Source organism: Streptomyces sp. RLA012, assembly GCF_056270325.1.
In genome coordinates this window covers 1-203,194 of record NZ_JBWDPA010000003.1, presented here as the reverse complement: position 1 = coordinate 203,194, position 203,194 = coordinate 1, and the positions used below count along the sequence as shown (strand labels likewise).

General features: G+C 69.8%; 168 protein-coding genes and 34 pseudogenes. 105 read left to right on the top strand and 97 right to left on the bottom strand.

What is annotated here, in order from left to right:
* The 3 genes and pseudogenes from RV986_RS53495 to RV986_RS53485 form a co-directional block, all read left to right on the top strand.
* Positions 1–411, top strand: a pseudogene (locus tag RV986_RS53495) (3-oxoacyl-ACP synthase); the annotation flags it as partial.
* A gap of 78 nt (positions 412–489) precedes the next feature.
* The gene (locus tag RV986_RS53490; protein ID WP_475924915.1) at positions 490–1,248 is read left to right on the top strand and encodes an HAD family hydrolase; all 759 of its coding nucleotides are present in this window, start codon (positions 490–492) and stop codon (positions 1,246–1,248) included.
* On the top strand, positions 1,245–2,279 hold the full coding sequence (locus RV986_RS53485; protein ID WP_475924914.1) for an aldo/keto reductase: 1,035 nt from the start codon (positions 1,245–1,247) through the stop codon (positions 2,277–2,279). The genes RV986_RS53490 and RV986_RS53485 overlap by 4 nt, the downstream gene beginning before the upstream one ends.
* Here the strand turns inward: RV986_RS53485 and RV986_RS53480 are convergent.
* From RV986_RS53480 to RV986_RS53445, 8 genes and pseudogenes are all read right to left on the bottom strand, one after another.
* Complete coding sequence (locus RV986_RS53480; protein ID WP_475924913.1) at positions 2,267–3,175, bottom strand: NmrA family NAD(P)-binding protein; 909 nt, start codon at positions 3,173–3,175, stop codon at positions 2,267–2,269. The two genes, RV986_RS53485 and RV986_RS53480, sit on opposite strands and share 13 nt — an antisense overlap.
* A 113-nt stretch (positions 3,176–3,288) precedes the next feature.
* Positions 3,289–5,163 carry a LamG-like jellyroll fold domain-containing protein gene (locus RV986_RS53475; RefSeq protein WP_475924912.1) on the bottom strand — a complete coding sequence of 625 codons (1,875 nt, stop codon included), beginning with the start codon at positions 5,161–5,163 and terminating at the stop codon, positions 3,289–3,291.
* A gap of 102 nt (positions 5,164–5,265) precedes the next feature.
* Complete coding sequence (locus tag RV986_RS53470; RefSeq protein WP_475924911.1) at positions 5,266–6,819, bottom strand: purple acid phosphatase family protein; 1,554 nt, start codon at positions 6,817–6,819, stop codon at positions 5,266–5,268.
* Between the two features lie 51 nt (positions 6,820–6,870).
* Positions 6,871–7,770 carry an STM4011 family radical SAM protein gene (locus tag RV986_RS53465; protein ID WP_475924910.1) on the bottom strand — a complete coding sequence of 300 codons (900 nt, stop codon included), beginning with the start codon at positions 7,768–7,770 and terminating at the stop codon, positions 6,871–6,873.
* Positions 7,771–7,780: 10 nt separating this feature from the next.
* Positions 7,781–9,136 carry an STM4012 family radical SAM protein gene (locus RV986_RS53460; protein ID WP_475924909.1) on the bottom strand — a complete coding sequence of 452 codons (1,356 nt, stop codon included), beginning with the start codon at positions 9,134–9,136 and terminating at the stop codon, positions 7,781–7,783.
* Positions 9,133–9,939 (bottom strand): STM4013/SEN3800 family hydrolase, encoded by an 807-nt coding sequence (locus RV986_RS53455; protein ID WP_475924930.1) that lies wholly within the window; start codon positions 9,937–9,939, stop codon positions 9,133–9,135. The genes RV986_RS53460 and RV986_RS53455 overlap by 4 nt, the downstream gene beginning before the upstream one ends.
* Positions 9,936–11,155: pseudogene (locus RV986_RS53450) on the bottom strand (STM4014 family protein). Before RV986_RS53450 ends, RV986_RS53455 begins: the two are co-directional and overlap by 4 nt.
* Positions 11,156–11,192: 37 nt before the next feature.
* Complete coding sequence (locus RV986_RS53445; RefSeq protein ID WP_475924908.1) at positions 11,193–12,173, bottom strand: STM4015 family protein; 981 nt, start codon at positions 12,171–12,173, stop codon at positions 11,193–11,195.
* Positions 12,174–12,411: 238 nt separating this feature from the next.
* Here RV986_RS53445 and RV986_RS53440 point away from each other — a divergent pair, with 238 nt between their 5' ends.
* A complete protein-coding gene (locus tag RV986_RS53440) occupies positions 12,412–12,738 on the top strand; it encodes a hypothetical protein (RefSeq protein WP_475924929.1) in 327 nt (108 codons plus the stop codon).
* A 49-nt stretch (positions 12,739–12,787) separates the two neighbouring features.
* The gene (locus RV986_RS53435) at positions 12,788–13,816 is read left to right on the top strand and encodes a DUF6745 domain-containing protein (protein WP_475924907.1); all 1,029 of its coding nucleotides are present in this window, start codon (positions 12,788–12,790) and stop codon (positions 13,814–13,816) included.
* 29 nt (positions 13,817–13,845) lie between these two features.
* Here RV986_RS53435 and RV986_RS53430 read toward each other — a convergent pair whose 3' ends face one another.
* The 4 genes from RV986_RS53430 to RV986_RS53415 form a co-directional block, all read right to left on the bottom strand.
* Entirely contained in the window at positions 13,846–14,760 is a 915-nt protein-coding gene (locus RV986_RS53430) for an IS982 family transposase (RefSeq protein WP_475922630.1), read from the bottom strand.
* 107 nt (positions 14,761–14,867) lie between these two features.
* Complete coding sequence (locus RV986_RS53425; protein ID WP_475924906.1) at positions 14,868–15,377, bottom strand: hypothetical protein; 510 nt, start codon at positions 15,375–15,377, stop codon at positions 14,868–14,870.
* A 365-nt stretch (positions 15,378–15,742) separates the two neighbouring features.
* Positions 15,743–16,555, bottom strand: a complete 813-nt coding sequence (locus RV986_RS53420; RefSeq protein WP_475924905.1) for an MIP/aquaporin family protein — start codon at positions 16,553–16,555, stop codon at positions 15,743–15,745.
* A gap of 60 nt (positions 16,556–16,615) precedes the next feature.
* Entirely contained in the window at positions 16,616–17,116 is a 501-nt protein-coding gene (locus tag RV986_RS53415; RefSeq protein ID WP_475924904.1) for a carboxymuconolactone decarboxylase family protein, read from the bottom strand.
* Between the two features lie 47 nt (positions 17,117–17,163).
* Here RV986_RS53415 and pdxR point away from each other — a divergent pair, with 47 nt between their 5' ends.
* Positions 17,164–18,612: a MocR-like pyridoxine biosynthesis transcription factor PdxR gene (gene pdxR, locus RV986_RS53410; RefSeq protein WP_475924903.1), complete on the top strand. Its 1,449-nt coding sequence runs from the start codon at positions 17,164–17,166 to the stop codon at positions 18,610–18,612.
* A gap of 61 nt (positions 18,613–18,673) precedes the next feature.
* Here the strand turns inward: pdxR and RV986_RS53405 are convergent, their stop codons facing one another.
* The 4 genes from RV986_RS53405 to RV986_RS53390 form a co-directional block, all read right to left on the bottom strand.
* Entirely contained in the window at positions 18,674–19,213 is a 540-nt protein-coding gene (locus RV986_RS53405; protein WP_475924928.1) for an LOG family protein, read from the bottom strand.
* A 203-nt stretch (positions 19,214–19,416) separates the two neighbouring features.
* Positions 19,417–20,214 (bottom strand): SAM-dependent methyltransferase, encoded by a 798-nt coding sequence (locus RV986_RS53400; protein ID WP_475924902.1) that lies wholly within the window; start codon positions 20,212–20,214, stop codon positions 19,417–19,419.
* Positions 20,215–20,425: 211 nt separating this feature from the next.
* Positions 20,426–21,751 (bottom strand): MFS transporter, encoded by a 1,326-nt coding sequence (locus RV986_RS53395; RefSeq protein WP_475924901.1) that lies wholly within the window; start codon positions 21,749–21,751, stop codon positions 20,426–20,428.
* Positions 21,752–22,009: 258 nt separating this feature from the next.
* Complete coding sequence (locus RV986_RS53390; protein ID WP_475924900.1) at positions 22,010–22,432, bottom strand: hypothetical protein; 423 nt, start codon at positions 22,430–22,432, stop codon at positions 22,010–22,012.
* 241 nt (positions 22,433–22,673) lie between these two features.
* Between RV986_RS53390 and RV986_RS53385 the strand changes: the two genes are divergently transcribed.
* The 4 genes and pseudogenes from RV986_RS53385 to RV986_RS53370 all read left to right on the top strand — a co-directional run.
* Positions 22,674–23,864, top strand: coding sequence for an alginate lyase family protein (locus tag RV986_RS53385; RefSeq protein WP_475924899.1), 1,191 nt, complete (start codon positions 22,674–22,676; stop codon positions 23,862–23,864).
* Positions 23,865–24,447: 583 nt separating this feature from the next.
* Positions 24,448–25,959, top strand: coding sequence for a hypothetical protein (locus tag RV986_RS53380; RefSeq protein WP_475924898.1), 1,512 nt, complete (start codon positions 24,448–24,450; stop codon positions 25,957–25,959).
* Between the two features lie 91 nt (positions 25,960–26,050).
* The gene (locus tag RV986_RS53375) at positions 26,051–26,938 is read left to right on the top strand and encodes a hypothetical protein (protein WP_475924897.1); all 888 of its coding nucleotides are present in this window, start codon (positions 26,051–26,053) and stop codon (positions 26,936–26,938) included.
* A gap of 61 nt (positions 26,939–26,999) precedes the next feature.
* A pseudogene (locus RV986_RS53370) lies at positions 27,000–27,383 on the top strand (MarR family winged helix-turn-helix transcriptional regulator); the annotation flags it as partial.
* 146 nt (positions 27,384–27,529) lie between these two features.
* Here the strand turns inward: RV986_RS53370 and RV986_RS53365 are convergent.
* Complete coding sequence (locus RV986_RS53365) at positions 27,530–28,699, bottom strand: TDT family transporter (protein WP_475924896.1); 1,170 nt, start codon at positions 28,697–28,699, stop codon at positions 27,530–27,532.
* A 153-nt stretch (positions 28,700–28,852) separates the two neighbouring features.
* Between RV986_RS53365 and RV986_RS53360 the strand changes: the two genes are divergently transcribed.
* Positions 28,853–31,912 carry a multifunctional oxoglutarate decarboxylase/oxoglutarate dehydrogenase thiamine pyrophosphate-binding subunit/dihydrolipoyllysine-residue succinyltransferase subunit gene (locus RV986_RS53360; RefSeq protein WP_475924895.1) on the top strand — a complete coding sequence of 1,020 codons (3,060 nt, stop codon included), beginning with the start codon at positions 28,853–28,855 and terminating at the stop codon, positions 31,910–31,912.
* Between the two features lie 362 nt (positions 31,913–32,274).
* Here the strand turns inward: RV986_RS53360 and RV986_RS53355 are convergent, their stop codons facing one another.
* Positions 32,275–33,342: a GlxA family transcriptional regulator gene (locus RV986_RS53355; protein ID WP_475924894.1), complete on the bottom strand. Its 1,068-nt coding sequence runs from the start codon at positions 33,340–33,342 to the stop codon at positions 32,275–32,277.
* A gap of 147 nt (positions 33,343–33,489) precedes the next feature.
* Between RV986_RS53355 and RV986_RS53350 the strand changes: the two genes are divergently transcribed.
* Both RV986_RS53350 and RV986_RS53345 read left to right on the top strand, forming a co-directional pair.
* On the top strand, positions 33,490–33,849 hold the full coding sequence (locus RV986_RS53350; RefSeq protein ID WP_475924893.1) for a PadR family transcriptional regulator: 360 nt from the start codon (positions 33,490–33,492) through the stop codon (positions 33,847–33,849).
* A gap of 313 nt (positions 33,850–34,162) precedes the next feature.
* Positions 34,163–34,393 (top strand): annotated as a pseudogene (locus RV986_RS53345) (NF041680 family putative transposase); the annotation flags it as partial.
* A 7-nt stretch (positions 34,394–34,400) separates the two neighbouring features.
* On the opposite strand, the gene RV986_RS53340 reads toward RV986_RS53345, so the two are convergent.
* The 3 genes from RV986_RS53340 to RV986_RS53330 form a co-directional block, all read right to left on the bottom strand.
* Entirely contained in the window at positions 34,401–35,330 is a 930-nt protein-coding gene (locus RV986_RS53340) for a hypothetical protein (protein WP_475924892.1), read from the bottom strand.
* Positions 35,327–35,776, bottom strand: coding sequence for a peptidase inhibitor family I36 protein (locus RV986_RS53335; protein ID WP_475924891.1), 450 nt, complete (start codon positions 35,774–35,776; stop codon positions 35,327–35,329). Before RV986_RS53335 ends, RV986_RS53340 begins: the two co-directional genes overlap by 4 nt.
* A 99-nt stretch (positions 35,777–35,875) precedes the next feature.
* Positions 35,876–36,751 carry a helix-turn-helix domain-containing protein gene (locus RV986_RS53330; protein ID WP_475924890.1) on the bottom strand — a complete coding sequence of 292 codons (876 nt, stop codon included), beginning with the start codon at positions 36,749–36,751 and terminating at the stop codon, positions 35,876–35,878.
* A gap of 179 nt (positions 36,752–36,930) precedes the next feature.
* Here RV986_RS53330 and RV986_RS53325 point away from each other — a divergent pair.
* Positions 36,931–37,374 (top strand): annotated as a pseudogene (locus RV986_RS53325) (phytoene desaturase family protein); the annotation flags it as partial.
* 247 nt (positions 37,375–37,621) lie between these two features.
* Here RV986_RS53325 and RV986_RS53320 read toward each other — a convergent pair.
* Positions 37,622–38,838: pseudogene (locus RV986_RS53320) on the bottom strand (RNA-guided endonuclease InsQ/TnpB family protein).
* A gap of 50 nt (positions 38,839–38,888) precedes the next feature.
* On the opposite strand from RV986_RS53320, the gene tnpA reads away from it, so the two are divergent.
* From tnpA to RV986_RS53290, 6 genes and pseudogenes are all read left to right on the top strand, one after another.
* Positions 38,889–39,317 carry an IS200/IS605 family transposase gene (gene tnpA, locus RV986_RS53315; RefSeq protein ID WP_475924889.1) on the top strand — a complete coding sequence of 143 codons (429 nt, stop codon included), beginning with the start codon at positions 38,889–38,891 and terminating at the stop codon, positions 39,315–39,317.
* A 480-nt stretch (positions 39,318–39,797) separates the two neighbouring features.
* On the top strand, positions 39,798–40,295 hold the full coding sequence (locus RV986_RS53310) for a hypothetical protein (protein WP_475924888.1): 498 nt from the start codon (positions 39,798–39,800) through the stop codon (positions 40,293–40,295).
* 699 nt (positions 40,296–40,994) lie between these two features.
* Positions 40,995–41,711 (top strand): PH domain-containing protein, encoded by a 717-nt coding sequence (locus RV986_RS53305; RefSeq protein WP_475924887.1) that lies wholly within the window; start codon positions 40,995–40,997, stop codon positions 41,709–41,711.
* Between the two features lie 357 nt (positions 41,712–42,068).
* Positions 42,069–42,905 (top strand): hypothetical protein, encoded by an 837-nt coding sequence (locus RV986_RS53300; protein ID WP_475924886.1) that lies wholly within the window; start codon positions 42,069–42,071, stop codon positions 42,903–42,905.
* Entirely contained in the window at positions 42,902–45,100 is a 2,199-nt protein-coding gene (locus RV986_RS53295) for an ABC transporter substrate-binding protein (RefSeq protein WP_475924885.1), read from the top strand. Before RV986_RS53300 ends, RV986_RS53295 begins: the two co-directional genes overlap by 4 nt.
* Before the next feature lie 35 nt (positions 45,101–45,135).
* Positions 45,136–47,280: pseudogene (locus RV986_RS53290) on the top strand (bifunctional serine/threonine-protein kinase/ABC transporter substrate-binding protein).
* 31 nt (positions 47,281–47,311) lie between these two features.
* On the opposite strand, the gene RV986_RS53285 reads toward RV986_RS53290, so the two are convergent.
* On the bottom strand, positions 47,312–47,698 hold the full coding sequence (locus RV986_RS53285) for a VOC family protein (RefSeq protein WP_475924884.1): 387 nt from the start codon (positions 47,696–47,698) through the stop codon (positions 47,312–47,314).
* Positions 47,699–47,864: 166 nt separating this feature from the next.
* Here RV986_RS53285 and RV986_RS53280 point away from each other — a divergent pair, with 166 nt between their 5' ends.
* From RV986_RS53280 to RV986_RS53260, 5 genes are all read left to right on the top strand, one after another.
* Positions 47,865–48,659, top strand: a complete 795-nt coding sequence (locus tag RV986_RS53280) for a sugar phosphate isomerase/epimerase family protein (RefSeq protein WP_475924883.1) — start codon at positions 47,865–47,867, stop codon at positions 48,657–48,659.
* 758 nt (positions 48,660–49,417) lie between these two features.
* Positions 49,418–52,003 carry a YfhO family protein gene (locus tag RV986_RS53275; RefSeq protein ID WP_475924927.1) on the top strand — a complete coding sequence of 862 codons (2,586 nt, stop codon included), beginning with the start codon at positions 49,418–49,420 and terminating at the stop codon, positions 52,001–52,003.
* Between the two features lie 345 nt (positions 52,004–52,348).
* Positions 52,349–53,107 carry a GntR family transcriptional regulator gene (locus tag RV986_RS53270; RefSeq protein ID WP_475924882.1) on the top strand — a complete coding sequence of 253 codons (759 nt, stop codon included), beginning with the start codon at positions 52,349–52,351 and terminating at the stop codon, positions 53,105–53,107.
* A gap of 67 nt (positions 53,108–53,174) precedes the next feature.
* On the top strand, positions 53,175–54,434 hold the full coding sequence (locus tag RV986_RS53265; RefSeq protein WP_475924881.1) for an MFS transporter: 1,260 nt from the start codon (positions 53,175–53,177) through the stop codon (positions 54,432–54,434).
* 133 nt (positions 54,435–54,567) lie between these two features.
* On the top strand, positions 54,568–55,101 hold the full coding sequence (locus tag RV986_RS53260; RefSeq protein ID WP_475924880.1) for a hypothetical protein: 534 nt from the start codon (positions 54,568–54,570) through the stop codon (positions 55,099–55,101).
* Between the two features lie 13 nt (positions 55,102–55,114).
* On the opposite strand, the gene RV986_RS53255 is transcribed toward RV986_RS53260, so the two are convergent.
* Complete coding sequence (locus tag RV986_RS53255) at positions 55,115–56,404, bottom strand: RNA-guided endonuclease InsQ/TnpB family protein (RefSeq protein ID WP_475924879.1); 1,290 nt, start codon at positions 56,402–56,404, stop codon at positions 55,115–55,117.
* Positions 56,405–56,432: 28 nt separating this feature from the next.
* Between RV986_RS53255 and RV986_RS53250 the strand changes: the two genes are divergently transcribed.
* From RV986_RS53250 to RV986_RS53240, 3 genes are all read left to right on the top strand, one after another.
* Positions 56,433–56,636, top strand: a complete 204-nt coding sequence (locus tag RV986_RS53250) for a YlcI/YnfO family protein (protein WP_475924878.1) — start codon at positions 56,433–56,435, stop codon at positions 56,634–56,636.
* Positions 56,637–57,069: 433 nt separating this feature from the next.
* Positions 57,070–57,459: a hypothetical protein gene (locus RV986_RS53245; RefSeq protein WP_475924877.1), complete on the top strand. Its 390-nt coding sequence runs from the start codon at positions 57,070–57,072 to the stop codon at positions 57,457–57,459.
* Positions 57,460–57,964: 505 nt separating this feature from the next.
* Positions 57,965–59,281 (top strand): hypothetical protein, encoded by a 1,317-nt coding sequence (locus RV986_RS53240; RefSeq protein ID WP_475924876.1) that lies wholly within the window; start codon positions 57,965–57,967, stop codon positions 59,279–59,281.
* A gap of 382 nt (positions 59,282–59,663) precedes the next feature.
* Here RV986_RS53240 and RV986_RS53235 read toward each other — a convergent pair whose 3' ends face one another.
* A complete protein-coding gene (locus RV986_RS53235) occupies positions 59,664–60,107 on the bottom strand; it encodes a hypothetical protein (RefSeq protein ID WP_475924875.1) in 444 nt (147 codons plus the stop codon).
* Between the two features lie 365 nt (positions 60,108–60,472).
* Here RV986_RS53235 and RV986_RS53230 point away from each other — a divergent pair, with 365 nt between their 5' ends.
* The 5 genes from RV986_RS53230 (at position 60,473) to RV986_RS53210 (ending at position 66,290) form a co-directional block, all read left to right on the top strand.
* Complete coding sequence (locus RV986_RS53230) at positions 60,473–61,042, top strand: hypothetical protein (RefSeq protein ID WP_475924874.1); 570 nt, start codon at positions 60,473–60,475, stop codon at positions 61,040–61,042.
* Positions 61,043–61,750: 708 nt separating this feature from the next.
* Entirely contained in the window at positions 61,751–62,431 is a 681-nt protein-coding gene (locus RV986_RS53225; RefSeq protein WP_475924873.1) for a hypothetical protein, read from the top strand.
* Between the two features lie 137 nt (positions 62,432–62,568).
* Positions 62,569–62,955: a hypothetical protein gene (locus RV986_RS53220; RefSeq protein ID WP_475924872.1), complete on the top strand. Its 387-nt coding sequence runs from the start codon at positions 62,569–62,571 to the stop codon at positions 62,953–62,955.
* Between the two features lie 105 nt (positions 62,956–63,060).
* Positions 63,061–63,612 carry a DUF1153 domain-containing protein gene (locus RV986_RS53215; protein ID WP_475924871.1) on the top strand — a complete coding sequence of 184 codons (552 nt, stop codon included), beginning with the start codon at positions 63,061–63,063 and terminating at the stop codon, positions 63,610–63,612.
* Positions 63,613–64,055: 443 nt separating this feature from the next.
* A complete protein-coding gene (locus RV986_RS53210; protein ID WP_475924870.1) occupies positions 64,056–66,290 on the top strand; it encodes a M4 family metallopeptidase in 2,235 nt (744 codons plus the stop codon).
* A gap of 264 nt (positions 66,291–66,554) precedes the next feature.
* Here the strand turns inward: RV986_RS53210 and RV986_RS53205 are convergent, their stop codons facing one another.
* From RV986_RS53205 to RV986_RS53190, 4 genes and pseudogenes are all read right to left on the bottom strand, one after another.
* Positions 66,555–68,069 (bottom strand): MFS transporter, encoded by a 1,515-nt coding sequence (locus RV986_RS53205; protein ID WP_475924869.1) that lies wholly within the window; start codon positions 68,067–68,069, stop codon positions 66,555–66,557.
* Between the two features lie 59 nt (positions 68,070–68,128).
* Positions 68,129–69,049, bottom strand: coding sequence for an NAD(P)-dependent oxidoreductase (locus tag RV986_RS53200; RefSeq protein WP_475924868.1), 921 nt, complete (start codon positions 69,047–69,049; stop codon positions 68,129–68,131).
* Positions 69,046–69,939: pseudogene (locus RV986_RS53195) on the bottom strand (aldo/keto reductase); the annotation flags it as partial. The pseudogene RV986_RS53195 and the gene RV986_RS53200, both read right to left, overlap by 4 nt.
* Positions 69,940–70,332: 393 nt before the next feature.
* A complete protein-coding gene (locus RV986_RS53190; RefSeq protein WP_475924867.1) occupies positions 70,333–71,355 on the bottom strand; it encodes a LysR family transcriptional regulator in 1,023 nt (340 codons plus the stop codon).
* A gap of 268 nt (positions 71,356–71,623) precedes the next feature.
* Here RV986_RS53190 and RV986_RS53185 point away from each other — a divergent pair, with 268 nt between their 5' ends.
* The 3 genes from RV986_RS53185 to RV986_RS53175 all read left to right on the top strand — a co-directional run bounded on the left by RV986_RS53185 (position 71,624) and on the right by RV986_RS53175 (position 74,370).
* A complete protein-coding gene (locus RV986_RS53185; RefSeq protein ID WP_475924866.1) occupies positions 71,624–72,133 on the top strand; it encodes a VIT1/CCC1 transporter family protein in 510 nt (169 codons plus the stop codon).
* 451 nt (positions 72,134–72,584) lie between these two features.
* Positions 72,585–73,859 carry a multicopper oxidase family protein gene (locus RV986_RS53180; RefSeq protein ID WP_475924865.1) on the top strand — a complete coding sequence of 425 codons (1,275 nt, stop codon included), beginning with the start codon at positions 72,585–72,587 and terminating at the stop codon, positions 73,857–73,859.
* Positions 73,860–73,923: 64 nt separating this feature from the next.
* Positions 73,924–74,370, top strand: coding sequence for a hypothetical protein (locus tag RV986_RS53175; protein WP_475924926.1), 447 nt, complete (start codon positions 73,924–73,926; stop codon positions 74,368–74,370).
* 577 nt (positions 74,371–74,947) lie between these two features.
* Here the strand turns inward: RV986_RS53175 and RV986_RS53170 are convergent.
* Positions 74,948–76,162: an FAD-dependent oxidoreductase gene (locus RV986_RS53170; protein WP_475924864.1), complete on the bottom strand. Its 1,215-nt coding sequence runs from the start codon at positions 76,160–76,162 to the stop codon at positions 74,948–74,950.
* 243 nt (positions 76,163–76,405) lie between these two features.
* On the opposite strand from RV986_RS53170, the pseudogene RV986_RS53165 reads away from it, so the two are divergent.
* Both RV986_RS53165 and RV986_RS53160 read left to right on the top strand, forming a co-directional pair.
* A pseudogene (locus tag RV986_RS53165) lies at positions 76,406–77,031 on the top strand (transposase).
* Positions 77,032–77,960: 929 nt separating this feature from the next.
* Positions 77,961–84,977: a glycoside hydrolase domain-containing protein gene (locus RV986_RS53160; protein ID WP_475924863.1), complete on the top strand. Its 7,017-nt coding sequence runs from the start codon at positions 77,961–77,963 to the stop codon at positions 84,975–84,977.
* Positions 84,978–85,308: 331 nt separating this feature from the next.
* Here RV986_RS53160 and RV986_RS53155 read toward each other — a convergent pair whose 3' ends face one another.
* The 3 genes from RV986_RS53155 to RV986_RS53145 form a co-directional block, all read right to left on the bottom strand.
* Entirely contained in the window at positions 85,309–86,424 is a 1,116-nt protein-coding gene (locus tag RV986_RS53155) for an MBL fold metallo-hydrolase (protein ID WP_475924862.1), read from the bottom strand.
* Between the two features lie 175 nt (positions 86,425–86,599).
* Complete coding sequence (locus RV986_RS53150) at positions 86,600–87,649, bottom strand: SgcJ/EcaC family oxidoreductase (protein ID WP_475924861.1); 1,050 nt, start codon at positions 87,647–87,649, stop codon at positions 86,600–86,602.
* A 155-nt stretch (positions 87,650–87,804) separates the two neighbouring features.
* Entirely contained in the window at positions 87,805–88,605 is an 801-nt protein-coding gene (locus tag RV986_RS53145) for an alpha/beta fold hydrolase (RefSeq protein WP_475924860.1), read from the bottom strand.
* A gap of 288 nt (positions 88,606–88,893) precedes the next feature.
* Here RV986_RS53145 and RV986_RS53140 point away from each other — a divergent pair, with 288 nt between their 5' ends.
* A complete protein-coding gene (locus RV986_RS53140) occupies positions 88,894–89,841 on the top strand; it encodes a GlxA family transcriptional regulator (protein WP_475924859.1) in 948 nt (315 codons plus the stop codon).
* Between the two features lie 192 nt (positions 89,842–90,033).
* Here RV986_RS53140 and RV986_RS53135 read toward each other — a convergent pair whose 3' ends face one another.
* The 3 genes and pseudogenes from RV986_RS53135 to RV986_RS53125 form a co-directional block, all read right to left on the bottom strand.
* Entirely contained in the window at positions 90,034–93,096 is a 3,063-nt protein-coding gene (locus RV986_RS53135; protein WP_475924858.1) for a phosphodiester glycosidase family protein, read from the bottom strand.
* Between the two features lie 615 nt (positions 93,097–93,711).
* Positions 93,712–95,220, bottom strand: a complete 1,509-nt coding sequence (locus tag RV986_RS53130; RefSeq protein ID WP_475924925.1) for a sensor histidine kinase — start codon at positions 95,218–95,220, stop codon at positions 93,712–93,714.
* 31 nt (positions 95,221–95,251) lie between these two features.
* Positions 95,252–95,909: pseudogene (locus RV986_RS53125) on the bottom strand (response regulator transcription factor).
* A 118-nt stretch (positions 95,910–96,027) separates the two neighbouring features.
* Here RV986_RS53125 and RV986_RS53120 point away from each other — a divergent pair.
* Positions 96,028–96,381, top strand: coding sequence for a hypothetical protein (locus RV986_RS53120; RefSeq protein WP_475924857.1), 354 nt, complete (start codon positions 96,028–96,030; stop codon positions 96,379–96,381).
* A gap of 364 nt (positions 96,382–96,745) precedes the next feature.
* Here RV986_RS53120 and RV986_RS53115 read toward each other — a convergent pair whose 3' ends face one another.
* The 5 genes from RV986_RS53115 to RV986_RS53095 form a co-directional block, all read right to left on the bottom strand.
* Positions 96,746–97,105: a nitrile hydratase accessory protein gene (locus RV986_RS53115; RefSeq protein WP_475924856.1), complete on the bottom strand. Its 360-nt coding sequence runs from the start codon at positions 97,103–97,105 to the stop codon at positions 96,746–96,748.
* Positions 97,102–97,698 (bottom strand): nitrile hydratase subunit alpha, encoded by a 597-nt coding sequence (nthA, locus tag RV986_RS53110; RefSeq protein ID WP_475924855.1) that lies wholly within the window; start codon positions 97,696–97,698, stop codon positions 97,102–97,104. Before nthA ends, RV986_RS53115 begins: the two co-directional genes overlap by 4 nt.
* Positions 97,695–98,375, bottom strand: a complete 681-nt coding sequence (nthB, locus tag RV986_RS53105) for a nitrile hydratase subunit beta (protein WP_475924854.1) — start codon at positions 98,373–98,375, stop codon at positions 97,695–97,697. The genes nthA and nthB overlap by 4 nt, the downstream gene beginning before the upstream one ends.
* Before the next feature lie 410 nt (positions 98,376–98,785).
* On the bottom strand, positions 98,786–99,271 hold the full coding sequence (locus RV986_RS53100; RefSeq protein ID WP_475924853.1) for an allene oxide cyclase barrel-like domain-containing protein: 486 nt from the start codon (positions 99,269–99,271) through the stop codon (positions 98,786–98,788).
* Between the two features lie 125 nt (positions 99,272–99,396).
* The gene (locus RV986_RS53095; RefSeq protein WP_475924852.1) at positions 99,397–100,098 is read right to left on the bottom strand and encodes a hypothetical protein; all 702 of its coding nucleotides are present in this window, start codon (positions 100,096–100,098) and stop codon (positions 99,397–99,399) included.
* 256 nt (positions 100,099–100,354) lie between these two features.
* Between RV986_RS53095 and RV986_RS53090 the strand changes: the two genes are divergently transcribed.
* Positions 100,355–100,834 (top strand): MarR family winged helix-turn-helix transcriptional regulator, encoded by a 480-nt coding sequence (locus RV986_RS53090; RefSeq protein WP_475924851.1) that lies wholly within the window; start codon positions 100,355–100,357, stop codon positions 100,832–100,834.
* On the opposite strand, the pseudogene RV986_RS53085 reads toward RV986_RS53090, so the two are convergent.
* Positions 100,833–101,108 (bottom strand): annotated as a pseudogene (locus RV986_RS53085) (HoxN/HupN/NixA family nickel/cobalt transporter); the annotation flags it as partial. The gene RV986_RS53090 and the pseudogene RV986_RS53085 overlap by 2 nt on opposite strands.
* A gap of 359 nt (positions 101,109–101,467) precedes the next feature.
* Between RV986_RS53085 and RV986_RS53080 the strand changes: the two are divergent.
* The 3 genes from RV986_RS53080 to RV986_RS53070 all read left to right on the top strand — a co-directional run bounded on the left by RV986_RS53080 (position 101,468) and on the right by RV986_RS53070 (position 103,510).
* Positions 101,468–102,085, top strand: coding sequence for a maleylpyruvate isomerase N-terminal domain-containing protein (locus RV986_RS53080; protein WP_475924850.1), 618 nt, complete (start codon positions 101,468–101,470; stop codon positions 102,083–102,085).
* A 198-nt stretch (positions 102,086–102,283) separates the two neighbouring features.
* On the top strand, positions 102,284–103,189 hold the full coding sequence (locus RV986_RS53075) for an NmrA family NAD(P)-binding protein (protein WP_475924849.1): 906 nt from the start codon (positions 102,284–102,286) through the stop codon (positions 103,187–103,189).
* 138 nt (positions 103,190–103,327) lie between these two features.
* A complete protein-coding gene (locus tag RV986_RS53070; RefSeq protein WP_475924932.1) occupies positions 103,328–103,510 on the top strand; it encodes a hypothetical protein in 183 nt (60 codons plus the stop codon).
* An 880-nt stretch (positions 103,511–104,390) separates the two neighbouring features.
* Here RV986_RS53070 and RV986_RS53065 read toward each other — a convergent pair.
* Both RV986_RS53065 and RV986_RS53060 read right to left on the bottom strand, forming a co-directional pair.
* Positions 104,391–106,040, bottom strand: coding sequence for a serine/threonine-protein kinase (locus RV986_RS53065; RefSeq protein ID WP_475924848.1), 1,650 nt, complete (start codon positions 106,038–106,040; stop codon positions 104,391–104,393).
* Positions 106,041–106,060: 20 nt separating this feature from the next.
* Positions 106,061–106,834 (bottom strand): hypothetical protein, encoded by a 774-nt coding sequence (locus RV986_RS53060; RefSeq protein WP_475924847.1) that lies wholly within the window; start codon positions 106,832–106,834, stop codon positions 106,061–106,063.
* Positions 106,835–107,105: 271 nt separating this feature from the next.
* Here RV986_RS53060 and RV986_RS53055 point away from each other — a divergent pair, with 271 nt between their 5' ends.
* Together RV986_RS53055 and RV986_RS53050 are read left to right on the top strand one after the other, a co-directional pair.
* Positions 107,106–107,696, top strand: coding sequence for a hypothetical protein (locus RV986_RS53055; RefSeq protein ID WP_475924846.1), 591 nt, complete (start codon positions 107,106–107,108; stop codon positions 107,694–107,696).
* A gap of 98 nt (positions 107,697–107,794) precedes the next feature.
* Entirely contained in the window at positions 107,795–108,214 is a 420-nt protein-coding gene (locus RV986_RS53050; protein WP_475924845.1) for a hypothetical protein, read from the top strand.
* Here RV986_RS53050 and RV986_RS53045 read toward each other — a convergent pair.
* Complete coding sequence (locus tag RV986_RS53045; RefSeq protein ID WP_475924844.1) at positions 108,173–108,436, bottom strand: hypothetical protein; 264 nt, start codon at positions 108,434–108,436, stop codon at positions 108,173–108,175. The genes RV986_RS53050 and RV986_RS53045 overlap by 42 nt on opposite strands.
* Before the next feature lie 278 nt (positions 108,437–108,714).
* Between RV986_RS53045 and RV986_RS53040 the strand changes: the two genes are divergently transcribed.
* Positions 108,715–109,218, top strand: coding sequence for an FG-GAP repeat domain-containing protein (locus RV986_RS53040; protein ID WP_475924843.1), 504 nt, complete (start codon positions 108,715–108,717; stop codon positions 109,216–109,218).
* A gap of 261 nt (positions 109,219–109,479) precedes the next feature.
* Here the strand turns inward: RV986_RS53040 and RV986_RS53035 are convergent.
* Positions 109,480–110,280, bottom strand: a pseudogene (locus tag RV986_RS53035) (MerR family transcriptional regulator); the annotation flags it as partial.
* A 351-nt stretch (positions 110,281–110,631) separates the two neighbouring features.
* Here RV986_RS53035 and RV986_RS53030 point away from each other — a divergent pair.
* From RV986_RS53030 to RV986_RS53015, 4 genes and pseudogenes are all read left to right on the top strand, one after another.
* On the top strand, positions 110,632–111,060 hold the full coding sequence (locus tag RV986_RS53030) for a VOC family protein (protein WP_475924842.1): 429 nt from the start codon (positions 110,632–110,634) through the stop codon (positions 111,058–111,060).
* Between the two features lie 66 nt (positions 111,061–111,126).
* Positions 111,127–111,342, top strand: coding sequence for a hypothetical protein (locus RV986_RS53025; RefSeq protein ID WP_475924841.1), 216 nt, complete (start codon positions 111,127–111,129; stop codon positions 111,340–111,342).
* Positions 111,339–111,464 (top strand): annotated as a pseudogene (locus tag RV986_RS53020) (4-hydroxy-3-methylbut-2-enyl diphosphate reductase); the annotation flags it as partial. The gene RV986_RS53025 and the pseudogene RV986_RS53020, both read left to right, overlap by 4 nt.
* Positions 111,464–111,669: pseudogene (locus RV986_RS53015) on the top strand (transposase); the annotation flags it as partial. The pseudogenes RV986_RS53020 and RV986_RS53015, both read left to right, overlap by 1 nt.
* A 123-nt stretch (positions 111,670–111,792) precedes the next feature.
* On the opposite strand, the gene RV986_RS53010 reads toward RV986_RS53015, so the two are convergent.
* The 7 genes from RV986_RS53010 to RV986_RS52980 all read right to left on the bottom strand — a co-directional run bounded on the left by RV986_RS53010 (position 111,793) and on the right by RV986_RS52980 (position 118,625).
* On the bottom strand, positions 111,793–112,464 hold the full coding sequence (locus RV986_RS53010; protein ID WP_475924840.1) for an enoyl-CoA hydratase-related protein: 672 nt from the start codon (positions 112,462–112,464) through the stop codon (positions 111,793–111,795).
* Between the two features lie 216 nt (positions 112,465–112,680).
* The gene (locus RV986_RS53005; RefSeq protein ID WP_475924839.1) at positions 112,681–113,910 is read right to left on the bottom strand and encodes a CaiB/BaiF CoA transferase family protein; all 1,230 of its coding nucleotides are present in this window, start codon (positions 113,908–113,910) and stop codon (positions 112,681–112,683) included.
* A gap of 5 nt (positions 113,911–113,915) precedes the next feature.
* The gene (locus RV986_RS53000) at positions 113,916–115,160 is read right to left on the bottom strand and encodes an acyl-CoA dehydrogenase family protein (protein WP_475924838.1); all 1,245 of its coding nucleotides are present in this window, start codon (positions 115,158–115,160) and stop codon (positions 113,916–113,918) included.
* Position 115,161: 1 nt separating this feature from the next.
* Positions 115,162–116,112: a 3-hydroxyacyl-CoA dehydrogenase NAD-binding domain-containing protein gene (locus RV986_RS52995; protein ID WP_475924837.1), complete on the bottom strand. Its 951-nt coding sequence runs from the start codon at positions 116,110–116,112 to the stop codon at positions 115,162–115,164.
* Positions 116,109–116,369 (bottom strand): enoyl-CoA hydratase-related protein, encoded by a 261-nt coding sequence (locus tag RV986_RS52990; RefSeq protein WP_475924836.1) that lies wholly within the window; start codon positions 116,367–116,369, stop codon positions 116,109–116,111. The genes RV986_RS52995 and RV986_RS52990 overlap by 4 nt, the downstream gene beginning before the upstream one ends.
* Before the next feature lie 36 nt (positions 116,370–116,405).
* Complete coding sequence (locus tag RV986_RS52985; RefSeq protein WP_475924835.1) at positions 116,406–117,563, bottom strand: CaiB/BaiF CoA transferase family protein; 1,158 nt, start codon at positions 117,561–117,563, stop codon at positions 116,406–116,408.
* A 159-nt stretch (positions 117,564–117,722) separates the two neighbouring features.
* On the bottom strand, positions 117,723–118,625 hold the full coding sequence (locus tag RV986_RS52980; protein WP_475924924.1) for a LysR family transcriptional regulator: 903 nt from the start codon (positions 118,623–118,625) through the stop codon (positions 117,723–117,725).
* A 296-nt stretch (positions 118,626–118,921) separates the two neighbouring features.
* On the opposite strand from RV986_RS52980, the gene RV986_RS52975 reads away from it, so the two are divergent.
* Entirely contained in the window at positions 118,922–119,737 is an 816-nt protein-coding gene (locus tag RV986_RS52975) for a DUF427 domain-containing protein (protein ID WP_475924834.1), read from the top strand.
* Between the two features lie 91 nt (positions 119,738–119,828).
* On the opposite strand, the gene RV986_RS52970 is transcribed toward RV986_RS52975, so the two are convergent.
* The 3 genes from RV986_RS52970 to RV986_RS52960 form a co-directional block, all read right to left on the bottom strand.
* A complete protein-coding gene (locus RV986_RS52970) occupies positions 119,829–120,650 on the bottom strand; it encodes a DUF1684 domain-containing protein (RefSeq protein ID WP_475924833.1) in 822 nt (273 codons plus the stop codon).
* A gap of 311 nt (positions 120,651–120,961) precedes the next feature.
* The gene (locus tag RV986_RS52965; protein WP_475924832.1) at positions 120,962–121,351 is read right to left on the bottom strand and encodes a MerR family transcriptional regulator; all 390 of its coding nucleotides are present in this window, start codon (positions 121,349–121,351) and stop codon (positions 120,962–120,964) included.
* A 51-nt stretch (positions 121,352–121,402) separates the two neighbouring features.
* Entirely contained in the window at positions 121,403–122,437 is a 1,035-nt protein-coding gene (locus tag RV986_RS52960; protein WP_475924831.1) for an MDR family NADP-dependent oxidoreductase, read from the bottom strand.
* A gap of 426 nt (positions 122,438–122,863) precedes the next feature.
* Here RV986_RS52960 and RV986_RS52955 point away from each other — a divergent pair.
* Positions 122,864–124,136: pseudogene (locus RV986_RS52955) on the top strand (sulfite oxidase).
* 361 nt (positions 124,137–124,497) lie between these two features.
* On the opposite strand, the gene RV986_RS52950 reads toward RV986_RS52955, so the two are convergent.
* Complete coding sequence (locus RV986_RS52950; RefSeq protein WP_475924830.1) at positions 124,498–125,100, bottom strand: HD domain-containing protein; 603 nt, start codon at positions 125,098–125,100, stop codon at positions 124,498–124,500.
* Between the two features lie 640 nt (positions 125,101–125,740).
* Here RV986_RS52950 and RV986_RS52945 point away from each other — a divergent pair.
* Both RV986_RS52945 and RV986_RS52940 read left to right on the top strand, forming a co-directional pair.
* Positions 125,741–126,118 (top strand): hypothetical protein, encoded by a 378-nt coding sequence (locus RV986_RS52945; protein WP_475924829.1) that lies wholly within the window; start codon positions 125,741–125,743, stop codon positions 126,116–126,118.
* A 433-nt stretch (positions 126,119–126,551) separates the two neighbouring features.
* A complete protein-coding gene (locus RV986_RS52940; protein WP_475924828.1) occupies positions 126,552–127,076 on the top strand; it encodes a hypothetical protein in 525 nt (174 codons plus the stop codon).
* 225 nt (positions 127,077–127,301) lie between these two features.
* Here the strand turns inward: RV986_RS52940 and RV986_RS52935 are convergent.
* Both RV986_RS52935 and RV986_RS52930 read right to left on the bottom strand, forming a co-directional pair.
* Positions 127,302–127,562 (bottom strand): annotated as a pseudogene (locus tag RV986_RS52935) (telomere-protecting terminal protein Tpg); the annotation flags it as partial.
* A 12-nt stretch (positions 127,563–127,574) separates the two neighbouring features.
* Positions 127,575–127,907, bottom strand: coding sequence for a helix-turn-helix domain-containing protein (locus RV986_RS52930; RefSeq protein ID WP_475924827.1), 333 nt, complete (start codon positions 127,905–127,907; stop codon positions 127,575–127,577).
* 266 nt (positions 127,908–128,173) lie between these two features.
* Between RV986_RS52930 and RV986_RS52925 the strand changes: the two genes are divergently transcribed.
* Positions 128,174–128,428 carry a RidA family protein gene (locus tag RV986_RS52925; RefSeq protein ID WP_475924923.1) on the top strand — a complete coding sequence of 85 codons (255 nt, stop codon included), beginning with the start codon at positions 128,174–128,176 and terminating at the stop codon, positions 128,426–128,428.
* Positions 128,429–128,885: 457 nt separating this feature from the next.
* Here RV986_RS52925 and RV986_RS52920 read toward each other — a convergent pair whose 3' ends face one another.
* Positions 128,886–130,418: a glycosyltransferase family 39 protein gene (locus tag RV986_RS52920; protein WP_475924826.1), complete on the bottom strand. Its 1,533-nt coding sequence runs from the start codon at positions 130,416–130,418 to the stop codon at positions 128,886–128,888.
* Between the two features lie 128 nt (positions 130,419–130,546).
* Between RV986_RS52920 and RV986_RS52915 the strand changes: the two genes are divergently transcribed.
* The 3 genes from RV986_RS52915 (at position 130,547) to RV986_RS52905 (ending at position 133,181) form a co-directional block, all read left to right on the top strand.
* A complete protein-coding gene (locus RV986_RS52915; protein ID WP_475924825.1) occupies positions 130,547–131,227 on the top strand; it encodes a response regulator transcription factor in 681 nt (226 codons plus the stop codon).
* A complete protein-coding gene (locus RV986_RS52910; RefSeq protein WP_475924824.1) occupies positions 131,214–132,686 on the top strand; it encodes a sensor histidine kinase in 1,473 nt (490 codons plus the stop codon). The genes RV986_RS52915 and RV986_RS52910 overlap by 14 nt, the downstream gene beginning before the upstream one ends.
* 117 nt (positions 132,687–132,803) lie before the next feature.
* Entirely contained in the window at positions 132,804–133,181 is a 378-nt protein-coding gene (locus RV986_RS52905) for a transposase family protein (protein ID WP_475924922.1), read from the top strand.
* Positions 133,182–133,282: 101 nt separating this feature from the next.
* On the opposite strand, the gene RV986_RS52900 is transcribed toward RV986_RS52905, so the two are convergent.
* From RV986_RS52900 to RV986_RS52890, 3 genes are read right to left on the bottom strand one after another with little or no spacing between them, the layout of a single operon-like run.
* Positions 133,283–133,708, bottom strand: a complete 426-nt coding sequence (locus RV986_RS52900; protein ID WP_475924823.1) for a CYTH domain-containing protein — start codon at positions 133,706–133,708, stop codon at positions 133,283–133,285.
* Between the two features lie 57 nt (positions 133,709–133,765).
* Positions 133,766–134,131 carry a hypothetical protein gene (locus RV986_RS52895; RefSeq protein WP_475924822.1) on the bottom strand — a complete coding sequence of 122 codons (366 nt, stop codon included), beginning with the start codon at positions 134,129–134,131 and terminating at the stop codon, positions 133,766–133,768.
* Positions 134,132–134,176: 45 nt separating this feature from the next.
* Positions 134,177–134,485 carry a hypothetical protein gene (locus RV986_RS52890; protein WP_475924821.1) on the bottom strand — a complete coding sequence of 103 codons (309 nt, stop codon included), beginning with the start codon at positions 134,483–134,485 and terminating at the stop codon, positions 134,177–134,179.
* A gap of 726 nt (positions 134,486–135,211) precedes the next feature.
* Here RV986_RS52890 and RV986_RS52885 point away from each other — a divergent pair.
* Positions 135,212–135,634, top strand: a complete 423-nt coding sequence (locus RV986_RS52885; protein ID WP_475924820.1) for a hypothetical protein — start codon at positions 135,212–135,214, stop codon at positions 135,632–135,634.
* A gap of 156 nt (positions 135,635–135,790) precedes the next feature.
* Here RV986_RS52885 and RV986_RS52880 read toward each other — a convergent pair whose 3' ends face one another.
* From RV986_RS52880 to RV986_RS52865, 4 genes and pseudogenes are all read right to left on the bottom strand, one after another.
* Positions 135,791–136,939, bottom strand: a complete 1,149-nt coding sequence (locus tag RV986_RS52880; protein ID WP_475924819.1) for a PucR family transcriptional regulator — start codon at positions 136,937–136,939, stop codon at positions 135,791–135,793.
* A 297-nt stretch (positions 136,940–137,236) separates the two neighbouring features.
* Positions 137,237–137,518 (bottom strand): annotated as a pseudogene (locus RV986_RS52875) (transposase); the annotation flags it as partial.
* A 376-nt stretch (positions 137,519–137,894) separates the two neighbouring features.
* Positions 137,895–138,968 carry a transposase gene (locus RV986_RS52870; protein ID WP_475924818.1) on the bottom strand — a complete coding sequence of 358 codons (1,074 nt, stop codon included), beginning with the start codon at positions 138,966–138,968 and terminating at the stop codon, positions 137,895–137,897.
* An 18-nt stretch (positions 138,969–138,986) separates the two neighbouring features.
* Positions 138,987–139,253: pseudogene (locus tag RV986_RS52865) on the bottom strand (hypothetical protein); the annotation flags it as partial.
* Positions 139,254–139,789: 536 nt separating this feature from the next.
* Between RV986_RS52865 and RV986_RS52860 the strand changes: the two are divergent.
* Both RV986_RS52860 and RV986_RS52855 read left to right on the top strand, forming a co-directional pair.
* The gene (locus RV986_RS52860) at positions 139,790–140,215 is read left to right on the top strand and encodes a hypothetical protein (RefSeq protein WP_475924817.1); all 426 of its coding nucleotides are present in this window, start codon (positions 139,790–139,792) and stop codon (positions 140,213–140,215) included.
* Complete coding sequence (locus tag RV986_RS52855) at positions 140,212–140,916, top strand: TetR/AcrR family transcriptional regulator (RefSeq protein ID WP_475924816.1); 705 nt, start codon at positions 140,212–140,214, stop codon at positions 140,914–140,916. Before RV986_RS52860 ends, RV986_RS52855 begins: the two co-directional genes overlap by 4 nt.
* Before the next feature lie 142 nt (positions 140,917–141,058).
* Here RV986_RS52855 and RV986_RS52850 read toward each other — a convergent pair whose 3' ends face one another.
* The 3 genes from RV986_RS52850 to RV986_RS52840 all read right to left on the bottom strand — a co-directional run bounded on the left by RV986_RS52850 (position 141,059) and on the right by RV986_RS52840 (position 142,721).
* Positions 141,059–141,445, bottom strand: coding sequence for an SsgA family sporulation/cell division regulator (locus RV986_RS52850; RefSeq protein WP_475924815.1), 387 nt, complete (start codon positions 141,443–141,445; stop codon positions 141,059–141,061).
* A 317-nt stretch (positions 141,446–141,762) separates the two neighbouring features.
* A complete protein-coding gene (locus tag RV986_RS52845) occupies positions 141,763–142,155 on the bottom strand; it encodes a hypothetical protein (RefSeq protein WP_475924814.1) in 393 nt (130 codons plus the stop codon).
* A gap of 173 nt (positions 142,156–142,328) precedes the next feature.
* On the bottom strand, positions 142,329–142,721 hold the full coding sequence (locus RV986_RS52840) for a hypothetical protein (protein WP_475924813.1): 393 nt from the start codon (positions 142,719–142,721) through the stop codon (positions 142,329–142,331).
* Positions 142,722–142,819: 98 nt separating this feature from the next.
* On the opposite strand from RV986_RS52840, the pseudogene RV986_RS52835 reads away from it, so the two are divergent.
* Positions 142,820–143,095: pseudogene (locus tag RV986_RS52835) on the top strand (IS701 family transposase); the annotation flags it as partial.
* A gap of 129 nt (positions 143,096–143,224) precedes the next feature.
* Here RV986_RS52835 and RV986_RS52830 read toward each other — a convergent pair.
* The 3 genes and pseudogenes from RV986_RS52830 to RV986_RS52820 form a co-directional block, all read right to left on the bottom strand.
* Positions 143,225–144,247, bottom strand: a complete 1,023-nt coding sequence (locus RV986_RS52830) for a DUF6215 domain-containing protein (RefSeq protein WP_475924812.1) — start codon at positions 144,245–144,247, stop codon at positions 143,225–143,227.
* Positions 144,248–144,412: 165 nt separating this feature from the next.
* Positions 144,413–144,581: pseudogene (locus RV986_RS52825) on the bottom strand (antitermination regulator); the annotation flags it as partial.
* 190 nt (positions 144,582–144,771) lie between these two features.
* Positions 144,772–145,467: a TetR/AcrR family transcriptional regulator gene (locus RV986_RS52820; protein WP_475924811.1), complete on the bottom strand. Its 696-nt coding sequence runs from the start codon at positions 145,465–145,467 to the stop codon at positions 144,772–144,774.
* Positions 145,468–145,729: 262 nt separating this feature from the next.
* On the opposite strand from RV986_RS52820, the gene RV986_RS52815 reads away from it, so the two are divergent.
* The gene (locus RV986_RS52815; RefSeq protein ID WP_475924931.1) at positions 145,730–146,113 is read left to right on the top strand and encodes a hypothetical protein; all 384 of its coding nucleotides are present in this window, start codon (positions 145,730–145,732) and stop codon (positions 146,111–146,113) included.
* Positions 146,114–146,151: 38 nt separating this feature from the next.
* Here RV986_RS52815 and RV986_RS52810 read toward each other — a convergent pair.
* Positions 146,152–146,292, bottom strand: a pseudogene (locus tag RV986_RS52810) (DUF6207 family protein); the annotation flags it as partial.
* Positions 146,293–146,843: 551 nt separating this feature from the next.
* On the opposite strand from RV986_RS52810, the pseudogene RV986_RS52805 reads away from it, so the two are divergent.
* A pseudogene (locus RV986_RS52805) lies at positions 146,844–147,471 on the top strand (Tn3 family transposase); the annotation flags it as partial.
* A 149-nt stretch (positions 147,472–147,620) separates the two neighbouring features.
* Here RV986_RS52805 and RV986_RS52800 read toward each other — a convergent pair.
* Positions 147,621–147,989 (bottom strand): annotated as a pseudogene (locus RV986_RS52800) (zinc-binding dehydrogenase); the annotation flags it as partial.
* Between RV986_RS52800 and RV986_RS52795 the strand changes: the two are divergent.
* A complete protein-coding gene (locus tag RV986_RS52795; RefSeq protein ID WP_475924921.1) occupies positions 147,988–148,509 on the top strand; it encodes a TetR/AcrR family transcriptional regulator in 522 nt (173 codons plus the stop codon). The pseudogene RV986_RS52800 and the gene RV986_RS52795 sit on opposite strands and share 2 nt — an antisense overlap.
* Before the next feature lie 222 nt (positions 148,510–148,731).
* Here the strand turns inward: RV986_RS52795 and RV986_RS52790 are convergent, their stop codons facing one another.
* Both RV986_RS52790 and RV986_RS52785 read right to left on the bottom strand, forming a co-directional pair.
* Positions 148,732–149,856, bottom strand: coding sequence for an NAD(P)/FAD-dependent oxidoreductase (locus RV986_RS52790; RefSeq protein ID WP_475924810.1), 1,125 nt, complete (start codon positions 149,854–149,856; stop codon positions 148,732–148,734).
* Positions 149,857–150,150: 294 nt separating this feature from the next.
* Positions 150,151–150,813, bottom strand: coding sequence for a site-specific integrase (locus RV986_RS52785; protein ID WP_475924809.1), 663 nt, complete (start codon positions 150,811–150,813; stop codon positions 150,151–150,153).
* Between the two features lie 4 nt (positions 150,814–150,817).
* Here RV986_RS52785 and RV986_RS52780 point away from each other — a divergent pair, with 4 nt between their 5' ends.
* Positions 150,818–151,111 carry a hypothetical protein gene (locus RV986_RS52780; RefSeq protein ID WP_475924808.1) on the top strand — a complete coding sequence of 98 codons (294 nt, stop codon included), beginning with the start codon at positions 150,818–150,820 and terminating at the stop codon, positions 151,109–151,111.
* Positions 151,112–151,402: an integrase core domain-containing protein gene (locus RV986_RS52775; RefSeq protein WP_475924807.1), complete on the top strand. Its 291-nt coding sequence runs from the start codon at positions 151,112–151,114 to the stop codon at positions 151,400–151,402. It begins immediately after the preceding gene.
* Between the two features lie 190 nt (positions 151,403–151,592).
* On the opposite strand, the gene RV986_RS52770 is transcribed toward RV986_RS52775, so the two are convergent.
* Positions 151,593–151,949: a hypothetical protein gene (locus RV986_RS52770; protein WP_475924806.1), complete on the bottom strand. Its 357-nt coding sequence runs from the start codon at positions 151,947–151,949 to the stop codon at positions 151,593–151,595.
* A 155-nt stretch (positions 151,950–152,104) separates the two neighbouring features.
* Between RV986_RS52770 and RV986_RS52765 the strand changes: the two are divergent.
* Positions 152,105–152,572: pseudogene (locus RV986_RS52765) on the top strand (transposase); the annotation flags it as partial.
* 308 nt (positions 152,573–152,880) lie between these two features.
* Here the strand turns inward: RV986_RS52765 and RV986_RS52760 are convergent.
* On the bottom strand, positions 152,881–153,615 hold the full coding sequence (locus RV986_RS52760; protein WP_475924805.1) for a dienelactone hydrolase family protein: 735 nt from the start codon (positions 153,613–153,615) through the stop codon (positions 152,881–152,883).
* A 939-nt stretch (positions 153,616–154,554) separates the two neighbouring features.
* Here RV986_RS52760 and RV986_RS52755 point away from each other — a divergent pair.
* Complete coding sequence (locus RV986_RS52755) at positions 154,555–154,878, top strand: hypothetical protein (protein WP_475924804.1); 324 nt, start codon at positions 154,555–154,557, stop codon at positions 154,876–154,878.
* 113 nt (positions 154,879–154,991) lie between these two features.
* Here the strand turns inward: RV986_RS52755 and RV986_RS52750 are convergent.
* From RV986_RS52750 to RV986_RS52740, 3 genes and pseudogenes are all read right to left on the bottom strand, one after another.
* Positions 154,992–155,638: pseudogene (locus RV986_RS52750) on the bottom strand (response regulator).
* Positions 155,635–156,549 (bottom strand): annotated as a pseudogene (locus tag RV986_RS52745) (sensor histidine kinase); the annotation flags it as partial. The pseudogenes RV986_RS52745 and RV986_RS52750, both read right to left, overlap by 4 nt.
* Before the next feature lie 405 nt (positions 156,550–156,954).
* The gene (locus RV986_RS52740; RefSeq protein WP_475924803.1) at positions 156,955–157,590 is read right to left on the bottom strand and encodes a TetR/AcrR family transcriptional regulator; all 636 of its coding nucleotides are present in this window, start codon (positions 157,588–157,590) and stop codon (positions 156,955–156,957) included.
* A 91-nt stretch (positions 157,591–157,681) separates the two neighbouring features.
* Here RV986_RS52740 and RV986_RS52735 point away from each other — a divergent pair, with 91 nt between their 5' ends.
* The 3 genes from RV986_RS52735 to RV986_RS52725 all read left to right on the top strand — a co-directional run bounded on the left by RV986_RS52735 (position 157,682) and on the right by RV986_RS52725 (position 160,314).
* A complete protein-coding gene (locus RV986_RS52735; protein ID WP_475924802.1) occupies positions 157,682–158,614 on the top strand; it encodes an NmrA/HSCARG family protein in 933 nt (310 codons plus the stop codon).
* A 371-nt stretch (positions 158,615–158,985) separates the two neighbouring features.
* Complete coding sequence (locus tag RV986_RS52730) at positions 158,986–159,372, top strand: hypothetical protein (protein WP_475924801.1); 387 nt, start codon at positions 158,986–158,988, stop codon at positions 159,370–159,372.
* Between the two features lie 108 nt (positions 159,373–159,480).
* The gene (locus RV986_RS52725; protein WP_475924920.1) at positions 159,481–160,314 is read left to right on the top strand and encodes a transposase family protein; all 834 of its coding nucleotides are present in this window, start codon (positions 159,481–159,483) and stop codon (positions 160,312–160,314) included.
* 89 nt (positions 160,315–160,403) lie between these two features.
* On the opposite strand, the gene RV986_RS52720 is transcribed toward RV986_RS52725, so the two are convergent.
* Positions 160,404–161,336, bottom strand: coding sequence for an NADP-dependent oxidoreductase (locus RV986_RS52720; protein ID WP_475924800.1), 933 nt, complete (start codon positions 161,334–161,336; stop codon positions 160,404–160,406).
* 77 nt (positions 161,337–161,413) lie between these two features.
* Here RV986_RS52720 and RV986_RS52715 point away from each other — a divergent pair, with 77 nt between their 5' ends.
* Entirely contained in the window at positions 161,414–161,794 is a 381-nt protein-coding gene (locus RV986_RS52715; RefSeq protein ID WP_475924799.1) for a winged helix-turn-helix transcriptional regulator, read from the top strand.
* Between the two features lie 33 nt (positions 161,795–161,827).
* Here RV986_RS52715 and RV986_RS52710 read toward each other — a convergent pair.
* Positions 161,828–162,028 (bottom strand): annotated as a pseudogene (locus RV986_RS52710) (transposase); the annotation flags it as partial.
* A 125-nt stretch (positions 162,029–162,153) separates the two neighbouring features.
* Complete coding sequence (gene ltrA, locus RV986_RS52705) at positions 162,154–163,581, bottom strand: group II intron reverse transcriptase/maturase (RefSeq protein WP_046705834.1); 1,428 nt, start codon at positions 163,579–163,581, stop codon at positions 162,154–162,156.
* Between the two features lie 709 nt (positions 163,582–164,290).
* Here ltrA and RV986_RS52700 point away from each other — a divergent pair.
* Positions 164,291–165,525, top strand: a protein-coding gene (locus tag RV986_RS52700) for an IS3 family transposase (protein WP_475924798.1) whose coding sequence is annotated in 2 segments (ribosomal slippage) — positions 164,291–164,918 and positions 164,918–165,525 — 1,236 coding nt in all. Because the reading frame shifts where the segments join, the coding sequence is not laid out codon by codon here.
* A 93-nt stretch (positions 165,526–165,618) separates the two neighbouring features.
* Positions 165,619–165,969, top strand: coding sequence for a VOC family protein (locus RV986_RS52695; RefSeq protein WP_475924797.1), 351 nt, complete (start codon positions 165,619–165,621; stop codon positions 165,967–165,969).
* A 312-nt stretch (positions 165,970–166,281) separates the two neighbouring features.
* On the opposite strand, the gene RV986_RS52690 is transcribed toward RV986_RS52695, so the two are convergent.
* Together RV986_RS52690 and RV986_RS52685 are read right to left on the bottom strand one after the other, a co-directional pair.
* On the bottom strand, positions 166,282–166,596 hold the full coding sequence (locus RV986_RS52690; RefSeq protein WP_475924796.1) for a GNAT family N-acetyltransferase: 315 nt from the start codon (positions 166,594–166,596) through the stop codon (positions 166,282–166,284).
* 373 nt (positions 166,597–166,969) lie between these two features.
* A complete protein-coding gene (locus RV986_RS52685; protein WP_475924795.1) occupies positions 166,970–167,506 on the bottom strand; it encodes a TetR/AcrR family transcriptional regulator in 537 nt (178 codons plus the stop codon).
* Positions 167,507–167,614: 108 nt separating this feature from the next.
* Here RV986_RS52685 and RV986_RS52680 point away from each other — a divergent pair, with 108 nt between their 5' ends.
* The 6 genes from RV986_RS52680 (at position 167,615) to RV986_RS52655 (ending at position 173,746) form a co-directional block, all read left to right on the top strand.
* Positions 167,615–167,938 (top strand): FAD-dependent monooxygenase, encoded by a 324-nt coding sequence (locus tag RV986_RS52680; protein ID WP_475924794.1) that lies wholly within the window; start codon positions 167,615–167,617, stop codon positions 167,936–167,938.
* A complete protein-coding gene (locus tag RV986_RS52675) occupies positions 167,902–168,780 on the top strand; it encodes an FAD-dependent monooxygenase (RefSeq protein WP_475924793.1) in 879 nt (292 codons plus the stop codon). Before RV986_RS52680 ends, RV986_RS52675 begins: the two co-directional genes overlap by 37 nt.
* A 625-nt stretch (positions 168,781–169,405) precedes the next feature.
* A complete protein-coding gene (locus RV986_RS52670; RefSeq protein WP_475924792.1) occupies positions 169,406–169,693 on the top strand; it encodes a hypothetical protein in 288 nt (95 codons plus the stop codon).
* Positions 169,694–170,348: 655 nt separating this feature from the next.
* Positions 170,349–170,891: a hypothetical protein gene (locus tag RV986_RS52665; protein WP_475924791.1), complete on the top strand. Its 543-nt coding sequence runs from the start codon at positions 170,349–170,351 to the stop codon at positions 170,889–170,891.
* 691 nt (positions 170,892–171,582) lie between these two features.
* Positions 171,583–172,650: a trypsin-like serine peptidase gene (locus tag RV986_RS52660; protein WP_475924790.1), complete on the top strand. Its 1,068-nt coding sequence runs from the start codon at positions 171,583–171,585 to the stop codon at positions 172,648–172,650.
* 904 nt (positions 172,651–173,554) lie between these two features.
* Positions 173,555–173,746: a hypothetical protein gene (locus tag RV986_RS52655; RefSeq protein ID WP_475924789.1), complete on the top strand. Its 192-nt coding sequence runs from the start codon at positions 173,555–173,557 to the stop codon at positions 173,744–173,746.
* A 66-nt stretch (positions 173,747–173,812) separates the two neighbouring features.
* Here RV986_RS52655 and RV986_RS52650 read toward each other — a convergent pair whose 3' ends face one another.
* Positions 173,813–173,989: a hypothetical protein gene (locus tag RV986_RS52650; RefSeq protein ID WP_475924788.1), complete on the bottom strand. Its 177-nt coding sequence runs from the start codon at positions 173,987–173,989 to the stop codon at positions 173,813–173,815.
* Between RV986_RS52650 and RV986_RS52645 the strand changes: the two genes are divergently transcribed.
* From RV986_RS52645 to RV986_RS52610, 8 genes and pseudogenes are all read left to right on the top strand, one after another.
* Positions 173,973–174,662: a hypothetical protein gene (locus RV986_RS52645; protein WP_475924787.1), complete on the top strand. Its 690-nt coding sequence runs from the start codon at positions 173,973–173,975 to the stop codon at positions 174,660–174,662. The two genes, RV986_RS52650 and RV986_RS52645, sit on opposite strands and share 17 nt — an antisense overlap.
* A complete protein-coding gene (locus RV986_RS52640; RefSeq protein ID WP_475924786.1) occupies positions 174,662–175,636 on the top strand; it encodes an ABC transporter ATP-binding protein in 975 nt (324 codons plus the stop codon). Before RV986_RS52645 ends, RV986_RS52640 begins: the two co-directional genes overlap by 1 nt.
* Positions 175,633–176,418: an ABC transporter permease gene (locus RV986_RS52635; protein ID WP_475924785.1), complete on the top strand. Its 786-nt coding sequence runs from the start codon at positions 175,633–175,635 to the stop codon at positions 176,416–176,418. The genes RV986_RS52640 and RV986_RS52635 overlap by 4 nt, the downstream gene beginning before the upstream one ends.
* A complete protein-coding gene (locus tag RV986_RS52630) occupies positions 176,415–177,239 on the top strand; it encodes an ABC transporter permease (protein ID WP_475924784.1) in 825 nt (274 codons plus the stop codon). Before RV986_RS52635 ends, RV986_RS52630 begins: the two co-directional genes overlap by 4 nt.
* A gap of 56 nt (positions 177,240–177,295) precedes the next feature.
* Positions 177,296–177,664: pseudogene (locus RV986_RS52625) on the top strand (dCTP deaminase); the annotation flags it as partial.
* Between the two features lie 335 nt (positions 177,665–177,999).
* Complete coding sequence (locus RV986_RS52620; protein ID WP_475924783.1) at positions 178,000–179,850, top strand: PEP/pyruvate-binding domain-containing protein; 1,851 nt, start codon at positions 178,000–178,002, stop codon at positions 179,848–179,850.
* 3 nt (positions 179,851–179,853) lie between these two features.
* Entirely contained in the window at positions 179,854–180,411 is a 558-nt protein-coding gene (locus tag RV986_RS52615) for an AAA family ATPase (protein WP_475924782.1), read from the top strand.
* Entirely contained in the window at positions 180,408–180,968 is a 561-nt protein-coding gene (locus RV986_RS52610) for a dCTP deaminase (RefSeq protein ID WP_475924781.1), read from the top strand. Before RV986_RS52615 ends, RV986_RS52610 begins: the two co-directional genes overlap by 4 nt.
* 79 nt (positions 180,969–181,047) lie before the next feature.
* Here the strand turns inward: RV986_RS52610 and RV986_RS52605 are convergent.
* Positions 181,048–181,254, bottom strand: a pseudogene (locus tag RV986_RS52605) (IS982 family transposase); the annotation flags it as partial.
* 279 nt (positions 181,255–181,533) lie between these two features.
* Here RV986_RS52605 and RV986_RS52600 point away from each other — a divergent pair.
* The 12 genes and pseudogenes from RV986_RS52600 (at position 181,534) to RV986_RS52545 (ending at position 193,430) form a co-directional block, all read left to right on the top strand.
* On the top strand, positions 181,534–181,929 hold the full coding sequence (locus tag RV986_RS52600) for a hypothetical protein (RefSeq protein WP_475924780.1): 396 nt from the start codon (positions 181,534–181,536) through the stop codon (positions 181,927–181,929).
* A gap of 20 nt (positions 181,930–181,949) precedes the next feature.
* Positions 181,950–182,612, top strand: coding sequence for a transposase (locus tag RV986_RS52595; RefSeq protein ID WP_475924779.1), 663 nt, complete (start codon positions 181,950–181,952; stop codon positions 182,610–182,612).
* A 1,687-nt stretch (positions 182,613–184,299) separates the two neighbouring features.
* Positions 184,300–184,665: a trypco2 family protein gene (locus tag RV986_RS52590; RefSeq protein WP_475924919.1), complete on the top strand. Its 366-nt coding sequence runs from the start codon at positions 184,300–184,302 to the stop codon at positions 184,663–184,665.
* Positions 184,666–184,698: 33 nt separating this feature from the next.
* Positions 184,699–186,651, top strand: a complete 1,953-nt coding sequence (locus tag RV986_RS52585) for a trypsin-like peptidase domain-containing protein (RefSeq protein ID WP_475924778.1) — start codon at positions 184,699–184,701, stop codon at positions 186,649–186,651.
* Positions 186,652–187,957: 1,306 nt separating this feature from the next.
* Positions 187,958–188,512, top strand: coding sequence for a DUF6183 family protein (locus RV986_RS52580; RefSeq protein WP_475924777.1), 555 nt, complete (start codon positions 187,958–187,960; stop codon positions 188,510–188,512).
* Positions 188,513–188,573: 61 nt separating this feature from the next.
* Positions 188,574–189,020: a DUF6183 family protein gene (locus RV986_RS52575; RefSeq protein ID WP_475924918.1), complete on the top strand. Its 447-nt coding sequence runs from the start codon at positions 188,574–188,576 to the stop codon at positions 189,018–189,020.
* A 58-nt stretch (positions 189,021–189,078) separates the two neighbouring features.
* Positions 189,079–190,026, top strand: coding sequence for an IS982 family transposase (locus RV986_RS52570; RefSeq protein WP_475924776.1), 948 nt, complete (start codon positions 189,079–189,081; stop codon positions 190,024–190,026).
* Positions 190,027–190,323: 297 nt separating this feature from the next.
* Positions 190,324–190,548 (top strand): hypothetical protein, encoded by a 225-nt coding sequence (locus RV986_RS52565; RefSeq protein ID WP_475924775.1) that lies wholly within the window; start codon positions 190,324–190,326, stop codon positions 190,546–190,548.
* A gap of 937 nt (positions 190,549–191,485) precedes the next feature.
* Positions 191,486–191,872: pseudogene (locus RV986_RS52560) on the top strand (DUF6192 family protein); the annotation flags it as partial.
* Positions 191,873–191,954: 82 nt separating this feature from the next.
* Positions 191,955–192,173, top strand: a complete 219-nt coding sequence (locus tag RV986_RS52555) for a DUF6192 family protein (RefSeq protein ID WP_475924774.1) — start codon at positions 191,955–191,957, stop codon at positions 192,171–192,173.
* Between the two features lie 93 nt (positions 192,174–192,266).
* Positions 192,267–192,584: a hypothetical protein gene (locus RV986_RS52550; RefSeq protein WP_475924773.1), complete on the top strand. Its 318-nt coding sequence runs from the start codon at positions 192,267–192,269 to the stop codon at positions 192,582–192,584.
* Between the two features lie 75 nt (positions 192,585–192,659).
* Positions 192,660–193,430 (top strand): IS5 family transposase, encoded by a 771-nt coding sequence (locus RV986_RS52545; protein WP_475924772.1) that lies wholly within the window; start codon positions 192,660–192,662, stop codon positions 193,428–193,430.
* 79 nt (positions 193,431–193,509) lie between these two features.
* On the opposite strand, the pseudogene RV986_RS52540 reads toward RV986_RS52545, so the two are convergent.
* The 3 genes and pseudogenes from RV986_RS52540 to RV986_RS52530 all read right to left on the bottom strand — a co-directional run.
* Positions 193,510–193,674, bottom strand: a pseudogene (locus tag RV986_RS52540) (hypothetical protein); the annotation flags it as partial.
* Positions 193,629–194,420 carry a tetratricopeptide repeat protein gene (locus RV986_RS52535; RefSeq protein WP_475924917.1) on the bottom strand — a complete coding sequence of 264 codons (792 nt, stop codon included), beginning with the start codon at positions 194,418–194,420 and terminating at the stop codon, positions 193,629–193,631. The gene RV986_RS52535 and the pseudogene RV986_RS52540, both read right to left, overlap by 46 nt.
* A gap of 7 nt (positions 194,421–194,427) precedes the next feature.
* Positions 194,428–195,141, bottom strand: coding sequence for a tetratricopeptide repeat protein (locus RV986_RS52530; protein ID WP_475924916.1), 714 nt, complete (start codon positions 195,139–195,141; stop codon positions 194,428–194,430).
* 412 nt (positions 195,142–195,553) lie between these two features.
* On the opposite strand from RV986_RS52530, the gene RV986_RS52525 reads away from it, so the two are divergent.
* Both RV986_RS52525 and RV986_RS52520 read left to right on the top strand, forming a co-directional pair.
* Positions 195,554–196,081 (top strand): hypothetical protein, encoded by a 528-nt coding sequence (locus RV986_RS52525; protein WP_475924771.1) that lies wholly within the window; start codon positions 195,554–195,556, stop codon positions 196,079–196,081.
* Positions 196,082–196,150: 69 nt separating this feature from the next.
* Positions 196,151–197,187, top strand: a pseudogene (locus RV986_RS52520) (ISKra4 family transposase); the annotation flags it as partial.
* Positions 197,188–197,267: 80 nt separating this feature from the next.
* Here the strand turns inward: RV986_RS52520 and RV986_RS52515 are convergent.
* The 5 genes and pseudogenes from RV986_RS52515 to RV986_RS52495 all read right to left on the bottom strand — a co-directional run bounded on the left by RV986_RS52515 (position 197,268) and on the right by RV986_RS52495 (position 201,329).
* A complete protein-coding gene (locus RV986_RS52515; protein ID WP_331765063.1) occupies positions 197,268–197,750 on the bottom strand; it encodes a hypothetical protein in 483 nt (160 codons plus the stop codon).
* Positions 197,751–197,784: 34 nt separating this feature from the next.
* A complete protein-coding gene (locus tag RV986_RS52510) occupies positions 197,785–198,231 on the bottom strand; it encodes a DUF6262 family protein (protein ID WP_475924770.1) in 447 nt (148 codons plus the stop codon).
* Between the two features lie 417 nt (positions 198,232–198,648).
* Positions 198,649–199,392, bottom strand: a complete 744-nt coding sequence (locus RV986_RS52505) for a polysaccharide lyase family 20 protein (RefSeq protein ID WP_475924769.1) — start codon at positions 199,390–199,392, stop codon at positions 198,649–198,651.
* Positions 199,393–199,399: 7 nt separating this feature from the next.
* A complete protein-coding gene (locus RV986_RS52500) occupies positions 199,400–200,089 on the bottom strand; it encodes a polysaccharide lyase family 7 protein (RefSeq protein ID WP_475924768.1) in 690 nt (229 codons plus the stop codon).
* Positions 200,086–201,329, bottom strand: a pseudogene (locus RV986_RS52495) (SGNH/GDSL hydrolase family protein). The gene RV986_RS52500 and the pseudogene RV986_RS52495 overlap by 4 nt, the downstream one beginning before the upstream one ends.
* A 279-nt stretch (positions 201,330–201,608) precedes the next feature.
* On the opposite strand from RV986_RS52495, the pseudogene RV986_RS52490 reads away from it, so the two are divergent.
* Positions 201,609–203,194 (top strand): annotated as a pseudogene (locus tag RV986_RS52490) (glycosyl hydrolase family 95 catalytic domain-containing protein); the annotation flags it as partial.

The following is a 203,194-nucleotide window of genomic DNA, read 5'->3' as shown; positions in this document are numbered from 1 at the left end:
GAGCCCGGCGGGCACGGCATCGAACGCGCGCTGCGCGCCGCGCTGGCCGACGCGGGGCTCGGCGCCTCGGACGTGGACCACGTCAACGCGCACGGCACCGCCACTGTGCTCAACGACGTCACCGAGGGGCGCGTGCTGCACCGGGTGCTGGGCGACCGCCCGCTGGTGACCTCGACGAAGGGCGTCACCGGTCACACGCTGGCGGCGGCGGGCGCCATCGAGGCCGCGTACACCGCACTCGCCATAGAGCGGCACAGCGTCCCGCCGACGGGCAACCTGACCCGGCTCGACCCCCAGGTGGACATCGACGTGGTCAGCGGCGCGCCGCGCCATGCCGCGGTCGACGTCGCCGTGAGCACCTCGCTGGGCTTCGGCGGCCACAACGCGGCACTCGTGCTGACCGCTGCCTGAACCAGCCGACCCCTACCCACCCACCCACCCACCCACCCACCTGCCTCCCTCCCTCCCAGACCGTCCCAGGAGACGCCGATGAAGAAGTCGCAGAAGAAGCTGCAGAAGATCCGTCTGGTCGCGCTGGACAGCGACGGCGTCCTGCTCAACGACACCTACAGCCCGGTCATCGAACGTTTCGTCACTCGGCACGGCGGCGAGTACACCGCGGCCGTCGAACGCGGCGTCTGGGGCTCCCCCCAGCTCGCGGCCGGCCAGAACATGGCCCTTGCCTGCAAGCTGCCCTGGTCGGCGAAGGAAACCATCGACGCCTTCTTCGAGGAGCGCGAGGACTACCTGAAGGAGAACCCGATCCAGGTGACGGAGGGCGCCGACGAACTCCTGGCCACCCTGCGGGACGCCGGCGTACGCGTCGTCTGCTACGGAGGCCGCAACCGCGAGTACACCTTCGACCGGTTCCTCGGCCACCTCGCCGGATACTTCGACGCCGAGATCCCCTACGTCGACGTCAACGACTTCCGGCCCGGCACCAAGGAGATCGTCCGGGACGTCTTCGGCTACGCGTTCGACGAGGTCCTCTTCGTCGACGACATCAACCGCGTGGCCGAGGTCACCCAGCGCCTGGGCGCCGGATTCATCGGCGTGCCGGCGGACCTGCCCCACAACTTCCAGCGCGCGGAGATGGAGGCCACCGGCGTACGGCACCTGGTCGACGACATCCGGAAGATCGACGCCGGACTCCTGCGACAGGTGGACGAGGAACTGGCCGCCGGTACCCACTGGGCGGCCCCGGACACCCGTCCGCCGGCCGAGCGGGCCGGAGCAGCGGCCGGATGACCCCGCCCGGCGTGCTGCCCACCACCCCGCTGGGCGCAGCGGGTCCGCCGGTCGCGGTACAGGGCCTCGGCTGCATGGGAATGAGCGAGTTCTACGGCCCCAGCGACCGGCAGGAATCCCTGAGAACCCTGGAACGGGCGCTGGAACTGGGGGTGACCCTCTTCGACACCGCCGACAGCTACGGGCACGGGCACAACGAGGAGATGCTCGCCCCGTTCCTGCGGGCGCACCGCGACCGGGTGCTGGTCTCCACCAAGTTCGGCCTGGTACGCAAGGCCGACGACCCCCACTACCGGGGGATCGACAATTCCCCCGCCCACCTGCGCAGCGCGGTCGACGCCAGCCTGCGGCGGCTCGGCGTCGACACCATCGACCTCTACTACGCCCACCGGCTCGACCCCGGGAGGCCGGTGGGGGAAACCGTCGGCGAGATGGCCGGGCTGGTCGAGCAGGGCAAGATCCGCCATCTCGGTCTGTCCGAGGTCACCGGCGCACAACTGCGCGAGGCCCACCGGACACACCCGATCGCGGCCGTGCAGTCGGAGTGGTCCCTGTTCTCCCGCGAGGTGGAGGCCGACGTCGTCGAGGTGGCGGCAGAGCTGGGCGTGACGTTCGTGGCCTACTCGCCGCTCGGCCGGGGCTTCCTCGCCGGCAGGTTCACCAGCGCGGACCAGCTCGCCCCCGACGACTTCCGGCGGGGGGTGCCGCGTTTCACGGGGGAGAACGCCGGGCGCAACACCGAGCTGCTCGCTCCGGTCCACCGGATCGCCGCGGCCAGGGGAGCGACGGCGGCTCAGATCGCCCTGGCCTGGCTCCACCGGCGGTCCGCCGTCCACGGCGTCTCTCTCGTCCCCATCCCGGGAACGCGCAGCGCCGCCCGGCTGGAGGAGAACGTCGCCGCCACGGCCATCGATCTCGACGCCGGGGAACTCGCGGAGCTGGAGGACATGGCCGCCCGGGTCTGCGGCTCCCGCCACATCGGACTGACGTTCGCCCCCCGGCCCGGAGCGGCTCCGGTTCAGCCCAGGTAGAAGTCTTTGCGGGCGGCCACGAATGCCTCGATCGTCTGAGCAGGTACGCCCGTGACGCGTTCGACGTCGTGGGACGCGCGGTCGTAGCGGTTCTCTCGGTGGAGCCGGGCCATGGTGGCGATGTGCTCCTCGACGTGCGGCGGCAGGCCCGCCTTCGCGAGGACCTCGGAGCGCCACCGGTCCAGCGGTACGTCCGTGTAGGACACCGGACGCCCCAGCGCCCGTGAGAACTCCTCGGCCATCTCCGTCATGTCGACGGTGCGGGGCCCGGTCAGCTCGTAGACGTTCCCGACATGCGGCGCCGGGTCGCGCAGCACGGTGGCGACCACCCGGGCGACGTCGTCCACGGCGACCGGCGACGTACGCCCGCTGCCGAACGGCAGGGCGATGGTGCCGTTCTCCCGGATCGACCGCGCCGCCAGCGTGGTGAACAGCGGATTGTCCAGGAACGACGTCGGCCGGATGTGTACGACCGGCAGGCCGGACCAGTTCAGGACCTGCTCCGCCAGCCAGTGCAGCCGCTGCTGGTGCGACTCCCCGGTACTGGTGGCGGTCATCTGCGACACCGTCATCTGCGACATCCCGACCAGGCCGTCCAGCCTCCCGTACTCGCGCGCCACGGTGGCCACCACGGCGGCCGCCAGCAGATGGTCCGGCGACACGGGCATCGCGAAGTACATCCGCCCGACACCCTCCAGCGCGGCCGCGACACTCTCGGGCCGGGTCAGATCACCGACGACCACCTCCGCACCGAGCGCACGCAGCCCGGCCGCACGGTCGTCGTCACGACGGACCATCGCACGCACCGGCACGTCCTGCGCGCGCAGGAGGTCGAGGACGGTGCGGCCCACGTCGCCGGTGGCGCCGGGGACGAGAACAAGGTTGTCGGCAGTCATCGGCCGGTCTCCTTCCGAGTGTCCGTCTCCTTCTGATTGTTCGAGTATCGCGGGGTTTGGGTGGTGGTGCGATCACATGTGCGTCCTCGCGGGGGAAGCCCTGCCGGGGCGCCTCACTCGAAGGGGGCGAGGAACTCCCGTACCGGCAGCGCCCGGCTCACGATGCGGGTGTCGCCGATCCACCCGTAGAAGCCCTGCCCGAAGCGTTCGTCGAACTGGGTGGCGCCGATGACGAAGGGCTTGCCGAGCGTGGCGATGCCGGTCGACGGCTGCGAGGGATTGCGGGCGATCTTCGAGCCGTCCACGTACATCACGGTGCGGTGGCCGTCGTTGACGACGGCGATGTGCATCCAGCGGCCCACCGGCACGGCGTGGCTCCACGAGGTGGGGTCGGCGTCCTGCCGCTGCGGATAGACGACGAACTGCAGGAACCTCTCGGGGGAGAGGTTGAGGCTGCAGGTGGGCTCCAGCGGGGACCAGCCCGTGGTCTTGCCCGCGTCGCCGTTGCGCCCCTCCCAGCTGAGGATGCCCATCCAGTCGTGGTTGCCCTCGAAGGGCTCGGGCAGCCGCAGGAACGTCTCGATGGTGTAGCCGTGGGTGAACTTCGCGCTGTTCAGGGCGGCCTGGGCAGCGGTCGTCAGGACGGCCGCGCGGTCCGGGTCCTTGCCGCCGTCGAAACGCAGGCTGGCGTGCGCGGGCTGGCCGGGGTGGTGGTCGGCGGACCAGGTGAGCGCGTCGGGCCCCTCGGAGTGCAGACGGGTCACGGTCAGGTCGTTGCCGTTGCCGGTGAGGTCCCGTACGAGCGTGCCGTCCACGACGGGCGAGCCCTCGGCCCGGGCCGCGGGCGTGCCGGAGGCGTCGAAGCGCCAGTACGCGACCGTGCCGCGCGGCATCACGGCGGAGGCGGGACGCGGCTTCGGCGGCACGGCCGGGGCGAAGCCCGCGAAGCGCTCGCCGAAGTCGACGCTCAGGCTGAACCGGTCGACGGGGCCCGTCAGCTCAACGGTCTCGGCCTCCAGGGGGGTGCGCTTGTCGGGGTCGCGGCTGAGGAACCACGGCGAGAAGGTCTCGACGTCGATGACACCGCGGGCCAGGTCGAACCGGTAGGTGCGGATCATCGCGGCGCCGCCGTAGTAGCGGTCCTGGTAGTTGGTGATGTGGACGTGGACATCGTTGTCGGCGTCGTTGGACAGGACCGTGCGTCCCGGCGGCCAGTAGTGACCGCCCAGAGCCAGGAAGATCTGGTCGTTGCCGCGGACGAGGCCGTCCCACAGGCGTTTGCCGTTGTCCGACAGATGGGCCCGGCCCTCGTCGTCCGACCAGGCGACATCGTGGGTGGTGAGGACGGCGGGCAGGGTGGGATGCGCGTCGAGGACGCCCTGCGCCCAGCGCAGTCCCTTGTCCGACACCCGCCAGTCGAGGGCGAGCACGAGCCATTCACGGCCCGCGGCGCGCAGCACGTGGTAACTGTTGTAGCCGTCGGGCGAGGCGCCGCGGAAGGTCGGCATGGAGGCGTAGCGGGTGGGCCCGAACGCCGCGAGGTAGGCGGAGTCGCCGCGCTGGTCGTCCGTGGCGGAACTGATGTCGTGGTTGCCCGCCAGGACGCTGTAGGGCACCTTGCCGTGGATGGTTCTGAAGGTGTCGGCGGCGAGTGCGATCTCGTCCTCGGTGCCGTGTTCGGTGACATCGCCGAGGTGCGTCATGAAGGCGATGTTCGCCTCCGCCCGCTCGGTCGCGAGATGGCGGAAGGTCTCCCGCAGCGGGGCGGGATCGGAGCTGTCGGCGTCGAAGAGGTACTGCGTGTCGGGGAGGACGGCCAGCGTGAAGCGCGGGCTCTCGGGATCGAACCGGCCGCCGTGGGCCGCTTCCAAGGCCTGCGCCGGCGTCGCCCCGAGGGCCGGCACCGCCGCCGCGGTCACCGGTACGGCGACTGCGGCACGCAGCAACGCGCGTCTGTGCAGAGGACTTTGGCGTTCGGCTGCGCTCATGAACACTCCAGACGTAGGACGCTCGATCACGCCGTACGCTGCGCACCCGCTCTGTCCGGGCGGTGGCGGGCAGCTGAACGCCCGCCACCGGTAGCCGCACGTTTACCGGTACCGGCTCCGGGGGGCGGGGGCCGCCGCGGGCGCGGTGACGCCGGAGAAGTCGTGCGGGGCGACGCTGTTGCGGTCGCGGACCGACCGGCCGAGGGCGTACTGCGGCCACAGGCCCGCGGCCACGCGTCTGCTGCGTTGGCTCCATTCCCGGGCCGGCCCACTGCTGGTCTTGTAGTAGTTGAGGGCGTAGCCGCCCGTGTGGATCCGCAGCAGGCAGAAGCCGCCGGGGTAGTCCTTCACCGCACCGACCTCCTGCAGGGTCACGTGCCGCGCCTGCGGCAGGACCGTGCGCTTGTTGCGGTGGGTGTGGCCCGCGTGGTGGAGGAAGACGCCGGGGGCGGCGGCGTACGCGTCGAGGATGGCGCGGGCCTGCCGGCGATCGAGGCGCTGCCCGCTCGTCACGGGGAACGGAGAATGACGAACGGTCAGCGGGTGATGTCCGAAGACCACGGTGGGCTGGTCCCTGTCCTGCCTCAACCGGGCCTGGAACCAGGACAGTTGCTCTCCCGACAGGCCGCCCGGATCGCCGCCGTTGCCGCTCTTCTCGTAGGTGTCCAGCCCGACGATCCGCAGTCCGCCGAGATCACGCGCGAAGTACCCGGGCCCGTCGGCGCCGACGAATCCGTCCCGGAAGCTGTCGCCCCACCCGCCGGGGCCGGTGCGGGGCCGGTCGTGGTTTCCGCGGACGACGAAGTAGTCCTGCCCCTGGGTGCCGAACCCGTCCAGGATCCGCTTGGCCTCCCTGAGATCCCACGGCGCGCCACCGGCCGATATGTCCCCCGCGGCCAGCAGATGGTGGGCGCCGCGCCGGTGCGCCTCCTCGACCAGGGCCCTGCCCATGATCTCTGGGTACGGGGCGTGGCCGAGCCGTTGCGAGACGCCGCGCAGCAGCGGAACCCCGGCCACCAGTCCGGCGGTGGTCTCGCCGAGGTGCAGGTCGTTGCAGAGCGCGATCGACAACAGGTGGCGGCCCGGCGGGGGATGGGGCGTGGTGAAGGAGTACGGGCCGCGCGAACCGAACCCGTGGAGGGAGGTTCCCACCGCGTTGCCCCGCACGAGCTGCAGGGGCGTGGGCACGGCCGCCGAACCCCGCGAGCGGGCCCGGTAGTAGTACGTCTGACCGGGTTCCAGCCCGGTCAGCTCCACATAGTGGTGGGCGGTGCGCTCACCCTCGGCGGCGGTGCGGTTCAGCCGTGCGGGATGGGTGCCGTAGACGACTTCGCCCTCGGTCACGGCGGGCAGCATCCGGCCGAAGCCGTCGTCGCTGCCGGGGACGCCGGTGTACCAGGTGACGACGGCCCGGTCCTCGGTGAGGGTGACCAGTTCCAGATGGACGGCGGACACGGCGTCGGGGCCGGCGGGCGGGCGCCTGTCCGCCGCACGGCGACGGACACCGGCCGGGCGCAGGGACCGGAACAGGGACGGAGCGAGGGCCGCGGCGGATCGCAGCACCTCGCCCGGAGCGGAGAGGGACGCGAAGGCCGGGGGAAGAGCGGGGAGACAGCAATACATGCCCGTGACGTGCCCGCCGGCGGTGAACGGCAACGGTGCGGCCGACGGCGCCGGTCTGAAGCGACGGCGCGGGCCGGGTGACCGTCAGCCGGAACCCGCCGCGCAGGCGGCAGGCACCACGGGCAGGAGCGGACGCGGAGGCAGAGCCCGCGGAACGCGCTCCAGGACGCCGCCCGCGAACACGTCGTACAGCGGCAGGGTCTCCAGGTGTACGTATCCGATGTGGCAGTCGCACACCTGGCGGGGGCAGGTCCGCGGGCCGAGCGCGGCACGGTAGGAGCCGTCGTAGAGATTGCCCAGCTCGGTGCGGACGAAGTGGCAGCGGCGGACCGCGCCCGCACCGTCCACCGAGAGGACCGATTCGCCGGTGCGGCACGGCATGCCCGCCGAGCGGTGCGGGTGCCGGCTGAACGGGAACAGCGGGTCCAGCGCGGTCCACTCGGCGGCCCGCTCGTCCGTGTAGGTGTGTCCCTCGGCGGCGTTCACCCACAGATAGACGTGCTCCGGCAGGTCCGCGCGCAGCCGCCGCGCGTGCTCCAGATGGTCCGCCGCGCCGACGATTCCGACGCTGAAGCGGATACCGAGGGCGGACAGGGCGTGCGTCTTGGCCAGGAACCGTTCGTAGGGCGTCTGCCCGGGGTGGTAGGTGCACCACAGGGCGACGGTGGCGGGGTCCGCGTCCGCCAGCCAGTCGGTACGGCAGCTCAGATTGGTCTGGATGGCGACACGCCGCACCTGCGGCCGGTGCGAGAGCTCCACGAGGACGCGGCGGTACCAGGAACGCACCAGCCCCTCGCCCCAGGGGGTGAACAGCACCGCCAGCCGGTCCTGCTCCTGCCCGCCCGCCCACGCGGTGAACCGCTCCAGCGCCGCGCGGTCGGCGCGCAGCTGCGCCGGGGCATCCCGCCGCTTCGCGAACGGGCAGTAGGGGCAGTCGTAGTCGCAGGAGGACAGGGGACCGCGGTACAGGAGCGTCAGGTCCACAGTTTCCCCCTCACTTCGTCTCGTAGGCGGCCATGGCCTCGCGTACGGCCGGTGAGAAGAACTCGGGGCCGATGGCGTCCGAGTGGGCGAGTCCCTCGGCGGACAGGCGCAGCCGCTCCGGCAGGCCGCCGTCGAGCCAGCCGCGGGCGGTGAGGGCCGCCAGCTGCGCGGGGAAGTCGTCGTGCGGATCGCGGCCGAACCGCAGACGGTAGTCGGCGACGGGCAGGCCCTCGGCCTGCAGCAGGGACTGCAGCAGATGCCGGCGCCGTGCCTCGTCCTCGTCGACCCGCCTTCCGTGCAGGGCGCGCGAGAAGTCCTCGGTGGCGGTGTAGGTGTCGATGATGCCGCGGATCTGCGGCATCGACACGGCGTAGTCGAAGGAGTAGTGCAGCCCGGAGGTGTACGAGCGGGCGCCGCACCCCAGGCCGATCATGCCGTCGGTCTGGCAGGCGTGGTCGTCCGGTCCCTGCGGCGGCGCGTCCGAGCGCCGGAACATGCGCATCGACACCTGCTCGTAGCCGTGCGAGAGGAGATGGTCACGGCCCTCCCGGTAGCGGCGCAGACGCTGTTCGTCCCAGTCCCGGCCGGCCGCCCGCGCGTCGGCGTGGCGTCCGAGGCCGGTGAGGGGGCGGATGTAGAGGGGATAGAGGTAGATCTCCTCGGGGTGCCAGGCCAGGGCCGCGTCGAGGGAGTAGCGCCAACTGGCCGCGCTCTGGCCGTCGATGCCGTAGATCAGGTCGATGTTCAGGACGGGGACGGCGGCCTCGCGGATGCGTCCCAGCGCCGCCTCGACGTCGGACCTGCGCTGCGGGCGCACGGCGGCCCGTGCCTCCGCCTCGACGAAGCTCTGCACGCCCAGGCTGAGGCGGGTGGTGCCCCGCTCGACGAGCACGGCCAGCCGGTCGGCGGTGGCCGTGGCGGGCGAGGCCTCCACGGACAGGGGGACGGCCCGCAGGTCCACCCCCATCTCCCGCTCGGCGATGTCGCACAGCCGCTCCAGCTCGGCGGCCTCCAGAAAGGTCGGAGTGCCGCCGCCGAACGCGGCGTTCGCGAACCGCGGGGGCTGCGCATCGCCCAGGGCCGCACGGACGGCGGCGGCCTGGCGCCGCAGGGCGTCCAGATAGCGGCCGGTCAGGCCCTCGGGCGCGCCGATGCGGGTGAACAGGTTGCAGAAGCCGCAGCGGACCTCGCAGAACGGGATGTGCAGGTACAGCGAGAGCGACTGCCGGGACTGGCCGGCCCACACCTCCGCGAGCCGCGGCCGGGGGTCGAGCGGCCGGTAGGCGGTCTTGTGCGGGTAGGCGTACGTGTAGCTCTGGTAGGGGCGCGGCAGGCGGACGGCGGCGGCCGCAGGGGTGGGGGTCATGCGGACGGCTCCAGGAAGAAGTGGCTGTAGGGCACGGTCCACACGGATTCGTGGCCGAGGCGGTGGCCGGTGTAGCCGTCGTCGCCGTAGGCGGTGCCGTGGTCGGAGCAGACGATGGCGAAGCAGCGGCGGCGCGAACTCATCGCGGAGAACAGCCGCCCGACGTGCCGGTCGATGTACTCCAGCGCAGCGGCGTGGGTGAGCCGGCTGTCGCCCGCCGCACGGGTCGCGCCGGGCAGGTGGAACCAGTTCGGCTGGTGCAGCGCGGAGGCGTTGAGGAAGAGGAACAGCCTCTGCTCCGGCGGCAGTTCGGACACCGTCTTCTCCGCGCGTGCCACCTGCGCCTCGAAGGAGGTCGGGGAGGCCACCGAGAACTCCGGCTCCCAGTGGCTCTCCTGGAACAGCCCGGGCAGTACGCCGCCCAGAGCGCCCCGCTTGTTGAAGAAACCGACGCCGCCGATGCACACCGTGCGGTAGCCGCGCGCGGCCAGCGCGGACACGAGATCGGGGGTGTCGAAGACGAACGTGCCGTCCGCCGTCGTCTCGCTGCCCGCGAACTCGGCCGCGAACAGCCGCGGATGCGGTCCGGGCGCGGCCGGCGTGGGCAGGAAGCCCGCGAACATCGCCTGGTGGGAGGCGTAGGTGAAGCTCCCCGGGGCGTGCCGCTTCTCCCAGGTGCCACCCGGGAGATGCGCGCTCAGATGGGGCAGCCGGCCGGCTGCCGCCAGTTCGGCCGCCACGTCGTGGCGGAGGGTGTCCAGGGTGAGCAGCAGCAGGTCGTCACGGCCCACCACCTCGTTCATGTCCGGCGTGCCGGGCTCAGGCTGGGGCATGGGCTGTCCTTGGCAGATCGTGCGGTGCTGCGGGCGGCCGTGGCAGCCCGGCCGGTACGCCTGCCCGGGGCAGGAGACCGGGGGAGAAGGACCCGGCCGCGGCGACCTGCGCCGCGTAGGTGCGCCGCGTAGGTGTCCCGGCCCTCCGCGCCCCTGCCCGGAAGGCCGGTCAGACGGGGAAGCAGATCGCCGAACGCGTTGACCTCCCCGACGGCGAAGCGGCGCCAGCCGATGGCCGGCAGCAGATCGACACCGACGCACAGGGTGCCGGGAAAACAGGCCGCGGCCCGCTCGCTGGTCGCGAGGGCCTCGGCCCACCGGTCACCGGCCAGCGCCCGTACGGCCGTCAGATCGCCGCGCGTCCCGCCGAGATGCAGATTGGTCAGCGGAAAACGGCTCGTACGGACCACGGCGTGGGTGGCCCGGCCGCCAGTGACCACGATGCGCAGGTCCGCCGACCGGTTGCCCAGCGAGGCCTTCGGCAGCCACCGCTCGATGTGCAGCCCGTCGGGGGCGAGCGCGTCGACGATCGCGGCGATCTCCCTCTCCCCGGTGTAGCGGCGCACACGCAGGGAGTTGTACAGCCGGCCGTCCCCGGTCCGCTCCACCGACGTGGTCGCGCGAATCCGGCCCGAAGCGGTCGCCTCGATCGCCAGCACACCGGAGGCGGAGGAGCCGTGGGCGAGCTTGACGAAGACGCGCCGCATGCCCGCCCCGTCCATGAGGGCCCGTACATCCGCCCAGTCCCGGACCGGCGGGACGCCGCCGGAAGTGGGGGACGGCGGCACCAGAACGCCCGCACGGGCGAGCCGCTCGTGGCACAGCCGTTTGTCGAACATCACCGCCAGGTCCGCCGGATCGTCGAGCCGCCGGCCTCCGCGCAGCGAGGCCACGCACTCCAGGAACCGCGCGTACCAGCGCGCGGAACCCTCCACCCGCGTCGGATCGTCCACACCGCGCAGCAGGACGTCCACCTCGGCGCTCTCCCCGGGGGAGTCGAGGCGGACGATCTCGTCACCGGCGAAGTCGTGTCCGCCCTCGCGCAGCACGTCACGCCACTCGACGACCCGGGGCGTGCCGTGGCGGCCGCCGCGGCGGCCGCGGCGAACAGGCTCACCCGGCGGTTGTCCCCGTTGGCGACGACCGCCCACCTCGGCGGGGTGTCCGCCGGATCCGCACGGCGCATGCCGCTCCCCCTCTCCCCGTCCTGACCGCGGACCGCGCTACTCACCCACCGCGACGAAACGCCAGACCGTGCCGTCCTCCTCGTCGGTGTCGTCCTCGTCCTCCTCGGCGCTGCCGGCGTCCGCGTCGACCTCCACACCGGCGGGCTCCAGCGTCTCCAGCAGCCGTGTGCGCAGGGCCTCGCCGAGGTAGTTGTGGTGCAGGTCGAGCTTCTTGAGGTGCGTCAGCGGCTGACCGGTCAGCAGAGCCGTCGCACCGTCGTCGGTGAGCACCCCCATGGAGACGTCGAGCACCTCCAGGCGCGCCACCACCGGGGCGGAGGCCAGTGCCGCGCAGATGGCGTCCTGGATCTCGCTGTTGCGCAGGGCGAGACGGGTGAGACGGGGCAGCCGGGTGCCCGCGAAGAAGGGTTCGAGGTCGGCCACCTCGGCATCGCCCCCGTACTCGGACGTGCCCAGCCACAGGTCGAGGTCGGCCAGGGCGGGCAGGTCGCTGCCGGCTATGCCGCGCACCGCCTCGGCGGGCATCCCGCCGCTCTCGACGGTCAGCTTGCGCAGCCGCTCATGACGTACGGAGGGGAAGGCCAGCTGATTGCCGCCGCGGACCGCGAACTCCTCCAGATCCGGGAAGGCTTCCAGGAGCGGAGCGACGTCGCCCTGGACGATCCAGGAGATCTCGCACTCCTCCATCACGATGTCCGCCAGGAACAGGCCACGCAGGGCGGGCAGCCGGTCGCGGGCCGCCACCAGCGCCTCGATCACCTTGTCGGGGGCGCTGTCGTACACATCGCTCCACGCGCCGACGATCAGGGCGCGCACCCGCCTGGTGTCGACGGCCCGGAGGAAACGGGCGAAGGCCTCCTCCCACTGCTCCTGGGCCTCGTAGGAGTCCACCGCGATACGCCAGGCCACGGACTCGGGCGCGGGAAGAAACGACGCGTCGGCCGGTGCGTCGCCGGCATCCGGAAAGGTGAAGGACGGCAAGCCGTGGAATTCCCCGAGATGGCTACCGATGGTCATGCGCGCCCGCTCCTTCGTGCTGAGGCCGGTGGTTCGGCTGTCGTGGTCCTGAGCCTGGCGCGCCGACCACATCCAGGCAACGGAGTTCTACCAAGCCCCACTGACAACCCAGTGACCAGGGGTACTTCCGCACGGCCGGGGGCAGCGCGCCCCACACGGCCCGGAGGACCGATTGTCAGTGCCCGCCCCTACGGTCCTTGCCATGGCACACCGTGTGCCGCATCAAGAGGGGAGAGCCATGTACCGGCAGGGAGACGTTCTGATCGTGGCACTGGCCGCGAGCGCGGTGCCGGAGCACGCCCTCGACGCGGCGTCCGAACCGCGCGACGGCCGCGGCAGGCTCGTCCTGGCGCTCGGCGAAGTCACCGGCCACGCCCATGCGGTGGCCGGTCCGGGACGGCTGATCCGCGAGGGCGGCGTGTTCGGGCCGATGCTGCTGCACGTGCCCGAAGGAGCGCGCGTCGTGCACGAGGAGCACGCGGCGATCCCGCTCCCGAAGGGCTGGTACCGGGTGATCCGGCAGCGCGAGTACGTGCCGGGTTCGGTGCGCGTCGTCGCCGACTGACGCGACGGGGCCCGGCACAGGACGTGGGAGACGTGGGAGAGGAACGGCATTGATGCACCAGGACAGTTGGCGGGCGGCGGCAGCGGCGACGGGGCCGGGGGACCGGGCGGCGGCCGAGGAAGGTGTCCGGCTCGCCTACCGGCGTGCCGGCCTGGCCGGCCCCGACCGCATCGTGTGGGTGCGCTCACCCCGTGAGGCGGTACGGACCCTCATGACGGCGACACACCCGGACGGCACGGCACTGGGCACCCTGGGCGCCGGTGTCCGCGACACCGTGCTGGGCGCGCCCTGGGCCGCCGAACGGCACCGGCTGCACGGACAGCTGGGCCCGGAGGGGTGGAGCGGGCACTGGCGTGCCACGGGAGCGGGCCTGTGGGAGTCGACCCGCACCCTGGTCGACCGGGTACGGGCGGCGGTCGTCGAGGAACTCGCCGCCGACCGGCGGGAGGAGACACAGGTCCGCCTGCTGCTCCTGGACGCCGCGCTGGGACAGCACGACGCGGCGTGGCTGTGCGCGTTCGAGCCCGGGGACGACAGCCCCCTGAGCGGTCTGGCCGCCGTGGCGCACCACGCGGGCTGGTGGTGGCCCTACGAGAACGTGGCCGTCATCAGCGAACGCCCCCTGACCCTGCACCGCGACGAAGCCGGACGCCTGGACCGGGGCGAGGGCCCGGCGCTCGGCTACGCCGACGGGTTCGAGCTGTACGCCTGGCGGGGAATGCCCGTTCCGCGAGCGTTCCTGGACGAGCTCACCACGCTGACCCCGGAACGGATCCGCGGCGAGGAGAACGCCGAACTGCGCCGCGTGATGCTGGAGTACTACGGCTACGGCCGGTATCTGGAGGAGTCCGGCGCGCAACCCGTCCACCGTGACGAGACGGGGGTGCTGTGGCGGGTCGAACTCGTCGGTGACGAGGACGTGGTGATGGTCGAGGTCGTCAACTCCACACCGGAACCGGACGGCACGAGCCGCACGTACTGGCTGCGGGTACCGCCGACGACCCGTACGGCCCGTGAGGCGGTGGCCTGGACGTTCGGCGTCGGCGCGGACGTGTACGAGCCGTTGCGGCAGACCTAGATGAATGAGTCCAAGGGGTGTCGTTGCGGTCAGTGATCGTAGGCGGTCAGTGACCGCTTGATCGGCTGTCCGGTTTTGTCGTTGTGCCAGATCGCCGCTGTGAGCGCGAGGATCCGGCACAGAACGCGGACCGCCACCCCCGCCGGGCTCTTGCCGCCGTGTCGTTCCAGGTCGAGCTGCCCCTTGAAGGTCTGGTTGATCGACTCGATGACCTGCCGCAGCGGCTTGAACAGGTGTGCTCCGGCCCGTTCGGCCTCCCCCTTGCGGGCCGGCCGCAGCAACTCCAGGTGACGCTCGGCAAGATCGCACTCGAACTCGCGGCCGTAGTAGTTCTTGTCCCCGATGATCGTCTGCCCGGGGCGGGCTGCTTCGACATCGGGCGCGGTGTCGAGCATGTCGCGCAGTGTCTCGCGCTCGTCGGCCTTCGCGCCGGTGAGGGCGAACAGGATCGGCAGCCCGCCCAGCGTGCACACCAGGTGCAGCCGCAGCCCCCAGAAGTACCGTGAGTGCGACGCGCAGTAGCCGTACTGGGCCCAGCCCGCCAGGTCCGAGCGTCTGGCCGTCTCGCGGGAGCATCCGCAGCCGACCGGGGTGGAGTCGACCAGCCACACGTCGTCGCTCCACAGCGAGGTGTCCCGGGCCAGGATCCGGATCATGCTGGTGAGCAGCGAGGACGCGGCGCGCAGCCGCTTGTTGTAGCCGGACTGCTGGGGCACGTAGGGGAAGAGGTGGCCGAAATCCCGCCCGACGCGGCGCAGCCAGCGCCGCTCGGATGTGTAACCGAGCAGCGCCGACGTGACCGCGAGCGTGACCAGTTCGGCGTCACTGAGCGTGGGTGCGATCCCGACGGCGGGCCGGTACGGGGCCAGCCACGGCGAAGCCTTCAACTCGTCGTCGATCCGGGCATAGAGTGCCGTTGCGAGGGTGTCCAGGTCTGTCTTCACACACTGACATTGGACGCCCTCGTCTCATGTCCGCAGGCCATCCCTTGGACTCATTCATCTAGACGGCGGCGGCACCCGGCGAGCACCCGGCACGCACGGGCCGGCGCTCAGGTGTCCGGGCCGGCGGGCTGCTCGGCGGCGCCGGCGGCGGTCCCGGCGGACGGCCACTGCGCCAGCGAGATCATCCCCATCACACGGTGGATGAGGTAGACGGCCAGAGGCAGCTCGGCGAGCGCCGCGAGCACCGCCGACAGCCACACCTCCGAGGTGCCGAAGGCGAGCGACACGTCGAACCACGCGTCGCACATCAGCAGCACCGCCGTCGAGATCCCCGACACGATGACAGCGCGGTGCCGCCGCCAGCCGAAGAACACGGTGGACGCCATCGCGACCATGAGCAGGACGTCGAATCCGACCCATGTCACGCGCCACTGGTGGACCTCGTACCCGGACGGCAGGGTCAGCGCCAGCAGGACCGTCCACGGGACGAGACAGACGGCGCAGACGGTGAGCAGCTCCAGCGTGTGACGCCGGTGCCGGCGTACCCGTTCGGGCAGGTCGGCCGCCGCGGTCAGTGCCGCGGCCTTCGTCCGGGTGCGGGCCTGCGTGTCCCTCACGTCGGCTGCTCCGTTCTCGTTCTGTTCCCGGGGATGATCCAGCCCGGCACCGCCAGGCTAATACCCGGGCCACCGCCGTCGGACGGGGCCTGTACAGGGGAAAGCCCCGGCTGGACGGGGGAGACCAGCCGGGGCCGTATGCCGTGGCGTGCGGAGGGCGGTCGCCTCGCGGCGGAAGGCTCCATGGGGCTTCAGCCGGACGATCGTCCCCATGGGCTGTAGGTGAGACCCGGGGACACTGTCCCCTCCGCAGCCACATGAGATAGAACGGCTAACCACCCCTGGTTGTTCCTTCCTTGGCGCCGGTCCCGTGTGAAGTGGGGCACGGACGGCGGGTCGCCGGCAACGGCAGGGGTGCCGCGGTGTCAGCGGCGGGCGCCGCCGCCGGCCTCGGCCAGGTCGTTCCGGCACGCGACGAGCCGGCGCCCGCTGTCCCCCGCACCTCGCGTGCCGCCGGCCGGCCGCCGGCCGAGGAGGTGGCCGATCCAGGCGCCGAGCGCCGCTCCCAGAACCGGCGCCACCAGATAGATCCACAGATCCTTGGTCCGCCCGGCGAGCGCGGCGGGCCCCAGCTGGCGGGCGGGGTTGACCGAACCTCCGCTGCGGGTGCCGAGCAGGGCGATCACCAGCGCGACGGACAGTCCGACGGCGTACGGCAGCAGGTGCGTAAAACGGGCACGGGCCAGGAGGAACCCGACGATGAGGACGATGGCCGCCATGCTTCCCGCCTCGGCGAGGAAGACGGACGCGGGCCGCCAGGAGGGTGCGGGCATGATCGCGGCGTAGCCGACCGACGGGAGGGAGACCGGACGTCCCCACACCAGACGCGCCAGCGCCGTCCCCGCCGCGGAACCCGCGAGCTGGGCCAGCACATAAGGCAGGACACCACGCCCCGGGAAGGCGCCCATCAGCCACAGTGAGACCGTCACGGCAGGATTCATGTGTCCCCCGCTGCGCCGGCCCGGCGGGGTGAGGATCAGCGCGGTGAGGACAGCCCCGCTGAAGACGCCGATGACGGCGATCGCGGCGTCCAGGTCGGCGATGTAGAGGGCGGAGCCCGGATCCCGCAGCCACCGGACGGCCGTCACCGCGAGGAACAGCAGGACGGTGGCGAGCACGAACTCGTCGGCGGCACGGGCCGGGGACAGCCGGTGCGGGAGAGAGGAAACGGTACTCACCGTGGTCTCCTTGCGTTCGCCGGCCCCGTCGCGTACGGCTGCGGACGCGGGGCCGTACGGTCAGGCGGCGGGTGTGTAGTGACCGGGGACGAGGCGGGTGGACACCCCGAAGCGGTTCCACGTGTTGATCGTCGCGATCGCAACGATGAGGCGGGCCAGCTCGCTCTCGTCGAACTCCGCCGCGGCCCGCGCGTACACCTCGTCCGGCACGAACCCGTCCGTGAGCACGGTGACCGCCTCCGTCAGCTCGATCGCCGCGATCTCCTTGGCCGTGTAGAAGTGCCTCGACTCCCGCCAGGCGTCGAGCTGGAGGATCCGCTCCGCCGACTCGCCCGCCGCCAGCGCGTCCTTGCTGTGCATGTCCAGGCAGAAGGCACAGTGATTGATCTGGGAGGCGCGGATCTCGACCAGGTTCAGCAGGACGGGCTCGACTCCCTGCTTCGCCGCCGTGTCCAGGCGCACCATGGCCTTGAATGCCTCCGGGGCGAGTTTCGCCCAGTCCAGACGGGGTGTGTGCTCGGGAAGACGTTCCGGGTTTTCGTGTGCTTCGTTCGTGTTCATGACTGCAACGCTACGCATCCGGTGGCACTGAAGTAGGGTCCATTTCCGTGACAGATTCCCAGACCAATTCGGGGACCGGCCCGCCCTTCGAACCCGGCACCGACCTCCATCTGGAACTGCGCGGACCCGGGCTGCGCGCCGGGCTCACGAACGCCCTGCGGGACGCCGTGCGCACGGGACGGCTGGCGCCCGGCACCCGGCTGCCGCCGTCCCGCTCGCTCGCCGTCGATCTCGGTGTCTCCCGCAACACCGTGACCGACTCCTACGCCGAACTCGTCGCGGAGGGCTGGCTCACCGCCCGGCAGGGATCCTGGACCCGGGTGGCCGAGCGGGCCGAGCCGCGCCGGGCCGCACCCGCCGCCCCCCGCGCGCAGCCGGCCCGGAAACGTCCCGCGTACGGCCTGCGGCCGGGTTCACCGGACCTCGCGAGCTTCCCCCGCACGCAGTGGCTCACCGCGGCCCGCCGCGCCCTGACCGCCGCACCGCACGACGCCTTCGGCTACGGCGACGCCCTCGGCCAGGTCCGGCTGCGCACCGCCCTCGCGGACTATCTGGCGCGGGCCCGCGGGGTGTACGCCGAGCCGGAGCGGATCGTCATCTGCTCCGGTTTCCACCACGGGCTCGCGCTGATGGCACAGGCGCTCGGGGCGCGGCAGGTGCGGGCGGTGGCCGTCGAGTCGTACGGACTCGACGTCTACCGTGACCTGCTGACCGGTGCCGGCCTGCGCACCCCGCCCGTCCACGTCGACGAACACGGCGCGTGCACCGACGACTTGGCGCGGATGGAGGGCATCGGCGCGCTGCTGGTGACACCCGCCCACCAGTACCCGACGGGGGTCGCGCTGCGCCCGGACCGTCGCACGGCGGCTGTCGAGTGGGCGCGGCGCACCGGCGGGCTGATCCTGGAGGACGACTACGACGGGGAGTTCAGGTACGACCGTCAGCCGGTGGGCGCCCTGCAGGGCCTCGACCCCGACCGGGTGGTGTACTTCGGCTCGGTGAGCAAGTCACTGGCGCCCGGGGTGCGGCTCGGCTGGATGGTCCTGCCGCAGGAAGTGGTCCCGGAGATCGTTGCGGCCAAGGGGTACGGCGACTACATGTCGAGTGCGCTGGAACAACTGACGCTCGCGGAGTTCCTGACGTCCGGCGCGTACGACCGTCATGTGCGCTCGATGCGGGTGCACTACCGGCGCCGTCGCGACCAGCTGGTCACGGCCCTGGCCCAGCGGGCCCCTCGCGTCCGCGTGACCGGCATGGCCGCCGGGCTGCAGGCGGTCCTCGAACTGCCGCACGGCACGGAGCGCTCGGTCGTCCGGGCGGCGGCGCGGCAGAACCTCGCGGTCAGCGGGCTCGCGGAGTTCCGCCACGAAGCGCCGGAGTCCGGCCGTCGGCCGCCCGGACAGGACGCGCTCGTGGTGAACTACGCGGCTCCCTCGGACAGTGCGTGGACGGGTGCGCTGGACACCCTGTGCAGGGTGCTGCCCCAGACGCAGTGACCCGCAGGGCTGATGCCGTGGGCGGGGCCGCCGTGGCCCGGCTGCCGCTCCGGGCGGCCGGTCACCGCAGTCCGACGGATTCCTCCAGGTGGGCGAAGGCGTCGGCGGCCGTGTCGGCGGGGAAGAACAACTCCTCCAGGGGCACCGGCAGGAATCCCTCCTCCTCCATCCGGCGGAGCTGGAGTGTCAGGCCGTCGTAGAAACCGGCCGTGTTCAGCAGCACCACCGGCTTGTCGTGCAGGCCGTGCTTCCTCAGCTCCAGGATCTCGGTCGCCTCGTCCAGCGTGCCCAGGCCGCCCGCCATCACGAGCACCGCGTCCGCGCGGGCGAGCAGCAGGGCCTTCCGTTCGGCGAGATCTTCGGCGAACACCATCTCGTCGGCGTCCTGCCTGGCCCACTCCCGCAGAAAGGTGACCGAGATCCCCACGAGCCGCCCTCCGGTCTCCCGCACCCCATCGGCGACGACCTTCATCAGCCCGGTGTCGGATCCGCCCCACACCAGGGTGTGACCGCCCTTGCCGAGCAGTTCCGCCAGCTCGCGGGCAGGCCGGGTGTAACGCTCGTCGAGGTCTGCGGCGGAGAGGAAAACACAGATCTTCATCGTGGTGGGCGCTGCTGCCGTCATGATCCCCACCGTACGTACGGGACATCCCGGCCGCATGGACCAATTCCCGGGTGGCGGACGGGACCATTGCGCCGGCCGGTGGGCGGGAGCCCGCGCACCGGTGGCTTCGGGCCGGGGCCGTCGTGCGGGTCGGCCACAGCGCGCTCGGCCGCGGCAGCTCCCGGGCCGGCGAGGGCGGTTCAGCCGGTCTTGCGGGCCACGCCCCCGTAGAAGCCGATCTCGCCGGATCGTGCCGACGGCGGGGTGTCCGGACGCCAGAACGGGACCTGGGCCAGACCGGGCTCGACCAGTTCGAAGCCGTCGAAGAACCGCTCGACCTCTGCGCGGGACCGCAGGTTCAGCGTGGCGGTGGCCTTGTTGTAGACGGCCTGGGCCGCGCTGCGGTCGGCGAAGTCACCCGTGGCGTGCGAGAGCACCAGGAAGCTGCCGGCCGGCAGCGCGTCGCGCAGGGTGGCGACGACCTGATCGGGCTTCTCCGCGTCGGTGAGGAAGTGGATGACGGCGACCAGGAGCAGGGCGACCGGCTGGTCGAAGTCGATGACCCGGCGGACGTCGGGGTGATCCACGACGGCCAGTGGATCGCGCACGTCACCGAGCACGATGCTGGTGGTGTCGGAGCGGCCGAGCAGCGCGTCGACGTGCGCCCTCACGATCGGATCGTTGTCGACGTACGCGGCGCGCACGTCCGGGGCCACCTCCTGGGCGGTCTCGTGCACGTTCGGCGAAGTGGGCAGCCCGGTGCCGACATCGAGGATCTGGCGGACGCCGCTGCCGACAACGTAGCGGACGGCACGCTGCAGGAAGGCGCGGTTGGCCCGCACGCCGATGCGCACCTCGGGCGCCGCGGCGGCGAGTTCGTCGCCGGCCTGCTGGTCCACCTCGTAGTTGTCCTTGCCGCCCAGCAGATAGTCGTAGATCCGCGCAGGGTGCGGCCTGCTGGTGTCCATCCACTCGGCACGGAAGCCGTCCTGCCTCACACCGCGCTCCTCTCGACGCCCCCACGGCACCCTTGCCCGCGAGCGGCTGACGACAGCCTCCCACATCAACTGCCGTGCACCTGCACGCAGTTGCCGGTCACCCACCGGCCACCCGCCGGAGGCCGCCTCCCGGAGGTGTTCCCCGGCGCCGGCCGTCAGCGGTGCCGGGTTCACGGCACGGCGTTACGTGAAGGCCGGTCCGTGATCGGTGTCAGAGGGCGCGCGGCGCCGGAAGCGCACGTCCCAGGCGTGCGAGCGGGGACAGCGCCATCAGCAGGGGGGACAGCATCATGCCCGCGGCCGTCGCCAGGAGGCTGGTGCGCAGCCCCCACTCCTGCGCGAGACCGCCGCCGAGCAGAGAGCCGAACGGGGTCATTCCCATGCCGGCGAACGTGATCGTCGCGGCCACGCGGCCCTGCATTCCGGTCGGGGTGACGGCCTGCCGGACGGCCGTGACCGTGACCGACACCAGCTGGCTGGAGGTCCCGAAGGCGAAGTTGACCGCAAGGAGCGCGGGGACCGTCACGGCGGGGGAGCCGTGCAGCGCGGGCACACACAGGAACATGCCGTCGCCGAGCGCCGCCGCGGACACGAGCACCGCGCCATGGCCGAACCGGCGTGGCAGGCGGGCGGCCAGCACCGAGCCCAGGAGCGCGCCCGGCCCCGTCGCCGCCAGTGCCAGGCCGACGGTGGTGCCCGACAGGTGCAGTTCCCGTGGCAGGAAGAGCAGATAGACGGTCATCGTGGCCGCGAAGGAGAACTGGAAGGCGGCCGAGGCGAGGCTCACGGTCCGCAGCGAGGTGTCGCCGACGACAAAGCGGAGGCCCTCATGAATCTGCCGCCATACCCGAGGCGGACGCTCCGGGCGTTCAGAGCGTTCAGAGCGTTCAGAGCGTTCCGGGTGTTCCGGGATCGATTCGCGGTGACGGATCCGCTGGATCGACAGGGACGACAGCGCGAAGAACAGCGCGCTGGAGGCGGCGGCGATCGGCGCCGACAGCAGGGACACCAACGCACCGCCGAGGGCGGGACCGCCGATCTGCGCCGCGGACCGGCTGCCTTCGAGCGCGCTGTTGCTCCGTACCAGCTGGTCGTGTGTCACCAGCCGTACGACGGACGCCTGGTACGCCACGTCGAAGAACACGGACAGGGCCCCGACGGCGAAGGCGACCACGAGCAGTGCGGGCAGGCCGAGCAGGCCGAGGAGGCCGGCCACGGCGGCGGCGCCCAGGACCAGGGTCCGGCCGGCGTCCGTCAGCACCATCACCGTGCGGGTCCGCCATCTGTCCACCCACGCGCCGGCGAAGAGCGAGAGCAGCAGGATCGGCGCCTGCCCCACCGCGCGCAGGACGCCCAGCCGGCCGGCACCGGCGTCGAGTGTCAGGACGGCGAAGAGCGGCAGAATCACCAGACTTGTGTGTTCACCGAGTTGGGAGGCCGCTTGGCCCACCCAGAGTCTGCGGAAGTCGCCGTCTCGCCACAGGCTTGACGCAACAGGCCGACCGGAACCGGATACAGCGGAGGAAGCGGACGGCACGGGGATCCCTTGTTTGCCGACAACGAGGCCCGTCACCCGGCGCACCACAGGTGCACCGACGATTCGGGCGGGCGAAGGCTCGCTGTGCCGCAACATCAAGGGCAGCACGCGATGACAGGCCGATCACGGCCTACGACGTCAACGCGCGCTCGGACGACCGGGCATGTCTTGGCTCCTCGTGGGTTACTCGCTGCACCCGCAGGCTAGCCCTCGGCGGCCCGGCGCGAAAGGCGATTAAGGCCCGCGGCGGACGGCCGGTCAGGTGCGCAGGGCACCGGCCGGCAGGCGGGTGACGGCTGCGAAGGCCGCGAAGGCGGCCAGACTCCCGCAGGTGAGGCCGGGCCAGTCGGCCCAGTCGGGATCGGCGGGAGCGGACGCCAGGGCTCTGGTGAGCCTGTCCGCGGACCACCCTGCCGGCAGCGCGGTCACGAAGGCCGGCCAGCGATGCCGTACTCCCTTGACCACGTCGTCGAGCAGGGCGTTCATGGTGCCGACGAACATCACGACCACCACCATGTCCTCCCAGCCGAGGGCGGCCGCACCGGCTCCGGCCGCGGCCGTGCCCGCCCAGACCCGTGCCAGGGGCCAGACCGGGGCGGCATGCCGCGGGGTCTGCCGCGGCAGCCGGAAGAACCGCCGCACGCTCTCCGTGAATCCGCGCTCTCCGTCGTCCGACGCCATGTCGCCCCTTCCTTCGGCTCGCGTCAGGTGGACGCGTGGCAGGGGGCGAAGGTTGCGGCGTCCGGGGGCGTCCCGCGGTGGCCGGGAGAGGAGCACGAGAGGGGCCTTCGTCCGCGATCTCGACAGCGATGCGCAGAGGACTGCGCCCTGCATTGACATGTTCACGCGGGGTCCTTATGGTCCAGGCCGCGCGTCCACATTGAGGAACCCTGTTCTCATTCGTGAATGGAGAGGTCATCGGATGGCACGAACCAGAACCGCGCTGTGCAGCGTTCTCGCCCTGCTGGCCGGCCTGCTGAGCCTTCAGCTCACCGGCCCGGCCCCACGGGCGACGGCCGCACCGGCCGCCTTCACCCACCCCGGTGTACTGGTGAGCCGGGCCCAACTCGACTACGCCCGGTCGAAGGTGCAGGCCGGCCAGCAGCCGTGGAAGGCCGCGTACGACGGCATGATGGCCAGCTCCTACGCCTCCCTGTCACGTACCGCCAAGCCGCGCGCCGTCGTGGAGTGCGGATCGTCCTCCAACCCCAACTACGGCTGCACCGACGAGCGCCAGGACGCCATCGCGGCCTACACCGACGCGCTCGCCTGGTACTTCACCCGGGACAGCAGATACGCCAAGAAGTCCATCGAGATCATGGACGCCTGGTCCGCGACCATCACCGATCACACCAACAGCAACGCCCCGCTGCAGACCGGCTGGTCGGGGTCGACCTGGCCGCGCGCCGCCGAGATCATCAAGTACACCTACGACGGCGGCTGGCCGGGCGCCGGCCGCTTCGCGACCATGCTGCGCGACGTGTACCTCCCCGAGGTGATCAACGGTGCGGCGACCAAGAACGGCAACTGGGAACTGGTCATGACCGAGGCGGCGATCGGCATCTCGGTCTTCATCGAGGACCGCACCAGCTACGACAAGGCGGTCAGCACCTACCTCGCCCGAGTCCCGGCGTACGTCTACCTGACAGGTGACGGCGACCTGCCCGAGCCGCCCGCGGGCAGCAGCATCGACACCAGCGCCGAGATCATCAAGTACTGGCAGGGCCAGAGCACCTTCACCGACGGCCTCGCCCAGGAGACCTGCCGCGACTTCGGGCACACCGGCTGGGGCATCGCCTCCATCGCGGACATCGCGGAAACCAGCCGCATCCAGGGCCAGGACCTCTATCCGAAGATCCAGGACCGGCTGCGTTACGCACTGGGCTTCCACACCTCCTACGAGAACGGCACCGCCGTGCCGTCCTGGCTGTGCGGCGGCTCCGTCAGCACGGGCCTCGGCCGGGTCACGGAGGTCGGCTTCAACGCCCTGCACAACCGCCTCGGCATCGCCATGTCCAACACCCAGGCATACACCGAGGCACACCGGCCGTCCGGCACGGACAACTACTTCAACGCCTGGACGACCCTCACCCACGCGGACAACATCTACTGATCACCGGCTTTCGGGGCCGGTGGAGCGGCTGAAGGCCGTTCCGTGCGGGCCCGGCCGAACATCGAAGGGTTTCGCGCGCCGCGCCGCACGCGAAACCCTTCCTCTGTTCCTCTGTTCCTCTGTTCCTCTGTTCCTCGGTGCCGTGGTGTCCGGGACGGCGCCGTCGGTCGATCGTCACGACGGTCCCGGCTCCGTTCGGATACTCGACGCAGCCGGTGGACCGGGCCCCGCCGGTCAGCCCCGACCAGGAGGCCGTGACCGTCAGAGGTACGCCCGGCGTCATGACCAGGCTCGGCGCCGGCACCCGCTTCCGGGCCGGCGCCGAGGCAAGCGCGCGCGGCCGGCTCCGAACAGGCACCCGCCCGGCCCAGGGCCGGCCGGTTTCATGCCGCGAGATGCCCGGACGCGGTACGAGGAATCTTCACCGTTCCGTCACGGTTCCCCGGCGCACTCTGTTGCCGTCACACGGGTGACCGTACATTGACAAGTCATAGAACTTCGGGCGTGATTGACTGGGGGAGCCGTCATGTCCTGGGACCACAACGGTTTGAACGACGGGTTCGTCATACCACCTGTACCGCCCATGCCGACCGCACCGCCGCCCGCTCCCGCGGACGGCGGGCGAGCGGCCACGGTGGCGCTGCTGAATCTCTGCGGGCTGGGCGTCGGCTACGCACTGCTGCGCCGCTGGGCGCTGATGGCGGTGTGCTGGGCCGCGACGGCGATCCTGCTCGTGGTGGCGCTGCCCGCGGACCCGGACGGTGTCCCCGGCGGAGTCCTCGTCGTCTATCTGGTCTTCCTCGGGCTCGCGGCTGTGCACGGCGCGGTCCTGGGACTGCGGACCCGCCTGGTGTGGCCGCCGCGTGCCTGGCTCGCGGCGGTGCTCGGGCTCGTGCTCCTGGCCGTACCGGCCGGAGGCGCCGTCCTGTACGACGGCGCGCGTGACGAAGCCACCGAGGCGATGCTCATGGACCGGCTGGAGAGCGCCGACCAGCTCGTCCTGGCCGCAGGGAAGCAGCCGTTCACAACGGCGGAGCCCGACTACCGCCGGGCACTGGCCGCCTACAGAGCCCTCCGCAGCGACCACCCCGGCTCGCGGGCGGCCGACCGCGTCCCCGACCGGCTCAAGACCTACTACACCACCGTCGGTTCTCCCTATGCGCAGAAGAACTACTGCGACGCCGTAGCGCCCTTGAAGTACCTCCGCAGCGTCCCGACCACCATGGACGAGAAGGCACTCGGAACACTGTCCACCTGGCCCGACGACCGGCTGGCCACCTCGCTCTACGAGTGCGCCGCACAGGCGCTGAGCGGCGGAGGCGCGGACTGGACCACGGGCTTCGGGGAGCTCCTGACGACCTTCCCGCGGTCCGAGCAGGCCACGAAGGTGGAACCTGCGGTCGAGGCGGCGGTCGACAGGGCCGTGAAGCAAGTGGGCGGCGACGATCCCTGCACGGCCGTCCAGGACCTCAAGAGCCTCGGTTCCCAGGTCGACGGGCTGCCGGGGGAGCAGGCCGGCCTGACCGTAGCCTTCGCCAAGGACTCCGACCGGGCAGAGAAGAACGCGAACTCGGGTACCTACGCCTGCGGCGTGGACCAGTACCGGGACGGGGACTTCGACGAGGCCGTCACCACCATGAACGAGTTCGTCAAGGACAGCCCGTACGACAAGAACCGGGCCCGTGCCAGGAAGATCGCCATCGCCGCGGAGGTCGCCCAGACGGTGCCCGCCGCGGGCAAGCGCCTGCCGACGACGGCGTCCGGCGGCAGCATTTCCGTCACCGTCAAGAACGACAGCCCCGACGACATCACGGTGCTGTACACGGGGCCGGTGACCGGGAGCTTCTCGCTCAAGGCCTGCGGGAGCTGCACCACCTACTCCTTCGCCAGCACAGTGCTACTGGGCTTCGAACCGTGCAGCGACAGCGGCAAGAACTACCCGCAGCGGACCATCCGACTGCCCGCCGGCACCACGTACTTCGTGCACAAGTCCCAGGACAGCAGCGGAAATTCTCCGGCCTCGGACACGGCCAAGCTGTCGTCCGGCTACATCTACACCGAGTGCGCCTACACGAGGACGGGCTTCGGCTACTGACGGCCCGGCCGGCCCGCGAACCCCGAACGGCGCGGCCACGGCTCTATATTGGCCCGGGTCGACGTCGCTGCACTGTGGGGGTTGAGCACTCTTGCGATCGCACGGAACGCGCGGAGGAGCCCTGGCCGCTTCGCTCTTCGCTGTCGCCGTGCTGCTCCTCGGCGCGTGCGGGACACAGCCGGCCGGTCGGGCGGGAGAGACGTCACCGTCCCGGGCGGCGGCCGAATCGCTCCCGTGGGGCACGATGGAGCCCTCCGCGGTCACCGGAGCCCGCCTCACCGACGACCGTCGCACGCTGATCCTCGACGCGCAGGTGCCCAGCGGCGCGCACGCCTGTGTGCGGGAACTCAAGGCGGTGCTCACCGACCCCGTGCAGGACACCGTGCGGGTGCAGATCACCTTCTCCTCGCCGTCGTCGGACAGGCGCTCCGGGTGCACCGAGGAGAGCACGGCCACGGCGCGGGTCCAACTGCCCGAGCCGTTGGGCCGTCGGAACGTGATCGTCGACAACTACGTGCAGTTCACCGCCGACGGCGCCAAGCCGCCCTCGCTGCGGCTGTGCGGGAGGCTGGGCTGCCGGCCGCCCGCCACCGGCTGCACCGCCGCCTCCTACGAGCAGGCGTTGATCGCGGTCGGCGCGCCCGAGCACACGTACTGGGACGACAAGGGCTGCGACGGCAAGTGGCTGGTGCTGGACTTCTCCTGGCGCACGGGACCGGCCTGCGGCGACGCGGCAGGAACCGGCTGCTCGTCCCGGCTGGGGGACCGCTGGTTCTTCCGGGCGAAGAGCTCCGGCTGGGTGCCGATCGCCGAAGGCGCGGCCGGCGGCTGCAAGAACGTACGGCGCGAGGAACCCGCCTTCCCGGCCTCGATGTGCGACTCCCTGGCCCCGCTTTCCCCCTCGCTGCATCCGAGTTATCCTCCGCCGTCCGCGTCCCCGACGCCCGCCGCGCGTTCCACCGCGACGACGGCCCCTTGAACATGACCGGCGCCGGCACAACATGATCGGCACATCGCGGGAGGACGGTCAGGTGTCGGCCATGGTGTACGGCCGCTACGGCCTCGGCGAGGGAGAGCTCGACGTCCTGTGCGCACTGCGCCGGGCCGGTGAACCCTACGAACGGGCACCCGGCGAGCTCGCCGCGCACACCATGGTCACCACCGGCGCGATGACGAAGAGGATCGACCGCCTGGAGCGAGCCGGACTCGTCACCCGCCGCCGCTCCGACGACGACCAGCGTGGCCGGATCGTCGCCCTCACCAGCCCCGGACGCGAACTGATCGACCGGGCGTTCACCGACCACATGCACAACGAACGCCGCCTGCTGGACCTGCTGACCCCCACCGAGGCCGAGACGCTCGAAACACTGCTCACGACGTGGCTCTCCCGCATGGAACATCCGGGCCCGCCCGGCAGCGAGTGACCCCCTCTCCCCGGCGCCGATCGTGGCGGGCACCGGGAGGCCATGGGATGTCGGATTCCTGACCTGGGGGATCGATGCCGCCGCGGTGGAGCCGGCGCCACAGGCCGACGCCGTCGCAACCTCAGGAACAGCGCCGGGGCGATGGATTACGCCCGGCTCTCCGGCCCGCCCGCGTGCGCGGCGGCGTGGCGCAGTGAGCGGTAGGCCACCACGGCCCAGGCGGCGACGAGCAGGCTGTAGAGGACGACGGCGGCCCAGACGAACATCTGCGAGCCGGTACGGGCGGCGAGGGCGCCGGTGCCGGTGACGCAGGCGCCGAGGGGGAAGATGAAAGACCACCAGGTGGGCGCGAAGGGCAGCCCCGCTCGGAACTCCCGTACGGTCAGCGCCGTGGCGAGTGCCAGCCACAGCATGGCGAAGCCCCACACCCCCACTCCGCCCAGCAGCGCGAAGACCGCCGTGCCGTGCACGTACGGCGCGGGCAGCGCGCTGGGCGCCGCTGTGGCCAGCGCACCCAGCCCCGTCACGACCTGGCCCAGCGCCCCCAGACCGATCCACACCGTGGGCACCGTCGCACCGGTGGGCGCGGCATGGTGCACCAGGCGGCTGTAGACCATGGCCAGCACCAGCAGCGCCGCCACCAGGCCGAGCCCGAACATCGCGTAGCAGCCCAGCAGCAGAGCCAGCCGCGGCTGCCCGGCGGGCAGGTGCGGGACGAGCAGCGCGCCCGTCGTGGCTGAGACCAACGGCGGTACCACCGGCATCAGCCAGCCGCCGAACGCCGCGTCCGGTGCGAAGCGGTGCCGGGTGACCATCAGGTACGGCACCGCACAGGCCGTGACAAGACCGAGTACGGTACCGAGCGACCACAGCGCCCAGTCCACGTCCAGCGCGGCCCGCGCCCCGATCACCGGCCCGCCGAGTTGCAGCGCCCCGGCGCCCACCGTGAGCAGCGCCACGGCCGGCGCGCCGAAGAACTGAGCTTGCATCGGATCGGCGGCGTGCAGCCGCAGCGCCCGCTGCCGGACGTAGCCGACCGTCAGTACGACGAGCAGCAGCGCGGCCCCCGACCAGACCACCGTGGCGGCGGTCCGCAGCCCGGGGAAGCTCCGGGGCAGGGTGACCGCCGCGTTGGCGACGATGCCGGTGCCCATGACGGACGCGAACCAGCTGGGGCCGAACAGCGGACGGCCTGTCGCGTTCGCCGTGGGCGGCGCGGAACGGGCAAGGGGTGAGGAACGGGCAAGGACGGAGAGCCCCGGGTCCATGCCGCCCTCGGTCGGGACGGCTCGGGCACTGCAGGGGTGGACTGTCACGGCGTGGAACGCCTCTTTCCTCGTCTTGGGAATCACCGTCGTGAACCGGCCGACCGGTGGCCCAAGCCCAACAGATCGAGGGTCGCGGCCAAGTCCGTCGACCCGTTGGCCTCACGAGGCTATGGGCGCCTCCCGCTCCTGCCGTACAAAGGCATGCGCCACAACACCCTCACATCAGGACGTGACGGGGGGCGCCGCCCGAACCTGAACTCCCGCACGGTGTCCACCGGCGGTTACCGGCAACTGCGGTGCGCACCGGGCTGGACCACGGACGGCGACGTCCCGATCTGCCGCAGTCCTGGCCCGCTCGCGCATCCCACCGTGCCGAGGAACCCTCGTAACCTCGAAGGCGCGGACGAGGTCCACGGTCCTCGTCGCCGCGGACCGCCTCGGCCCGAGCGGCGGCTGGACCGGTCGGCCACGCCGCCCGCGATGGTCTCCGTAAGTGGAAAGAAGGCGTTCTACGCCGTGGCTTCACGATCAGGCAGTGCTCCCTCGGTCTCGCACCAGGTGGAATTCGGCATCAACGAGTGGCTCGTCGAGGAGTTCCGGGAGCGGTATCTCCGCGATCCCGGTTCCGTCGACGTGGTCTGGCGGGACTACTTCCGGGCGTCCGCGGCGACGCACGAGGCCGCGCCCGGGGATGCCGGAGAAACAGCGCACGAGGGGGACGCCGGCCTGGTGGCCAAGGCGGTCCGCGTCGCGGCCCTGATCCACTCGTACCGGGTCCGCGGGCACATGGCGGCCGCCACCAATCCCCTCTCCGCGGAGCCGTCCTCCGGCCACCCGGACCTGGAGCCTTCGGGGCACGGCCTCGACGCCGCGGACGCCGCGCGCACCTTCTTCGTCGACGGCTTCGCCGGACGCCAGGAGATGACACTGCGCGAGGTTCTGAGCACGCTTCGCGACGCGTACTGCGGCACCACGGGCGTCGAGTACATGCACATCCGCAATCCGCAGGAGCGGCTCTGGATCCAGCAGCGCGTGGAGGGTTCGCAGCCCCGCCCGGGACACGCCGAGCAACTGCGGATTCTGTACCGGCTGGGCGCCGCCGAGGCGTTCGAGACGTTCCTGCACACCAAGTACGTCGGGCAGAAGCGGTACTCGCTGGAGGGCGGGGAGTCGGCGATCGTCCTGCTGGACGCGCTGCTCGAGAGCGCCGCGCGGCTGGACATGCGTGAGGTGGTCGTCGGAATGGCGCACCGCGGCCGGCTGAACGTGCTCGCCAACATCGTGGGCAAGCCCTACGCCCAGATCTTCGACGAGTTCGAGGACACGGTCGACGTCCGCTCCGCGCAGGGCTCCGGCGACGTGAAGTACCACCTCGGGGCCGCCGGCACCTTTCACACCGCGGACGGTCACGCGATTGCCGTCTCCGTGGTGGCGAACCCCTCGCACCTGGAGATCGTGGGGCCGGTGGCGCAGGGCGTCGTGCGGGGGCGGCAGGATCTTACGGAGGACGGCCACGGCCGGTTGTCCGTGCTGCCCGTGGTGGTCCACGGCGACGCCGCCCTCGCGGGGCAGGGAGTGGTCGCCGAAACGCTGAACATGTCACAACTGCCGGGCTACGGCACCGGCGGCACGGTCCACGTGGCCATCAACAACCAGCTGGGGTTCACCACCGCATCCGCCGGCGGCCGGTCGAGTGCGTACGCCACCGATGTCGCGCGGACCGTCGAGGCCCCTGTCCTCCATGTCAACGGGGACGATCCCGAAGCGGTCGTCCGGGCGGCACGGCTGGCCTTCGACTACCGGCAGGCGTTCCACAAGGACGTTGTCGTCGACCTGGTCTGCTACCGGCGCCACGGGCACAGCGAGGTCGACGACCCTTCCATCACACAGCCGGCCATGTACGACCGCATCGCCGTACGGCCGTCCGTGCGGAAGCTGTACGCGCAGTCGCTGCACAGCGCGGGCGACATCGACGAGCAGGAAGCCGAACGTGCCCGGCAGGGCTACCGGGACCAGCTCCAGCGAGCCTTCGCCGAGACCGCCGGGGCGTCCTCGCCCGGCCACGAGCCGCTTCCGGCCCGCGCCGTCGCGGATCCCCCGGCCCGCCGGGCCGTGACAGCCGTCGCCGAGGCGACAGCGCGGCGCGTCCTGGGCACCCAGACCGACCTGCCGCGGGATTTCACCCCGCACCCGCGCGTGCTCCCGCAACTACGGCGGCGGGCGGCCATGCTCGACGGCGGGAACGTCGACTGGGCCACCGCGGAAGCCCTCGCGATCGGATCGCTGCTTCTGGACGGAGTGCCGGTACGGCTGTCCGGGCAGGACTCCCGCCGAGGCACCTTCGGCCAACGGCATGCCGTCCTCACCGACCGCAGCACGGGCCGGCACCACACTCCTTTGAACTCGCTCGGCCCGGAAGCGGCACGTTTCGAGCCCTACGACTCCCTCCTGTCCGAACTCGCCGTGCTCGCCTTCGAATACGGCTATTCGCTGGCCCGGCCGGATGCCCTGGTGCTGTGGGAGGCGCAGTTCGGCGACTTCGCCAACGGCGCCCAGACGGTCGTCGACGAGTACATCTCCTCCTCGGAGCAGAAGTGGGGGCAGCGATCGGGCGTCGCGCTGCTGCTGCCGCACGGCTTGGAGGGGCAGGGACCGGACCACTCCTCCGGCCGCATGGAGCGCTTCCTGCAGCTGTGCGCGGACGACAACATGACCGTCGCCAACCCCTCGCTGCCGAGCAACTACTTTCACCTGCTCAGGGAACAGGGCCTCGACGCGCGACGCAGGCCGCTGGTGGTCTTCACCCCCAAGTCCATGCTGCGGTCGAAGGCCGCGGTCTCCGGCCTGGAGGAGTTCACCGCCGGTTCCTTCCGCCCGGTCGTCCCGGACACCACACAGGACCCCGCCCGGGTCGAGCGCGTACTGCTGTGTTCGGGCAAGGTCTTCTACGACCTGGAAGCGCACCGGCGCGCCTCGGGACGGGACGGGACCGCCCTCGTCCGGCTGGAGCGCCTGTACCCGTTTCCCGCTGACGAACTGCGGGCGGAACTGTCCAGGTATCCGTCCGGCGTCGACGTGCGATGGGTCCAGGAGGAGCCGGCCAACCAGGGCGCGTGGACCTTTGTCGGACCCCGCGTCGACCCCCTGATCCCCGTCCCTGTGGGATGTGTGAGCCGGCCGGCCGCCTCCGCTCCGGCGGTCGGGTCCGCCCGCCGTCACACCGCCGAACAGCAAGACCTCGTCCGGCGGGCCTTCGCCTGACGGCCACGGCAGGACCGGGGCAGGACCGACGGGCGGCGCGGCGGCTCCCGAACGGCCGCCGGCCACGAACGGCCGCCGGGCCGGGGCGGACGATCCACCGCGCACCGCATGCCACCGAGCAAGGGTCCGGGGTACCGGCCCGCCGGGGAAGACGAAGCGGATCATCTCCATGGTGCCGGGGCGGTCGACCCGCTCACCGCGGTCCGCTGCGCCCCGGCGGACTCACGCGGTCCGCCACTTGCGGGAGGGACCGGTCTCCGTCGCCTCCGAGCGCCAGAACGCGGGGCACGGCCCGGCTCGTAGCGTTCACCCCCAAAGGCCGTTCGCTGATCGCGGCTCCGCGCCGCCGGGACCGGCCGGGCTCACGTGCTCCGGGGACCGGCCACGGTGCCGGCCGTGTCTGCCGCGAGTGCCGGCTCGGCCGGCACCGCAGGTGCTTCGGCGTCCGCCACTCCGGTGGTGTGGAACCGCGCCCGGAACGCGCCCGGAGTCACCTTGAGATTCCGTACGAACGCTCTGCGCAGCGACTCGGGGGAGCCGAACCCGGTGCGGCGGGCGACCACGGCCAGGGGGTCGTCGCCGGTCTCCAGCATCGCCTGCGCCGCTTCCAGCCGGATCTGCTCCACGTACCGGGCCGGTGTCGTGCCCACCTCGTCGCAGAAGAGCCGGGTCACGTGGCGGGAGCTGACACCGGCCCTGCGGGCCATGGCGGACAGTGTGTGGTCGGCACCGGGGTCTTCCGCGACGGCGTCCAGCACCCGGCGAAGCATCTCCTGGCGAGTGTGCGGAGCACGGGAACGAACGCTGAACTGGGACTGCCCGCCGGGCCGTTGCATGAAGACCACCATGTCCTTGGCCACCGCGCGGGCCACTTCGGCCCCATAGTGTTCTTCCACGAGAGCCAGTGAGAGGTCGATGCCCGCGCTGACTCCGGCCGAGGTCATCACCTTGCCGTCCCGGACGAAGATCGCGTCGGGCTTGACCTGGACGGTGGGAAAACGCAGGGCGAGCTGGCGTGAGTGGCGCCAGTGGGTGGCGGCGCTCCGGCCGTCCAGAAGGCCGGCGGCGGCCAGCAGGAAGGCGCCGGTGCAGACGGAAGCCGTGCAACGAGAGTGCGCGTCGAGCTTCCGCACCATGTCCAGCAGCGCGTCGTCCTTGATCAGCCGGTCCCAGCCCGGACCCCCCGGGATCACCAGAACGTCGCTGGTCCCGTGCGCGTCCTCGACGGCCATGTCGACGCCGAGACGGGTGCCCGCCGAGGTCGTCACGTCGTTGCCGTCGGCCGACACCATGTTCAGCCGGTAGCGGCCGCCGAATTCGTTCGCCGAGGTGAACACCTCGATCGGGCCGGTCACATCCAGCAGCCGGACCCCGGGAAAGACGAAGAACGTCACGAGGAGTGAGCCGGTTCCGGCGTGTTGGTGGTGCATCGAATGCCTCCGGACCTGCCATGCGGGCCATACGGGTACTGTCATAATACTGGTGAGTTTGAAAAGGAAACTCACAAGGATTGCGGGGCGTCGCGGGGGTGCCCCTTTCCCCGGGCAGCCTTTATGCGGCCTATGTAGAGTACAAGTATGGGTGTGGGCATGGGCGTGCCGCGTATGACCCTGCAGACTCAACTGGTGCTGCGGGCTTTGCTGGAGGACCCCGCCAGGCAGCGGTACGGCCTTGAGCTGTGCGAGCTGGCGGGATTGCCGTCGGGCACGATCTATCCGATCCTCGCCCGCCTGGAGCGGGCAGGCTGGGTGGACAGCACCTGGGAGGACCCGGCCGTGCACGAGAAGGCCGGGCGTCCGCGCCGCCGCTTCCACCGGATCACACAGGACGGCGCCGTCCAGGCCCGCGACGCCCTGGCCCGCGTCTACCGGTCCAGGAGGCAGCCCCTGCCCGGATGGGTCACCGCCCACCCGGCGGCCGGGGAAGGCACGCCCTGAAGACTCGGAGGCCTCCTGGCTGCGCCCGGCAGCGTTGCGGTCTCCGTCCGTGGCGCCTCGAAGGCTCCACGGCGACCGGAAAGCCAGCCCTGCGGTCTCCTGGATGGTCGGTCGGCACCGCCCCGGGGCGCGGAGCGGAGAAGGGCCCCATGAACCACATTTCTCAGCTTGTTCTTTATGGTCTGGCCTCGAACGATGCCCCGAACTTGATCGCTCGGATGGTGGTTCACCGGACATGGCCACGGCCTTCGGCTGATCGTGTGTTCCGGCCAGGGAATATACGTGACCAGCACGAAGGTCGTGGAGGACGAGTTTGCCGCATCACGATGTCCGGAGCGAGGCGTTCGTTGTCGCGTCACACTTCCGGGACGACTTCTATGCGTGTCTGACCGCCCGGCCGGTGACGTCGCCGGTCGTCGACCTGACGCTGCTGGCCGAACACCGCCGGGGCCACGGCGCCCTGTACGAGGCCCTCAACCGTGGCCGCATCGATGCCGGACGGCTCCGGCCAGTGCTGGCCGCGCTGCCCCAGCCCAAGGCGGCCATCCGCTCTATCCGCCCTCTCCGCTCGCGTCCGGCAACGCCCGGGCGCGGGCGAGGGCGGCCCGGCGATCGGCGTTCAGCGACCTCAGTAGGGCGAGCTGGTCGGCAGGCAGCCGGGCTACCAATGACCGCCGGATCTTGAGCGATACGGCGGACAGCCGTGCGGTCGCGGCACACGTCCCGTCCGCCACGGCGACGGCGATCTCGCGGTCCTTGAACCCGGCGGTACGGCCGGTGCTCGCGTACTCCTTCCTCAGCGCCCCCTGTGCCGCCTCGGGCGAGGCGTAGTCGAAGCCTCGCGTCTTCAGGCACGTACGCCACGAGGCGAGTGCGGCCTTGTAACGGGTGTCGCCGACAGCCTGGAAGGAAAGCCGGGTGTCCAGTAGATCCGGTACGTAACCGAGCCTGGCCCATGTACGGACGTCACCGGCCACCTTGCGGCGGGCGGTGGCGGCACAGCCCGCGCTGGGGACTTCGGCGGTGGCCGGTGCGATCAGGGCGACGGTCGCCGTCGGCCGGCCGTCGCCGAACTGAGCGGCGACGTACCGCGCCTGGTCAGCGGCGGACAGCGTGCTCCCGTACTTCTCGGCGGCCGGGAGCGTGGAGGCGGCGGGCGGGGTGGCGATGCCGTAGCCGTTGGACTCGCGCTGCTTCATGCGGACGGCCGACTTGTCGTCCTCGGGGACGGGGGTCCGCACGGCCGGCGCGGCCGGGGCCTCGAAACCGGCCGTCCGCAGGCACTGGTTGTCCAGCCGGTTGACGGTGTTCTGCAGCACGTTCTCCGTCTCGGGCCAACTGCCCGACCGGGTGGCGAGGTCGATCTCGGCTGCGGACGGCGGGCCTGCCCGGCCGGGGCCGGCCGGCCGCGCTTGCGCGCAGCCGACCAGACCCGTCGCCACCAGGAGCCCTGCGAGTACACCTGTGGCGATGCGGCTCACGACGCGGTGCACCAGTGGTTGGAGCTGATGGTGTCGTTGTAGGCGCCGTCGCCGTAGACGGCGGTGAAGTCTGAGATTCTGTCGCCGATGCCCACGCTGTGCCAGTAGCCGCCGGAGGCACCGTAGTTCGCGTCGGTCCAGAAGTAGACCCTGCAGGACGTGCCCTGGTTGTCGAGCGAACTGATGCAGTCGTTCCAGGTGCCGGGGTACGCGGCGCAGCCGCTGCTGTTGTACAGGTTCATGTAGTTGGTGTTGTTGCCCGAGACCTTGCCCATGGTCCCGCCGTAGTAGTTGTCCACCCAGAAGCACGCGTAGGTGGACGGACAGCCGAGGTCGTCGGCCTCCGCCGCGGCCTGGGCGGACGGGGCGAGGCACAGCATCGTGGCCACTGCGAGGAAGGCGGCCGCCACATAGGCGCCTGCGCGGTTCCATCGGTTCGTACGCAAGAGAGTTCCCTTTCTCTTGACGGTCGGTTGACCGTGCACGAGCCACCATGGAGGTCCCCGTCGCCCCCGGGATTGGAAAAAACTGCCGCGGCCCAACCGTCAGGACAGCAGGACGCTGGTCACCCGGCCCTCGACGCGATCGCCCGCGGGCACGGCCTGCACCAGTCGGCGGGCGGCGAGGAAATCGCCGGGCGTACCGCCGGTCATCTGCTTGAACTCCAGGGCCAGGTGCGGCTGGTCGTAGAAGCCGCAGTCGGCTGCCGCCTGCGCCTGGGGCATTCCGTCGAGCAGGAGCCGCAGGGCCCTCTGCAGCCGCATGACGCGGCTGACCGCCTTGGGTGTGAGGCCCAGTTGCTCCCGGAAGGCCTTCGCGAGCTTGCGTGGGCTCCAGCCCACCTCGGCGGCGAGTTCGGGGCCGGCGAGGGCACCGCCCGACGCTGCCAACCGGCGCCACGCCTGTGCCGTCTCGGGTGCCCACGTGGTGCCCCGGTCGGCCTGCTTGAGCAGAATCCGGTTCAGCAGCGCGAAGCGCGCGGGCCAGCCGGGCGCGTCGGCCAGCGCCTCAGCGAGCCTCGCCCAGCGCAGGCCGGGCAGGTCGCCGGCGTCAACGTGGGTCTGCGCGATCTCGGCCATGTCCGTACGCAGAAGCGCGTGCGCGCCCCAGGGGGTCATGCTGATCTCGATTCCACGCACCTTCCCGCGGTGCCGCCCGATGACGGGCTCGGTCTGCAGCCCGGCCAGCAGCGAGGTGTACCGGAACACGACGGCGGGCTGCCGGGTCGGCCGCCGCAGTTCGACGGGGTCGGCGAAGCCCAGGAACAGAGTCACCGAGTCGTGCGGGATCTCCAGGCGGAGCCGTGGGCGCGAGAGGGCATAGTTGACCCCCTGGTAGTGGCGGATCAGACCCCACAGACCGGGATGCGGGCGGGCCCGCGCGACATCCCAGGCACCTTCCGGGCATGCCTCAGCGTCCATTCCCCGTTCCCCCGTATCCCGTTCTCCCACGAGTCCGCCACTGCGAGCAGATTGTCGTGGACATGATTAATTTTACCCAGGCTCGCACGGCACATTGACGCGAAACCTGCCCCTAGGGAACGGAATGGCCTATTTCAGGTGGACGCCACGCAGACGCCTCTCGTGATACGGAGAACCGCATGGCTCCTCGCACCCCGCCGCACACGACCTACGACGCCGTCATCGTCGGCGGCGGCCACAACGGACTCGTGGCCGCCGCCTATCTTGCCCGCGCGGGCCGCGCGGTCCTTGTTCTGGAGCGGCTGGACCACACCGGGGGCGCCGCGGTGTCGACGCGGGCGTTCGCGGGGATGGACGCGCGGCTGTCCCGGTACTCGTATCTGGTGAGTCTGCTGCCACGGCAGATCGTGGAGGACCTGGGCCTGCGGTTCCAGACGAGGCGGCGCCGGATCTCCTCGTACACGCCGAGAGCGGACGGCGGCCTGCTGGTGGACTCGCAGTCCGCGTCCCGCACGCGCGACAGCTTCGAGCGGCTCACCGGCTCCGACCGGGACTTCGAGGCGTGGCAGAGCTTCTACGGGATGACGCACCGCGTCGCGCAGCGCGTGTTCCCGACGATGAGCTTGTTCTTGAACACGGCCTTCGGCTGATCGTGTGTTCCGACCAGGGAATGTACGTGACCAGCACGAAGGTCGTGGAGGACGAGTTTGCCGCATCACGATGTCCGGAGCGAGGCGTTCGTTGTCGCGTCACACTTCCGGGACGACTTCCATGCTCTGGGACTGTTCACACCACTGGCAGCGGCTGCCGTGATCGGCGTGATGATCAATGCCGTGACTCCTCCCCCGTCCTGAAGGACGGGGCTTCTCGCTATGCCGGGTTGGCGTCGCGACGGACCAGCCCGGCCCGTAGAACGTTGAGAGCGCCCACCGTGTCGGCGTGCGCGGTGTGGCCGCACGAGACGCAGTGGAACTTTTCCTGTGTGGGCCGGTTCTCCTTCGCGGTGTGCCCGCATTCGGGGCACTCCCGGGAGGTGTTGCGGGGGTCCACGGCGATCACTTCCCGTCCGGCGCTTTCAGCCTTGGCGTGCAGGATCGTCAGGAACACCCCCCAACCGGCATCGTTGATCGACTTGTTGAGCCCGGCTTTGGCGGCCGCCCCGTTGGGCAGGAAGGAGCCCGGCCGGTCGGTGTCGGGTTTCGGTGCGGGGGCCTTGCTCATGTTGCGGATCTTGAGGTCTTCGTGCGCGATGAAGTCGTGTGCGCGGACCAGGCCGAGCGCGGTCTTGTGTGCGTGGTCGAGCCGCCGGCGCCGTACCTTGCCGTGGAGCTGGGCAACCTTCTCCACCGCGCGCTGATGGTTGGCGGTGCGGTCCTTCGCCTTGCGGCGCGGGAACCGGGACAGGGCCTGCTGCGCTGCCTCAAGCTTCTCGGATGCGCGGCGGCCGTGGCGCGGGCTGGGCACGAACTCGCCGCCCGAGTCGGCGAGGAAGTTCGCGATGCCCAGGTCGATCCCGGCCACGGAGCCGGTCGCGGGCAGCGGTTCGGGCTGTTCCTGCTCGGCGCTGAGAACCACGAACCACTGACGGCCCGCGCGCTTGACCGACACGGTCTTGACCCTGCCGGTCACGGCGCGGTGCTGGTTGACCCTGACGTGTCCGACGCCCTGGAAGCGGACCCGGGTGACAGGGTCGTGCGGGGTGGAGTTCCACCGGCAGCCGTCGCCGTCCTTCGGGAACTCGACCGTGTCGAACCAGTTCGCCCCACGGAATCGCGGGTATCCCGGCGCCTGCCCGGCCTTGACGCGGCGGAAGAACGCCTGCATCGCCTTGTCCAGGCGGCGGAGCGTGGCCTGCTGCGAGGAGAACGACCAGCGGCCCTGCCGCTCCGGGGCGAACGCCCGGATGTCCTTGAGCTGCGCCGACTGGTCACCGTAGCGGACCGTGGTCTTCGAGACGTGCCGGTAGGCGTCACGGCGTTCCTGCAACGCCCCGTTGTAGAGGGAGCAGTGATCCCGCAGCATCTCGGCGAGTGCCTGGCCCTGTGCCGGACGGTGGGCCGCAGGAGGAACTTGTACGCACAGATCATCCAGGCCACCCCCTCCGGTCGAGTTCACTCGATCATACTAGCCTTGGCGTATGTCACCACGCTGGGAACCAGATCCCGATATCAGACGCGGAAACCACGTCATCCACAACCTCCACGCGCACTTGGTGTTTGTCACGAAGTACCGGCGTGAGGTCTTCAACGGCGAGATGCTGACACGCTGCGAGGAGATCATGCGGGACGTGTGCGAGGGCTTCGGCGCGGAACTGCGCGAGTTCAACGGCGAGCACGATCACGTCCACCTTCTCGTGCACTACCCGCCGAAGGTCGCCCTGTCCAAGCTCGTCAACAGCCTCAAAGGCGTCAGCTCCCGGTACCTGCGCGCGGAGTACACCGGCCGGATCAACCGGATCGGCACGGGCTCGGTGTTCTGGTCCCCGTCCTACTTCGCGGGGTCCTGCGGCGGCGCACCCCTGAGCATCGTCAAGGACTACATCGACAACCAGAAGCGCCCAGCCTGACCGTCACCGCGCCTTTCCCTGGGGCAGGGGCGGCTGGCCCGAAGCCGCCGTCGCCCTGCTCCTCGGCGGTATCGGCGCCGCCGTCGTGCTCGTCCTCCAGCTTCCGCCGTCGATGCCGGGCCGGTTGCGGTGGCCGGGCGCCCGGCCGTTGCGCACCCGACCAGCAGGACCGGTCCGCGCCGACGGGAAGCGCCGGTACGGGCCGAACGAGGGCAGAGCGACGCCGGCTGCACGCACTCGGCCCTGTACGAGGCGGCCTCGTCGGGCTGCGCGGCGGTTTTGCATGAGCCGGTCGCCCAGTCGCCCGGTCGCCCAGTCGCCCGGTCGCCCAGCCGCCCGGTTGCTCAGTCGTCCGGTCGCATGGGTGAGCGCCGCGGGCCAGGACCGGTGCCGCTTGCCTTCTTGCGGTCCCTGCGCCTCAATGAGGCAAACACCTGACGGGACGTCAGGAACGGAAGGTCCCCGCAGAAGGAGTGACCTGTGAAACGTACGACGCGGAAGTTACGTGCTGCCGTGATCGCCGCCACCTCCGCCACCCTGCTGGCCGCGGCCGTGGCGCTGGCCCCCGGGGCGGGCGCCGTGACACCGACGTGGGCCACAGCCCGGTACTCTTGCGGACCCTGGGGCTGGTCCGCCGCCGATTTCACGGCCACCCAGGCCGGCACCGCGGCGACGATCACGATCACCTTGCCCTCGATCAGCGTTCCGGTCCCGGTCCAGGCGGACACCGTCACCTCCACCCTGGTCCTCGCCAGGAACAGCGACGGGGACACGACCACCTTCACCGGGTACATGGCCAACCCGGCCCTCTACGCAGGCGAGCCGCTCACCATCGGCCCGCTCACCGGCGTGGTGACTCCGGGCGACAGCCTGGACTCCAGTGGCTCCGGCCCGTACTCGCTGCGCGTCGTGATCTTCGGACTCACGATCGACTGCCTGGCGAACAGCTCACTGTTCCCAGGCCCGTTCGTCTTCTGATCGGGCGGTGGCGACCATGGCCAATCAGGCGGTCCTCGCGCCCTGGAGCCGGCTGCTGCACAGCCTCAGGGGCCTACCGGGAGCTTCACGCGGCAACGCACCTCTCGGTAGGCCGCAGCGGTCCGCCGCCCTGATCCCGGCGGCGCTGCTGGGCGACGGCACATGTCGGCGGGGCTCGGGCTCCGGCGGACTCCGTGTCCACGAACACGGCTCGGACACCGCGGTGACCCAGCCGGCTCCCTGACGCCGACCTCCGGCAGTACGACGCCGTCCGGCGGCGCGACACCGCGGGCGACACTCTCGCCGAGACCGGCTCCTCCTCCACTCCGCAAGTCCGCAACTCCACAAGTCCCCCTGAATTCCTGTGGTGTGACAGTGCGTCAGACCTGCGCGTCAGACCCGCCCCCCCACGGCGGGCCCCATGACGGGAGCGGTCTCCGTGCTGTCGCCCGCAGCCCGGGCCTCGACCGAAACGCCGCGCGAGGTGCCGTGCGCTCAGGAGTGACCGAAGGCCGGGTCAGCGACCCGGGCGGCCTCGGCGCTGTCCGGTCGGAAAAGCACCGGCTGGAGGAGGCGTCGCCCTCGAAACCGCAAGTCCGCGCTTTGTTCCCAAATGGCCCTCGGCACAGGCGAGTTGGGGCGTCACCATGGTGCCCCGGCGGTGGTCGGGGCGGTTGGGCTGCCGAGCAAGGGGTGGGTGTGGGGGACTACGGACTGCCGCGTGAGTACCGGATGAAGCGGTCCAGGATGCTGGCGTTCCTGTGGGTGATCGCGGCGGCCACGCTGAGCATGCTGGGGGCCATGCTGACCGCCGACGACCTGCCTGCCTCGTTCACGTACCCCTTCGCGATCGCGTGGGTGGTGCTCATGGGGTGGCTTTTCTACGCCACCCTGAACTGCTCCACCACGGCGGACATCAAGGCGATCCATGTGCGCGGCATGATCAGACGGCGGCGGCTGGCCTGGGAGGACATCCAGGACATCAGGGCCGAGGCCAATCCGGCCGCGGGGATGCAGAGCGGTGCGGCCAATGTGCTCGTGCACGCCTACGGCCGGGACGGCAGCAAGGTGCTCCTGCCCTTCCTCGACGACATGCACGTGCATGTGGAGCGCGAACTCGGTGTGCTGCTGGAGGCATGGGAGGAACTGCGCGGTGAGGACTGGGCGCCGGACCCCGAGGCCGCCGTCCTCATCCACCGGCGCAATGCCCGCCAGGGGGCCGTCATGGCCGGGTTCATCGCCGTGATGCTGGCGTTCATCCCACTGACGGTGCTGATGCTGCTGCCGCTCTTCGTGGACCTGCCCGGGTGGCTGGAGTCGATACTGCAACCGTTCGCGGTCATGGGGATAGGGGCACCGCTGGTCTTCGCCCTGACCGCGATCGCCTCGTACCGCGGGCGGCTGCGCAACGGCTGACGGACGCGGGAGCACCGCTCCGTAGTCTTTCGGGGCGAAGCGGGGCGGGGACGCTGGTGCTCTCGCGGGCAGTGCGGTCGTCCGGGCAGGCGTCCTGAAGGTCGGGTACGTCCGCCGGCTTCCCTTCCGTACCCGGGCCCGAGGCCCGCATCAGGATCGCCACCTGGATCACCGACTTCTCCGGCCCCCGTCGGCTGCACAGGAAGGACTCCCCAGAAGGAATCCGCGGAAGGAATCCCCTGAAAGGCTCCGCAGAAGGACTCCTTAGTTCGAGGGGATGGACACAGTTCGTAGTCCCCCCGGTGGCATAGTCGATACGCTCCCTGACGGGAACGCGCGTGCGGATGGGGGACGTTGATGGTGTATCCGAGACCGGTGTGGCTGTGCTGCGGAGCCTTAGCCACCGGGCTGTTGCTGGCCGGCTGTTCGGGGGCGGGGGGCGGCGGGACCGCCGCCGGGCCGTCCGGTTCCAAGAACGGGACCGCGAGCAGTGGCACACGCTCCAGCCCGGCCCCGAGCCCCAGCGCCGGCGCCACGGGTCTGGGCTTCACGGGCTTCACCCCCGATCCCGGCCGTGCGCCGAAGACCCGCGCGGAGGCCGAACGGCTGGCCCGCGCCGTCGCGGCGGCCCCCGTCAACTGGGGCCCCGGCTTCGCGAAGCGCAATCCGTACGAGAGTGACCCCGGCTTCTGGCCCGTGCTCGAAGCGGACTGCGTCTGGCAGAGCGAGCCACTGCCCGCGACGGTGCTCGCCACCCTCACCCGCTACAGCGAACTGCCCGCGCAGGACGGCAAGGGCCCGATCCGCGTCGCCGCCGTCGTCACCGTGCACCGCACCGCGAAGGACGCCGGCTGGGAGATGGCCGAGACCCTCGAAGAGGCGCTGCGCTGTCCCGACCAGCAGCTCCGCCAGGGCGAGCGGATCACCGGACTGCTCTCCCAGGGGGCGGCCTTCGGTGTGCTGGGCAACGCCACCGCCGAGGACACACTCACCGAGGGCGGCCAGTACTCCAGCGACGAACTCGGCGGCCCCTATTACTACTACTGGATGCAGAGCCGGCTGGGCCAGGTCACCGTGGCCGTCTCCGGCAGGGGTTCCAAGGGCCGTTCCAAGGAAGAGGTCGATGCCGCGCTGCAGCAGGGAGTGGGACAGATGCTGAGTCTCACCGAGAGTGAACTGGAGGGACCCGGATGAGCGGGCGTCTGCTCCCCACCGACCCCGCCACGATCGGCGGACACCGGCTGCTGGCCCGCCTCGGCGCGGGCGGCATGGGTGTGGTCTACCTCGGCCGTACGGAGGCCGGGACACTGGCCGCCGTCAAGGTCATCCAGGCCGAGTACGCGGACGAGCCGGACTTCCGCGCCCGCTTCCGCCGTGAGGTCGAGGCGGCCCGCCGGGTGACCAGCCCCTGGGCGGTGCCGGTCACCGGCGCCGACCCGGACGCGGCGGCGCCCTGGCTGGCCACCGCCTTCGTGTCCGGCCCCTCGCTGGAGGAGGCGGTCGCCGGCCACGGTCCGCTGCCTGTCCGGAGCGTGCGCGTCCTGGCCCGGATGCTCGCCGCCGCGCTGCGCGAGGTGCACACCGCCGGGCTGGTCCACCGCGACGTGAAGCCCGCCAACGTGCTGCTCGCCGTGGACGGCCCGCGCCTCATCGACTTCGGGATCGCCCGCGCGGCCGACGAGACCGCGATCACCTCCACCGACCTGGTCGTCGGCACCCCCGGTTTCCTCTCACCCGAGCAGGCCGAGGCACGCGGCGCGGCAGTCGGCCCGCCCAGCGACATCTTCTCGCTGGGCTGCCTGCTGGCGTACGCGGCGAGTGGCCGGCCGCCGTTCGGCACCGGCACGGCGGACGCCCTGCTCTACCGGACGGTCCACGACGAACCCGACCTGGCCGGCATCGAAGCCGCGGAGAACGAGGAAGCCGGGGAAGCCGGGGAAGACACCGCAGGCACCGAGCTGCTGACGCTGCTGCACCTGTGCCTGGCGAAGGACCCGGCGGACCGTCCGACGGCCGAGCAGATCTGCACGGTGCTGCTGGTCGAGGACGCCGTCCCCGAAGGCGGGCAGCTCGACTGGCTGCCCGAGGACGTCGTACGGGCCATCGCCGACCGCTCGTCCGAGATGCTGGCGCTCCCCGACATCGAGCCGACCGTCGCCGAGGCACCGAAGGACGCGGAGCGGGCGTCACCCGGCCGGCGGCGACTGCTCCTGCTGGCCTCCGGAGCGGCGGTGCTCACGGCGGCGGGCGGAACCGCGGCCTGGGCCGTGCTGCGCGACCGGGACGACCCGGGGGCACCGGCTGCGCGGGCCGGCAGCTGGGCCATCGGAGTGCAGGCGGACCTGAGCGGGGCACAGCGGACGGCGGGACAGGCACAGGAGCGTGGCGCGCGCCTGGCGGTCGAGCAGTTCAACTCCCGCAAGAACAAGCCCTTCGAGCTCACCCTGAAGACGATCGACGACGGCGGCAGCGCCGGGCGGGCGCCGGCCGCGGCCAAGAAAATGATCCAGGACGCCGATGTGCTCGCCGTGCTCGGCCCGACCAACGACGAGACGGCCAACGCGGTCCTGGGCACCTACGACGAGGCCCTGCTGCCGCTGCTGTGCGTCTCGGCCGGCGGACTGCTCCTGACCAGGCAGGAGTACCGGTCCTTCGTGCACTGCCGCCCCAGCGACGCGGCCCTTTCCCTCCCTATGAGCGTCTATCTCATGAGGCAGAAGGGGGCGCTGCGCCCCGGCCTGCTCCAGGACCGCACCGCGCAGACGTACGCCCAGGAGTCCGCCGGGATCAACGCCCTGATGCTGCGCAGCATGGGCCGGCCGGCCTACCCCCGGGTGGTCCCGGCGGGCACGGACGACATGGCGCCCGTCATTGCCGACATGCTGCGGGCCGGGATCGGCTCCTTCATCTACGCCGGCTACGCGCAGGGCGCGGCCCGGGTGGCCCGCGAACTGGCGGCGGCAGGTTTCGACGGAACGCGGTTCGCCTCGCAGGCCGTGATCGACCCGCAGTTCCTGGAGCTGGCCGGGGACGCGGCGGAGGGATGGCTGCTGACCTCCTCCTTCGTGGACCCCGCCGCGGTGCCGGCCGCGGCAGCCTTCAGAGCCGCCTTCCGCAAGCGTTTCGGTGCCGCGCCCGGCTACTTCGCCGCCGAGGCGTACGACACCGTCAACCTCGCCATCCAGGAGTTGGTGAAGGCCGCGAAGGGCGGACGGCCGCCGAAACGGCAGGAGTTGGTGGGCCTGCTGCGCAAGAGCCGCTACAAGGGCATCACCAAGGAGTTCTCCTTCAAGCCGGCGGACGGCACGTTCGCCGGCTGGGGCATCTTCCTGCACCAGGTCGAGGGCGGCCGGTTCCGCTTCCTCGGCGAAGCCCCCGCCAAGGTGTAGCGGTGAGCGCGGTGGACTCCGAGGGGCCCGCGGGAGTGCACGCGCTCAAGCCGGGCGACCCGTCCTTCGTCGGCGGCTACCGGCTGCTGGGCCGGCTCGGCGCGGGCGGCATGGGCGTGGTCTACCTGGCCCGTTCGACGGGCGGGGCGCTGGTCGCGCTGAAGGTCATCCGCGCCGAGTACGCGGCCGACCACGACTTCCGCGCCCGGTTCCGCCGCGAGGCCGAGGCGGCGGGCGGGCTCACCGGGCGCTGGGTGGTACCGGTCACCGCGGCGGAACCGGCGGCCCGCGAGCCCTGGCTGGCGACCGCCTTCGTACCGGGCCCGTCGCTGGCCGAGGCCGTCGCGCTGTACGGGCCGTTGCCCGAGCGTACGGTGCGCGCCCTGGGCGCCCGGCTGGCCGAGGCGCTCACCGAGGTGCATGCCGCGGGCCTGGTGCACCGGGACGTCAAACCGGGCAACGTTCTGCTCGCCCTGGACGGGCCCCGGCTGATCGATTTCGGCATCGCGCGCTCCACCGGCGCCACCGCGCTCACCGCGAGCGACGTGGTGATCGGCTCGCCCGGCTACCTCTCGCCCGAACAGGCGCAGGCGCGGGCCGGTGACGTCGGCCCGCCGAGCGACGTCTTCTCGCTGGGCTGCGTCCTTGCCTACGCCGTGACCGGCCGCCGCCCGTTCGGTACCGGTACCGCGGCCGCCGTCATCTTCCGTACGGTGCACGAGGAACCGGACCTGGACGCCGTACCGTGGGCGCTGGTCCCGCTGCTGACGGGCTGCCTCGCCAAGGACCCGCGGGCCAGGCCCACCGCGCGGGAGGTGGGGGACGCCCTGGCCGGTGCGGACGGACGGGAGGGCGACTGGCTGCCGTCCACACTGCCCCGGCTGATCGCGGAACGCTCGGCCGCCGTCCTGGCCCTGCCCGACCCCGGGCCGACCACGCTCCTGCAGCCGCCGGAGCGGCCCGCCCTCTCGCGGCGGCGCCTGCTGACGCTGGGCTCGGCGGCCGCAGTGGTCGTGACCGGCGGGGGACTGGCGGCCTGGGCCGCCTCCCGGCCCACGGCCGGCGGCGACGGCGCGACGGGATCCGGACCGCTGCCCCGGTACGTCGTCGGGCTGCACGCGGACCTGTCGGGAGCGGACAAGGCGATCGGCCGGGCGCAGGAGCGGGGCGCGCGGCTGGCCGTGGAGGACTTCAACTCCCGCTCCCGTGACGGCCGCACCTTCGACCTGGCCCTGGAGGTCCTTGACGACGGCGGGAAGGCGGAGCGGGCCGAGGAGGTGGCCGCGCGGTTCGTCGCGGACCACGACGTGTACGCGGTCATCGGCCCGACCGGCATCGCCACGGCCGAGGCCACCGTCGCCCGCTACGAGAAGGCCCTGCTGCCGATCGTGAGCGTCTCCTCCGCCGCCGATGTGTACTCCAATACCACCCGCGCGTTCTTCCAGCTCAGGCCCGACGTATACGCTCTGTCGACGCCGTTCATCCACTACCTCAGCCACACCGGCAAGAGCCGCAGGACCGCCGTCGTCGACGACCGCGCGGCAGGCCGCACCAGCTGGCAGATCGTCAAGGACCTGGCGATGTTCCCGCCCTCCAACGGCACGACCACCACCCATGTCGTCCCCGCGGACAGTGAGGACTTCGGCCCGGTCGCCGCCGCCGTGCTCGCCGCCCGGGCGGAGGCCGTGGTGTACGGCGGGGTCTCACCGCACCGGGCCGCCCGGTGCGCCCGTGCGTTGGAAGAGGCCGGATTCCAGGGCCCGCGCATGGCTCCGGAGCCGGTCCTGCAGAGCGCGTTCCTCACGGAGGCGGGCCCGGCGGCCGAGGGCTGGGTGATCAGTACGACCTACGTCGACCCGGCCGCACTGCCCGCTGCGGCGCACTTCGTGGCGGCGTACAAGAAGCGCTTCGGGGTGCGCGCCGTCGAGCACTTCGCGGTGGAGGCGTACGACGCGCTGTTCTTCGTCGCCCAAGGTCTGCGCGGGCTGGGCAACGTCTAGGTCGAGCGGGGCGCCATGGTGCGCAGGCTCCGTGCGTCCACCTACAAGGGGCTCGCCAAGACCATCGCATTCGATGCGGGGACCGACGAGTTCCACTGGCTCAACGGCCTCTTCCTCTACCGTGTGCAGAACGGCACCCCGCGCTTCCTGGGCCGCTACGACCAGATCAAGAAGACCTGATCCGGGGCCCGGGCCGGGCGTCACGTCCGCATCAGGGGGCGCCTTCGACCACTTCCATCGCGTTGCCGTCGGGATCCTGGAGGATGACGATGCGCACGCCGGGGCCGATGTCCATGGGGCCGTGCTGTACGCGTCCTCCGCGGGCCGCGCTGCGCTCGACGACCGCGTCGAGATCGCTGACGTACAGGGTCAGGTAGCGCAGGCCGGTCACACCGAAGACCGGCTCGTCGGCTCCGGCGGCGGGCTGCCGCGAGGGAACCATCACTTTGATCACCGTGCCGGGTGCCCGGAGGCGGTGTACGACTCCGGAGCCCGACGTGGCCACGGGGAGCCGTTCCAGCCGGAACACGGCGGCGAGGAAGTCCACCAGGGCTTCGTCGGTGCTGACGAGCCCGACCTCGACCCGCTGCAATGTCACGGCACTCCCCGGTGAGCTGTTCACGTCAGCCGTTCGGCACTGGCCCCACTTTCGAGAATGTTACTCTACCATGTGAGAATTTGATTCTCATCTCGGTGGGGCCGACCGTGGAAAGCGGGCGAGAGCGATGGAAAGGCTCGGCATCGAGCTTCTCAGCGTCTTCGGAATGCCACCGGTCGAGTTCGTGTCCCTGGCCGCCGACCTGGGGTGCCGCCACATCTCGACCGCCCTGGTGTCAAACCCGTACAACCCGCCGATCCATCCGCCGTTCTCTCTCCGGGACGACCCGGCACTGCGGCGCGAGATGATCGCCGCCATGCGCGACCGGGGCGTGTCCATCTCGCTCGGGGAAGGCATGACGGTCCGCGCGGGAGCCGACATCCGGGACAGGGCCGGCGATCTCGGGATCATGGCGGAGCTGGGCGTCCGGCGGATCAACACGGTCTCCCTCGAACCCGACCTCAGCCGCAGCGTCGACCAGTTCGGGATCCTCGCCGAGAAGGCCGCGTCCCTCGGGATGGAGACCACGGTGGAACCCAGTCCGGGCCTGCCGGTCCCGGACCTGCCCACGGCGCTCGACGTCATCCGGCAGGTCGGGCGGCCGGACTTCCGTCTCCTCGCCGACACGATGCACATCGTCCGGTCCGGTTCCGGGCCGGACGACCTCGCCTCGCTCGGCCCCGGCGTCGTCGGCTACATCCAGCTGAGCGACGCCCCGCTGGTGCCCACCATCCCCGACTACATGGAAGAGGCGATGTTCGAGCGGCTGGCGCCGGGCGCGGGCGAACTGCCGCTCCTCGGTGTGCTCAAGGCGCTGCCGCGCGACCTTGTCGTCGGACTCGAAATACCGCTCCGCGCGCAGGCGGAGGCCGGCGTCGGCGCGCACGAACGGCTCGGCCCGTGCGTCGAGGCGGCCCGCGGTCTCCTGGCCCAACTGGACGGCGACGCCCGTCAGTTGTGATACGCAGCCGCCCGCCAGGCGTTCCGCCGAGGGCGCCTCGGCGGGCGGCCCCTGCCGTATCCGCGGCCTGGGCGAGGCAGGCGGTGAGATGCTGCGGCCGGCGCCGGCGCGGGCGCGGGTGTACGGCTGTATGGCCTGGCCGCGAAACAGCGGGCTCAGCGGGGGCAAGTGCGGGTCGAGGCCGCCGGGTTGTTCGCGCAAGGGGTGGCGCCGCCGCAGCGGGTAAGGCGACTACGGGTCTCCCGGACGTCCGTCCGTGCCCGGTGTGCCGCCGGCGGAGGACGGAAGGGCGGCGTTCGGGCTCTGCGGTTCACGCCGGGCACTACCCGTGAGGTAGGTTCCCTCCATGCCGCCGCCGCTCCGCCTTTCCTCACCGGCGACGTCTCCTTCCGCAACACCCGCACGACGATGCGGAATTCGCCCCCCATTTTCCGCCGTGGCACAACCAATCCGAAGATCTCTCCGTCTACATCGGCGAATCGATGCCGCGCGGGGAGTGACAGCCCCGGGCGGGACGCCACGCGTCCTACACACCTGAGGCCCGCCGTGACTGGTTTGTCATCCCCTGCCCATGGCCTGTGCACCGGCCGAACCGACCGTGCGCACAGCACGGTGCACACCCCACGCACCAGGGGCCTCGCGTGATGCCCGAAACCCACCCCACGCCGAAGAACACGGCCGCCCCCGGCGCGGGCCGGCCCTCCGGGACCGGCCCGGACCAGCCCGCCGATCCACCGTCCGGCCGGGCCCGCACCCGTATGCGGCTGCTGCTGCCCACCGGACCCCGGCAGGCCGCCGCCCTCCTCGCGGCGGCTGTCACCGTCACAGCGTTCTGCGCCGCCAGCGCCGTCGCCCGCAGCTACCCCTTCGGGCCGCGCACCCGCAACATGAACGACCTGGGCAACCAGTACCTGCCCTTCCACGCCCACCTGTGGGACCTGCTGCACGGAAGGGCCGACGGCGGTCTCCTCGTCAACTGGCAGTCCGGGTTCGGCACCAGCTTCCTGCCCGACCTCGGCACCTACCTCAGCAGCCCGTTCGCCCTCCTCGTGGCAGTGTTCCCGCGGGATCAGATCGACCTCGCGGTGTACGTGATCACCCTGCTGAAGATGGCATGCGCGGGCGCGGCCATGGCCTGGCTGCTGCTCGCCCTGCGCCCCGGCCGCTGGTGGGCGGCGGGAGTGCTGGGCGCCTCCTACGCCCTGTGCGGCTGGAGCGTGGCGGACGCCGCGTACAACCCGATGTGGCTCGACGGCCTGATCGCCCTGCCGCTGCTGTGCCTGGTCGGCGAATGGACGCTGAACGACCGGCGCCGGACCCTCGGTGTCCTGATCGTGGCCTCCGCCTGGATCGCCAACTTCTACACCGCCTACATGGCCACCCTCGCCGCCTGCCTGGTGCTGCTGCTGCGACTGCTCCTCGCCGGTCTGCCACGCCGCCGGCAGCTCGCGGCAGCGGGCCGGGCCGGCGTGACCTTCGCACTCGGAATGGGCCTGGCCGCACCGCTGGTGGCGGTGGTGTACTTCGGCTCCGCACACACCCCACCCGGCCGGTTCACCGGGTTCGCCTCGGCGACGGGGGAGGAACTGCTGGCCCGGCTGCTGCCCGCGACGTACAGCTTCGGTTCACCGGCCGTGTTCGTGGGCACCACGACGCTGCTGCTCGCCCTCGCCCTGCCGTTCCACCGGGCGGCACCCCGGCGGGTCCGCACGGGATGGACGCTGCTGGTGGCCGCGATGGCGCTGTCGATGCAATGGGAGCCGACCCATCTGGCCTGGCACGCCTTCGCCACCCCCCAGGGCAGTTCCTACCGGCAGACCTTCGTGCTCTGCGCACTGCTGGTGATCGCCGCGTGGCACACGCTCTCCTACGGCCCGCCCGACCGGCGCACGCTGGGCGCGGCGACCGCGCTGCTCGCGCTGGTCGCCGCCGGCGCGAGCCGCAGCGACCTGGTACGCCCCTTCGTATGGCCGATCCTGCTGGTCGCCGTCGCGGGCGCGCTGGCCGGGCTGGTCCTGCTCGGCCGCACCGCCGAGGGGCGGTTCACCACCACCGCGCGAGGCACGGCACTGGCCGGGTGCGCGGCAGCGCTGCTCATCGGTGTCCAGCTCGGCGAGGCCACCGCCACCTCGGCCGTGGCCGAACGGCTGCGGCTCGGGCGCATGGACGACTACGCGCCCTGGGGCGCACGGCAGCAGCAGCAGGCGGAGGCGATCACGAAGGCCGACGGCTGGCCCCAGTACCGCACCGAACCGGGCCGGGAACAGACCGTCGGCAACGACCCACTGATGGTGGGCGGCCAGGGCGCCCAGTACTACAGCAGCCTCACCTCCGACGTCCTCATCAGGATGCTCACCGCGCTCGGAGACGGCTGGACCTCGGGAGGCCGGAACCTGCAGAGCCTCGACAACGCCGTCACGGACGTCATCTTCTCCGTCGGGGCCCGGGTGCACTCCCCGCCGGACCCGCACCAGAACTGGTTCCCCCAGGAGGGCAGCGGGGTGACGGTCTCCCGGCAGGACGTACCGCCCCTGGTCACGGTGCGGCCGCCCGCCCCCGCCGGCCCGCACACGGGCGGCTCTGTCTACGGACCGTCGCCCTACCGCAATCAGGAACTGCTGCTGGGCACCCGGGTCTACACCCTGCCCCGCCTCACAGTACGCACCAGTGCCGGACAGCCGCCGGCCCGAGAGGACAGGAAAGGGCAGGACGTACGCCTGAAAGCCCTGCCCGCCGGGACCGCCGCCCCGAAGCCGACGATCACCGCGAACTGCCCGGCCGGCAACGAGGTCTACCTGTGGGCCCCGTACTTCGGGGGCACCGCACGGCTCAGCGGCGCCTCCGCCCACGGCCTGACCGGGCGGTTCAGGTCCGACCCCACCACCAAGATCGCCGCCATGCAGCGGCTCGGCACGGTTCCGGCCTCCGGCCGCCTCCTGGTCGAACTGTCCCCGGACCGGCCGAGCCTCGTCCCGCACGGAGCGGTCGGCTGCCTGGACACCGCCCGGCTGCGCACCGTCGTCGAACGGCTCAAGACCACCGGCGCCACCCACGTGACCGTCTCGGGCGGCACCATCCAAGCCCGGCTCCCCGCCGGCAGCACGGGAACCGCGGTCATCGCGACCCCCCGGATCGCCGGCTGGCGCTGCGCGGCGGGCAACGCCTCCGCCGTACCCGCCGGGAACTACCACGGACTCCTCGCCGTCCCCCTCAACGGCTCCTCGACCAGCCTCACCTGTACCTTCCACCCACCCGGACTGCGGCTGGGCGCGACCGTCGGGGCCGCCTCGCTGCTCGCCCTGCTCCTGCTGACCACTTTCACCGCGGTCCGCCGACGACGGTGAACAGACCGCGGCCGAGGATCTCGCACAGCGGACGTCCACGGCCGCCTTCCACAGCGGGAGGAGTCACCTCACCCGGTCACCGCCCGGGAGATGACGGGTCCCGGGTCCCGGGACCCGGGCCTTCAGGATGACGGTCTACCGCCCGGTCCGCTCCGGTCACCTCTCCGCGGTCCGGGTCGGGCGGTCGTCCCGGCTTCCCGGGCAAGCACCCCACGAGTACCCGCACGCCCGCCGCATGAGCGCCGAGCGTATTTCTGCTCCAGTAGCTTTCACCCGGTGCAGTAGCTTGCCAACGCCGCCTGGAACCATCAGCCGCTGCGCGGCAGAGCAACCGGAGAGCCGCACATGCCCCGAGAGGCGCCGTACCTTGCCGTCACCGACGCGCTGCGCGCACGAATTCTCGCGGGAGAGTGGGGAATCGGGGAGCGCCTGCCGTCCCGGGCGCGGCTCGCCGAGGAGTACGGGGTCGGGCGCAACGTCACACAGAGGGCCGTGGAACGCCTGATCATCAAGGGCCTCCTCGAAGGACGCGCGGGCTCGGGCACCTACGTCCGCAGGCCGCGCGAGCGCCTGCGGATGGTGCGCTCACGGCACCGCGAACGCCGGGACGGTTCCCCCTCCCGCGCCGGCATGAAGGAGCGGGGCAGGGCCGGCGCCTGGGATTCGCACAGCCAGGCGCGCGTTCCCGCCCCCGCGGCGATCGCCGAGCGGCTCGCCATCAGCCCCGGAGACCTCTGCGTCAACACGCACTACGAGTTCCTTGCCGACGGGCAACCCGTCCAGCTCTCCGAATCCTGGGAGCCGATGGCCATCACGGACGGAACGCCGATCGTGCTGCCCGAGAGGGGCCCCCTCGCGGGAAAGGGGGTGGTCGAGCGCATGCGCTCCATCGGCGTGGACGCCGAGACCGTGGTCGAACTGCCGCGCCCGGCTCGTGCCACCCAGGCACAGGCGAACCTGCTGGGGATCAGCGTCGGGGACCTGGTGCTCCAGATCGAGCGGACCATCTACGACACCGACGGACGTCCGGTGGAAACCGCCGACATGGTCATTCCGGACGTGCGCCGAGAAGTGGCCTACGAGTTCAGCGTCGACCTGCCGTAGCGGTCGACCTGCCGCAGCGGGTGAAGCCCGTGGAGCGACGTCTCGCATCCGACAGTAGGTGACTCGCATGCCCATACCCTCCCGGCTCGGACTCTTACGCGATCCGGACTTCGGACGTCTGTCCGCCGCCACCGCGCTCGGCCAGCTGGGCGATCGCATCATTTTTCTGGCGCTGCCGCTGGCTGCGATCGTGGCCTTGAACGCCGATGAGTTCCAGGTCGGAGCACTGACCGCGATGACCACGGCAGGCTCGCTCCTGGTCGGGCTGCCGGCAGGCGCGTGGGTGGACCGCATGCGGAAGCGATCGGTGATGATCAGCACCGATCTTGTGAGGGCGCTGGTCCTCCTGACGATACCGATGGCGTGGTGGGCGGGCCTTCTGACGATCTGGTGGCTCTACGCGGTCGCATTGGTCCACGGAGTACTGACCGTCTTCTTCGACGTCGCGTACGTCAGCTATCTGCCGCACTTGGTGGGACGCGGCAGTCTTGTCGAAGGAAACTCGAAACTCTCGGCGATACGCTCGGTGACCAGCATCAGCGGGCCGGCGGTGGCAGGCCCACTGGTCGGCTGGGTCGGAGCCCCCGCAACGCTTCTGGCGAGTTCGGCCGGGATGGCTGTATCGGGCCTGCTCGCGATCAGTATCCGCAGACGCGAACAGAAGCCGGAGCCGAGTGAGCACCCTCGATTGCGCCGGGACATCAAGGAGGGGCTGAAGTTCGTTGTCGGGCATCCCGTCCTGCGCGCAACCGTACTGGGGGACGCGATATTCAACCTCTTCCTGGTCATGTACCAGACCATGCTGCTGGTCTTCCTGGAGAGGAAGATGGGCCTCGGGTCCTTCGGTATCGGCCTTGTTCTGTCGGGAATGGGGTGCGGTGCCCTGCTGGGCGCGCTGCTGGCGACCAGGGTCTCGAAGCGGGTCGGACAAGGTCCGGTCATCTGGCTCGCGCCACTGGTCACTTGTCCGCCGACAGCCCTGATGCCGTTGGCGCGACCCGGTTGGAGCGTGTACGTGGCGGCGATCGGACTCGCGGCTCTTTCCCTGGGCGGAGTCATCCGTTTTGTGGCTCAGTCGAGCCTCCAACAGACCCTCACGCCGGATCGGCTCCTGGGCCGGATGAGCGCGACAGCCCGCTTCGTGTCCTGGAGCGGCCTTCCGCTGGGCGGAGTCCTGGGCGGAGCCTCGGGCTCTGTGTTCGGGGCGACAGCCACACTGTGGATCGGCGCAGTCGGCATGACGCTGAGCTTTCTCGCGAACTTCCTGTCACCACTGCGAAACATGCGCACATCGCCCAGCGAAAGAGAATCCGAGCTCGTGCCCTGAGACTCGGGGGTTGATACTGGTGAGCGCGCGTATTCAACTGTCGCGTGTTGACCTGTCCGGCTCTGGTGTTGCCACTGACCGTGAGGCCTGACAGGGGGCGCCTGATGTCAGAGGCGTCCGGTTGGATGAGCCCGTGACTGTCTATGACCTGGCCCGCCGGCTTCCCGCCATCGCCGACCTGCGGAACCTGTGCCGCTCGCTTGCGATGCTCGACGCGATCCTGAGCCCGGACTGGGAGAGCCGGTATTACTCCTTCAACGCCGCTTGGGCTGAAGGCGAGGAGATGGCCTCGATGCGCAACGGGTCGGGAGACGAGTACTCCATCGTGTTCTCGGCGGCCGGGGTCTATGTCCGCGGCTTCGGCCACGAATCGCCGATGAACCCGTACGGCCACGATGGCGAGCCCTGGCCGGGAGTGATCGACGATGTTCCCGAGGCCTTCAAGCCCTTCGTCGAGGAGCCGGCGTTCACCGACGAGGACGGCGTGCCCGTCGTGACGGCCTGCTTGTGGCGGGGGACGACGGACGATCAGTGGCACCACGGCACGATCGACTTCCCCTCGGACCGTGCCGACCCTGACGGGGCGACAAGTCTGTTCGAGCTCCTGGTCGACCGCACTCCCGAAGCGTTCCAGCGCTTCGCGAGGACTATTACGAGGTCTCTTTGACATCCTCCCCCTCTTAAAAGAGGGGGATTCCAACCCGGGTGGGTTGAGGTTCACGGACATTCGACCGCTGTCTGGGCGGTGTTGTCCCTCCGGCACGGGTTTGGTGCCCGGGGCGGCTTTCGCCGTCCTGTCCTGCCGCGATGTTGGTTGCTGCGTTGGTGTCTGCGTTGCAGGTGAAGCCGCAGGAGGAGCAGACGAACTCGGCTTGGCTCTTGCGCGAGTTCTTGTCGGTCCATCCGCAGGCACTGCACCGCAGGCTGGTGTAGGGGGCGGGTACGTCCTCGACCCGACCGGGGGCTTTGTGCTCGGTGCGCCGGCGCAGCAGGCCCCAGCCCTGTGCGAGGATCGCCCGGTTCAGCCCGGCTTTCTGCGCAACCCGCTTGCCCGGCTCCTCGGTGGTCCCCTTCGCCGAGCGGGTCATGCTCTTGATGGTCAGTTTCTCGAACCGCACCAGGTCGTACGACCTGGCCAGTATGGTCGAGGTCTTCTCGCACCAGTCCTTGCGCCGGTCGGCTTCGCGGGCCTTGAGCTTGGCGGCCTTCGCGTACTCGGTCGTCTTGCGCGGGCTGTGCCTGGGTGCGCGGGCGGCGCGCCGCTGATGTTTGCGGATCTGTGCCCGCTCACGGGTGGTGAGCTGGGGGCAGTTCAGTATCCGGCCGTCCGACAGGGCCGCGGTGATCGTGACGCCGCGGTCGATGCCGATGACCTCGCCGTTGCCCGGCGCCGTGACCGGGGCGGGAATGACGGCGAAGGCGATGTGCCACTGCCCGTTCTTCCAGGTGACCCGGAACGTCTTCGCCTGCGGCAGCCCGGTCCGGGTGAGGCGGAAGCGGACCCAGCCGCAGCCCGGCACTTTCACCTGTGCCCATCGCCGGTTCAGCTTCTGGACCACCACCGAGCGGCCCATGATCTGCCTGCCGGTCTTCGCGTTCAGCTTCGGGCCGCCGTCGGTGTCGAACTCCGGGACGCGGTCGGTGCCGATGACGCGGAAGCCCTCGTGCCAGTACTTCCTGCGCCAGGCCGGCTCGCCGAACCCGGAGGTGAACCGCGCCTGCCTGGCCTTCGCGAAGTCCTTCAGTGCCTGCTGCTGCACATCCGCGTTGCCCTTGCGCAGCCACTCACTGGCAGTGCGGGCCTCGGTCAGCTGGCGGCACTGCTCGGCGAAACCGGGCGCGGGCTTCCTGTCCCTGTACCAGTGCGAGTGCTGCTCGACGGCCAGGTTCCATACGTACCGGGCGTGCGCGCAGTGCAGCAGCATCTGCTGCTCCTGCTCGCCCGTGGGGTACATCCGAAACCTTGCCATGGGACCAATCTAGCTCAATCATGGTCCCATGAAGCATGTGAACCTGAGACTCCCCGACGATCTGCACGAACAGGCCCGAGCCGCCGCCGAGGCCGACGACCGTTCCCTGAACTCCTGGCTGATCGCCGCCGTGCGACGCGCCGTCACCTCGGGCAAGACGCCGAATCGCCCTGAAGGCGATTCAGCTACCCCTGCCCCGCTCCGCGGGAGCGGGCATTCACCCCGGCCCTGAAGGACCCGGCACCCTGCCCGAAAACGAGGTGGAACGAAGCAACTTGTGGACGACGTCCTCCCACGAGGGACACGCGGGAGCTGTTGTGACCGTCGGCCAGGCCGCGCGCCCCCGAGTGCCACTCGGGTGCCAGTCCTGCGGGGTGTCGTCCACCGGCGGGCGGGTTCGGGGGCGCCTTGCTCGGTGGCCGCCGGTCAGACCGGCGGCCAGGACCGCAGCAGGGCTATGACACTCTCGGCGGTCGATCCCGAATGCTGCAGGTGGGCGTGCAACGCCCCCGACTCCTACGCTCCGCGCCGGCGCCATCGCCGCCCTGGAAGGCGACCTCGGCCTTCGGGTACCCGTCGAGCTGCGCGTCCTGTGGCTGCTGACGGCGGGTGACGACGGGGTCAACGGCTGGGGCTGGGGATGCCTTCCGGGCAGTGAGGCTCTGATGCCCCTGGACGCCGTGGCCGCCGCCCACCGGCAGAAGACGGACGCCCAGGCCCACGAGGACACCCTCAACGCCGACCGCCCCGAGCACGACCGGATCACCGTGTGGAAGGCAACCTGGATTCCGGTGGTCTCGCACGGCGCGGCTGACAGCACCTCGGGCCTGTACCTGGACGCCGCGACCCGCTACCTGGGCCGATGGTCCCGCTACAACGAAGCCCCAGGCGAGGAACTCGACACACTGGTCACCTACCTGGAAGAGGCCGCCGACATGCTGGAAGCCCCAGATCTGGCCACGCGGGACAAGCCCGGCCTGATCGGTGGGGCCCTGGTGTGGCTCAGCAGTATCGACCCTGCGCAGGAAGACCGGTGGCAGCCCTTGGCCGGCTGATCACATGTGAGAAGGGGATGCCAGCGCTTGTGGACCGGCACCCCTTCCTGCTTCGCTTGCCGGCGCTCAGGCTACGTCAACCGATCTTGGCCACGTGCAGGTAGTTGCGGTTGATGTGCGGTGCCCGAACCCGGGGAGGGCTGCGAAGAACCCGTCGCCGTCCAGCAGCCGCCGGCTCGGAGCCGGGAAACCGCTGAACGCCCTCTGGTTCTGAGTGCTCGAGATTGCGGCACGCCCGCACCGTTCCGTGCCGCTCGGCCCGTTCGTCGCCGTGCGGGTGTCCGCCAGGAGGCCGAAGTTCGCCGAACCGCCACCCGGTCGTCGCAGCGCGGCGCGATCTCCTGCACCGCTGGGATCCCGGAGGTTCTTGAGTGGCCTCGATCCGGGCCAGGGTCCACTCCACCAGCGCGCGCGAGCTCACCTCCCCGTCGGCGCGGATAGCGACCGCGTGGATCACATCGGAGCATAATGATCGAATTCCGGTGTGCCGCCAGGAGGTGATCATGTGACGAATTCTTTAGGGCCCGACTCGGATTCCCGCTCCGGCTCGCACGTGATGGTGCGACGGGGCCTGACGAAATCCAAATACGCGCAGGCGGAAATGGTATGGGTTGTGCTGGTCCTGCTCCTGACGGCGCTGCTGGTGGGCTGGTGCGGCTTCAAGGACTTCAAGGATGCTCTGACTTTCCCGGGTTGCGTCACCGGAGCGGCCCTCATGTTGGCGGCCCTCATCATGGTCGTGGGTGTTGTCGCGGTCTTGGACTGTTGGGTCCGAGGGCCGATTTCCAACTTTGGAGTGGTCGCGCTGATCAGTACCGGCGTGGCGTTGTTGACGAACGTCCTGCTCGCGTTTCAGACATGGCATGACGGCGAGAGAGTCGGCTACAAGGTACTGTCCATTGTGCTCAGCGTGGGTTCGCTATTGGCTGTCATCCAGGTGTGGCGAAGACTGGAGGAGATCCCCACTCCGAAGCGAGTGGCTGCGGCACTCATTGTCTCCACGATCGTGGCGGTCGCCAATTTCAGCTACCAGTACCTCTTTCAGCCGTACCGGCGCGAGGTCGCCCCTCTCGTGCAGCTGAACGTGGGCAAGGCGGTGCTCAGTGCGGACCGCAAGGCGTTCTCCGTGCCGGTCGACATCAAGCTCGTGAACCACAGCGATGTGAGTTTCTATGTGCTGGGCACCGAGTTCCATGCCATGGGGGAGGACGTGACGGTGAGCCAGACGGACCTGGACCGCTCGAAGTGGCGGGAGAGCGCCGAGCAATGGGTCAGATACCGGGAGAAGCACCCGCTCACCCGCAGGGAGGTCTACCAGCCCGGCAAGCTGGTGGCGGCGCAGCCGTGGATTCCCCTCGGACACTGGGTCGAGGCGAAAGGCGAGTCACTCACGCGAACCGTTGTTCAGCTTCCCATCGACACGCATTTCGACAAGCTGACGTTCTACGCCACCCTGAACCTGGCGCGTAAAGACCGGCTCGTTATGGAAAATTTCGGAGGGCCTGGTTACTCCTGGCGGGGCGTCGAGCTGCCCCGTTGGGTGAAGGCAGGGCAGAAAGAGAACGACACCATCGTCCAAACGGCCGAGATGCAAGAAAACAATGCGATCGATTTTTATACGAGAAAAACGCGCCGCGTCACTACCTATTGGCGCTTTGGTTCACATGGTGTAGACGTGGCGCCGGTCATCGCGCGGGTGGGTGAGGAAGATCGCACATTCTCCGAACAGACGAACCGCGAGGTGCGGAACCGCTACGGTCTGCTCGACGTCTTGGCGGGCCCGGTCGAACAGACGCTGGGCGAGATCAAGAGCCGGCGCTGACCAGCCCCTCCAGCCACATCACCAGGGCGAGAGAGCTGTTCACGCGATCCCAGGAGTACGAGTCCCCCATGCCGAGCCGCGCCTCTCGCACGGCCCGGCACAGCGTCTCGACGTCGACATCTCCTGGACGAGCGGATGGGTGCCGGGCCACCGCCTTCCGCCCAGCCCCGCCGCCTGGTCGTTGATCATGTTCAGCCAGGTGGCGCCGCCCCGGCGCCCGAAGTGCGAGGCAACACCGCCGTCATGACTGTTGACCTTCTTCGGGCGGAGCGGGGTGTACGGCCGGGGTGTACGGCGTGACCGTCAGGGTGCCAGTGCCAGTGCCAGTGCCAGTGCCAGTGCCAGTGCCGGTGTCGCGTGAGCAGGTTGGGGCGTCTCGGGGTCAGCCGGCATACACCCTGCCCTGCTTCACGACGAAGTGTGTCGGCTCGGAGCAGCCCAGGGACGGCGTGAGCTGCAGGCTCACGGTGAGCGGGGCGGGCTCGGTGCCGGCGGTCGAGAACTGGCAGACGGCGCCCTTGCCCGTGAGGGGGTACCAGAACCAGCCGTCCACGTCGCCCACGGTCACGCGGTCCGACTCCTTCCAGGCGCCGCCGACCTGCGTGTAGACCTGCAGGCGCACAGAGGCGGCGTACTCGTCCTCCGGTGAACGCAGCGCGGTCAGGGTGATCTTGTAGTCGGTTCCGAGGACGGAAGAGGCGAGTTGCTGCGTCTGCGGCGCAGCCGTGTCCGCGTTCGAGGCTCCGGCGCCGGCGGCTCCGAGAGCGGCCGCCATGAGGACGGTGAGGGCTGCGGCTGTGCCGCGGCGGGTGCGGGCCAAGTTCATGTGCTCCCCCGTTGGGACGAGTTGGTACGGAAGGTCGGATTGTTCCGTTCGGTGATGAAGACGAGTCACACGGCACAGGGGTTGCACGGCTGCCGGCCGGCCGATGCCGTCGGCGACCGGACGTCGGCCTTTTCGGGCGACTGCCCGATACCTTCGGCTGTGTCAAGCCACGATTTCCCGGAACGTGACCACATCGTGCTGCTCGGGCCTACTGGAAGTGCGGGCCCACCGGAAAGGAAATGAGCGGCACAGCCGTCCTGCCGACCGGATTCCCGGGCCGCGCCTCATGAATCCGCCCAGTGAAAACCGAGTTTTTTGCTCTTTCTCACACCGGTGAGAGCGTGCAAAGAAGGACATAGATTCTTATGAATGACACCATCTGGACGCGTTCTCTGGTCGTCGTCGCCACCTCCGCCCTCCTGGGCGCCGGCGGCGTCCTGATACCGGCTTCCGCGGCGTTTGCGGCACCGGCCGCGCACAGCTCGTCGGTCATCACCTCGGACCACAAGGACCACGACGGTCACAAGGACGATGACGGGCGCTGGGGCCACGACGGCCATGACGACCATGACGGGCGCTGGGGTCATGACGACCACGACGACTACTGCCGTGCCGGTGACGGAGGTGACGGAGGCGACGGAGGCAACGGCACCGGTACCGACACCCCCGTCTGTACGGCGCCGGGCGATGCCGGCACGGGCGGTGCCGGCGGCCGCGGCGGCAAGGGCCGCTGCGGCGGCCAGGACGGCAAGGGCGGCCGCGGCGGCTCCGGCAGCGGCGGCAAGGGCGGCCCCCCGTGCCCCAAGGAGCCCGACCCGTACCCGACGCCGGACCCGCACGGTTCCCCGACACCGGACCCGTACGATTCCCCCACGCCGGACCCGTACGGCGGCGACCCGGCCTCGACCGACACGGGCGACCACGGACCCAACTGATCCTCCGTCCCTCCAGGATGCAGAGAAAAAAAGGGGGACTCCTGCCGAGCAGGACAGGGAAGGCGATCCGCCGACATGGATCGCCTTCCCTGCTTTTTGCTGCGAGCCGTGAACCCGTCACACGAAACCGGTCACTCGGGCGTATGCCGTTTCCGTCCGGCACCACTGCGCCCCCGGCCCAGGGCGGCCGAGTGTCTGTGTGAAGTCACCTCAAGCGCAGTCAGGCGCAGGGAAGTTGGAGCACGCACGGCGGGGCTGCCGTGCGCGTCGTGCGGTGCCTGCGTGCGGCATGGCATGACAGGCCTGGGGCGCCGCGGCCGGGGCGCTCATGGGCCGGTCCGGGGGAGCGGTGGTGTGCCGTCACGGTGTGCGTGCTGCCGGAGCCCGGCCGTCGCCGGGGTCGGAAAGCGGCCGGTCCGCTGCGCCGTGGCGCCTTTTGCGCGCTTTTACCCGACGCTTACGACTGCGTCAAGTCACGACTTGCCGGAACATGACCGCGCTGTGCCGATCGGGCTTACTTGAAGTGCGGCCTCACCGGAAAGGAAAACGAGGCTCCGCGGCAAGGAGAATTCTTTTCCGGGGATCTTCCGCTTTCCATCAGAAGGGGATCTCTCCCCGTTCGAGGAAAAGACCGCAGCCGGTTCACCGGCCCTCATCCCGGATTACCGGGGAACGTCAGAGAACACCGTTTCATCAGAAGGAGAAACCATGACCCGCAACGTTGACACCCACAGCAATGCCCGCCCCAAGCGCCGGGGCGTGCGCCTGGCGACGCTGTTCGCCTCGGGCGCTTTCATGGCAGGGGTCGCCATCCTGCCGGCCTCCTCCGCGATGGCGGCCCCGATGCCGGCCTCGCCGGCAGTAAGCCTCACTGCCCAGGTGAGCAACCACGACCACGGCAACAATCACGGCAACGACCACGACGGCAACTGGCACGGCAACGGCAACGGCAACGGCAACTGGCACGGAAACGGCCAGGGAAACGGCAACGGTGACGGGCACGGCAACGGCAACGGTGACGGCACCGGTAACGGCCACGAGGGAGGCAACCCGCCCGAAGAGACCCCGAAGAAGACGGGAGGCGAGGGCGGCCCCGGCGGCAACAGCCCGAACGGCAAGGGCGGCAACGGCGGCCCCGGCGGTAACGGCGCTGATCAGGGCGGCACGGGCGGCCCCGGCGGTGACGGTGGCCAGGACGGCGGCAACGGCGGTCCCGGTGGCACCGGCAAGCAGGGCGGCGATGGCGGCCCCGGCGGCACCGGCACGGCCGGCAAGGGTGGCAACGGCGGCCCCGGCGGCACCGGCACCGAGCGGGGTGGCAACGGCGGCCCCGGCGGTGACGGCGGCACCCAGGGCGGCGACGGCGGCCCCGGTGGCGACGCGCTTTAGGGCGGCAGCCTGATCCGGCCGTCACAGGCCGGTGGCCCGGACGGCCCCTCATGTCCGGGCCGCCGGACCACCCCGGGCGGGGTGGAGGTCTTCACGGCCTCCACCCCGCCCCTCCGAGAACGAAACGGAGCCCCCTCGTGCCCAGAAGTCTCCGGCAGCGTCCCTTCACCCTGGCGACAGTCAGACGGGCCCTCGCCATCGGCATCGCCGCCGTCGCGCAGACACCGCACCACACCGCAGCAGATGCCGGCCACGGGGCCGGGGCCGGGGCCGCCGGCCTCCCAGAGCGCGATACCGACAGCGGCAACAGCGGCAAGCAGGGCCGTGCCGGCCGCACCGGCAAGGTCCGGGGCGGAAATGGCGGCGCCGGCGGCTACGGCAAGGTCCGGGGCGGGAGCGGCGGCGCAGGCGGCAACGGCGGTGTCCGGGGCGGGGACGGCGGTGCGGGCGGCGACGGCGGTATCGAGGGCGGCGCAGGAGGCGCCGGCGGCAACGCGGGCACCTCGGGCGGCAGCCTGCCATGACCGCCACAGGCCCACGCCCCTCCGAACGGCCCCGCCCAACCTGCGGCGCCCAGGGGCACAGCGCCCGGGACGACACCTCACCCACCGAAAGAACGGAGAACCCTCATGCCCAGAAGTTTCTGGCAGCGTCCCTTCATCCGGGCGACAGCCTCACTGGCACTCGCCGCAGGCATCGCCTGCGCCGTGCACGTACCGCACCACGCCGTGGCAGGCCCCGGCCACTCGGCCAGGGTCGTTGACTTCCTTGGCCGCGACGGCCCCGATACGGACTGCGGCACGGGTGGCGCCGGCGGCAAGGGCGGCGACGGCGGATCGAGCGGCCAGGGCGGCCACGGCGGTGCCGGCGGCAACGGCGGAGTCCAGGGCGGCGACGGCGGCGCGGGCGGTGACGCCGGCGGCCAGGGCGGCGGCCCCGGTCAGCCGGGTGAGCCCGGCAAGCCCGGCGCACACGGCTGTTCCCGGTTCGAGGACCTGCCGGACAAGCCGAAGGAGAAACTCACACCGGCGGACAAGGTACGGATCGTGCTCGTCGTCCTGCACGGACCCACGACCAGCGCCCAGGCCGCCGAGAAATACAAGATGTCGGTACACGAGATCGACACCTGGATCGACCAGTACCGCGCCCACGACTGGGCCGCACTGGCGAAACAGAGCTAGCGCACTGCCAGGTCCGCGAGGCCCGGCACAGGCGGCGGTGCGCGGGGCGAGCGCCGTGAACCGGGTCCGTGCCGCACCGCCGCTTCTGCGCGAGCCGGCGGCCGATGTGGCCGAGGAGACACCTGTGAGGCAGTTGTTTACGCCGTGTAAAGGCGCATGTCGCCCTCGCCGTATGCCTGTTCGGACGCGAATGGCAAGACCTCATTCCAGACAACTGCTTGTTTAGAGCATGACATTGACAACCTTTTGATGTGAAGATCTCCACGCCGTGCGGCACGACCCCCATCGCACGTTCTCCCCGGATGGCCGACACCACCGTCCGGTTTTCCCACACGGCCGCCGTCGGGCGGCCGGAAGGAGCAGGAGTGCCGAGATCCTTACGTCCCCGCAGGTCCAGACTGCCTCGTGGTCCCCAGCGCGCCACGGGAGGTGCGCTGGTCGTCGTGACCGCCCTCATCGCCGCCGCGGCCGCACCGGCGGCCGGAGCGTCCGCCCAGCCGGACCGGGCCCCGGCCCAGGCCAGGATCACCGCGGAGCCCAGAGCGGGCGCGGCTCCCGTCCCGCTCACCCCGGCCCAGCGCGGCAGCCTGCTGAAGTCCGCGGCGAACTCCGCCACCGCCACCGCCGGTGCCCTGAAGCTGGGCGCCAAGGAGAAGCTGCTGCCGAAGGACGTCATCAAGGACGCCGACGGCACCGTCCACACCCGCTACGAGCGCACCTTCGCCGGACTCCCCGTCCTCGGCGGTGACTTGGTGGTCCATCAGCGCGGCGCCGGCCGGACCGTCAGCAAGGCGACCGACGCCGCGGTGTCCGTACCGACGACCGACGCCACGGTCGCCGCGTCGACGGCGAAGAAGTCGGCGCTTGCCGCCGCCAGGGCGGACGGCACCGGGCAGGTGCAGGCGGACGGGACACCGCGACTGGTCGTCTGGGCGGCCGACGGCGCGCCCGCCCTCGCCTGGGAGTCCGTGGTCACCGGCGTCGAGGACGACGGCTCTCCGCGCGAGGTGCATGTCGTCACCGACGCGAAGAGCGGCAAGAAGCTGCGGGAGTTCGAGACCATCCACCCCGGTGTGGGCAAAGGCCAGTTCAACGGCGAGGTCGACCTCGGCAGCACACGCAACGGAGACGTCTTCGAACTGACCGACACACAGCGCGGCGGCCACAGGACGTACGACCTGGGCGGCGCCACGAGCGGCACCGGCACGCTCTTCACCGACGCCGACGACATCTGGGGCGACGGAGACCCGGCCGACCGCCAGACCGCCGCCGTGGACGCCGCGTACGGCGCCCAGAAGACCTGGGACTTCTATCGCGACCGGTTCGGCCGCAACGGCATAGCCAACGACGGCGTCGGCTCGTCCTCCCGGGTCCACTACGGGAACAACGTTGTCAACGCCTACTGGGACGACGACTGCTTCTGCATGCTCTACGGCGACGGCGAGAACAACGCGAACCCGCTGACCGAACTCGACGTCGCCGCCCATGAGATGACCCACGGCGTCACCAGCGCCACGGCGGACCTGTACTACTACAACGGGGAGTCCGGCGGCCTGAACGAGGGCAGCAGCGACATCATGGCCGCCGCCGTGGAGTTCTTCGCCGACAACCCCCACGACGTGCCCGACTATGAGGTCGGCGAACTGATCGACATCAACGGCGACGGCACCCCGCTGCGCTACATGGACCAGCCCTCCAAGGACGGCCTCTCGCAGGACTACTGGTCCACCGACACCGAAGGGCTCGACCCGCACTTCTCCTCCGGCGTGGCGAACCACTTCTTCTACCTCCTCGCCGAGGGCAGCGGGCAGAAGACCGTCAACGGCGTCGGATACAACAGCCCCACCTACGACGGCGAGCCGGTTCCCGGCCTCGGCCTGCGCAACGCCACGGACGTCTGGTACCGGGCGCTGACCACCTACATGACGTCCACCACCGACTACGCGGGCGCCCGCGTCGCGACCCTCCAGGCCGCCGCCGACCTGTTCGGCCGGTCCGGCGGGGAGTACGAGGCCGTCGGCAACACCTGGGCGGCAGTGAACGTCGGCCCGCGCTTCGTCAACCACGTCGCGATGACGGCGCCCTCCAGCCAGGAATCCGCGGTCGGCCAGCCCGCCACGCTGAAGGTCACGGCGGACACCAGCGGTTCGGACAGCCTGACCTACGAGGCCACCGGCCTGCCCGACGGGCTGGCCATCGACCACGAGACCGGTGTGATCTCCGGCATCCCGGCCGAGGCGGGGGAGTTCACCCCGACCGTGACGGTGAGCGCCGGAGCCGGAGCCGGAGCCGAGGCCGAGGCCGGCTTCGCCTGGAGCGTCATCGCTTCCGGCGGCGACTTCTTCGTCAATCCGGGCAATGTGCGGGTCCCCGACGCGGGCGATCCGGTCGAGTCCCCGCTCGTCGTGACCGGCCGCACCGGCAACGCCCCGAGCGCCCTCCAGGTCTCGGTGGACATCGTCCACACCTACCGCGGCGACCTGGTGATCGACCTGGTCGGCCCCGGCGGCACGGCCTACCGGCTGAAGAACGCCTCCGGCGACTCCGACGACGACGTACGCACGACGTACACCGTCGACGCCTCCGCCGAACCGGCCGACGGCACATGGAAGCTCCGTGTCCAGGACCTCTACCCGGTCGACACCGGCTACATCGACAGCTGGAAGCTGACCTTCTGACCGGCGCTCCCGGGCCTGTGGTGCCGGGCCTGTGGTGCCGGCGGGCACCACAGGCCCGGGAGCAGGCGTCGGGGATCGTCATGTGCGGCCACTTCGAGAAGGCCGGCCCGGCCGCACCGGCCGGCAAGGGCGAACGGCACGGGGAACCGCAGTACCTGCCGGGTGTCGTTCTGGGGGTCGTCCTGGGTGTCGTTTCGGTGTTGATTCGGCGTTGAAAGGTCGTAGCCATTCGCGCGGCCGCGGCGCCGGTCGCCGGGGAGCGGATCAAGTCCGTGGTGCGCATCGCGCGACGCCGTCGTGGCGTGACTGACGCCAGGCGTTCGCCGCCACCAGCGTGGCAAGGACGGCCGCCGCCAGCCCGGCGAGCATGGCTGCTCGGTCGCCGACTGCCATGGAGGTGTGCCGCGTGCGGTCGACCGCGTCGGCGACGGCGGGGAGCAGTGCTGCTCCCATGGCGGCGCCCAGCTGCCGGCTCGTGTTGATCACTCCGCCGACCAGGCCCTGGTCGCGGTCGGCGACACCGGTGCTGGCGGTGACCATGCTGCCGAATGCCATGCCGGCCGTACCGCAGCCGACCAGCGCCACCGCCGCGAGCGGCAGATGGGATCCACCGCCCCCGGGGAGTTGGGTCAGGACCGCGAAGCCGATGGTGGCGGCGACTCCGGTCACCACCAGCACTTGCTGGATGCCCAGGCGCCGTGCCAACCGGGCGCCGAGCAGACCGGTCGCGAGCCCGACGATTCCCTGTGGGGCGATGGTCAGTCCGGCCGCGAGCGGGGACATGTGCAGGACCTGCTGGAGATACACGGACAGCACGAGCATCTCACCGCCGTTCCACAGGCCGAGCAGCAGCATGAGGGCGCCGGCGTTGCGCAGCCCGTGAAGACGCAGCAGCGCCGGCTGCACGAGCGGGTCGGCATGGCGGTGTTCGTTCGCCGCGAATGCCGCCGCCGCCAGGGCGGACAGTGCGAGCGGCACCAGCACGCCGGCCGAGCCGATGCCGGCGCCGCCGCTCCGGGAGACGGCGAGGACCAGGGTGCCTACAGCCAGGGTGATGAGCAGCGCACCCGAAGCGTCCAGGTGCCGCCCGGCACGCGGCGATCTCGACTCCCGCAGGGTACGGGGGGCGAGCAGCAGGGCGGCAAGCCCCACCGGAACGTTCACCAGGAACACCGAGCGCCAGCTGAGGAACTCCACCAGTATGCCGCCGAGCACTTGGCCGGCGACGAAGCCGACCGACGCCGTGGCACCGTACAGGCCCAGTGCCCTGGTCCGGCGCGGGCCTTCGGGGAAGCCTGTGGTGATGAGTGACAGTGCGGCGGGCGCGACCATCGCGGCCCCGCTGCCCTGCACCACGCGGGAGGCGATCAGCAGGACCGGGTCGCGGGCGAGTCCGCCGGCCAGTGATGCGGCGGTGAACACGCCGATCCCGGCGAGGAACAGGCGCCGGCGGCCGTAGAGATCACCCGCCCGGCCGCCGAGGATCAGCAGGCCGCCGAAGGCGATGGCGTAGCCCGTGACCACCCACTGCACCGAGGCGGCCGAGACGCCGAGCTCATGCTGGATCGATGACAGCGCGACGTTCACGATGCTGAAGTCCAGCACCACCATGAAGGCGGCGACCAGGATGAGCGCCAGCCCCAGCCGTCCGTGCTCGGCCGTCCGGGCGGCGGCGGTGCCGGGGGCCTCCTGGTCTGCCGCTGCGGTGACGGTGTCAGGGGGCCGCGTCGCCGCCGCGCACCGCGTGGCCGGGCCGGTGGGGGCGGCGTTCGTCTTCATCGCCGTGCGTCCTTTCGTTGCGCCTCGTTGCGCCGGCTCGATGCGTTGCGCCGGCTCGATCAGGCCGTGATGTAGACCGCGGACAGGTCGTTGTCGGCGTGTACGAGGGCGGTGTTCCGCCAGCGGGGCAGCAGCGCTTCTGTGAGCGCGAGTCGGGTGCCGCTGGCGTGCGCGGCCTGCACGGCGAGTTCGGCGTCCTTGAGGGCGTGTTTGAGCGCGAACGCGGGGGTGAAGTCGCCGGCCAGCATGGTGGTGGCCTTCTGCACCGCATACGGGCTTCCGAGCGGGGTCGACTGCAGCAGTTCCACGATCGAGGCGGGGTCCAGGCCCAGGCGGCCGGCGAAGGACAGGGATTCCGCGGTCGCTTCCACGAGGTCGACGAGCCAGCTGTTCAACACCAGTTTTGCCTTGGTGCCGTCGCCGGCCGGCCCCAGCCAGAGCGTGGCCCGGCCCAGCGCGCCGAACACGGGTGCAAGGACGTCATGGACCCGGTCGGGCCCGCCGGCCAGGATGAGCAGCTGTCCCTCCTCGGCCGGCCCCTGACTGCCGGAGACCGGAGCGTCCACGAACGTCACTCCCTGCCGGGAGGCCATGACCGCGAGTCTGGCCGACCAGTTGGCTCCGATGGTGGCCATCTGGACCCAGATCAGCCCGGGGAACCGGGTCAGGAACCCGTCCGGGCCGGTCGCGGCGCACTCGGTGGCGGGCCCGTCGGCCAGCATGGTGATGAGGATTCCGGCGCCCTCGACGGCTTCGGCCGGGCTGTGTGCGACGAACGCTCCGAGGCGGCCGAGGGCCGCGGTGCGGCTGGTGGTCCGGTTCCACACCCGCAGCTCGAAGCCGCTGCGGGCCAGGTTGGCGGCCATCGGGCCGCCCATCCGGCCGGTGCCCAGGAACGCGATCACCGGTGTCTTCGTGCGGTGGCCGCCGCTCGGGCGGGCCGGGGTGCTGTGCGGTGCCAGGGGCTGGGGGGTGGTCATGCCATGCCTTCCGGGGTGGGGCCGCCGACCGGTACCGCGGCGGCCATGATGTGGTCGATCTCGGCCAGATCGGACCGGGTGAGGGTCAGGTCGAGGGCGCTGAGGCTTTGCGTCAGGTGGGCCGGGGTGCGGGCGCCGACGATGGCGACCTGGACGGCCGGCTGGGCCAGCACCCAGGCCACCGCCAGCGCGGCGACCGATGCGCCGCGATTGGCGGCGAAGGCGCGAAGCGCCGCGACGACGTCGAGATTGCGGGCGAAGCCGGGACCGGTGAAGGCCGGATGGCCGCCGCGCCAGTCACCGGGATCGAACCGGGTGTCCTCGGTGAGGGCCCCGCCGAGCAGTCCGTGGGCCAGCGGTCCGTAGGCCAGCACCCCGATGCGGTGCGCGGCGGCATAGGGCAGCAGGTCGGTTTCGATGTCGCGGCGGAAGAGGTGGTAGGGCGGCTGGACGGTTGCCACCGGCAGCACCGTGGCGAATTCGGCGATCTGCGCGGGGCTGTAGTTGGAGACGCCCACGTGGCGGATCATGCCTTCCCGTACCAGTTCGGCGAGCGCGGCGGCCGTGTCCGGGATGGGGGTGCCCGGGTCGGGCCAGTGCACCTGATACAGGTCGATGTGGTCGGTGCCCAGTGCTTCCAGGCTGGCCTCGACACCCTTGCGCAGCCATGCCGGGCCGGCGTCCCGGACCAGCCGGTCGCCGTCCATGCGCAGTCCGCCCTTGGTGGCGATCACCACCGACTCACGGGCCGAGCGCAGGTCGTGGGCCAGAGCCGCCCCGAGCAGCCGCTCGGACCGGCCGAACCCGTAGGCCTGTGCGGTGTCGAAGAAGTTGATGCCCATCGACCTGGCACAGCCGATCGCCTCGCGCGCCGCGTGCTCGTCCACGGGTCCCCCAGTCCCCGCCGAACTGCCAGGTGCCGTAGGCCAGGGGGGTCACCTTCAGGCCGGTCGCCCCCAGTGTCACCGTCTGCATGTCGTCCTCCTTGGACGGCCGGAGCCTTTGATGGCTGAGGCCTTCTTTCTCGACACTCACATCCGCGGGAACCGGCCGGTAGGGGCCGTTTGCTTGCCGGGATACAACCCGGCGTTGTGACCGGCGGAGGGCAGTGCCCCAGGTGGGCCGGCACTGCTCATGTGCTGAGCGGGAGGCCGCCACCCGAGCGGTCGGGCCGCCGAAGCGGGAAACGGGCCGGCTCCGGGGCCGGGCGGGCCGGGGAGGCGGGCGGGCGGCCGTACGCGTGTTCCGTCGTCATGTGCGCCGGGCCGGCCCGGTCGGCGCGGTCACCGGGTGGGACGGCGGGCGGTACCGGTCGCGGGCCCGCGGCCGGTCGTGGGCCGGCGCGTCCGCCTGCTGCCGCTGCCGAGTCGTTGATCGGGGTGGGTGAGGATGTGGGTGACCAGATCCCGTGCCACACCGCTGGGCGGGCTGGAGGCACCGTCCCAGATGACGCGCAAGGTCCTGCTCAGGTCGAGTTCCGGCGTCTGAACCCTGATGAGCCGGCCCGTGGCCAGGTCGTCCTCGACGGCCAGTTCGCTGATGACCGCCGGTGCCGAGCCGGCCAGCGCGGCCGCGCGGACTGCCGCGCTGGTGGGCAGCCACTGCGCCGGGCCGGCCTGGGAGGCGCCGGGGCCGAGCGCGGCGGCCAGCGCGGCCGCCAGGGTGTCCCAGGTGCCGGAACCGCTCCCGCGGCTCACCAACGGGGTGGCGGCCAGCTCGGCGGCGCCGACCGGTCGGCGGCGGCCGGCCCAGGGGTGGTCCGGAGCGACGACCACGGTGAGCCGGTCGTGGCCGACGACTCTGCCGTGGAGCCCGGCCGACCGCCGTGGGCCCTCGGTGAATCCGATGTCGGCGGTGCCCTCGGTGACGTGGGTGATGACCGTGGCCGTATTGATCGCTGTCAGGACGATCTCCGGGGCGGTATCGCCCACCCGTCCTTCCGCGCGGAAGGAGGCCAGCCAGCCCGGCAGGAGCTGTTCGGCGATGGTCAGGCTGGCGCTCACCCGCAGCCGGGCGCGCCGGTCCGCCCGCAGGGCGGCGATCCCGGCGTCCACCTCGGCCGCGACGTCCAGCAGCCGGGCGGCCCACTCGGCGATCATGACGCCTTCGGCAGTCAGCCTGGACCCGCGCGGACTGCGGTGCACCAGCGTGACGCCGGTCTGGGCCTCCATCGCCCTGATCCGTGCCGAAACCGCCTGCTGGCTCACCCCCGCCGCCCTGGCGGCGCTGTTGAGGCTGCCCTTCTGGGCGACGCCGAGCAGCAACTCCAGCGCGGCCAGGTCGGGGACGTGCGTGCTGAGTGCCATGGCACCGTCCTCCCAGCTGCAAGCCGGGGTTGTATCCCCTCAAGTTTACGGCCGCTACCAGGGGCCGTCAGGGTCTGCCACCGTCGAAACACGACCGCGCCACGGGGGGCAGCGACCCGCTGGCGGGGCGCCAGGGGCGGGCCCTGTCCTGCCGGGCCCGGCAAGGCTTCACGGTCCGCCGTCCGGCGGCGCCGCCCTGACGCTCCTGCCTGCCCCGGCGCCCTCAAGAGCCATGACCGCCGACGACAATAATTCTTAGGGACACACCATGACCGTGACGCTACTGCGGCCGTCCGAGCACCAGGACAACAGGCGCTCGTTCCTCCTGCAGCGGGCGCAACCCGCCATGACCGGACTGATCGACGGCTCGCTGTCCACGCTGGCGCCGATCTTCGCCGTCGCGTTCGCCACGCACCAGCCGCGGTACGCGTTCTTCGCCGGGCTGGCCACCGCCATCGGCGCCGGTGTCAGCATGGCCTTCTCCGAAGGCCTGTCCGACACCGGAGACCTGACCGGCCGCGGCAACCCCTACCTGCGCGGAGCCATCACCGGGGCAGGCACTTTCCTCGGCGGAGTGCTGCACACCCTGCCCTTCCTGATCCCGCAGTACCATGCTGCCCTCGCCGTGGCACTGGCCACGATCACTCTCGAACTGGTGAGCCTGGCCTGGATCCGGTGGCGCTTCTTCGGCACCGGCTTCCTGCGCTCGTTCGTCTCCATCGCGATCGGCGGAGCGATCATCGCCGGCGTCAGCGCCATGCTCGGTGCGGTCAGCTGACGGGACCCCCAACCACCGTGCTGACGCCCGCCGGTAATCGAGCCCCGCCGCGGCAGGGCCCCGCGGCAGAGCCCCGCCGAAGTACCCGAGCGGGCCGTGACCGGCCATGCCGATGAGGGGGCCCGAGCACACAACGGACCAGGGCGAAAGGCCCGACCGGCTGCTTGTCCGAGGGACAGCAGGTGAACTTCGTCGTTCTGACGGCTTATCGCACGCCGCGCCGACCGTGGCCGGATACACACTCATGGTGAGGTATATCCGGTATATGGCGTAGATAAGTGGAGGTTTGATGAAATACCGGTCCAGGTCGCCTCGCCTCACTGCCGCCCTGATCCTTGCCGTCGCCGTCCTGATGAGTGGCTGCACCAGTGGCCGCACGCCTTTGAACTCGCTCCCCTCGTCACAGGCACCGTCCTTCACGGAGGGCTCCCCGCTCAAGGAACCGGCACAGATGGTGAGCCGCAACGGGCTGCTGCGGGCGGAACTCGTCGTGGAGAGGCGGCAGGTGGACCTGGGCGGCCACAAGATGTGGGCCCTCACCTACAACGGCAGCTACATGCCGCCCACGCTCAGGATCCGGCCGGGGGACAAGATGGACCTGGCCTTGAAGAACACCCTGAGCGAGGTCACCAACCTGCATGTCCACGGACTTCATGTCTCACCGAGCGGCAACGCCGACAACATCTTCATCCACGTCAATCCCGGCGAGACGTTCCACTACTCGTACCAGTTCCCCCGCACGCTGCGGGCCGGCACCTACTGGTACCACCCGCACCCGCACCTCACCTCCGCACCGCAGGTCGCCGGAGGCATGTCGGGCATCCTCGTCGTCGACGGGCTGCAGCAGTACCTGCCGGCCGACCTGCGCCACATCACCGAACACGTCATCGCGCTCAAGGACTTCCAGGTCCAGGGCGACGCGGTCAGGACCCAGAACCTGCACATCGGCGCGCCCACGAACCGCACCGTCAACGGCCAGCTGAACCCGACCATCCGCATCCGGCAGGGTGAGACCCAGTTGTGGCGGCTGGCCAACGTCAGCGCCAATATCTACTACAAGGTCCACCTGCAAGGACAGCGATTCCAGGTGATCGCTCACGACGGCACCCCCGTCGACCGCATCTGGACGAGCGACTCGCTCCTCCTCGCGGCCGGCGCCCGCTTCGACGTACTCGTACAGGGCGGCCCGGCCGGCCGTACCCAGCTGCAGACGCTCCCGTACACGACCGGACCGGCCGGCAACTCCTTCCCGCAGGCGACCCTGGCCACCCTGGTCTCCGACGGAGGCTCCGCGCGCCCGGCGCCGCTGCCCACCTCGTCCTTCGCGCCCGGCGTGGACCTGAGCAACGCTCCGATCGCCGTACGGCGCACCGTCGTGCTCTCCGAGAACAAGGGCGGCACCAAGTTCTACATCAACGGCAAGCAGTTCGACCCGAACCGGGTGGACATCCGGGCCAAGCTGAACACGGTCGAGGAGTGGACCGTACGCAACGTCAGCGATGAGGAGCACTCCTTCCATGTGCACACCGACCACTTCCAGCTGATGAGCATCAACGGCCGTCCCCACCACGGTCATGGCTTGCAGGATGTTGCGAGCGTCCCCGCCAAGGGCGAGTTCGTCATCCGGATGCAGTTCAAGAACTACACGGGCAAGTCCGTCCTGCACTGCCACATCCTCAACCATGAGGACGCGGGCATGATGGCAGTGCTGCAGATCGTCAAGTGACGCATCGAGCCACGGGTGCCGGCGGGACGTGATCGAATGCCACGGCGGATTACCGCCGGACACGGTGCCCGCCCGCGAACATGCTGGTCGTCTTGGCTTCCTCCCCCTCGTTCACGAGGGGGAGGAAGCCAACACCAGGATCAATCCCGCGCTCGGGCCGCGGCTGCTGGCGCTGCCGTGCACGCTGGTGTGGGCCACCACGTGGATGTCCGACGCGAACGACTGCATCGCCCCCTGGCTCGGCCTGCCGGAGTTGCCCGTGGTGGACTGGCCGGACCCCGCGAACGACGCTCCGGTGGACGGACTCCACTGGAAAACCCGCCCCCTGCTCGACTGGGCGGCCGGACGTCCGTTTGCGTGGATCGACGATGAGATCACCGACCGGGATCGGGCCTGGACAGAGGCCCACCACCCGGGACGGGTCCTCCCGCACCGAATCGACCCGCGATACGGTCTGACAGACCAGGACTTTGCCGCCCTCGGCCGGTGGCTACAGCTCCACCAGGGCTGACCACCTCCCTGGCAGGACTCGGCAAGTCAGCCTTGTCGGTGAGCGGGATCTTCGCGGCGATGTGCCGTGCCTCAAGGCCGATGGTGGTGAGGTGCGGCACACGGTGGGCAGCCACGGCGGAGTTGATGCCGTCCGCGCCGATGAGCACGCCGGCTTCGGCTCGGTGTCCGTTCGCAAGGTCCACGGTGATGCCGGCATCCGGGTCGCGGTGATTGCCGGTGACCCGGGCACCGAAGCGCGCCACGTTCTCCAGTCCGGTGAACAGGATCCTGCGCAGGGTCGAGCGGTCCGCCACCAGGTGTTCCGGGACATCTCCGGCGGCGTTGCCGTCTCCGGGGGAGTCGCTGAGGTCGCGGGCCGGGCCCGGGGTGAGCGGCTCGTCGAACAGCAGCGCGTCCTGGCGGGGGATGCCCGCGGTGGCCACGAACAGCTCCCGCATCCGCGGGTCTGTCGTGGTGTCGCTGATGTTCTGGGCTGTCCTCGCGCCCGTCGTCCCCGGCGGCGGGTCCGCACCTGGGTGTGGACCCGCCACCGGTTCGCACGGTTCGGTGTGCGGGCGGTCGCCGGACGCAGACGCCTACACCCCTGTGGAGGGCAGCGGGTCCTGTCCCACCAGGCTGTGCCCGCGGGCGGCCGATTCGCGCACGGCGTCGAAGCCGTAGCCGGTCATCTCTTCCTCGTACGCGTGCAGGGCCTCGGCCAACGGCCGGCCACCGGCGGCCTGAACGAGCCGAGCGGTCAGTACCCGCGCGTCACGCAGTGCGGTGTTCGCGCCAACGCCGATGGCAGGGCTCATGACGTGGATGGCATCGCCCAACAGGGTGACCGCGGTGGTCTCCCACGTCGCGACGGGCACGCTGGTGCGCACCGAGACCGGGAAGATCGAGGCGGGGTCCTGACGGGACACGATCTCGACCAGTCCAGGGTGCCATCCCTCCACCAGGGAGAGTGTGAGCGCCTTCAGTTCCGCGCCGTTCATCGCGAACAACTCCTCGTCCGTGCAAGGAATCTGCTCACGTCGGGTGCCGAAGACGCACGCGAGGTAGTCGCTGTCGTCGCTGAGCTCGATGTCGGAAGCCAGCCGGGCCGTCGCCTGGTGCAGGGGCTCGCGGTACTGCACGGGGGCGAGCCCTACGAAGCGCTTGCCCGGGCCGATGACGGTGGTCCACAGTCCGAGCAGTTCGGGCGGGACCAGGGCTCGGGCCTGGTCACCGGCGAACGGGACCTTGCCGTAGAGCAGCCGCAGTCCGGCGTCGACGACCTGAGCCTGGGGCAGATACTGCCTCCGGGTGGCCGAGTTGACCCCGTCGGCGCCGATCAGGACATCGCCCGTGGCACTGGTGCCGTCCGCGAAGTACGCGGTCACCGAACCCGACCGGTCGGTGTCGTAGTGGGTCAGCCGGGCACCGTAGTGCACCGCCTTGTCCAGGCCGGACAACAGGATCTGCCGCAGCGTCATGCGGTTGACCGCCAGGTGCCCGCCGCCGGGCAGGTCCGGGACGGGCGGGAGTTCCTGGGCGTGCAGCAGGTTCAGCCGGTGGTCGAACGCGTCCATGCGCGACCCGGGGGTGGCGGCGGTAGCCGCGAACACCTCGTACGCCTGCGGCGTCAGCACCGCCCTGAGCGCGGTGATGCCGTCGGAGTTGATGCGGATGCGGTAGCCCTGGTTGCGGAAGGCCGCAGTGGAGTCCTTCTCGTACACCGCGACGCTGATCCCCGCCTGGCGAAGCCCCTGCGCGAGGGCCAGGCCGCCCAGCCCGCCTCCGGCGATGATGACATGCAGATCCGACACAGCTGTGTCCCTTCTCGAAGATGAAACGAAAAGGGACGCACCGGACGTGCCTCAACGGCACTGTACGAGCGCATGACCGCCATCCGGACTACCTACCGGACCGTGACTTTTGTACGTCCGGAAAAAAGCTAGCACAGGTTCGGCCGTGAGCCGCGCAGTGCCAACACCAGCCACGCCACTGCGAATTGGTCGGGTGTCTGCTTGAGACGGTGTTCTACGTGGTGCTCGCGCGTTGGTCTGTGTATGGGGCGGGGTACGTGGAGTTGGACTGTTCCGGACGGCTTGTGGGAGCTCGCCAGGCCGTTGGTTCCGGAGGGCCGGGTGCGACCGCAGGGTGGTGGAACGCCGAACACGCCTGATGAGCCGCTGTTCGCGGCGATCATCTACGTGCTGGTCCAGAGGGTGCGCCTGGCGGGCTCTGCCGCCGTGCTTCGGGATATCGAAGTCGACGGCCCATCGCCGGTTCCTGATCTGGTCGCGGGCCCCTGGACGTCGGCGTCTTTGCCGCCAACGTCCACGACAGCGAGGGGCCGAAGCCCGTGGTGGCCGGTCACCGAACGAGACACCACCCCCACAGCGGCCGCTGCTTCAAGCCGCAGCGCCTGCCTGCCGACAAGGCATACGACATTTCCCACCTGCGGAAATGGTGACGAGGCAAACGCATCGGCGTGCGCATCGCCCGCAAAGGCGTCGAGTCCGGCGAACGGCTGGGCCGCCGCCGTCGGGTGATCGAGCGCACGATCTCGTGGCTGTCCGGCTACCGCAGACTCAGCCCTCGCTACGAACGCTGCCCCCGCAACTACCTGGCCTTTCTCGGCCTTGCCGCCGCCCTGTGCGGCTACAAGCGGCTGCTCCGCCTCACCACGTAGGACACCGCCTTGGCAGACGCGATGCCCGCCTGAGTTCACGGCCTTTCCGTGCGAGCCGGCGGGTCCGCTCCGCCTCCGGGTGGACGGCGAGCACGGCGAACGCCGCCGAGGCACCACCAGGGGACGCCTGCGCACCCAAGATCCGCACCTGGACGGGTTGCAGCAGGCACGCAGTCGGGGTCGACCGGGTCGTCCATCTCGGGAGCCGTCCATCGCAGACCGATGAGCGGGTTGTGGGTGAAGTGGCCGGGCTCCACCACGTCGGCGAAGACCCCGTTGACGGCGGTTCTCTTGCGTTTCGTGGTCCTGGCCGCGGCGACGGTCCCGTCGAGTTTCCGGCCCGGCGCCGCCAGCCCTCGACACAGCGCGTCGGGGTCCTCAAGTTCACCGACGGGCCGTGACTTCCTCTCAAGCCCCGCCAGAGCGTCCTGCCATTCCGCGGGATCCACTCGCCCAGGCGTTCTTGTTGAATGCCACCTTGAGTACACCGCCCTGCGCAGCCCATGGAACTCGCGGTAGACGGCCCGCTTCTCCACGAAGGCAAGGGTGATGGCGGCCAGGCCCTCGCCGAGGTCGTACGCCGACGGCCGGACCCCCCGCTGCTGACCACGGAGGCGGACAGCGCCTTGCTGAAAGCGGTGTGCGACAGCGAGGCCGCTGCCCGCGCCGCGGCAGAGCCTCTCCGTGCGCGAGCCGGTGCGTCGCTCTCGTGGCGGCCGTCGGCGCGCACCTCCTGTGTACGAATCTTGTTTGCCCGCTGTACGCCTTCTCCGTGTCTGATGGGGCGGTCGTGAACGCGACGGGCGCGGTCCCATGCGTCCACTGCCGTCTCGCCCCGAGTGTGCACGCTCCGGGTTGTTCGGGCTGACAACGTTGTCTCCCGATGAGGGCCGGGCCGTGCGTGTGTATCGCGACGATGGAGAGGTTCCGTGCCCTTCAGACCCAACGCCTCCGTGCCCCGCCCGATCCCTCCGAGAACCGCCCGCCGGCGTCGCCGGCCACTGCGCGCGACGGTCGCCGCGCTGCTCGCGGGTACGCTCGGCCTCGCCGCTCTGGCGGGCGGCGGCACAGCCGCGGCAGTGCCCGCCGCGACCATGTCCGCGGGATCCGCGGGGCCATCCGGCGGTACGGACTACACGAAACTCGTCGACCCGTTCGTATCGACCGCCGGCGACGACGGCAACGACCTGCCGGGCGCCCAGGCGCCTCACAGTCTGGCCAAGGTCAACCCGCTGACCACGCCGGACCGCAACCACACCGGATACGACTACAACGAGGACCACATCGCGGGCTTCACCGCGACGAACCTCGACGGCGTCGGCGGCTCCGGAGGCGGTGGCGACCTGCTCGTCGTTCCGACCTCCGTGCAGTACGACAAGCGCCCCGCCCCCAGCACGTACGCCCACACGTACAGCCACGACGACGAGACCTCGACGCCCGGCGCCTATCAGGTGGGCCTCGGGGCCATCTCGGGAACCGGCTCGTCGGTGCAGCAGGACTCGGGCACCATCAAGGCCGAGATGACCGCGACGACGCGTACGGCGCTCGAACGCTACAGCTTCCCGGCCGGGTCGAACCCCGAACTCGTCCTCGACCTGGCGAACAACTTCACCAGCCGCACCCGCTCGACGATGAAGGCGACGACCCTCCCGAACGGGACCACCTCGATCTCCGGGCTCATCGCGGGATCGTTCAACGGCGCCTCGTACCAGCTGTACTACAACGCCACCACGAACGTCCCGGTCACCTCCCTGAAGAGCTGGGGCAACGACGGCAAGCTGAGCGACGCGACCGCGCAGGACGGCTCCGACACCGGCGCCGTCCTCGGGTTCGACAAGGCCGCCGCGAACGACGTCGAACTGCGTATCACGCTGTCGCCGATCAGCGCGGAACAGGCCGCGACCGACCAGCGCAACGAGGTGGGCGGCCTGACCTTCGACCAGGCCCGCGCGCGGACGACGGCGGACTGGAACAGCACCCTCGGGGCCGTCGCCGTGAAGTCCTCCGCGACGTCCGACCCCGGGTCGACGCTCACCAGGGAGTTCTACACGCACCTGTACCGCATGTACGCGCTGCCGGTGAACGCCACCAGCACCAGCGGTACGTACCGCGGCGTCGACGGAGCGGTGCACAAGGCGAACGGCTTCACGTACTACGACGGCTGGTCGACCTGGGACGACTTCCGCAAGTACTCCGTCGAGGCGTACATCGACCCGGCCACCTACCGGGACATGGTGCAGTCGCTCATCGAGCTGTTCGCCGACGCGCGCACCTCGGGCAAGAGCCTCGGCAGCCTCACCCACTCGGTCCCGACCGTGCGCTGGGAGCGTTCGGCCGTGCTGGTCGCCGACGCACTGTCGAAGGGCTTCAAGAACTTCGACCGGCTCGACGAGGCATACCCGGCACTGCTGTCGTACTCCGGCTACTACACGGGTGCGCAGCTGCGGCAGGGCTACGTCACCGGCGATCCCGGTACGACCGTCCAGCGCGGCTACGACCAGTGGGCGCTCTCCGTCATCGCCGACGCGCTCGGCAAGGACGCGGACGCGAAGAAGCTGCGTACCCAGTCGACCATGGCGATCGACAACCTCGTGAAGTCCGGCGCCTGGACCGCGGCCGACGGCACCAAGGTCGGTCTGCTCACCCCGCGCGCCGCGAGTGGCGACTGGCAGAGCGCCGACTACGAGAAGTTCGAGGCGGCCGGTCTCTACCAGGGCACGCTCTGGCAGTACCACTGGTACGACGCGTACGACATGGGCGGCCTCATCAAGGCCATGGGCGGCGACAAGGCCGGCAAGGCCGCGGTCAAGCACATGTTCGGCGAGGACTCCAGCGTCGGCGCCGACGATGGATCGACCATGCTGCACTCCAACGCGAACGAGATCGACCTGCAGGCCCCGTACCTCTTCAACTACGTCGGTGAGCCGAGCCTGACGCAGAAGTGGGTGCGCGCCATCTACACCGGCACGACCTGGAACCGCTACATCGCCACGGGTTCGTCGAACGAAGCCCCCAGCTCCGGCGGCCAGTTCACCCCGCCGGTCAAGACCCAGGTCTACAAGCTCTCCCCGAACGGCTTCCTGCCGACCATGGACAACGACGCCGGCACCATGTCGACCATGTTCGTCGGCGCGGCCCTGGGCCTGTTCCCGGTGACCGCCGGCTCCAGCCAGTTCCAGATCGGCAGCCCGTTCTTCGACTCCACGACGATCACCTACGCCAACGGCTCCCGGTTCACGGTGAAGGCCGACGGCGTGTCGCCGAGCAACTACTACGTGCAGAGCGCGACCCTCAACGGCAAGCGGTTCACCAACACGTGGCTCGACTACTCCCAGATCATCGCCGGCGGGACCCTGGACTTCACCATGGGTTCCAAGCCCTCGCAGTGGGGCGCCCACACGGATCCCGCGTACTCGCTGGACACCGACTCGGGCGACACGGGTGACGGCGACGCGGGAACGGGCAAGGGCGACACCGTCGTCTCCGCCCGTCCGGACACCGTCGACACCGCCGCGGACGGCCGCGTCGAGGACAGCGTGAAGCTCACCCTGTCCGGACCGGCGTCGTTCGCCGCCCGCAACGGAACCAGCCTGACCAAGACCGGCGCGGCGACCGTGACCGGCCTGCCGGGCGGTGTCACGGCGGACCTCCGCGTCAGCGGCTCGCGCACGGCGACGCTGTCGCTCACCGGCACCGCGCAGGTCGACGCGCACTTCGGCATCACCTTCCACGACGAGGCCTTCGCCCACGGTGTGCGGGCCTCGACGGTGAAGGGCACCGGGATATCCCCGACCGACCCGCTCGTCATCTCCGCCGCCGCGGTGCAGCGCAAGTCCCTCGGCGCGCTCGTCGACCAGGCATCCCTGGTGCGCAGCGGCAACTACTCCGACGGCTCGTGGACTCTGTTCCGGTCGGCGCTCGAACGCGCGCGGACCGTCCTCGCGGACACCACCTCCGCCACGGGCACGATCATGGCCGCGAACGACGCGCTGCAGTCCGCCATCGGCACGCTCACCATCGACGAGGGCGGTTACGCCGTCCTGCAGGCCGAGTCCCCCGACCAGAAGGAGGGCCCCAGCCTCATCAGCGAGCGGAACAACTCGGACGGCAACCTCGGCGGCGTCACCGAGGGCGCTTGGGAGCGGTACACCAAGCTGGACTTCGGCGGGGTCGACCCGCGGACCATCTCGGTCCGCTACGCGAACTCGCAGGCGACGAACGCCAAGCCGAGCAGCGTCGACATCCACGCCGGCGCCGCCGACGGGCCCGTCGTCGCCACCGTCCAGCTTCCCGGAACGGGCGGCTGGCAGTACTACAACACGGTGCAGGCGACCGTCACCGACCCGGCCGCCCTGCTGGGCGCGTCGAGTGCGACGTTCGTGTTCCACGCCCCGGCCGGCCAGCAGTGGGTGTCGAACTTCGACTGGTACCAGTTCTCGCCGTACGACGTCTCCACGTCCCCCACGACCACGCTCGCCACGCTGACCGCGGTGAACAGCACCACGACCGGCGCCGGCTCGCTCCCGCTCAATCTCTCGAACGGCATCTTCGAGAACGTGACGAACGGCGCGTGGGCGCAGTGGAAGGACACCGACCTGCGCGACGGCGCCGACACCGTCACCGTCCGCTATGACAAGCCCCAGTCGCGCGCGGCCTCGGACTCGCACATCGAACTGCACCTCGGTTCGAAGGACGGCCCGAAGACGGTCAACATCCCCCTCGACTACAGCGGTTCGGGCTGGGGAACCATCGCCACCACGAGCGTGCACCTCGACCCGAGCGTCTTCACCGGTGTCCAGGACGTGTACGCCGACTTCGTCTCCAGCACGCAGTCGTCCTCCCAGCCCTACGTGGGCAACATCTACGCGCTGACCCTGACGCAGGCCGCCGACGCCCCCACGGGCTTCGACGCCACCGCGTTCCGCTCGCACAGCGGCGGCGGGCTCAAGAGCGAGCCGGTCGGCTGGACCGGGGCGGGTTCCACCACCGACCTCGGCGGCACCTACAACGGGGCCTGGCTCAACTACGGGGACATCACCTTCGGCAGCTCCCCGAAGAGCACCGTCACGATCACCTATGTCAACAACTCCGCGCGCTGCGGCACCGGTTCCGCCGTCCAGCTCTACCTGGACTCCTTCGACCCGGCCAACCCCGGCACGCCGTACGCGACCGTGCCGCTGCCGGTCACGGGAGCCGCGTGGTCGTCCGGAGGGACGACAAGCCTGACGCTGCCCAAGGCGATCACCGGCACGCACACCGTCTACCTGCGGCTGACGACCAACCCGGACTCCTCGCACCCGTACGTCGCGAACCTGGGCCGGATCACCTTCAACCACGTCGACACGCCCGCCGTCACGGACAAGTCCGCCCTGCGGAAGGCGATCGAACAGTACGAGGGGCTCTCCGCGGACGCGGCGCGCTACGACGCGATCGACTTCGGTGTCTACCGGCGCGAACTCGCCGCCGCCCACGCCCTTGTCGACGCCGACGGCGTGACCCAGCTGGAGGTCGACACCCAGACCCGCAGCCTCACCCTCGCCGCCAAGCAGCTGATCCCGGTCCCGAGGCTGCGCCTTGAGGACCTGGTCGCGACCGCGTCGGCCCTGGAGGACACGCGCTACACGGACGCGTCGTGGAAGGCGTTCACCACGGCACTCACCGAGGCGAGGACCGCGGTCGCGAGCGACACGGCCACGGACGCGACCCTCACCGCGCGGTACGACGCCCTCCAGCACGCCATGTCCGCGCTCACCACGAAGCCCAGGACGGTGCCTGCCGCGCCTGACGCGGTGTCGGCCACGTCGTCCGGCACGAGCGTGACGGTCGCCTGGTCCGCGCCCAAGGACACCGGCGGCTCACCGGTCACCGGCTACAGGATCACCCTCAACGACGGCCACCAGATCAAGATCAACGACCCCGGCAGCCTGAACACGACGTTCACCTGGCTGCGGGCCGGCCGGTCGTACACGGCACGCGTCCAGGCGGTGAACGCGGTCGGCACCTCGAACCCGAGTGCCGCCACGGCACCCGTGGTGACCGGCGGCGGCAAGCCGCAGAAGCCGGGCGTGACGGGCGTGATCACCGACGGCAAGCAGGTCCGCGTGACCTGGCAGGCCGCCGGCGACGGCGGGTTCCCGATCATCGGCTACACCGTGGCCCTCGGCGACGGAACCACCGCGCACGTCTCCGCCACCACGGACACGGCGCTGCTGACGACCACGGACAAGGCGAAGGCCCACACGGCGACCGTCACCGCGGTCACCCTGGCCGGAACCTCGGACGACTCCACCGCGACCACCTCGGCGGACACCTCCGCCGCCACGGTCTCGGCGGACGCCTCCGACCCGGCGTACGAGCCGTCCCCCTTCCCGGACGACACGCTCAACGCGACCTACGCGTCGGACAAGTGGCCGGGCACCGGTGACGGGACCGACTACTTCCACGGCCTGCTCAACGGGATCGACGACCTCGACTCCGGCATCCTCGGCGCCAACACCAAGGTGTCCGGCGGCACCCCGCTGACCGCCGAGAACGACCGGATCGCCGTGCGCATCAACAACGCGGCGACGCAGAAGGAGGTGGACCGGGCCGAGGTCGACGCGACCAACAGCTCCACCGTCACGATGGCCGACGGCCTGGGCTCGCGGCTCGGCACGCTCTACCTCGACGCCCTGAACGGCGGCCGACTGCCGAAGACCAGCGCCCTGTTCTCCCGTGTCACGAAGAACCTCGACAAGGTCGACGCGGCGAAGAACAACTACGGCTACCTGCGCCCGTACGCGCGGCTCGGGTTCGTCGGCGACGGCGGCTACATCTACGAGTCGCAGGACGGCTCGTACGGCAGCCTCGCCACCAGCGGCTCGTACCCGAGCGGCCACACCTACGGCGGCTACGAGGCCGGCACCGTCCTCGCCACGCTCCTGCCGGAGCTGGCACCGTCGATCCTCGCGCGCACCTCGGAGTACGGGAACAACCGCATCGTCCTCGGGTTCCACTACCCGCTGGACGTCATGGGCGGCCGGATCTCCGCACAGGCGACCGTCGCGCACCGGTGGGCGGACCAGGCGTTCGCGAGTCTGCTGACGCAGGCCCACACCGAGATGGAGAACGTACTGCTCGCGCAGTGCGAGAAGCAGGGATACGGCGACACGCTCGCGGCCTGCGAGGGCGACTCCTACGACGGCCTGAGCACGGCGCAGGACGTCGACCTGTACACGCGGCGCCTGACCTACGGGTTCTCCCAGGTCGGGCGGGGCGGGCAGGCTCTCAAGGCCCCGTCCGACGCGGCGGCGCTGCTGATCACGGCCTTCCCGGACCTCACCACCGAGCAGCGTACGCAGATCCTGGAGCAGACCGCGACGGACTCCGGGTACCCGCTCGACCTCACCGCGGACGGCGAGGCGAGCTGGCAACGGATCAACCTGGCGGCGGCGATGGCGGCGGACGTGGTCGTGGGCGCCGGCGGGTCGGTGACGGTGACCAACTTCTCGGACGCCACGAAGGCCGGCGTCGCCGACGCCCGGGCGATCACCGTGGGGGGCGTCGCGATCGACGGGTTCGATCCGGACGTGACCACGTATGTCGTCGACTGGCCGAAGAACGCGAGGATCCCGGCCGTCTCCGCCGTAGCGGCCCAGTCCGGCGCACGGGTGAAGGTCACCAACGGCAGTTCCACCGTCTCGTCGACCGGGGCCGGGTTCACCGCCCGCACCATCACGCTGACCTCCCCCAACGGTTTGGTCACCCGGACCTACACGGTCGGTTTCCAGCCTGCGAATCGCGATCACCGGCCGGTCGAGGCCGGCGGTGACGGCGCTGATGGCACCACCGGAGGACCCGGCACATGGGGCCGCGAGGGCCATGGAGCAGGCTCCGCCGGACTATGGTCGAGAGCGACGGAGTGGGCGGAGACACGGGGAGTCTCTTGGACCCAGAGCACGAGATGACCACCGGACCTGCCGTGCCCCGTCGGGCACGGCAGGATCCCGCTGATCCTCGGAAGGTGCACCGCCGCCGGCATGACGGCACGGCTGTTCACGGCTGAGGGACAATGGACGACGCGGATCTGCTCGGTCGGCTGCTCGTCCCGCAGGCGTCGGGCGGACTTCGGCCGGGTGCGGCGGGCGTAGTGCGCCGGGACCGGGACCGGCAGGTTCAGTTCCCGGCGGACGGGCTCGGCCCCGAAGTCGTCGCGGAGGTGGCTGATCACCGCGTCGGCCTTGTGCGGGGGGCTGGTCGAGTTTCCCGGCGGAAAACACCGACGCGGCCTTGAGGATCTCATCGGCTCGCCGTAACTCGGCGTACTCCTTGCGGGGGAGGGTGAGTTCCCTCTTCTCCGCGGTGGTCAGCAGACCGGACCGCTCGCCCTGGTCGGCCTCGGCCTGGCGGACCCATTGCGGCAGTGCTTCCTTGTGGATGCCCAGGTAGGTCCCGGGCGGCATGCGAGACCGGGCGGCCTGAGGTCCTCACCTCGCGGACGGCTCGCTCACGCAACTCGTCGGGGTACTTCCAGGGCCGCGTAGTCAAGGCGAGATCGCGGCTGTCAACGCTCCGGAAGCGGCATCGTGCCGGCTCTCGGACATGATCCAGCCGTCGTCGAGGGTGCAGACGCCGCGGGCGACCCTGCGGAGGATGCCCTCGTTGACCCAGCGGCCGAGTGTTGAGTACGTCGCTGAGCGGGGCAAGGCCTCGACTGCCGAGCTCGCTCTGCGCCCCTCGTGGTGATGAGAGAGCGCCCAGGGGTGTGGCTTGGTGGGGCCGAGGGCCGGCATCTCGCGCAGGCTCGTCGCTCGTCAGGTTGCCGAGCCGGTCGTCGTGGAAGGGCGGGTTGGCGGGCCGCCCCTTGACGAAGCCCGTCAACGGGGTGGCCACGAGGTCTCCGGCCACCAGGTCTCCGTCGTCGGTGAGGAGGGAGACGGAGCCGGCTGTGTGGCCCGGAGTGGGCATGACGCGGGGCATGATGCGGGCCTCGACACCGAAGTCCGACACGTGGGTCTCGCCACGGATGAGCACATCCGGTTCGAACGGCTCGGCGGTTTCGCGCACCACCGAGGTGCGGGCGAAGAGCCGCCCGAGCAGCCCGATGGGCAGGTACGGCTCACTGACCCGGCCCGCTTGGTGGATGCCGAGGTCGGCGATGTGGCCGGCGATCGGTGCGCCGGTGAGTCGGCTGAGTTCTGCAGCCGAGCCGAAGTGGTCGAGGTGTCCATGGGTGACGACGATCAGGCGGACTTCCTTGGGGTCCACGCCGAGGGCGGCGACCTGGTCGTGAATCAGCCGGCCGCTGCCGGGTGTTCCGGCGTCGACGATGATCGGTTGCCTGCCCGGCAGCAGAGAGGCATGGACGGCGTGCCGACCGGACACGGGAATGGCAATGACCTTGGTCGGAGACATTGAGGAACTCCTCAACAGGCATGGGGAGTGGCTGGGCTCCGCCGGGCGATGAGGCGGGGATGTGGTTGGCCCGCAATGGACATCCCTCACAGCATCCTGAACATTGATCAGGTGCCCGCTGAGCCCTGGGAGGGGCGGGCGGCCTGTGCATCCGTGCCCAGGCCGCCCGACGCGGTCAGCTGAAGAACGGGTCGTCCACGAGGTGAACCCAGCCGCCGTCCGGCTGGCGTCGGAGGATCTCGGTGGTGGTGGAGACCACCGGCTCCGGCCCGACCCCGGTGAGGGTGGCGATGTTCGACACCAGGGCGACGTCGTCGACCTGTCGGATCTCGCGTGGTTCGAGCTTGAGGCGGGCACCGCTGTCGACCATCTGCTGCATGGCCTTGCGGATGGCGTCCGTGCCCACCAGGTGGGTTCCGGGAGTGGGGACGAAGTGGGCGTTCGGCTCGTAGAGCGACACCAAACCCTCGACGTCACCGGCCTCCAGGTACTCCATGAACAAGGTCCCCACCTGCTGGGGCGTCTCGGCACGGCGCCGGGCGGTGACGCCGACCGGCTTGTCGCCCCAGCCGGCCGCGTCGATCAGGTCGTACCAGTTGGGATAGGCGCCGTAGGGCAGGTGGCGACGCAGCAGGTCGCCGATGAAGGTCGTCGGGGACGCCTTGTGGGGCTTGGCCACGGCCTGGGTGATGATGAGGTCGCTGAACCCGTGGGCCAGGTCCTGACGCGGCAGCAGGGCGTGCACTTCGTCGGCGAGGCCGGCCGGAAGGCTCTCGCGCTGGACTCCGAGGATGTCGGTGGCGATACCCGCCTGGGCCAGCGCCACCTCCGTGCCCTTCCGCGACGCGATGCCGTCCGAGGTGTGCAGAGCGATGGCGTCCCAGGCGACGGCGATACGCCGTTCCTCGACACCACGCTCGCGGAGAAATGCCGCGGCGAGGTCGGCGCCGTCGACCTCGAAACGCTGGTCGCCGTTGCTGCCCTCCTCGCTCAGTCCCAAGTCGTGCAGGACGCAAGCGACGAACAGGAGCTCGTCGTCGTAGTCGGTACCGGCGCGCAGACCCTGGTTCTGGGCATGGGCGCGAGCGAAGACGTAGCTGCGGACGCAGTGATCGTGAATGTAGGCAGGCGTGGCCTGTGCCGCAAAGGCGAATGTGTCCCGGGTGAGGCTCGTGTCGGGGAGGCCGAGCTGCTCGAAGACGGACAGGTCTGCTTCGGTGGTCATGATGTGTCTCCTTCTTTTGGGCCCCGGTCCGGGGCAGATAGGCACGGTGGCCGGGCGGCACGCTCACGCGTGCCGGGTATGGGGGGTGCGGCTGCGCGGCATGTGGAGTGACAGCCGATCGCCCCATGGGGGGATGTGCGGCTGGAGTGCTGTGCTTACAGCTGGGCGACGAACGCATCGATGTGCGCGGCCACCTGGTCGGGCACCTCAAGGGGCGAGAGGTGGCCGGTGTCCTTCAGGACGGTCAGCGTGGCGGTCGGGATCAGCGGCAGCAGGTGGTCGGTGAGCACGGTCGGCGGGTCGACCTTGTCGTGGCTGCCCGCGAGGACCAGCACCGGCACCTCGATGGCTGAGAGGCCGGCCGACACGTCCTGGACCAGGCCCTGGCGTGGCCACTCGAGACGGGCCTCGTCGCCGCCGCGCAGGCTGTCCTCGACCACCTGCCGGCGCAGCTCGGGAGTCAGCCCGCCGCGGGTCAGCATCAGGTCGATGCTCTGAACAACCGCCTCCTCGTTGTCGTAGGCGTGGGAAACGGTCTCCTGCACCTGCTCGCTCACCCCGATCGGCGCGGGCGGCGCGGGCGCCACGAGGACGACTCCCCTCAGGCCGGCGGGCTTGCGTGCGGCCAGCATCTGAGCCACCTTGCCGCCCATGGAGTGTCCGACGAGCACGTAGCGGGAGTGTCCGAGCGCGTCGACGACCCGCTGCGCGTCGTCCGCGAGCTGCTCCAGGTCATAAGGTCCCGGCACGCTCGTGGAGTCGCCCCATCCACGCTGGTCGTAGGCCACGAAGCCCTGCCCGGGATCCAGACGCTGCAGCACCGGGATCCAGGTGCGCCGTGAGCCTCCCCAGTAGTGCAGGAAGATCAGCGCCGGGCCGTCACCTTCACGGACGTGGGCGTACACCTGGCCGCCCTGCACGTCGAAGAAGCGGCCCACCACATTCTGCGAAGTCATTGCCGGCTCCTCGTCCACGGCCGGGGCTCTCGGACCGCTCCACCGGTGTGTGGAGTCGGCTGCCCCGCGCTCGCTCTTCGATCCTGCTCCGGAACTTCCTTTCCAGGCCACGGCTCATCTGCCAGCATGCGCATCTTTCGGGCCAGAACGGTGCGGGTGAGCCCTTGCTTTCCGGTCACACGATCAGCGGCTTGATCAGGGGATTCATCCCCGGGAACAGCCTGGGCCAGGACGCAGAGGTTCCCTGGCCCTCCTCGCGGCATTGGTGCCGGACGTAATATTGCGGCCATGAACAAGCACCGGGTCATGGTCCTGGCGGTCGACGGCGTGCTGCCCATGGATCTGGGGATCCCCACGCAGATCTTCAACGCCCGTCCGAACACCCCCTACGAGCTCACCGTGTGCGGCGACACCGAGGAGGCCGTGACCACGAGCGCCGGTTTCGCCCTCGGGCTGACCGCGGGTCTCGAGGCGCTCGCCGAAGCGGACACGATCATCGTCCCGGGCTTCGAGGACTTCCGGCGCCCTCCGCGCCCACGGGTGAGGGCCGCTCTCAAGCTCGCCGGCCGCGCCGGGATACGCATCGCTTCCATCTGCACCGGCGCCTTCGCCGTCGCCTCGGCCGGACTGCTCGACGGCCGCACCGTCACCACCCACTGGGCCAAGGCGGACGACCTCGAAGAGCTCTACCCCCGGCTGCGCGTCGACCGCAACGTCCTCTACATCGACTACGACACCATCCTGACCTCCGCGGGCTTCACAGCCGGCATCGACCTGTGTCTGCACCTGGTCCGCAAAGACCTCGGCGCAGCCGTCGCGAACGACATCGCCAGGGACATCGTCGCCGCCCCGCACCGCGACGGCGGACAGGCCCAATACATCAACAGGACCCTCCCCACCCCCCAGGCCACCACGCTCGCCGACACCCGTGAATGGGCCCTGCTCCACCTCGAAGAAGACCTCACCATCCCCCACCTCGCCGACCATGCCGGCGTCTCCCCACGCACCCTGACCCGCCTATGGCGCCAGGAAACCGGCGTCAGCCCCCACCAATGGCTCCTGACCGCCCGCATCAACCGCACGCGAGAACTCCTGGAGACCACCGACCTCCAGGTGGAACAGATCGCCACCCGGTGCGGACTCGGCAGCGGCGCCAACATGCGCGCCCGATTCCGTGACGCCCTCGGCACCACGCCCACGGCCTATCGCCGCACCTTCCAGCACCAGGCCGCCTGACGGCGAAGGCCGCACTGCGCGGTCACATCCGATGCCACCGACATCGGGACGAGCCAGGCGGACAGCCCTTGGTCGGCCTGCCCGCTCCGGATGTCGGCCACGGCCGACCGTTCGAGAGGCCCTGAAGCCGGAAAGACCGCAGAACGCCGACGGGGTGCCCGGGACTGCTCGGGCACCCCGCCATGGGTCAGGTCACTGGACGATGACCTGGGCGCTGTCCGTGATGCCGCCGGAGGACACCGAGATGGTGACGGTGCCGGGACGGCGGGCGGTCAGGGCTCCGGTGGCGGGATCCACCGAGGCGACCTCGGGGTTGCTGGAGGTCCAGACATGGGAGGCCGGGTCCGCGATCGGGATGGTGAGCGGTGCGATGTTGTCGCCGGCGATCTGGTCGCCGGTCGCGGTCAGGGTGACGCGGTCGCCCTTGGCGATCGGGTCCTTGGGGGCCTCGACGGTGATCGACGCGAGCGCGGGCTCGACGCTGTACTGCAGGTCACCGTCGTCGCCGATCCGGATCAGGCCGAAGTGGTAGATGCCGCCCTGGTCGGCCGGGGCGTAGGCCGGCATGCCGAGGTCCGCGAAGGTGAACTGCGGGATGCCGCCCTCGGCGGTGGTCACGCTCTGCCCCTCGGGGCTGAGGATCTGCTCGGCGAAGCCGCGGGCGTGACCGTACATCATGATCACGTGCTGCTTCGGGTGCGTTTCCTGATAGCGCTGCACCAGCCGCAGGTACATCCGCGCCTCCCAGCGGTCCGTGAACTGGCTGTTCGCGGCCGGGTGCGGGTCGTACGCGGGCATGTGGGTGATGACCAGTACATCCTTGGCGGTGGTGTCCGTCAACTGCTGGACCAGCCAGGGGTACTGGGCGCCCGCCGGGTCCTGGAACGGGTCCGAGGACTGCAGGCTGCCGTGCGAGTTGTCGGTGACGATCAGCCGCGCCGCACCCTGGGTGTAGGCGTAGTGGGTGTCGCCGAAGGTGTCGCTGTAGTTGCCGTTCTCGGAGTCGGCGCCCTGGGTGATCTCGTGGTTGCCGACGATGTCGCGCTCGGGGATGCCGAGGGCGTCCATCTTGGACTTGGCGTACTGCAGGTCCGCCGACTTGCCGTCGTCGGACATGTCACCGAGGAACTGGGCGGCGTCCGGCCGGGCCCGCGGGGTGAGAGTGGGCAGCCGCTCGGCGATGGAGTCCATCACGTTGCTGCTGACCGAGCCGGGGTCGCCGGCGAGCATGTGCGCGTCGTCGCCGGTGAGGAGGGTGGTGCCGCGCCTGGCGAAGTCGGCGGAGTCCTCCTCGAAGGACAGCCACTTCGGGTTCTGCGGGATCGCGTGGTACTCGGGCGCCGTGACCGGTCGCGGCGAGTACAGCGCCTGCAGGCCCGCGACGTCGAGCGAGCCGCTGTAGGCGGTGCTCGGGCTGATCGCCAGGAAGTCGATGAAGCTGATGGTCAGCGGGAACTGCATGCCCGCCGGCAGCTGGGCGACCGCCAGGTGCCAGTCCTTCCAGGTGACGTAGGTCGGATAGAGCGTCGTGGACGTGCCGTTGACGCCGATGTACTTCTCGGCGAGCTCGATGCCGTTGCCGTCACCCTTGATCCACACACCGATGGCAGTGGGAACCTGGCCGTTGTCGGTGTCGGTCTTCAGGGTGGTACGCGGGGAGAGCACCAGCTGCTTGACGCCGGAGCCGGCCGGCATCGAGTAGTCGAGCTTCAGCGATCCGGACTCGGTGGAGCCCGGCGGGACGACGCCGGGGTCGGTGGTCAGGGCGGCGGGCTTGCCGGTGGTGTTGTTGCTGAGCCGCCAGACGTCGAGGCTCGTCATCGGGTCGATGACCTTGCTGACGCTGCCGACGGCGATCGACGTGGTGCCGGTTGCGCCGGCGACCTGCGCGCTCACCTCGGCGAGACCGCCGTTGCCGGCGTCCGCGGTGAACAGGCCGTGGGCGTCGACGGTCCCCAGTTCGTCCGGGGTGACCTTCCAGGTGGCCGCCTCGGCGGGGATCTGCACCGTGCCGCCGTCCTTGACGGTGCCGGACAGGGTGAGCTGCTGGGTGGCGCCGTTGTCGAGGTCGGCCTTGTCGGGCGAGACCGTGAGGGTCTCGAGCCTGCTGACGGCCTCGAGCTTCTCGGAGGTGGTGACCCTGCCGTTGGAGGCGATGATCCGGCCCGTGCCCGCCCGGTGCGGGGTGAGCTTGCCGTCCTCGTACGAGGCGAGGTTCGAGGGCTCGATCCGTACGTGGACCTGGCCGGCCGACGGGTTGGCGAAACGGTCGACGGAGTACACCGGGAGCGGGATCGAGCCGCCCGCGACGGTGGTGACCGTCCTGCCGCCGTTCACCACGACCTTGACGGCCTGTCCGGCCTCCTTGGCGGTGGAGTAGAAGAAGATGCCGTTGGCGACCGGGCGCTCGGTGTTTCCGGGCAGGTCGGAGGGCGTGTTGACGACCTCGGCCCGGTCGGCGCCGGGGGCACGGCCGACCATGCCGGTGGAGCCGCCGCCGTCGAACAGCATCGCGTCGTAGGCGCCGTGGGCGACCATGTAGCCGGCGACCTGCTCCGGCGTCACGCCGAAGGCCGTCGCGGCGCCGCCGTGGCCGTCGACGGCCACGACGACGGCGTGCTTGCCGTCCTGGGTGATGCCGACGGCGGTCTCCGGGTTGGCGCCGCTCGGTGGGGTGCCGGTCGGGTCCTTGTAGACCTTGCCGTCCTTCACCAGCGTGTCGACACCGCTGATCAGCTGGGTGACATCGTTGTCGGGCGACAGTCGGGTGGTGATGCCCACCGCGTCACCCGTGTGCAGGCTGTCGCCCAGCCACTGCCCGCCGTCGCCGGCGCCGAGCAGACCGAGCCGGCCGGCGGAGAGCCGCGGCACGGTGGTGACGCCGGTCTGCACGCCGTCGACGACGAAGCCGCTGTCGGTGGTGCGGCCGAGCACCAGGGTGGAGGGCTTGGACAGGCCCGGGGTCTCGCCGAGGTCGGGGGTGACCTCGGTGATGCCGCCGGACGCCACGTCGTTCACGGTGTTCACCGAGGTGAGCGAGCGGGTCGCGGAGCCGGCGGTGATCGTCCCGGAGAAGGTTTCCGGGCCCATCACCATGGTGCCGTCGGGCTTGACGCCCAGCTGGGAGGCGAAGCCCGGCTTGGGGCTCTTCAGCAGGTGCCCGTTGGAGATGATGCCGCCGAGCGGGCGCCCGCTGGCGTGGATCTCGAAGTAGTCGCCGTTGACGCCGGCCACCGCGTGGGTGCGGTGGGCCATCGATGACGGGGTCTCGTCCGCCGGGTCGGTCCGCCGGGTTGGTGACGGTGTCGCCGGCCTCGACCATGCCGACCCGGAGGTTCGGGTCGCCGAGGTCGGCCTTGAGCACCTGGATGTGCTGGCGGCCGCCCACCGTGTCGTAGGTCTCGCTGTAGTGCTGCAGGCCGCGAGTGACGGTCTCGGCCGGCGTACGGGTGTAGTCCACCACCGACGGCCAGTTCTCCGGTGTGTCCGGGAGCCAGTTCCGGTCCACCGCATGGCTGTTCGCGGCCGTGTGGTCGGCGGAACCGAAAGCGGTTCCCGCCCCCGTCGCGGCACTGGCGAGCGCCACCGCCACCGCGGCTGCCACTGCGGTACGGCGAGCGCCGGCCCCCGCAGGTCTCCTTGAGCGAAGTGTCATTGCGTCTTTCCTTACGGACGCGCGCGCCGGTGGGCCACCGGCGCGCGCAACCACCGCACACCGGCCTGGCGAATCACGGCTTTCCGTTCCGGGTGACGCAGATGGCCATCAGGAATGCTCCCGCACCGCATTCGGCCAAGTTGCGTTAACCTTCAACTTTCCTGCGCCCAGGAGACTTACGGGAGACTTAGAGGTCTCCCCGGCATGGATGATCTTCAGTGAGGAGCTCGCTGTCGGCTGCCGGTGGACGAGGGGTCCGGGCGGCTGCCAGGAAGTATCGAGCTGACGCGACCCTGCCGGAGCGGCAGCGCAAGGGTGAACACGGCGCCTCGGCCCTCGCGGGCGGTCGTCGTGAGCGTGCCGCCGTGCTGCCGGGCCAGGTCCCGGGCGATGGCCAGGCCGAGGCCGGTTCCCCCGTCGTCGCGGCTGCGGGCGTCGTCGAGCCGCACGAACCGCTCGAAGATCCGCTCGCGTTGGTCCTCCGGCACGCCGTCACCGTCGTCGGCGACCTTCAGCACAGCCCGGCCCTCGCCGCCACCGCTGTCATCACCGGTGGCCCGTGCGGACACGACCACCTCCGTCGCCGCGTGCCGCTGCGCGTTGTCGATCAGATTCGCCAGTATCCGGGCCAACTGCCGTTCCGAACCGGCGACTTCGACCTCGGCCAGCGGGCCGGTACGCACCCGCACCCGGCCGCTGCCGCCGTCGCCTGCTCCCGCTCCCGCGCCACCGTTCACCGTACGGGCCAGGGCCGCCTGCTCCCGGGCCAGTTCCCCCAAGTCCACCCAGGCCTGGGCGGACGGGCGTTCACCGGCGTCCAGGCGGGCCAGCAGCAGGTCCGTGGCCAGCCGCTGAAGCCGCGCCACGTCCTTGACCGCGCCCGAGACGTCCAGCAACACCGGGTGTGCGGCGCCCACTTCGAGCTGGGTGCGCAGCGAGGCGATGGGGTTGCGCAGTTCGTGGGAGGCGTCGGCGACGAACCGGTGCTGCTGTTCCAGCGATGCCTCCAGCGCGGCGAGGGTCTGGTTCATGGTCCGGGCGAGGCGGCCGATCGCGTCCTGCGCGGCCGGTTCCGGTACGCGCCGCGACAGATCGGAACTGCCCATGATCGCGGACAGTTCGTCGCGGATGCGTTCGACGGGCCGCAGCGCCCGCCGGGTGACCAGCCAGGTCACCGCCGCCACCACCGCCAGCAGCATCGGCAGGCCGATCAGCATCGCCGTGTGTGCCACAGCAAGCGCACTGCTCTCGGTGGCGCCCGAGACGGCCGCGAAGACGACGGCGGGTCTGCCGTTCACCTTGGTGGACGCCTTGGCGATCCCGGAACGCGAGGCCGGCATGGTCGGCGCCGCTGCGGCGGCTCTCGGGCGGCTCGGCGCGGTGTCGGGCACGTGCTCGCGAGCGTCACCGCCGGTAGGGGCACTGCTCGCGGGCAACGCGGCAACGCCGGAGGGCACTTCCACAGCGGTGCCCGGCACCCTTCCGGCCGGCCCGCCCGCGCTGGAGGCGAGCACCCGGCCCTGCAGGTCCACGACGGCCACCGCCAGCGGCTGGAGCCGGACCACCTCTCCCGGGCTCACCCCCGCCGCGATCGCTGCGGCGAGCTGCCTCGCGTCGGCGGCGGCCTGTGCCCTGGCCGTCTCGCGCAGGTCGGCGCGCAACACCCCCAGCAAGGCCAGTCCGGCGACCGCCAAGGCCATCGCCACGACAACGGTCGCCGCCATGGCGGCGCGCGCGGGTACGGACCGCAGCGCGCTACGCACCGGCCACCAGCCGGTATCCGGCCCCGCGCACGGTCTCGATCACTTCGGCCCCCAGCTTCCGGCGTAACGCGCTCACATACACCTCGACGATGTTCGGGGCGCCGTCGTAGGCCATGTCCCATACGTGCTCGATGATTTCGCTCTTCGAGACCACGTCACCGACCTTCAGCAGGAGGAATTCCAGCAGGGCGAACTCCTTGGCGGTGACGGCAACCGCCTCCCCGGCGCGCAGCACCCGCCGGGCTCCCCGGTCCACGGTGAGTTCGCCCACCCGCACCAACGGCGCCGCGCCGGGCCCCCTGCGGCGTAGGAGAGCCCGGATCCGGGCGAGCAGCACCAGGTACGAGAACGGCTTGGTCAGGTAGTCGTCCGCCCCGGTGTCCAGTCCTTCGGCCTCGTCGTACTCGCCGTCCTTGGCCGTGAGCATCAGGATCGGCACGTTGTTGTCCGCCGCGCGCAGGGCGGCGCACACGTGATAGCCGTTCATCCCCGGCAGGTTGACGTCCAGGACGACCAGGTCGTACATGCCCTGCCCGGTACAGGCCCTCGATGCCGTCGTAGGCCACGTCGACCGCGAAGCCCTCGGCCCTGAGGCCCCCGGCCAGCGACATCGCGAGGCGTTTCTCGTCCTCCACCACCAGCAACCGCATGTGCGCAGTCTCCCGGACGTCACCTGAAGAAGGCTTCAGGTGACTTCAGCCTGCGTTCAGGAACGGTTGGCCACGATGATCCGCGTCAGCGCAACCGGCACTCCGGAAAGAGGAGCCCATGCGACGCAATGTCGTGTTCCACCCCTTCACCATCCTGACCGCCATCGCGGCCACGGCCCTGGTCGGCGTCACCTCCGCCTCCGCCAGCTCCGCCTCCGTCACCTCCGCCGGCTTCACTGCCGTCCACGCTCCGGCCAAGGGCACGGGGGCTGCGAAGGGCATCGTCGTTGCCCGCTGCGTCTCGGGGAAGGCCGGCAGCGCCGTTGCGGGGAAGGTCGTCAGCCCCGCTCCCGCGAAGGCCGGCAGCGCCGCTGCCCTGCCCGCTCCGGTGAAGGCTGTCGGCCCCGTTGTCCCCTGCGCTCCGCCCGTGACAGCGAGTCCCGTTCCCGCCCCCGCTCCGGCGAGGCCGTGAAGGGCTCATAGGCCGCGCACACCCCGACCGGGTCCGGCTGCTTGACCCCGGACCGCGCCATCGTCGCGCGCCGCTCCGCGGCCAAGGACAGCACCGAACCCGCGAAGACCGTGCACCTTGAACAGGGGATCACCTGCTGCATCCCGGTCGTCGCCACCGGCGCACCGGCGTCGCAGGCACGCCAAGTAGGAGCAGCAGGAGAGTACTCGCGTTCCTGCGCCGGAGTTCCGCCACCTGGTGGCGGGACTCCCCGGCAGGGGACAGGGACGGTCCCGCCCCGCGGGTCGGTGTGACGCTCCGGGCCCTACGGAGGGCGAGGCGGGTACGTCCCTTCAATTCCCCCGGTCTGAAATGGCGTTGCGGGTCAGTGTGAGTGGTTGTGGGGGTGGTCCCGGTGGTCGTGGCCCTGGGGGCGTTGTGCCAGGGCTTGGGTGCGTGTGGTGACCTCGTCGGTGGACACTGCGCACAGGCCGACGAGCACGTCTTCCAGGGCGGCCAGCCAGAGCCCGTAGTAGTTGTAGGGCTCGTTATGCTCCGGTGCGCTCTCCCAGGCTCCGATGCGGGCGATCAGCGCGGCCTGGAACTGCGGCCAGGTGAATGCGCCTGCCTCGTACAGGCTGACGGCCATGCCGAAGGCGCGGCTCTCCCAGGGCTCGGCGAAGACCAGTTCGCCGTTGGAGCGGGGTGGTGCGGCGGGGCCCTGGATGTCCAGCGGCGCGGTCATGGTGCCGTCACCTTGGCCACGCCGACCATCGCGTCCCGGCTCACCAGCGGTACGAGCTCTTCCTCGGTCAGGTGCTCGGTGCCGGCCGGGCGTTCGGGCAGTACCAGCCAGCGCACCTCGCTGGTGGAGTCGTGGACGGTGATCTGCACGTCGTCGTCGAGGTCGAGGCCCATCTCGGACAGCACCGTGCGCGGCTCCCTGACCACGCGCGAACGGTAGGCGGGATCCTTGTACCAGCTCGGCGGCAGGCCGAGCACCGGCCATGGGTAGCACGAGCACAGCGTGCACACCACGACGTTGTGGGTGGTCGCGGTGTTCTCCACGACGACGATGTGCTCGCCCTGCGCACCGGAGAAGCCCAGCTCTTTGATGGCGGCGGTGCCGTCCTGGAGCAGCCGTCGCCGGTAGTCCGGATCGGTCCATGCCTTGGCGACGACCTTGGCGCCGTTGAGCGGGCCCACGTTGGTCTCGTAGGTGGTGATGATCCCGTTCATCACCTTCGGGTCGATCAGGCCCCGCTCGGTGAGCAGTTGCTCGAGCGCCTCGGTGCGCAGGGCCACGGGAAGGCGCCCGCCCGGTCCGCTGGTGGTCATGAGGTGGTCTCCAGGTAGCTCTCGTACAGCTCTACGGTGATGGAGAAGGGTTCGGCGCCGGCGCCCCACAGCGTGCGTGAGTCGAATCGCACCGAGTAGACGTGCTGCGGGTTCTCGCCCTGGAAGTGGGCGTTGGTGTCCGGCAGCACGGCGGCGGGCTGGATGACCTCGACCATGCCTTCATGTCCCCGCACGTAGCCCGGCAGCCGGGTGTGCCCGGGCGGCGAGATGTCCTTGGCCCGTACACGCTCGCCGACAGCGAAGGCCGGTGCGGTGTCCACGGAGCGCAGCGAGCCCGCGTCGGCCGGTGAGGCGGTCGGTGCGTAGTCGGGCCGGGCGGCGGGGATCGGCGGCTCCTCCACGTGTTCGCCGCGCAGGTTGCGGGCGCGGGCGTCGATCGCGCCCGGCGCCAGGGTGGCGCTTTCGGTGAGCATCAGCTCGGCGCCGTTGAGCCAGCGCCCGTAGTAGCCGTCGTCCAGGTAGGCGGCTCGGTCCAGGCGCTCGTGCGCGTGCCGGAAGGCGTCCGGGTTGTAGCCGCCGCACGCAATGCGGCTGGAGAGAAGCGCCAGCGCGAATGCCCGGCGCTGCCAGGGTTCCTCGAAGACCGGTTCATCGCGTCTCGGCGGATGCACGGGGCCCCATCCCGGGGTGCCCCCCATATCGGCAATACCATCCATGGCATAACCTATCCTTTGCGCGCAATAGCGAACATATTTACTCGAATTGTATTCGGCTGCTCCCCGGCGCGGTGTAGGTCACGCCCATATCCGTCGGTTGCGGCGGATGCGCCGGTCTATTGGGTGCACGATCGGTACGTAGGGGTGGCCGTGGAGCCCCCCGCCGGGGGCCGTGTGCTGGTCGCTTACGGGCGCACGAACCTGACCCTGCGGCAGCCGGCGCCGACCCCGGCTCGCCGTCATCCCGGGCCGGCTGAGTGCAGGCAACTGCGATGACGGCACGGCGAGGAAGCTGTCCGGTGCGAGAGGCGTCAGGAGACGCCGTCGGCAGGTCCGCGCCGCGTCGGGCACGCGTTCACCTGCCCGCACAGCCTCACCGGCGTCGCCCCAGGTGGTTTTCCGATCGGTGGTCAACGGGTGACGTGGAAGGTGAGGTGCCTCTCCGTCGTACCGGCGGGGACGGTGTGGACATAGCCTCCGGCTGCACTGTAGGCGCCCGTGCCGCCGGTGATGGCGATGTCGACCGCGGAGGCGGCGGGCAGGTGGAGCAGCGCCTGCCCGGTGATCTGTCCCTGGGGCAGGGCGAAGGTGCCCAGGCACTGCAGTTCGTCCGGACTGGTGTGCACGTAGGTGCATGCCACGCTGTGGTCGCCGATCTTCCTGCCGTCGCGGTACAGGTCTTCGGCAACGATGAGTTCGTCACCGAGGCTGTGTCCCTTCTTGCCCAGATCGAGGGATTCGGACTGGGTCTGCTTGGCAACCAGCTGGATGATTTCCGTGCGCTGGTGCGTGTCGTGCGTGCCACCGGTGCCGGCCGATGCCGGCGGGGCGCCGGCGAGGACTGCGGCGGCCACGCCGGCGGCCGGGACGAGGCAGCGGAGATAGATCTTGCGCATAGTGCGCCTCCCGGTGATGTTCTCGATCGGTTCTGCCATCAAGCGGCAGCCGGCGGTCCGTTGGGGACACCGCCTCCGGCAGTGGCGGCCGCCACCGCCGGGTCACTCGGGCCTGGACGAGGGGTCTACTTCACGACGCCCAAGTTCGTACCCCAGAGCTGGCTGTCGGGTACGTGCGTCGGGTTGCCCATCAGCTTGCGTACCCGGATCTGCGCAGACCGGTGCTCGTTCGAATGGGCGTGGCCCCAGCGTGCGCGGCTCGGGTAGGTCATCGCAAACGGGTGGGCGAAGTCCGTGGTTGAACCGTTGACCAGCGGGAAGTAATTCTCGGCCGCAGTCGCGGGCGAATCCGTGGTGTCGACGATCCACACGGTCTTGCCCGGAAGGGCGCACGGCTGCAGGGTGAGTCCTTCGTTCTGGTACGCGGTGGTGGCCAGGCCCACGCACAGGCCGCTGGCCTTGCCGAAGGGCGCGTACTCGATCTGCGCCGCGTGCAGGCTGCCGTAGTGACGGTTCACCTCGGAGGAGACCAGGCCGGCCTTGTGGAAGTCGGACACCTTGCCGGCGTGGGGGAGGAAGTCCTCAGCCGGGTTGGAGCTGCTGGCACGGTGCAGGACCGTCGGCCGGCCGACCTTCGCCACCCCCTTGTACACGGTCTCGACGAAGCGGGGGTTGTCCGCCGTGCCGAACTTTTTGCTGTAGATGTCAATGCAGTGCTGGCCGCACTGCGGAGTTGCCGCGCTCGCGGAGAGCGTCTCCGCGGTGGTGACGCCGCCGACCAGGGCCACTGTCGCCGCGGCGGCGAGCACCTTGCTCTTGATGGACATGGGCAGTTCCTTTTCTTGAATCGCAGCCGTACCCCGCACGGCTGCTGTGCTGTCACTGGAGAAGGCCGGGCCGAAGCCTCGTCGTTGTCCGCGTCCTGACGGCCGGTTCGGCTTTCGCCCGGCCGGCTGGTGAAGGCCGTGGTGTGCCTACAGTGGATAGGAGCATATGCTCCTATTGGATGGGCGGCAAGCGGACGAGCGGCAGGCATTGGACTGCCCGGGCCGGTCCTTCACTGTCGGAGCATATGCTCCTATCATGGGTGGGGAAGCTCTGGAGGAGACGATGGCCACTACACCGACGAACCTCGCCGATTCGTGCAACAACCTGGCTCTGCGCAAGGCGGCCCGGTACCTCGGCGCGACGTACGACAAGGCCCTGGCCCCGGTCGGTCTCCGCGCGACGCAGTTCAGCATCCTGCAGAAGCTCAGTGCTCACGGAGAAACGACGATCACCAGCCTCGCTGACATGATCGCCATGGACCGGACGACGATGGCCTCGAACCTCAAGCCGCTGGCGCGGGAGGGCCTGGTGACCGTCGAGCCGTCGGCGGCCGACCGCCGCGCACGGATCGTCACGATCACGCCGGACGGGGTCTCCCGGATGAAGGCGGCGCTGCCGCTGTGGCGGGACGTGCAAGCCCGGTTCGAGGAGAGCTTCGGAGACGACGAGGCGTCCGGGCTGCGCGCAGCCCTTGAAGCCGTCCTCCAGACCGGCTTCACGCCCTGGGCCGAGTGATGGCGGCGATGTGGTCGGCGTCGAAGGCATGCCGCATGCCGAGGGTGTAGGCGGTCACGCCGAGCCCGGGGCCGAAGACCTCCGTGCCGACCCGGTAATGGTGCGGAGCCACGAGCGCGGCCAGGATCCCGAACGCCACCAGGTGCAGTGCCGCGACCACGGCCAGGAGTCCGCCGGCGTGCCACCAGTCCCGGCGTTCCCGGCGGATGGCCGGTGTCGCGGATGCCGCCCCCGGACGGACGGCGGTCGGGGAAGGGTTTTCGGGCAGAGTCATCTGGGGCGTCATCTGGGGCCGGCCTCTCCAGCGCCTTGTGGAGGGGTTTCGTGCGGAGCGGTGGCCGGTCTCCCGGCTGACGGATGAAGCCCCGTGAGCAGCCGGCGCAGCTCGCCGGGCCGGCTGACACCCCGAGAGGGGATGTCCGGTACCGCTGGTCGACGGTGGGCCGGCAGGCGTGATCCGGGATCCGTCCTTGCCGCCCCGCTGATACGAGCATATGCTCCTAATGGTGGTGGCGCACCTGCCCGGTCCGCAGGAGGGTCCGCCTTCCGCGTCCGGTGCATCGCTTCTTGCGGGAGCACAGGCGAGCGCTCACCTGTGCTCCGAACCCGTCACTCGTTCCACTGGAGGCCGCTGTGAATCAGTCCCGCGTTCCGTTGCCGCTCGCCACCGACACCTGTCCGGCGGTGCTGCGTGAGAAGGCGGCGGCCTTCGAGCGGCTGCTGCGCAGCGCCGACCCGGGCATCCCGGTGGCCACCTGCGGCAGCTGGAGCCTGCACGACCTGGGCGCCCACCTCGGCCAGGTGTACCGCTTCGCGGCGGCCGTGGTGCAGACCGGGGAGCTGTGCCGCGAGCAGTTCGCCCCGGCGGACGGGGAGCAGATCGCCGATTGGTTCGCCGCGGGCGCGGCCTCGCTGCCGGCCACCCTGGAGGAGGCCGACCCCGCCGCACCGTGTTGGGCGTTCGGTTTCGAGGAGGCAGCGGCAGCGCTCTGGTTTTGCCGCCTGGCCATGGACGCGGCGGTCCACCTGGTCGACGCCCAGCCGGCCACGGGGACCGAGGCCCACGTCGCCCCGCTGATCGCAGCTGACGGCGTGGACGAGGTCTTCGCCGTCACGGTCCCCAGGGTCTGGCACGGCAAGGAGATAGAGCCGCTGCTCACCCTGGGGAAGCGGCAGCCCGCAAGCCCGGCGTGGATCAGCGGTGACCTTGCCGCGGCCGACGCCCGGCTGACGGCTCCGCCGACGCTCTGACCCGGCCCGCCCCCATCGGGCCCCCGGGCGGGGCGGGACAGCCGCCAGGCCCAGCAGTGCGGCCTCGCCGACGCAGCCGGCCTCGCCCATGTCGCCGCCCCGGCGGGGCAGCACCACCATCCAGCAAACCCCTCATACGCACACGCATCGTGTGATCAAAGTTCAACCAACCCCCCAGACCCAGAAGGAGATCGACCGATGGTTGCCAGCAACCTTGTCCTCATCGCCAACGCCGGTGGCGTGGGCCGCACGGTCCTGGAGCAGCTGCGCGCGCGGGGCGTGCCGGTGCGTGCGATGGTCCGCCGTGACGACGACCGTGCGGCCGGGCTGCGTGCGCTCGGTGCGGAGGTGGTCGTCGGTGATCTGACCCGGCCCGAGAGTGTCGCGGCCGCGCTGGAGGGTGTCGGGCGGATGTACTTCGCGATGCCCGTGTCGCCGGACCATCTGCTGGCGGCGACCGTGGTGGCCACCGTGGCGCGCGAGTACGGGGGGCTGGACGGCCTGGTCGGGATGTCGCAGATGACGGTGTCGCAGATGACCGCCACCAGTACCGGGGAGTCGCACCAGCAGCGGCTGCACTGGCTGGCGGAGCAGGTCCTGAACTGGTCCGGCCTGCCGGTCGTACACATCCGGCCGACGTCGTTCCTGGACAATCCGCTGTTCACCACGCTGGCGGCGCGGTCGATCCGGGAGAACGGCACCATCGCCCTGCCGTTCGGCAGCGGGCGTACGTCGCCGGTCGCCGTGGACGACGTCGCCCGGGTGGTCGCCACCGTGCTGCGCGACCCGGCGCCGCATGTCGGGAACGTCTACGAGCTGACCGGGCCCCGCACCGTCGACATGACGGAGATGGCCGAGGAGTTCTCGCGGGCGCTGGGGCGTCCGGTGTCCTACACGGACGTACCGCTGGACCGGTGGCGCTCCGAGGTGCTCGCGAAGGCGGGCCTGCCGCCGCACGTCGAGGAGCACATCGCCACCATGGCCCGGCTCCACCGAGAGAACCGCTACGACCGCGCGTCCCACGACGTCGAACGCGTCACGGGCGTACCTGCTCAGACGATCGAGGCATTCGTGGCCGCCCGCAAAGACTTCTACCTGGGCTGAACCGGAGCCGCTCCGGGCCGGGGCAGACAGCCGCGGAGCGCCGCTCCTGGGCGGGGCGATTTCCGTGGCGTCCTCGGCTCTCATTGGCCGTATCGGCCCGAACGCCGCCCGGCTTGTCATCAACCTGATGAGGAGACGATGTCGATGCAACCAGCGCAGAAGACCCCCGACCCCGCCGAAACGGCGCGCCGCGCCCGGTTCGGCAAGCTGCCGGAGCGAATCCGCCTTGAGGAGATGGTGGAGGAACGGGCGGCCACGGTGCCGGACCCGGCGAAGACTACGTACAACGCCGATGAGTGGCTCGTCCGTTATTGCCTGTGAGCCGTTGGCCCGCAAGGGAGGATTGCGATGCGCGTACCCGAACCCCTCATGGCAGTGTCGCTGGCGGTGCTCTCGGTGGCCGTCGTCCTGGGCTGCTTCGCCCAGGTCTTCTGACCGCCCGGACGCAGCGCAGGGTCGCATGAACTCGATCGCGGAACGGTGGGTGCAGACCTGCGGGCGCGAGCTACTGGGCCGCACCCTGATCCGGAACCGGCGACACCTGCTCCACGCGCTGCGCCAGTTCGAGGACTTCTCCAACTCCCACCGGCTCCGTCAAGACATCGTCAACGCCCGCCCGCTGCCCCCTTTGCCGATGCCGATCACCAATCTGGAGCAGAAATCTGGAGCAGATCACCCACCTCGACATACGACGACGCCAACGACCCGGCGGCATCCTCCACGAGTACCAACATGCCGCCGGAACTGGGCGGATGAGGTTCTCGGCAAGAGCAACGCCGGGATCGTCCTTCCGGCCGTTTGGTCCCGCCCAGATCGCCGGGCAGCCGCTCACCGCACCCTCGACATGCTGCTGAAGGTTCGCCGCCGGTCACACAGCACCCGGCGGTGACACCGGGCCTGCCGTCCGAGGTGCCGGACGCCGCCCTTCGGCCGAGGTTGCCGCATCCAGCAGGCCCGCCGGAGTACTTGCAGCGCCCATGGCCCTGGACCAAGCCCGCGCGTGAGAGCGCTCCTGACCTCGTCACTGTGCGGACTCTGCCGGTCCCTGTTTCCGAGCAACCGTGGCGAGCGCGACCCGGGTGTGGCCGAACGGGAAGCGAAGGGGCTTCACCCTCACGACCGGGCCGACCAGCCGTACAGTGCCTTCGGCAGCCGCTTGGACCACGAGGATCTGCGCATGGGCCGGCAGCCGGCAGGCAGATCAGGGATGGGCGGGACGCGCCACGTCGCCGGCTGCGCCGCGGAGTACCCGGATGAGGGCCGCCACCGAGACCGGTACCACCACGAGGCCGTCCAGCAGCAGGACTGCGGTCATGAGCCCCCTGACGAGGAGGAGCCTGCCGTCTCCCGCGTCCTGCTCGGCACCCGCGGCCGTCCCTATGAGCCAGAGGAAGTTCGCGACCACTGCCCCTGCCGACAGGAGCCAGAAACACCCGATGGCCACGGTCCAGGTCCGGGTGACGGCCATCGGATACTGCTCGAGCCGGGCGCGGAAGTACTGCAGCACGATCAGCATGACGATGAGGATCAGTGTCGACGGCAGCCGCCATCCGTCGTCCGTCATCGCCCACTCGGCCAGGTCCTTCCAGCCCCCCGCGTCCAGCGAACTACTCGGGTGATCACGGGCGATCGCCTTCAGGCTGGACCCGGCCACCAGCAGAACGGTCGCGGGCGCCAGTCCGAACAGGCTCAGCAGCGGGTGGCTCAGCGGTCCGCGCCGCACCCACGGGTTCACCCACACCTGTTGCCGCGGCCCGGGATGAACCGGCACGGCCGTCGGTCCTGCCGGGTGGGGCTGTGCGGGTGGCCGGTAGGCGGGAGACGTGTACGAGCGCGGTGTGGTGGCGCCCGACGGATACGCGCTCCGTCCTGATGGGGGCGGGACGGACGGGAGCTGGGTGGACGACGGCGGAGCCCAGGGCCGCGAACCGGGGGCGGCTTCGGTGATCACTGCTGTACGAGGCGGTGGCCCGCCGCCTGTCTTCGCCTTTGCGGCGTTGTCCTCGGCCTCGACGCCGAGGAGCTGCTCTGCTTTCCGGGCGATCGCCAGGACAACAGGGCCGGGCAGCCAGGGCTCCTCCGTACGGTGTTCTTCTGCCCGGGCCAGCAGGTCTTCCGGGGAGGGACGGTCCGCCGGCCTCTTGGCCAGACAGCCGCCCACCAATGCGGCGTATTCCTCCGGTATGCCGTTCAGGTTCGGCTCGTCGTGGACGGCCCTGTACAGCAGCTCCGGTGGCGAGCCGTTCCCGAACGGGCCGCTTCCCAAGGCCGCAAAGGTCAGCACCGCCCCGAGCGAGAAGATGTCACTCGCGGGGCCCACCTGCTCCCCGTGGGCCTGTTCCGGTGACATGTAGCCGGCGGAACCCACCACGGAGCCTGTTGCGGTGAAGGCTGTGTCGTCGGCCGCCCGGGCGATCCCGAAATCGATCAGCAGCGGCCCGTCCGAGGACAACAGAACGTTCGTCGGCTTGAGATCGCGGTGCACCACACCGTACCCATGCACTGTGCTCAGGGCCCGGGCCAGCCCGGCGAGCAACCGCCAGAGAGACGGCTCGGGCAGCGGTCCGTGGTCGTGGACGGCATCGGCAAGGGACGGACCTGGAACATAGGCGGAGGCCAGCCACGGAATCGGAGCTTTTGCATCGGCGGCCAGCACCGGCACCGTTCCCGGCCCGGAGACCTCCCGTGACACACGGACCTCCCGCGCGAACCGTTCCCGGAAGCCCGGCGCACTGGCCATCCCCGCGTGCACCATCTTGACCGCCACCGTCTGACCGCCCGGCGCCCGGCCGAGGTACACCCGCCCCATGCCGCCCTCACCAAGGCGGTACAGCAGCCGGTACGCACCCACCCGCCGCGGATCCTCAGCCGTCAGCGACTGCACCCAACACCCCCACCGAATAGTGCACTTGCGCGGTCAGAGCATCGTGACAGTTGCGGGCCCGTGCGGCCATGGGCACGCAGCCGCCCGTACGAGGCGTCGCGATACCGGGCGCCGAATTTCCGACGCTCGGCCGCCGTGCGGGAACTCTCGTTCGTGAGACCGGTCAGCCCGGTGATGACGACGCCGATCGCGCAGGCACTGGACGGCCGGGGGCCCTCCCGGCCGCTGCCGACGCGGGGTTTGCGGGTGATGGCCTCGGCACGGCTGCACGGCGGCGAACTGCCTGGCCCGGTCGACCAGGAGCTCGCCGACCTGATCCGGCCGGGCCTGACCCCAGCACAGGCGTGCGTCCTGGCCGTCGCGTCATGCCCAGGGGTGACGAACGTCCTCATCGCGGCCTCCAGTACGCCCCACTGGGGGGAGGCGGCCCACACCATCGCCCAACTCTCCTTGACCTCCGTGGGAGTGAGCGCCGACGAGGCGCAGCACCTGGTCGCGGCGAACAGTTCGAGGAAGGCCGGCTCGCCGCGGTACAGGCCGTCACCGGCAGTCTCGCCCACATCGCCGACCGAACCCTCGAACTCTCCGGTGTTCGCAGTGCCGACGACGTAGCCGACAGCCCGGCCGGTGCCGTCGTCCAGGACGAAGGCCGGTTCGGGCTCAAGACGGCAGTAGGGCTCGGCGAAGACGGCCCGCATCAACTCCTCGTCGGGGTACAGGGCACGCGAGTCCCGTCCTGCGTCCGCAGTGCTCACGCACATGTTCGCAACGCCAGCACGGCCGGTGGGCCGGTAGGCGCGGATGATCGGCTGTTGATCCATGCCTCTTCGGGAGAGCTTCCGTAAGCGGTCGGGCACGGCGATCGGGATTCGGCCGGCGAGACGGGTGACGTCGTCACCATCCGGGGCTTTCGCGGGAGCTTCTTCGCCTCAATTTGCCTGCTTCATCAAGGAGTTGAAGGATATATTTCAGGCGAATCAGTTGCGGACGTGGGCAGCCAGGATGCCGGCACTACTTCTGAGGGACAGGCACATGCTGGAAGCGCTGGGATTGACCGCCATGGCAGGGGCTGTCTACCAGGCCATGCTCGACCACCCCCGCCACGGCATCGACCAACTCGCCACCGCTACCAGCCTCACCCCTGGTCAGGTCCACGACTGCCTGGACGAACTCGCCCAGCTGATGCTGGTCCGCGCCTCCAGCGAGTACCCCGGCCAGGTGCGGGCGGTCACCCCCGAGGTGGGCCTGGCCGGCATGCTCGCCCGCCAGGAAGCGGACATCGCCGCGCGGCAGGCCCAGCTTGCCGTCTCCCGCGCCGCCGTGACCCGCTTGATCGCCGAACGTGCCGACACCCGCCCCGGCCACGGCGAGCGCCTGATCGGCATGGACGCCATCCAGACCCGCCTGGATGTACTCATGCGCAATGTCACCACCGAGTGCGTCGGCGTTCACCCGGGCGCCAGCCAGCGCTCCGAGGACCTCGCCGCGGGCCGCGAGGGAAACGCCAACGCCAACGCCAACGCCCGCGGTGTCACCATCAAGTCCCTGTATCAGGACGCGGCTCGCAACGATCTTCGCCACTCCCGCAGCACGAGCGCGTCGACCTGCTCGGCCGCGTCCTGACCGATCACGACCTGCCACTGCGGCCCCGGGTCGCGGCCGCCATCGTCCTGCTCTACGGGCAACCGCTCAGCCGCGTCGTCCGCCTCACCATCGACGACGTGATCCACGACGACGGCCAGGTCCTCCTACGACTCGGCGAACCACCATCCCCTGTCCCCGACCCGGTCGCCGATCTCCTACTCAGCTGGATCCCCAACCGGGACAACATGAGCACCGCGACGAACCCCGCCTCGCGCCGGCTGTTCCCCGGACGCCGGGCCGGGCAACCGATGCACCCCGACGCCCTCTCGGCTCTGGTCAACGACCTCGGCGTCCCTACCACCGCCAGCCGTGTCTCCGCGATCCGCGAGCACGTCCTGGAGATGCCCGCCCCTGTCGTCGTCGATGCCCTCGGCCACCACCAGGTCACCACCGCCAAACTGGCCGCCCAAGCCGGAGGAACCTGGAGCCGGTACGCCGCCGGGGACCACCTACGGTCACCATCGGGCTGGACCCTGGGAAGAACCGACGACAGATGAATAGGCGAGCCCACCAGTACCGGCCGTGGTCAGGTTGAGCTCGGTGACAGTGGCGGGGGCGACTCCGCGGTAGCGGTTGAACGCGGCCTTCACCGAGCCGATGAGCTCACGCCGGTGCGAGGCCGCGTTGAGGCCGCTGACCGGGCAGCCCTCGCTGTCGAAGTGCATCAGGCTTGCCGCATCGGCCCAGGCTCGGACCAGGCGGCGGACCGGCGCGGGCACCGCCGGGAGGTTGAGTACCGACTACTCAAGCCGTGCCACGGCGCCACAGGCACTCTCTTTCACGGAGATGCCGGCCACAGGCTCGGGAGAGCGACGGTCTTCAACGCCGTGGTTGGTGATCGTGCCGGTTCCACACGGTCGGCGGACACGACTGCGCCATGAGCGGAACGTGGCGCGACAGGCGGCTTGTGGCGCACCACGCTGTTCACCGGTATTCCGGCTGCATCGGTAGGACGTTGATGCGCCTGAGAATTCGGTGGTTGTCCAGATTACGCGCCTTGGAGGCGCTCAGCAGGGGGGAAATGAGCCATCGTCTTTTGAGAGTGCTGGGGGCGGCGGTTGCGGCGGGCAGTGCGGTGCTGGGGATGCTGTTACCCGCACACGCTGATTCGGCCGTAGCCAATGGCCACACCCAACACGTTGCGGATGTGACCCCGTCCGCACTGACAAATGCGCATTTCGTGCTTTCCGGGTTCGGGCTCGCCCAGAGTTGGCGGGTCGATCGCCATCCGCGTTTCATGGCCGACATCACCGGAGACCGACGCGGCGACATCGTCGGGTTCGGCACCGACGGGGTCTGGACGGCCAACGCGCTTGGCAACGGCACCTTTGGGACTTCGCAGTTCGTCGTCGGGGATCTCGGATTCAACCAGGGCTGGCGGGACGCTCAGCATCCCCGCCTCGTGGCCGACATCACCGGTGACGGGCGCGCGGACCTCGTCGGGTTCGGCGCAGCCGGGGTCTACACGGCTGTCGCTCAGGGGGACGGCACCTTCGGGTAGCGGACGGAGCCTGGCGTTCCGTGAGCAAGGGGACACGCCCGTGACTTCGAGGTGAGTCTCTCGTGGCGGACAGCGGCCACGGCTGACCGCTCGCCTCCGCAGTCGCGGCATCCCGGATCTACGAGGGCCCGGTCGGCGTCATACCGACTGGGCCCTCTCACCTGAGCGGATGGGGGGCTGCGCTAGGCCGTCTGACAAATGATCATGCTGTGGTGTCGCGAAGCCACAAGATGAGCGAGGCTAGCTAGCTAGCGACCAGCCCGCGACGAGGCCGGCGACCTCGGGCAGGTAGTCGCGGGTAAGCCAGAACCGGCGACGCCATCCGAATTCACTGGCGTCGAACGTGAACACCACCACGCGCCGGGCCACGCGCCGCATCTCGCGCAGGCCCGCGATGGGGTCCTGCCAGTGATGAACGGTGCTGAAGGCCATCGCGGCGTCGAAGGACTGGTCCTCGAACGGCAGGCTCTCCGCGGCGGCGGCCACGCACGGCGCCGCGCCCGCTGGACGCTGCGCTCGCATGACCGCCGACGGCTCCACCGCGGTGACCTCGCGGCCCGGTGGCTCGTAGGAGCCGGTGCCGGCCCCGACGTTCAGTACCGTCTGCGCGTCGCCCAGCGCGTCCCAGACCTGTTCGGCGATCCGCGGCTCCGTGTGCCGCGTCGCGGTGTAAGCGCCCCCGATGGCGTCATACAGCCGCGCGCCGACCATTCCCAGCTGTTGCTCTGGCGTCATCTTCATCCCCATCGCCCGTGCCTCCAGTTCCCTGTCGATGGCGGCCCCCATGGCGTCGGCGCGGTCGCGCTGTTCCAGCAGCAGACCGCGCAGCCGGCGCAGGTGCGCGACCGCATCGATGGACGGGTCGCCAACCAGGTCGGAGACCTCCCGTAGCGTGAAGCCCAGCCGCCGGTAAACCAGCACCTCCCGCAGCCGCTCCACGTCTCCCGCCGAGTAGGTCCGGTACCCGGCCGCCGTCCGCGCAGACGGCTGCACGAGGCCGATCTCGTCATAGTGATGCAGCGTGCGGACGGTCACGCCAGCCAGGTCGGCCACGCGTCCCACAGTCAGGTGCTCCTCCACGCCGCCGACTATGCGGCATGACGTCACGTGAGGGCCAAGCGCGGTGCCACCAAGCCCGGCCAGGTGCCAACTCACGTGGCCCGGCTCAACACTGGCGACCTCGCTGAGCGCAACGCTGGCCGACTGAACCGCTCACCGGCCATCTGCAGTGCTCAGTCACAGCGGCCATCAACCGCGACAAGAGTCCGCTGCTCGTGTCCCGTCTCATGCGAATCGGCCCCTGGCTCAGGTGATCTGGTCCGTTGGCGCTACTCATGTCACGCCAGACCTCGACCCGCACGGCGATGACACCCCAGGGTCTCGGTGAGCAGCGCGCGCCACTACGGTGGACCGATGGCATCGATCAAGCAGTTCCAAGTCACCTTCGACTGCGCAGAACCTGAGCGCGTCGCTCGTTTCTGGTGCGAGGTGTTGGGGTACGTCGTACCGCCGCCACCGAAGGGGTTTGCCACTTGGAACGATTTCGATCGCTCGCTGCCGCCTGAGGATCAGGGTTCACGGTTCGCATGCATTGATCCATCAGGTGTGGGCCCGCGACTGTTCTTCCAGCGCGTTCCCGAAGGCAAGGTCGCCAAGAACCGGCTGCACCTTGACGTGCGGGTCGGCACCGGCCTCGTGGGTGAAGAGCGCCTCGCCACACTCGAAGCCGAGTGCGCACGACTAGTCCCGCTCGGCGCAGTACGCGTGCGACTACTGCATGACGACAACGACTCGTGCATCGTCATGCAGGACATCGAGGGCAACGAGTTCTGTCTCGACTGAGAGCCGCGAACGTGTCCTCCCAGATCAACTGAGACGGCACCGGGCAACCGTGCGTCCCGGCGCACCTTGAGTGTCCTGATCAGCGACCCGGCACTCGACGAGGACGCCGCGGAACGCATCCGCCGCCTGCTGACCGACACCGGCGCCCAACAGGCCGTCGAACAGCTCGTCCAGGACCGCTGGGAGCTGGCCGAACAAGCCCTCACCAGCGCCCCTTTCGCGCCGCCCGCGATTGGCGTCCTGCGCGACCTCGCCCACCCCGCGATGGCGAGGACCACATGACCCCACCCACCCCGCGCCCCGGGCGCAGGGTGCTGCCGGCCGCGCCGCGCGGCTACTGCGCCGGCGTCGAGCGGGCCGTCCAGACCGTGGAGCAGGCCCTCAAGCTGTACGGTCCGCCCGTCTGTGCGCCCTCCCTTATTCGACTGCCTGACCGCACGCGGGGACGAACTGTTCGAGTTGGTGGACGCGTTGCTGTGTGCGGACGGGCCGGTGAGGGCTCCGGTGGATCTGACGCTGGTGGCCGAGCACCGGCGCGGGCACGGCGCGATGTACGACGCTCTGAACAACGGGAACGTCGATCTCTCCCGTTTGTGTCGCATGCTCGCCCGCGGTCGCATGCTCGCCCGCGGTCGCGTGCGAGTCAACGGTCTGTGCGCACAGATGGTCCGGCCGGTGGGCCGGGCACCCGCAGCAGTGGGGCCCGGTGCCCTCCGGCGTTCGTCGGCGGCGTCAGCCGTGCGGGTCGGCCGTGTCGCGCAGGGACGCCAGGACCGGGCCGTACATGCCCGCCTTGATGGTGCCGAGGGTGTCGCCGGCCTTGCTCAGCAGCGCCTGGGCGATCTCCACGGCCGTGGAGCGCACGGCGTCCTCAGCGACCGCCCGGTCGACGATGCCGACGGCCGCGGCATCCGACCCGCCGTAGCGGCGGGCGGTGACCATGGCCTCGTGTGCGGTCTGCGGCGCCAGCCGGGACTGGATCAGGGCGGACATGCCGGGTGTGAAGGGGATGTTGATGTCGGCCTCGGGCAGACACCAGAAGCCTCGGTCGGCGCGCATGACGCGGAAGTCGTGCGCAAGGGAGAGCATCGCGCCGGCGGCGAAGGTGTGTCCCTGGAGGGCGGCCACGGTGATCATCGGTAGCGACAGCACGCGAGCGAAGAGCTCGTGGACGGAGGCGGTGTAGTCCTGGTGCTGGTCGGCGTGGGCGGACAGCCACTCCAGATCCAGGCCGTTGGAGTAGAACTTGCCCGTCGCGGCGGTTACCAGGGCCCGCGGTCCTTCCGCATTCTCCACCTCGTCCAAGGCGGCGTTGACGGACGCGATCCAGTCGGGGTGGAAGCGGTTCTCACCGTCCCCGAGATCGAGCACGAAGACGTTGTTGTGGCGGTCAAGGGTAGGCATGTGAGCTCCTGGAAGGGTTGTGCGGTGTTGAGGGAACGGCGAGTTGGGCATCGGGCTGGTGCGGGGGCACGGCCGAAGCGTGTGCCCCCGGGTCGGGCGGGCCGGTCAGGGCGTCGGCCGACAGCGTTCTTCCGCGCCGGGCGGTCGACGGTGGTGAGTCGGTGCGCCACTGGCGCTGGTGGAGCACCACGCCCCGCGCTTCGGCCGCCGTGCTCATCACGCCGCCTCCTCTTCCGGCGCGCCGGGTATCGCTCCCCGGGCGCGCAGCTCGGCGATCTCGGCGGGGCCGAATCCCAGCTCGGCGAGGATCTCGCCGGTGTGCTCGCCCAGTTCCGGCGCTCGCTTCGCGGGCACCTTCGGTACGCCTCGCAGGTTGACCGGGCTGTTGACGGTTTCCTTCAGCCCGGGGACCCCTTCCAGCGGTACGACGATGTCGTTCGCGCGCAGCTGAGGGTCCCGCGCGGCCTCCTCCGGTGTCTGAATGAGGCTGTAGGTGATGCGTTCCCGGTCCAGGGCGTCCTTCCAGTGGGCGAAGGGCCGTGAGCGGAACTCGGTGTCGAGCAGCTCGCTCACCGCGGCGGCGTTCTTGACCAAGGCGTCGATGTCCGCGAAACGGGGATCCTCCAGCAGCTCGGGGTGTCCGACGGCCCGCGTCAGTCTGGGCCAGTGCACGGATGAGGTTGCCAGCATGAACCACTGGCCGTCCGCGGTCCGGTAGGGGTTGGTCAGCGCGTTCACGGGCGTGTTGCGGTCGTGCAGCTCGAACGGTGTGCCGTCGGCGAGCGCGCCGGCCACGAGCGTGCCCGTGGCCCAGACGCCCGTGGCGAGCAGCGACGTCCCGACACTGGCCCCCTGTCCCGTCCGCTCACGGCGGTACAGGGCCGTTGCGATCGCCGCGTAGATGGCGATCGCCGACGTGTAGTCGCCGCTGCCCCAGACCGGCACGGTCGGCGGGGCTCCCGCGTCCCGGGTGGAGGCCAGCAGCCCGCTGCGCGACCAGTGGGCGGTCAGGTCGAAGCCCGGCTGCCCGGCGTCGGGGCCGGTATCCCCGAAGCCGGTGATGTCGGCGTAGACGACCCGCGGGTTCCAGCCCGCGACCTGCTCGTAGTCGAGGTGCAGCTTCTCGCGCGTACCGTGCGGGAAGTTGGTGATCACCACGTCGGCCCACTCGACGAGGCGCTTGAGGATCCCGGTGGTCGCCGGGGACTTCAGGTCGATCACCATGCCGCGCTTGTTGCGGTTGGCGAGGTGCCAGCTGTAGTTGGCCTGTGCCCGGGGGCTGGGCGGCACGGAGCTCAGCCGCCGCTGGGGGTCGCCCTGCCCCGGCGGCTCGATCTTGATGACGTCCGCTCCGAAGTCGGAGAGCACGGTGGCCGCGGCCGGTCCCGCGATGTAGGTCGACGCGTCGAGGACCTTCAGGCCGGTGAAGACGGATTCGATGGTCATCGTATTCACCCCACGAAGGCGCTGTGGCCGGTGATGGACTTGCCGACGATGAGGGTCTGCATCTGGTGCGTGCCCTCGTAGGAGTACAGGGCCTCGGCGTCGGAGAAGAACCGGGCGACGTCGTACTCGAGGAGGATGCCGTTGCCGCCGAAGATCTCGCGGCTCCAGGCGACGACCTCCCGCATCCGCGCCGCGACGAACTCCTTGGCCAGCGCGGAGTGCTCGTCACGGAAGATGCCCTGGTCCTGCAGCCGGGCGAGCTGCACCAGCATGCCCCACGAGGCGGTGATGTTGCCCAGGCTCTTCACCAGCAGATCCTGCACCATCTGGAACTTGGCGATCGGACGGCCGAAGGCCACGCGCTGCTTGGCGTAGTCCAGCGCGAGTTCATAGGCGCCGATCATGACGCCCAGGGACTGCCAGGCGACCCCGCTGCGCGTCTGGCGCAGGATCTCGGCGACGTCCCGGAAGCCCTTGATGTTCTGCAGCCGGTTCGCCTCCGGCACGCGGACGTCGGTCAGGGTGATCTCGGCGTTCTGCACGATCCGCAGCGCGATCTTGCCCTCGATCTTCACCGGCTTGAAGCCGGGGGTGCCCTTCTCGACGACGAAGCCCTTGACCTTGTTGTCGTCGACGTCCCGCGCGAAGACCACGACGTAGTCGGCGAAGGTGGCGTTGCCGATCCACTTCTTGGCGCCGTTGATGACCCAGGTGTCGCCCTCGCGCCTGGCGGTGGTGCGCATGCCGCCCGATACGTCGGAGCCGCCGAGCGGTTCGGTCAGCGCGAACGCGCCGATCTTCTCCATCGTGGCCATGGCGGGCAGCCACCTGTCGTGCTGCTCCTGGTCGCCGCCGTAGTAGATGGAGTAGAAACCGAGCCCGTTGTGGACGCCGAAGAACGTGGCGACCGAGGCGTCGACGCGGCCCAGCTCCGTGGCGAGCATGCCACCGAGCAGATGACTGGCGGCCGCCTGATGCTCGCCGTAGCCCTCGTAGGCCAGGGCGGCCAGCCCGCTGCCGCGGAACTTGTCGATCAGCTCGACGGGGAACTCGGCCTTGCCCCAGTACTCGTTGACGAGCGGCTTGACCTCCTCGCGCAGGAAGGCGCGGGCCTTGAGGAGGATCTTGCGCTCGTCGTCCGAGAGCAGCGTCTGGTAGCGGTAGAAGTCGGCGGCCGGCAGGTCGTCCAGCGGCGCGGCGGGGGTGGGGACGGGGGTGGTGGGGACGGGGGCGGTGGCGGTGGTGGTCATCTCAGTTCTCCTTGTGGTGCTGGTTGCGGCGGATGTCTTCGAGGGCGGACAGGACGGCGAGTTGCCGGCGGTCGCGGGCTTCGGCGAGGTCGGCGTACGGCGTGGCGGCGTATGCCTTCTCCACCGCTTGGACGACCCGCTCCTGGTCCTCGGGGTCCTGCGAGGGCTGCCCGAGGTCCATCTGCTGCAGGGACGATCCGATGTGTGCGGTGATGTGGCGGTAGCCGCCGGGGCCGCCGCCCAGGTGCGCGCCCAGGAACGGACCGACCGTCGCCCAGCGGATGCCGAGCGAGTGGGTCACGACGGTGTCCAGGTCCTCGGGGCTCACCACGCCCTGCTGGACGAGGCGGACGGCCTGGCGGCTGAGCGCGTTCTGGAGCCGGTTGCCCACGAACCCGGGGATCTCCTGGCGTTCGACGACGGGCGTGCGGCCGACGGCGGTGTAGAAGTCGACGGCCGCCTGCACGGCTTCCTCGGTGGTGCGTTCGCCGGGCACGACCTCGACGAGCGGCAGCAGGTGGGGCGGGTTGAAGGGGTGCCCGATGAGGACACGGCCCGCGTCTTGGAGCTCCGTGGTGAAGGCGGTCGCCGGGATCGCCGACGACGAGCTCAGCAGCAGCGCGTGGCCGGGAGCCTCCCGGACCAGCCGGGCGAACAGCTCCTGCTTGAACTCGACGCGCTCGGGCCCGTTCTCCTGGACGACGTCCGCGTCCCGGACTGCTTCGGTGATGCCTGCCGCGAGATGGACGCGGTCGGCGAGGCCGTCGGTGTCCAGGCCCTGTGCGGCCAGGTGCGGACCGAACGCGGCAAGGGCCTCGGCGACCGCCTCCGGCAGGTCGGGGCGGGGATCGCTGACATGGACGGTGAGGCCGTGTGCGGCGAACAGCGCCGTCCAGGACAGTCCGATGGTGCCCGCGCCGATCACGGCGGCGGTACGGAATGGGTGCGTCACTGCGCGTCTCCCTTCAGGTGGTCGAAGACCGGCTCGACGGGGGCGAGGGTCAGGTCGGTGAGGATCCCGGCGCTGAAGGTGTTGCCGGCGCCGCTCAGCACTCCGGCCCGAAGCCCCGGGTCGGTCTCCAGTTCGTCCAGTGCCTCGGCCAGGAGTGCGGCGCCCTCGGCGTTGACGGAGTTGCGTGCCTGCGGGCGATCGATCGTGATCAGCAGGGTGGTGCCCGCCCGGTGGGTGCGCACGTCGGTGGTGCTCATGGGTTGCTTCTCTCCGTGGTACGGGGGAGTGGGGGTTCAGCGGTCGGACAGCTCGGCGAGGACGTCGGCGGTGTCCTGGCCCGGTACCGGGGCCAGACGGCGGATCGAACCGGGCGTGGCGGAGAACCGCACCGGGATCCCGATCGTGCGCACCGGCCCCTCGGTCGGGTGGACGACCGTCTCCAGCAGATGGCCGTCGCGGACGTAGGGGTCCTCGTGGGCGTGCTCCAGCTCCAGCACGGAAGCCATCGGGATGCTGTGCTCGGCGCACACCTGCGCCCATTCCGCCGTGGTCAGCGCCGGCGCACACTCGTCGACCAGCCTGGCCAGGGCATCAAGGTCGGCCATGTCGACGGCCTGCCCGTTGACCCGGGGGTCCGCGGCGAGGTCCGGTCGCCCGGCGGCGACGAAGAAGTCGCGGAAGTTCTGCGGGGTGTAGGGGACGACGCAGGCCAGGCCGTCCTTGGTGCGCCGCGCCCGGTGCTCCTTCGACATCGACCTCGGATGGCCCGTGGGCCCCACCGCCGGCTCGAACTCGTGCCCGGCCAGATGCTCGACCAGGTTGAACGCGAGCAGCGTGTCGGTCATCGGGATCTCGATGTGCTGGCCCTGCCCGGTGCAGCGGCGGTGCAGCAGGGCGGCGAGCACGCTGTAGACGATGGTCAGCGCGGAGACCTTGTCCGCGATGATCGTCGGCAGGTACACCGGCGTGCCCAGCGCACGGTGGGTGATGTCGACCAGCCCGGACGCGGCCTGCACGGTCTCGTCGTAGGCGGCGTTTCCGGCCCGGTCGGAGTCGCTGCGGAAGCCCTGACCGTGGGCGTAGACCAGGCCCGGGTTGCGCGCGGCGACGTCCGCGTAGGTCAGGCCCAGCCGGTGCAGCGCGGCCGGCCGCATGTTGGTGATCAGCACGTCCGCCGTGTCGATCAGCTTCAGGGCCTGCTCGTGCTGCCGTGGGTCCTTGAGATCGAGGGTGACACTGCGCTTGTTGCGGTTGACGTTCAGGTTCAGCGCGGTCATGCCCGGCGTGCCGCGATACCGGCCCACCCGTACGGTGTCGGAGGGCGACTCGATCTTGATCACGTCGGCACCGAGGTCGCCGAGGATCTGGGCCGCGTACGGCCCCATCACCACGGTCGACAGGTCGATCACCCGCACCGCTTCGAGCGGCCCGGCGACGAAGGATTCCGTCATTCTCTCCTCCTTCAGCGTCGCGTTCTATTGCTTCTGACACGCAACGCTAAATGAAGGGCAGCAGGAGGCGGAATTATCAAAAAGGAAACAGCGGTGTGACCGCAGCGGTCACACCGCTGACCGAAACGTCTCCGGTGGCGCTTTCCGAGTTCCGAGGACTCAATCTATGATCACGGGCCCATCGAAAACCTCGCGCGCGGCGGCGACAAGGTCCTTGAGATCGCCGTCGGCGCGGTCGCGGCGCCACACGAGGGCAGTTTCCAGCCGGGGATAGAAGTCCGTGAACGGCAGTACCGTCACGTTCTCCAGCTGATATCCGTGTATCGGATTTTCCGGGGAAAGAATGGAAATGCAGAACGCCATGCCGCTGGAAATCACTTCGGAAACCCCGTTGTAACCGGTGTCGGTGAGACACAGCCGATGCCGGACACCGCCCTCTGCCAGCGCGCGATCGAGGACGTCGAAATACGCGACCCGCACCTCCTTGGGCGGGGCGACATACGCAAGGTCCGCCAGATCGGCGAGGGCGACGGAGTCCCGCCCGGCGAACCGGTCGGCCGGCACCGCCGCCCCCATGCGCTCCGACATCGCACTCACCTGCTCCAGAGCCGGGTCGCTGAACGGCAGCCGGGCCAGCGCGAGCGCGAGTTTTCCTTCGCGGACGCCGGCCACCAGGGCCTGAGTGCTGCCGGGCCAGCGCTGGAGCTCGAACTGCTCCCGGACGCGTTCGGCAAGTGTGCCGACCCGCGACCGGAGTTCGGGGTGCAGTCCCGGGGGCACGCCGATGAGCACGGTGTCGCGCTGCTCCTGTGTCGCCTCACGCAGCCGCCACGGGATCGAGCCGAACTGGTCGAGCACGTCGCGCGCGATCGGAAGGAGCGCCGAGCCGACCGGGGTGAGCGTGACACTGCGCGTGTCGCGGTCGAACAGCTGCTGCCCGAGTTCGCGCTCCAGGTCCCTGATGCGCTGACTCAGAGGTGACGTCGCCATGTGGAGCCGCCGGGCCGCAGCCGAGAAGTTCAGCTCCTCAGCGACCGCGACAAAATAGCGCAAATGCAGCATTTCCACGTCTTCAACGGTAGCCCCGCTCTGCCGGCGAAGCCGGACCGTTCACGAGAGTGACCAGCGGCCGCAGGGCCGGCTTTCCATCGGTTCGCCCTCCCGACCAAGTGGACGGAAGGGCGGCTGCGCCCCGGACGGCTCCGACGTCGAACCCGTCTCGGTGTGGGAGCGTGCCAGTGGCAACGCCGAGGAGCACCTGAAGGTCTTCGGCCGCCCCGAGCAGCTCGCGGCCTGGCGGGAGAACCGCCCCTACGTCGCCGAAGTCACCGCGTGAGCAAACCGAAGGAGAGTCGCTCATGACCGCATTCCCCACCGCGCAAGCCGTGCGGACCACCCCCGAGGGCCTGCTGTGGGAGCCGAGCGAGCGCTGGGTGCGCGGCCGCAAGGGTGACGTCACGGTCGTCGACAGCCGCCACCCCGTCCTCATCTGGGAGCCGGGTGTTCCCGTACCGCTGTACGCGTTCCCGCGTGCGGAGGTGCGCGAGGAACTCCTCCGCCCCGCGAAGAACCCACCGACCGGCACGCATTCCGGCTCGCGGATCTTCTACGACGTCGAAGTCGACGGCGAGCTGCTGGAGAACGCCGCCTGGACCTTCCCGGCCGCCGACCTGGCCGGCCACATCGCCTTCGAGTGGTTCCGGCGTGTCGGGCGGGGCCTGGACCACTGGTACGAGGAAGAGGAAGAGATCTTCATCCACCCCCGTGACCCGCACAAGCGGGTGGACGCCATCCCCAGCAGCCGGCACCTCGTGGTCGAGATCGACGGCACGGCCGTCGCGGACACCCACCGGCCGGTCCTGCTCTTCGAGACCGGCCTGCCCACCCGCTACTACATCCCGCGCGAGGACGTCCGCCTCGACCTGCTCACCCCCACCGACCATCACACCGGCTGCCCGTACAAGGGCTCCGCCGAGTACTGGTCGTGGCGCGGCGAGGGCGACGTCCCGCCCAACCTCGTCTGGAGCTACCCGGCCCCGCTGCCCGCGGTCGGCGCCGTCCAGGGGCTCCTCGCCTTCTACAACGAGGCGGTCGACATCACCCTCGACGGCGCACGGGTGGAGCGCCCCGTCACCCACTTCACCAAGGCGCTCACGCAGCAGGCGCGCCCATGACGGGAGCGCCGGAGGCGGCATCCCGCCCCCGCCGCCGACCGCGGACGACGGCGACGGCGACGGCGACGGGAGTCAGGAAACGCGTGTCCCGTCAGGGCCGTCCTCCGCGCTCCAGCGGGATCCTCTCGCCCGTCTCGATCGCGACCGCCAGCCGGTTCTCGGCCGGCGGCAGCGGGCAGGTGGCCAGGTCCGTGTAGGCGCAGGGCAGGTTGGCGGCGCGGTTGAAGTCGATCGTCACCCCGCCCTCGGCGTCGGGGGCGGGGATCTGGAGGGAGCGGTTCGCCGCGTACGTGGTCACGCCGGAGGTCTGGTCGGTGAACAGCACCATCAGGGCGCCGGGCGTCCGGCCGTTGAAGGCGGTGAGCCGGTGCGGTGTGCCGTCCAGTTCGAACGCGACCTGGCCGGGGGAGTCGTAGACATGCTCCAGACCCTCGACGGCGGCACCGACGGTCACCGGGCGCGGGGAGTCGAAGGGCAGGAAGCGGCCGGAGAGGACCCAGCGCGGGGCGGGCTCGTAGGCCGGCGTGCCGGTGAAGGCCGTACGCAGCGGGTTGCCGGGGTGGCGGGGCCGCACGATGTCGTGCCCGCCGCGCTTGGCGACCTCGATCATCGCGTCGCCCCAGCGGACGTACACACTGCCGCGTTCGGGCAGGACCCCGAAGTCGTGGCGGCCGTGCACCACTTGCTCGTCGACGGTGATCTCCTCGCCCTCGTCGAGCTGGACCACGACCCCGTCGGTGGTGCCCGACCATGCGCCGGGCGCGTCCTCGAACCGGGTGGGCTCGTCGCTGAGCCAGTGCAGGCTGGTGATCGCGAGGAATCCGTGCGGGCCGGCCAGCACTGCCTCCTTCTGCCGGTGCCACTCCTCCCACTCCTGGACGAAGCTCACCCGCTCGACGTCTTGGACGGTCATGTCTGCTCCCTCTTGCTGCACATGGTGTTCTTCGTGCAACCGCCGCGCCGGCCCAGGCCATCCCGCCAGAGGGAACTCTTGATGTCGAGAGAATTGTCGATCTACGGTGAGCGCGAGCTACGAGTTCCGGTGATCAAGCCCTGGCTGGCTGGCTGGCTGGCTGGTGGCCGGCCGGACGGACGGCAACCCCCGACGCAACGGGGTGCCCCAGGTGAAGGCCCGGGGATTTCCCTGCTCTGCAGGCGCGTTTCCTCGACGGCTCGGCCTGGATGTTCTGAGCGGGGCCGGTCCTGCTTGCCGAAGACGTCTCGTCACCGCTGTCCGTACGTGTGCAGTGCCAGGCGGACGCGCAGACGGCTCAGGCGGTCGATCTCGGCGTCGAGGGCCGCGAGTCTGCGGTCGACCACCCCGGAGCCGGGGACGTCGGAGTCGGGGCGCCCGCACCGCCGTTGGGGATTCTCGACCAGCAGCCCGATCCGGTCGGCGATACTGCGCAGGTCCCCGACGGTGAGCCCGAGCGCCAGCAGCTCACGGATGACACGGACTCTGGCCACCTCGTCCGGCCCGTACTCACGTTGCCCGGTGGCCGTGCGCCGCGGTGGTGGCAGCAGGCCCCGTTCCTCGTAGAACCGCAGGGCCCGCGGAGTCGTCCCCGCCGCTGCCGCCGCTGCCGCCGCTGCCGCCGCTTCCCCGATCCGCATGTCCGACCTCGCGCCTCAGCCTCCGTCGCCGCGACCGTGCGCGACGACGCATCACCGTGGCGGCAACTCCACGACGACAGTCCCGAAGTACCGCCCCTCGAACAGTTCCTGCAACGCCCGAGGGGCCTGGTCCATGCCCGACATCCGTACATGCGGGAAGGTGATCTCGCCGGAGCGCAGCCAGCCCCCGAAGCGTTCGGTCCATTCCCGCGTCACGTCGGGATGATCCTGTCCGCTGTAGCCGTGCAGCGAGATGCCCTGGTTGACGAGCCGGAAGGTGTCGATCTCCGCGGGGGCGCTGCCACCGTCCCGGCGCGGCGACAACTGTCCTGACAGCGCGCCCACCAGTGCGAAGCGGGCACCTCGGCGCGCGGCGCGCACGGCCGCGGTCAGCTGCTCACCGCCCACGGTGTCCAGCAGCACGTCGATCCCGTCCGGCGCCGCCGCGGCCAGTTGCTCGTCGATCGCGCGGGGGCCCGGCACCACGACCGCGTCGTAGCCCAGTTCGGCCCGCAGCCGCTCGGCCTTGTCCGGTGAGCGGGTGCTCCCGATGACCCTCGCGGCGCCCAGCAGACGTGCGACGGGGCCCGCCAGCGTTCCCACGGCTCCCGCCGCGCCCGTGACGAACACGGTGTCTCCGGACCGGACCTGAGCGAGCCGGGTCAGTGCTCCGTAGGCAGCCGGCCCGGACGACAGGTGGGCCACCGGGTCGGGCAGGACATCGCCCGGCGGAATGCAGTCGGACGCCGCCACCAGCGCGAGTTCGCGCCACCCGAGCAGATGCGTGACCACGTCCCCGGGGCGCAACGGCCCGCCCGGCGCGGCCGCGACGACCTCACCGACCGCGGGACCGAACAGCGTGTCGCCGGCGTGGATGCGGGGCAGCGGTACGCCGTCGGCCTGGGCGCCGATCAGGGTGCGCAGCCCGGGGAACACGAGGAAGTACCGGTTCCGGACGACGACTTGCCCGGGACCGGGACCGGGGACCGGCTTCTGCGCGACCGTGAAGTGCTCGGGCCCGGGCAGTCCGCCGGGTGCGGCGGCCAGCAGGATTTCGCGGGTCGTGGAGGGCAGGACAGTGGCCATGGTCGGGTCTCCTGAACGGGATCGAGGGTGAGCGCGGGCCGTGACAGCCGGACCGGTCCGGCTGCGGGCGCGCAGACGCTAACCCCTGACGTGCGCGTCAAAGGCAAGACAGTCGCGGTGCCGCGCGACATCAGGTACCAACTCCTCTGCAAGTACGGTGTGTTCGCCCAGTGCGGTGCCGTGCCGTGCCGACGCGAACGCTCCGTTGACACCCTCCGCCCCACGTGCTTGCATCCCGGCATGCCGTCGCCGGAGCCTCTGACTCGCCGCCGCGCCGTGGACCTCGTCCGGGTCGCTGCCGCGCTGTGTCGGACGAGCGGCTGATCACGGGCTTTCCCGCGTCTCCAGCAACAGGCCCGCTGGGCAAGCACGTTGTGCACGCGCCCCCCTCGCACTGTTCCCGCCCTCTCCTGACGAGGACCTGCCATGCCTGCACGCACCCCCGTCGACCACCACCACGAAACCGACTACGACCGCCGAAGGCTGCGCCAGTGGCTGGCCGGTGAGGCCAGGGCCGACGGCGTCACCCGCCGCCGGCTGCTCACTCTGCTCGCCGCCACCGCCGCCGGGACCGCGCTCGGCGGCCGGCAGCCCGCCCGCGCCGCCGCCGGAATCGTCAAGCCGCTGCCGCCCGAGTGGTTCATCGAGCGCGGCACCAACGCCGAGACCCGCTGGGAGGCGTTGCGCGGAACCGGCCACCACACCCCCAACGAGCTGTTCTTCGTGCGCAACCACACCGCCACCCCCGTCCTGGAAGCCGACGACTGGCGGCTGCGGCTGTGGGGGGAGCGGTCTGCGCGGCAGCCCCGGCGAGGACCGGCCGGTGGAATTCGGGTACGACGATCTGCGAGCCCTGCCGGCCGTCACCCGTACCGCCTTCGTCGAGTGCGCCGGAAACGGCCGCTCCTTCTACACGACGCAGCAGGGCGAGACCGTCACCGGCACCGCGTGGACCTTGGGAGCGATCGGCGTCGCGCGCTGGCGCGGGGCGCGGCTGGCCGACGTGCTGCGCAGGGCCGGGCTGTCCCACCACGCCGTGGACGTGCAGCCGCGTGGCCTGGACGCCGAGTACGTCAGCGGCGGCGAGAGTCTGGGCCGGGTACGCCGCCCGCTGCCGCTGGCCAAAGCGCTGGACGACGTACTGCTCGCGTACGAGATGAACGGTGAGCCGCTTCCGTACGACCACGGCCGTCCGGTACGGGTGCTGGTGCCCTCCTGGGTGGGGATCGCGTCGGTCAAGTGGGTCGGCGACATCGAGGTGTCCGCGCAGCCGCTCTACTCGCCCTGGAACACCACCTTCTACCGGCTGTTCGGCCCCTCCTACCCGGAGGGCGGCAGCGCGCCGCTCACCCGGCAGGCGACGAAGAGCGCCTTCGAGCTGGCGAGCGGGGCCACGTTCCCGGCGGGTCGCAGACACGTACTGCACGGACGGTCGTGGTCGGGCGCGGGCGCCGTCGCCCGGGTCGACGTCAGCACCGACGGCGGGGCGAACTGGCGGCCGGCCCGCCTGCACGACCGGCCCCGCACCGGCACCTGGACCCGCTGGTCCCTCGGCTGGCAGCCCGACGCACCCGGCGCCACCCATCTGCTCGCCCGCGCCACGGACACGGCCGGCCGTACTCAGCCGGACAGCGCCGTGCCCAACACCCAGGGCTACCTGTTCGACGCGGTGGTCCGCCACCCGGTGAGCGTGGTGTGACGGATCGTGGTCCCGGTCCAAGGCCGGAGGGTTGCCCGGAAGATTCATGCACCTGCAATGATCCGTCCCGGACTCGCCTGGTGGACATGGTGAGGTGAGCGTCCCAGTGCTGCTGTACCGCAGGTTGTACGTGGATCTGGTGCGCGTCGACGCGTCCGCGTGTCGCCGCGTCTGACGTCGCCTTCAGCGGTCCGGCAGGAGGCGGCCCCAGCGTGAGATCCCCGCAACGGCAGCACACAGAGGGAGAGCCATGAGGACGGTCGCGAGCTACGAGAATCGAACACGTTTTTGTGACTGAGTGCCGTAGCCGGCCCGTCCGGCCAGTTCGCGCCCAGGAAGTCCGCCGGATCTTGAGGCTGGGTCAGGTGTGAACCGGGAAGGCCGATTGGAAAGCCAGGCGAGGGGCAGCGTCCGCCCCGAGTCGAGTGAGCAGGTCATCGAGCGCGAGGTACTCCTCCCAGGGCTCCCGCTGCGTCGCACCTGCCAGCGCCCTGACGAGCCTGTCCTCAAGGCCGGAGACGCGCTTGTCCTTCCACACTTTGTCGGCTGTGCTGACCAGGAGGTCCTCCATCGTCACGACGGGGTCGTCCCAGCTGGCGTGGGTGGCGGCGAACCGAGCCAGTGCGGGCGGGAAGCCGCGGCTCAGCAGCAGGTCACGACCGGCGTCCTCGTGTGCCGAGCCGGGCCCGGCGAGCTCCTCGGGGTGCAAGACCTTGCCCACGTCGTGGGTCGCCGCACCGAAGAGAACACCGTCGCGGTCCACGGCCAGATCCGGGTAGCGGTCCTGCACCCAGTCCACCAGTTCGACCGCAACGTCATGGACCGCACGCAAGTGCGCCGCCAGCCGAGGCGGGGCGCTCAGAGAACGCAGCAGTTCCGTCACCACGGGTGGCAGCGGCCGCAGACGGGGCTCGCCCGGGGCGTCCAGGGCACGTGCCAAGAAGTCCGTAGGCTTCGCGGTCATCCCGCAGACATTACTCCCACGGGGCCCGCGGGACCGGGTACTGGTCATCACATGGCGGGACGCCGCGTGCGACGCCGGCCTGACTTAACTCCCCGAGTCCGAAAGGGGGTTGGTCACTCGGGCGGTGTATCGGTGGTGGTTCGAGTCGGTGGCGACGGCCTGACCGGGGAGTACGAGAGCTCCCACGGCCTGTCCGGGACGCGCCCCCGCCAGGGGTTCAAGGCCAGTCCCATGACCAGCAACCGAGCGCGGCAAGGACGAATCGACACCGTTCCTCCGTCGTCCGCCCACGACCCCGTATCCCAGGCACTCATATCCCTGCACGTCAGATGGGCTGGGATGGTTCCACCGTCGCCAAAGGGGCGGCAGTCGTTGCGCCGGACTCCGGTGACCGCCGATGCTCTTGGTGTCGCACCGACCACGGCTATAGGGACCAACCGGCGTTGGGCGACGTCCGACACGCATGCACTAACGGTTGCCTCCATGGCCACCGCGCTTGATACGTCGTCACACACGCTCACGATGCCGGTTGCCGTACTCGTCGCAGCACCGGCTTCGCCCCTGCTGACCAGCGGCATCCGCAACGGATCACGATCTACAGCTGCCGTGTCAGACGATCTGCTTAATTCTTGGAGGTTTGATGAAGTCCGTCATCCGAAAGGCGGCAGGCCTCGCGGGCGCGAGCGTGGCCGTCGCGGCCGCGTCCGTGACCGGCGCATCGGCAGCCCAGGCGGAGTCCCCCACCCACGGCTGCCCGTACCCCTATGTCTGCTTCTACGTGGACGAGCACGCCTATGACGCGGGCACGCCGATCGCGAAGTACCGCGATGTCACCAGTTCCTACCAGACGGTCAGGTCCCGGCCGCACTACCACGTCGTGAACACCCGGAACGACGACGTGGCGTATCTAAGGCTCCAGGACGGGAACTCGATCTGCCTGGTGCCGAATTCCGAAACCGTGTTCGCGAACGCTTACAGCGTCACCGGAATAAAGATCTCCAGCAGTTCCACCTGCTGAATCCGCTCGAACGGTCGGCGGGCGCCTCCGCAGTTCAGCAGGGATGGGACGGTTCCACCGTTGCAGGTGTGGCGGCAGCTGTTGTCGTGGATGCCCGGCGTCCTCGGAGCTGTGGGTGTCGCACCGGCCGAGGCAGAACGACCGCCCCGGCAGCAGCTTGGCAACGACACCCACCCTGCGCCTGCGTACCGGGACACCTGTGTGCCCGAGTACCCAAGGCGCGGCGTTCGGCACCCCGCGGCGCCCGCCGCCACATGACGGCCTGGGGGGCGAAGACACCGGGTCGCCTCCTGTCCGATCGGGCAGTCGGGTCGTCCTGTCCTGTCCTCGACTCGGAGGCGGACGAGGCGGCGACAAGTCGGCAGGCGCCTTCGGCACGAAAGCCGGAACCGGCCGAGAGCAACCACATACGGACCAGAAAAGGAAGACACACATGAACAGGAAGTCCCCCGCACACCGTCGTCCGGGCCGCCGCGCGGCCGTCGCCGCCGGCCTCGTCCTGGCTGTCGGACTCGGTGTGTCGACACAGGTGTCGGCACAGGCGGCCGTCCATGCCCCCGCAAAGGCGTCCACCACCGCACCGCAGTCGGTCAGCGGCACGCCCGGCCAAGCGGTGACCCGGGTCGCCGACTTCTACGGCGCGTACATCGACGCGAAGGGCGACTACACGGACCCGGACGTCACGCTGGCCACGGCGCTCCGCAAGCACTACCTGACGCCCGACTTCGCCGAGCGGCTGGCGGCCTGGGAGAAGAAGAACGAGGCGGACGGCGTCCTGCGTGCCCAAAACGTCCCGGCGCAGTGGACGGTGACCGACAACGGCACCGTGGGCCACGGCCATGAGGTCATCGTCACCCTGACCTTCGGCAGCGGAGAGACGACGCAGAAGACCAAGCTTTTCGTGCTGGTGGAGCGGTACAACCACATCATCGACATCGACACCACGAGCACCCGCTAACGGCGGAACCGCTCCGCCCGGTCTGTCCCGGCCGGGACAGGGCACCGGGGTGGGAAGTCGACGGATGCCCTCCGAGGGGCCGGATTTCGTCCCTGCCCTCGATTACAGGGGGCACCTGTGCCCAGCGGCGCCCTCTGCCGGAAGTCCGGGCAGCCGACCGTTGCCCACGAGGACCCACCGCCTGCTCGGACGCGTCGTCCGGCGTCGGTACGCCGGGCGAGGAGGTCATCCGATCGAGAAGTCAGGGAACTCGATGTCGGTGAAGGCGATGTGTAGACGGTGGCCGCGTCGGCCCCCGTCGCGGAAGCAGGCGTGTCCCAGCGCGCGGGCGAGGATCACCAACTGTTGCTGCTCGCCCGCGCCGACGTCCCGGACGGCGAACAGCTCACGAGCCACCTCTCCCGGCAGGGACTGGGTGACCCACCGCACCCGCGGATCGTCCGAGGACCCCGCCGGAGCCGCGAACCCGAAGCGCGCTCGGGTGTGGAGGACGAAGCCTTACGCTTCGGCCCGGGCACACAGGCGGGCCCGCACCCGGGGCTGCCATCGCACCAGGACCGCCTCCTCGATCACCCAGACCTTTGCCGGGCCCGACCTTTGCCGGGCCCGACCTTTGCCGGGCCCGACCTCCGCCGGGCCCGGCGGCCGCCGCGATTCCGGCTCCTTCGTCACCCAGCACTGCACGGTGCGCTGCGAAACACCCAGCAATGCGGCCACGCTCCTGGTAGAACCCTGGTGAGTCGCGAGCAGAAACCGCAGGCGAGCCTCGGTGCTCGAGGGAACGGGCCGAGTGCGCAACGCGCGCTCCAGCCCTTGCGCGATCTCTCCCACATCCGTCTCCCCAAGCGGCCTGCCGACGGGGCCGCTCCCTGCGGCCCGTGGCGTCAGATCTCCCACACCAGGCCGCCCCTGCCCGCCGGCTAACCGATGCTGTCGGTCGGCTGCTTGTGGCTCTCTTCAACGGTGCCCTGCACGACGACACCGGCACCACCGAGAACTTCACCTGGGCCCGCGCCGACGCCGTCAGGGAACCGTAGGAGCCCCGCCGAACACCTCACGGCCGAAGCCAAGAACCCCCATCCGGGACGTGTCAGACGATCTGCACTCCAGCCTCCCGCCCTCGACCAGCACAAGTACGCCACCGACCACCCACGCCAGCACCGCTGACCAGGACAAATTCAGGCTGTACAGGTCTCAATACGATATACCGGACGTGGTTTGGTGGCCCGTTGCCAAGCCGCACCACGGTCGGCGTCACCGACCTGGCCCTGGACGCAGCAGTGGAAATCGACGTGATCGCCGCGATCCCCGAGAGCACCAGCATGGCCGGCACTCCCCAAATCGCTACCTGACTTTCGCTCTGCCCTCGGCCTTGCGTGTTCGGTCGTCAGCTTCGGTTGCCGCCCCATTCGTCGTCGCGGTGCGTGTGCGGGCACGCAGGCGGCCCGCTCGTCGCATCGGGTGGGCGCCGGTTGCCACGGTCCCGTCGGTGGCTCTGCTGCTCGTCGGGGTTCGAGGAGATCGACATCGCCGACATCCCCGACGTCCCGGATCTTCCCCGGGCTGTTGTCGGTCAGCCTGGGTCCGGGAAGGTGCCGAGCCGACTGATCGTGTCGGTGATCTCTTCCGTCCATGGCCGGTGGCGGGCGCATCGCAGGCGCCGTTGGCGTGCGGTCGCGATGAGTTGGGCAGCGGCGGAGAACAGCCGCAGCCTCCCACGGCAGCAGCGACCGGCAAGCCGAGATCCGTGGCTTCCGGGGCGAGACAGCGTGACGGCGGTGGTGCCGGCCGGGCCGGCACCAGCCGCGGTCACCTCATCACCCCACCGCTCGCTCCCGGGCTGTTGGATCCAGGACCGGCCTTCGGAGACGGGTCGTGGTCTCGGACATAGACGGTGACTCGCGCCCCGTTGACGTGGGTTGTTCCGTACTCGCGGAAGTGGCGCCGCAGGGTGCTTGTTTTCGCTTCCTCCTGCGGGTTGGTCGGCGAGTGCGCACCCGCCGGGTCGCGGACCGCGACGATCCGGTCGAATTCCAGCATGCGTGCCGCTATTTCCTGGGCGGGAAGCTCGACACCTGCAAGTGTGTTCGACGAAACGGGGTCCTGTGCCAGGGCGAGATCTGTCAGGAAACGGGTGTCCTCGGGGTTGGCCGCAGTCAAGATCCGGTGCTGGCCGGAGAGATAGAGCAGCCCGTCGCCGGGACGGCCTTCCTTGCGTACGGTGGCGCCGATGGCGGTGACGTCATTGCTCCGGCTCTGGGGCGTCCTCAGCGAAAGGCTCGGCTGGACGAGCGCGGCCAGTACGGCAACCGCCGCGATCCACGCGTTGCGGGAAGACTGCTGCCGCCGGTGGAAGTAATCCATCCAGGCGCCCAGCAGCAAGGCGATTCCGATATTGCTGTAGAGCACATACCGGTCGACGAAAAGGGGCTTGACCAGTGAGGCGATCAGCAGCAGAAGGCCCGGAAGCACAAGAATCGGCACAGCCAGCACGGAAAGCCGCACGGGCCCCTTCACCCCCAGGGGCGCTCGGGCACACGCCACGCCCACGACCGCCACAACCAGGAAATAACGAAGCCGCACCGGTCCGCCGATCCAGGACACCTGTCCCGACTGCCCCGCACTGCAGATCGCCAGCGGCAACAGCCCGGCCACAACGCCTGCGGCAGCCACACTCCACGCCCTCAGCACCGGTCGTGGAGCACGGGAGACGACCAGTGTGACGCCGTGTGCAACCAGGGCGAGGACCGCGAACTCATGGAGCAGACAGGCCAGCAGCATGGTGGAGCCATAGACCGCCCACCGCCACCGGGCGCGATGCGGGACGCTGACCACGAGCGCATAGGTGGCCCAGGTGACCAGGGCACAGACCATGGCATACGAGCGGCCTTCCTGCGCGTACTTCTGTACCTGGGGAAGGAGCGGAAACACCAGCCCGGCCAGCAGCCCGGCACGGGGTCCCGCCAGGCGTAGCGCCAGAAGCCCGACTCCGCTCGCCGCCACGGACATTGCCAGCACGGACGGCAGCCGCAACGTCAGCAGCCCTCCGCCGAAGAGACCGAAGATCTCATGCATCACGGCGTAGTAGAGGGCATGGACCAGATCAACATGCTGTGCGGTGAGCCATATCTGCGAAAGATCGCGGTGCGCGAGCTGATAGGTGACGGACTCGTCCCCCCACATGGTGTTCTTCCTGCGGATACCCCAGAGCCCCAGAGCGATGGTCAGCGACAAGGGCGCGATGACGACAACGGCTTCGGCCGGGCTCGGTGATTGTCGACGGGCGGATACGGGAGGGGAAACCGTCCTGGCCACGGCGGGGGCACGTTGATCAACGGACATCGGCGGCAGGGCCCTTCAGCAGTGGCGAAGACACTCCGCCAGCGTGCCCGGACCTCGTTGACCGGAGGCTGACCCAACCTGACCGGCCGATCAGGAAGGCGGGCCGACGCTGTGCGAGGCTGCACCGCATGCGCATCCTGGTGGTCGAAGACGAGGTGGACCTTGCCCACACCCTGCACACCGGTCTGACCGCCGAGGGCTACAGCGTCGACCTCGCCCATGACGGCCGGCAGGGACTGTGGATGGCCCGGACCGGCGAATACGCCCTTGTCGTACTGGACTTGATGCTGCCCGGACTCAACGGCTACAAGATCTGCGCCCAGCTGCGCCGGGAGGGCAACGCGACCCCCATCCTGGTACTCACCGCCAAGGACGGGGACTGGGATCAGGCAGAGGCCCTGGACACGGGGGCCGATGACTACCTGGCCAAACCCTTCTCCTACATGGTGCTCGTCGCACGGCTGCGGGCCCTGGTCAGACGGGCCGCCACGGTCGCCCCGCCCGTCCTTGCCGTGGGCGACCTCTCCTTGGACGTCGCCGGCCGGGTCTGCCGCCGGGCCGGGGCCCGGGTGGAACTCACCCCCCGGGAGTTCGCCGTCCTTGAGCTGCTGGCCCGCCGGGCGGGCCAGGCGGTCTCCAAATCGGATCTGCTCTATCACGCGTGGCCCGACGAGGCGCTGGATCCCAACCTGGTGGAGGCGCGCGTCAGCGCACTGCGCAAGAAGGTGGACGCCGCGTTCGGCCGGCAGTCCCTGCAGACCGTACGGGGTACCGGCTACCGGCTGGTGGACGACCGTGAACGCGACTGAGGTACGACGCCGCTGGTGGCCGCGTTCGGTACGAGCCCGCGCGGCCCTGGCCGCCGCCTCGACCGCCGCCGTCATCCTGGTCGGCATCGGCTGGTGGATGCACAGTGACGTCTACCGCCAGGGCACACAGATCACCGAAGGACAGGCCGAGGAACAGCTCTGGGCTCTCGTGGATCAGCTGAACGGGGGTGTGGTTCCCGTTCAGCGAAGCGCGGTGCCGTACGAGGTCGTCGCGAGCGGCCGACGCGCCGCTGTCGCCTACGGCGGAGGCGTGGAAGCCCTCGATCCCGGCACCCGCCATGTGCTGCCCGCCCCGTCGGAGGCCAGGGAGCCCGGACTCCTGACGATCGTTCCCCTCCGTATACCGGTGCGCGACTCCAGCACCGGGGACAGATCCGATATGGCCGGCAGAACCTACACGGTCATGTTCGCCGATATCAGCGCCGATCAACTCAGCAGTGACAAAGCCGCCGCTCTGGGCGTCGCCGCCGACGCCGACCTGCGGGTCTATGTGGTGGTGCTCCCGCACACGGCCGAGGCAATGGCCAGGACCACCGACCTCCTGCTGCTGCGGGCCGGGCTCGTCAGCCTCGTACTGATCGCCGCCGTCACCTACTTCGCCGTCCGCATCGCGCTGCGGCCGGTCGAAGCCATCCGCGTCCTCACCGCCTCGGTCACCGCGAGCCATCCCCGCGAACGCGTCACCGTCCCCGCCACGGGACACGAGATCACCGCCCTGGCCACCACCATCAACACCACCCTCCAGCGCCTCGACAACGCCGCCGCCCAGCAACGCCGCTTCGTCGCGGACGCCGCCCACGAACTACGCAGCCCCCTCACCACACTGCTGGCCAGCCTGGAAGTCGCGCTCGCCTACCCGGAACGCACCGACTGGCCCGCCGCGGCCAACACCGCCGCACGACAGACCCGCCGCCTCCAGGCCCTCGCCGAAGACCTGCTGCTCCTCGCCCGCCTCGACACCCGCACCCCCATTGCCAGTCCCGAAACCGTCGACCTGACAGCCCTCGCCTCTCAGCTGACCGAGCAATACCCCCTCACCGAAAGACCGTTGACCCTCACCTGCGACGGCTCCGCCCCCGCCCCCGCACGCGGAAACCCCGACGAATACGAACGACTGCTGCGCAACCTCATCGACAACGCCGCCCGCCACGCCGTACACCGCATCCAGATCACCATCCGAAACGAGGACGACTGGATCGTCCTCACAGTGCACGACGACGGACCGGGCGTGCCCACCGAGGACGCCGAGCGCATCTTCGAACGCTTCGTCCGGCTCGACGACGCCCGCTCCCGCGACCAGGGCGGCACCGGCCTGGGTCTCGCCATCGCCCGCGACCTGGCCCACCGCCACCGAGGCACCCTCACCCTCACGCCCCGGACCCTCGGAGCATGCTTCCAGCTACGCCTTCCCCGGGCCCCCACCCCAGCCGAGAAATGACGCGCTTCACCGCGGCAGCCCTTCGGAACCGTAAGACCACCAGATGACCACGCCCACTGCCACTGCCACTGCCACAGAAACGATCATCCACTTCACCCGCCACCTGGCTGACCCCGGCTGCTGTGGACCTCCACCGCCCGACCCGCGCGCGGCTCGGAGATCACCGCCTGCCGCCACGACGACCTGGCCGGCCGACTCCGCGCGGCCGGCCTCGCCGCGATCGCCGACCTCGGCTTCGTCGGCCTCGACGGTGGTGGCGACGACAGCAGCGACCCGGCGGTCATCACCGGCTGCAAGAAGCCCGAGGGCAAGAAGCTCCCGCCCGCGAAGAAGCAGGTCAACCAGCTGATCGCTGCAGAACGAGCCGTCTGCGAACACGCCTTCGCACACCTGAAGAACTGGCGCGTACTGACCCGGCTCCGCCTCGACGTGAAGCGGGCCACCCGGCTCGTCCGCGCGCTGATGGTCCTCAACTGGCACGCGATCGCCCGCTGACCGACGATCTTCACCGCAGACAGCCGCCGCCGACCAGCACGAGCATGACCTCACCCCACCCATGCCACCCCCGTGACCTGCACGTTCAAGATGAACACAACTCATTCGGCAGGGGGCACGAAGGACTGCGCCTCCTCGTCGGTGATGAACTCGGCCTCCGCAAGCACCAGACCCTGCAAGTGGGCGTCGAAAACATCAACTCCCAGGGGAGGAAGGCTGAGACGGGCCTTGGACAGCACCCGGGCCGGCAGGGAGGCGAGCAGGTCGTACTCGGCCGACGACAAGTACGTATTGGTGATCAAGCCCTGGGTGGCACGCGCGTACGTGCCCCACGACGAGGGCGCCGGACAGTTCTCCGTCGGCCGTAGCCGCAACCACTCATTGGCCACCGCCGTTGCGCGCACCCCTCGGCCGTCCTCGAACAGAAGGTCATCGTCGACGAGGAACGCCATCCCCTCGGGGATCGTCGGCTTCCCAGATAGTCCCCAAGACTCCCAGCCCTCACTGGAGTAAAACGCCAGCTCCATGCCCACGACCGTACGGACGAGACACAGCTCGCCGCACCCCACAAGTGCGTTCGAGCACTACCCCCCGTACCCCTGATGAGACACGGCAGTTGTGCGTAAACAACCCCGGTTGTGGAGGGCGTTGTACCAGGTGAGTGCGGTGTCGCGGTCGGTGGTGGCGGAGACGGCCTGGATCGGGGTGTTCGTGGGCAGTTCTGTCAGGAGGTTGAGGAGAGCGGCGCGGCGCTCGCTGTACGGGCGCGGCCGGACATCGCCGAACGGCAGTTGCAGGGCGCCGAAGGCGAGGCTGAACAGGCGGGTGCCCGGGTGCTCTGCCGCGTTCAGGGCGCGGTCCACATCGGGCAGCGGCGCGCCCTGTGGCGCTTCCTCGCAGTCCGGTGCGTGCAGGACGGACCGGGCCGGGCCGCTGGGGCGTTGCGACAACCACTAGAACTTAGTGGTCGGCGCTGGAAATCCTTCGGGGGTTGATCAAGCTGCCGGGGCGACGGAGGATTCTTCTTGTCGGTCGGCGGATGCATGCCGGTCGAGCCGGGCCAGTAGATCGTCCAGGTCGGAGGTGGTGAACCTCCGCCCGCCAAGTGGCAGATCCCTCAGTCTGCGCAGGTAGGAGTCGTGCACCCGTTCCGAGAACCGGCTGCGGTCCGGACACGCCGCGCCGGCTGCCCGACCTCTGGCTGTCACGTCGACCGTGCCGTAGGCGGCGGTAACCGCCTCGACGTCCAGCTCGTCGATCCCGTCGAACACGAGAGAGTCCCAGAACGATGTGTCGACCTTCATGAGCACTACCGTCACCGGTCACAGACACGACCAGAGCAATCCACAGGTACCTGATGGAGCGTCAGTGACGCCCGTCATGCGGCGAGGCGTACGCGGTCTCGCACAAGTACGGCCCCTCGCAGTCGAGCACCGCGATGACTTTCCGCTACTGCTCCCCAAGATCTGGGCCAGAACCCCAAAGAAACAGGCACAGCCGACGAAACAGCGAACGAAGAAGTCAACTACCCCACGGCCCCGCCGCACAGGTTAAAGATCAAGTCAGGGGGACATGACCGCTGATCGCCGACGACCCCGATGAGCTCGGTCTCTCTGGGCCTACGCCGCCGCGCCGGGTGGCGAACTGCGCCCGCAGGAGTTGGCCGATGTGGCTGGCCCGTGTGGGCGCGGGTTCTTGATCAACTATGTCGCGACTGCGTTTTGCGCGTCACGGTGAGACCTGCCGCTTCGGGGCGTCCATCTTCACCAGATGTGACGATGCTGTGCGGAACTCCCGTGCAGCACCCTTTTTCTGACAGCCATCCGGCACCGGGTCGGACGGCTATCTGACAGTCATCCGGCACCGGGCCGGACGGCTAGGGGAAAAGGGGAGAGAAGATGAGAGCAACAGGGCAACCACGCCTGGGCCTGATGTCCCTCGTTGCGCTGCTGTGCGGGCTCCTTTTACAGGTGCCATGGGCGGGATCCGCCGCCGCCGCACCGAGCTCCCGGCCGGCGCCAGGACCGTCGGTGAGCGCATCTGCCACGGGGCAGCGGACGGTGACGTTCCAGGCCTCCGCCAAGGCGCGTGCGGCGGCCGCGACCGGCACCATCACCTGCACGGTCGGCGCCGAGGACCCGTATCTCGTCGGCACGACGGTGCAGGGCGTCAGCGGGGTGCAGTGCCTCGACGAACTCGGTGTTGAGGCCAACATGCAGTTCATTGACCTGCGGACGGTTCTCGGCCGGGACAACTACACCGCGGATCAGGGCTACGTATTCGGCCCGACCGGCGGCTACTTGACGGACGCCGTATTTGCGCAGTGCAGTTCCACATCCCAAAAGTTCTTCACATACGCCGACTCCTACCTGATCCCCCCGCCGGGCTACGTCCCTGACCACCTGCTCCTCTCCGACGCCAGCAACCTCGTGGGAATTGCCTGCCCCAAGTAGGCGCCACGCAGAGCTGAGGCCCCTGTCCCCGGACAGGGGCCTTCGCGCCCGAACCCCTCACACCGGGGATTGCCTTCAGTTGTGATCAACGGCCTGCCGACGCTGCCGCCCCAGCCGGTCGCTGCGCGGAGGTCGCAGGGACCGCCGCGTCCTGGGTCAGCCCCGCGCGAGCGCCCGGTTCACCACAACGCTCAGGACCCGTACGCCGTGAGTGGAACCTGGATGGATGCCGATGAGCTCCTTTACGCGTTGGAGGCGGTAGTCCAGTGTCCGGCGATGGACGTTCAGCGCCGTCGCTGCTTTTTCCCGATGCATATCGTTCTGGTAGAACATGTCCAGTGTGCTGATGAGGTCAGGGCCGTGGGAGAGCCTCTCGTAGACGTCCCGCAGCCAGTCGTCGGCCTCCGGCAGCCGCGCAACGCCGAGTTCAGCGAAGACGTCGGCCAGGGTGTGCAGGTGCCGTGGTCCGGTCTGGACCGGGGCCACCTGGCTGACACTCCGCGCTTGGGTAAAGGCTCCGGCCAGCGCACCGACAGGACCGGTACTTGCGCCGATCGCGCACGTACCTCCCACGGCTTCGGAGATGTCGCGCACCAACGAGAGCGCGTGGTTCTCCACCATCGCGTCGACGGGCCTGTCGGGGCGGTTGGGCGTCAGGGCCACCAGTTCCCCGGGATCGTGCCACATGATCGGCGTTCTTCGGTGCTGCAGAAGGGCCTGGGTGATCTCCTCACGCCGGGCGTCCGTGGGACGGGAGTGGCCGGGAAAGCGAAGGACGGTCACCAGATAGCGAGGGTGAAGGCGTATGCCGACGCCGTGCGCCAGGCTCGACGCGGCGGGGTTGTCGGTAACGAGGGCTTCGGTCAGCGTACGGACGCGGCTGATGAGGGACGCAGCCTGCTGCTGCCCGTGGACGAAACCGGACATGTAGGCGTCACTGCCCCGTGATCCCTGCGGGCCGAACCATCTCATCAGGCGCATGAGATCGTCACCGTCGCGGGACTCGGTCGCCCTGTGGATCTCACGCAGCATCAGGCTGGTGTGCGAGACGACCAGCCGCTGGTGCGATGACAAGGACAGCCCCTTCTCGGCTCGCTGTTTCCCCACCGACACCATCAACGCGAGATCGTCCGCGCCGAGAGGCTGCTCCTGCTCCGCCAGTTCAACGGTCCGGCTCCTCAACCACATGGTGTAGTCCAGCGCCTCTGCACGAGAGCGGACGTCCCGCTCCAGCACGCGGTACTCGCGGATCTCACGCCGGTAGACATCCATCGCCTGCCGAGCGTTGGTGTCCAACTGTCTCATCAGTCTCGTGAAGAGATTCCCCATGCCGTCCTCCCGATCTCACCCTGTTTCGACGCCTGTCGTGCGCAACCGGCCCTCGCATGTCCCGTTGATCGATCCGCTGCCCTTTTGCGCAGGCAGGCCTCATGGGGAGGTCACGGGCCGATGACGTGCCGGTCGTGCGGGTCCCACCCTCGTGGGGAGATCGTCTCGGCACTCTCCCCCCGGCTGCTGTTCGTCCGAACTGCCGTTGCTGGATTGCCCTGTTGTGACGTTTCTTCAAGACATATGACATCTATGGCATGAGCGCCCAAGACCGGAGGCCACCGGACCGAGCACGGCCGGCTCGGCACGCAACAGCCCGACATCGGCCAGACAGTCCCTGCCGAGCGCGACCGCGAGCGCCACATCCAGCATGGCCTCGCCCGGATCGTGCACCGCACGCGCCTTGCGCCACGGCGCCGGCGCCGCTGATATCGCCGCATCCAGACCGGACTTGCGGACCGTCTCCTCCAACAGCACGAACCCGGCCTGAGAGACCACCCCGCGACCACCGCCCTCTACGCGGACATGCTGGTACGACCCGATACGCTTTTTCACCTTCGCTTTCACCTTCGCTTTCACCTTCGCTTTCACCTTCGCTTTTATCCCTGCGGGTGGTGAGTCGCAGGTCTTGCGGCTGTTTTGACTGCGGGATGGCGGGGTGCGGGGCCTCGGCGGGTGCCTTGGGGACGGCCCGCGGAGCGTCCGCAGGGTTGTGGCGGGTTGGCCGGTGTCCCCACTGCTGCTTGAACGTGACGAAATCGTCGGCGGACACGGCCGGGTGTGAGCCGAGCTGGCGGCAGCGGTTTCTCCCATGGCAGTCGGTGGTCGGCCACCAGGGTTCGGGCGAGGCGAAGCTGGGTGTAGGCGGCGATGATCAGCCAGGTTCACCGGTCAGCCTGCTCGGGCGTGCGGGGCCGGGGCAGGGTCCGGTTCAGAGTCTGGCGGGCGAAGCGGAAGGTGTGTTCGACGTCGAAGCGGCGGGTGCAGGCCCGCCAGAGCAGGTCCGGATCGGGGGTATGGCCGGGTGGCCCTGTCCACCACAGCCACAAGGTCTTCGGTGCTCGGTTCCGGCCGGGCAGCCGTCGACGGTGAGCCGGACCAGGGTGCCGGGGATGATGGGGCGCGGGCCGCGGCTGCCATGGCCGTCGTGCTGCTGGGTCTTGGCGTGCAGGCGGTGCCACATCTGCACGGTCACTGCGCCGTACTGCTCGTCCGTGCATGTGTGGACGGCGTCCGGGGCCGGCCGGGTGGTGGGGCCGGGGCAGGCGAATTTCGCGCCGTGGCGGCGCGGCCGTCCGGCAGTCGTCCTGTGCTGTGGCGGTTGGTCCGCGTAGAAGGACCGGTCGGACCGGACCCGGACGAGGATCTGGGCCGGGACGGCGGTGAGTTCGAGGGCCAGGCGGACGGAGTCGTAGCCGCCGTCGAACACGAACAGTGGTGTCTGCCGGCCCAGTCCGGGTCGTCGTCGCAGCAGGCCGCTGATCTGGCAGGCGGCGACCGTACTCGGGTTCTCGCCCGGGACCAGGCGCCGGGCATCGACCGGAGCGGTCCACGAGTTCGTCGTCAGCTCCGGGCCGACGAGCCAGGAGTAGGCCCAGCCGGCCACGACCGGCCGTCCCGCCGAGTGCCTGGAGGGATGGTAGTAGTAGCCGCGCCCGGGTGAACACTCCGCGTCGCTGCGGACCCAGACGCTCACGTCCACCGCGAAGACCGGACATGACGCGCCGGGCAGCGAGTCGGCGAACAGCGCACGTGCCGCTTCGGCGCCCACACGGCCGTTCGCCAGGGCCGCATAGGTACTGCCGTGACCACGCCGGTGCAGCCCGGCCAGCGACAGATAGGGCAGAGAGATGACCGGGCCGGCTGCCGGCAGGGCGTCGGTCAGCTCGAACAACGCATCAGCCAGTCGGGACAGACGGTCGTACCAGCCCCTGCGGAAGCGCATCAGGTTGGCCTTGCCCTGGCGGCCTGCCCCCGCCCCGAGCACACTGACAGCGACGGCCATCGCACCCTCCCCTGGTCGTCACCTACCTGGAGAGTCCCGCGATGGCCGTTCCATGTCCCGCACCTCACCCAACCAACCGTCCACGGGCAGGGCGCAGGGATAAGAGCGAAGGAGCGCGCATCCAAGGGTGAGGAAAGCCTCGTGGATGTCGTCCCGTATCTCCCAGCGGATCCGCAGGTGGCGAAACCAGTGCAGGTGAGCGAACGCACGCTCTACGACCCGGCGTTGGGTTCCGAGGGCGGAGCCGTGCTCGGTGCCGCGGCGGGCGATGACCGGCTTCACTCCGAGGTCCCAGACGAGCCTTTGGCCCTCACCTGGACCACCGCATCCCGGCCCGACACCGATGGCGTCTTGCCCCGGCCTCAGCCCGGTGGCTGCCGTCGGGCCGTCCGCCTGACCGGCTGTGCCCCGTCACGCCTTGGCTTCTGACGGCGTTGCGGCTGCGCAGGACTTGCGCTCTGCAAGAGGACCTGAAGCGGTAAGCAAAGGGAGACCACGAGGGCCCCGTCCGCAGGACTTGGAGGTCGGTCAGCCTCTGTGGGCTGACTCCGGTCTTCCGGAGTGACTCGATCGTAGCTGCGCCCCGACGGCCCGTGCCGACCGACCGGTTCCTTGCCGAGGACGAGCGGCTCGTCGGATCTGCCGTCGACGGCCAGCAGTTGCCCGGCTGCGACGGCGGCGAACTCCTCCGGCAGAACCGTGGCGATCGCGGCTGTTCACGCTGGAGGTTCACGACACCCCGCTCAAGCGGGTTGCCGTCACTCCGCCAAAGCCCCAAGTCGCCGATCGGACCAGCTCGGCAAGGATCTGCCGGCGGTCTCATGCCTGTCGCCCGGCCGGCCGAGACGGCGGCGGACGGCCGCTCCGTCACGGTGAGGGCCACACACGGATCCTGCGACGACGGCCCCGTCGTCAAGGTGCTGGAGACGGACGAGAGCGTGGTGCTGTACGCCTCCGTCGCGGGGGAGCGGAGCGGCCCCCGCCCCGCCGTCATGACCGAACAGAGCGTGAAGGTGGAACTGGGGAAGCCGCTCGGCGACCGCATGCTCCTGGACGCCTTCACCGGCCGGCCGGTGCCGTACGGAGAACCCAACGGGCCATCACCCAGCTGGTCCTGGCGGCCTGAGCCGGAGGCTCGTCGTCTTCGGCGCGCCCTGAGTGCGTGCTTGTGGACCACGTTCCGTCCGCACCGTGAGCGAGATCACAACCTAATTCGAGGGGTCCCTCATGTTATTCTGGATGTATGAGTCACCAGCACGCCCTGTCCGCGCCCCAGGCGCCGGCCAAACCGCTGCGCCGCGACGCGCAGCGCAACAGGGACGCGATCGTGGCCGCTGCCCGCAAGGCCTTCGCCGAGCAGGGGCTGGACGCTTCCCTGGAGGGTGTTGCCCGCGAGGCGGGCGTGGCGATCGGCACGGTCTACCGTCACTTCCCCCGCCGGCTCGACCTGGTCGAAGAGCTCTTCACCGCGAAGTTCACGGATCTGCTCGCCGCGGCCGAAGAGGCCGCAGCCATGGACGACGCCTGGGAGGGGTTCTGCTTCTACCTGGAAAAGCTCTGTGAACTGCAGGCCTGTGACCGCGCCTTCAATGACCTGGCCTCGGCTCGCCTGCCGGTCCATGCGCTCGGCAGGGGAATGTTCGAGCGCACGAAGGAACGGCTTGCTCAGATCTTCCGCAACGCCCAGGAGCAGGGCGTCCTGCGTGACGATGTCACTCCGGAAGACGTCGCTTTCGTGATCTGGTCCCAGGTGGGGATCATCCAGGCCACCCGTGCCGTCGCCCCCAACGCCTGGCGCCGCCACCTGCACCTGCTGCTCGACGCCTTCCGCGCCGAGTGCGCCCACGAGCTGCCCGAACCCTCGCTGACCCCCCAGCAGGTCGAGCAGACCCTCACCACTCTCGAGTGCCCCGAAGAGGAGTGCCACGAGTGCCGCGAGGAGGCATGAGCCGCGGCTGACGACGTCGGGCAACAGGGCATACCACGTCGGGCAACGCGGCATACAGCGGGACATGCGGCGGGCCCGGTGCCGCGGTCGGCATCCGGGCCCTCAGTCCTACGAGGGGCGTCACCATTCAAGGGGATGGCGTTCAGTTTTCCGCCAGCAGCTGTGCCAGCTCGGCGTCCAGGTCGAGCCGGCTGGATTCGGCCCCCGGCGGCACCACGGACCACGTTTCGCGCAGGAAGGATTCCATGCCCTGCGCGGGGAACTCGAGGAGGGCCGATCCCGCAGGCGAACGAAGAACCATGCACACCGCATCGCGTCCCGAGCCGCCGGTCGGCCACATGCGCACGTCTCCGTGCCCGGTGTGCTCGCTCAGAGCCTGAGCCAGCATGTCGCGACTGAGGAACCACTCGACCGTTCCGCTCTGGTCCAGGGTGTGGAAGACGGCACGCACGGCATAGGGATCATCCGCGTCGTACCGCAGTGCTGCACGTATCGACCCCGACAGGTCGTGCGACACGACAAGCCGCACGGGTAGCTCGTGTGCCACGGTTCTGACCGATCTCACTGTCCCTCATTTCCACGTTCCCGCTCGCCCGGCACTGCGATCGCTCCCCGTGTGCTTCGAGACGCGGGGCGTGGCAGTACCACTGGCGCGACCAGTAGCGCCGGAGGACGGGAGCAGCACACACGGCTCCCGCGTGCTGTTTCCGTTCGGCCGGGCGGCGATTTCACCGGCTCGCGCTCGTTGTCGGCTCGGCGAGCGGTCGGTTTGACGAGTCGCAACGGCACAACCCAAAGCCACGTCGTTGCGGCCGGTCAAACCGACCGTGCTGGCCTGCGGCCACATCAGCGCTGGTCCGCGTACCACGCGACCTGGTCGAGGTACCAGCGCTCGGCGCTGACGCGGTGCCACGTCGTCGCCTCGTCCCAGCGGTACCCGTCCCAGACGTACATGTGGCTACCGTTCCAGCGCTCTTCCCCGTAGTGGCCCTGGCGGTCGTCGTTCGTGTACCAGCCGCGGGGTGCGCCCCAGCTGTCGTCCTGTGCCTCGCGGTGAGCGCTCTGGTATCCGTCCGCGCGGTCGCCGCTGGTGGTGAAGGCGGTGATCGCGGACTGCGTGTGCTCCCCGGGCGCCGAGGCCGTCGCCGCTGACGCCGTGCCGCTGACTCCGAGAAGGGCTCCGCCTGCCAGCGCCGTAGAAGCGACAGCGGTCGAGACGCGCTTGATCCACTTGTTCATGGTCATCTCCTTGTGATGTGCCGCGATTCCGTTGACCGGGCGGCCGTCCTGTCCGTGATCCGGGGAATCCGGATCGGCCGGGTGCCGAATTGTGAGGATCATCCGGAGGGGTCCCTCATGTTCGACGTTGCCCAGCGTACTTGAGGGGCCCCTCATGTTTGCGGTGAGGCTCATCACAGCACGTCGCAGGGGTCGACTGGCACGAGTGGCGCGACGGCGGCCGAGGCGGCGGGCGCCGGGTCTGACCTGCAGGAACGGGCATCCGGGACCCGGGGCGCCGACGCCAAGCTCGCGCTGGGAGCCGCCGGGATCGGGGGCCGCCTGCGCCGCGACCTGCACATCGGGGATGTCGTCGCCGTGTAGGAGGCCAGGCCCAGTTCGCTGTAGAGCGTGCTGGGCCTGGTGCGGGGGGGTATCCGGGGTCCGACCTGTGGTGGGCACACACCGGGGCCGGCCCCGGCGACCAGCGCCTTGGCGGTGATGGTGCCCAGGGCCGCGGCGACCGGGCGATGACGCAGCCGGCGCTGCCGGCGCCGCCGCACCGACATCGCCTGGACGACCTCCATGTGGGGCGCGCACCGGGGGAATTGAGGGGCGGTGAAGTGAGGTGGCATGGGCAGGGCGATGCCGTAGGCCAGGTAGAGCTGTTTGTAGAGCCGCCAACGCCGAGGCGCCCACCGATTACTGGCTGTCCAACCTGCCGGCCAGCACACCGATGGCCGACCTGGTCCGTCTGGCCAAGGTCCGCTGGCGCATCGAGCACGACTACCGCGAACTCAAACACGGCCTGGGCCTGGGATTGGACCACTTCGAAGGCCGCTCCTGGCCAGGCTGGCACCACCACGTCACCCTCGTGACCGCTGCCCACGCCTTCCTCACCGAACAGCGCCTGGCCCCAAAAGCGCCCGCACCGGTCTCACCCTCTACCGAACCCGGAACGGTTCAGTGTCCCTTCGCCGTCGGCCGGGCGCTGGGCCAAGGAGATCGCGGCACGCATCCCGTCACAAGACTGATGCCGTCGCCGGCGGCGCGACTGGACCGATCTTTTCGCCGAGATGTTTTCGGCGTCTCATCGGACAGGTCGTTCGGGGATCCTCGGAAGAATCCTCTCGGCGATGTTGAGGAGAACGCTGTCGTTCGGGAGGGCTCCGGACGTGCTCCACACGGTGATGTCGCAGTAGCCGCCTCGGTCATTACGGTCCAGGGCCACGGACAGCGTCCTGGCCAGGGGGCCTTCTTCGACCGGTCCACCGGATCCGCCACTCCCGAGATTGATCTCGAGCTTCATGGTGTGATCCGAGGCGAGGACCGCGGGCCGACCGAGAACCGTAAGCGTCTTGATGTCCTTCTCATCCCCGAACTTCATCAGCTTCACGTACTGGTCGATCGACAGCTCGTTGTAAGTGGCCGAGACATTCACGGTGTACGTGTCGAACGTGACCTCGACCTCCGGTTGGGCGACCTTCCCATCAGTCAGAGGAGCGGTGTTGTTGCTGCTGGAAGCAGTGGTCGCGGTCTCTCCAGGCGTTCCAAGGAGCTTGGCCAGGTCTGGCCGGTTGAGCGCCTTGCACAGCTCTTCACCGGTCACAGGCTGGGGCGTGTCCTTGTAGGCCTTCGGCAGCTCCTCGTGTGCCCCGCCCGAACACGAGGCGGGCTGCGGGGCGTTGTCGTCGGACGGCGTGAAGCGTGGGGCCACCCACAGCGCGGCCGCGAGTGCCCCGAACACGGCCACGGCCGCGACGGCCTGGCTCCATGCGTTGTGCTCCTTCTCCGGAGTGTCCGGGCCGGGACGCGGCCCGGTTCCGGCCTGGGCCTGGGGCTGGGGCTGGGGCTGGGGCTGGGCGACAGCATCGACTGCCGCCCCGTTTGCGGAGGCTGCCGGACTCGGGTTCCGGCGTGCGCGCAGGGCCCGGATCACCGCGTAGACGCGTACTGCGGTGAACACGAGGAACACCACGCCGAGACCGGCCGCGACCCGATCGTGATCGCGGACGGCGAGATACATGATGCGTACGCCGAGAACAGACCCGACCGCGATGAGCAGGGGCTCGCGGACCCAGAACGGCAGGAGACGGAGGAGGAAACCGAGCATCCAGCGATCTCACCAGGACAAGATCACATTCGCCATGATGGAAGCCACAGTTCCGGGCACGTGCAGGGCCTGCCGAAGCAAGAGACGCCAAGCCGACGATCCCGAGACCGGCTATCGGGACGACAGCGGGTGCAGGGGCTGAGCCAAAGCTGTACGAAAATCTTGCCAGAGGTTGAGCGCGCCGAGGTCTTCGTCGTCGGTGAACAGCAGGAAGCCCATCATGCTGCCCACACCGAGCGCGCGGGCCTGGGGAGCGTGGGCGGGCCGGCGCTGGTGTTCGCCGGTGAGGGTGGGCGATGCGGAAGACACGCTCGCCCTGTGAGGTGCGGGCGGCGTGTGACAGCACGGGCCGGGGCAGTCGGAAGACGGCGGTCGGACGGCCCGTGGTCCTGCCGCCCAGAGTGCTGTCCGGGGTCTTCCCGGCCGGTCGGCCGAGGTACCGGTCCGGTGTGGCGCCGGTCCGGTGTGATGCGCAGCTGTTGTCCGCGGCCTCGTCTCTCGTGTGGTCAGGACTGCTCGCGTGGTCAGGACTGCTCGCGGCAGTCTTCTTCGGTGCACTCGAGAGTGACGAGGGTCTGGTCGACCTGCTGGCTGGTCAGAGGAGGTTCGGGCAGTTCGTGGGCGCCCTCGGTGCGGAAGGCGTCGAGCATCAGGTGGAGGTGGCGGCGCCAGGCTCGGGGGGCGATGGTGCGTGTGGCCTGGATGATCCCGGCCTGGGACCAGATCACGAAGGCGATGTCCTGCGCGGTGACGTCGCCGCGCAGGACGCCCTGTTCCTGGGCGTTGCGCATGATCTGGATGCAGAGTTCCTTGGCGCGTTCGTACATCTCGCGGCCGGCCACGTGAAGGGGCAGCCGTGCCGAGACCAGGTCGTTGAAGGCGCGGTCGCAGGCCTGCAGCTTGCAGAGTTTCTCCAGGTAGCGGCAGAACCCCTCCCAGGCGTCGTCCATGGCCGCGGCTTCTTCCGCGGTGGTGAGCAGTTCCGTGTACTTCGCGTTGAAGAGTGTTTCGACCAGGTCGAGCCGGGTGGGGAAGTGGCGGTAGAGCGTGCCGATCGCGACGCCGGCCTCGCGGGCGACGCCCTCCAGGGACGCCCCGAGGCCCTGCTCGGAGAAGGCTGTGCGGGCGGCGGCCACGATCGCGTCCCTGTTGCGCTGTGCGTCACGGCGCAGGGGTTTCGCCGGTGTCTCGCTCGCGGACGGGGCGTGGTGGTGGCTCATGACTCGAGCGTAACATGAGGCCCCCCTCGAATTTGGTTGTTGTCATGTTTCCGATCGCAATCTCGCCCCTCCGACGTGCTGTGATGAGCCTCACCGCAAACATGAGGCACCCCTCGGGTACGGTGGCAGAGCCGAACGTGAGGCACCCCTCCGGATGACCTTGCGGCAAGCCGACCGACCCGGGATTTCCGGATCTCGGTTCACATGGAAGCGGCGGCCGCCAGTTCGGCGAAACCGCGGCAGTCTCGCAAAGGAAATGACCATGAACAGCATGACCAAGCGCGTCTCGATCGCACTCGCCTCCACGGCACTGGCCGGCGGAGCCCTTCTCGGAGCCGGCGGCTCGGCGTCGGCAGCCACGACTTCGGTGCCCGTGCAGCACACGCAGTACGTGTCCGCCACCTCCGCGACCAGCAGCGAGCGAGTCGGCCGCCACACGGACGACGACCGCCGCGACGACCACCGTGGGCAGGACACTGTGCGCTACGTACGGGCTGCGGACCACGAGGGCGAAGCGGCCTCGTGGCGCGGCGTCAGCGCCGCCCGCTGGTACGAGGACCAGGTCGACGAAGCGGCCTCGTGGCACGGTGTCAGCGCCGCCCGCTGGTACGAGGACCAGGTCGTGTGGTCCCTGAACCACAGCTGACGCGGCCCGAGCCGTCCCACTCCGGAACGCCGGCGCCTGCCCACACAGCAACACGGCCGCACCCCCGGCCGACCAGGATCCCGGATCGCGCGCCCCACGGCGGTCCGCACCCGCATGGAGACGAACGCCGCACGCAAGGCGAAGGCACTCTGGCCCTCAGCGCCCGCCACGCCGACCACGGCCAGGCCCGCACCGACACATGAACCTCGTCGACCGCTTCCCTTGCCGATCGTTTCCCCACACGCCGTGACATCCCGCCGGACCGGGCAGGTCCTCTCCACGCCGGGACAGTCACCCGACGCGAACGCCGAGAACACCACCCCAGGGCGATCGACCGAACGATCGACCGGCCGGGGGCCGGATCCGGGGCCGCAGTGGTCACAGAAGTGCCCGATCAGTCTGCCGACGACGTGCAACCGTACTCATGGCCAGCAGTTCCTTTCCTCGCTCCGGTTGCAGCGAGCCGGGGGAGCCCCGGACGCCGAAGCGGTCAGCAGGACTGCTCGCGCGGCCGGCCGGATCGTTTGCGGTGATCGGCTCGCCGTCGTGCGGTGCCGACGGACTTCGGGCGCGTCGAGGCGCGGGCGCGCCACGCGCCCGCGGTGACCGAACCGGTCCCGTCGGTCTTGCCGCGGACCACACGTCGATCTCCATCAGGCCCTCAGCGCGGCCGCCGAACTGCTCAGCGACCGTGCCCGGTTGCTTCCTCACGCTCGAGACGGCGGGCAGGTATGGGCGACTGGAGGCGCTGGCCCGCAACAAGGTCAACGTGAAGAAGGTCCTCACGGCCTGGCCGGACATGCTGCGGGTGGCCGGCTCCCTGGTCACCAACCAGATCCGGGCCTATGACCTGCTGCGGATGTTCGGCCGCGAGGGCCACCCGGCCCCGCTGGGGCGAGCGTTCGCCGAGTACGGGCGGATCGCCAAGACCCTCCACCTCCTGGCGGTGGTCGACCCGGTCGACGACACCTGTCGGCGCCAGATGCACAAGCAGCTCACCGTCCAGGAGCCCCGGCACAAGCTCGCCCGCGACATCTGCCATGGCAAGAAGGGCACCATCCACCAGACGTACCGGGACGGGATGGAAGATCAGTTGGGCTCGCTGGGTCTCGTTTTGAATGCCGTGGTGCTCTGGACCACGCGGTACATCGACGCCACCGTCGCCCAGCTCTGTGCCGAGGGCCACGAGATCCGCGACGAGGACGTGGCCCGGCTCTCCCCGCTCAAGCACAAGAATTTGAACGTCCTGGGCCGCTACAGCTTCACCGCCTCCACCCCGGCCGGCGGCGGTCTGCGGCGGTCTGCGGCCGCTGCGCGACCCGGACGCCGCCGGGCTCGACGAGGACGACGAGGAGTAGGCGGCGTCAGCCGGCCCGGCCTGCCCGGCGGCCGGGGCAGTGTCGGCCGGGGCAGTGTCGGCCGGAGGAGATAGGAGGGTGCTACCAGTAGAGCGCTCAGTCGTGTCGGTCGTGGTCCAACTGGTATGGGTCATGTCAAGGACGATCTTTCCCCGTCGGGGCGGTCGTGCGGCTGTCTCGTGTGCCTGTGCTGCCTGATGGGCCGGGTAGGTGTCCCGGACCGGAACGCGGAAGCGGCCCCGGTCGGCGAGTGCTGTGGCTGACGTGAGTCCGTGGACGCCGTCGGGCCGGCCGCCGAAGCGGCCCATGGACAGCCGAACTCCGTACGTGGATGCCCCGAAGTCGGCCAGAGTGACGACGCTGTCCGCGGTGCCGACCAGTTCGATCAGTTCACTCAGCGACCCGGCCCCCGCGACGTCGAGTGCCCGGTCGACCGGAGCGGCGGTCAGTGCGCGGATCCGGACGGGCAGACCGCGCCCGTAGTCCACGGGTTCAACCCCCAACTCCCTTGAACACATCATCGCGACCGCCCGCGAGGCTTTCGCCGCGGAGGGCGTGGACCTTCCCATGCGCGAGCTCGCGCGGCGTGCCGGTCTGGGCATCGCGACGCTGTACCGACACTTCCCCACCCGCACGGACTTGATCAGCGCGGCCCTTGCCGGGCATGTGGCGGCCTGCCGGGCTGACATGCAGGCCGCACTGGCGGAGCCGGACGCCTGGACCGCGCTCAGCGGAGCCATCCGCCAGTTCGTGGAACACCGGATCCGGGCCCCCGGCCTCAATGAGGCCCTGCTGGGCTCACACACGGCAGGCGACGCGTTCCGCAACGACCGGCGAGCCCATGCCGCAGCACTGGAACAACTCGTCGCCCGCGCACACCAGCAGCGGGTCCTGCGGCGAGGGACCTCCGTCACAGACGTCCGCGTCGGCCTGATGGCGATCTCCTCGCTGCGCCCTACGCAGGCCAATCGACGGCCCGATGCGATCCGCACCTTGCTGGGTCTGCTTCTGGCGGGACTGCACTCGCCCGATCACTGAACTGCCGAGGGCTCGGGCCGCGCCCCTGCCCCCTACCGTAAGAGGCCATCGGTTGAGGGCATACGTCGGCTTCGGTAGGAACATCGGAACGAAAACCGGCGCTACCGGCAGCCTCGGGCCATGGGCGTCACGCACGGTCATTCTCATAAATGGTCATCTGTGAGAGTTCTGCGACAGGCCCCGGAGTGATCACGTTTCCGCAGGTCGCGCTTGCCCGGGCTGTCACGGGGGGAACCGTTCCGGGCGGAAGTCCGCAAGCATCTCATCTCTCTTCCCGCTGAGGATCTCCGAAGCAAGCAGCCGGCCGATTACCGGCCCGAGCGTGATGCCGCTGTGAGAAACGGCCTCGTAGTAGCCCGGCACAGACGGCACCGCTCCCACCGAGGGGAATCCGTCGGCTGGGATGGGCCGGTCGGCTACCCGTGTCTGTGTGATGCGGGAGTTGCCGAGCTCGGGAACGGCGTGCCGCGCCGATTCGTGGAGCAGCCGCGCGAGTTGCGCTGGATCTTCGCCCGTGTCGATGAGTGCGTCGATCTCGCGGCTGTGCAGGACTACCGAAGCGTCTCCGTCAGGACGGATCTCGATGTGAGGCGCGTGCATGACCCGTTGAACCGGGATCTGAGCACAGTCGACCCGGGTGACGACGCCGGGTTCCCGGCGCATCGGCAAGTGCCGTGCGATGAGCCCGGCGACGTGGGAGGCGCTGGGGCCTGCTGCGTTCACGACAACGTTGACGTCGAGACAGCTCCCATCGGATAGAGCAACTGTCCGGATGCTCCCGTCGGCACCGGTGCCGATGTCACAGACCGCGGTGCCGGACCGGAGCTCGGCGCCGGATGCAACGGCCTGGCCGACCAGGCGGCCGACGAGATGACGTCCGTGCACCCAGGCTTCGTCGGGGTAGAACACGACTGGAACCTCGCCCGGCATCGTGAGAGCAGGTTCGAGGCGGCGGCGCACCTCGGCCCCCGTGTACACCTCGACCCGGTAGTCCCAGCTGGCCAGTAGTTCGGCTGTTTTCAGGAACTTCGCCTCCGCTGCGGGATCGTCTGCCCAGCGCAGGTGGCCGCTGGGATACCACCATGAGTCTGGCCCGATGGCCCTGGCAAGTTCACGGTAGGCAGCCATGCCCGCGACGTTCAGGTCGAAGTAGGACTTGCGCACGGTCTTGTTGCTGGCGTTGACCCACGAGAAAGACCAGTTGGTGACGCCTTCGCCCGGCTGGCCTGCGTCGATGAAGACCACCTTGGCGCCGTGCCGGGACAGGTTCCAGCCCACGCTGGCTCCGAGGATGCCCACTCCGATGACAGCAACACGTTCAGGCCGCTTCAGGGACCCGATCCTCACGAACGCCCCCTTCCCAGATCACGGGCGAACTCCCGTTTCCAGCTCGGGCACCAGTAGTCCTCTCGTCGTGCGGCAGACAGACGACGATCAGGCTAGCCAGCAACGCAGACACCTACACCCGAACGCGGGACTTCGGCCGGAACCCCAGCTCACCGAGACCGACCACCGGCCGTTCGACTTCAAGATCACCTCACGGCCCCTTTTGGGCTCACCTCGGCTATACCCCTAGACCCCCGCGAGTTCGCGAAAACTGAAGGCCCTTCGGCGGGAACCCGTGGGTCCGATGCCCTGATGTTAGGGGGTGGACCCGTGGGTTCGGGGTGAAGTTGCGGGGTCGGCTTCCAAGGGCCGCTCCAGGAGAGCGCGGGCAGAGTTCGCGTAGCGGATCGCGGTCTTCTCGCTGAGTCCGAAGACCTCGGCGAGGTGCAGCGGGTCGGGACCGTGGACGAGTGCCTCTTCGAGCTGACGGTCCATACAGAGTCGTTCGAGTGTCGCGGTCTGGCCGTGCAGCGCCGGGCCGGCGACGGAGCTCTTGCCGATGGGTTCGGTCCCCAGGGCGGTCTGCTTGTTGATCAGCAGGTGCAGGTTGGCTGTGTCGGGCCAGCGGCTGCGTCGGAACTCCAGCCACTTATGGGCAAGTTGAAGGGTGAGGTCGTCCAGTGGGCGGGTGCGGCCGTCGATCGTCAGGCGGCGGTTGCCGATGTCGAGATCGTCGAGCCGGAGGCGGCGTATGGCGCCAGGCCGTGCCGCGTGGACTGCGGCGAGTGCGAGGATCAGCCGGTCGGCGGGGTGGGTGACGGCGGCGACGGACCCGCTGGTGTGCTCGGGCTCCAGGGGCTGGATGACGCCTTCTTCGCGCTGGCCGACGTGGATGCGGGCGGTCGGGTTCTTGAAGATGGTGCCGTTTGAGGTAGTTCCAGACCGTTGCGTGATGCCGGGCCCGGGACCGGGGGCCACCGTCGTGCAGGGTCCGTGTCCCTCCTTCGACGTTCCGTCGGATCCCGGCGACGAGGCCGTCGAGTTTCCGTTCAAGCCACAGATCGAAGGGCGCGGGCCGGTCGTCGAGGAGGACGCCGATGTGGTCGAGGACTTCCGTGATGCGGACGGTGCTCAGGCCGCGGGCCCGCAGCACTGGGGCTATCTCGGAGTACTGGATCATGTCGCCGTCCGCGTGGTCGGACAGCAGTATGACTCCTGTGCCGTGGCCGGCCTGAGGATCAGCGACGGCCGGTCACCGGTTGAGTCCGGGCAATAGGTGTCGATCCGCTCCAGCGAACGGCTGACGGACGTGGGCGCCGCAGCCTCGGCCGGCTCCGTCGCGGACTTGTACGACAACGCCATGGCCGAGGCCCTGAACGGCTTCTTCAAGGCTGAGCCGATCGAGCACCACGGGCCCTGGCGGGACGCTGACCAGGTCGAACGCGCCGTCGTCCAGTGGGTCGCCTGGTACAACACCGAGCGGCTCCACTCCGCCCTCGACCACCTCCCGCCCGAGGAGTTCGAGGCCCAGCACTACCGTTCCCAGGCGACACCGAACCCCGCCTGAAACACACAAGACCGGCCTCCACGAAACCCGGTTCAGCTCAAGACGTCATCGCCGTGTGCTCCCGTAGTGCCTGGGGTCACTGGCCCGTCAGGGAAGTTGACACAGTCGGCTCATTGAGCCCTTTCAGCGCGCCCACCGATCAGGCGACGGCTCCGGCGCCCTTGGCATCAAGCACTCGCCGAGGAGGCAGTCAGTTGAAAGCGTCGGTCATGCAGTCCACCCGGCAGTCGGCGGCCTCATAGCGCTGGCGGAGGGCGGCAGCTGCCTCTTCGCGCTCCACGAAGAGGTGCCCGTAGTGCTGGCACGCCACCCTGGTCACATCCCCGACCGTGGCGATGGCCGGTTCGCCGCGTGCGGCCCGGCGGCGCGCTTCGGCGATCACCATGTCCGCAGAACGCAGCAGGTTTCTGGAACGGTCCCGGATCGCGGCCGCCTGGGCCCGTTTCACTGAGAGGGGGCGCAGGACACGTCCCCTCCAGACGGAGCCGGCGGCGACAAGTACGAGACCGAGCGCTACGAACAGAAGTCCGCCGGGGGAGTGAGGCATCTATCCAGTCTTCACTACTCGCGTGGTAATCGTCATGCCCGCTGCGGCGGCCGATTGTCGGAGCGACTTGGTGTCAGTAAGCTTGCGCAACGCACGAGGCTCCCATGCCGTTGGGGGAGGTGTCGAAGTCTCAACCCACAGGCACAGGAGCCGCATTGGTTCTCTATCCTGCCGCACTCGACCTGCCCCACGCCCTGGTCGAGTGGGTCACCATGCTCATCGTCACCCGCGAGGGTGACCGACGCTGCAAACTCCCGCCGCACCAGCGTGCGCTCGTCGGCCTGACGTACCTGCGCAAGTACGACACCCTCGCCCAGCTCGCCGTCGGCTTCGGCATCTCGGTGGGCACCGCTCACGCCTGCACCGCTGCGGTGATCAGCCTGCTCGCTGACCGTGCACCAGGCTTGCTCAAGGTGCTGCGCGAGACCGATCCCGACTACGTCCTGCTCGACGGAACTCTCGCGGAGTGCGACCGCCTGGGCGACGGCCAGGCCGACTCCTGCGCCAAACACCGCCGCCACGGCGTAAACATGCAAGTGGTGACCGATCCGGTTGGCCGGCTGCGGTGGATCCCACCCGCACTGCCCGGCCGCGCGCACGACCTCACCGCGGCCCGTACCCACACCCGCCGAAACTCTCGCAGAAGCGGACAGTCTGACTCCCGCGAGGCCCAGCGGGACTGACGACCCCGGAGTTGTCGGCCAGCAACACGTCCCAGGGACACCCGGGGCACCGACCCGGGTGTATCCCCCCACCGCCGTCACGAACACGTCAGCCCAACCGGCGATGCGAGCACATCCACATCGCCGCCATCGATCAATGGCTCCCCAGCCGGTGTGAGGGCGGGATGCGCCCGCCCTCACACCGGTTTCGAAGCATCGCTAGGAAATCCGGAGCCATGTACGTCAGGTTTGGTCTCCGAGCCGGAGCCTCAGCTGTTGGCCACGGTGCGGTCGAGGAGGGGCAGCAGACGGTCCCAATGGCGCTGCAGCGCGGCGGGGCTGAAGGCGTCGGTGTCGGACATGGTGAAGCCGTGGACGGTGCCGGGGTAGATCTCGGAGGTGTAGCCGACACGCGCGGCGTCCAGGGCCTGGTTGAGCTCGCCGAGTGCCTCGGGCGTCATGTCGCCTTCGGCGTGGCCGAGGTGGACCTGGGCCGTCAGCTTGGAGAGGCTGCCGGGCCCGTCGGCGCCCACGGGACCGTGGAATCCGGCGACGGCGGCTACCTGGCCGGGGTGGGCCGCGGCGGTGCGCATCGCCAGGAGGCCGCCTATGCAGTACCCGGTCACCGCGACCGGTCCGGCGCCGACCTCGGGCTGGGTGGTGAGGAACCTGAGGTAGGCGTCGGCGTCGCTCAGAACACGTTCGGCGGTGTGCGCCTCGATCAAGGGCATCAGCTGGGCGAAGACCGCGGGCCGGACCTCTTCACCGATGTGCTCGGGAAGTTCGATCACCGGTGCCGGGCCGTGCCGGTAGAAGAAGTTGGGGACGAGCACGTAGTACCCGTGCCCGGCCAGTTCGCGGGCCATCTCCCGCAGCACGGGCCGGATACCGAAGCCGTCCGCGTACATCAGCACCCCTGGGTGCCGCTCGCCACCGCCGGGGAAGGCGGCGAAAGCGTCGGCCCGGCCATCCGCGGTGGGAATGTGCAGCATCTTGGTGGGCATGACTTCTCCTGTCGTGGTTGACGTGTCGAACTGTGATCAACACGACAGGAGGCGGAGCCCGCGCAGCAGCGCCAGATCCTCGATCCAACAGCGGGCCGGCACCGGCCCGTACGGCGCTCAGAGGAGCGCCGGGTCACCAATCCGTGTGTGGCGCAATGCCGTCCCGGTAGTCATCGCCGCACAACGTAGCCCACCGGACAGGAACGATGCCAGCCCCCCCCCAGTCCACAGTGCTGTTCGCGAGAATGATCTCGGTCAGTCCCTCGGATTTTTAACCCGGTCGACGCGCTGCCCGTGACAGCGATACCGATCTTGTGTCTGCACGGTCCTCACCACACTTCGAAGACCCTGTTCGAATACTGAGCTGGGCAAACGCTCGCCAGGGATCGAAAACAGGCTCTGACCTTGTTCTTTGTCTTCGGCCGTCACGGAAAGTGAGGGGCTGAGGGGCTCTCGCCGCGCACAGCCGCTTCAGGCAGCCTCTGCGGGACCTGCCCGCCCCCAACCACCCGCCACAGGCTTCCCTCGCGTCCGCACGCCCGGTAAGCGGGGGCCGCTGTGCGAGCGTCCGACCGCGACGACGCACGAGCGCACGACCTCGCCGCGGCTGAGGTGGTGATGGACGGGGGAGCGCAGGATTGCCACGGGTCCGTCGTAGGGGCCACTTCGTCGCACACGTGGCCGCTTCAGGCTGCCGCACCGCGCCCGGGTTGAGTAATGACTGCTCATGCCCTGACACGCCGTTACGGGCACTCTCTGAGGCAGCGCGATCCACATCCCACCGGCCCGGACAAGGAGGAGGGCACCGTGGGAAGCCGAGCGCGGCGGGTCGCCGGTCCGGTCTGCAGAGCAGAAACACAAATCAGCCCCAACCGGGGCTCTCTCACTTGGCTGCCGGACCTCTGAGAGCCGGCGCCACGCAGGGAACGGGGACCTCTCATGCTCACACTCGCCCGCCTGGGCAAACTCGGCCTGGCGGTCGGCACGGCAGCCGTTCTGGCCACCGGCCTGTCCACCAACGCTCAGGCCGCCACGGGAGCGCTTCGGTACTTCTCGATCAGCGGTCAGGAGTTCCGGATCACCAACCCGCCGGACAACGTCTGCATCAACCTCCAGGTCCAGCCAGATCTGATCGCCAACCAGACGGACAAGACGATGAGCGTCTACTCCGGCGCCGACTGCACCTTCTTCGTCTTGAACCTGGACCCCGGCCGCTCGGTGGCCCATATCGGAGGCCCCCGCTCGGTGCGATTCATCGGCTGAACGGGCGACAAGAACCGGCTTCCAGGCGCATCCTGACAACACACCGCCATCCCACAGCAGGGCCATCACCGCCCGGACCCTTTTCAGGGGCAAGTAGCTAGGGCGCCTGGCCCTCAGGAGCGCGCAAGGAGTCCGCGTTCCAGGGCGACGACGACGGCGCGAGTGCGGTCGCTGACGTCGAGCTTCGCGAAGACCCGCAGAAGGTGTGTCTTCACCGTGGCCTCCCCGATGACCAGGCGACGGCCGATCTCCGCGTTGGACAGGCCGTCGGCGACCGCGTGCAGCACGTCCCGCTCGCGGGCGGTGAGCACGACCGGCTCGGGGCGGCGCATCCGGGCCACCAGGCGCTCCGCGACTTTGGGCGCGAGAACCGTCTCACCGCGCGCCGCCGAGCGGATGGCGTCGGCGAGCTGCTCGCGGGTGGTGTCCTTGAGGAGGTAGCCGACGGCGCCGGCCTCCACGGCTCGTTCGATCTCGACGTCCGTGTCGTACGTGGTGAGGATCAGCACCCGGGTGGCCACCGGCAGGGCGACGATCTCGGTGTGGCGGCCGCACCGTCGAGCACCGGCATGCGCAGGTCGACGAGGGCCACGTCGGGGGCGAGCCGCTCGACGAGGCCGACGCCCTCGCGGCCGTCGCTCGCCTCGCCGACGATCTCTATCGTGGGCTCGTTGGCCAGCAGGGCGATGACTCCGGCGCGCATCACGGCGTGGTCGTCGACCACGACCACCCGGATCCGGTCGTACGCAGTGTCGGTCATGGTCGGTCCTGACTGTGCGTGGGAAGGCTGGCGAGGACACGTGTGCCGTCCCCGAGGGAGCTGGTGACGGCGAGTCCGCCGTCGAGTTCGGCCAGCCGGCGGCGCATGCCGTCGAGGCCGAAACCATGGGACTCCTCGACGACGAAGCCGCAGCCGTCGTCGGTGATCTCCAGCTCGACACCGCCCGCCCGTTCGGAGAGAACGACGCCGACGGTGGAGGCACCCGAGTGTTTGCGCACGTTGGCGAGGGACTCCTGCGTGCAGCGCAGCAGGGCGATGCGGGTGCGCTGGTCGAGGTCGATGTCGGGCAGTTCGACGGTGACGGTGAGGCCGGTGTCCTGGACGAAACGATCCAGGGTCCTGCGCAGGGTGGTGGCCAGCGAACCGGCCGCGACACCGCTCTCGGGAGCGGAGCCGACAAGCACCCGGGCCTCGGCCAGGTTCTCGCGCGCGGTCTGCTCGATGGAGGTGAGCTGCCCGGCGCAGCGCACGGGGTCGGTGACGGTGGCGGCGCGAGCCGCCTCCGCGAGCACCACGATGGAGGCGAAGCCCTGGGCGAGGGTGTCGTGGATCTCCCGGGCGAGCCGTTCGCGCTCCTCGGCCGCGCCCTGCCGCTGATATGCGGCTGCCAACTCATCCTGGGTGACGGCGAGTTCAGCGGTCAGTTGCTCCTGCCGCTCGTTGCTCTGGCCGACGAAGCGGTGCACCCACAGCCCCAGTCCCGCCCCGGCGACGTAGGCGACGACGGTGAACACCGCGTTCCCGGTGAGGAATTGAGGGCTCCAGCCCTGGCCGAGCGTGCCGCCGAACACGGTGAGGGCCGCGGCGGCCCCGCTGAGCGTGATCGCGTCCCGCGGGGCGCGGGTGAAGAGCCAGAACTGCGGCAGGGACACCACTTGAAGTGCTCTCCCTGCTTCAGCTGGGAGAGCACTTCAAGGTCGGCGAACACGCGGACGCCTACGGGCACACCGCTGGGGGAGTGGGATGAGGAACCGGGAGAGGGCACTGTCCGTTCTGGAGGCGCTGGGCGAGCGCGGCCGGGCATGGCTGGGGGCTTGATACGGAGTTCCTGCTGCCGCAGCAGCAGAACGTCAACGCCCTGGAGAGTCCGGGTCTGGTGGAACTGGCCGGCCGGGAGATCTGTTCGGAGCTATCGGGGCTATCGGTGCTGGAGGGCCGGCCGGTGCGGTGGGCCGCCCGCGTGACCCCGTACGGACACGACACCCTCACGTACGCCCGCGCCCGCCCGAAGCCCGCGCCTTCGCCCGGCGGGGCCGGGCCGGACCGGCGGGCGCCAGGGTGGCCGCGCCCGCCCCTCAGCTCCGCCAGGTCCTGAGTGCCAGTTCCGTCGCCTGCTGCACCCGTTCCCGCAGGCGATCGGCGTCGAGGGCGACGGTTGCCGCATCCTCGTCGTCCATGAGCGCGTCGAGCGCGCCGTTCACCGCGCCTGTCAGCGCCCCGGTCAGAGCCGCCGCGCCCACCCGGTCCAGTTCGTCGGGGAAGGCAGCCTGCAGGGCCCGCGCGATCTCCTGCTGTGCCGACATCTGGATCTGCAGCGCCTTGCCCCGCACTGCGGGCACCGTGCGAAAAAGCCTCATCCGCACGGCCGCCATCGGGCTGACCATGTCGGCATCGGTTTCGGCGACGGTCTCCAGCGCCCGCACCAGCACGTCCACGGGCCCCTCGGCCGGATCGCGGTTGGCGATCGCCTCGATCGTGGTCCGCGCCCGCGCGTCGCTGTCGGGGAAGAGGATGTCTTCCTTGCTCGCGAAGTAGCCGAAGAAAGTCCGGGTGCCGATCTCTGCCGCCGCCGCGATCTCCGCGACGGTCGTCTCGTCGTACCCCTTGCGCTCGAACATCTTCGCCGCTGCGTCGACCAGCGCCTGACGGGTGCGTTCCCGCTTCCTCTCACGCAGGGAAGGCGCCGGGGCGCCGTGCTCTCGTATGACCATGCCCCGAGAATACTGCATTGACAGCTAACATGCACTCAATGCAAACTCGCATTCAGTGCAGAAATTAGCCGAGTGCGCCAGGGAGACCACGATGAACACCCACGACAAGACCGTCCTCGTCACCGGCTCCACCGGGAACCAGGGCGGCGCCACCGCCCGCCACCTGCTCGCCGCCGGCTGGCGGGTCCGCGCCCTGGTCCGTGACGAGACCGCCCCGGCTGCCGCCGCTCTCGCCGCTGCGGGCGCCGAGGTCGTCCGCGGCGACCTGGACGACCGTGCCTCCCTCGACGCGGCGATACGCGGCGTCTACGGCGTCTACAGCGTTCAGTCCGCCAACGCCAACGAGATCCCCCAGGGCAAGAACGTCGCGGATGCCGCCAAGGCCGCGGGCGTGCAACACCTGGTGTATTCGTCGGTCGGCGGCATGCAGAGCCAGAACCGCTTCTACATGGAGCGCGGCTGGGGTCCCATCGACAAGTGGCAGATCGAGCAGCACATCCACGACCTGGGCGTGCCCGCGACGATCCTGCGCCCCGCCGGGTTCATGGAGGACTTCACCAGCCCGGCGAGGTTCTTCCAGAACGGCGCCCTCACCGTGCCCTGGCATGACGACCTGGTCATGCAGCTGATCGCCATCGATGACATCGGCGCGCTGGCCGCGCTGGTCTTCGCGAAGGCGGACAGCTACCTGGGCCAGGCTGTGGAGATCACCGGCGACCGGCTGACCGCCCCGCAGATCGCCGCCGCGCTGAGCACGGCAGCCGGCCGGCCGATCCCGCACACACAGGTGCCGCTCGACATCCTCTGGGAGCATGACCCCGAGGTCGCGAAGGTGTTCACCTGGGCGAACGAGACCTACTACGACTCCGACCCCGAGCCCCTGCGCAAGACCCACCCCCGCCTCATGGACTTCGGTACCTGGCTGGAGCGGTCGGGCCGGACGCGGCTGATGGCGCAGCTGGACGCCCTGCAGAAGCGGTCGGGCGCGGCCGGGCACATGACCGGCGCAATCAAGGGCCGGTAACCGGCTCAACACAGCGCATCCGGGCGTCTCTGGCCCTCCACGCAGAGGCCGCCGACCGCTCCCCGCGTGCCTGGGGGACTTCCGGTGGCCAACCCTGCGGCTATGCCTTTCACGGGAGCGATCCCGATCGTGGGTCGGCAAGCCCGCCCCCGGGCTACGGCACCTGGAAGGCGTGGGCCGACAAATTGGGTGTGCCCAAGGAGCAGCGCATTGCCAGCCGGACCATCGTCGACAGCTGCGCCCACTACCGGTCCCCGCCTACGATCCGTCAGCAGGTCGGCACGCCGTGAGAACGCGGGAGGGCGCGGGGGACGCAGGAGCGGCAGTGGATCACCGCCCGCCGGAGCGAACTGGACGCTCTCGCCGAGGAGTTGGCCAAGCAACTCCAGGAGGTCCAGGCCGAGCGGGATGAACTGGCGATCGCGGAGCGGGTGTTGAACCGCCTGGCCGAGCAGGCCCGGGCCGGCGCCGGGGCTGTCGCTCCGGTATCGGCGAAGGTGGCCGGGCGGGCAGTCCTGCTCATCCCGCACCGCAGCGACGCGGCCGACGAGGGCGCGCTGCCCGGCGACTACCGCAAGATCCTGGCGATCGTGTGGGAGGCCGACGGCCCGGTGCAGGTCAGGGCGGTCGGCGAGCGGCTGGGTCTGGACGCCTCGGTGCGCGGCAAGCTGGAACCTCTGCGGGCGAAGATGACCAGGCTCGCCGACCGCGGCTGGCTGCACAAGCGGGGCGACGGGCGGTTCACGGCACGTCCGTAGTCGCGCGGGGCGCGCCCGTAACTGACGGGCTCCCGACGGCAGTTGAGTTTGCCGTGAAAAAACAACGGTCTCGCCGAGGGCCCTGACGGCCTTGTTCACACCGCCCGCCTGCCGCTGTCGAGCGCGACCTTGAACTGTCTCGCCGACCTGATACGCGGCCACTGCAAGAAGATCGGCTCGCGGTGGCGGGCGCTGCCCGCGGGGAAGATCGCAGGCATCGTGCCGGCGGTGCTGCGCCGTGACCAGCGGCCCGGCGATCTGGCCGGCGGGAACGGGGTGCACCGCACCACCGTGAGCCGGTGGGTGCGCGAGGTCGTCGGCCTGCCGGCCACCCGCGCCCCGCGCCTGGACCGCGCGTTGAAGAAGATCGCCCGAAAGGGCGGCGGCGTGGTCCTGCTGGACGGCTCCCTCATACGCACCCGCCGTCGCACCGGAGCGGACAACCGGCCGAACTACTCGGGCAAACACACATACCATGGCCTGTTCGTGATCGCGCTCACCGACGACCGCGGCCGACTGGTACGGATCTGCGCAGTTCGGCCCGGACGCACATCCGAGAGCACCGCCTGCCGACACGACAAGCTCACCGCCCACCTGCGGGCCGCCGGGCTCGGCGCCATCGCCGACCTGGGGTTCATCGGCCTCGACGACGGTCCTCCTGACGCCGACCCGGCGGTGATCACCGGCTACAAGGCGGCCCGGAACCGGCCCCTGACCCGCGGCCAGAAGCTGTCCGACAAGGCACTGGCCGCGGTGCGGGCCCCGGTTGAACACGGCTTCGCCCATCTGAAGAACTGGAGAGTTCCCGGCAAGGACCGCACGGATCCGAGGCGGGCGACCGCGCTGGTGCGGACCCTGCTGATGCTGACGAACCGGGAAGCGGCCCGCTCACGAATGATCTTGTCGGTGGACTACCGCTCCGGACCTGCCCGGGCTTCCTGATGCCTACGCACACCAGGCCGCCTGACGTGCAGCTTTCATGACGCACGGGTCTCATTGGGGCCGCGCTCACGCGAGGCCCCACGACGGCATCAGACGGTGAGGACGAGCTTGCCCTGGAGGTGACCGCCGTCGAGCAGCCGGTGCGCGTCGGCGACGCGCTCGAACGGGAACGTCTCCTGCACGTGGACCCGGAGCCTGCCCTGTTCGACGAGTTCGACGAGACCTCGCAGGGCGACCGGATCGGGGTCGACCGCGATGCCGCTGAAGCGCATGCCGGCCGCCTCGTACTTGGCGACGAGCTCCGAATCCCCCTCGGCGACCGCCGTCACCAGGTGACCGCCCGGGCGGAGCACCCCGAGCGACCGCTCGACGGTGTCGCCGCCGATCGTGTCGAGCACGACGTCGATGTCACGGACCGCCTCGGTGAAGTCGACCGCCGTGTAGTCGATCACCTCGTCGGCGCCGAACCCCTCGACGAACTTCCGCTTGCTCCCACTGGCGGTCGCGATCACGTGCGCGCCCAGCGCTTTCGCGATCTGGATCGCGACGTGGCCGACCCCGCCACCACCGCCGTGGACCAGGACGCGGTCGCCCTCGCTCACGCCGCCGAGGTCGACGAGGCCCTGCCACGCCGTCAGCCCGACGACCGGCAGCGCCGCCGCCTCGACGTGCGAGAGCGACGCCGGCTTGCGTACCAGGTGCAACGCCGGCGCCGACACGACCTCGGCGTACGCGCCCGCCGCCCGCGGGAACAGCGGCATCCCGAACACCTCGTCGCCGGGCTTGAACCGATACGTCAGCGACCCCTCCTCGACCACACCGCTGATGTCCCAGCCGAGGACGAACGGCGGCCGGCCGAGCATCGGGGGGGACTCGCCGGCGCGCAGGAGCGCCTCCAGCGGGTTCAGCCCGATCGCCTTGACGCGGACGAGAACCTCGGTCGGGAGGGGCCGGGGCTCGGGCGCGTCCACGATGGTGAGCACCTCGGGACCGCCGAGCGTCTGCTGGGTGATGACTCGCATGACTCTCCTGTGCTTTGGAGGGGGGGAGAGAACCCAGGCTATGTTTCCGACAGGAACCAGCAGGTACCTTAGGCGCCATGAGCGGTTTCGGTCCCGGTGATCCCTTTCTCGCCGACTGTCCGGCGCGTCTGACGGTCGAGCTGATCGCCGACAAGTGGACGGCGGTCGTGCTCTACGGACTCAGCAAGGGCCCGGTGCGCCATGGCGAGCTGATCGAGCTGATCGGCGGCATCTCCCGCAAGATGCTCACCCAGACGCTCCGACGGCTCCAGGCGCACGGACTCATCCGCCGCCACGCCTACGCCGAGGTACCGCCCCGCGTCGAGTACGAGCTCACCCCGCTCGGCGCGACGCTGATCGATCCGATCCACATGCTGACCGAGTGGGCGAGGGCGAACGGCGACGCAGTGCTCGATGTGCTCGACGCCGATCCCGAGCCGGTCGCCCATAGCGACTGAGGCCCCCGCTGAGGGCCGTCCCGTAAATGATCTTTAGCGCGAGAGAGTGAGATCGGCCGACTGGCGGACCGCTCTCCATCCGGCGAGGGCGAGGTTGTGCAGGCGGGCGATGCCGCACATGGCGTGGTGGACGCCGTCACCTTTGAGACGGCAGTCGCGCAGTATTTTCCAGCCCTTCATGCGCGCGAAGACGTGCTCAACGCGGGCGCGGACTTGTTTGTGAGACTTGTTGTAAGGTCGGCCCGGGGCGCCCTGCCAGCGTTGCCGCTGGTGGGTTTCCCCGGACCGCCTTCCGAACCCGGCGTGCCCGTCTCCGAGCACCGGGCTCTCCACAAGTCCCGTTCGGGCATTCTGTGATCTCATGCAGTCACCGTCCACGGTGTAGGGATGCTGTATCCACGGAACCGGTATCGGGTAGTAGTCATCCGACCCGGCTGGAACAGCTTTCCGTTTTCCGTGACGGGCTCCCATCCGCCGTCACAATAAACTCGGCGGAATCCACTCAGCCGCATGCCTTTGTGCTTACGGCACGCCCAGATGAACACCCTCTTCCACGTGTAGTGGTTGAGGTACTGGAACGTCACCTTGGACACTCCGGGGCGGAAGTAGTTGCACCACCCGAAGAGCACCGGGTTGAGCTGGTGCAACAGGGCGGTGAAGGGAAGGTTCGTACTGCTCCGGCAGATCTTCTTCACCTTCTCCTTGACGGCGTTGAGCGCCTTCTTGGAGGGGTAGTTGTAGACATACCGCCTGTCCGTGCCCCGCTTGAGATGGCGCTGGATGTGCCACCCGAGGAAGTCAAACCCTTCATCGATGTGCGTGATGAACGTCTTCTCCTCCGACAGGGTGAGCCCCATCGGTGCGAGCACCGAGGCGACCTCGTCGCGCACGGCCTCCGCGTCCTCGCGGGTGCCCCACACAAGAATCAGGAAATCGTCCGCGTACCGGACGAGCCGGTAGTTTCCGAGTCCCTGGCGCCTGCGCTTTCTGCGCTCGTAGGAGGTCGAGTTCGGCCCCCCGTCCATACTGGCCACGTACTCGTCCAGCACGGAGAGGGCGATGTTCGCCAACAACGGTGAAAGGATGCCTCCTTGCGGGGTGCCGGTGTGGGTTTCCCGTGCCTGGCCGTCCTTGGACAAGATGCCTGACTTGAGGAATGCCTTCACCAGGTCCAGGACGCGCCTGTCCTTGATCCTGCCCCGCACTCGGCCCATCAGTGCCGGGTGCGAGATCTCGTCAAAGCACGCCTTGATGTCGCCCTCTACCACCCACTCGTAGCTCTTGGATGTCATCAGGCGAGTCTCGGCGATTGCATCGTGAGCCCGGCGATTGGGGCGGAACCCGTAGGAACACGGGAGGAAATCCGCCTCGAAGATCGGCTCCAGCACCAGCTTCAGAGAAGCCTGGACCACCCGGTCCGCCACAGTAGGGATGCCCAGGCGGCGCAGCTTTCCACCCGCCTTGGGGATCATCCTTTCCCGCACCGGTACCGGCCGGAACGTCAGCTCTCTGAGTTGAGAGCGCAGTTTGTCGAGGAATCCCTCGACGCCCTGTCCGGCCTCGATGGAGCGGACCGTCTTGCCGTCCACTCCGGCCGTGCGCGCCCCCTTGTTCCCTCGTACCCGGTACCACGCCACCAGAAGGAAGGCGGGATCGGCCACGAGGTTGAACAGGTCGTCGAACCTGCGATGTTGATCGTCATTTGCCCAACGGTGCAGCTTGGCCTGGATCTCCAGTACCCGGCGTTCGGCCTTGGTGACCGCCCATTCCAGTTCGTCGGTATTCACCGTCGTCCTCCTGGCATTCCAGCATCCTTACTGCCGACTTGCTGGCCCCCTTCGCCATGTACGTGCCTCTCGCACGCTCGGACTACTACGGGGCCTCCGTCCCACACTGCGGCCGTCAGTCGGCAACGGACCTTCCCGCTTTCCGGACTGGATGTCCGGATCAGAGGGGGAGCCGCAGGTGGTTCCCACGTTCACCACATAACCGATTGGCCAGTGAGGCGTCCGGCTATACCCCGGCAGCATCTCCGTACCTACGCCGCAGACATTCGGCACGGCCTCCTCACCGATAAACACAGTCGGCTTCAGAGTTGCCCCTCCGAAAACAAAGAGGTGGCACGCACTGCATCACGGCCCATATCCACCAGATTTGAGCCGCTGGAACTGTTACGGGGCTTCGAATGCCGGTTCACTCTCGTTACACCTTCTGACCTCGCTTGCCCGACCCGCACCATCTGGTAGTTCTGGCGCGTCCGGGCTTTGTCAGGACTGCTCCTGCCTTTGCCGGCGTTCCCCGGCTCAGGCTGTCCTCAGCTTCTTCCGGTCGGCTGCGACCGCCGGAAGGTGGGGGTCTTACACCCCCACTCGGTTATGCAGCGCCTCGTGGCGCACGTGCTCCTCTTTCCAGGCGGTCAACTCCTCGCCCTTGCGGCGACGGTGAACCGTTCCGGGTTTGATCGAGGCTCGATCTTTTGGAAGGATCGAGTCCGTTATGGCGAAGCAATACCCCAAGGAGCTCAAGGAGCGGGCCGTGCGTCTGGTCCTGGAGACTCGTGATCAGTACAAGACCGAGTCCGCGGCGATCCGCTCGATCGGAGCGAAACTCGACATCGGGCCGGAGTCCCTGCGGAACTGGGTGCGTCAGGCCGAAGTCGACGCCGGTGCCCGGACCGGTACCACGACCGGGGAATCCGCCCAGCTCAAGTCCCTCAGGAAAGAAGTCGCCGAGCTGAAGCGGGCGAACGAGATCTTGAAGGCTGCGGCGAGTTTCTTCGCGGCCGAGCTCGACCGGCCACACACGCTCGTAGCGTTCATCGACGAGCACCGGGACCGCTTCGGCGGAGTCGAGCCGATCTGCAGGACGCTCACCGAGCACGACTGCAGCATCCACCCGTCCACCTTTTACGCACACAAGAAGCGCATGCCGTCGGCCCGCTCACTGCGGGACGCGGAACTGGCACCGCTCATCACCAAGATCTACCGCGACAACTACAGCGTCCACGGAGCCCGCAAGATCTGGGCCGAACTGAAACGGCAAGGACATCAGGTGGCCCGGTGCACTGTCGAGCGCCTGATGAAGGCCGAAGGCATCACGGGAGCGGTGCGCGGAAGAAGGCCGTCACCACCAGGGCGGACAAGGAAGCAGACCGGGCCCCGGACCGGCTGGGCCGGCAGTTCGTGGCCAGCACCCCCAACCGGGTGTGGGTCGCCGACTTCACCTACGTGGCCACCTGGTCGGGCACCATCTACGTCGCGTTCGTCGTGGACACCTTCTCCCGCCGGATCGTCGGCTGGTCCGCCGCGACGAACAAGCAGACGCCGCTGGTACTGTCCGCACTCGAAATGGGCCTGTGGCAACGTGACCGCGCGAACACCCCTGTCATCGCAGGGGAGTTGATCCATCACTCCGATGCCGGATCGCAGTACACCAGCTTCCGCCTCGCCGCCCACCTGACCGCCGAACAGATCGCGGCGTCCATCGGCACCGTCGGCGACGCCCTCGACAACGCACTGATGGAATCGACGATCGGCCTGTACAAGACCGAGCTCATCAAGCCTCAGCGGCCATGGAAGGCCCTCAGCGACGTCGAGTTGGCCACGGCGGAGTGGGCCGACTGGTACAACCACCGCCGACCCCACGGTGAGATAGGCCACGTCCCGCCAGCCGAATACGAAGCCGTCTATTACCAACAGCAGCCAAATCTGCAGGCCACAGCCACAATCTAGAGTCTCTACCGAATCCGGAACGGTTCACTCAACGCCACACCGGGCCCGCAGGACACGCACCACCACAACCGACCTGACCAAGCCCTACTAGCCGTGATCAGCGGTGTACATGTCATCCTCTACAGCCAGGACGCCGAGGCGGACCGTGCTTTCATCCGTGACGTCCTCGACTTCCCCGGCGTCGACGCGGGCGGCGGCTGGCTCATCTTCAAGTTGCCCCCGGCCGAAGTCGCCGTGCACCCGGCCGATGGCCCACCCCAGCACGAGTTCTACCTGATGTGCGACGACCTTGATTCCCAGCTCGGCGAGTTCCGCGCCAAGGGTGTCGAGATCACAGGCCCGGTCAGCGAACAGCGCTGGGGCAAACTGACTGCGATCCGGCTTCCCAGCGGCGCCGAACTTCCGCTGTACGAACCGCTGCACCCCATCGCCCACGGCCTGTGACCCCACAGCACTCAATATTCGGCCCATCGCACGACGCTCAGATGCTGTGTCAACGAACTCAGTCGTTGCAGGTCAAGGCGTCGCGACCGACTCACTTCAATGACACCGGACACTTCGGGAGTCACTTCGTGAAGCTGCTGCGTGTGTCCCGTCTCAATCGACCGGGTCTCGGTCTCAGGTGATCTGGTCCGATTCGCTTCTCGTCCCAGGTGATCCGGTCTGCCGGAGCTGTTCGGCCGGTCGCATTCGAGCAACTGAAACGTGCCCCTTACGGCAGGGAGCGAGTGAGCCACACGAGTTCGCCACGGCCATCTACCGAGACATGGTCGCGCTCGAACCCGAGCTTTTCGAGGACGCGAAACGACGGCGCATTCCAGAACGCACCGTCGCCCAGAGCCGCTTCCGCCCGGTCGTGATCGCGGCGTCGAGCACCGCGGAGGCCGCCTCGGTCGCATAGCCCTGTCCGTGCGCACGCCGGAACAACTCGTACGCGATCTCAGGCTCGTCGACGGAAGCCCGCCCCACTGTGAGCCCGCAGTACCCGATGAAATCACCCACATCGCGGCGGTTGATGACCAGCAGGGCAAGCTCCGTCAGCGCCGGCGTAGCCGCCTGAGCCTCGATCACCCGCCGGTTGTCCTCAATTGATGGCATTCCATCGCCCGTTCGGCAACGAGCGCGCGATGGTCGTCGGCGTCGGCTGATAGCGGCCACTCCAAATTCCCTGAGGACGGCCGGTTACGGCGTCACCGTGAGTAGCTGGCGGGTGGTCAATCCGAGGTGGTGGCGCGCGCCCGGAGTGCAGCAGTGAGCTGCCTGATGGCCTGGCCAACTGGGGTCTGTGGCGTGGGTGCGGCTCGTGTACAGAGATTCAGGCCCACGGTTCCCAGGCTTCACGATGGGGTGGGTCTGCCCTGGTCTTGGTGTATGGCGGGGCGCTTTATCGATGGCGCGGACGTTGAGGTCAGGTGGGCGGGGAGCGCGGCGATGGCCTGGCGCGCTAGGTCGAGGGTCGTGGGCTGAGCCCGTCCAGCAGGACGATCAGGTAGGCGTCGATGAGGTCGGGCGATGGTGGCTGGGTGCGCGCGACGGCCAGGGCGGTCTGGCCGATGAGCGTCGTGGTGACGGCGGGGTCGAGGTCGGTGCGGACCGCGCCGTCGCGGCGCGCCCCTTCGATCATCTCCTCCACGACGCGGACCAGGTCGGCGCGCAGGGCTGTGGTGGCGGGCAGGTCCAGGCCGCCCAGCTGGTCGTTGACTGCGTGGTGCGCGGACTGGAAGGCGATCAGTTCGCGGAGGAAGGTGCGCAGGGCCGGGTAGGGCGTGGTCTCGGCGAGCAGGTCGCGGGCGCGTTGGACGACCGGTTCGAGCAGGCGGGAGACGGCGGCATCCAGGAGGGCGTCCTTGCCGCCGAAGGCGCGCACGACGGTCGCGGCGCCCAGACCCGCCCGCGTGGCGATGGCCTCGACGGTGAGGGTCGCGCCCGGTTCGGCCAGCAGAGCGGTGGCCGCGTTCAGGGCGAGCTGGCGGTTTCGCATGGCGTCGGCGCGGCGTCGAGGCTCGGCAGGCGTTGACAACTGGAACAGCCCTTCCACATACTCTATTGGAACGTGCATTTCACTTATCCTAGCGCGAGGGAGTCCTCCATGAGCGAGCGGATCCTGATCTCCGGAGCGAGCATCTCCGGCCTGACCCTGGCCCACTGGCTGGCCCGGCACGGCTTCAAGCCCACCGTGGTCGAGCGCGCCCCGGCGCTGCGCACCGGCGGCAACGGGGTGGACGTGCGCGACAACGCCGTTGAAGTGGTCGAGCGGATGGGGCTCATGGCGCGGGTCCGCGACCTGGCCACCGACGTGCAGGGCATGAAGTTCGTCGACGCCGCCGACCAGGCCGTCGCCCGCATCGACACCGGGACCCGGCCTCCGTCGAAATCATGCGCGGTGACCTTGTGGCGCTGCTGCACGAGGTGACCGACGTGGAGATCCTGCTCGGCGATACGATCCGCGGCCTGGAACAGGACCACGACGGCGTGACGGTCACCTTCGATCACGCGCCGACCCGCCGCTTTGACCTCGTCGTCGGGGCCGACGGCATGCACTCCAACGTCCGCCGGCTCGCCTTCGGGCCAGAGGAGAGCTTCATCGAGTACAAGGACCACTACTTCGCCTTCGCCAACGCCGATGCCTCACTCGGCGAGGACCGCTGGGTGACGATGTTCAACACGCCGGGCAAGATGACCGGGATCTACCGGTCCGGAAACCACGCCCAGGCCAAGGCGTACTTCATCTTCCGCTCCGCGCCGCTGGACTACGACCCTCGGGATGTCGGCGAGCACAAGCGCCTGATCAGCAAGATGTTCGCGGACGAGGAGTCCTGGCGGACCAGGGAACTGCTCGACTCGGCCCTTGCCGACCCCGAGTTCTACTTCGACGCTCTGGGGCAGGTGCGGATGGACTCCTGGTCCAACGGCCGGGTCGCGCTCGTCGGCGACGCCGCCTGGTGCGCGTCGCCCGCCTCAGGCGCGGGCGCGGAACTAGCCCTGGTCGGTGCCTACCGCCTCGCTGGGGAACTCGCCGTCGCAGGAGGCGACCACCGGGCCGCCTTCGCCCGCTACGACGCCCACCGTGCCCTGGTGGACAAAAAACAGCAGATCGGCCCCAACGTCCGCCTCATGGTCCCCAAGACCGAGGGCGGCCGGTGCGCCCGCGACATCGTGGCCCGCCTGCCGCTGATGAAACTCGCCGGCACGGTGGAACGCCGCATCCAGGCCAGGAACGCCCGCGCCCTGCCCGATTACCGTCGGGCCGCCTGAGCCAGCCCGACGCCCACCAAGCCCCGCTTCGGCGACGCTGCGTAGTCAATCGCGGCCAGTTATCTCCCCGCTGACTGGCCGCCAATGGGGAATCGCAACTGGCCACTATCAGTCGGCCTCGACCCACGGACGCAGCGTCAGCCGGGCGGTTTTGAGATGAAGCGGCATCGGCGGATACGGCACGGCGACACTCTATCGACGCTTCCTTGGGCCGAACCAGATCACCTGAGACACCCCCCGCTAGCCGTGAATCCGGAACCAGATTAATTGAGATTTCCGGCAACCCGGCATCTCAGCCGATCTGGTCGCCGCAGGTCACAGGGCCGCCCACAAACCAGATCACGGGAGACGGGACAGCGTGATCAATGTCAACAAGTTTGGGAGTCACCGCAGCCGCTGTCGGGCCTGCCCGGAACGCAGCCCGCCATTCGCGGTGATCGTATGGAGATGTGCGGAACTCCTCCGACGAACCTGGCTTGGGGCTGCACGCACCGTGAGACTGGCAGCCAGCGGTGGCCACGGTTCCGTTCATCGGGCGTCGAGCAGGTTCGCACCCTGTACTCGTCACCGCCCTGCGCACCGTGGTCGTCGTCGCCTACACCGAGCAGAGCCTGAGGGGGTAGTCATGAGATCGCGCCTGCAGTGGATCCACGGCCGCGGAGAGCATGTCATCGTCGAACGCAAACAGACGTACAGGGCCGAGCTCTTCGTCAAATTACTTGTCCTGGTCGGCCTGCTGTATATGCCGGTTCTCATCCTCCACTGGGGTGAGTGGATCCCATTCGCCGGAGCCAGCATCTACCTGCTCTGGGAACTCGGCCGCACCATCAGCGCACTCGGCGAGCTCGCCGACCTCTGGAACGAGCAGCACCAGCAGCGGCAGGAGTCGGCTCGAAACCACTCCCTCCAGTGACACAACCGGTCGGCGACTGCATGACGATTCCGCCGTCGACCCAGAGCACTCGCCTCCGGAGAGCTGCCGGGCCACGGGACGGCCCTGCCTGCCCCGTCCGCTGAGATCCGCAAAGTCCGCCCCGACTACACCGCCCCTGTTCTGCAGTCCTTCCACGAGAAGCCGGAACCGCACGGGCCGGGCATGCCGGTGTTCGGATGGCGTCTCCTCCACCCGGTCGGCCCGGACATCACCTGGAGGACACCGTCGACACCGCCGCGTGGAACTGCTCCCGGACCATGTCCGGCGTGCTCGACTACTACGATCACGTCCCCGAGCTCCAGCCGGCCGGACTTGCCCGCCTACTGCGCCAACACGACGTCCCAGCCGTGCTCTGCGCGCAGTGCGGCAATCCCATCACCGACCGCCACCCGCGGTGGACCGGCATCTGGATCACTCCTGGCCCAGACTCCGGCCCCTTGTGCGGAGACCCCCCACACCGCTCCTATCGCTGCACAGCCCCTGCTCGGGACGCTCACCGACCAGGAGTTCGGCACTCCACATCGACCCGGCTGAGGACACCACTCCCGACAGAGGCGAAATCAGGCATCTGTTCACCGAGGGCCGCGGGCCCGTGGTGCCCTACCGCGGGAAGTACGCGGTGAAGAGGGGCGACGTGTTCGAACGCGTCCGTGAGCGCTGGGCGCGGGCCGGCCTGGATGCGGCGGCGCCGTACCTGCCGATGCGGATCGAGACGGAGCTGACCACCAAGTGCAATGACGTCTGCCCCTCGTGCGGGATGGGGGCGCTGCCGCTCGCGGAGGGCTGCACCCTGACGGATGGGCAGATCAGCTTCCTGCTGCGGCAGTTCGATGCGATCGGTCTGCCGAGCATCGCGATCACCGGCGGGGAGCCGTTCACGGCGCCGCGGGCCATGCTGCGGCTCATCGAGGGTGCCCGCATACACGGCATCGACATTTCCGAGCTCACCACTAACGGCGTGTGGGGCACCGGGTGGCGCTGCGGCCGGGAGTTCGAGCGGCTGGAGAAGGCCGGGTTGTTCGACGGCCGGCTGTTCGTGCCGCTGCTGATGCTGTCCGTCGGCGAGCAGACCACGCCGCTGCCGGACGTCGCGCTGCCGAGACCGAGGCACCGGCCGGGGAAGAGCCGGCCAGTCCCGACGGGCCGACGGAGGGCGAGTCCTGGACATGCTCGATGAGACCCGCTCCTGGGGGCTTGAGGTTCCGCTGGCCGTCGCAGACGCCGGATACGGTGACGCCGCCGCGTCCGGGGTGCTCGCGCTGGTCGCGGGCGTAAGTCTGCGAAAGGATCGGCGTGCGGAGGCCCATGCCAAAGTCCCGGACCCCCTCTTTCGCGCATGGCAGCCAGTGCTGACTGCGCCCACCGGGCCTTCGCCGGCCGGCACCCCCTCGGCTGCCCGCCCGTCAGCATCGGCCCGCCGGTTCCCGTCATCCGCTGAGTCCGCGCCGGATGCCGCATCCTCGGGCCGGTCGCGGGTCATGACGACGAAGAGGAGCTCCGGTTCCGGGGCGGGCATGATGCTCGTTCCGGCGCTGGCTGTACGAGAAACTCACCGCAGCCGGATTTGACCCTGGTTGCCGAAGCCGACCCACTGGGAGAACCGGTTGATCGGGGCGGGCGTCGGGCCGCCGGAGGGCGGGTCGGACGGGGTCGGATCGGCGGTCCAGCTTCTCCGCCATGTCGAACATCAGCGCCCGGTCCCGGCTGCCTCCCGTTCGAGCGCTGGTTTTGCGGAACCTTACATACCACCGCCGGCACCGGGCTGCGCTTTCACCGGTTGTCACGAAGACCGTGCCCGCTTCCCGCTGGAAGGCCGTCGCGCACTTACGTACCCCGCGTTCCGAACCATTCCGACGAAAGGACGAGGCATGCGAACACTGAGTGCGAGATTCCTCGCCGCGCTCGCGGGCGTCGCCGCCACCGCCACGCTCGCCATCGCTCCCGCCCACGCCGCACCGGCCGGGCAGACGGCGACGGCGGGCAGCGACTTCGCCTCCAGCGCGGCGCGCACCGCCGACGGCCGGGTGATCGACGACGCCGCCACCAAGGCCGACGTGATCAAGTACTGGACCCCGGAGCGCATGCGGGCCGCCACCCCGGCGCACGCCCCGCGAGTGACCGGGCCCGCCGCACACGCCTCCCGCACGCAGGACGGCGCGCGGGCGCCGAAGGTCGTCACCGAGCCCGTCACGGCGCCGGCGAGCACCCGGGCCCGGGCGAACTCGGTCGCTCCGTCGTCGGCGCTCGCGGTCGGCAAGGTGTACTTCATCGACCCGCGCGACGGCAGGGAGCAGCAGTGCTCGGCGGCCGTGGTCAGCAGCCCCAAGGGCAAGCTGGTGCAGACCGCGGCGCACTGCGTGTACAGCCACACCGACGCCGGTACCCCCGTCGGCTGGATGCAGGGCTGGGTGTTCGTACCCGACTACAGCAACGGCAGCGCGCAGTTCGGCTACTGGGTGGCGGAGAACCTGGCCGCCCCCACCGCGTACATCAACGACAAGTTCACTCCCGGTACCGACATCGGCATGGCCATCATGGCCACCGACCTCGGCGGCACCCCGATCCTGTACGTGGTCGGCGGCAACGGGCTGATCGTCAACCAGCCCGCGTCCCTGGACATGACGGTCTTCGGCTACCCCGCCCAGGGCAACTACCAGGGCAACCTCCAGCAGCTGTCCTGCGCAGGCCGCACCGCCCAGGCCACCAGCACCCAGATCCTGATGCGCAGTTGTCCCTTCACCCCGGGCGCCAGCGGCGGCCCGTGGATGCTGGACTACGACCCGGGCATCGGCTACGGGTACGTCAACAGCGTCTCGTCCGCCATCTACTGCAACGACGCCGCGTGCACCCGTCTCCCCACCGACCCCGTGTACGGCGAGTACTTCGGCGACCTCGAAGCCGGCCTGTACTACTACGCGGAGGCCGTCACCACCTGATAACCCGCTCCGGGGAGGAGCCCGGGGGGCCGGGGCGGGGCGGGGGCCGGGGCGGCGTCCAACACACCGTCACCGGGCAGTGGCGGTCGCAGATCAAGGACGCGGTCTCCATCCGTGAGCGCCGGTCCGCGGTCGAGGATCGGGCCGTGTCCGGGGCGCCCCGGCCCGTGCCAGGCCGTCGGCGCCGCCGACACAGGGGTGCCCATGCCGCTCACGGGAGGCGTCTTTGTGAGATCGGGTGAAGACCGCGCCGCCCTCTGCCGGCGGTTTACCCACATGTCACGAAGACGGCGCCCGTCGTTCCCCGGGAAGGTGGAGTTGTCGACCGGCGGGGCCTGCCCGTCACCGCTCCGGCAGTCTTCCCACGAGAAGGGGGCAACGATCGAGAGGCAGACGATGGTGTGTACGGGACAACAGCAGCGTCGTCTGCGCTCTGCCTGCGCGATCCGCGAAGACCGCTTGGTTTTCTTCGTCGACAAGCCGGTGCCCCGGCGGACCTGACCATTCAAGACCGACATACCATTTCCCAGGCAATCATTGACCAGGTGCATGCTTCATTGCCATGGACTTGGATGGCGTAATACGCCGAGGCACACTTCGTTCTCGACCGAGTGAATAAAGGAGCGCAACATGTTCGTCGAAGAGAGCATCGGGTTCGCCAGTGTCAAGAGGGTTCGGGTCCGCCCGAGGCCGAAAAACTAGCCACTGCGGTGGGGGGCGATCAGGGTTCGCAAGCCGGTTTTTTCCTGGGCCGGGGATCCTGATCGTGCCTTTCTTCGGTCACCGTTTGCAGACCCCATTGAGAGTTCGCACATCGCGGCGGAGGCCAGCCTTGACCGAAGTGACGACCGAAATGGTTCTTTCCCTTCTGGGGCCTCCGCACCGGCGCCCTCGCGACGCTGTTTTGCGCGTCGCCCGCGGTGGCGGGCACAAACTCGCCGCGACCCTGCTCAGCCTGTGGTCCGCGGACGGCGAGAACCTCACCAGCGACGAGGCCGCGGAGATGGCGGCGTGGCGGGAGCGCGCCGAGTACTACCGGCGGATATGGCGGGAGCTGAGGGAGGTCGCGCCCGGCGCCCGCCTCGTCAGGGCATGACGATCGCCGACATCTACCCGCGTACGGTGCTCCGCTCGGCGGCGACCTCGACATCGTCTGCTCGCGCTACGAGGACTTCTGGGCCTGCGCGCGGTACCTGGCGCGTGACGGCTGGGCGCCGAGGGGCTTCACCGTCGCCCCGGCCCGGCGCGGTGAGACCGTCCCCCACCACCTGTTCACGGAGCTGCACAGGCGGTCGGCGGAGTCGCCCTTGGCGGAGCCCCACGTGGTCGGGCTGGTCACGGCGGAGATCGTGACGAACATGCGCCGGGGGGCGTGGCAGCTCGCCCGCCCTTCGCACTCCGCACTGGCGGCGAGCACGGTCGCCCTGCTGGCGGAGCGTTGGGAGCGTGTTCGCTCACGCGACCTGCTGGACCTGGCCCTGCTCCTGGAGCGCCTGGACGAGGCGGACGTGCAAGGGGTGCGTGCCGGCCTCGCCATGACCGGTCTCTGGCCGGAGTGGCGCGAGGCGATGCGCGGGATGCGCCGCCTCGGCTGGCCCCCGGCGGTGGTGCTGCCGCACACGCGGGCGGCTGCTGCACGGGAGCGCGCGCTGCAGGTGGCCCGCGCGGCGGCGTGGTGGGGCAACCCCGTCAGGGCGCTGGCCCTCGCCGCGCAGTCGGGGGTCGATGATGACGGTGGCCGCTTCACGGACGCCGCCTCCGACCTGGTGCACCGACGGGTCGGCGCCCGGCGCCTGCTCGCCATGCGCGTGCCGCTGTTCGGCGTCCCCCTGGACGATGCGCCGGCGCACCAACTGTCCCTCGAAGACGTCGGCCGCCAGTTGGTCGCCCGTACCCCGATCGGCTCCTACCTCATGGTCTCCGGTGTCGCGAGGCAGTCGTGGCTGGACGAGGCAGTCCCTCCACCGGCCGATTCCAGCGATGCCACCGACTCCGTCGGAATCGGACCGTGATGCCGGACAGCAGCGGACTCGCCGTCGAGACCTACCGGCTGCGGCGGGAGTACCGGGTGCGCCGCGGCGCACCCGTCACCGCCCTCGAAGACGTCTCGATCGAGGTCAGGCACGGGGAGGTGCACGGGCTGCTCGGTCCGAACGGCGCCGGCAAGAGCACCCTGATGAGAATCCTCTCGACAGTGCTGCTGCCGACCTCCGGCAGCGCCCGTGTGCACGGACACGACGTGGCAACCGCCTACCGGCGGATCCGTCCGCTGCTCGGCATCGTCTTCGGCGGCGAACGTGGCCTGTACCCGCGACTGACGGGCATGCAGAACCTGCGTTACTGGGCGGCCCTGTACGGGCTGTCCGCCGCGGCCGGGCGTGGCCGGGCCGAGACACTCCTCACCGAGTTGGGTCTGTCCGAGCGGGGTGACGACAGGGTGGAGACCTACTCGGTCGGCATGAGGCAACGCCTGCACCTGGCCCGGGGAATGGTCGGGGACCCGCGTGTCCTGCTGCTCGACGAGCCCACCAGCGGACTGGATCCGCTGGCCGCGCGCCAGTTGCGCGAGATGATCGGCCGACTGGCCGGGGAGGGCCGTACGGTGCTGCTCGCCACCCACGACCTGCGCGAGGCGGAGCAGCTCTGCGACCGCGTCACCATGATCAACCACGGCCGGGTGGTCGCGGCCGAGGCGCCGAGGACACTGGCCCGGCTGGTCGCGCAGGGTGAGCGGGTCCGGGTCCGGGCCGACCCGGTCGTGCTGGACCGCGTGCGCGCCCTGCCGGGTGTGGTCGGGGTGGAGGCGGATTCCGACGACGACGGCGCGGCTGTCATCTCGGTCGAGAGCAAGGAAGCCGTCGGCCCGGTGCTGGCCTTCGTGGTCGCGGAGGGCGTCACCGAGGTGCGGACCGAACTGCCCGGCCTCGAAGAGGTCTACCTCCGGCTCGTCCACCGGGGCGCCCGGCGCAGCGTGGTGCTGAGGTGAGACCAGGTGGCCGGCGGATCCTGCTCGCCGCGGCCGGCCGATTCCAGGGACGGCTTGTGCTCACCCACCGCGACTACCTCCTGGACCTGGTCCGTACCCCCTTGCTCGCCGCGGTCTTCCTGCTTCTGGTACGCCAGAGCGACCAGCCGCAGCTCATCGCCTACGGACTGCTCGCACCGGTGCTGATGACGGTCTGGAGCATGGCGATGATGATCTCCGGGGAGATCATCGACCTCGACCGGTGGACGGGCACGCTGGAGCTGCTCATCGCGGCCCCGGTCGACTTCGCCCGGGTGGTCCTCAGCAGGATCTGGGTGACCACCGCGATCAGCCTGCTGGCGGTGCTGGAGGTGGCCGTCGTCGCGATGCTCGGCTTCGGCATCGTCCCCGAGGTGCGCCACCCGTTCGTCTTTCTCCTGGGCCTGTTCGTCACCGCGATCGCCTCCGCGGGCGCCGCGTGTCTGATGGCGGCGCTGTTCGTGGCGACGCGTACGGCGCGTACGTTCCAGAATTCCCTGAGCTATCCGATGCTGCTGCTCGGCGGCGTGTTCGTCCCCCTCGACAGGCTGCCGGAATGGACCCATCCCATCGGCCGGCTCGTCTACCTCTCCTGGTGTTCCGACCTGCTGCGCGCCGCGTTGCGCCCGGCTCCCGTCACCGGCGTGGCCTGGCGGATCGCCGCTGTTCTCGTCCTCGGACTGATCACCGGGCTGGCCGGACGGATGCTGCTGGCCAAGGTCGTACGAAAAGTCCGGGAGACCGGAACGGTGGGTCTGCGATGACCGGGAAGAACGGCGCTGCCGCGGGCGAGCGCCACCGCCGGGTCCAGGTGCTGCGCTGGGCGGTGCTTGCCGGGGCCGCCGACCACAGCGCCGTGTTCACCTGGAAGACCTGGCTGCTCGGCTGGTTCGTCCGGATGCTCGCCCAGGTGCTGTTCTTCACCACCATCGGCGACCTCCTCGGGCCCGGCCAATCACGGTACCTGCTGATCGGCAATGCCGCGCTGCTGGTGACGCTGCACGGCCTGATGGCCACCGCTTCGACCACCTGGGAGCCACGCAACGGCACACTGCCCCTGCTGGTCGCCTCGCCGAGCGCTCCGTCGCTGGTCCTGCTGGGGCGGAGCCTGTTCTGGCTGCCGGACGGCGTGGCCTGCGGCATGGGAGCCCTCCTCATCCTCGGCCCGGTAGTGGGCCTGCGCCTGACCGTGGACTCGGTGGTGCTGATCGCCCTGCTCGTGGCGCTCATCGCGAAGACGAGCTACTGTCTGGGCCTGTTTCTGGGCTCGCTGGTGCTGACCGCGCCGGACCTGCGCAACGTCGTGTCGAACGCGACTGCGGCCGTGATCATGATTCTCAGCGGTCCCGAGGTGCCGACGAGCGCTCTCGGCCCGGTGCTCCACCGCGCCGGCGACGTGCTCCCGCTGACGCACGGGCTGCAAGCCATCCGCCAGGTCGCGGCGGGGGCGGCGGACACGCGGACGGTTGTGCAGGCCGGGTTGGAGGCGATCGTCGGAGCGTGCTGGCTCGCCGCGGCACTCGCGGTGCTGGAGTGGCGGGCGCGTCGCAGCCGGCGAGACGGAGCGGCACTCTTCCTGACCTGAGACACGACAGCCGAACGGAGTCGTCCCGCGCCCTGAACAAGCGGATTAGGGGGAACATGATTCTCACTGGGGCCGAAATAGAACGGGAATGGGCGAACGGCCGTATCGTCATCGACCCGTTCATCCCGGAACACCTGAATCCCAACAGTTACAACTTCCGCCTGGGGAGAACCCTGCGTGTCTACCAGCAGGAGCCGCTCGATGCCCGGACCTCGAACCACTACGAGGAGATCGAGATCCAGGACGACGGGCATGTGCTCGAACCGGGCAGACTGTATCTCGCCCACACCGTCGAGGTGCTGGGCAGCGAGCACTACGCACCGACATTCGCGGCCCGTTCCTCGGTCGCCCGCCTCGGTCTGTTCATCAACCTCTCCGCAAGCCTCGGTGACATCGGCTATACCGGGCAGTGGACGCTTCAGCTGTACACGATGAACCGCGTACGGATCTATCCGGGAATGAACATCGGACAGATGATGTGGTGGCGCCCGCAGGGTGAGATCGTCCTGTACGACGGGAAGTACCAGGGGGCGGTCGGCCCTCGTTCCAGTGACCTCCACGTCGACTTCGACAAGCAGTTCGCGCGGCAGCGGTTTCCCGGACTGGGTGCGAGTGTCGACGTCACCGAGGTCGGGCCGAAATTCGCGGAACTCGCGCGGTCCAGCCGCGGCTTCCGAGTGCCGCGGGCGTTCTGCGTTCCCGCCGACGAGTTCTGTGACGCGCTGACGGACGAACAGAACCGCGCGCTCGCGGAACCTTCGTGGATCTACAGTCCACCGTCGGGGCGTTCTTCACCGAATCGGTGGCCGAGATCCAGCGGATCGCGGGCGGAGTGCGACTTCCGCACCGGGCCCGCGAACTGCTCGCGGCTCGCCGGCGGGACGTCTTCGAAGATCCGGAAAGTGTGGAGCTGGCGGTCCGTTCCTCCGGGCTGGACGAGGACAAGGAGGGCTCCAGCCTGGCCGGCATACACCAGTCGGTTCTGGGAGTCCGCGGGGTGGACGACACGCTCACCGCCATCGAGCGGTGCTGGCGGTCGTACTACGAGCCGTCGGCGGTGGCCGCCCGCGTCCGGGCCGGTGATTTCGACTCCGCCCCACGGCTCGCGGTGGTGGTCCAGGTTCTGGTGCGGCCTCGATGGGCGGGAGTGGCATTCACCGGGCTGGACGGCACGCAGGACGACCGCGTGGTGATCGAGTACGTCGAGGGCCTGGCCGATGAGCTGGTCTCCGGGATCGCCGTGCCTCGGACGACCACCTCGGACGACCTGGAGGGCCCGCCCGCGGGGGACAACACCTTGGACCGCGGTGTGCTCGCCGAGGTGACCGGCATGGCCCGGTCCCTGCGCGAACTGCGGGGACACGACGTCGATGTGGAGTGGGCCGCCGATGACCAGGGAGTCCACCTGATCCAGATCCGCCCCCTCACGTCCCGACGCGAGCGGGCCCATGTCTCCCAGGAGCCCCGTGCCGAGGCGTATCGGCTGTACTTCGACGAACTGCCCTCCTCCTTCCACCTCGGCGAGGTGGCAGGCGTCTACAGCGGCTACACGGCCAAACGGGAACCCGCATACCGTATGGCGCACGACTGCGGTGTGTCCGTCGGCGCCGGCTGGATCGTCCAGTTCAACGGGATCGGCCTGCGGGGGCCCACCGCCGAGCGGTTGAGGAAGTGCCTCGCCGGCGGCTCGGACGAATGCGTACTGGATTTCGGGGACACACTCCGCCAGATCGTGGTTCCCAAGGAGGACGTCCTCAGCCAGTTGATCCGGACCACTGGATCGGGAGCCGGCTCGGAGGCGCTGCACGCGGTGGTGGTGCGCGACTTCGTTCGCGGGGATCTGGGGATGATCTCCCGCAGGACGGGCGACGGCCTGGTCGTCGAGTACACCGACGAGGGTCTGATGGCGCTCAACCGCGGCACCGCCGGGGCCGAGGCGATCGTGGTGGACGACGTGGCGCGCGGATTCGAGGCGGAAGGCAACATCACGGCTCCGCGAAGCGGCGCCGTACTGCTTCCGCACCTGGAGGAGATCGCCCGCTTCACAGCGGCCATGGACGACGAGTACGGCCAGGTGACACTGGAGTGGGTGCTGGAGGACGGACGGCTGTACTTCGTCGACTACTCGCCGCTCGGAGGGCACGATGCGGTGGCGGTCGTCAGCGGCACGGTGTGCGTCTCACCGGGGACGGCACGAGGTCCCCTGCTGCGCCTGGAGGACGACGCCTTGCTGCGGCGGCTGTCGATCGGCCCCGCGGTGAGCGTCGCCAAGTACCGGGACGTCAGCGGGCACGAGGGCCTGGCCCGGATCATCGGGAAGGTCGCGGCGTGCGGCGAGAAACCGATCGTCTGCGCGTCCCGACCGTACGCGGTGCTCTCCGTACTCATCGGCCATGTCGCCGGTTTCGTCTTCGACCAGGGATCCGCACTGGGGCATCTGGCCATCCTGCTGCGCGAAGCGGGAGTACCGGCAGTGACCGCCACAGGCATCACGGGCACATCGGCAGTGATCAGCGACGGCACGGTCACCACGGCCGGCCGAAGGGGGACAGCGATCATGGACGACACCAACGAGCCCGCCGAAGGCACCAGACGCGATGCGGCGAGGTGAACCGTGAACGGAATCCGCGAGCGGCTGCACATATCGGTCTTCGGCCTGACCGGCGCGGGCAAGTCCACCTGCGCCTCGCTCATCGGGGAGTTCGCCCGCGACAACGGGCTGAGCCACGCCCGTGTGAAACTTGCCAAACCGCTGTACGACCTCCAGGAACAGGTGTACCGGACGGCGGGTGTGCCGCTCGCGGCCGGGGCCCAGGACCAGGCGCTCATGGAGGCATTGGCGGACGCCCTGCGCCGGATACGGCCCGACGCCATCGCCGCGGATTTCGTCGCCCGCCTGACCGCCATCGAGGCCGACCTGGTCGTCAACGACGACCTGCGCGACCCGTATGTCGACGACCCCGCACTGCGCGGCCACGGCTTCCGGTTCCTGCGCGTCACCTGTGACGAGGCGCTGCGTCACAAGCGGCTCGCGGAACGTGCCGACCTCTCCCGGGCGGACCGGTCGAGCCGAGGGATCGACCTCATCGTCCCGGACGCGCTCGTCGACAACAGCGGCGGCCTTGAGACCTACCGGAACACCGTCCACGAGGTACTGCGGAGCTGGTTGTGATCCTCAGCGGGTCAAAGATCCTCTCGGTGGTACGGGCCGGCCGCATTCACATCGACGGTTTCGCCGTGGAGCGAATCGAGCCGAACAGCTACGGATTCCGGCTGGCGAACGAAATCCTCTGGTACGAACAGGACGTCATCGACTGCTTCGAGCCGCCGAAAGCCACGGGGGTGACGATCCGCCCCGAGGGAACGGTGCTGGAACCGGGCCGCTTCTACCTGGGCCGCACCATGGAGGCCATGGGCAGCCCGCACTACGCGGCCACCCTCCACGCGAGCAGGTCGACCTCGACACTCGGCATCTGGATACAGTTCTCCGCTCCGCTCGGACACAGCGGCGCCGTGTTCCCCTGGACCCTGGAGATCAAGGTGGCGCACCCCGTGCGGGTCTATCCCGGCATGGTCATCGGCAAGCTCGCCTTCTGGACGATGCAGGGCGCGCCCATGGAATACCACGGCAAGTACACCGGATCCTCCTCCGCCGTTGTCTCCCGACTGCACATGGAGCGCCCTGGCTGCCGCCCCGCCGGAACCGGGAGGTCCGAGCCCAGCGGGTAGCAACCGAAGCGGAACCGGCCCAGGCCGGGCCGCCCACGGTGAAGGGAGCGGCATCGCTGGATGACCCGTCCCTGATCGGGTAGGGGAACAGGCCGTGCAGGTGGGCATGGGCGAAGCGCAGCCGGCGGGCCTCGCAGTGGAAGCCCGGCAGTGCCTGGGCCAGGGCCAGGGTGACCAGTTCCGCATCGGTCGGCCGGGGCGGCCGGCCACGCCACCGCGGGGTCTTCAAACGGTCATCGACGCGCACGTACAGTGCGGTCAGGAGGGTGTCCAACTCGGCCGTCACAACCCGATGTTGGACACCCTCCCCAGTTCGTGAACCCTGCAAACGGAACTACTCGTCCAGCCCTCGCCGAGACGCCGTGGGATGCGGCTGCGCGTTCTACTTGGCGGGCGTCGGTCGCTTCAGCCGAGTGCTCGGAGGGTGTTTCTCACGCGTCCGGGCCGGTATCGACGATGTCATCGCCGAAGGCGGCAGCGAGCGCCTTCGCGATCAGGTCGGGCAACTCTCCGCGCTGCTGGATCAACTCGCCACGGGCAGCGACGGGACGACGGGCGAGAAGCCGTGACGGCAGCGGGAGGGGTCTTCGAGGCCGCCCGCGCCAAGGCCCTGGAATCGCTGTCGTTGCTGGTGGGACGGGTGCAGGCGTGCGCCGCGCTCGGCCTGAGCCGGGCGACCTGGTATCGGCACCACCGCAGGTCCCCGGCTCCGGTGCGGCAGAAGCGGGAGCGCAAGCGGCATCCGCGGGCTCTGACAGAGACGGAGGAGGCGAAGGTCCTGGCCGTGCTGCGCTCGGCCGAGTTCGTCGACATGGCGCCTGCCGAGATCTGCGCGGTGCTGCTGGACCGCGGCATCTACCTGTGCTCGGAGGCGACGATGTACCGGATCCTGCGCAAGCACGGCGAGGTCCGCGAACGGCGCCGCAGGCCACGCATCCGCCGCGCAAGAAGCCCGAGCTGATCGCCACCGCACCCAACCGGGTGTGGTCGTGGGACATCACGAAGCTGAAGGGCCCGGTCAAGGGCAGCTATTTCTGCCTCTACACGATCATCGACATCTACAGCCGCTACACGGTCGGCTGGATGGTCGCCGCCTCGGAGAACAAGGAGCTGGCCGAGCAGTTCCTGTCCTCGACGATCGCCAAGTACCCCGTCCGGCAAGGCAAGTTGACGATCCACTCGGATCGCGGTTCGCCGATGATCGCCCACAACGTCGCGCAGATGCTGAACAACCTGGGTGTCACCAAGTCGCACTCTCGACCCAAGACGTCCAACGACAATCCGTACTCGGAGAGTCAGTACAAGACCCTCAAATACCGGCACGACTTTCCCGGGCGGTTCGGCTGCATCGAGGACGCCCGCGCCTGGTGCACCGGTTTCTTCGACTGGTACAACCTCGCCCACCGGCACTCCGGAATAGCCATGCATACCCCCTTCGACGTGCACTTCGGCCTCGCCGACCAGCTCCGCGAGATGCGCGCCGACGTCCTCACGAGCGTCTACCGCCAGCACCCCGAACGATTCGTCCGCGGGGCACCCGAACCACCGAAACTCCCGAGGCCGCCTGGATCAACAAGCCCGCCGACCTCCGACACGACGATCAAACGATCCCGGCACAGGGATAGAACGATCTACCTGCCTTGATCGCGTTGACAGGCTCCGGTCGGCAGTTGCAACGCCGACGGAGTGCTCCGTTCTCGGCGGTGAGCTGGTTGAGTGCGCGGACGAGTGCGGGTACGTCCTCACACAAGCGGGCGAGTTCCTCGTTCTTGCTCGCGATGGTTTCCTTCAGCTGGACGAGCTCCGCGCGGAGTCGGGCTTACGTGTCGGGGACAGCACCTCGCTCTCTGACGTGTGCGTAGAACTCGTTACGCAGGTCGGGGTGCCGCTGGGTGAGGGCGATGGGGGGACCTGTGCCTCGATGGCGAGGGCGACGATGGTCAGAGCGCTGTTGGAGTGCTCGGGGCTGCCGGTCAGGATGCGCTGCATGGCAGCGCGGATATGGTCTCGTTCATCTTGTGCTGGGCTCACGTGTGGGGCTCCTGGCAAGTGATGCAGGTGCGGTCGTGGGTGTCGGCAAGGCTGCCGGATCGCTGCGGCGAGGAGGTGGCTGGCGATCGGCTGGGGACGATGGAACGCCTGACGGGCGAAGCTGTCTGTCCGGGCGTGTAGCTGTTGAGCGTGAAGATCAGTGCGGACCATGTTGCCGCAGCCGGTCTCCGGCAACACCTGTGGTTCGGCTGCCGGTTCTCCGTGGTCATCCTCGACGGAGCCGACGATACGATCCTCTGCGAGTGGGCGGACGGCCTCGCGACTGTGGCCCGGAGCGGTGGCTACACCGAGGGCCATCTCCTGGTCTCCCGCGCGGTCACGTCGACGACTTCACCGTCGACTCGGTCGTCTCCGCCAGCGTTCAGCTGCGGGTCGCCGACCTCGCCAGCACCTGAGCGGTCAATGGAACTACCTCTCTTCTGCAGCCCGGACGCCACCCAGACCGTCACGCACTCCACGGGCATCTGCCCCCCGCACCACCGACGGCGGCATACCCTCCCCTGGGCCCGCCCGATCGCGGAACGGTCCAGTGAAACGCCAAGGCAAGCGCCGTGGTCACATACCCGGCCAGCTCAACCCAAGGACCAGGCCGCCGTCGGCGCTTTCCTTACCCTGCTTCCAGCCCTGAAGAACCCGCAGCCCTGGGCCCCGGCAGCGGCACCGACGTCGCGATCGGCATTGGGCCGTGGATCGAGCGCGCCCACCTGAGGTCCCGCGACGATCACGGACCCGATGCTGCCAGCGCAGCCCTGGTCCCCCCGACACTCGTCGGAGAGGCAGCGCTCGGCCGTCGAGGGGAACGACTCCGGCTATTACGTCGTAATAGGCCCCCGGACTGCGGTTCCAGAAAGCCTGGCGCCGGGAGCCGTCCCGCCTCAGGTCTGTCGGGGCATGACAAGCAGGCAGTAGTGCCGTGCGGCGTGTTCCCTCTCCCCCGGCGAGCTATTACGCCGTAATAGCTCGCCGCCTCGCCGTCGTCTGCTCTGGCGGGGGCTGGCTTCCAAAATTCCCGTCTTGGTTTATTTGATGCAGTAACAATAAATTCAAGTTATATATCACATATATCTCCCCTTGGTGATATGGGGGCAGGACCACAGTCAGGGCGCGCCTGCCCGGGCGCACGTAATTGGGATGTCGTCACGCAGGTGGAGTGTGGGCCGCGGACGGCTGTGGTCCTTCGCACGCGACCGGCGCACATACAGCGCGTGTTCGTATTCCCGACGCGCCCTTACCCGAGTGCCGCGCGCAGGGGATTGTGGATGTGACCGGCGGAGGCAACATGCATGAGGAAGATCGTGATACGGAGCTGAGCGAGGCGATCGAGGCGGTCCGACGGGGGCTTCAGGGCGCGGCCGCGCGAGGGACCGGCGGACGACTGCGATTCTCCGTCAGGGACATCGAGTTGGAGTTCACCGTGGAGCTGCGGAGGTCGGCATCCGCAGGAGGTGGTGTGCAGGCCTGGGTAGTGGCTGGCGACGGCAGGCGCGAGCGGTCATCAGGCCGGACGCACCGGATGACCGTGCGACTGGAAGTGGCGGGCCCTCACCAGATCAATGCCGAACCCGGTGCCGGCCAGGAGGAATCCCGCCACCCTGGACCGGAAGGCCTGTGGACTTCCGGGAACGCAGGCGGGTATGGACGCTGACTGCTACCGGCGTGACGTGCGGGGAGATGCGGCATGACCGACTGGACCCGGGTTGCCGTCGTGAGAGCCGGTGCGCCGGGCGAGGATCCGTTGCTGGGGAGCGGCTACCGGATCTCGTCCTCTCTCGTCCTGACAGCAGCACACGTGATGCCCGACCGTTCAGCCCTCGAGATATCTGTGCAGGTCGGGTTCCTCGATCCGTACGGCCCGATGGTGCCGGTGGAGGTGGCGTGGAGCAGCCGACACGGATGTGGACCGCAGTCTGATGATGCCCATTGCAACCACTGTGAGGGCCACAGCGGCCTCGATATTGCCCTGCTCCGCCTTCCCTCTTCGGGCCGTGCGTCGGCTGAGCCAGTGCGGTGGGGGCGATTCGTCACCGATGAGGAACAGAAGGTGGAGGGCGTTGGATTCCCGGAACACGAGTGGCGTTGTGGCGGCGTGGACGCATACACGGTGCACGGCACGGTCCGCCCCGCAGACGGCTTGTGGACCTGGCATCACCGGCTGACCCCCGGCGATGGCAGCAAGGCACGGCGCGGGCTGTCGGGCACCGCGCTATTCGCCCGTGGGCTCTTGATCGGAGTTGTGCAAACCAGTGAGCCGGACGAAGGCGTCATCGGCGTCATGCCCTCCGCGCGGATGCTGTTTCATCCCTGCATACGAAGGCTCATCGCCGAGGACACTGGAGTGGAGCCGACCGCCGAACCTGTTGAACTGATCCGCCTGCTGAAGGGGCCGCCTCTTCCACCGCGCACCCCCGCACAGTTCCTGGATGCGGAAGCAGCAGTGCTCCCGTACATCACGGTGGACGGAACCTCGACCGCCGAGGGGCAGGAAACCGTCGACCTCAAGGAGACACTGCGGGACTGGTGCACAGCCCCGGACGGACCCCAGCACGACGCCGCGCTGATCACCGGGGCGATGGAAAGCGGAAAGACCCGGCTTGCGGTGGAGGTCATACGGGACCTGTCCGCACCGGTGCCCAGACGAAGCAAGGCCGGGCCGGAATATTCGTCTCAGATCGACTCAGGTGGTTGGATCGCTGGATTCGTCGCTCCGGCCGTATCCTCGACACCTCAGTGGGAAACAGTGCTGCCCGGGCTTCAGCACAATCTGCTGCTCGTCGTTGACCGTGTCGAGACCCGGCCTGCGCAGACGCGCGCACTGCTCAAGGCGGTGCGTGGCACGGAGGGTAGCAGTTGGCGGGTGCGGGTACTGCTGACCGCCCGGTCGGTGCAGGCACTGGAAGGATGGCGCCCGGGGCAGCGGCAGCCGCCCATAACGGCAGACTCCCACCTTGACGATCCCGAAGCACTCTACGACCAGGCATGGAAGGTGTTCGCGGAACGGCTGCGCAGAGCGGCCGACGTAGAGCCGTCACCTGTCCGCGGCCGAATACGCCCGAACGCCGACGCGCTCAACGACGGCCGCGGCATCGCCGCCATACAACCCGGGCGCTCGTCGACTTCCTCACCGCCTCTGGCCTGGCCCGCGGGCCTAGTGGCAAACCAAGAGACATTTTGCTCGACCGCGAACGCGCCTACGTCCAGGCAGCCCTGCAGGAGCGGCTTCCGCGAGTGGATCCCAGCTTCCTGGACCTCGTCCTATCAGCCGTCGCGCTGTTTACAGCGGCCGACGCAGCCTCAGCCGCAACTGATGTGCACGCGGCCCTGCTCCACCGCTATCGGCACGTCCCGGACCATCGTCGGCTTAGCGGCGACTACCAGGCTGTCCAGGAGATCGACGCCGTCACAGAGACCCTGGCTGCGCTCTACCCCGCGCGCTGCGGTGAGCATCGAGCCACGCTCCCGGAATCCATTGCCACCGCCCAACTGGCGCGTGCGGAGAAGAGCCACAGGGGCACAGAATTCGGCGCCTTCCTTGTCACACTCACTGACAAGGAGCCGGAGCTGCGGCTGGCAGCGGCACAGCACATGCTCAGAGACACGCGCGCCGAGTACCGGGATTTCTCACCGCAGGTAGAGCGTCAGGTAGATCGGGCGGCGCATGAGCGCGGCACGACCGAACCCCGCGACGGTATGCCTTCCCCGTACAGGGAGAGGCTTGGGCGGGACGGTCAGACTCACCTGCCGGGAGAGGGAGAGTCTTCTCGGGACGTACGCAGGGACGCGTCGGTATTGCGGCCGGACGCGCTCAAGCCAGCACGGTTTGGGGAGAGGCCTGGGCGGGACGGTCAGACTCACCTGCCGGGAGAGGGGGAACCTTCTCGGGACGCACGCAGGGGCGCACGCAGGGACGCACCGCGAACAGAGCAACCAGACGAGCTCAACCCGGCACGGCGACAGCTTGATCGAGAACGATGGAGAGGGCCGGGCGACTCCCCCGTGGCTAATGTCCGCGACATTTCCGCGCTTGAGGCGACGGGACACAGCGAACCGCAAGAAACCTGTCGATCAGGACCTTGCGCCCCATCTTGTCTGAGGGACATCGCGCGGCGTCCGTCTCGATCAATCTGAGGCATCACAGGTCACTGCGGCGCCCTGCCTTGGGTCGATTGAGGCAGGACACACACCCTGCGCGGGGCGGCTGCTCCATTACGCCGTAATAGTTGTGCCCCGTGGCGACCGCTCGTCCCTGGTGACGGTACATCTGCGTCCATGGCGATCCGAGCACTGTTGAAGGCGGTGGAGGTCCGCGCGACGACAGGCTACGCAGAGGCATGCCCGCTGTACGAGGCTGGCCCAATGCCAGTGAGGATGGCCGGCCGGTGATCGGTTCCCGGGTGAGGTCGGTCCGCCGAAGCAGGTCCTTCGGAAGATGCAGGTCCCTGACGGGCCGTAGACCGACTTCGGATTCAGCGGCGCTGCGAAGGGCGGGGCTCACGGAAGCTGAGACTGCCCAGGCCAGCGTGGGACAGCGCACTGCTTGGACTGCTGAGGGAAGGGCCGGGTACCGGCCGAGCACTATTACGGCGTAATAGCTCGACGTCGGTCTTGGACAGCTGCGACAACGATGCCTTCGCTGGAACACATCCCGCGCGGGGCGGCTGCTCTATTACGCCGTAATAGTTGTGCCCCGTGGTGGCTGCTCGTTCCGCCGCGGGACCGCCCAGTGTTCACACTTCCATCGAAGCCAGTCGCTGTCACCTTTAGTCCAGTCGGATGGCAGCCGGATTCCGCGCGCGATGACGAAGAGGGCGGCAATTGGTAGAGGCGCGGCAGGAGCGGGGGACGTGTCTGCGGTGCCCAGATCCCCGCCCGGCCGTTGCATGCGGCTGAGGATTAGGGCAGTCCGTTGAAGACGCCAAGGGCGATCTCGGCGGTCTCGTATGGGCCAGGTCGAACGGCGTGCCGCGCAGGGGGACGCCTCGTACGCGCGCGAGCTGGGGTCGCAGCTGGCCGACCTGCGCGCGGCCGCTGTCGAACAGGTGCGGGAGTATGAGCGTCAACTGGACCATGTGGTCTGGGTGTTCGCTCTCGCTCCCGGCTGTGACAGCCTGGTGCAGCTGCTTCGTCTCCTCGACGAAAAGCGGCCGTCGACTGAGGGCTCCGGCCTCCTGCTGCGCTTTGTCGCCTCACTGCTTGCGGAGCACCACCAGGTCATCGACCTGGCAGTCAGCGTCTTCGACCGTCGCGAGTGGGAGCGGCTGGATGAGCTGCGCGCCTGTCTCTCCCAGGAGTTGGCACTCCGTGGCGTGGATATCGACACGTTTCCAGCGCTGTGCTCTCCGCGGCGGCCGGGTGGACGTTCGTACGACCTGGCTGGCACCAGTTGGCCTGGTTGCCGATGCACCGCCGCGGCCTGGAGGCCGACTTCCCCAGCCGCTCGATACGCGGCTCCGCCAGTGGGGTGCCGAACCGGCTACCCGCTGAGGACCGGATGAGCCCGGCGACACCACGTACAACCGAGCGGTCCGCCCTTCGTGACATCGCCACCACGGACGTATACGAGAACATCTTTGCCTGGCAGGCGAGTGGGGTGACTGCGGCGCCTGGCTCTTCATGGTGGACGTGGCCATCGCACCCGAGCGGGTGCCCGCTGTGCTGCCGGCCCTGCCCATGGCATGCGTCGACGGGCTCGGCCCCACGGATCGCTCTGAGATCGCCATCCGCCTGGTGGACGAAATCTCGCGCCTGCTCTTCGCCACCGCGTCGATGGGCGGCTTGAACGGCTCGGGTGTGCAGGGCACCTACGGGAGGCTATGGGCATGGCGTTCGATGGCGGGTGCGAGCGCGGAGGAGGTGGAGCGCCATGTGCGGCAGAGCACATGGTTCCACTTCGAGGCCGATGCGGACCGGTTCCACATCGACATTGACGCCGACTATGGCGTAGCCGCCCTCTCCCCCGACTTCCGCCGGATTGCCGTACTGGCGGCGACGGACACCAACTAGATGAATGAGTCCAAGGGATGGCCTGCGGACATGAGACGAGGGCGTCCAATGTCAGTGTGTGAAGACAGACCTGGACACCCTCGCAACGGCACTCTATGCCCGGATCGACGACGAGTTGAAGGCTTCGCCGTGGCTGGCCCCGTACCGGCCCGCCGTCGGGATCGCACCCACGCTCAGTGACGCCGAACTGGTCACGCTCGCGGTCACGTCGGCGCTGCTCGGTTACACATCCGAGCGGCGCTGGCTGCGCCGCGTCGGGCGGGATTTCGGCCACCTCTTCCCCTACGTGCCCCAGCAGTCCGGCTACAACAAGCGGCTGCGCGCCGCGTCCTCGCTGCTCACCAGCATGATCCGGATCCTGGCCCGGGACACCTCGCTGTGGAGCGACGACGTGTGGCTGGTCGACTCCACCCCGGTCGGCTGCGGATGCTCCCGCGAGACGGCCAGACGCTCGGACCCGGCGGGCTGGGCCCAGTACGGCTACTGCGCGTCGCACTCACGGTACTTCTGGGGGCTGCGGCTGCACCTGGTGTGCACGCTGGGCGGGCTGCCGATCCTGTTCGCCCTCACCGGCGCGAAGGCCGACGAGCGCGAGACACTGCGCGACATGCTCGACACCGCGCCCGATGTCGAAGCAGCCCGCCCCGGGCAGACGATCATCGGGGACAAGAACTACTACGGCCGCGAGTTCGAGTGCGATCTTGCCGAGCGTCACCTGGAGTTGCTGCGGCCGGCCCGCAAGTGGGAGGCCGAACGGGCCGGAGCACACCTGTTCAAGCCGCTGCGGCAGGTCATCGAGTCGATCAACCAGACCTTCAAGGGGCAGCTCGACCTGGAACGACACGGCGGCAAGAGCCCGGCGGGGGTGGCGGTCCGCGTTCTGTGCCGGATCCTCGCGCTCACAGCGGCGATCTGGCACAACGACAAAACCGGACAGCCGATCAAGCGGTCACTGACCGCCTACGATCACCGACCGCAACGACACCCCTTGGACTCATTCATCTAGAGATACAGCCGGACCGGCTTCCCGACACGAACTGTGCCGACTGGGTTGAAGGAGACGGCGGCTGGGCTTCGATGAGAGCGGACGCCCGGACCGCGCGGCGGATGTTCAGTTTTTTGTGCAGGCGGTGAAAGATCAGGACTGGCCGTCGGCCGGACGATGCCACGAGCGCCGGATGCTGAGTGCCTGTGTCTGAGGCCGACATGACAGGTCTGGTGTGCGGCTTCGGTGTCGCTGTTGCCTGGGGCTATCTGGCATCACGGCCCGGGCGTTGTCAGTGGGGCCTGTCAGGATGCGGCCATGGAGTCTTCGAAGATCGTTGAGGCGTTGTGGGACCGCATGCAGGCCCGGGACTGGGAGGGTCTAGGTGAGTTGCTGGCCGATGACCTGGTGGTGGAGTGGCCCGTGAGTGGAGAGCGGATCGTGGGTCGCGGCAACTTCGTGAACATCAACGCGGAGTATCCGGAGGGGGTGGTCGATCAGGGTGTTGCGGATCGTGGCGGATGGCGAGGCAGTGGTCTCTGAGGTGGAGGTCCCGCACGATGCCATGGGGGTCCACCGTGTGGCGTCTTTCTGGACCGTTCGGGACGGCAAGATCGTGGGTGGGCGGGAGTACTGGACCGAGCTGGGTGCGGACCCGTCGCCGGAATGGCGGGCGGCGTATGTGCAGCGGATGTAGGCCACTCGCGCTGGCTGTATGGGCGGGTGCCACAAGCCACCTGTCGGTCCTACGGTGGCGGCATGGCCAAGCGTGGGGTGCCCCGACTGAGGCTTGTTGTCGCCGCAGGCCGGGAAGTGGGGCCGCGACTGTGTCGGGGGTGCGGGGGGCCGTTGATGCCGTCGGCGAGGTCGACGGCAGTGTTCTGTGAGGACGCGTGCCGTTCGAGGCACTGGCGGCGGATGCGTCGGGCTCGGTCAAGGACCGAGGCGGTGAAGGCCGGCGTGACGGCCTCGTGTCCGCAGTGCGGGGTGTCGTGGACGGTGGGAGTCGACCGTCCCGCCTCGGCCGTCTACTGCTCTCCCGCCTGCCGCAAACGGGCCTGGAACGCGCGGCGCGCGCGGCAGGGCGGGGCGTGAGCCTGCGCGTTCGGTGGTGGTGGGGCCGGTTCGAGCGCCGGGCCGGTACGCCCTTCCGGCCGGGACAAGGCAGCCGGATCGTGCGAAGTGACGGGTGTCCAGGGTGAGTTGGCGGCACATACGGGTATCGCACCCGGGGCTCGTGGGGGTGGTGTCCGGATGACCGGGATGGTCGGCAGTGTGACCCGGCAGCGCTACGACGAGCTGGTCAAGCTGGGGCGGGACTGGGTCGAGACGATGAGCAGCGTCCAGTGGCAGCTCGGGGACGCAGGCCTGGAGATCGAGCCGATGCGCTCCTACGGGGGTACGAACCCGTCGGGGAGCGAGGAGTTGTTCACGGTCAGCGAGGCGATCCGGATGTTCGCCGAGGACGTCGGCCTGGCGTATTCGACGGTTCGGGACTACCGGTGGGTGGCTCCCGCGCTGGCCGAAGGAACGCCGGCGGGCGGATGTCTCCCACACCATCCACAAGATCCTCGCCTGCATTCCCGACGAGCGGGAACGGTTCGAGGCGGTGGACAACCCTCCGCCCAGTCCGCGGGGCGGGCCCGCGCGTTGGACGCACGACAGCGCGAAACGGATCGTCGGCTGGAAGGTCGACACTCCCGAGAGCGTCCAGGAGAAGGTGGACGCGATCCACGACCTGGCCGCCGACGACCAGGTGGCCGCGCGGGTGGCCACCGACTTCCTGCGCCGCCCGGCGGTCGCCTCGAAGGGGATGGCCGACGACACGGCCAGGCACGCCGTGAACGAGGCGCAGTTCGACCAGTTCCGCCAGCAGGTCCAGTACGGGCAGGAGGAAGCCGCCCCGCAGCTGGACCAGCTGCGGCGCATGAGGGCACAACACCCAGTTCATGGACCTGGTCGCGGTCTGCACGCAGTTCACCGTCACCGCCGGCAGGATCGTTCCGAACCTGCGGGGCGAGCCCTACGACGACGCCGAACGCGAGACGATCCTGCAGGGACTTGCGCGGGTGCGGGCGTCGGCGGACTGGATCGAGAACGCGGTCACCCGCGGCGAGGTCGACCTGGACGAGCAGCTTCAGAAGCTGCTGAAGGGCTCGGGCGAGTAGCGATGGGGCGGGGTTCCCGCTCACGTCCACGCCGAAGCCGTCCTTTCCACCCTGCTGGAGGCCCGTCCCGCCGGCCTGACCATCGTCCAGCTGATGGCCGCCACCGAGCGCACCCGCGCGCAGGTCCACACCGGGCTCGCGCACCTGCGCCAGGTCGCCGCGGCGAAGGGACTGCGGCCGGTGACCTGGGACAAATCGTGGGGCTACCGGATGCTGGACGACGCGCCGGAGGTCTGGATCGGCTACGAGCGGGCGTTCTTCGAGTCCGTCCACCACAGGGTCGCCCACTTCGTCGCCGGGATTCTCCTGCCGCACCAGAAGAAGAAGCCCGACGACCCCTATATCCGCACGGTCATGGCGCAGATGGGGGCGATCGAATCCACCCTTCAGCTGCTGGCCAACCTGGAGTGAACCGGAACATGAGAGGCAACGGGCCGCAACCGTCCCGCAGTTGGCCCCGTCCATCGGTCGCGGCCCGGCACCGTCATGCTGCCCCGCTACCCCTCCGACACCAGCGACCTCGAATGGGCCCCTCCCTGGAAGCTCCTGCCCGTCCCGGCCTGCCAGACCCCGAAGGGCGGGGCCCCAGAGAAGTGGCCCCGCCGCCGCGTGATCGACGCCATCCGCTACATCACCGATAACGGGGCGAAGTGGCGGGCACTGCCCGCTGACTTCGGCATTCCGTGGCGCACGGTGTTCGGGTATTTCGCCCGCTGGGCGAAGGCCGGCGTCCTGCGGCATGTCCTCGACCAGCTGCGCCGGCGGTTGCGGCTGGACCGCCGACGGTATCCCTGGCCGGTCCGGGTGATCGTGGACTCGCAGTCCGTCAAGGGCGCGGAGACCGTGTCGAAAGCGACGCGCGGATATGACGCGAACAAACACATAAATGGGAGGAAGCGTCATCTCCTGGTCGATCAGGACGGCCTGCTCGTCGACCTGCTCGTCACGCCCGCCGACGTCCAGGACCGGGACGCGGCCCGCGTCCTGCTGACCCGCCTTCACGCCGAGCACCCCGAGATCGTGCTGGTCTGGGCGGACAACGGCTACGGCGGAGATGAGTTCAGCACCTGGGCACAGACCGCTCTCGGCCTCACCGTCAAGGTCGTCTCCCGGCCCAAAGACGCCAAGGGCTTCGTCTTGTTGCCCAAGCGTTGGGCGGTTGAGCGGTCGAATTCGTGGACGATGCGGGCCCGCCGCAACGCGAGGGACTATAGGTCAGCGTGCCGCCCTCGGCGCTCTTGTCTCCGACATCCCTGAAGCACACGGCCGCTGCCTGGTGGTCGGCAGTCGCCTCATCGAGGCGGTGCAGCATCACCACCACCCTGCCCCGACCGTCCAGTGCCCGTCCCTCCCAGGCGCGGTCCCCGGCGTCCCGGAAGATGGCGACGGCCTGATCGTAGACGGAGGCGGCCTCGGCGAAGCGTTTGGAGCCGAAGAGGGCGACGGCGAGGTTGTTCAGCGCAACGCCTTCGCCATGGCGGTCGCCGTGCTCGCGGAGCAGCGCGGCGGCTCGCTCGTAAGCCGTGATCGCGTCGCCGAAGCGGCCTGTCCCACGAAGGCGATGCCCTGGTCGGTCAGCGCGGCGCCGAGGGCCTGCGGGATGGTGCTGGCGGGTTCCTGATCGCCAGTGGCGTCCGTAACCAGGGTGAGGGCCTGCTCCAGGACCTCGATCGCCTGGCTGTAGAGGCCTCGCTCGCACAGGCACCGGCCGACATTGCCGAGCGCCACGCCCTCGTCCCGGCGGTCGCCGAGCCGCTGGAAGACAGCGACGGCCTCCCGGAACGCCGTCTCCGCCTCTTCGAAGCGGCCGGAGCGGAGCAGGGGGAGGCCGCGGTCGTTCAGCACGTCTCCTGCAAGGTGCGAGGCGTCGAGACGGGCCCGAGGGTCGTCCCGCGCGCTCCCGTCCCTGGCTGCCCGCGTCTCCTCCAGGTCTCGCGCGGCCACCGTCTCCAGTTCACGGTTGCCGGCCTTCCGGGCGATCGCCTCGGCCCGCTCATGTGCCGAGATGGCCTCCTCAAAACGTCGCACTCCCCGCAGCGCGAAGCCGAGGTCTGTCAGTGCCCCGCCGGCGGCAAGTTCATCACCGGCCTCCCGCAGCAGCACGAGGGCCCGCTCCAGGGCGGCGATGGCGTCGTCGAACCGCCGCACCTGCGAGAGTGCCCCGCCCAAGTTGGCCATGGCCATGCCCTCGCCGCGCGGGTCCTCCGCCCCCCGGAATGCGGCGGCCGCGGCCTGGTAGGCGGTGATCGCCTCATCAGGGCGGCCCGCACCCCAGAACGCCCTGCCCAGGCATTCCAGCGCATTGCCCTCGCAGGCCTGGTCGCCGGCCCCCCCGGAAGAGCGGGACGGCCCGCTCGTGTGCGGCGATGGCGTCGCGATAGCGATCTGCCCAGTACAGAGTGATGCCGAGGTTGTTCAGGACCTCGCCCTTGGTCAGGGGAGCGTTCGCGAGGGGCAGGCCGTCATCGTCGCTGAGCCGGAGGGAAGCCTCATAGGCCGGGATCGCGTCGCGGAAGCGGCGCATCTCCAGCAGCACGTCGCCCTGCTTGGCCAGCGCCAGGGCCTCGCCATCAGTCTCTGCGGCCTCGTGGGCGGCAGCCGCGGCCAACTCGTGCTCGGTGAGCGCCTGCGCCAGGTTGCCGACCCTCGCCAGCGCGAGGCCGAGCCGAAAGCGTATCCGCGACTGGTTGTTCAGGTCCCAGACGCGCACGATCAGGGCGAGGGCCCGGCAATGGACCTCGACCGACTCCTCGAAGTCCGCCATGTCGAAAAGGATCATGCCGACATTACTGAGCGCTGCGGCCTCACCGCGAAGATCGCCGACACGCCTGAAAATCCCGGCGGCCTGCTCGCATGCTGCCCGGGCTTCCTCGAAACGGCCCTGCCTCATCAAGGAGACGCCCGAGTCGTTCAGCGCGTCCGCTTCGCGGTGGGCGTTGGCTGTGCGATGGGGCCGAAGCCATTTCAGGATCCGTCACCTGCCTGCAATGCGAACACAACACGGCCATACGGAGATTGTCCAGTCAGCGCCGTCAAGGCACTCGCGCGGCAGCACGGCGTCGTCACCCAACACTACCGCGCGGCGTCCCGGCCGAATCTACCGGCGGCGAGCTGGGCTTTGGAACGGGCTGGATGTCATCGCCTGGAACTGCAGCACTTGATAGCCAGTCAAGTTTCATGTCGAGTCGCCATCGAGGCTGGCTCCGAGGACGGGTTCCGCCACGTCACCACGGCATCGATCCGCCCAAAGTTGGCTCTGTAACGGCTCAGGATTGAGAAGGGTGTGTTCCTCTCCGGGGTTGGCTGAGCTAGGAAGTCGCTGATTGGCGTGTAGTCGGCGCCGTCGTACTTCTACTGTGGCAAGGGCGGAGGTGGGTGCCATGGCGTCTTTGCCGGAAGAGCTTCAGGCGCGGGAGGCCGAGGCTCGACACGGGCTGGAGGAACTTGAGGCCGAGGCGGTGGAGTTGGCCGTGCGGCTGGAGAGGGCCCGGGAGGATCTGTCGCGGCTGGAGATCACGCGGGAGACCGTCGCGCAGGTGCTGGCGGAGTTGTCGGTCGCGGAGGCGGATCCGGACGGGCCGGCGCACAATGCGCCGGAGTCCGAGGACGCGTTGGCGTCTCATGGGGCCGGGGCGATGATGGTGCCGCCATGGCGGGAGGGTCTGGTGGCGTATGTGTTGCCGGATGTGTACCGGGACATCGTGAAGATCATCGCTGATGCTCCGGGCCCGTTGCAGGCCAAGCAGATCGTGCCGCGGATCGGGCTGGAGGCAACGACGGCGAAGATCGAGGGGACCCGGGGAAAACTGAAGCGCCTGGTGGAGCGGGGCTGGCTGGACGAGGACGCGCCGGGATGGTTCAGCCCTGCCCGCCGGAGGCAGGGCGCCGACCGGGCCAACTCCCGGTGACCAAGGGGCTCTTCTCCGTAGATTCGAAGGTGTCAACCAAAAGCGAATCACCCCAGAAGAAGAGCCCCGATGGAACCGTACGACGCCTTGAGTGAACCTGATCCGTACTTCGCCTCCCGTGATGCCTTCGAATGCCTCGTCTCGAGACGCTGGCCGACGACCCGGCGGCGGGTATGGCCCACGACGACCTGGGGGTGCTGCTTGAGCGGCAGGGACGCGAGCTGCTGCGGCAGTTGATGCAGGATCACCTCGACCTGCGGGCGAGGATGGAGGAGGACTCGGTGCGCACAGGTGGAGGACACCCGGTGGTGCACGGGCCGGAAGGACAGGCGCGAACCTGGCGGGAGAAGGGTCATGGCCGCTGGTTGACCTGCGTGTTCGGACCGGTGCGGGTGAGCAGGATCGCCTATCGCGGCCGGGGTGTGTCCAATGTGCACCCGGCGGATGCGGACCTGTCGCTGCCCGCCGGCCGCCACTCCGTGGGCTTGCCCGCCTCGCAGTCCTGGAGGCGGTCTGCGGCTCGTTCGATCAGGCCGCCGCCGCGATCGAGCGACGGTGCGGGAAGGTTGTGGGCAAGCGCCGTCTCGAAGAGCTGGTGGTCGCCGCCGCTGTCGACATCGCCGGCTGCTACGCGGCGAAGGTCCCCGCCCCGTGCACCCGCGAGATGCCGCTGGTCATCCAGGTCGACGGCAAGGGCGTGGTGATGCGCCCCGCGGCCAAGAGTGCGGCGGCCGGGCGGCGCGGGCGGCTGGCCCCGGGTGAGAAGCCCAACCGCAAGCGAATAGCGACGGTGGCCTGCGTCTTCGACACCGCGCCCGCACCGCGCCGGCCGCACGACATCGTTCATCCGCCCGGCGGCCGCAGTGAAGCCCGGCCGGCGAGGCCGGGTCCGAAGGCGCAGCGGAAATGGTGCACCGCCTCGGTGATCCGCCGGCCGGAGCAGGTCGTCGCTGACGCCTTCGCCCAGGCCGAGGCCCGCGACCGGCAGCATCTGCGGGACTGGATCGTGCTGGTCGACGGGGCCCGCCACCAACTCGACCTGATCCACACCGAAGCCGCCCGGCCGCTGCATCACCGTTCACGTCCTGCTCGACTTCGTACACGTGCCCGGCTTATCAACGGGTTTTAGCTTCTGATGCGGCGTTCTTGCACTTCAGAACGTTGATGAGATTGCTGCCAGGTGGCGTCAGCGCAGGCTGGAAAGTTCATTGACGTGGCGGGTGGGGATGCCGAGGAAGAGGTCGGGCTGTGCCGGACCATGGACGATGTTGAGCGTGTCGAGTCGGTAGGTCCATTCGCCGCCGCATGAACCGGTAAAGCGGTAGTTGATCTGCCAGCGGAGCCACTCTCCGCGGGCGAGGCGAACAGCCGGAGGACGCCGCGATCTGCGTGGCATGCCGAATGGCGTGGCGACCAGCTGAACCCGCAGCAGTCCGTCGACTTCCCGCAAGAGCACGCCGGCGTCCGTGCTGGAGTCGGGCATGCTGTCGTGCGTCACAGCCCGGGGCTGGAAGTCTCCGGCTTCGTCCATCCGAACCTCGTGCATGAAGGGTGGCGAGCCGAGCGGCAGCGGAAAAGCCGTCGGGGTCGCGTTCCGACGCGCGGCTTCGAGCCCGCCGCGGGATTGTTTGGTCCATGACGTGCGGACCCACTGCACCACTGTCTCCACGAGGCTGATCCTGCGGCATGGCGGTGGCTGGCCGCTACTCCGTTTCGGCGGGGGCCGTCCGTGGCAGACCACGGCGGGCGAGTTCGCGTCGGAGGTCGAGATTCTCGCCGTGTGCCTGGGCGAGGGCATCCCGCAATGCCTTGTCGTTGTCGCGGAGTTGTTTCTTCAGTCGTGTGATCTCTGCGGTGAGGGCGAGGACGATGTTGCTCTCTGCGGCCCCGGCCGCGGCTGGAGCTGGAGCTGGAGCGGCTGCGGCCTGGTGCTGACGCCGGAGGTGTTCGATGCGTTCGCGCAGGGTGGGGTGGGTGTAGAGGAAGGAGTGTGAGACGCCCGCCTCGCGTTGGATGGCCTGGAAGGTCACGGACTTGCCGCGCTTGACCAGGGTGCGGATGGCGGTCTCGGCGGCTTTCGTCTTGGCCTCGGACTTGCGGCGGGCGGCCTGGCTCAGGGTGTCGATACGGCGTTGGCGCTGGTCATTCATGGTTGTGGCTTCCGGTGGCGGGTCAGGTCGATAGAGACGGGGGCACGTAGATGATCGCCGCAAACAGCGTCTCATCAGGCGTGTTCTGGGTTCCGCCGCCCTGCGGCCCACGCGGGTGCCGTCGGCTTTGAACTTGCGGGTGGCCAGGAACGCCTGCTCGGCGTGCTCGTCCCGGCGTGCGACGTAGTGCATGGACATCGTCGGTGTGGAGTGCCCCGCGTACCGTTGCAGGACGTGGACGGGCAGGCCGAGCTCGGCGAGTTTCGCTGTCGGCCTCGCCCTGCCACCCGTCGTCATGAACCAGCTACTCGACCTCGCCGGGATGGCTGAGACATAACAACGGGGAAGCCGAAACGACTACCCCGCCCAGCACCCCAAGACGACCATCAGGACCCCGGCCGGGGTGACGCGGCGTGCTCAGGACCAGTTGGCCGGTTCGGCGAGCGCGTAGGACGAGGCGATCCGGTGGTTGTCGTGGTGGATCGTCAGCACGTCGGGGCCGCTGGGTGCGCCGTCCCGCCAGGCCGTGCAGTAGATCCCGTTCGACCAGCGGATGGTCTGCGAGGTCGACGGAAGGACCGTGATGCCGGTCATGCTGACGGTCTTCGTGCCGTTGAGCCAGACCTCGAAGGCGCCCGCGCCGTCGCCGGCCAGCTTGAGGCGGGCGACGACGCGCAGCCACGTACCGCGCAGGGCCGTGATGGCGCCGACCGTGCCCTTGATGCCGCCGGAGCCGCCGAAGCGGATCTCGTCGCCGATGACGAACATCAGGAGCCAGGGCCCCTCGGGGGACCACTGCTGGAAGGTGACGTTCTGGTCATGGAACTCCCAGTCGGGGGCGAGGCGGATGGCCTTGCCGTAGTACTTTTCCTCGCCGACGCTCTGCGCGCCGCGCTGGATGACCTCCGAGTGGTAGCCACCGGTCTCGCCGATGTACGTCTGGGTGGCCTCCAGGGAGTGGGCGCCCTTGTACACCGGGGAGTCGACGGTCGCTATCACGCCGTCCTTCTGCGTGTAGGCGTAGTCCCAGCCCTCGACGCTGCCACGGTTTTGGAAGTACACCTCGTCGGCGGCGTACGCCCGCCCGGCCGGGCTGGTCGCGCCGACCGTGCCTGCCAGGACGGTGCCGCCGAGCATGGCGAGAGCCTGTCGTCTGCGCACGGTACGGTCACCTCGTCCAGTACAGGATGTTGCGGAAGCGGGCCTCGGCGAGGCCGGAACCGTGGTTGTACACGCCGTTCTTGAAGTAGCGGGTGGCGGGGCCCCGGTCCTCGACCGTCAGGACGAGGGAGTCGTCGAAGTAGACCTTGACGGTCCCGGTCCCGCTGCTTGCCTGGTGGGCGATCTTCACGTTGAACCAGGTGTCGTACGCGCCCGTCTTGAGCACGGTGCCGTCGTAGCGCCGTACGGTGCCACCGCCCGTGTCGTAGACGTTGAGCATGATGTCGGTCGCGGGGGTGCCCGCGGGGTGGACGCTGCGCAGGATCTGGACGAAGGAGGCGCCGTCGGTGCCGGACGGGAGGTAGACGTCGGCGTCCCACATGTGGTTGCCCGTGGTGTAGTCGGCCTTCCAGCGCATTTCGGTGCGCGGGTCGGTGGAACTGCCCTCCTCGAACGGCTCGTCGGTGGCGTACACCCACATGCGGTGGACGCCGCCGCTGTAGCTGTGCCGGTCGCTGAGGTCGAGGTTCCAGGGCTTCTGCCAGCTGTATGTGAACGAGGTCTGCGTCCAGCCGTCGGTCGGGTCGGCGGCCGCCGCTGCTGTTGCTGCTCCGGCGAGCGGGGCGGGCGGCAGGGTGAGCGCGGCGCCGCCGGCCAGCAGGCCGGCCCCGGCTCGTAAGAGGGATCTCCTGTTCATCGCGTGTCCTTTCCGGTGAGGGAGTGGAGGTCGATCGCGTCGGCCATCGCCTGGAGGCCGGCGTCGTTGAAGTGCAGGTGGTCGCCGGAGTCGAAGGCCGGCAGGATCCGGTCGGGAACGTCGGGGTCGCGGACGGCGGCGTCGAAGTCCACCACCGCGTCGAAGATGCCGCCGTACCGGGTCAGGTCGTTGACGGACTGCCGTACGGCCTCGCGGGCCGCGGTCCAGCCGCCGTTTCCGCCGTACGGGGTGATCGTGCCGCCGACGACGCGGATGCCGCGGGCGTGGGCGCGCGCCACGATCTCGCGGTACGCGGCCGCGAAGGCGGCGGGATCGGTCTGGTTGGGGCTGCCCTTGATGTCGTTGATGCCCTCCATGACGATCAGGGCGCGTACGCCGCTGCGGGAGAGCACGTCGGCGTCCAGCCGGGACAGGGCGCTGGGGCCGGTGCCGTCCAGCAGCACGCGGTTGCCCGCGATGCCGGCGTTCAGCACGCCGAGGCGCTCACGCGGGGGCAGTTGGCGCAGCCGGGCGGCGAGCCGGTCGGGCCAGCGGTGGTTCGCGTTCGCCGTCGATCCGGACCCGTCGGTGATCGAGTCGCCCAGCGCGACGACGCTGCCCGCGGCCGGCGCGCCGAGCACGTCCACGCCGGTCAGGTAGTACCAGGAGCCGGTGGTCGCGGTGTACGCGGCGCCGTCCTGGTCCGCCGTGTGGTCGCCGTCCGGGGCGAGGAACGAGGTCTGCAGGGCGGAGCGGTGATACGTCGCCGGGCCCGAGTCGTTGGGCGTGTACAGGCTGACCAGCAGGTTGGCGTCCCGAGGGCACCCGCAGTGGGACCGGATCGCTCACCGCGTCCTGGCCGGCCGGCACCGCGACGGAGGCGGCGCCGCCGAAGGTGACCGAACGCACCGTTCCAGCCACCGCGTTCGGGCTTTTCAGGGTGCGGCCTCCTGTACGGCGACGGCCACGGCGCCGAGTTCGAGCGGCGCCGTGCCGAGCCGGTTGGACACGCGGATCCGGCCGCGCGGCCGCCGACGCTGGTGTGGATCACGTTGCGCACCGACTGGCCCGGCAGTTCGGTGGCGGACGCGGCGGCCTCCCAGGTGCCGGTCCAGCCGGGCCGGCCGGTCGCGGCTGCGTGGTGGCCGGTCGCGGCCGCGCTCGCCGGAAACGGCAGGAGGGCCGGTGTCAGTGCTGCCAGGAGAGCCGCGAGTAAGTGCCGGATCGTGACCTTGCGCATGAGGCGCCGTCCTTCCGGTGGGGAGTCGGCCGCAGGCCGAACACGGAATGTGCGGGGGAGCGCAGTGAGGAACGTGAACGCAGGCAACTGCAATACATCGGATGAGTCAAGGAGTTCGACCGGAGTTATTGATGTGCGCATGAAGACCGAATCTGCCATCGATGGCACATAGATGGCCTGATTGCCCCGTTCGCCAAGGTCGTTGACAGGCGCATAGGACATGCTTAGGTTTCCCGATACACCCGATGTCTCAATGACCGTCAGCTCTGGAGGACGATGATGACCTCGCAGCCGGGGAAGCGCTCGCCGGTGCCCCGCAGAGTCGTACTCGGCACCGCGCTGGGCGGAGCGGCAGCGGCGGCTCTGCCCGGGGGGACGGCCCACGCCGAACAGCCCGTACAGGCGGCGCAGTCCGCCGGGCGCCGCCGCCTGGTGGCCGGGGCGGCTGACGCCCCTGGAGACTCCGCGGCACTTCATGACCACCGACGGCGCCTGGGAGAAGTTCCTACGCGGCCAGGACCTGCTCTCGACCAGGCTGCCGACCCTCTGGTACGAGGGCCCGTTCCTCGGCGACGGGCTGCTCGGCAGCATGGTCTACCAGGAGCCGGGCGCCAACCAGGTCCGCTTCACCGTCCAGCACGGCCGCGTCCAGGACCACCGGCCCGAGTTCGGCAGCGGCTGGGGCACCTGCCGCCTGCCGGTCGGGCACCTCACGCTCGAACCGGTCGGCATGATCACGTCCGTCGACTGGCGCCTGAGTCTGTGGAACGCCGAACTCACCGGCACCGTCACCACCACCGCGGGCACGCTCACCCTCTCCGCCCTCATCCACGACGAGGTCTTCGCCGCCCGCGTGACGGCCGGCGGCGGCGAACAGGTCACCTGGACGTTCCATCCCGAAGAGGCCGTCAGCCCCCGGCACATCAGCGAGGCCCCGCCCTCCGGCTACACCGCCAACCCGCCCTGGACCACCCGGACCGCCGCCGACGGCACCGAGCAGGTGCTGCAACCCCTCACCGGCGGCGGCCAGACCGCCACCGCCTACCACCGCACCGGCGACGACCTGCTGCTCAGCGTCGGACACAGCTCGCCGCGGACACCGCCGCCGAGGCCGCCTCGCTGCGCAACCTCCGGCGCGCGGCGTCGTACAGCGCTCTCAGGCGAGAGCACACCCGCTGGTGGCACGCGTTCTACCGCAAGAGCTTCGTCTCGTTCCCCGACCAGCGGCTGCAGAGCTTCCACTGGATCCAGCTCTACAAGGTCGCCTCCGCCAGCCGTGCGGGCGGCCCCGTCATGGCCACCTCCGGGCCGTGGCTGGAGCCCACACCCTGGCCCGCGGTCTGGTGGAACCTCAACGTCCAGTTGGAGTACTGGCTCATCCACGGTTTCAACCACCCGGAGCTGGACTCGCTCGCCACCACGCTGCGGCAGAACCAGGAACAGCTCATCGCCAACGTGCCCGCCGCCTACCGCGCGGACAGCTCCGGCATCGGCCCCAGCTCCGACATGTTCGCCGACCGAGGCGTGGGCAGCCGGGCACCGGCGCCGAGACCGGCGACCTCACCTGGGCGCTGCACAACGTGTGGCTGTCCTACCGGCACTCCATGGACGAGGCCCTGCTGCGCGACACGATCTTTCCGGTGCTGCGCCGGGCGATCAACTACTACCTGCACTTCCTCACCCCGGGCAGCGACGGCAACCTCCACCTGCCGAGCACGCTCTCGCCCGAATACCCCGTCGTGCCGCCGCGGGACACCAACTACGACCTGGCCCTGATCCGCTGGGGCTGCCAGACACTCATCGAGTCCGCCGAACTGCTCGGCATTGACGACGAGTTGGTCCCGCGCTGGCAGGGAGGTGCTGGC

What these genes read in the sequence shown, in the direction of transcription:
- RV986_RS53490 (WP_475924915.1), top strand. Translation starts at nt 490, where the DNA reads ATGAAGAAGTCGCAGAAGAAGCTGCAGAAGATCCGTCTGGTCGCGCTG.
- RV986_RS53485 (WP_475924914.1), top strand. Translation starts at nt 1,245, where the DNA reads ATGACCCCGCCCGGCGTGCTGCCCACCACCCCGCTGGGCGCAGCGGGT.
- RV986_RS53480 (WP_475924913.1), bottom strand. Translation starts at nt 3,175, where the DNA reads ATGACTGCCGACAACCTTGTTCTCGTCCCCGGCGCCACCGGCGACGTG.
- RV986_RS53475 (WP_475924912.1), bottom strand. Translation starts at nt 5,163, where the DNA reads ATGAGCGCAGCCGAACGCCAAAGTCCTCTGCACAGACGCGCGTTGCTG.
- RV986_RS53460 (WP_475924909.1), bottom strand. Translation starts at nt 9,136, where the DNA reads ATGACCCCCACCCCTGCGGCCGCCGCCGTCCGCCTGCCGCGCCCCTAC.
- RV986_RS53455 (WP_475924930.1), bottom strand. Translation starts at nt 9,939, where the DNA reads ATGAACGAGGTGGTGGGCCGTGACGACCTGCTGCTGCTCACCCTGGAC.
- RV986_RS53445 (WP_475924908.1), bottom strand. Translation starts at nt 12,173, where the DNA reads ATGACCATCGGTAGCCATCTCGGGGAATTCCACGGCTTGCCGTCCTTC.
- RV986_RS53440 (WP_475924929.1), top strand. Translation starts at nt 12,412, where the DNA reads ATGTACCGGCAGGGAGACGTTCTGATCGTGGCACTGGCCGCGAGCGCG.
- RV986_RS53415 (WP_475924904.1), bottom strand. Translation starts at nt 17,116, where the DNA reads ATGAACACGAACGAAGCACACGAAAACCCGGAACGTCTTCCCGAGCAC.
- RV986_RS53405 (WP_475924928.1), bottom strand. Translation starts at nt 19,213, where the DNA reads ATGAAGATCTGTGTTTTCCTCTCCGCCGCAGACCTCGACGAGCGTTAC.
- RV986_RS53390 (WP_475924900.1), bottom strand. Translation starts at nt 22,432, where the DNA reads ATGGCGTCGGACGACGGAGAGCGCGGATTCACGGAGAGCGTGCGGCGG.
- RV986_RS53385 (WP_475924899.1), top strand. Translation starts at nt 22,674, where the DNA reads ATGGCACGAACCAGAACCGCGCTGTGCAGCGTTCTCGCCCTGCTGGCC.
- RV986_RS53380 (WP_475924898.1), top strand. Translation starts at nt 24,448, where the DNA reads ATGCCGACCGCACCGCCGCCCGCTCCCGCGGACGGCGGGCGAGCGGCC.
- RV986_RS53360 (WP_475924895.1), top strand. Translation starts at nt 28,853, where the DNA reads ATGCGCCACAACACCCTCACATCAGGACGTGACGGGGGGCGCCGCCCG.
- RV986_RS53355 (WP_475924894.1), bottom strand. Translation starts at nt 33,342, where the DNA reads ATGCACCACCAACACGCCGGAACCGGCTCACTCCTCGTGACGTTCTTC.
- RV986_RS53350 (WP_475924893.1), top strand. Translation starts at nt 33,490, where the DNA reads ATGGGTGTGGGCATGGGCGTGCCGCGTATGACCCTGCAGACTCAACTG.
- RV986_RS53330 (WP_475924890.1), bottom strand. Translation starts at nt 36,751, where the DNA reads ATGGACGCTGAGGCATGCCCGGAAGGTGCCTGGGATGTCGCGCGGGCC.
- tnpA (WP_475924889.1), top strand. Translation starts at nt 38,889, where the DNA reads ATGTCACCACGCTGGGAACCAGATCCCGATATCAGACGCGGAAACCAC.
- RV986_RS53300 (WP_475924886.1), top strand. Translation starts at nt 42,069, where the DNA reads ATGGTGTATCCGAGACCGGTGTGGCTGTGCTGCGGAGCCTTAGCCACC.
- RV986_RS53295 (WP_475924885.1), top strand. Translation starts at nt 42,902, where the DNA reads ATGAGCGGGCGTCTGCTCCCCACCGACCCCGCCACGATCGGCGGACAC.
- RV986_RS53280 (WP_475924883.1), top strand. Translation starts at nt 47,865, where the DNA reads ATGCCACCGGTCGAGTTCGTGTCCCTGGCCGCCGACCTGGGGTGCCGC.
- RV986_RS53275 (WP_475924927.1), top strand. Translation starts at nt 49,418, where the DNA reads ATGCGGCTGCTGCTGCCCACCGGACCCCGGCAGGCCGCCGCCCTCCTC.
- RV986_RS53270 (WP_475924882.1), top strand. Translation starts at nt 52,349, where the DNA reads ATGCCCCGAGAGGCGCCGTACCTTGCCGTCACCGACGCGCTGCGCGCA.
- RV986_RS53265 (WP_475924881.1), top strand. Translation starts at nt 53,175, where the DNA reads ATGCCCATACCCTCCCGGCTCGGACTCTTACGCGATCCGGACTTCGGA.
- RV986_RS53255 (WP_475924879.1), bottom strand. Translation starts at nt 56,404, where the DNA reads ATGGCAAGGTTTCGGATGTACCCCACGGGCGAGCAGGAGCAGCAGATG.
- RV986_RS53250 (WP_475924878.1), top strand. Translation starts at nt 56,433, where the DNA reads ATGAAGCATGTGAACCTGAGACTCCCCGACGATCTGCACGAACAGGCC.
- RV986_RS53245 (WP_475924877.1), top strand. Translation starts at nt 57,070, where the DNA reads ATGCCCCTGGACGCCGTGGCCGCCGCCCACCGGCAGAAGACGGACGCC.
- RV986_RS53235 (WP_475924875.1), bottom strand. Translation starts at nt 60,107, where the DNA reads ATGAACTTGGCCCGCACCCGCCGCGGCACAGCCGCAGCCCTCACCGTC.
- RV986_RS53230 (WP_475924874.1), top strand. Translation starts at nt 60,473, where the DNA reads ATGAATGACACCATCTGGACGCGTTCTCTGGTCGTCGTCGCCACCTCC.
- RV986_RS53225 (WP_475924873.1), top strand. Translation starts at nt 61,751, where the DNA reads ATGACCCGCAACGTTGACACCCACAGCAATGCCCGCCCCAAGCGCCGG.
- RV986_RS53215 (WP_475924871.1), top strand. Translation starts at nt 63,061, where the DNA reads ATGCCCAGAAGTTTCTGGCAGCGTCCCTTCATCCGGGCGACAGCCTCA.
- RV986_RS53205 (WP_475924869.1), bottom strand. Translation starts at nt 68,069, where the DNA reads ATGAAGACGAACGCCGCCCCCACCGGCCCGGCCACGCGGTGCGCGGCG.
- RV986_RS53200 (WP_475924868.1), bottom strand. Translation starts at nt 69,049, where the DNA reads ATGACCACCCCCCAGCCCCTGGCACCGCACAGCACCCCGGCCCGCCCG.
- RV986_RS53190 (WP_475924867.1), bottom strand. Translation starts at nt 71,355, where the DNA reads ATGGCACTCAGCACGCACGTCCCCGACCTGGCCGCGCTGGAGTTGCTG.
- RV986_RS53185 (WP_475924866.1), top strand. Translation starts at nt 71,624, where the DNA reads ATGACCGTGACGCTACTGCGGCCGTCCGAGCACCAGGACAACAGGCGC.
- RV986_RS53180 (WP_475924865.1), top strand. Translation starts at nt 72,585, where the DNA reads ATGGTGAGCCGCAACGGGCTGCTGCGGGCGGAACTCGTCGTGGAGAGG.
- RV986_RS53155 (WP_475924862.1), bottom strand. Translation starts at nt 86,424, where the DNA reads ATGTCTCCGACCAAGGTCATTGCCATTCCCGTGTCCGGTCGGCACGCC.
- RV986_RS53150 (WP_475924861.1), bottom strand. Translation starts at nt 87,649, where the DNA reads ATGACCACCGAAGCAGACCTGTCCGTCTTCGAGCAGCTCGGCCTCCCC.
- RV986_RS53145 (WP_475924860.1), bottom strand. Translation starts at nt 88,605, where the DNA reads ATGACTTCGCAGAATGTGGTGGGCCGCTTCTTCGACGTGCAGGGCGGC.
- RV986_RS53140 (WP_475924859.1), top strand. Translation starts at nt 88,894, where the DNA reads ATGAACAAGCACCGGGTCATGGTCCTGGCGGTCGACGGCGTGCTGCCC.
- RV986_RS53135 (WP_475924858.1), bottom strand. Translation starts at nt 93,096, where the DNA reads ATGGCCCACCGCACCCACGCGGTGGCCGGCGTCAACGGCGACTACTTC.
- RV986_RS53130 (WP_475924925.1), bottom strand. Translation starts at nt 95,220, where the DNA reads ATGGCGGCGACCGTTGTCGTGGCGATGGCCTTGGCGGTCGCCGGACTG.
- RV986_RS53120 (WP_475924857.1), top strand. Translation starts at nt 96,028, where the DNA reads ATGCGACGCAATGTCGTGTTCCACCCCTTCACCATCCTGACCGCCATC.
- RV986_RS53115 (WP_475924856.1), bottom strand. Translation starts at nt 97,105, where the DNA reads ATGACCGCGCCGCTGGACATCCAGGGCCCCGCCGCACCACCCCGCTCC.
- nthA (WP_475924855.1), bottom strand. Translation starts at nt 97,698, where the DNA reads ATGACCACCAGCGGACCGGGCGGGCGCCTTCCCGTGGCCCTGCGCACC.
- nthB (WP_475924854.1), bottom strand. Translation starts at nt 98,375, where the DNA reads ATGGATGGTATTGCCGATATGGGGGGCACCCCGGGATGGGGCCCCGTG.
- RV986_RS53100 (WP_475924853.1), bottom strand. Translation starts at nt 99,271, where the DNA reads ATGCGCAAGATCTATCTCCGCTGCCTCGTCCCGGCCGCCGGCGTGGCC.
- RV986_RS53095 (WP_475924852.1), bottom strand. Translation starts at nt 100,098, where the DNA reads ATGTCCATCAAGAGCAAGGTGCTCGCCGCCGCGGCGACAGTGGCCCTG.
- RV986_RS53090 (WP_475924851.1), top strand. Translation starts at nt 100,355, where the DNA reads ATGGGTGGGGAAGCTCTGGAGGAGACGATGGCCACTACACCGACGAAC.
- RV986_RS53075 (WP_475924849.1), top strand. Translation starts at nt 102,284, where the DNA reads ATGGTTGCCAGCAACCTTGTCCTCATCGCCAACGCCGGTGGCGTGGGC.
- RV986_RS53070 (WP_475924932.1), top strand. Translation starts at nt 103,328, where the DNA reads ATGTCGATGCAACCAGCGCAGAAGACCCCCGACCCCGCCGAAACGGCG.
- RV986_RS53060 (WP_475924847.1), bottom strand. Translation starts at nt 106,834, where the DNA reads ATGTGCGTGAGCACTGCGGACGCAGGACGGGACTCGCGTGCCCTGTAC.
- RV986_RS53055 (WP_475924846.1), top strand. Translation starts at nt 107,106, where the DNA reads ATGCTGGAAGCGCTGGGATTGACCGCCATGGCAGGGGCTGTCTACCAG.
- RV986_RS53030 (WP_475924842.1), top strand. Translation starts at nt 110,632, where the DNA reads ATGGCATCGATCAAGCAGTTCCAAGTCACCTTCGACTGCGCAGAACCT.
- RV986_RS53010 (WP_475924840.1), bottom strand. Translation starts at nt 112,464, where the DNA reads ATGCCTACCCTTGACCGCCACAACAACGTCTTCGTGCTCGATCTCGGG.
- RV986_RS53005 (WP_475924839.1), bottom strand. Translation starts at nt 113,910, where the DNA reads ATGACCATCGAATCCGTCTTCACCGGCCTGAAGGTCCTCGACGCGTCG.
- RV986_RS53000 (WP_475924838.1), bottom strand. Translation starts at nt 115,160, where the DNA reads ATGACCACCACCGCCACCGCCCCCGTCCCCACCACCCCCGTCCCCACC.
- RV986_RS52990 (WP_475924836.1), bottom strand. Translation starts at nt 116,369, where the DNA reads ATGAGCACCACCGACGTGCGCACCCACCGGGCGGGCACCACCCTGCTG.
- RV986_RS52985 (WP_475924835.1), bottom strand. Translation starts at nt 117,563, where the DNA reads ATGACGGAATCCTTCGTCGCCGGGCCGCTCGAAGCGGTGCGGGTGATC.
- RV986_RS52980 (WP_475924924.1), bottom strand. Translation starts at nt 118,625, where the DNA reads ATGCTGCATTTGCGCTATTTTGTCGCGGTCGCTGAGGAGCTGAACTTC.
- RV986_RS52975 (WP_475924834.1), top strand. Translation starts at nt 118,922, where the DNA reads ATGACCGCATTCCCCACCGCGCAAGCCGTGCGGACCACCCCCGAGGGC.
- RV986_RS52970 (WP_475924833.1), bottom strand. Translation starts at nt 120,650, where the DNA reads ATGACCGTCCAAGACGTCGAGCGGGTGAGCTTCGTCCAGGAGTGGGAG.
- RV986_RS52965 (WP_475924832.1), bottom strand. Translation starts at nt 121,351, where the DNA reads ATGCGGATCGGGGAAGCGGCGGCAGCGGCGGCAGCGGCGGCAGCGGCG.
- RV986_RS52960 (WP_475924831.1), bottom strand. Translation starts at nt 122,437, where the DNA reads ATGGCCACTGTCCTGCCCTCCACGACCCGCGAAATCCTGCTGGCCGCC.
- RV986_RS52950 (WP_475924830.1), bottom strand. Translation starts at nt 125,100, where the DNA reads ATGACCGCGAAGCCTACGGACTTCTTGGCACGTGCCCTGGACGCCCCG.
- RV986_RS52945 (WP_475924829.1), top strand. Translation starts at nt 125,741, where the DNA reads ATGAAGTCCGTCATCCGAAAGGCGGCAGGCCTCGCGGGCGCGAGCGTG.
- RV986_RS52940 (WP_475924828.1), top strand. Translation starts at nt 126,552, where the DNA reads ATGAACAGGAAGTCCCCCGCACACCGTCGTCCGGGCCGCCGCGCGGCC.
- RV986_RS52920 (WP_475924826.1), bottom strand. Translation starts at nt 130,418, where the DNA reads ATGTCCGTTGATCAACGTGCCCCCGCCGTGGCCAGGACGGTTTCCCCT.
- RV986_RS52915 (WP_475924825.1), top strand. Translation starts at nt 130,547, where the DNA reads ATGCGCATCCTGGTGGTCGAAGACGAGGTGGACCTTGCCCACACCCTG.
- RV986_RS52900 (WP_475924823.1), bottom strand. Translation starts at nt 133,708, where the DNA reads ATGGAGCTGGCGTTTTACTCCAGTGAGGGCTGGGAGTCTTGGGGACTA.
- RV986_RS52890 (WP_475924821.1), bottom strand. Translation starts at nt 134,485, where the DNA reads ATGAAGGTCGACACATCGTTCTGGGACTCTCTCGTGTTCGACGGGATC.
- RV986_RS52880 (WP_475924819.1), bottom strand. Translation starts at nt 136,939, where the DNA reads ATGAGACAGTTGGACACCAACGCTCGGCAGGCGATGGATGTCTACCGG.
- RV986_RS52870 (WP_475924818.1), bottom strand. Translation starts at nt 138,968, where the DNA reads ATGGCCGTCGCTGTCAGTGTGCTCGGGGCGGGGGCAGGCCGCCAGGGC.
- RV986_RS52860 (WP_475924817.1), top strand. Translation starts at nt 139,790, where the DNA reads ATGCCTGTCGCCCGGCCGGCCGAGACGGCGGCGGACGGCCGCTCCGTC.
- RV986_RS52855 (WP_475924816.1), top strand. Translation starts at nt 140,212, where the DNA reads ATGAGTCACCAGCACGCCCTGTCCGCGCCCCAGGCGCCGGCCAAACCG.
- RV986_RS52845 (WP_475924814.1), bottom strand. Translation starts at nt 142,155, where the DNA reads ATGAACAAGTGGATCAAGCGCGTCTCGACCGCTGTCGCTTCTACGGCG.
- RV986_RS52840 (WP_475924813.1), bottom strand. Translation starts at nt 142,721, where the DNA reads ATGGAGGTCGTCCAGGCGATGTCGGTGCGGCGGCGCCGGCAGCGCCGG.
- RV986_RS52830 (WP_475924812.1), bottom strand. Translation starts at nt 144,247, where the DNA reads ATGCTCGGTTTCCTCCTCCGTCTCCTGCCGTTCTGGGTCCGCGAGCCC.
- RV986_RS52820 (WP_475924811.1), bottom strand. Translation starts at nt 145,467, where the DNA reads ATGAGCCACCACCACGCCCCGTCCGCGAGCGAGACACCGGCGAAACCC.
- RV986_RS52815 (WP_475924931.1), top strand. Translation starts at nt 145,730, where the DNA reads ATGAACAGCATGACCAAGCGCGTCTCGATCGCACTCGCCTCCACGGCA.
- RV986_RS52770 (WP_475924806.1), bottom strand. Translation starts at nt 151,949, where the DNA reads ATGCCTCACTCCCCCGGCGGACTTCTGTTCGTAGCGCTCGGTCTCGTA.
- RV986_RS52760 (WP_475924805.1), bottom strand. Translation starts at nt 153,615, where the DNA reads ATGCCCACCAAGATGCTGCACATTCCCACCGCGGATGGCCGGGCCGAC.
- RV986_RS52755 (WP_475924804.1), top strand. Translation starts at nt 154,555, where the DNA reads ATGCTCACACTCGCCCGCCTGGGCAAACTCGGCCTGGCGGTCGGCACG.
- RV986_RS52740 (WP_475924803.1), bottom strand. Translation starts at nt 157,590, where the DNA reads ATGGTCATACGAGAGCACGGCGCCCCGGCGCCTTCCCTGCGTGAGAGG.
- RV986_RS52735 (WP_475924802.1), top strand. Translation starts at nt 157,682, where the DNA reads ATGAACACCCACGACAAGACCGTCCTCGTCACCGGCTCCACCGGGAAC.
- RV986_RS52720 (WP_475924800.1), bottom strand. Translation starts at nt 161,336, where the DNA reads ATGCGAGTCATCACCCAGCAGACGCTCGGCGGTCCCGAGGTGCTCACC.
- RV986_RS52715 (WP_475924799.1), top strand. Translation starts at nt 161,414, where the DNA reads ATGAGCGGTTTCGGTCCCGGTGATCCCTTTCTCGCCGACTGTCCGGCG.
- RV986_RS52685 (WP_475924795.1), bottom strand. Translation starts at nt 167,506, where the DNA reads ATGCGAAACCGCCAGCTCGCCCTGAACGCGGCCACCGCTCTGCTGGCC.
- RV986_RS52680 (WP_475924794.1), top strand. Translation starts at nt 167,615, where the DNA reads ATGAGCGAGCGGATCCTGATCTCCGGAGCGAGCATCTCCGGCCTGACC.
- RV986_RS52675 (WP_475924793.1), top strand. Translation starts at nt 167,902, where the DNA reads ATGCGCGGTGACCTTGTGGCGCTGCTGCACGAGGTGACCGACGTGGAG.
- RV986_RS52670 (WP_475924792.1), top strand. Translation starts at nt 169,406, where the DNA reads ATGAGATCGCGCCTGCAGTGGATCCACGGCCGCGGAGAGCATGTCATC.
- RV986_RS52660 (WP_475924790.1), top strand. Translation starts at nt 171,583, where the DNA reads ATGCGAACACTGAGTGCGAGATTCCTCGCCGCGCTCGCGGGCGTCGCC.
- RV986_RS52640 (WP_475924786.1), top strand. Translation starts at nt 174,662, where the DNA reads ATGCCGGACAGCAGCGGACTCGCCGTCGAGACCTACCGGCTGCGGCGG.
- RV986_RS52630 (WP_475924784.1), top strand. Translation starts at nt 176,415, where the DNA reads ATGACCGGGAAGAACGGCGCTGCCGCGGGCGAGCGCCACCGCCGGGTC.
- RV986_RS52590 (WP_475924919.1), top strand. Translation starts at nt 184,300, where the DNA reads ATGCATGAGGAAGATCGTGATACGGAGCTGAGCGAGGCGATCGAGGCG.
- RV986_RS52585 (WP_475924778.1), top strand. Translation starts at nt 184,699, where the DNA reads ATGACCGACTGGACCCGGGTTGCCGTCGTGAGAGCCGGTGCGCCGGGC.
- RV986_RS52580 (WP_475924777.1), top strand. Translation starts at nt 187,958, where the DNA reads ATGGGCCAGGTCGAACGGCGTGCCGCGCAGGGGGACGCCTCGTACGCG.
- RV986_RS52565 (WP_475924775.1), top strand. Translation starts at nt 190,324, where the DNA reads ATGGAGTCTTCGAAGATCGTTGAGGCGTTGTGGGACCGCATGCAGGCC.
- RV986_RS52555 (WP_475924774.1), top strand. Translation starts at nt 191,955, where the DNA reads ATGGACCTGGTCGCGGTCTGCACGCAGTTCACCGTCACCGCCGGCAGG.
- RV986_RS52550 (WP_475924773.1), top strand. Translation starts at nt 192,267, where the DNA reads ATGGCCGCCACCGAGCGCACCCGCGCGCAGGTCCACACCGGGCTCGCG.
- RV986_RS52545 (WP_475924772.1), top strand. Translation starts at nt 192,660, where the DNA reads ATGCTGCCCCGCTACCCCTCCGACACCAGCGACCTCGAATGGGCCCCT.
- RV986_RS52525 (WP_475924771.1), top strand. Translation starts at nt 195,554, where the DNA reads ATGGCGTCTTTGCCGGAAGAGCTTCAGGCGCGGGAGGCCGAGGCTCGA.
- RV986_RS52510 (WP_475924770.1), bottom strand. Translation starts at nt 198,231, where the DNA reads ATGAATGACCAGCGCCAACGCCGTATCGACACCCTGAGCCAGGCCGCC.
- RV986_RS52500 (WP_475924768.1), bottom strand. Translation starts at nt 200,089, where the DNA reads ATGAACAGGAGATCCCTCTTACGAGCCGGGGCCGGCCTGCTGGCCGGC.